The 230,686-nt window shown below is 68.2% G+C and carries 202 protein-coding genes and 42 pseudogenes; 139 read left to right on the top strand and 105 right to left on the bottom strand.

Features of this window, described 5'->3' with window-relative positions; genetic code table 11:
- Nucleotides 1–135: 135 nt before the first annotated feature.
- Both OG937_02220 and OG937_02215 read right to left on the bottom strand, forming a co-directional pair.
- Nucleotides 136–627 (bottom strand): GNAT family N-acetyltransferase, encoded by a 492-nt coding sequence (locus OG937_02220; protein WUD70587.1) that lies wholly within the window; start codon nt 625–627, stop codon nt 136–138.
- 1,125 nt (nt 628–1,752) lie between these two features.
- On the bottom strand, nt 1,753–2,352 hold the full coding sequence (locus OG937_02215) for a TetR/AcrR family transcriptional regulator (protein WUD70586.1): 600 nt from the start codon (nt 2,350–2,352) through the stop codon (nt 1,753–1,755).
- A gap of 103 nt (nt 2,353–2,455) precedes the next feature.
- On the opposite strand from OG937_02215, the gene OG937_02210 reads away from it, so the two are divergent.
- Together OG937_02210 and OG937_02205 are read left to right on the top strand one after the other, a co-directional pair.
- Nucleotides 2,456–3,157: an SDR family oxidoreductase gene (locus tag OG937_02210; protein WUD70585.1), complete on the top strand. Its 702-nt coding sequence runs from the start codon at nt 2,456–2,458 to the stop codon at nt 3,155–3,157.
- Nucleotides 3,158–3,406: 249 nt separating this feature from the next.
- Nucleotides 3,407–4,252, top strand: coding sequence for an MBL fold metallo-hydrolase (locus OG937_02205; GenBank protein WUD70584.1), 846 nt, complete (start codon nt 3,407–3,409; stop codon nt 4,250–4,252).
- A gap of 716 nt (nt 4,253–4,968) precedes the next feature.
- Here the strand turns inward: OG937_02205 and OG937_02200 are convergent.
- Nucleotides 4,969–7,443, bottom strand: coding sequence for a SpoIIE family protein phosphatase (locus OG937_02200; GenBank protein WUD70583.1), 2,475 nt, complete (start codon nt 7,441–7,443; stop codon nt 4,969–4,971).
- A gap of 659 nt (nt 7,444–8,102) precedes the next feature.
- Here OG937_02200 and OG937_02195 point away from each other — a divergent pair.
- Entirely contained in the window at nt 8,103–9,188 is a 1,086-nt protein-coding gene (locus tag OG937_02195) for an alpha/beta hydrolase (GenBank protein ID WUD70582.1), read from the top strand.
- A 272-nt stretch (nt 9,189–9,460) separates the two neighbouring features.
- Here the strand turns inward: OG937_02195 and OG937_02190 are convergent.
- Nucleotides 9,461–9,688: pseudogene (locus OG937_02190) on the bottom strand (transposase).
- Nucleotides 9,689–10,128: 440 nt separating this feature from the next.
- Between OG937_02190 and OG937_02185 the strand changes: the two are divergent.
- Nucleotides 10,129–10,290, top strand: coding sequence for a hypothetical protein (locus OG937_02185; protein ID WUD70581.1), 162 nt, complete (start codon nt 10,129–10,131; stop codon nt 10,288–10,290).
- A gap of 155 nt (nt 10,291–10,445) precedes the next feature.
- Here the strand turns inward: OG937_02185 and OG937_02180 are convergent, their stop codons facing one another.
- The 3 genes from OG937_02180 to OG937_02170 form a co-directional block, all read right to left on the bottom strand.
- The gene (locus OG937_02180; protein WUD70580.1) at nt 10,446–10,868 is read right to left on the bottom strand and encodes a hypothetical protein; all 423 of its coding nucleotides are present in this window, start codon (nt 10,866–10,868) and stop codon (nt 10,446–10,448) included.
- Nucleotides 10,869–10,989: 121 nt separating this feature from the next.
- Nucleotides 10,990–11,853 carry an alpha/beta hydrolase gene (locus OG937_02175; protein ID WUD70579.1) on the bottom strand — a complete coding sequence of 288 codons (864 nt, stop codon included), beginning with the start codon at nt 11,851–11,853 and terminating at the stop codon, nt 10,990–10,992.
- A gap of 123 nt (nt 11,854–11,976) precedes the next feature.
- A complete protein-coding gene (locus OG937_02170) occupies nt 11,977–12,447 on the bottom strand; it encodes a helix-turn-helix transcriptional regulator (GenBank protein ID WUD70578.1) in 471 nt (156 codons plus the stop codon).
- A 64-nt stretch (nt 12,448–12,511) separates the two neighbouring features.
- On the opposite strand from OG937_02170, the gene OG937_02165 reads away from it, so the two are divergent.
- The 3 genes and pseudogenes from OG937_02165 (at nt 12,512) to OG937_02155 (ending at nt 14,361) form a co-directional block, all read left to right on the top strand.
- A complete protein-coding gene (locus OG937_02165; protein ID WUD70577.1) occupies nt 12,512–12,778 on the top strand; it encodes a winged helix-turn-helix domain-containing protein in 267 nt (88 codons plus the stop codon).
- A 455-nt stretch (nt 12,779–13,233) separates the two neighbouring features.
- Nucleotides 13,234–13,458 (top strand): annotated as a pseudogene (locus OG937_02160) (IS110 family transposase).
- Nucleotides 13,459–13,611: 153 nt separating this feature from the next.
- A complete protein-coding gene (locus OG937_02155; protein WUD78605.1) occupies nt 13,612–14,361 on the top strand; it encodes an SDR family oxidoreductase in 750 nt (249 codons plus the stop codon).
- 59 nt (nt 14,362–14,420) lie between these two features.
- Here the strand turns inward: OG937_02155 and OG937_02150 are convergent.
- Nucleotides 14,421–14,588, bottom strand: a pseudogene (locus tag OG937_02150) (IS5/IS1182 family transposase).
- Between the two features lie 192 nt (nt 14,589–14,780).
- Here OG937_02150 and OG937_02145 point away from each other — a divergent pair.
- Both OG937_02145 and OG937_02140 read left to right on the top strand, forming a co-directional pair.
- Nucleotides 14,781–15,317: a GNAT family N-acetyltransferase gene (locus OG937_02145; protein ID WUD70576.1), complete on the top strand. Its 537-nt coding sequence runs from the start codon at nt 14,781–14,783 to the stop codon at nt 15,315–15,317.
- A gap of 226 nt (nt 15,318–15,543) precedes the next feature.
- A pseudogene (locus tag OG937_02140) lies at nt 15,544–16,824 on the top strand (NAD-dependent malic enzyme).
- 16 nt (nt 16,825–16,840) lie between these two features.
- Here OG937_02140 and OG937_02135 read toward each other — a convergent pair.
- Nucleotides 16,841–17,743: pseudogene (locus OG937_02135) on the bottom strand (IS5 family transposase).
- A 237-nt stretch (nt 17,744–17,980) separates the two neighbouring features.
- Nucleotides 17,981–19,219 (bottom strand): IS701 family transposase, encoded by a 1,239-nt coding sequence (locus OG937_02130; GenBank protein ID WUD78604.1) that lies wholly within the window; start codon nt 19,217–19,219, stop codon nt 17,981–17,983.
- A 182-nt stretch (nt 19,220–19,401) separates the two neighbouring features.
- Here OG937_02130 and OG937_02125 point away from each other — a divergent pair.
- The 5 genes and pseudogenes from OG937_02125 to OG937_02105 all read left to right on the top strand — a co-directional run bounded on the left by OG937_02125 (nt 19,402) and on the right by OG937_02105 (nt 25,025).
- Nucleotides 19,402–19,815, top strand: a pseudogene (locus tag OG937_02125) (NAD-dependent malic enzyme).
- 411 nt (nt 19,816–20,226) lie between these two features.
- On the top strand, nt 20,227–21,591 hold the full coding sequence (locus OG937_02120; GenBank protein ID WUD70575.1) for an MFS transporter: 1,365 nt from the start codon (nt 20,227–20,229) through the stop codon (nt 21,589–21,591).
- Nucleotides 21,592–21,627: 36 nt separating this feature from the next.
- Complete coding sequence (locus tag OG937_02115) at nt 21,628–22,212, top strand: TetR/AcrR family transcriptional regulator (GenBank protein ID WUD70574.1); 585 nt, start codon at nt 21,628–21,630, stop codon at nt 22,210–22,212.
- Nucleotides 22,213–22,464: 252 nt separating this feature from the next.
- Nucleotides 22,465–23,550 (top strand): alpha/beta hydrolase, encoded by a 1,086-nt coding sequence (locus tag OG937_02110; protein WUD70573.1) that lies wholly within the window; start codon nt 22,465–22,467, stop codon nt 23,548–23,550.
- 494 nt (nt 23,551–24,044) lie between these two features.
- Nucleotides 24,045–25,025, top strand: coding sequence for an aldo/keto reductase (locus OG937_02105; GenBank protein ID WUD70572.1), 981 nt, complete (start codon nt 24,045–24,047; stop codon nt 25,023–25,025).
- 68 nt (nt 25,026–25,093) lie between these two features.
- On the opposite strand, the pseudogene OG937_02100 reads toward OG937_02105, so the two are convergent.
- Nucleotides 25,094–25,398 (bottom strand): annotated as a pseudogene (locus OG937_02100) (transposase).
- A 26-nt stretch (nt 25,399–25,424) separates the two neighbouring features.
- Here OG937_02100 and OG937_02095 point away from each other — a divergent pair.
- Together OG937_02095 and OG937_02090 are read left to right on the top strand one after the other, a co-directional pair.
- The gene (locus OG937_02095; GenBank protein WUD70571.1) at nt 25,425–25,781 is read left to right on the top strand and encodes a hypothetical protein; all 357 of its coding nucleotides are present in this window, start codon (nt 25,425–25,427) and stop codon (nt 25,779–25,781) included.
- Nucleotides 25,766–26,023 (top strand): hypothetical protein, encoded by a 258-nt coding sequence (locus OG937_02090; GenBank protein WUD70570.1) that lies wholly within the window; start codon nt 25,766–25,768, stop codon nt 26,021–26,023. The genes OG937_02095 and OG937_02090 overlap by 16 nt, the downstream gene beginning before the upstream one ends.
- 139 nt (nt 26,024–26,162) lie before the next feature.
- Here the strand turns inward: OG937_02090 and OG937_02085 are convergent, their stop codons facing one another.
- On the bottom strand, nt 26,163–27,101 hold the full coding sequence (locus OG937_02085; GenBank protein ID WUD70569.1) for a M56 family metallopeptidase: 939 nt from the start codon (nt 27,099–27,101) through the stop codon (nt 26,163–26,165).
- An 11-nt stretch (nt 27,102–27,112) separates the two neighbouring features.
- Entirely contained in the window at nt 27,113–27,496 is a 384-nt protein-coding gene (locus OG937_02080; protein WUD70568.1) for a BlaI/MecI/CopY family transcriptional regulator, read from the bottom strand.
- A 141-nt stretch (nt 27,497–27,637) separates the two neighbouring features.
- On the opposite strand from OG937_02080, the gene OG937_02075 reads away from it, so the two are divergent.
- From OG937_02075 to OG937_02065, 3 genes and pseudogenes are all read left to right on the top strand, one after another.
- Entirely contained in the window at nt 27,638–28,288 is a 651-nt protein-coding gene (locus OG937_02075; GenBank protein WUD70567.1) for a DedA family protein, read from the top strand.
- A pseudogene (locus tag OG937_02070) lies at nt 28,285–29,503 on the top strand (glycosyltransferase family 4 protein). The gene OG937_02075 and the pseudogene OG937_02070 overlap by 4 nt, the downstream one beginning before the upstream one ends.
- 57 nt (nt 29,504–29,560) lie before the next feature.
- Nucleotides 29,561–30,397: an undecaprenyl-diphosphate phosphatase gene (locus OG937_02065; protein WUD70566.1), complete on the top strand. Its 837-nt coding sequence runs from the start codon at nt 29,561–29,563 to the stop codon at nt 30,395–30,397.
- 225 nt (nt 30,398–30,622) lie between these two features.
- Here the strand turns inward: OG937_02065 and OG937_02060 are convergent, their stop codons facing one another.
- Nucleotides 30,623–31,474, bottom strand: a complete 852-nt coding sequence (locus OG937_02060; GenBank protein WUD70565.1) for a helix-turn-helix transcriptional regulator — start codon at nt 31,472–31,474, stop codon at nt 30,623–30,625.
- 139 nt (nt 31,475–31,613) lie between these two features.
- Here OG937_02060 and OG937_02055 point away from each other — a divergent pair, with 139 nt between their 5' ends.
- From OG937_02055 to OG937_02040, 4 genes are all read left to right on the top strand, one after another.
- Nucleotides 31,614–31,880: an Atu4866 domain-containing protein gene (locus OG937_02055; protein WUD70564.1), complete on the top strand. Its 267-nt coding sequence runs from the start codon at nt 31,614–31,616 to the stop codon at nt 31,878–31,880.
- The gene (locus OG937_02050) at nt 31,877–33,115 is read left to right on the top strand and encodes an MFS transporter (GenBank protein WUD70563.1); all 1,239 of its coding nucleotides are present in this window, start codon (nt 31,877–31,879) and stop codon (nt 33,113–33,115) included. Before OG937_02055 ends, OG937_02050 begins: the two co-directional genes overlap by 4 nt.
- Before the next feature lie 168 nt (nt 33,116–33,283).
- Nucleotides 33,284–34,003 carry an Atu4866 domain-containing protein gene (locus OG937_02045; protein WUD70562.1) on the top strand — a complete coding sequence of 240 codons (720 nt, stop codon included), beginning with the start codon at nt 33,284–33,286 and terminating at the stop codon, nt 34,001–34,003.
- Nucleotides 34,004–34,140: 137 nt separating this feature from the next.
- Nucleotides 34,141–35,538, top strand: a complete 1,398-nt coding sequence (locus OG937_02040; GenBank protein WUD70561.1) for an amidohydrolase family protein — start codon at nt 34,141–34,143, stop codon at nt 35,536–35,538.
- Between the two features lie 225 nt (nt 35,539–35,763).
- Here the strand turns inward: OG937_02040 and OG937_02035 are convergent, their stop codons facing one another.
- Nucleotides 35,764–35,943 (bottom strand): hypothetical protein, encoded by a 180-nt coding sequence (locus tag OG937_02035; protein WUD70560.1) that lies wholly within the window; start codon nt 35,941–35,943, stop codon nt 35,764–35,766.
- Nucleotides 35,944–36,454: 511 nt separating this feature from the next.
- Between OG937_02035 and OG937_02030 the strand changes: the two genes are divergently transcribed.
- Entirely contained in the window at nt 36,455–37,132 is a 678-nt protein-coding gene (locus OG937_02030) for a hypothetical protein (GenBank protein ID WUD70559.1), read from the top strand.
- A 68-nt stretch (nt 37,133–37,200) separates the two neighbouring features.
- Here OG937_02030 and OG937_02025 read toward each other — a convergent pair whose 3' ends face one another.
- Nucleotides 37,201–37,332, bottom strand: coding sequence for a helicase associated domain-containing protein (locus OG937_02025; GenBank protein WUD70558.1), 132 nt, complete (start codon nt 37,330–37,332; stop codon nt 37,201–37,203).
- 447 nt (nt 37,333–37,779) lie between these two features.
- Nucleotides 37,780–38,682 (bottom strand): hypothetical protein, encoded by a 903-nt coding sequence (locus OG937_02020; protein ID WUD70557.1) that lies wholly within the window; start codon nt 38,680–38,682, stop codon nt 37,780–37,782.
- Between OG937_02020 and OG937_02015 the strand changes: the two genes are divergently transcribed.
- Together OG937_02015 and OG937_02010 are read left to right on the top strand one after the other, a co-directional pair.
- Nucleotides 38,665–39,126 carry a hypothetical protein gene (locus tag OG937_02015; protein WUD70556.1) on the top strand — a complete coding sequence of 154 codons (462 nt, stop codon included), beginning with the start codon at nt 38,665–38,667 and terminating at the stop codon, nt 39,124–39,126. The two genes, OG937_02020 and OG937_02015, sit on opposite strands and share 18 nt — an antisense overlap.
- Nucleotides 39,110–40,577 (top strand): annotated as a pseudogene (locus OG937_02010) (UvrD-helicase domain-containing protein). The gene OG937_02015 and the pseudogene OG937_02010 overlap by 17 nt, the downstream one beginning before the upstream one ends.
- Before the next feature lie 118 nt (nt 40,578–40,695).
- Here OG937_02010 and OG937_02005 read toward each other — a convergent pair.
- From OG937_02005 to OG937_01980, 6 genes and pseudogenes are all read right to left on the bottom strand, one after another.
- Nucleotides 40,696–41,277: an NAD(P)H-dependent oxidoreductase gene (locus OG937_02005; GenBank protein ID WUD70555.1), complete on the bottom strand. Its 582-nt coding sequence runs from the start codon at nt 41,275–41,277 to the stop codon at nt 40,696–40,698.
- Between the two features lie 117 nt (nt 41,278–41,394).
- A complete protein-coding gene (locus OG937_02000; GenBank protein WUD70554.1) occupies nt 41,395–41,856 on the bottom strand; it encodes a DoxX family protein in 462 nt (153 codons plus the stop codon).
- Nucleotides 41,857–42,108: 252 nt separating this feature from the next.
- Nucleotides 42,109–42,951, bottom strand: coding sequence for a fumarylacetoacetate hydrolase family protein (locus tag OG937_01995; GenBank protein ID WUD70553.1), 843 nt, complete (start codon nt 42,949–42,951; stop codon nt 42,109–42,111).
- A gap of 704 nt (nt 42,952–43,655) precedes the next feature.
- Nucleotides 43,656–43,980, bottom strand: a pseudogene (locus OG937_01990) (ATP-binding protein).
- Nucleotides 43,981–44,040: 60 nt separating this feature from the next.
- Nucleotides 44,041–46,419, bottom strand: a complete 2,379-nt coding sequence (locus OG937_01985; protein ID WUD70552.1) for a SpoIIE family protein phosphatase — start codon at nt 46,417–46,419, stop codon at nt 44,041–44,043.
- Between the two features lie 2,218 nt (nt 46,420–48,637).
- On the bottom strand, nt 48,638–49,252 hold the full coding sequence (locus tag OG937_01980) for a TetR family transcriptional regulator (protein ID WUD70551.1): 615 nt from the start codon (nt 49,250–49,252) through the stop codon (nt 48,638–48,640).
- A gap of 244 nt (nt 49,253–49,496) precedes the next feature.
- On the opposite strand from OG937_01980, the gene OG937_01975 reads away from it, so the two are divergent.
- Both OG937_01975 and OG937_01970 read left to right on the top strand, forming a co-directional pair.
- A complete protein-coding gene (locus OG937_01975) occupies nt 49,497–52,718 on the top strand; it encodes a cytochrome P450 (GenBank protein ID WUD70550.1) in 3,222 nt (1,073 codons plus the stop codon).
- 147 nt (nt 52,719–52,865) lie between these two features.
- Nucleotides 52,866–53,912 carry a zinc-binding dehydrogenase gene (locus tag OG937_01970; protein WUD70549.1) on the top strand — a complete coding sequence of 349 codons (1,047 nt, stop codon included), beginning with the start codon at nt 52,866–52,868 and terminating at the stop codon, nt 53,910–53,912.
- A 308-nt stretch (nt 53,913–54,220) separates the two neighbouring features.
- Here OG937_01970 and OG937_01965 read toward each other — a convergent pair whose 3' ends face one another.
- Nucleotides 54,221–54,856: a TetR/AcrR family transcriptional regulator gene (locus tag OG937_01965; protein WUD70548.1), complete on the bottom strand. Its 636-nt coding sequence runs from the start codon at nt 54,854–54,856 to the stop codon at nt 54,221–54,223.
- A 136-nt stretch (nt 54,857–54,992) separates the two neighbouring features.
- Between OG937_01965 and OG937_01960 the strand changes: the two genes are divergently transcribed.
- From OG937_01960 to OG937_01930, 7 genes are all read left to right on the top strand, one after another.
- Nucleotides 54,993–56,138 carry a VOC family protein gene (locus OG937_01960; GenBank protein ID WUD70547.1) on the top strand — a complete coding sequence of 382 codons (1,146 nt, stop codon included), beginning with the start codon at nt 54,993–54,995 and terminating at the stop codon, nt 56,136–56,138.
- On the top strand, nt 56,135–57,073 hold the full coding sequence (locus OG937_01955; protein ID WUD70546.1) for a fumarylacetoacetate hydrolase family protein: 939 nt from the start codon (nt 56,135–56,137) through the stop codon (nt 57,071–57,073). The genes OG937_01960 and OG937_01955 overlap by 4 nt, the downstream gene beginning before the upstream one ends.
- On the top strand, nt 57,070–58,707 hold the full coding sequence (locus tag OG937_01950; GenBank protein ID WUD70545.1) for a bifunctional 3-(3-hydroxy-phenyl)propionate/3-hydroxycinnamic acid hydroxylase: 1,638 nt from the start codon (nt 57,070–57,072) through the stop codon (nt 58,705–58,707). The genes OG937_01955 and OG937_01950 overlap by 4 nt, the downstream gene beginning before the upstream one ends.
- Nucleotides 58,704–60,740 (top strand): acetoacetate--CoA ligase, encoded by a 2,037-nt coding sequence (locus OG937_01945; protein WUD70544.1) that lies wholly within the window; start codon nt 58,704–58,706, stop codon nt 60,738–60,740. The genes OG937_01950 and OG937_01945 overlap by 4 nt, the downstream gene beginning before the upstream one ends.
- A 119-nt stretch (nt 60,741–60,859) precedes the next feature.
- Nucleotides 60,860–61,213, top strand: a complete 354-nt coding sequence (locus tag OG937_01940) for a DoxX family protein (protein ID WUD70543.1) — start codon at nt 60,860–60,862, stop codon at nt 61,211–61,213.
- A 127-nt stretch (nt 61,214–61,340) separates the two neighbouring features.
- Nucleotides 61,341–61,862 (top strand): hypothetical protein, encoded by a 522-nt coding sequence (locus OG937_01935; GenBank protein WUD70542.1) that lies wholly within the window; start codon nt 61,341–61,343, stop codon nt 61,860–61,862.
- 67 nt (nt 61,863–61,929) lie between these two features.
- The gene (locus OG937_01930) at nt 61,930–62,541 is read left to right on the top strand and encodes a TetR/AcrR family transcriptional regulator (protein ID WUD70541.1); all 612 of its coding nucleotides are present in this window, start codon (nt 61,930–61,932) and stop codon (nt 62,539–62,541) included.
- 809 nt (nt 62,542–63,350) lie between these two features.
- On the opposite strand, the gene OG937_01925 is transcribed toward OG937_01930, so the two are convergent.
- Nucleotides 63,351–63,785 (bottom strand): STAS domain-containing protein, encoded by a 435-nt coding sequence (locus OG937_01925; GenBank protein WUD70540.1) that lies wholly within the window; start codon nt 63,783–63,785, stop codon nt 63,351–63,353.
- 115 nt (nt 63,786–63,900) lie between these two features.
- Here OG937_01925 and OG937_01920 point away from each other — a divergent pair, with 115 nt between their 5' ends.
- Entirely contained in the window at nt 63,901–64,212 is a 312-nt protein-coding gene (locus OG937_01920; GenBank protein WUD70539.1) for a MarR family transcriptional regulator, read from the top strand.
- A gap of 458 nt (nt 64,213–64,670) precedes the next feature.
- Here OG937_01920 and OG937_01915 read toward each other — a convergent pair whose 3' ends face one another.
- From OG937_01915 to OG937_01900, 4 genes are all read right to left on the bottom strand, one after another.
- Entirely contained in the window at nt 64,671–64,892 is a 222-nt protein-coding gene (locus OG937_01915) for a hypothetical protein (protein WUD70538.1), read from the bottom strand.
- Between the two features lie 28 nt (nt 64,893–64,920).
- Nucleotides 64,921–65,337 carry a hypothetical protein gene (locus OG937_01910; protein WUD70537.1) on the bottom strand — a complete coding sequence of 139 codons (417 nt, stop codon included), beginning with the start codon at nt 65,335–65,337 and terminating at the stop codon, nt 64,921–64,923.
- A gap of 307 nt (nt 65,338–65,644) precedes the next feature.
- Nucleotides 65,645–66,058, bottom strand: coding sequence for an ATP-binding protein (locus OG937_01905; protein ID WUD78603.1), 414 nt, complete (start codon nt 66,056–66,058; stop codon nt 65,645–65,647).
- A gap of 161 nt (nt 66,059–66,219) precedes the next feature.
- Nucleotides 66,220–66,741, bottom strand: coding sequence for a tryptophan-rich sensory protein (locus OG937_01900; protein WUD70536.1), 522 nt, complete (start codon nt 66,739–66,741; stop codon nt 66,220–66,222).
- 503 nt (nt 66,742–67,244) lie between these two features.
- On the opposite strand from OG937_01900, the gene OG937_01895 reads away from it, so the two are divergent.
- The 3 genes from OG937_01895 to OG937_01885 all read left to right on the top strand — a co-directional run bounded on the left by OG937_01895 (nt 67,245) and on the right by OG937_01885 (nt 68,961).
- The gene (locus tag OG937_01895) at nt 67,245–67,853 is read left to right on the top strand and encodes a hypothetical protein (protein ID WUD70535.1); all 609 of its coding nucleotides are present in this window, start codon (nt 67,245–67,247) and stop codon (nt 67,851–67,853) included.
- Between the two features lie 362 nt (nt 67,854–68,215).
- Nucleotides 68,216–68,656, top strand: coding sequence for a CBS domain-containing protein (locus OG937_01890; GenBank protein WUD70534.1), 441 nt, complete (start codon nt 68,216–68,218; stop codon nt 68,654–68,656).
- 101 nt (nt 68,657–68,757) lie between these two features.
- Complete coding sequence (locus OG937_01885) at nt 68,758–68,961, top strand: hypothetical protein (protein WUD70533.1); 204 nt, start codon at nt 68,758–68,760, stop codon at nt 68,959–68,961.
- 414 nt (nt 68,962–69,375) lie between these two features.
- On the opposite strand, the pseudogene OG937_01880 reads toward OG937_01885, so the two are convergent.
- Nucleotides 69,376–69,789 (bottom strand): annotated as a pseudogene (locus OG937_01880) (NAD(P)H-dependent oxidoreductase).
- A gap of 284 nt (nt 69,790–70,073) precedes the next feature.
- Between OG937_01880 and OG937_01875 the strand changes: the two are divergent.
- Nucleotides 70,074–70,865: pseudogene (locus OG937_01875) on the top strand (RNA polymerase sigma factor SigF).
- A gap of 6 nt (nt 70,866–70,871) precedes the next feature.
- On the opposite strand, the pseudogene OG937_01870 reads toward OG937_01875, so the two are convergent.
- Nucleotides 70,872–71,484, bottom strand: a pseudogene (locus OG937_01870) (methyltransferase).
- Nucleotides 71,485–71,537: 53 nt separating this feature from the next.
- Nucleotides 71,538–72,209 (bottom strand): annotated as a pseudogene (locus tag OG937_01865) (HAD family hydrolase).
- A gap of 484 nt (nt 72,210–72,693) precedes the next feature.
- Here OG937_01865 and OG937_01860 point away from each other — a divergent pair.
- On the top strand, nt 72,694–73,185 hold the full coding sequence (locus OG937_01860; GenBank protein WUD70532.1) for an SPW repeat protein: 492 nt from the start codon (nt 72,694–72,696) through the stop codon (nt 73,183–73,185).
- A 277-nt stretch (nt 73,186–73,462) separates the two neighbouring features.
- Here the strand turns inward: OG937_01860 and OG937_01855 are convergent, their stop codons facing one another.
- The 5 genes from OG937_01855 to OG937_01835 form a co-directional block, all read right to left on the bottom strand.
- Entirely contained in the window at nt 73,463–73,840 is a 378-nt protein-coding gene (locus OG937_01855) for a hypothetical protein (protein ID WUD70531.1), read from the bottom strand.
- A complete protein-coding gene (ctaD, locus tag OG937_01850; protein ID WUD78602.1) occupies nt 73,837–75,567 on the bottom strand; it encodes a cytochrome c oxidase subunit I in 1,731 nt (576 codons plus the stop codon). Before ctaD ends, OG937_01855 begins: the two co-directional genes overlap by 4 nt.
- Nucleotides 75,568–76,655: 1,088 nt before the next feature.
- The gene (locus OG937_01845; GenBank protein WUD70530.1) at nt 76,656–77,051 is read right to left on the bottom strand and encodes a DUF2267 domain-containing protein; all 396 of its coding nucleotides are present in this window, start codon (nt 77,049–77,051) and stop codon (nt 76,656–76,658) included.
- A 109-nt stretch (nt 77,052–77,160) separates the two neighbouring features.
- Nucleotides 77,161–77,556, bottom strand: coding sequence for a DUF2267 domain-containing protein (locus OG937_01840; protein ID WUD70529.1), 396 nt, complete (start codon nt 77,554–77,556; stop codon nt 77,161–77,163).
- A gap of 104 nt (nt 77,557–77,660) precedes the next feature.
- Nucleotides 77,661–78,095 (bottom strand): Hsp20/alpha crystallin family protein, encoded by a 435-nt coding sequence (locus tag OG937_01835; GenBank protein WUD70528.1) that lies wholly within the window; start codon nt 78,093–78,095, stop codon nt 77,661–77,663.
- A gap of 131 nt (nt 78,096–78,226) precedes the next feature.
- Here OG937_01835 and OG937_01830 point away from each other — a divergent pair, with 131 nt between their 5' ends.
- Entirely contained in the window at nt 78,227–78,895 is a 669-nt protein-coding gene (locus tag OG937_01830) for an HSP18 transcriptional regulator (protein ID WUD70527.1), read from the top strand.
- A gap of 179 nt (nt 78,896–79,074) precedes the next feature.
- On the opposite strand, the gene OG937_01825 is transcribed toward OG937_01830, so the two are convergent.
- Nucleotides 79,075–79,263, bottom strand: coding sequence for a hypothetical protein (locus tag OG937_01825; protein WUD78601.1), 189 nt, complete (start codon nt 79,261–79,263; stop codon nt 79,075–79,077).
- 155 nt (nt 79,264–79,418) lie between these two features.
- Between OG937_01825 and OG937_01820 the strand changes: the two genes are divergently transcribed.
- A complete protein-coding gene (locus tag OG937_01820) occupies nt 79,419–79,997 on the top strand; it encodes a cysteine hydrolase (protein WUD70526.1) in 579 nt (192 codons plus the stop codon).
- Nucleotides 79,998–80,240: 243 nt separating this feature from the next.
- Here OG937_01820 and OG937_01815 read toward each other — a convergent pair whose 3' ends face one another.
- The 4 genes from OG937_01815 to OG937_01800 all read right to left on the bottom strand — a co-directional run bounded on the left by OG937_01815 (nt 80,241) and on the right by OG937_01800 (nt 83,598).
- Nucleotides 80,241–80,786 carry a class F sortase gene (locus OG937_01815; protein ID WUD70525.1) on the bottom strand — a complete coding sequence of 182 codons (546 nt, stop codon included), beginning with the start codon at nt 80,784–80,786 and terminating at the stop codon, nt 80,241–80,243.
- A gap of 216 nt (nt 80,787–81,002) precedes the next feature.
- A complete protein-coding gene (locus OG937_01810) occupies nt 81,003–81,656 on the bottom strand; it encodes a DUF4142 domain-containing protein (GenBank protein ID WUD70524.1) in 654 nt (217 codons plus the stop codon).
- A gap of 697 nt (nt 81,657–82,353) precedes the next feature.
- Nucleotides 82,354–82,848, bottom strand: a complete 495-nt coding sequence (locus OG937_01805; protein WUD70523.1) for a DUF6328 family protein — start codon at nt 82,846–82,848, stop codon at nt 82,354–82,356.
- 447 nt (nt 82,849–83,295) lie between these two features.
- Nucleotides 83,296–83,598 (bottom strand): hypothetical protein, encoded by a 303-nt coding sequence (locus OG937_01800; protein WUD70522.1) that lies wholly within the window; start codon nt 83,596–83,598, stop codon nt 83,296–83,298.
- A 1,112-nt stretch (nt 83,599–84,710) separates the two neighbouring features.
- On the opposite strand from OG937_01800, the gene OG937_01795 reads away from it, so the two are divergent.
- From OG937_01795 to OG937_01780, 4 genes are all read left to right on the top strand, one after another.
- A complete protein-coding gene (locus OG937_01795) occupies nt 84,711–84,914 on the top strand; it encodes a hypothetical protein (GenBank protein ID WUD70521.1) in 204 nt (67 codons plus the stop codon).
- A gap of 1,274 nt (nt 84,915–86,188) precedes the next feature.
- Nucleotides 86,189–86,383, top strand: coding sequence for a hypothetical protein (locus OG937_01790; protein ID WUD70520.1), 195 nt, complete (start codon nt 86,189–86,191; stop codon nt 86,381–86,383).
- Between the two features lie 636 nt (nt 86,384–87,019).
- The gene (locus OG937_01785) at nt 87,020–87,607 is read left to right on the top strand and encodes a hemerythrin domain-containing protein (protein WUD70519.1); all 588 of its coding nucleotides are present in this window, start codon (nt 87,020–87,022) and stop codon (nt 87,605–87,607) included.
- Between the two features lie 77 nt (nt 87,608–87,684).
- Nucleotides 87,685–88,248, top strand: a complete 564-nt coding sequence (locus tag OG937_01780) for a hypothetical protein (GenBank protein WUD70518.1) — start codon at nt 87,685–87,687, stop codon at nt 88,246–88,248.
- A 294-nt stretch (nt 88,249–88,542) separates the two neighbouring features.
- Here the strand turns inward: OG937_01780 and OG937_01775 are convergent, their stop codons facing one another.
- From OG937_01775 to OG937_01760, 4 genes and pseudogenes are all read right to left on the bottom strand, one after another.
- Nucleotides 88,543–88,887, bottom strand: coding sequence for a TfoX/Sxy family protein (locus OG937_01775; protein WUD78600.1), 345 nt, complete (start codon nt 88,885–88,887; stop codon nt 88,543–88,545).
- A gap of 66 nt (nt 88,888–88,953) precedes the next feature.
- Nucleotides 88,954–89,409, bottom strand: a pseudogene (locus OG937_01770) (SRPBCC family protein).
- A gap of 11 nt (nt 89,410–89,420) precedes the next feature.
- Nucleotides 89,421–89,843 carry an SRPBCC domain-containing protein gene (locus tag OG937_01765; protein WUD70517.1) on the bottom strand — a complete coding sequence of 141 codons (423 nt, stop codon included), beginning with the start codon at nt 89,841–89,843 and terminating at the stop codon, nt 89,421–89,423.
- Between the two features lie 34 nt (nt 89,844–89,877).
- Complete coding sequence (locus OG937_01760) at nt 89,878–90,306, bottom strand: SRPBCC domain-containing protein (protein WUD70516.1); 429 nt, start codon at nt 90,304–90,306, stop codon at nt 89,878–89,880.
- 106 nt (nt 90,307–90,412) lie between these two features.
- Between OG937_01760 and OG937_01755 the strand changes: the two genes are divergently transcribed.
- From OG937_01755 to OG937_01710, 10 genes are all read left to right on the top strand, one after another.
- A complete protein-coding gene (locus OG937_01755) occupies nt 90,413–90,727 on the top strand; it encodes a metalloregulator ArsR/SmtB family transcription factor (protein WUD70515.1) in 315 nt (104 codons plus the stop codon).
- Nucleotides 90,724–91,173, top strand: a complete 450-nt coding sequence (locus OG937_01750; GenBank protein WUD70514.1) for an SRPBCC domain-containing protein — start codon at nt 90,724–90,726, stop codon at nt 91,171–91,173. Before OG937_01755 ends, OG937_01750 begins: the two co-directional genes overlap by 4 nt.
- A gap of 152 nt (nt 91,174–91,325) precedes the next feature.
- Complete coding sequence (locus tag OG937_01745) at nt 91,326–91,526, top strand: hypothetical protein (GenBank protein ID WUD70513.1); 201 nt, start codon at nt 91,326–91,328, stop codon at nt 91,524–91,526.
- Nucleotides 91,523–91,675, top strand: coding sequence for a hypothetical protein (locus OG937_01740; GenBank protein ID WUD70512.1), 153 nt, complete (start codon nt 91,523–91,525; stop codon nt 91,673–91,675). The genes OG937_01745 and OG937_01740 overlap by 4 nt, the downstream gene beginning before the upstream one ends.
- A gap of 920 nt (nt 91,676–92,595) precedes the next feature.
- On the top strand, nt 92,596–93,036 hold the full coding sequence (locus OG937_01735) for a WhiB family transcriptional regulator (protein ID WUD70511.1): 441 nt from the start codon (nt 92,596–92,598) through the stop codon (nt 93,034–93,036).
- 547 nt (nt 93,037–93,583) lie between these two features.
- Entirely contained in the window at nt 93,584–93,832 is a 249-nt protein-coding gene (locus tag OG937_01730) for a hypothetical protein (GenBank protein ID WUD70510.1), read from the top strand.
- A 9-nt stretch (nt 93,833–93,841) separates the two neighbouring features.
- Complete coding sequence (locus tag OG937_01725; protein WUD70509.1) at nt 93,842–94,525, top strand: response regulator transcription factor; 684 nt, start codon at nt 93,842–93,844, stop codon at nt 94,523–94,525.
- Nucleotides 94,518–95,645, top strand: a complete 1,128-nt coding sequence (locus OG937_01720) for a HAMP domain-containing histidine kinase (protein WUD70508.1) — start codon at nt 94,518–94,520, stop codon at nt 95,643–95,645. Before OG937_01725 ends, OG937_01720 begins: the two co-directional genes overlap by 8 nt.
- Complete coding sequence (locus OG937_01715) at nt 95,642–96,724, top strand: endonuclease/exonuclease/phosphatase family protein (GenBank protein WUD70507.1); 1,083 nt, start codon at nt 95,642–95,644, stop codon at nt 96,722–96,724. Before OG937_01720 ends, OG937_01715 begins: the two co-directional genes overlap by 4 nt.
- 243 nt (nt 96,725–96,967) lie before the next feature.
- Nucleotides 96,968–99,436, top strand: a complete 2,469-nt coding sequence (locus OG937_01710) for a SpoIIE family protein phosphatase (protein WUD70506.1) — start codon at nt 96,968–96,970, stop codon at nt 99,434–99,436.
- 201 nt (nt 99,437–99,637) lie between these two features.
- Here the strand turns inward: OG937_01710 and OG937_01705 are convergent, their stop codons facing one another.
- The 4 genes and pseudogenes from OG937_01705 to OG937_01690 form a co-directional block, all read right to left on the bottom strand.
- Nucleotides 99,638–100,063, bottom strand: a complete 426-nt coding sequence (locus OG937_01705) for a hypothetical protein (protein ID WUD70505.1) — start codon at nt 100,061–100,063, stop codon at nt 99,638–99,640.
- A gap of 83 nt (nt 100,064–100,146) precedes the next feature.
- Complete coding sequence (locus OG937_01700) at nt 100,147–100,938, bottom strand: hypothetical protein (GenBank protein ID WUD70504.1); 792 nt, start codon at nt 100,936–100,938, stop codon at nt 100,147–100,149.
- A 236-nt stretch (nt 100,939–101,174) separates the two neighbouring features.
- Nucleotides 101,175–101,519: pseudogene (locus OG937_01695) on the bottom strand (helix-turn-helix domain-containing protein).
- A 1,054-nt stretch (nt 101,520–102,573) separates the two neighbouring features.
- Nucleotides 102,574–103,020: an ATP-binding protein gene (locus tag OG937_01690; GenBank protein ID WUD70503.1), complete on the bottom strand. Its 447-nt coding sequence runs from the start codon at nt 103,018–103,020 to the stop codon at nt 102,574–102,576.
- A gap of 271 nt (nt 103,021–103,291) precedes the next feature.
- Between OG937_01690 and OG937_01685 the strand changes: the two genes are divergently transcribed.
- The 4 genes and pseudogenes from OG937_01685 (at nt 103,292) to OG937_01670 (ending at nt 106,757) form a co-directional block, all read left to right on the top strand.
- Nucleotides 103,292–104,164 (top strand): helix-turn-helix transcriptional regulator, encoded by an 873-nt coding sequence (locus tag OG937_01685; GenBank protein WUD70502.1) that lies wholly within the window; start codon nt 103,292–103,294, stop codon nt 104,162–104,164.
- Nucleotides 104,161–104,412, top strand: a complete 252-nt coding sequence (locus OG937_01680; protein WUD70501.1) for a DUF397 domain-containing protein — start codon at nt 104,161–104,163, stop codon at nt 104,410–104,412. The genes OG937_01685 and OG937_01680 overlap by 4 nt, the downstream gene beginning before the upstream one ends.
- Before the next feature lie 85 nt (nt 104,413–104,497).
- Nucleotides 104,498–105,322 carry an SAM-dependent methyltransferase gene (locus OG937_01675; GenBank protein WUD70500.1) on the top strand — a complete coding sequence of 275 codons (825 nt, stop codon included), beginning with the start codon at nt 104,498–104,500 and terminating at the stop codon, nt 105,320–105,322.
- 816 nt (nt 105,323–106,138) lie between these two features.
- Nucleotides 106,139–106,757 (top strand): annotated as a pseudogene (locus OG937_01670) (serine/threonine-protein phosphatase).
- A 96-nt stretch (nt 106,758–106,853) separates the two neighbouring features.
- Here the strand turns inward: OG937_01670 and OG937_01665 are convergent.
- The gene (locus OG937_01665) at nt 106,854–107,321 is read right to left on the bottom strand and encodes a hypothetical protein (protein WUD70499.1); all 468 of its coding nucleotides are present in this window, start codon (nt 107,319–107,321) and stop codon (nt 106,854–106,856) included.
- A pseudogene (locus tag OG937_01660) lies at nt 107,318–108,388 on the bottom strand (IS256 family transposase). Before OG937_01660 ends, OG937_01665 begins: the two are co-directional and overlap by 4 nt.
- A gap of 514 nt (nt 108,389–108,902) precedes the next feature.
- Here OG937_01660 and OG937_01655 point away from each other — a divergent pair.
- A complete protein-coding gene (locus tag OG937_01655) occupies nt 108,903–109,301 on the top strand; it encodes a nuclear transport factor 2 family protein (protein WUD70498.1) in 399 nt (132 codons plus the stop codon).
- A gap of 945 nt (nt 109,302–110,246) precedes the next feature.
- Here the strand turns inward: OG937_01655 and OG937_01650 are convergent.
- Nucleotides 110,247–110,849: a TetR/AcrR family transcriptional regulator gene (locus OG937_01650; GenBank protein ID WUD70497.1), complete on the bottom strand. Its 603-nt coding sequence runs from the start codon at nt 110,847–110,849 to the stop codon at nt 110,247–110,249.
- A gap of 343 nt (nt 110,850–111,192) precedes the next feature.
- Between OG937_01650 and OG937_01645 the strand changes: the two genes are divergently transcribed.
- The gene (locus OG937_01645; GenBank protein ID WUD70496.1) at nt 111,193–112,068 is read left to right on the top strand and encodes a pyridoxamine 5'-phosphate oxidase family protein; all 876 of its coding nucleotides are present in this window, start codon (nt 111,193–111,195) and stop codon (nt 112,066–112,068) included.
- Between the two features lie 92 nt (nt 112,069–112,160).
- On the opposite strand, the gene OG937_01640 is transcribed toward OG937_01645, so the two are convergent.
- Entirely contained in the window at nt 112,161–114,386 is a 2,226-nt protein-coding gene (locus OG937_01640) for a SpoIIE family protein phosphatase (GenBank protein ID WUD70495.1), read from the bottom strand.
- Between the two features lie 350 nt (nt 114,387–114,736).
- On the opposite strand from OG937_01640, the gene OG937_01635 reads away from it, so the two are divergent.
- Together OG937_01635 and OG937_01630 are read left to right on the top strand one after the other, a co-directional pair.
- Entirely contained in the window at nt 114,737–115,603 is an 867-nt protein-coding gene (locus OG937_01635; GenBank protein WUD70494.1) for an alpha/beta fold hydrolase, read from the top strand.
- Nucleotides 115,604–115,676: 73 nt separating this feature from the next.
- Nucleotides 115,677–117,381, top strand: a pseudogene (locus tag OG937_01630) (MOSC and FAD-binding oxidoreductase domain-containing protein).
- 8 nt (nt 117,382–117,389) lie between these two features.
- Here OG937_01630 and OG937_01625 read toward each other — a convergent pair.
- Nucleotides 117,390–117,884, bottom strand: coding sequence for a helix-turn-helix transcriptional regulator (locus tag OG937_01625; protein ID WUD70493.1), 495 nt, complete (start codon nt 117,882–117,884; stop codon nt 117,390–117,392).
- A gap of 104 nt (nt 117,885–117,988) precedes the next feature.
- Between OG937_01625 and OG937_01620 the strand changes: the two genes are divergently transcribed.
- The 3 genes from OG937_01620 (at nt 117,989) to OG937_01610 (ending at nt 120,438) form a co-directional block, all read left to right on the top strand.
- Nucleotides 117,989–119,059, top strand: coding sequence for a hypothetical protein (locus OG937_01620; GenBank protein WUD70492.1), 1,071 nt, complete (start codon nt 117,989–117,991; stop codon nt 119,057–119,059).
- Nucleotides 119,060–119,470: 411 nt separating this feature from the next.
- The gene (locus tag OG937_01615; protein ID WUD70491.1) at nt 119,471–120,049 is read left to right on the top strand and encodes an NAD(P)H-dependent oxidoreductase; all 579 of its coding nucleotides are present in this window, start codon (nt 119,471–119,473) and stop codon (nt 120,047–120,049) included.
- Nucleotides 120,050–120,063: 14 nt separating this feature from the next.
- Nucleotides 120,064–120,438, top strand: a complete 375-nt coding sequence (locus tag OG937_01610; GenBank protein ID WUD70490.1) for a helix-turn-helix transcriptional regulator — start codon at nt 120,064–120,066, stop codon at nt 120,436–120,438.
- 893 nt (nt 120,439–121,331) lie between these two features.
- On the opposite strand, the gene OG937_01605 is transcribed toward OG937_01610, so the two are convergent.
- Nucleotides 121,332–122,255: an alpha/beta hydrolase gene (locus tag OG937_01605; protein WUD70489.1), complete on the bottom strand. Its 924-nt coding sequence runs from the start codon at nt 122,253–122,255 to the stop codon at nt 121,332–121,334.
- Between the two features lie 357 nt (nt 122,256–122,612).
- Nucleotides 122,613–123,062 (bottom strand): nuclear transport factor 2 family protein, encoded by a 450-nt coding sequence (locus OG937_01600; protein ID WUD70488.1) that lies wholly within the window; start codon nt 123,060–123,062, stop codon nt 122,613–122,615.
- 394 nt (nt 123,063–123,456) lie between these two features.
- Between OG937_01600 and OG937_01595 the strand changes: the two genes are divergently transcribed.
- From OG937_01595 to OG937_01565, 7 genes are all read left to right on the top strand, one after another.
- Complete coding sequence (locus OG937_01595; protein ID WUD70487.1) at nt 123,457–124,776, top strand: MFS transporter; 1,320 nt, start codon at nt 123,457–123,459, stop codon at nt 124,774–124,776.
- 299 nt (nt 124,777–125,075) lie between these two features.
- Nucleotides 125,076–125,525, top strand: coding sequence for an Rrf2 family transcriptional regulator (locus tag OG937_01590; GenBank protein WUD70486.1), 450 nt, complete (start codon nt 125,076–125,078; stop codon nt 125,523–125,525).
- A 468-nt stretch (nt 125,526–125,993) separates the two neighbouring features.
- Complete coding sequence (locus tag OG937_01585; GenBank protein ID WUD70485.1) at nt 125,994–126,407, top strand: nuclear transport factor 2 family protein; 414 nt, start codon at nt 125,994–125,996, stop codon at nt 126,405–126,407.
- A gap of 476 nt (nt 126,408–126,883) precedes the next feature.
- The gene (locus OG937_01580; GenBank protein ID WUD70484.1) at nt 126,884–127,786 is read left to right on the top strand and encodes a YceI family protein; all 903 of its coding nucleotides are present in this window, start codon (nt 126,884–126,886) and stop codon (nt 127,784–127,786) included.
- A gap of 260 nt (nt 127,787–128,046) precedes the next feature.
- Nucleotides 128,047–129,513 (top strand): FtsW/RodA/SpoVE family cell cycle protein, encoded by a 1,467-nt coding sequence (locus OG937_01575; protein WUD70483.1) that lies wholly within the window; start codon nt 128,047–128,049, stop codon nt 129,511–129,513.
- 421 nt (nt 129,514–129,934) lie between these two features.
- Nucleotides 129,935–130,153, top strand: coding sequence for a hypothetical protein (locus OG937_01570; GenBank protein WUD70482.1), 219 nt, complete (start codon nt 129,935–129,937; stop codon nt 130,151–130,153).
- Complete coding sequence (locus tag OG937_01565; protein ID WUD70481.1) at nt 130,137–130,508, top strand: fic family toxin-antitoxin system, toxin component; 372 nt, start codon at nt 130,137–130,139, stop codon at nt 130,506–130,508. Before OG937_01570 ends, OG937_01565 begins: the two co-directional genes overlap by 17 nt.
- Nucleotides 130,509–130,696: 188 nt before the next feature.
- Here OG937_01565 and OG937_01560 read toward each other — a convergent pair whose 3' ends face one another.
- Complete coding sequence (locus OG937_01560; protein ID WUD70480.1) at nt 130,697–131,602, bottom strand: LysR family transcriptional regulator; 906 nt, start codon at nt 131,600–131,602, stop codon at nt 130,697–130,699.
- 129 nt (nt 131,603–131,731) lie between these two features.
- On the opposite strand from OG937_01560, the gene OG937_01555 reads away from it, so the two are divergent.
- On the top strand, nt 131,732–133,108 hold the full coding sequence (locus tag OG937_01555; protein WUD70479.1) for an amidohydrolase family protein: 1,377 nt from the start codon (nt 131,732–131,734) through the stop codon (nt 133,106–133,108).
- Between the two features lie 259 nt (nt 133,109–133,367).
- Here OG937_01555 and OG937_01550 read toward each other — a convergent pair.
- Nucleotides 133,368–134,012 (bottom strand): annotated as a pseudogene (locus OG937_01550) (tannase/feruloyl esterase family alpha/beta hydrolase).
- 40 nt (nt 134,013–134,052) lie between these two features.
- Between OG937_01550 and OG937_01545 the strand changes: the two are divergent.
- The 4 genes and pseudogenes from OG937_01545 to OG937_01530 all read left to right on the top strand — a co-directional run bounded on the left by OG937_01545 (nt 134,053) and on the right by OG937_01530 (nt 136,804).
- A complete protein-coding gene (locus tag OG937_01545; protein ID WUD70478.1) occupies nt 134,053–134,379 on the top strand; it encodes a transposase in 327 nt (108 codons plus the stop codon).
- 5 nt (nt 134,380–134,384) lie between these two features.
- Entirely contained in the window at nt 134,385–135,017 is a 633-nt protein-coding gene (locus OG937_01540) for an IS3 family transposase (GenBank protein ID WUD78599.1), read from the top strand.
- 34 nt (nt 135,018–135,051) lie between these two features.
- Nucleotides 135,052–136,446: an IS30 family transposase gene (locus OG937_01535; GenBank protein WUD70477.1), complete on the top strand. Its 1,395-nt coding sequence runs from the start codon at nt 135,052–135,054 to the stop codon at nt 136,444–136,446.
- A gap of 7 nt (nt 136,447–136,453) precedes the next feature.
- Nucleotides 136,454–136,804: pseudogene (locus OG937_01530) on the top strand (integrase core domain-containing protein).
- Here the strand turns inward: OG937_01530 and OG937_01525 are convergent.
- Nucleotides 136,794–137,462: pseudogene (locus OG937_01525) on the bottom strand (transposase). The pseudogenes OG937_01530 and OG937_01525 sit on opposite strands and share 11 nt — an antisense overlap.
- Before the next feature lie 221 nt (nt 137,463–137,683).
- On the opposite strand from OG937_01525, the pseudogene OG937_01520 reads away from it, so the two are divergent.
- Nucleotides 137,684–137,779: pseudogene (locus OG937_01520) on the top strand (IS110 family transposase).
- Here OG937_01520 and OG937_01515 read toward each other — a convergent pair.
- From OG937_01515 to OG937_01500, 4 genes are all read right to left on the bottom strand, one after another.
- Nucleotides 137,742–138,344 (bottom strand): GNAT family N-acetyltransferase, encoded by a 603-nt coding sequence (locus OG937_01515; GenBank protein ID WUD78598.1) that lies wholly within the window; start codon nt 138,342–138,344, stop codon nt 137,742–137,744. The pseudogene OG937_01520 and the gene OG937_01515 sit on opposite strands and share 38 nt — an antisense overlap.
- 265 nt (nt 138,345–138,609) lie before the next feature.
- Entirely contained in the window at nt 138,610–138,789 is a 180-nt protein-coding gene (locus OG937_01510) for a hypothetical protein (GenBank protein WUD70476.1), read from the bottom strand.
- 139 nt (nt 138,790–138,928) lie between these two features.
- Nucleotides 138,929–139,102 carry a hypothetical protein gene (locus OG937_01505; GenBank protein WUD70475.1) on the bottom strand — a complete coding sequence of 58 codons (174 nt, stop codon included), beginning with the start codon at nt 139,100–139,102 and terminating at the stop codon, nt 138,929–138,931.
- Between the two features lie 20 nt (nt 139,103–139,122).
- Nucleotides 139,123–139,689, bottom strand: coding sequence for a hypothetical protein (locus tag OG937_01500; GenBank protein WUD70474.1), 567 nt, complete (start codon nt 139,687–139,689; stop codon nt 139,123–139,125).
- 1,078 nt (nt 139,690–140,767) lie between these two features.
- On the opposite strand from OG937_01500, the gene OG937_01495 reads away from it, so the two are divergent.
- Nucleotides 140,768–143,410, top strand: coding sequence for a PQQ-binding-like beta-propeller repeat protein (locus OG937_01495; protein WUD70473.1), 2,643 nt, complete (start codon nt 140,768–140,770; stop codon nt 143,408–143,410).
- Nucleotides 143,411–143,636: 226 nt separating this feature from the next.
- On the opposite strand, the gene OG937_01490 is transcribed toward OG937_01495, so the two are convergent.
- Nucleotides 143,637–144,569, bottom strand: coding sequence for a helix-turn-helix domain-containing protein (locus OG937_01490; protein ID WUD78597.1), 933 nt, complete (start codon nt 144,567–144,569; stop codon nt 143,637–143,639).
- A gap of 403 nt (nt 144,570–144,972) precedes the next feature.
- The gene (locus tag OG937_01485) at nt 144,973–145,362 is read right to left on the bottom strand and encodes a hypothetical protein (protein ID WUD70472.1); all 390 of its coding nucleotides are present in this window, start codon (nt 145,360–145,362) and stop codon (nt 144,973–144,975) included.
- Between the two features lie 996 nt (nt 145,363–146,358).
- On the opposite strand from OG937_01485, the gene OG937_01480 reads away from it, so the two are divergent.
- The 3 genes from OG937_01480 (at nt 146,359) to OG937_01470 (ending at nt 153,117) form a co-directional block, all read left to right on the top strand.
- Nucleotides 146,359–148,398 (top strand): multicopper oxidase domain-containing protein, encoded by a 2,040-nt coding sequence (locus tag OG937_01480; protein ID WUD70471.1) that lies wholly within the window; start codon nt 146,359–146,361, stop codon nt 148,396–148,398.
- A gap of 783 nt (nt 148,399–149,181) precedes the next feature.
- On the top strand, nt 149,182–151,968 hold the full coding sequence (locus OG937_01475) for an AAA family ATPase (GenBank protein WUD70470.1): 2,787 nt from the start codon (nt 149,182–149,184) through the stop codon (nt 151,966–151,968).
- Between the two features lie 489 nt (nt 151,969–152,457).
- On the top strand, nt 152,458–153,117 hold the full coding sequence (locus OG937_01470; GenBank protein WUD70469.1) for a hemerythrin domain-containing protein: 660 nt from the start codon (nt 152,458–152,460) through the stop codon (nt 153,115–153,117).
- 158 nt (nt 153,118–153,275) lie between these two features.
- On the opposite strand, the gene OG937_01465 is transcribed toward OG937_01470, so the two are convergent.
- Together OG937_01465 and OG937_01460 are read right to left on the bottom strand one after the other, a co-directional pair.
- Nucleotides 153,276–154,055 (bottom strand): hypothetical protein, encoded by a 780-nt coding sequence (locus tag OG937_01465; GenBank protein ID WUD70468.1) that lies wholly within the window; start codon nt 154,053–154,055, stop codon nt 153,276–153,278.
- A 112-nt stretch (nt 154,056–154,167) separates the two neighbouring features.
- On the bottom strand, nt 154,168–154,479 hold the full coding sequence (locus OG937_01460) for a hypothetical protein (protein ID WUD70467.1): 312 nt from the start codon (nt 154,477–154,479) through the stop codon (nt 154,168–154,170).
- On the opposite strand from OG937_01460, the gene OG937_01455 reads away from it, so the two are divergent.
- Nucleotides 154,472–155,356 (top strand): hypothetical protein, encoded by an 885-nt coding sequence (locus tag OG937_01455; protein WUD70466.1) that lies wholly within the window; start codon nt 154,472–154,474, stop codon nt 155,354–155,356. The two genes, OG937_01460 and OG937_01455, sit on opposite strands and share 8 nt — an antisense overlap.
- 671 nt (nt 155,357–156,027) lie before the next feature.
- Nucleotides 156,028–156,444, top strand: a complete 417-nt coding sequence (locus OG937_01450; protein WUD70465.1) for a hypothetical protein — start codon at nt 156,028–156,030, stop codon at nt 156,442–156,444.
- Between the two features lie 390 nt (nt 156,445–156,834).
- On the opposite strand, the gene OG937_01445 is transcribed toward OG937_01450, so the two are convergent.
- Nucleotides 156,835–157,170, bottom strand: coding sequence for a transposase family protein (locus OG937_01445; GenBank protein WUD78596.1), 336 nt, complete (start codon nt 157,168–157,170; stop codon nt 156,835–156,837).
- 155 nt (nt 157,171–157,325) lie between these two features.
- Here OG937_01445 and OG937_01440 point away from each other — a divergent pair.
- From OG937_01440 to OG937_01430, 3 genes and pseudogenes are all read left to right on the top strand, one after another.
- A pseudogene (locus tag OG937_01440) lies at nt 157,326–158,024 on the top strand (IS256 family transposase).
- 58 nt (nt 158,025–158,082) lie between these two features.
- A complete protein-coding gene (locus tag OG937_01435) occupies nt 158,083–158,982 on the top strand; it encodes an aminoglycoside phosphotransferase family protein (protein ID WUD70464.1) in 900 nt (299 codons plus the stop codon).
- Nucleotides 158,983–159,480: 498 nt separating this feature from the next.
- Nucleotides 159,481–160,701, top strand: a complete 1,221-nt coding sequence (locus OG937_01430; GenBank protein WUD70463.1) for a HEAT repeat domain-containing protein — start codon at nt 159,481–159,483, stop codon at nt 160,699–160,701.
- A 32-nt stretch (nt 160,702–160,733) separates the two neighbouring features.
- Here OG937_01430 and OG937_01425 read toward each other — a convergent pair whose 3' ends face one another.
- Nucleotides 160,734–160,988 (bottom strand): hypothetical protein, encoded by a 255-nt coding sequence (locus tag OG937_01425; GenBank protein WUD70462.1) that lies wholly within the window; start codon nt 160,986–160,988, stop codon nt 160,734–160,736.
- A 316-nt stretch (nt 160,989–161,304) separates the two neighbouring features.
- On the opposite strand from OG937_01425, the gene OG937_01420 reads away from it, so the two are divergent.
- Nucleotides 161,305–162,000 (top strand): SMI1/KNR4 family protein, encoded by a 696-nt coding sequence (locus tag OG937_01420; GenBank protein WUD70461.1) that lies wholly within the window; start codon nt 161,305–161,307, stop codon nt 161,998–162,000.
- A 451-nt stretch (nt 162,001–162,451) separates the two neighbouring features.
- On the opposite strand, the gene OG937_01415 is transcribed toward OG937_01420, so the two are convergent.
- From OG937_01415 to OG937_01390, 6 genes and pseudogenes are all read right to left on the bottom strand, one after another.
- Nucleotides 162,452–163,336: an NlpC/P60 family protein gene (locus OG937_01415; GenBank protein WUD70460.1), complete on the bottom strand. Its 885-nt coding sequence runs from the start codon at nt 163,334–163,336 to the stop codon at nt 162,452–162,454.
- Between the two features lie 152 nt (nt 163,337–163,488).
- Nucleotides 163,489–164,133 carry a WD40 repeat domain-containing protein gene (locus OG937_01410; GenBank protein WUD78595.1) on the bottom strand — a complete coding sequence of 215 codons (645 nt, stop codon included), beginning with the start codon at nt 164,131–164,133 and terminating at the stop codon, nt 163,489–163,491.
- On the bottom strand, nt 164,019–164,384 hold the full coding sequence (locus OG937_01405) for a hypothetical protein (protein ID WUD70459.1): 366 nt from the start codon (nt 164,382–164,384) through the stop codon (nt 164,019–164,021). The genes OG937_01410 and OG937_01405 overlap by 115 nt, the downstream gene beginning before the upstream one ends.
- Before the next feature lie 221 nt (nt 164,385–164,605).
- Nucleotides 164,606–164,800: pseudogene (locus tag OG937_01400) on the bottom strand (helix-turn-helix domain-containing protein).
- A gap of 158 nt (nt 164,801–164,958) precedes the next feature.
- Nucleotides 164,959–165,405 (bottom strand): hypothetical protein, encoded by a 447-nt coding sequence (locus OG937_01395; protein ID WUD70458.1) that lies wholly within the window; start codon nt 165,403–165,405, stop codon nt 164,959–164,961.
- A gap of 115 nt (nt 165,406–165,520) precedes the next feature.
- Nucleotides 165,521–166,459, bottom strand: coding sequence for a hypothetical protein (locus OG937_01390; GenBank protein WUD70457.1), 939 nt, complete (start codon nt 166,457–166,459; stop codon nt 165,521–165,523).
- Between the two features lie 168 nt (nt 166,460–166,627).
- On the opposite strand from OG937_01390, the gene OG937_01385 reads away from it, so the two are divergent.
- Nucleotides 166,628–166,876 (top strand): hypothetical protein, encoded by a 249-nt coding sequence (locus OG937_01385; GenBank protein WUD70456.1) that lies wholly within the window; start codon nt 166,628–166,630, stop codon nt 166,874–166,876.
- Nucleotides 166,877–166,896: 20 nt separating this feature from the next.
- Nucleotides 166,897–167,107 (top strand): annotated as a pseudogene (locus tag OG937_01380) (hypothetical protein).
- On the opposite strand, the gene OG937_01375 reads toward OG937_01380, so the two are convergent.
- Nucleotides 167,100–167,243 (bottom strand): hypothetical protein, encoded by a 144-nt coding sequence (locus OG937_01375; GenBank protein ID WUD70455.1) that lies wholly within the window; start codon nt 167,241–167,243, stop codon nt 167,100–167,102. The pseudogene OG937_01380 and the gene OG937_01375 overlap by 8 nt on opposite strands.
- 60 nt (nt 167,244–167,303) lie before the next feature.
- Between OG937_01375 and OG937_01370 the strand changes: the two are divergent.
- A pseudogene (locus OG937_01370) lies at nt 167,304–167,943 on the top strand (helix-turn-helix domain-containing protein).
- Between the two features lie 215 nt (nt 167,944–168,158).
- Here the strand turns inward: OG937_01370 and OG937_01365 are convergent.
- A pseudogene (locus OG937_01365) lies at nt 168,159–168,263 on the bottom strand (IS5/IS1182 family transposase).
- A gap of 169 nt (nt 168,264–168,432) precedes the next feature.
- Here OG937_01365 and OG937_01360 point away from each other — a divergent pair.
- The 4 genes and pseudogenes from OG937_01360 to OG937_01345 all read left to right on the top strand — a co-directional run bounded on the left by OG937_01360 (nt 168,433) and on the right by OG937_01345 (nt 171,036).
- Nucleotides 168,433–169,557 carry an SMI1/KNR4 family protein gene (locus OG937_01360; protein WUD70454.1) on the top strand — a complete coding sequence of 375 codons (1,125 nt, stop codon included), beginning with the start codon at nt 168,433–168,435 and terminating at the stop codon, nt 169,555–169,557.
- A gap of 190 nt (nt 169,558–169,747) precedes the next feature.
- A pseudogene (locus OG937_01355) lies at nt 169,748–170,052 on the top strand (arsenic resistance protein).
- 313 nt (nt 170,053–170,365) lie between these two features.
- On the top strand, nt 170,366–170,569 hold the full coding sequence (locus OG937_01350) for a hypothetical protein (GenBank protein ID WUD70453.1): 204 nt from the start codon (nt 170,366–170,368) through the stop codon (nt 170,567–170,569).
- Between the two features lie 248 nt (nt 170,570–170,817).
- Nucleotides 170,818–171,036: a hypothetical protein gene (locus tag OG937_01345; GenBank protein WUD79089.1), complete on the top strand. Its 219-nt coding sequence runs from the start codon at nt 170,818–170,820 to the stop codon at nt 171,034–171,036.
- Between the two features lie 162 nt (nt 171,037–171,198).
- Here OG937_01345 and OG937_01340 read toward each other — a convergent pair whose 3' ends face one another.
- Nucleotides 171,199–172,353 carry an NAD(P)-binding domain-containing protein gene (locus OG937_01340; protein WUD70452.1) on the bottom strand — a complete coding sequence of 385 codons (1,155 nt, stop codon included), beginning with the start codon at nt 172,351–172,353 and terminating at the stop codon, nt 171,199–171,201.
- A gap of 26 nt (nt 172,354–172,379) precedes the next feature.
- On the bottom strand, nt 172,380–173,153 hold the full coding sequence (locus tag OG937_01335) for an enoyl-CoA hydratase-related protein (protein WUD70451.1): 774 nt from the start codon (nt 173,151–173,153) through the stop codon (nt 172,380–172,382).
- A 516-nt stretch (nt 173,154–173,669) separates the two neighbouring features.
- On the opposite strand from OG937_01335, the gene OG937_01330 reads away from it, so the two are divergent.
- A complete protein-coding gene (locus tag OG937_01330; protein WUD70450.1) occupies nt 173,670–173,900 on the top strand; it encodes a hypothetical protein in 231 nt (76 codons plus the stop codon).
- Between the two features lie 635 nt (nt 173,901–174,535).
- Nucleotides 174,536–174,703 (top strand): hypothetical protein, encoded by a 168-nt coding sequence (locus OG937_01325; GenBank protein WUD70449.1) that lies wholly within the window; start codon nt 174,536–174,538, stop codon nt 174,701–174,703.
- Nucleotides 174,704–174,828: 125 nt separating this feature from the next.
- On the opposite strand, the gene tatC is transcribed toward OG937_01325, so the two are convergent.
- The 7 genes from tatC to OG937_01290 all read right to left on the bottom strand — a co-directional run bounded on the left by tatC (nt 174,829) and on the right by OG937_01290 (nt 180,781).
- Entirely contained in the window at nt 174,829–175,773 is a 945-nt protein-coding gene (tatC, locus tag OG937_01320; GenBank protein WUD70448.1) for a twin-arginine translocase subunit TatC, read from the bottom strand.
- Nucleotides 175,774–176,045: 272 nt separating this feature from the next.
- On the bottom strand, nt 176,046–176,345 hold the full coding sequence (gene tatA / locus OG937_01315) for a Sec-independent protein translocase subunit TatA (protein ID WUD78594.1): 300 nt from the start codon (nt 176,343–176,345) through the stop codon (nt 176,046–176,048).
- Nucleotides 176,346–177,285: 940 nt separating this feature from the next.
- Nucleotides 177,286–177,702, bottom strand: a complete 417-nt coding sequence (locus OG937_01310; GenBank protein WUD70447.1) for a hypothetical protein — start codon at nt 177,700–177,702, stop codon at nt 177,286–177,288.
- Nucleotides 177,703–177,931: 229 nt separating this feature from the next.
- Nucleotides 177,932–178,360, bottom strand: coding sequence for an ATP-binding protein (locus OG937_01305; protein WUD70446.1), 429 nt, complete (start codon nt 178,358–178,360; stop codon nt 177,932–177,934).
- A 624-nt stretch (nt 178,361–178,984) separates the two neighbouring features.
- A complete protein-coding gene (locus tag OG937_01300; GenBank protein ID WUD70445.1) occupies nt 178,985–179,770 on the bottom strand; it encodes a zf-HC2 domain-containing protein in 786 nt (261 codons plus the stop codon).
- A 25-nt stretch (nt 179,771–179,795) separates the two neighbouring features.
- Nucleotides 179,796–180,002: a hypothetical protein gene (locus OG937_01295; protein WUD70444.1), complete on the bottom strand. Its 207-nt coding sequence runs from the start codon at nt 180,000–180,002 to the stop codon at nt 179,796–179,798.
- A gap of 11 nt (nt 180,003–180,013) precedes the next feature.
- On the bottom strand, nt 180,014–180,781 hold the full coding sequence (locus tag OG937_01290; protein WUD70443.1) for a hypothetical protein: 768 nt from the start codon (nt 180,779–180,781) through the stop codon (nt 180,014–180,016).
- Nucleotides 180,782–181,207: 426 nt separating this feature from the next.
- On the opposite strand from OG937_01290, the gene OG937_01285 reads away from it, so the two are divergent.
- The 5 genes and pseudogenes from OG937_01285 (at nt 181,208) to OG937_01265 (ending at nt 184,152) form a co-directional block, all read left to right on the top strand.
- On the top strand, nt 181,208–181,516 hold the full coding sequence (locus tag OG937_01285) for a cupredoxin domain-containing protein (protein WUD70442.1): 309 nt from the start codon (nt 181,208–181,210) through the stop codon (nt 181,514–181,516).
- A 68-nt stretch (nt 181,517–181,584) separates the two neighbouring features.
- Nucleotides 181,585–182,556: a metallophosphoesterase gene (locus tag OG937_01280; protein ID WUD70441.1), complete on the top strand. Its 972-nt coding sequence runs from the start codon at nt 181,585–181,587 to the stop codon at nt 182,554–182,556.
- Entirely contained in the window at nt 182,553–183,008 is a 456-nt protein-coding gene (locus OG937_01275) for a hypothetical protein (protein WUD70440.1), read from the top strand. The genes OG937_01280 and OG937_01275 overlap by 4 nt, the downstream gene beginning before the upstream one ends.
- A gap of 67 nt (nt 183,009–183,075) precedes the next feature.
- Nucleotides 183,076–183,366 carry a hypothetical protein gene (locus tag OG937_01270; GenBank protein ID WUD70439.1) on the top strand — a complete coding sequence of 97 codons (291 nt, stop codon included), beginning with the start codon at nt 183,076–183,078 and terminating at the stop codon, nt 183,364–183,366.
- 201 nt (nt 183,367–183,567) lie between these two features.
- Nucleotides 183,568–184,152 (top strand): annotated as a pseudogene (locus OG937_01265) (IS5 family transposase).
- A gap of 417 nt (nt 184,153–184,569) precedes the next feature.
- Here OG937_01265 and OG937_01260 read toward each other — a convergent pair.
- On the bottom strand, nt 184,570–185,376 hold the full coding sequence (locus tag OG937_01260; protein ID WUD70438.1) for a zf-HC2 domain-containing protein: 807 nt from the start codon (nt 185,374–185,376) through the stop codon (nt 184,570–184,572).
- Nucleotides 185,377–185,401: 25 nt separating this feature from the next.
- On the bottom strand, nt 185,402–186,004 hold the full coding sequence (locus OG937_01255) for a sigma-70 family RNA polymerase sigma factor (protein WUD70437.1): 603 nt from the start codon (nt 186,002–186,004) through the stop codon (nt 185,402–185,404).
- 1,069 nt (nt 186,005–187,073) lie between these two features.
- On the opposite strand from OG937_01255, the gene OG937_01250 reads away from it, so the two are divergent.
- The 11 genes and pseudogenes from OG937_01250 to OG937_01200 all read left to right on the top strand — a co-directional run bounded on the left by OG937_01250 (nt 187,074) and on the right by OG937_01200 (nt 194,464).
- Nucleotides 187,074–187,466, top strand: coding sequence for a hypothetical protein (locus OG937_01250; GenBank protein WUD70436.1), 393 nt, complete (start codon nt 187,074–187,076; stop codon nt 187,464–187,466).
- A gap of 210 nt (nt 187,467–187,676) precedes the next feature.
- Nucleotides 187,677–187,979 (top strand): SMI1/KNR4 family protein, encoded by a 303-nt coding sequence (locus OG937_01245; GenBank protein WUD70435.1) that lies wholly within the window; start codon nt 187,677–187,679, stop codon nt 187,977–187,979.
- Between the two features lie 53 nt (nt 187,980–188,032).
- Nucleotides 188,033–188,173 (top strand): hypothetical protein, encoded by a 141-nt coding sequence (locus OG937_01240; protein ID WUD70434.1) that lies wholly within the window; start codon nt 188,033–188,035, stop codon nt 188,171–188,173.
- 272 nt (nt 188,174–188,445) lie between these two features.
- A complete protein-coding gene (locus tag OG937_01235; protein ID WUD70433.1) occupies nt 188,446–188,685 on the top strand; it encodes a hypothetical protein in 240 nt (79 codons plus the stop codon).
- Nucleotides 188,686–188,750: 65 nt separating this feature from the next.
- Nucleotides 188,751–189,176 carry a hypothetical protein gene (locus OG937_01230; GenBank protein WUD70432.1) on the top strand — a complete coding sequence of 142 codons (426 nt, stop codon included), beginning with the start codon at nt 188,751–188,753 and terminating at the stop codon, nt 189,174–189,176.
- 4 nt (nt 189,177–189,180) lie between these two features.
- Nucleotides 189,181–189,384 carry a hypothetical protein gene (locus tag OG937_01225; GenBank protein ID WUD70431.1) on the top strand — a complete coding sequence of 68 codons (204 nt, stop codon included), beginning with the start codon at nt 189,181–189,183 and terminating at the stop codon, nt 189,382–189,384.
- 227 nt (nt 189,385–189,611) lie between these two features.
- Nucleotides 189,612–189,662: pseudogene (locus OG937_01220) on the top strand (hypothetical protein).
- 521 nt (nt 189,663–190,183) lie between these two features.
- Entirely contained in the window at nt 190,184–191,560 is a 1,377-nt protein-coding gene (locus OG937_01215) for a cytochrome P450 (protein WUD70430.1), read from the top strand.
- Nucleotides 191,561–191,612: 52 nt separating this feature from the next.
- Complete coding sequence (locus tag OG937_01210) at nt 191,613–191,840, top strand: ferredoxin (protein ID WUD70429.1); 228 nt, start codon at nt 191,613–191,615, stop codon at nt 191,838–191,840.
- Nucleotides 191,837–193,204 (top strand): annotated as a pseudogene (locus OG937_01205) (NAD(P)/FAD-dependent oxidoreductase). The gene OG937_01210 and the pseudogene OG937_01205 overlap by 4 nt, the downstream one beginning before the upstream one ends.
- Nucleotides 193,205–193,255: 51 nt before the next feature.
- Nucleotides 193,256–194,464: a cytochrome P450 gene (locus tag OG937_01200; GenBank protein WUD78593.1), complete on the top strand. Its 1,209-nt coding sequence runs from the start codon at nt 193,256–193,258 to the stop codon at nt 194,462–194,464.
- 110 nt (nt 194,465–194,574) lie between these two features.
- Here OG937_01200 and OG937_01195 read toward each other — a convergent pair whose 3' ends face one another.
- Nucleotides 194,575–195,132, bottom strand: a complete 558-nt coding sequence (locus OG937_01195; GenBank protein ID WUD70428.1) for a GNAT family N-acetyltransferase — start codon at nt 195,130–195,132, stop codon at nt 194,575–194,577.
- 196 nt (nt 195,133–195,328) lie between these two features.
- Between OG937_01195 and OG937_01190 the strand changes: the two genes are divergently transcribed.
- Nucleotides 195,329–195,877, top strand: a complete 549-nt coding sequence (locus OG937_01190; GenBank protein WUD70427.1) for a transposase — start codon at nt 195,329–195,331, stop codon at nt 195,875–195,877.
- Nucleotides 195,878–195,961: 84 nt separating this feature from the next.
- On the opposite strand, the gene OG937_01185 is transcribed toward OG937_01190, so the two are convergent.
- Nucleotides 195,962–196,150, bottom strand: coding sequence for a hypothetical protein (locus OG937_01185; protein WUD70426.1), 189 nt, complete (start codon nt 196,148–196,150; stop codon nt 195,962–195,964).
- 229 nt (nt 196,151–196,379) lie between these two features.
- On the bottom strand, nt 196,380–196,628 hold the full coding sequence (locus OG937_01180; protein WUD70425.1) for a hypothetical protein: 249 nt from the start codon (nt 196,626–196,628) through the stop codon (nt 196,380–196,382).
- 727 nt (nt 196,629–197,355) lie between these two features.
- Between OG937_01180 and OG937_01175 the strand changes: the two genes are divergently transcribed.
- Both OG937_01175 and OG937_01170 read left to right on the top strand, forming a co-directional pair.
- Nucleotides 197,356–198,180 (top strand): hypothetical protein, encoded by an 825-nt coding sequence (locus OG937_01175; GenBank protein ID WUD70424.1) that lies wholly within the window; start codon nt 197,356–197,358, stop codon nt 198,178–198,180.
- Between the two features lie 183 nt (nt 198,181–198,363).
- A pseudogene (locus OG937_01170) lies at nt 198,364–198,660 on the top strand (hypothetical protein).
- Here the strand turns inward: OG937_01170 and OG937_01165 are convergent.
- The 3 genes and pseudogenes from OG937_01165 to OG937_01155 all read right to left on the bottom strand — a co-directional run bounded on the left by OG937_01165 (nt 198,579) and on the right by OG937_01155 (nt 200,885).
- Nucleotides 198,579–199,127 (bottom strand): annotated as a pseudogene (locus tag OG937_01165) (transposase). The pseudogenes OG937_01170 and OG937_01165 sit on opposite strands and share 82 nt — an antisense overlap.
- Before the next feature lie 134 nt (nt 199,128–199,261).
- Nucleotides 199,262–200,256: pseudogene (locus tag OG937_01160) on the bottom strand (Helicase associated domain protein).
- 260 nt (nt 200,257–200,516) lie between these two features.
- Entirely contained in the window at nt 200,517–200,885 is a 369-nt protein-coding gene (locus tag OG937_01155; protein WUD70423.1) for a DoxX family protein, read from the bottom strand.
- A 1,903-nt stretch (nt 200,886–202,788) separates the two neighbouring features.
- On the opposite strand from OG937_01155, the gene OG937_01150 reads away from it, so the two are divergent.
- The 7 genes and pseudogenes from OG937_01150 (at nt 202,789) to OG937_01120 (ending at nt 206,530) form a co-directional block, all read left to right on the top strand.
- Nucleotides 202,789–203,121 (top strand): helix-turn-helix domain-containing protein, encoded by a 333-nt coding sequence (locus tag OG937_01150; protein ID WUD70422.1) that lies wholly within the window; start codon nt 202,789–202,791, stop codon nt 203,119–203,121.
- 155 nt (nt 203,122–203,276) lie between these two features.
- Nucleotides 203,277–204,080: a hemolysin III family protein gene (locus OG937_01145; GenBank protein ID WUD70421.1), complete on the top strand. Its 804-nt coding sequence runs from the start codon at nt 203,277–203,279 to the stop codon at nt 204,078–204,080.
- A 77-nt stretch (nt 204,081–204,157) separates the two neighbouring features.
- Complete coding sequence (locus OG937_01140) at nt 204,158–204,310, top strand: hypothetical protein (protein WUD70420.1); 153 nt, start codon at nt 204,158–204,160, stop codon at nt 204,308–204,310.
- A gap of 95 nt (nt 204,311–204,405) precedes the next feature.
- Nucleotides 204,406–204,546, top strand: a complete 141-nt coding sequence (locus OG937_01135; GenBank protein WUD70419.1) for a helix-turn-helix domain-containing protein — start codon at nt 204,406–204,408, stop codon at nt 204,544–204,546.
- A gap of 207 nt (nt 204,547–204,753) precedes the next feature.
- A pseudogene (locus OG937_01130) lies at nt 204,754–205,017 on the top strand (winged helix-turn-helix domain-containing protein).
- A gap of 601 nt (nt 205,018–205,618) precedes the next feature.
- Nucleotides 205,619–205,828, top strand: a complete 210-nt coding sequence (locus OG937_01125; GenBank protein ID WUD70418.1) for a hypothetical protein — start codon at nt 205,619–205,621, stop codon at nt 205,826–205,828.
- Between the two features lie 117 nt (nt 205,829–205,945).
- Nucleotides 205,946–206,530: a metalloregulator ArsR/SmtB family transcription factor gene (locus OG937_01120; protein ID WUD78592.1), complete on the top strand. Its 585-nt coding sequence runs from the start codon at nt 205,946–205,948 to the stop codon at nt 206,528–206,530.
- Here the strand turns inward: OG937_01120 and OG937_01115 are convergent.
- A complete protein-coding gene (locus tag OG937_01115) occupies nt 206,490–207,977 on the bottom strand; it encodes an MFS transporter (GenBank protein ID WUD70417.1) in 1,488 nt (495 codons plus the stop codon). The genes OG937_01120 and OG937_01115 overlap by 41 nt on opposite strands.
- A 167-nt stretch (nt 207,978–208,144) precedes the next feature.
- Between OG937_01115 and OG937_01110 the strand changes: the two genes are divergently transcribed.
- Both OG937_01110 and OG937_01105 read left to right on the top strand, forming a co-directional pair.
- Nucleotides 208,145–209,047 carry a LysR family transcriptional regulator gene (locus OG937_01110; GenBank protein WUD70416.1) on the top strand — a complete coding sequence of 301 codons (903 nt, stop codon included), beginning with the start codon at nt 208,145–208,147 and terminating at the stop codon, nt 209,045–209,047.
- A 146-nt stretch (nt 209,048–209,193) separates the two neighbouring features.
- Entirely contained in the window at nt 209,194–209,493 is a 300-nt protein-coding gene (locus tag OG937_01105; GenBank protein WUD70415.1) for a hypothetical protein, read from the top strand.
- A 75-nt stretch (nt 209,494–209,568) separates the two neighbouring features.
- Here OG937_01105 and OG937_01100 read toward each other — a convergent pair whose 3' ends face one another.
- Nucleotides 209,569–210,561: a zinc-binding dehydrogenase gene (locus OG937_01100; GenBank protein ID WUD70414.1), complete on the bottom strand. Its 993-nt coding sequence runs from the start codon at nt 210,559–210,561 to the stop codon at nt 209,569–209,571.
- A gap of 593 nt (nt 210,562–211,154) precedes the next feature.
- Here OG937_01100 and OG937_01095 point away from each other — a divergent pair.
- From OG937_01095 to OG937_01085, 3 genes and pseudogenes are all read left to right on the top strand, one after another.
- Nucleotides 211,155–211,661 carry a MarR family winged helix-turn-helix transcriptional regulator gene (locus tag OG937_01095; GenBank protein ID WUD70413.1) on the top strand — a complete coding sequence of 169 codons (507 nt, stop codon included), beginning with the start codon at nt 211,155–211,157 and terminating at the stop codon, nt 211,659–211,661.
- A 3-nt stretch (nt 211,662–211,664) separates the two neighbouring features.
- Nucleotides 211,665–212,210, top strand: a pseudogene (locus OG937_01090) (transposase).
- 238 nt (nt 212,211–212,448) lie between these two features.
- On the top strand, nt 212,449–212,796 hold the full coding sequence (locus tag OG937_01085) for a hypothetical protein (GenBank protein ID WUD70412.1): 348 nt from the start codon (nt 212,449–212,451) through the stop codon (nt 212,794–212,796).
- 665 nt (nt 212,797–213,461) lie between these two features.
- Here the strand turns inward: OG937_01085 and OG937_01080 are convergent.
- The gene (locus tag OG937_01080; GenBank protein ID WUD70411.1) at nt 213,462–214,604 is read right to left on the bottom strand and encodes a hypothetical protein; all 1,143 of its coding nucleotides are present in this window, start codon (nt 214,602–214,604) and stop codon (nt 213,462–213,464) included.
- Nucleotides 214,605–214,963: 359 nt separating this feature from the next.
- Between OG937_01080 and OG937_01075 the strand changes: the two are divergent.
- Nucleotides 214,964–215,142 (top strand): annotated as a pseudogene (locus OG937_01075) (ISL3 family transposase).
- A gap of 339 nt (nt 215,143–215,481) precedes the next feature.
- On the opposite strand, the gene OG937_01070 reads toward OG937_01075, so the two are convergent.
- Together OG937_01070 and OG937_01065 are read right to left on the bottom strand one after the other, a co-directional pair.
- Nucleotides 215,482–215,856, bottom strand: a complete 375-nt coding sequence (locus tag OG937_01070) for a fic family toxin-antitoxin system, toxin component (protein ID WUD70410.1) — start codon at nt 215,854–215,856, stop codon at nt 215,482–215,484.
- Nucleotides 215,856–216,092 (bottom strand): hypothetical protein, encoded by a 237-nt coding sequence (locus tag OG937_01065; protein ID WUD70409.1) that lies wholly within the window; start codon nt 216,090–216,092, stop codon nt 215,856–215,858. Before OG937_01065 ends, OG937_01070 begins: the two co-directional genes overlap by 1 nt.
- Before the next feature lie 218 nt (nt 216,093–216,310).
- Here OG937_01065 and OG937_01060 point away from each other — a divergent pair.
- The 3 genes and pseudogenes from OG937_01060 (at nt 216,311) to OG937_01050 (ending at nt 219,350) form a co-directional block, all read left to right on the top strand.
- Nucleotides 216,311–216,760 (top strand): annotated as a pseudogene (locus OG937_01060) (Uma2 family endonuclease).
- Nucleotides 216,761–217,285: 525 nt separating this feature from the next.
- Nucleotides 217,286–217,537 (top strand): annotated as a pseudogene (locus OG937_01055) (NUDIX domain-containing protein).
- A 535-nt stretch (nt 217,538–218,072) separates the two neighbouring features.
- The gene (locus OG937_01050; protein ID WUD70408.1) at nt 218,073–219,350 is read left to right on the top strand and encodes a PQQ-like beta-propeller repeat protein; all 1,278 of its coding nucleotides are present in this window, start codon (nt 218,073–218,075) and stop codon (nt 219,348–219,350) included.
- A gap of 343 nt (nt 219,351–219,693) precedes the next feature.
- Here the strand turns inward: OG937_01050 and OG937_01045 are convergent, their stop codons facing one another.
- The 3 genes and pseudogenes from OG937_01045 to OG937_01035 form a co-directional block, all read right to left on the bottom strand.
- On the bottom strand, nt 219,694–220,290 hold the full coding sequence (locus OG937_01045; protein ID WUD70407.1) for a hypothetical protein: 597 nt from the start codon (nt 220,288–220,290) through the stop codon (nt 219,694–219,696).
- Nucleotides 220,291–220,991: 701 nt separating this feature from the next.
- Nucleotides 220,992–221,345, bottom strand: a complete 354-nt coding sequence (locus tag OG937_01040) for a hypothetical protein (protein WUD70406.1) — start codon at nt 221,343–221,345, stop codon at nt 220,992–220,994.
- Between the two features lie 244 nt (nt 221,346–221,589).
- Nucleotides 221,590–222,325: pseudogene (locus OG937_01035) on the bottom strand (SOS response-associated peptidase).
- 1,159 nt (nt 222,326–223,484) lie between these two features.
- Here OG937_01035 and OG937_01030 point away from each other — a divergent pair.
- A pseudogene (locus OG937_01030) lies at nt 223,485–224,485 on the top strand (restriction endonuclease).
- Nucleotides 224,486–225,395: 910 nt separating this feature from the next.
- On the opposite strand, the gene OG937_01025 reads toward OG937_01030, so the two are convergent.
- Complete coding sequence (locus OG937_01025; GenBank protein ID WUD70405.1) at nt 225,396–225,869, bottom strand: hypothetical protein; 474 nt, start codon at nt 225,867–225,869, stop codon at nt 225,396–225,398.
- A gap of 331 nt (nt 225,870–226,200) precedes the next feature.
- Nucleotides 226,201–227,382, bottom strand: coding sequence for a helix-turn-helix domain-containing protein (locus OG937_01020; GenBank protein ID WUD70404.1), 1,182 nt, complete (start codon nt 227,380–227,382; stop codon nt 226,201–226,203).
- A gap of 132 nt (nt 227,383–227,514) precedes the next feature.
- On the opposite strand from OG937_01020, the gene OG937_01015 reads away from it, so the two are divergent.
- From OG937_01015 to OG937_01005, 3 genes are all read left to right on the top strand, one after another.
- Nucleotides 227,515–228,054 carry a hypothetical protein gene (locus OG937_01015; protein WUD70403.1) on the top strand — a complete coding sequence of 180 codons (540 nt, stop codon included), beginning with the start codon at nt 227,515–227,517 and terminating at the stop codon, nt 228,052–228,054.
- A gap of 639 nt (nt 228,055–228,693) precedes the next feature.
- Nucleotides 228,694–228,852, top strand: coding sequence for a hypothetical protein (locus tag OG937_01010; GenBank protein ID WUD70402.1), 159 nt, complete (start codon nt 228,694–228,696; stop codon nt 228,850–228,852).
- Nucleotides 228,853–229,707: 855 nt separating this feature from the next.
- Nucleotides 229,708–229,926, top strand: a complete 219-nt coding sequence (locus OG937_01005; protein WUD70401.1) for a hypothetical protein — start codon at nt 229,708–229,710, stop codon at nt 229,924–229,926.
- Nucleotides 229,927–230,686: the final 760 nt, after the last annotated feature.

Here is a 230,686-nt window from a genome sequence, read left to right as displayed (position 1 = left end):
CCACTGGGGGTCAGTCAACGACATGTCCAGAGCAACGTCCCACTGATCCAAACGAAACTGCCTAACTAGCTGAACACCCACGGGCAGCTCACTTCCTAAAAGCGCGAGGTTGGACTCGCAGCAGACCAGTAGTGGTCACGAGTCCAGGTTGTGGTACATGACATGCAGGCCGACCGCACCCAGCGTGGGATGCCGGAACGCGCCGGGAACGGTGCCGATCATGGCGAAACCGAGACGCTCGTACAGCCTGAGTGCCGGCGCGTTGGAGGCCGCAACGGCGTTGAACTGAACGCCGGCGAATTCGCGGCTCCGTGCCCAGTCCAGCAGGTACTCGCCCAACGCCTGGCCGACACCCCGACCGCGTGCTTCTGGAGCGACCATAAAGTTTCCGCTGGCAATGTGCGCACCCGGGCCCGGACGATTGGGGTACATGTTGGAGGTGCCGAGTATGCGCTGATCCTCCACCGCCACTACGACGTGCCCTGGCGGCGGTACCACCCACAAGTCGTGGGCTTGCGCCTCGTTTTGCAGCGGGTCGTAGCAGAAGGTGTCTCCCTTACGAATGATCTGCTCGATGATCGGCCAGACCTGCGGCCAATCCCGCTCGTCGAACGTTCGGATCTCCATCTGCGTGAGACTAGCCAACGGCGAGTGGCACTCCCACTGGTTATTTCCGGCGGCCGCGCCGAAGCTCGTTCGACCGCACACACCGCCTGGCGGCGCCGTCACCGACACGGCCCCCGTCGCAGAGTCCGTTGACGTTCCGGGAGCTGTCGCCCCCACCCTGCCCCGGCCCGCCTCTCCCACCGAGTTAGGTGGCGCAGGCGCCAGCCGTCCTCGTGGCGGCTCTCCACTCGCAGCCCCGGGAGCCCGATCAGCGGGTGGTCCTCACGGCAGACCAGCCAGCAGGTGACGTTGTCGGGGACCCGGGTGGTGATCACCAAGTCGTCGTAGCGGGGAGAGACGACAAGGGTATAGCGGGTGACGTCGGCCAGGCTGACATGGCGCGGCCACAGGCTGGTCGGTCCGTGAATGAACATGCCGAGGGCCAGCAGTGCACGCAGCCGGCGCTGCGGCATGGTGCAGACGTCGAGTCCCAGACCGCCGCGGAGCGAGGGGCCGTTGCTGCGAGGGATTCCGGGTGTGTCGGAGCAGCCAGATTGCGGTATCGGTGTAGATGATCAAGTGTCTGGCCTGCAGTGCTGCAGATTTTGATAATCCGACATTTAGGGTGATGTGTGATTCGGGTGACCTTGACCTGCGGTGCTGCATCTGAGAAGGCCGCAAGCCTTTTGAGGCGACGCTAATGAGGCTCATCCCTGAGAGGCGTTGATGATCTTATCTGCCTTGAAGGCAGCGACTGGCAGACCGCAACCCCAAGCGTGGGTCGTTGACGAACTGACCCGCATCGACCCCCACTGGGCCATGGGACTACGGGTGGCAGCGTTACTGCCAATCGGCCCGCCTGCGCCGCAGCAAGGGTGAGCCGCCGACCCAGGCTGGCGACGGACGCGCCTACGGCGCCTGGCTCCGCGATGCCGGCTTCCGTCGGTATCCCATGCAGCTTGAGCAACTGCAGGAACTCGGAGTAGGACTGCGGGTGTCGTCCCAGTCGCTGGCTCGCGGCAGTTCTGGGGATTCGTGATCGTCCACACCTGCAAGCGTGTCTGCGTTCCTGCCCTCCGTGCAGGACCTCTTTTCGGGCCGCGTGCGGGGGCATCCGGGCCTTCGTGGTCCGGCGGTGCTGAGCTGTCAGGACATTCCCGCCGTGTCCAGCAGGGCCGTGGCGGTGGCCGTGGCCAGCCCGCCCAGGCTCTGGGCTTGGGTCATGGCGTGGGCGCTGGATCCGTCGAAGACGACGGTGAGCTGGTGGGCGAGCAGATCGGGGTCGTGCGCGCCACCACGACCGGCCTCCTCGCGGAAGAAGTCGGTGAGCGCGTCTTTGTAGCGTCGGGCGACCACGCTGGCGGGGTGTTCCGGGTTCTTGAGCTCGAACGCGGTCGCCAGGAAGGGGCAGCCGAGGTAGTCCGGTGACGCGGACAGCGACTCGAGGTGCTTGAAGACATGCATGATGCGATCGCGCGGTGGCAGGTCGGCCTCGGCGGCCGGCAGCAGTCGGCTCAGGTAGCGGGAACCGGTACGGTCCAGGCTTGCCGCCAGGACGTCGTCCTTGCTGGTGAAGAGCTGGTACATCGACCGCTTGGAGACTCCGGCCGCCCGACACAGTGCGTCGATGCCGATGTTGACGCCTTCCCGGTAGAAGAGCGCGGCCGCGGCATCGAGGAGCCGCTCGCGAGTCGGAGCCGTCGCTGCCGTGGTGGCTACGGGCGAGGCCTGCGCGCTGGAAGTCATAGAAGCGAGCCTACGCCTCGTGTTGCCGACGCGAAACCGATCGGTTTACAGTGTTGGAAACCGATCGGTTTCTGCCGTCGGTCGTCACGCTGGGAGTAGTTTCATGACTGCAATCGCAGGTTCGACCGTTCTCGTCACTGGAGGTAGCCGAGGCCTCGGCCGGGCCCTGGTCGAGTCCCTGTACGACCGAGGCGCCAAGAAGGTCTATGCCACCGCCCGTGACCCCCGCACCGTCACCCACACCGGCGCCGTCGCGCTGCCTCTGGAGGTCACCGACCCCGCCTCGGTGGCCGCCGCCGCGGGACAGGCACAGGACGTCACCATCCTGATCAACAACGCCGGTGCGGCCGTTGCGGCGTCGTTCCTGGCTTCCTCGGTGGACGACGTTCGCCGCGAGTTCGACACCAACTTCTACGGCCCCCTGCTGATGACCCGGGCCTTCGCCCCGGTCATCGAGGCCAACGGCGGGGGCCACCTGCTGAACGTGCACTCGGTCCTGTCCTGGGTCGCTCTCTCCGGTTCCTACAGCGCATCCAAGGCGGCGCTGTGGTCGCAGACCAACTCGCTGCGTCTGGAGTTGCAGCCGCGCGGCATCACGGTCACCGGCCTGCACGTCGGCTACGTGGACACCGACATGGCGGCTCACGTCGACGCGCCGAAGACGTCGCCGAGCAGCGTCGCGGAGCAGGCGCTGGACGGGATCGAAGCCGACGCCTACGAGGTGCTGGCCGATGAGCTCTCCCGCCAGGTCAAGGCGGGCTTGGCAGCCGACCTCGCCTCCTTGTACCCGCAACTGGCCGGCTGACCGAAGCGCCCCGTCGCGACGTCCGATGAGCTTGCTAGGGCGCGTGGCAGCCGACCCAAACGGTGCCGAGATCAGCCGTAGAGGACGTCGCCAGTCCCGGTGCGGCTTTTCCCCGACGCAGTCTTCGGCCGGCTGCCTTGTTGGCTGCGCCCAGTTTTCCCCGGCAGCGTTGTTCGCCGTCCTATCCACCCTTCCCCTACAGCTGCCCGCCCCTGATCCATAGAACGCTCATGAACAAGAGGTAGTGTCATGTCTGCAAAGAGCGCACTCGCGTATGAGGTCTTCATCGCCGACCCGATCCGGCTGAGCGTGCCCGAGCTCGTCCCCAACGGCGACCGTCGGATGTTCTCGCCTCTGTCCTCCACGCTTGTCTACGGCGAGCGTGACGCCGTGCTCGTCGACCCGCCCATGACTTCCGCTCAGGCCGAGGCTGTCGGTGAGTGGATCGAGGCAAGCGGCAAGAACCTGACCCACATTTTCGCCACCCACGGTCACGGCGACCACTGGTTCACCGCCGGTGTCCTGTCCGAGCGATTCGGCGCCCAGGTCGTCGCGACGACCGGCACGATCAAGCAGATGCACCACAACGTGTCGATCCGTGCAGGCTTCTGGGACAAGTTCCTGCCCGGCCAGATCCCGGACACTCCGGTCACGGCCGTCACCGTGCCCGGCAACCGGTTCACGCTCGAAGGTCATGATCTGGTGATCGTCGAAGCCGGCCACAGCGACACCGACGACACCAGCGTCCTGCACGTCCCTGACCTCGAGCTCGTGGTCGCGGGTGATGTCATCTATAACGGCGTGCACCAGTTCCTGGTCGAGGCCGGGCACGGTGGCCTGGACGCGTGGCGCCGAGCCATCGGAATCGTCGAAGACCTCGGGCCCCGCTGGATCGTTGCCGGACACAAGAACAAGAAGCTCGACGACGACGCTACTCGCACCATCAGCGAAACCCGCCGGTACCTCGACACCGTCGACGAGCTGCTCCTCCAGCACGACAGCGCTCTCGACTTCTTCAACGCCGTGTTGGAGCGGTTCCCCGAGCGCCTGAATCCAGGCGCTCTGTGGGGCGGAGCCGTCGCACTCTACTCCTGACTTCCACGTAGTCAGTGATCATCTGCGGGCTGGCGCGCGGGCCCGGGGGAGTGGGCGTCGTCGACCAGGCCCCGGACCGTCCCGACCAGCCGGATGTCCCGCCAGCTGGTACGCCGTGGAACGCACACCCAGATCGTCGCCGGCCGCGAGGCAACGCCTATGGGCCGGTGCCTTCGCGCGCAAGCTGCTGCGGCAGCAGTGCAGTTACCGAGGTCGCAGACGTGCTGTCGTGCGTGTGAGTCCGGTGCTGGCGAGGCATCCGCCGACGAGGTGGCTTCGGTACTTGATCTCGCGCAGGCCGCGACAAAGGGCGCGGATGAGTTGAGCGGGGTGGCGAAGGCCACGTTGGCTTGGCAACGGCGACGGAGCGGGGACCCGATGCCCTCGACCGCGTTGAGTCGCGGAGCGTACGGGGGCAGGCAGTAGACGGTGATCCAGCCGTGGGCATCGATGAATGCCGTGCAAACTCGGCGCCGCGCCGTCGCGGGTGAACTCGAAGAAGGGCGGGTGGGCGCCTACAGTAACCCGCGCAGGGTGTGATTGATGAGGGCCGTCCTGCCGGTCGAGCCGATCGGCAGGATCCCCAATCGGGAGATCACCGCGCCAGCACTGAACCGGATACATCGGTCTCTCCTGGAGGAGAGGGAGATTTAACAGGGGTGCCAGGCGGATCTGCCCGTCGGCGCCGTGGCGTTGTTTGCGGCCGTGCCCGGCCGTCACCAGTCGGGGCCGGCGGCTGCTGACGCCGGCAGCGGCAGCTCGGCCCAGATGGTCTTGCCCGTCCGCGTGTGGCGGGTGCCCCAGCGCTGCGCGAGTTGCGCGACGATGAACAGACCACGGCCTCCCTCGTCGAAGAGCCGTGCGCGCCGCAAGTGCGGAGCGGTACTGCTGGCGTCCGTGACCTCGCAGATGAGCTCGGATTCATGGATCAATCGCAGGACGACCGGGGGGCGGCCGTATCGGATGGCGTTGGTGACCAACTCGCTGACCACCAATTCGGTTGTGAAGGCGGCATGCTCCAGGCCCCAGGCGGCGAGTGTGTCACGCGCCAGTTCGCGGCTGTGGGCGACGGCGACGAGATCGTCCGGGAGTTCCCAGGTGGCGACCTTGGCGGCATCCAGTGCCTGGGTTCGCGCGAGGAGCAATGCCGCGTCGTCGGTGCGATGCCCGGGCACGAGCCGGTGCACGAGCCGGTCGCAGAACGGATCCAAGCTCTGCTGGCGGCACACATCGCGCAGAGCGGCGCGCAGGTCGTCGGGGCTGCAGTCAGTGCCCTCGACGAGGCCGTCGGTGTAGAGGGCGAGGACGCTGCCTTCTGGGAGCTCGAACTCCGCCACCTCGAAGGGCAGCCCGCCCACCCCCAAGGGCGGCCCGGCGGGCACCTCCAGGGAGTCGACCTTTCCGTCAGGAGTGGCCAGCAGCGGCGTGGGATGGCCGGCCCGAGCCATGGAGCAGCGGCGCGACACCGGGTCGTACACCGCGTAGAGGCATGTCGCCCCCACCTCCGCGGGCCCTTCCTCCGCCTGCCAGGTGCCGCCGTCGGCCGCTTCCCGGTCCAGGCGCAGTACCAGGTCGTCGAGTTGGGTGAGGAGTTCGTCGGGCGTCAGGTCCACGTCGGCCAGGGTGCGGACCGCCGTGCAGAGCCGGCCCATGGTGGCTGAGGCCTGGATGCCGTGGCCGACGACGTCTCCGACGACCAGCGCCACCCTCGCCCCGGACAGCGGTATCACGTCGAACCAGTCGCCGCCGATGCCCACGCTCGGGTCGGCCGGCAGATAGCACGATGCCACGTCGACGGCCGCTGCGGTCCGACGAGGTGCATGGTGCGGGAGGAGACTGCGCTGAAGGGCCAGCGCGATGGCGCGCTCCCTGGTGTACCTGCGAGCGTTCTCGAGGTATACGGCTGCCCGCGTGGCCAGTTCCTCGGCCAGGTGCAGATCTTCCTCGTCGAAGGGTTCCGGAACGCGATGGCGGCCGAAGATCGCAATACCCTGGGTTACCCCGCGGGCCCGCAGCGGCACGGCCATGAGGGAATGTATGCGGTGTTCGCGGAGGCTGCGGGCCAGCTCCGCGGAACCCGCGGCCCAGGCGTCCAGGGCATCTTCGTCGATAAGGAGGTCCTTCAGGCCGTGTCCGGCTGCCAACGCCCGGCCGGGTGGCGAGTTCTCGTGGAAGGTGTGCCGGGTGCCCAGCGGCACGACCGACTCCGGGCAGTCCGGCAGCACGGACCGCTGGGCGGTCCGGCGGAGGGCCGGCTCACCATGCTGGTCGACGGTTGCGTCTCCCAGGAGCACGCTGTCCAGAAGGTCCACGACGGCGAAATCGGCGAAGTGCTCAGCGGCGACCTGGGCCAGCTCGTCCGCAATGCGTTCCAGGTCGAGCGTGGTGCCGATGCGTGCGCCGGCATCATTCAGGACGCTCAGCCGCTGACGGGCCCGGAACTGGTCGGTTGCGTCGATCGCGGCCAGGGACACACCCCACACCCGGCCTGCGGGGTCCACCACGGGATACATCACACTCAGCCATGCGTGGGTGCGGTCCTCACCGGGTGTCCGCAGATAACCCTCGATCGTCTCCTCCCGACCGGTGCGCAGAACACGCTGTGCCGCCTCGTCGAAGCCTTCCGTACCCGCCATAAGCAGACCGGGCTCGTACTCTCCCATGCGCAGCCCCAGTGGCAACGGTTCCATGACCCGCTCCATCGCCGCGTTCACCGCCACCCGTAGACCCCGCCGGTCGAACAGGGACATGGCCAGCGGCATCTGATCGAGGGCCCACTGCTTGAGTTCGGCCATCTCGGGCGCATCTTCGTCGGCCGTGCCGGTCCGGGCGGTCGGCCCCAGCCCGCGGAGTGTGACCAGCCACCGTACGTCTTCGGCGTCGTCACCGTGTGGCCGCGCGACGGCCCACACCGGCAACCGGCGACCGTTGCCGCACCGCACCACGAACCGGCCGCTGAATGGGGTCCGCTCTGCCCAGTGGGACCACGCATCGCCGGTAACAGCCTCGGCCAACAGCTCTGCGGCCCGTCGCCCGACCGCCTCCCCCTGTTCATATCCGAGCAGATCACAAGCGTCGGTGCTCCAGACGGTTACCACTCCCTCGGCGTCCAGCTCCACGGATGCGGATACGCCGTCCGTCGAGCCCGCCGCATTGCGAGAACCAGCCGCTGCTGCGATGTTCTCGTTCATCGAAGCCTTCTCCGGTGTGCTGAGGCCACTGTCCCGCGCGCGTCGTCGCCGTCACTCCCAGCCTGCGCCTGTCTCAGTGCTTTCTCAACGAGTCGACCAAGCGATCCTCCGACGACCCCTGTGGTGAAGCCGGGCAGCCTCGTGGCTGTGCCAGGCCGCCCGGCCTGGCACAGAAACCACCGTCACCTACGCCCAGCGGAGACAAGCCGCTCACCGACTGGGCGGCCGTGCTACTCAACTGCCGTGTAGATCGGGCCGAACGCGGAAGGAGTCCGGCTGCCCCGGGGCCTGAGCTGGATTGTCCAAGGTGACCGTTCGAGTACGTGGGGTGAGATGAGAGACTCCCTCGCCCTTGCGGGACTCGCGCCCAACAAGACAGATCTGTCTAAGGTGAGGAGGTCTGCTCGGCCGAGTGGGGAAAGTGATCCATGAGCGGCGCATCGGCCTCGAGCGGTCGCCGGACGTGCAGATCAGGCCGAGCGGACGGTGTCCAGCCGCCCCGGAGAGAGTCAGAGTTCGCCGTGTTGCTGATTGCGCATCGTGGCAATTCGGGTGCGAGGGGTAGCGTGTGACGCCCCTCGCCACCTCGTGCCTTGCTCCTAGAAGACAGATCTGTCTAACATGAGGAAGTCCGTTTCGCCCTATTGAGGAAGTGGCCTATGGGCCGCGCCGTGCCAGATTCGACGCATGACGAGAAACAGCTTCAGGAGGGACTCGTGGGTTCCCGAATGCTCCCGAATGCAAAGACCAACAGGATCATCGCGCTCATCGCGGCGCTGGTAGCCGTCCTGACGGGCGCCGCGATCGCAAGCACCACAGCATGGAGCCAGAGTCGGGAGCATGGCGCCGGGTCCGGGCACTCGACTTTCCGACAAGCGGAACCGCCCCCCGGTTTCCGGTCCAAGTACGCGGAAGTCAACGGATTCCGCATGCACTATGTGCGAGGCGGCAAGGGTTCGCCAGTGGTGCTGATCCACGGTTTCCCCCAGACGTGGACCGAGTGGCGGCAGCAAATGGGCCCGCTCTCCAAGAAGCACACCGTGATCGCCGTCGACCTGCGAGGCATGGGCAACTCGCAGGTCACCAAGAGCGGTTACTCGACAGCACAGCTGGCCGGGGACGTGCATCAGCTGCTGAAGCAGCTGAAGCTGAACAACGGAATCGAGGTCGTCGGCCATGACGTCGGTTCGTCGGTCAGCTACGCCTACGCGGCCCAGTGGCCGTCGGAAGTGCGCCGCATGGCCGTGATGGAAGCCCCTGTCCCGGACGAGAGCTTCTACACCATCCCGGCTCTGGAAGCCGATCCGAACAAGCCCTCGGCGTGGCACTTCGGTCTGTTCCAGCTGCCTCTCGCCGAGCAGCTCATCGCCGGCCACGAGCGCGCCTTCGTCAAGGGAATAGTCGGCGAGTACTTGGGGCAGAACAAGTCCGCGTTCACACCGTCCGACTACGACTTCTACGCCCACTACCTGAAGCAGCCGGGGCGCACGACAGCCTGGATGAGCGTATACCGCCAGTTCCGCGAAGACATCCGCCAGAACGCAAAGTTCGCGGCCGAAGGCAAACTGAAGATGCCCATCCTGGCGATCGGCGGCTCGGAATCGTTCGGTGAAGGCATTCCCGCCCAGTGGCGCAAGTACGCTGTGAACGTCGAGGGCCGGGTCCTTGAGGGCTCGGGGCACTGGGTAACGGAGGAGAAGCCGCAGGAATTGACAGCCCTGCTGCAGTCCTTCCTGAACACGTAGGCCGGGACATACCCGTCCCGGGCAGCCACAGGCTCCCACGAGACTCCGGCGGCACTCAGCAGTGTCGCCGAAGCCACGGCACCGTCAGGATCGGCGCGGTAGCGGTCGCACGCACCAAGCGACACGTCAGGGCCCTTGAGTACCGCCGTCTCCCGGGCAAGCGAACACGAGATGGCTCCAAAGAAGTTGCACCGGTGGCAATCACTTTGCGGCACCGGAACACCCTTGCGGCTCTCCAGCGGCCTGACAGTGGCTGGAGAGCCTAGGGCGCGGGTGCCCTTCTCGGTGAACCCGGTGTCGTCGACGAGGACCCCGTCGTCCTCGCGGAGTCTGTTGGCAGCGTATTTCTGCACGTCGTCGCGGATGTCGTCGGGCTGCCACTTCGCACCGGCGAGCAGGTGCTGCAGACCGTCGGGAGTGGAGTGGCCCGCTTGCTCGACCAGTTGCCAGGTGTTCTTGCGGGCCACCGGTGCCAGAAGTCCGCGGACGTAGTCACGCATGCGGCGGCGAAGTTCCACACTGCCCGCGTCACCGGCTCGGCGCTGCGGCCGGCGGTCGCGGTGGACGGCCAGGCGCTGTCCGGCTCCGCGCACCGACAGCAGCGCCACCGGCACCTGCTGTCCGCCGTCACGCACGCCACTAGTCACCCTTGCCCAGCGGAAGGTGGGGCCAAGACCAACGAGACCGCCACCTTCCGCCAGCTGCTGGAGCCACTTGATTCCTGGGCAGGATCGCCTTCCCACAATCACGGCTGGCTTTACGCATCCACTGGTGCCGCCAGGAGGCGGTAGCCAGCAGATCCGGACGACGGTATGCGCCCTTACCAGCCTCGATACCCGCCAGGCCAGTTCCACCGAACTGCGCGGATACGTCTGCGGGAACCGGGGAATTGAAAGTTCCAGCTATCGGGAACCTGCGCACCAGTATCACGGTCAGGGATGTGGTGTTCGCCGAGGATGCCTCCGCCGTCCACACCGGTAACACGCCGCGGGCGATGGCCGCTTTAGGGAACCTGGCCATCGGCAGGCTGCGACTGCTGGGAACCGACAACATCGCCAAGGCCACCCGAGCGATCCGGGACACATCCGAAGACACCGTTTAAATCTCGGGTATCATCGACACCCCGCTCCGACCTGGAATTTGAAGCCGCCCTGCGTGCGGACGGGTCGGTGCCTCCGACATCAGCCGCTCAACGATCCTTACGGCGACAGGTTTTCGAACTCACCAAATGAGATGATGACTTGCTGGATCCGGGCCTCAGGAGTCGGCGGGCAGTTCGCCGCTGTAGAAGCGGTTCGGGCCGAACGTGTCGCCGAACTGTTCCCGCATTTTCGAGGAGAAGTGCAGCATCGAGGTGAGCGGGCGGTGATTGATGGTGACGCTTTCGACCTTGCCCTCGTCGTCGTAATGCACGATGACGACCGTGTTGATCGGGTGTCCTCCAACCTGTGCGGCATATTCCTCGATGAATCCGTCGTCATACTTTCCGGCGAATCGGAAGTCCTGGAATTCATATAGGGTGCGGGCGAAACCGATGACCGCCCGGAGCTTGTCAGCGCCCTGGAGCTCGCCGTTGAGCGCCGTGGCCCTGAGCACGACGTCGTCTCGCAACTGGTTGAGCCATTCCGGGAAGTAGGTGAGGTTCGCCGCCTCGGGAATCGGTTCGTGGATGCTGCTCATGTAGTGCCTATCTGAAGGTGCGGGTGGGTCCGGCCCCGCCCCCTGTCGTTGCGAACTGCAGGAACCGTGTCGTGGCCGCATCCACGGTCGGCGCGGTGCAGACGAGCCGGACCGGTTGCGGTTAGCGAAGGCCGCCGCTCTCGTGGGTTGTGATGAAGTCGAGCACCGCCTGCGAGAACGCTTCCGGGTACTGGAACAGTGAGCCGTGTCCCGAGTCGGGGTAGAGGATGAGCTGCGAGTTGGGGATCTTCTGGGCCATCAGGAACGAGTTCGGCGACGGGACCATCGCGTCCCGGATGCCGTTGACGATGAGCGTGGGCTGCTCAATCTTGTGCAGTTCTTCCAGGGTCGCGCCCTCGCCGGCCCACCAGTCGTTGATCGCCTTGCGGAGCGCGACTCCGGCCTCGTCGGTGACGTTGGCTCGCTCGGGCCGCTCCGGCGTGTAGATGCGTGCCAGGTAGTTCGCGGTGGCAGCCTTGCCGGTTTCGGAGGTGCTGAACCAGATCGCCTCGAGTATCTCCTGCATGCTGCGGCCAGACTTGAGCCATTCCTCGATCTCGGGGCCCTGGAGCACTGCTCCTTCGCCGCCGCCTGCTCCCGTGCCGACAAGGATCAGGTAGCGCACGAGGTCCGGCCGCGTGAGCGCCAGGCGCTCCGTGATGTAGCCGCCCATTGAGAATCCCAGCATGTCCGCCTGGGGGATGCCGAGCTCTTCAAGGAGGTGAATCGCCGTGTCGGTCATCTCCGCGATATCGGCCCCGACCTTGCCGTCGGAGAATCCGACGCCCGCATTGTCGAAGACGATGACGTGGCGTTCGGCAGCGAGTCGCTCGATAACCGAGGGATCCCAGTCATCGATGCTGCCGCGGAAACGACTGAACAGGATGAGCGGCACGCCCGTGCGGTCGCCGAACTCCCGGTACGCGAGGCGGGTGCCTCCGACCTCAGCATGCTGGATGGGAGTATTTGCATAAAGTGTGGACACGTGAGGCCTTTCAGAAGCATGCGGCGCCTCTTGGCGCCGCATTGACGAGTTGCACGCAACCTGACTAGTGGCTGCGACAGCCAGCCTACACCTGACCTCAGTGAACACAAGCCAGGTGGGGAGTCAGAGGTCCTGGGCGGAGCGAAGGTGCAGTTCCTCCGGTGCAACCGTGCTGCCGTCTGCACGCTGAAAGGCCACACGCACGGGCTCGCCCGCCGCGTCGACGAGGTGCAAGGGTGCCGGATCCTCCTGCAGATAGCAGTTGCCCCACTGCATGAGGGCCAGCAGAACCGGGGCGAGGTCCTCACCGCGCTGCGTCAGCACGTACTCATCCCGCGGGCGGCTGCCGGGCTCCCGGTACTGCTGGCGTTCGAGCACCCCCGCCTGCGTCAACTGTTTGAGCCGCGCCGCGATACTCGTTTCCGACATGCCAAGGCGTTCCGCGAACTGATCGAAGCGCCTTGTGCCGTACAACGCCTCACGCAAGATGAGAATCGAGGAGGCGGGGCCGAGTAGATCCAGAGTGCGCCTGATCGAGCAGTTCTCGGGAGACCAGTTAAGCGGCGCCAGTCGGCCGTCAAGTGTCAGAGTCATGACTCCATGCTACGGCTGACCACAGATTACCGAAGTCAGGCGTGCCTCCAACGTCTCGGGTGCGATGCGGTTGATGCACCGGCTGGGTCTTAGCCCGCACATCCCCGGACGACGGGTCGCCGAGCGCGACGAGCGGGCCGTCACCGCCTGGAAGGAGGCGACCTGGGACGAGGTGAAAGAACCCAGGCGGCCTGCGGAGGATGCAACTGCCTCGAGGGCGAGGCAGGCTTCACCCGCCGACCGCCCAAAGGGCGCACCTGGAGCTGGCCTGGACACCCGGTCGTGGCAGTCAGTGGCCAACGCCCCGGACGACTGTCGGTGGCCGTGCTGATCGCGATGCGGCCCAGCTCCTGGCCAGGTTGTGTCACCGCTTGTGCACCCACCCCGCTGGCAAAGGCAAGCGCCGCAGCCTGGGCGAACGTGACTTCATCGCGCTGATCGACGGTGTCCACCAGCTCGTCAAGGCCCCGATCGTGCTGGTCTGGGACCGCCTGAACATCAACGTCTCCACGCCATACGCGAGCTTATCGCCGAACGTGCCTGGCTGGCGGTGTCCTGCTCCCCGTCCACTCACCCGACCTCAACCCCGCCAAGGGGGACACACGCCAAACGCAGCCTGGCCAACCTCGCCCTCGACCGCCTCGAGACCCTCGTCCGCAACCGGCTCAAGCGCCTCCAGTACCGGCCCGACACCCTCGACGGCTTCATGCGGCACCCCTGACCTTCAATGCTCCAGCGAGTAGGTCGCCGGGTGGTCCTGCCGTGGCTCAACGCTTACGGACGACAGTGAGGCTTGTAGAGGAGCGCGCGGTGCACGTGACCTGCGGAATCGACTGGGCTGAGGACCGCCACGACGTGGCGGTGGTCGACTCCGACGCCCGGCTGCTCGGCAAACTGAGAATCAGCGACGATACGGCAGGCTTCCACGACCTGCTGTGGCTGCTTGCCGAGCACGGTGACAGCCCAAACGGTCCGATCCCGATCGAGACCTCCCGGGGACTGCTAGTGGCCACGCCGGCCGGCCATGGGCTACCGCTCTCGGTTCGACAGCGGTTCCAGCAGCTGCATGGGCTTTCCCTCTTCAACCTTGGCTTCACCGTACTGGAGTCACCATGGTACAGTGAGCTGACTTCAAAAACTGAAGTTAGATACGAGGGGAGTTTCATGCAGGTTGACGGGAAAGTGGTGTTGGTGACCGGCGCCAGCGGCGGCATCGGCTCTGAACTGGTGCGACAACTGCTCGAGCGCGGGGCGGCGAAGGTGTACGCCGGCGCACGCCGTGAGACGGCGCGGCAGGACCCTCGGGTCGTGCCGTTGTCGCTGGACGTGACCAACACTGCGGACATCGCAGCGGTGGCGGACCTGGCAACCGACATCGACGTGCTGATCAACAACGCCGGCGCGTCCGGTGACCCCTCACTGCTGACCTCGGACCTCGAGGACATCCGCAGCACCTACGAGACCAACCTGTTCGGCCCCCTCGCGCTCGTACGGGCTCTGGCCCCGACGCTGGCCGAGCGGGGTGGAGGAGCGGTCATCAACGTCAACTCCATCAGGAGCTGGCTGACCAGGGCCGGCTCCTACGCGCCGACAAAGACCGCATTGTGGGGCCTGACCAACGCCCTGCGCACCGAGCTTGCCGGCCAGTCGACCTTGGTCATCGGCGCGCACTTCGCCTACGTCGACACCCCGATGACCAAGGGCCTGGACGTCCCAAAATCCAGCCCCGGCGACATCGCCAAGCGGATCCTCGACGCACTCGACGCCGATGCCCACGAGGTCTTCGCCGACCAGCTCACCGCCGACATGCACGCCATACTGCCGTCGCTCACCACTGGAACCTTCGCCACCACGTCCTCATTCACGCCCACAACAACCGACACGCAGGCACCGACCGCCGAGGCCGCCAAGTGACCACCGAGGAGCCCCACGACCACCTACCCACCCGCCCAGCCTCAGAGGGGTGCTTCCTCTCACCGTTTCATCACGGACTGGCGGTTTTCAGGTAATTGACCGCGCCATGCGGGCGTGTATCCGGCGGTGAGCCTGCGGGTCATGAGGTTGACCATCGCGAGGTGGACCGTGGCTTCGGAGCGGTGCGGGTGTAATTGGTAGCCGCGGGCCAGTCGCCTGTGATTCATCTTGGCGGCAGCAAAGCGCGGCGGCTCACTGTGACCACGCCGCGCGTCGCGGCTAGGCAGACCCGGCATGATGAGACCCGCGCCGCCTGATGATGTGGCGGAACACGGACTGCCTGGCGAATCTCCACGCCTATCGTGCGCGGCAACGTTGCGCGATGGGGATCTCCCAAACTTGAGGGAAGAAGGCCAGCCATGTCCAGTGCAGAACGTGCAAATGCGCCGCAGGTCCGGGTTCTGGGCCATCCGGGAGATCGGCAACGCCTGAGGGACCTCTGCCCGCGCCTGTCCGAGGAGAGTCGCTACATGCGGTTCCACGGAGTGCTGAACGAGATGAGTGAAGTTTTCCTTGATCATCTCATGGACGTCGACCACAACTGCCGGGAAGCGCTGGTTGCCCTGGACGGCGACGAGATCATTGGCGTAGCACGCTACGCCGCTACGTCTGAAGTCCCTCGGCTGGCGGAGATTAGCGTACTCGTGGCAGACGCCTGGCAGCGCCAGGGGGTTGCACGAGACCTGCTCATCGCGTTGAGGGACATCGCGCTTCAGCGTGGCATTCTACTCTTCAAGGCGTCCGTGCTTCCTACTAACGACCGCGCCCAGCAACTCCTCAGCGTTCTAGCACCGGACCACCTTGTACTCCACCAGCCCGACGGCTTGGAGTTCCGCTGGAGTCATCTCGCAGCGACGCCCTTCCAAGCACTTCCGTCGTCCTGCGCATCAACGTAATGCCAGCCGCCAGCGACGACCCTCCTCCTGCGCAATCCGGCAACGATTCCCCGCCCACGATGAGGTACATGAAGGTGTGCCGACGGCTGCGGCGTTGAGTCCTGGCCACGCTCAGCTGATGCCCGAGGTAGAAACCGTCGAAATCGAGGGGCAGATCAGGAATGGGTGTGGGGGGAAGCTGGTCGGCATCCCTTTCCTTCTCACCGCGTCACCCTGGAGTCGAGTCATGTCCGAGCAACTACAGCAACCGGCACCTGTCCTTGAGACCACCGATCGCGGACGGGCGGTGCTGACCAATCCCCGCCTGAACCGCGGCACCGCGTTCACGCTGGAGCAGCGGCGTGAGCTGGATCTGGTGGGTCTGGTTCCCGCGCAGGTGCTAACCCTTGAACAGCAGGGGGAGCGGGCGTATCAGCAGTACCGCGCGCAGCCTTCCGATCTGGCCAAGCACGTGTACCTGAGCGCGCTGCACGACCGTAACGAGGTGCTGTTCTATCGGCTGATCGGCGACCACCTGGCGGAGATGCTGCCCATCGTCTACACCCCTACCGTGGGCACCGCAATTGAGCGCTACAGCTTCGAATACCGCCGTCCCCGCGGTATCTACTTGAGCGCCGATGCCCCCGAGGACATCGAACGCTCCCTTCGCGCCTCAGGTCTCGGCTCGGATGACGTGGACCTCATTGTCGCCACAGACGGCGAAGCCGTTCTCGGCATCGGCGACTGGGGCGTGGGCGGCATCGACATCGCGGTCGGCAAACTCGCGGTCTACACCGCGGCTGCGGGTATCGACCCGCACCGCACCCTCGCGGTGATGCTGGACGCCGGCACGAACCGCGAGGAACTCCTCGACAACCCGCTCTACCTCGGCACCCACCACAAGCGCCTCGACCGGGAAACCTATGACTCCTTCATCGACGCCTTTGTCGGTGCGGCCACGACACTGTTCCCGACGGCTCTGCTGCACTGGGAGGACTTCGGCCCGGCCAACGCCCGCCGCATCCTGGAGCGCTACCGGGAGAAGGTTTTCACCTTCAACGACGACATCCAGGGCACCGGCGCCGTCAATCTGGCCGCTGTCCTGTCAGGCGTCGCCGCCAGCAGTCTTCCACTGCGCGAGCACCGCATCGTCGTCTTCGGCGCCGGCACCGCAGGCATCGGCATCGCCGACCAGCTGCGTGACGCCCTCATCGCCGACGGCTTGAGCCCCGAGCAGGCCACCGCCCGGATCTGGGCACTGGACCGTCACGGACTGCTCACTGAAAACCAGACCGGCACCCAAGACTTCCAACTGCGCTACACCCGCCCCTCGGTCGACGTCGAGGGCTGGCAGTACGACGATACGGTCGGCGGCATCCCGCTGGCCGCAGTCGTCGCACGGGTGCGGCCCACCATCTTGATCGGCACCTCCGGCCAGAGCGGCGCCTTCACCGAGGACATCGTCCGCACCATGGCCGCACACGTCGACCGGCCGATTATCCTGCCCATGTCCAATCCCACCCGCCTAGGCACTGTTTCTTGGATCATGTGCGGAGCCAGATCACCAGGGCTGCGACGGTGACGGTTCCGAGGTAGGTGTAGGCGCGTTTGTCGTAGCGGGTGGCCACGGCCCGGAAGTTCTTGAGGCGGTTGATCGCCCGCTCGACGACGTTGCGTTTCTTGTACCGCTGTTTGTCGAAGCCGGTTGGCCCGCTGGTCCTTCGGCTCGGGGATGCTGTGCCGAATCTTGCGTCGCCGCAGGTAGCGGCGGTTGCTGCGGGAGCTGTAGGCCTTGTCCGCGCTGACGGTGTCCGGCCGGTTGCGGGGCCTGCCGGGCCCGATGCACGGCACCGAGATCTTCTCCAGTACGGCCTGGAACTGCGGGCTGTCGCCGTATTGACCTGGCGTCAGGACGATGGACAGCGGACGGCACCGGCCGTCGGCCGACAGGTGGATCTTCGTGGTGAAGCCGCCGCGTGAACGGCCTAAGCACTCGCCTGCCTGACCACCTCCGCCAGGCGGACGGACAGGCTCGCCAGCTCCGGATCGCCCCGGTTTGCGCCGCTGCGGGGCCCCTTTTCAGGAGCAATAACCGGCGGGGCCGCTTGGCGGGCGCCGGCGGCATGCTGATGGGCCCGGGCCGTCGTGGAGTCCACCGACACATCCCAGTCGATCCTGCCCTCGGCGTTCTCGGCCGCCTGCACGCGCGCCAGCAGCATGTCCCACGTGCCGTCCGCCGACCAGCGACGATGCCGTTTGTAGACCGTTTCCCACGGCCCGAAGCGCTCAGGCAGGTCCCGCCACGGCACCCCCGTCCTGGCCCGGAACAGCACCCCGTTGATGACCCTCCGATGCTCGCTCCACCGACCGCCACGCGCACCACCACGAGGCAGGAGCGGCTCCAGCCGCCCCCACTCCGCATTCGTCAGGTCTCCTCGGCCAACCATGCTGAACAGCCTCAACCCACACGCATGATCACGTCAGGAGATCCAAGAAACAGCACCTAGTACTCCAGCAGGATTTCGCTGTCTGACCTGCGGGTTTCACTGGGCGGCTGGAGTGTAGCGGGCCGCGGAAAGGTCAAGGGTGGCTTTCGGTAGGCCGCCCCTCGATCGTGCGACAGCGACGTAAGTAGTGGCAATGGCGGGCGACTGCTTGGCGTTGTCGGCGCCAGTTCGACCAGCTCAGCGCGTGGTGTCGTCCTCGGTGTCCACGCAGCTGCGGGGATCGGGGGAGACAAGCTGCCAGGAGTCGCCGAATCTCCGCCACTGTGAGCGCAATGGTCCCGGCTGCCTCATCGGTTCCGCCCCCTTTTCCCGGACCTGGTGCGCCGTGACGGCCAGGAAAGCGTGCGCGAGCATGGCGAGGGTGATGTGCCGGTACCAGCCGACGTAGCGGCGGACTTCGTACTGGTCCAGGCCGCATTCGTTCTTCGCGGCCTGGAAGCACTCCTCGATCGCCCAGCGCGTCCCGGCGATCCGCACCAACTCCTGGACGGTGGTGCCCAGGGGAGCGTAGGCGAGGTAGTAGGCGATCTCGTCGGGCTTGCGGATACTGCGCCGGGCCAGAGCCCACCGCATCCGGTGGGGGATCTCGCCTTGGTAGTCGAACTCGGCAACGGCCGGCAGCCGTACTGCTGCCCAGTGGTAGACACGTGGTCCCTTTGCGCCGTCACCGCATGAGATCCTCTCCCATGCTTCGGCCGGGGCCTGCGCGAACAGCCCGTCGATGCGGGGACAGCCGACGGTGAACTGGGACTTGGGCACGGCCAGCACGTAGCCGACGCCTGACTGTTCCAGCAGTCGGCGAAAGCGGCTCTCCTGACCATAGGCGGCGTCCGCGGTGACCCAGGCGATGGGCAGTGGCGAGGCGAGGGACCGCAGCACGATGTGCCGGGCCAACTCGCCCTTGGTGGCGAATGTGCGCTCGTCAGGGACTTTGGCTGCGCGGCAGCGTTCACGGTCGTCGGTCCAGGTCTTGGGCAGGTAGAGCTCGCGGTCGATGAGGGTCCGGCCCCGGCTCGTGGCGTAGGCGGCGAAGACGCCGATCTGGCAGTTCTCGGTGCGGCCTGCAGTCCCGGAATACTGGCGCTGAACTCCGGCGGAGGTGATGCCTTTCTTGATGAACCCGGTGTCGTCGATGATGAGGACCCCGTTGTGGTCGCCGAGCTTGGCCGCCACGAATTCCTGCAGGTCGTCACGAATGTCGTCGGGGTTCCACTTCGCTCCGGCGAGTAGGTGCTGCAGCCCGTCAGGAGTGGCGTGGCCTGCCAGCTCGGCCAGTTGCCAGCTGTTCTTACGTGCCACGGGGGCGAGCAGACCACGTACGTAGTCGCGCATGCGGCGGCGTAGTTCCACTCGGCTGAAGCGATGGCCGATGGTCACGAAGAGGTCGTCCAGTTCCAAGTCCCACTGCTCGGCGATGCGCGCGGTGATCACGTGGGGAGCCTGCCCCTCACACTGTCACTATCTGCGTCGCTGTCGCACGATCGAGGGGCGGCCTACCGAAAGCCACCCTTGACCTTTCCGCGGCCCGCTACACTCCAGCCGCCCAGTGAAACCCGCAGGTCAGACAGCGAAATCCTGCTGGAGTACTAGCCGAGGCCGTCCCCGCCGACCTCCTGGCATGGTCCGAAGGCCGCGCCCTGATCGCCACAGGCAGCCCGTTTGGTCCGGTCGACCACGAGGGCGTCGTCTACCAGGTCGGGCAGGCGAACAACGCGCTGGTCTTCCCCGGTCTCGGCCTGGGCGCCCTGGTTGCCGGCGCCGACCGCGTCACCGACACCATGCTCACCGCGGCCGCGCACGCCGTCGCCGCACAGACCGACGCCACCACCGCCGGCGCGCCGATCCTGCCCCTGATCACGCAACTCCACGAGACGTCCGTCGCGGTCGCCATCGCCGTGGCCGAGGCCGCCGCGGACGACGGTGTCGCCCACACCGCAGTCGACGAGCGCATCGAAGAGCGCGTCCGGGCCGCCATGTGGCACCCGTCCTACCGGCCCATCACGGCAGTCTGATCCGCGGCTCCAACCTCGTGGCGAAACCCGCCGAACAGAGGTCGGCGTTGTGGGCGCGTCGCGACGGGGGCATGCGATTCTCCCTGATCAGGGCCGTTCGCAACCACCAATAGAGCTCAAGCGGTCCGTAGGGGTTCACGTGGGTCCAGAACAGCGGAGACAGCGGGCGGTCGGCCTCGGTGCACGCTGGCCGATGTCGCTGTCGGAGGGCGTCCGATGCTCATCGAGCGTCGGTGCGAAGGTGTTCTGCGACAGCCCGTCTGAGGTCGACGGACGTATTAGATAACACGTGGTAACCATTCGAGCGCGAGGCGTCGCATGCGACATACCTCACCGTCGCAGCCCACGCGTTTGGAAGACAGATCTGTCTAATATGGGGTTGTCAGTCTCGCCCTATTGGGAAAGTGATCCATGAGTCGCGCGTCCGCCAAGCCTCCCCCCGTCTCTCCGGTCGGCCCAATCAAGCAGCTCCCCGCGCACGCGGCCGCACGACGCCGAATCCTGAGCCTGGGACCCAAAGCCTCTATGGGCGTGCTGGCCTCGATCCTCATATCACTCCTGGGATCGTCCAGTGCGCCGACTCCCCTCTATGCGATCTACCAGCAGCACTGGGGCTTTTCACCCATCACCGTCACCGTCGTTTTCGGCGTATACGCGGTGGCCGTGCTCTCCTCACTCCTGATCTTCGGAAGGATTTCCGACCAGGTCGGCCGGCGCCCGGTCCTAGTGGCGGCCCTGATCGTGCAGGCGCTGGCCATGGTTGTATTCATCACCGCCGGCGGTGTGGGCGCTTTGTTGACCGCCCGTGTCCTCCAGGGACTGAGCGCGGGCGCAGCCGTCGGTACGCTCGGCGCCGGAATGCTTGACATCGATGTGCGCAAGGGAGGTTTCCTCAATTCCTTCACACCCATGCTGGGAACTGCAAGCGGAGTCTTTGCCGCCGGACTGATCGTGCAGTACCTGCCGGCACCCACCCGTCTCGTCTATATGGTGCTGCTCGGGGTCTTCGTATTGCAGGCACTGGCCGCCCTCACCCTGAACGAGACGGTTAGCCGCAAACCGGGCGCACTGGCCCGCATGGTCCCCGAGTTCAAGCTGCCAAGGTCGGCGCGAGCGTCCGTAGCGATCGCCGCGCCCGTGATGTTCGCGGTGTGGGCACTGAACGGCCTGTACGGCGCACTGGGACCGGCCATTACGCGGACCCTGGTGCACTCCACCTCCGTGGTGTGGGGAGGGCTGCCCGTATTCGTATTCACGGGTTCCGCCGGTCTGGCCGTGGTGATGCTACGGAACACCGGAACGCGGACCATGATGCTGATCAGCATCGCCACACTGATCCTCGGCGTCGTGATCACTGTGCTGTCCATCGCCTCAGGCAGCGGCGGCACACCGTCTGTGATCGGGTTCTTCGTGGGCGGCGCGATATCCGGCGTCGGTTTTGGCAGCGGGTTCCAAGGCGGTATCAGGCTGGTCCTACCGCGAGTAGAGCCGCACGAACGAGCTGGCGTCCTTTCTCTCCTGTACGTCGTGTGCTACGTCGGTCTGGGTGTTCCGGCGGTGATTGCCGGTGTGCTGGTCGTGCACGGCGGTGGCCTGGTTCAGACGTCCAGGGAGTACGGCATCACCGTCATCGTGCTGGCCCTGGCAGCCCTGATGGGACTTGTGCGCAGCGGCCGTCGTGCGGAGCGGATGTCGGTAATCCAGCCGGAGACTCCCCTCATTGAGGCTGGGCCCGTAGGCAGGTCTCAGAGGTCTGAAGGGTCTCTCCGGAGTTAAGCTGAACAGGTCTGTCTAAGAGGAAAGGTGGTAACCATGGCGGCCAAGGTGTCTGCGCGTGAGCGACTGCTTGAAGCAGCTGATGAGCTTTTCTACGGTGAAGGTGTACAGACCGTCGGCATCGACCGTGTGATCGAGCACGCCGGGGTGGGCAAGCAGTCCCTATACAACATCTTCGGGAGCAAGGAAGGCCTTGTCTGCGCCTACCTCGAACTCCGCTTCGTGCGCAGAAGGGACCGGATCGCCCGCGCCCTGACTCGCTTCCGCACCCCGCGCGAGCAGCTACTCGGCGTCTTCGACGCACTGGGTGAGGCGTTCACGGACCCCCACTTCAACGGATGTCCCTTCGCGCGTGCCACCTCCGAGACGGCCGAGGACAGCGCCGTCCGCAAGGTCGCCGACAATTACCGTGCATGGGTACGTGGCCTGTTCAGCGAACTGGGCGCCGCGTCCGGATATGCCGCCCCCGAGGCGCTGGCGCGCCAGCTCCTTCTGTTGTTCGACGGCGCAGAGCAGTCCGCGCGCATGGACCGCGATCCCTCTGCCGCCACGACCGCCCGTACCGCCGCGGCCGTCCTGTTGGATGCGGCACCACTCGTGGCGATTGCCCCCACCGAGTAGGAGCTCCGCCACGGCAGGGGCCCCGCTGCCTGACGAGGGTGAGAGTCCCCCGGCAAGCCCCCCTCACACATCGGCAAACGTCGGACTCACCTGAACGCAGGGGGCCCCGGCTCCTGCGGCACAGAACCGCGTCACCAGCTCACCCGGTGACGCGCGGCGGGTGGGGGCCCCTTGGACGCAGATCTGGCGAAGTGCCGGACCCTGCCGTCCGACCCGGATCACCTGAGTCGGATAAGTCCATATAAATGATGGATGCACACAGAGAGATCTCACGTGACCAACATGAACACCTTCGGCAAGGTCCTCGAGGACAAAGGCGTGACTACTGCTTCACCGACCGGGCCGCGCGACCTCCCGACCGTCTCCACCGCCCCCAGGACTTCGGACACGGCGCCGGCAGAGACCGCACTCACGGTCGCTCCCGGCTCCCACACGTCCTTCGCCATGACAAAGCAGATCAAGGCGGGGCTGCTGGACGTCGGCTACGCCGAGCTGGGCCCCGCGCACGGCCCCGTCGTCATCCTGCTGCACGGCTGGCCCTATGACATCCACAGCTTCGTCGACGTCGCACCGCTGCTGGCGGCCGAGGGCTACCGCGTGATCGTGCCCTACCTGCGCGGCCACGGCACGACCCGGTTCCTTTCCTCCCAGACGCTTCGCAACGCACAACAGTCGGCGATCGCTCTCGACATCATCGCGCTGATGGACGCCCTGAAGATCGACAAGGCCGTGCTCGCCGGCTTCGACTGGGGCTCGCGGACCGCCAGCGTGATCGCGGCCCTGTGGCCCGACCGCTGCAAGGCCCTGGTCTCGGCAGGCGGCTACCGCGTCACCGACGTGCAGGCCAACCTCCAGCCCCTGCCCCCCGAGGTCGAGAGAGACTGGTGGTACATGTTCTACTTCGCCACGGAGCGCGGCCGGATCGCCATGGAGGACAAGACCAAGCGTAGGGACCTGGCTCGGTTTCTCTGGAACATCGTCTCGCCGACCTGGGACTTCGACGACGCCACCTTCGATCGCACCGCTGCGGCCTTCGACAATCCCGACTACGCGCCCATCGTGCTTCACAACTACCGCTGGCGGCTGAGCCTCGCCGACGGCGAGCGTCGCTACGACCGTTACGAGGAGCAGCTCGCCGCGCGTCCGGTCATCGCGGTTCCCACCATCGCCCTCGACGCCGGGAGCGACCCCTTCACGGAGCCCGGCAACGGCTCCGCGTACCGGGACAGGTTCATCGGCAAGTACGACCACCGCACTCTGGAAGGCGTCGGCCACAACATGCCGCAGGAGGCTCCGGCGGCGTTCGCCCAAGCCGTCGTCGAAGTCGACCGATTCTGACGTGACCTCGGGGATGGAGCCAGAAGCTCTCCGGCCGGTCGAATAGGGTCTGTGCCGGATCCTGCTGGACGTATCTGCGTCGGCCTGTTCTCCGCACGCCCGCCCAGCACCGAGGTCTTCGTCTGACGGAGGCCGCCCACCAGGCTTACTCTATGGCCCGGATGGAGCAGTCGAAGGCCGAGTTGAGACGTCGGCCAACCAACAACGCGGCACTCCGCGAATGGGTGCAGCGACGTCCGCCACCACAAGCCTGGGCATTGTGATGTTGGATCATCTTGGCCTGCGACGCGAGTGCCTCGATTACGGTCATGGCTGCTCAACTCGGTTCCCCAACTCATGCAGTGGCCCGCTGGCGGGCGATCCTCGTGCCTGCGGCGCAATGAGACCTGCGCTGGCATGGCCCCATGCTGCAGCCGCCTCAGCAACACGTAGCTGACGCGATCTCAGACAACGCGCGCGGTGGCATGCCACCGCCTGCGAAGAGAGTGACATCAATGAAATATGTGAAACTCGGCCGAACCGGTATGGACATTTCGTCCATCTGCCTGGGCTGTATGACCTTCGGTGAACCGGAACGCGGCTACCCGTCCTGGAGCATGGCCGAAGAGGAGAGCCGGTCGATCATCAAGCAGGCGATCGACGCAGGCATCAACTTCTTCGACACCGCGAACGTCTACTCGGACGGCTCCAGCGAGGAGATACTCGGGCGCGCCATCAGTGACTTCGCTTCCCGCGACGAGGTCGTCATTGCCACCAAGGTGCGCGGAGCCATGCGTCCGGGACCGAACGGCAGCGGACTGTCCCGAAAGGCGATCTTCACCGAGGTCGATGCCAGTCTCACCCGCCTGGGCACCGACTACATCGACCTCTACCAGATCCACCGCCTGGACCCGGCAGTGCCGATCGAGGAAACTCTCGAGGCCCTGCACGACGTGGTGAAGTCCGGCAAGGTCCGCTATATCGGCGCCTCCTCCATGTACGCCTGGCAGTTCAGCAAGGCCCTCCACCTGCAGACGATGAATGGCTGGGCGCGCTTTGTGTCCATGCAGGATCACTACAACCTGCTGAACCGCGAAGAAGAACGCGAGATGATGCCCCTGTGTGCCGACCAGAAGATCGGAGTGATCCCCTGGAGCCCGCTGGCCCGCGGGCGCCTCACCCGGGATTGGGACACGGTCACTGACCGCTCCTCCTCCGACCCCTTTGGAGACGGTCTGTACGACGCCACCAAGGCCGCAGACAAGGCCGTGGTGGAGAAGGTCACCTCGATCGCCGCAGCGCGAGGCATAACCCGGGCCCAGGTCGCGCTGGCATGGCTGCTGCGTAACCCGGTGATCTCCGCCCCGATCATCGGCGCAGGCAAGCCCGGCCACTTTGAGGAGGCCCTGGCGGCGCTGGACGTCAGCCTGACCGACGAAGAAGTGGCCGAGCTGGAAGCACCGTACGTCCCGCACGCGGTCGTGGGATTCTCCTGATCGGCGCTGCCGCGGCGCCCGGTCGCCCATGCTCCCAACACGCTGCGGGGGTGCCTCTATGTCTTTGGTCAAGTGAGGCATGGGGTTCTGGGTTCGTAGAAGGTGCCGTCGCGAAGTATCGCGAACAGCACGTTGATCCGTTGCCGGGCCAGGCGGAACAGGGCCTGGGTGTGGGGTTTTCCGCGGGTCCGGCATCGGTCGTAGTGGCAGCGGGAGGCGGGATCTGCAGGGCGGCGAACGCAGAGAACATCGCGCGATTGAACTGCGGGTTTCCGTCTCTGGGTGCGTGTTCGCCGTGGATCGAGGCCCCCGACGACTTCGTGGTCGGGGCGAGGCCGGCGTAGGAGGCCCGGTGGGCGGCGCTGGGGGAGCTGGGCCGTCGCCGGCCGTGACCGCAAGGTGGCGGCAGTCATCGCCCTGTTCGTGATCTTCCTGGGCACCCTGGCCGTGCAACTCCGGTCACGGCACTACAACCCCTTCATCTACTGGACGGTCATCCTTTCGACCAGCACAGCCGGCACCACGATGTCCGACTTCATGAACCGTGACGCCAGCTCCAAGTACCTCGCCCACGGCTCGACCTCACTGGGCTGGGGACCTCAGGGGCTGGGGCTGGGCTACCCCGCCGGCGCGGGCATCCTCGTGTCCAACACCCTGGGCACCTCGATGGGCGACTTCCTGTCCGACAGCTCCGGACTCGGCTACGCAGGCGGCGCACTGCTCATCACCGGACTGCTCGCATGCTGCTCGCCCTGATGTACGTCCCCGCCGTACCCAACGTGCTGCTGTTCTGGATCGCCTTCGTACTCACCCGCCCCTTGGGCGCCACTGCGGGCGACTTCCTGACCAAGCCCACTGCCAAGGGCGGCCTCGACCTCGGCACCGCAGGTTCTTCGGCAGTGCTCCTTGCGATCCTGTTCGGATTCATGGGATACGCCCACCTTCGCGAGCGCCGAAGCACCGGCACACGAGGCGGGCGGCCTGCACGGACGGCATGACGAGTTGCCGGGTCCTCCGGATACGCGCCGCCGAACCGGAACACAGAAGCCACCGGATCCCCGGTGAGAGGCGTCGGCCGGACAGTCACCGGAGCCGGCTCCCACCCGAGGGCCGCCGCCCCCGCGGGCGGCGGCTCCCTTACCCGGCGCCGACGACTTCCAGCAGAAGGTGAAGGTCGTGCACGGCGTCAACGGTGGACATGGCCGCTGCCGCCAGGACTACGGCAGTAGCGACGGCCAGGGCCGGGTGGTGGCGAAGCGGCGGAGCGAGAAGAGCAGCGACCCGACGGGGCACGGGACCGGCGCCAGCGAGCGGGGAGCTCCGGCGACCGAGAATGCCCAGGGACGCCCATGCGGGCCGGGCGGGAGCTCGATGAGCGGCGAGGGCGGCCCGGCCGACCGCATGGGCGACTCGCCTGCGGTCGCCGGCAGTGGCGACGGCGTTCTCGTCGGCCCAGCGTTCGATCGTGTACGTCACGGCGGTGGCCAGCGGCCGCAGGAAGGGATTGGCCGCGGCGCCGAGCTGGGCCAGGGCGACGAAGGCGTAATGGTGGCCGGTCAGGTGGGCGCGTTCGTGAGCGAGCAGGATGTCGCGCTCGGAGGCGTCCAGGGTGCGCAGCATGCCGGTGGAGACCACCACGCGGCCGGGCAGGCCAGGGACCGCGAAGGCGTCGGGGATCTCGTCGTCAACCACGACCAGACCGTCCTGTGTGGGCATGCAGGCCGCCTCAAGCGCGGCGGTGGCCAGCGAGTGAGCGCGAGACCAGAGCATGCGAACGGCCATGACGACCGCAGCGCCCAGGAGCAGGCCGGCGATCAACGCCACGGACATCTCAGCGGGGTCGTTCCGCTGTGCTGCCCGCGCTGACCAGTGCCCGAGAGCGGCCAGCTGCGGGATGCGGATCAGGCCGGTGACTGCCAGCAAGCCCAGCGAAACCGTGCTTGCCGCGCCCAGGACCACGCAGATGGCAGTGAGCAGCCAGGTCGCCAGGCGCGGATCGCACCGATTCGACAGAGGCCGCGCCCCGAGCGGGGCGAGCAGAGACAGCAGCAGCGGAAGGTAGACGGCGATGCGCATCCGGGCATCCTCTACGGATTCTGGTCGGGGCCGAGCAACTGGCGCAGCAGGTCCGCATCGGCGTCCGACAGCCCGTCGGCGAAGCGGGCGAGGACGGCCTCGCGGTCGGGCCGCTCCTCCAGTACCGAACGCATCCGCCGGGCGGCGAACCCGGGCTCGTCGGTCACCGGGGCGTAAGCGTAGGCGCGGCCCCGCTGGGTGCGGGTCAGCAGCTGCTTGGTGTGCATGCGGGTGAGGATCGTCACCACGGTGCTGTAGGTCAGCTCGCTGCCGAGACGTTCGGCGACCTCGCCGGGGGTCAGCGCGCCGTCGGCCTGCTGGAGCAGGCCCAGGATCTCGGCTTCGCGTTCCCCGTTGGCCCGCTTCGGGCCGCGGCCTTGCATGGGAGTGCTCATGGAGTTTGCCGGTCCTCCTCTCATCTTCTACAGTCGTGTAAAACTTCTACGGCGGTGTAAAAGTCGCTGTCCCCCGAGTGTGCCATGCGCCCGCACCAGACAGCACAGCCCCTGGCTGCGCACGGCAGGAAAGGCTTACCGGTGCCCCTCGCCCTCAACCCGCTGGACGCCACGTCGCTGCTGACGACATTCGGCACGGTAGGCGTCTTCCTGGTGCTGTTCGCCGAGACCGGGCTGCTGATCGGGTTCTTCCTGCCCGGCGACTCCCTGCTGTTCACCGCTGGGCTGCTGTGCACCACCGGAACCCACGGCCTGCACCTGTCCCTGCCCCGGGTGCTGGTGGCGGCCGCGGCCGGGGCATTGCTCGGTGCGCAGGTCGGCTACCTGATCGGCCGCCGCGCGGGACGGACCTTGCTGGCCCGGGCCCGCAACCGGCACCTGATCGACGGCATGACCCGAGCCGAGGACCTGCTCGCCCGGTACGGCCACGGCAAGGCGATCGTCTTCGCCCGCTTCATCCCCGTCGTGCGGACCGTGCTCAACCCGCTCGCCGGGATCGTCCGCGTACCCGCCCGGACCTTCGCGCTGTGGCAGATCACCGGCGGCCTGGCGTGGACGGTCGGCCTCGTCCTCGGCGGCTACGCGCTCGGCGCGAGCATCCCCAACGTCGACCGCTACCTGCTCCCCATCGTCGGCGTCATCGTCGCCGTCTCCCTGCTGCCGCTGGCCCTGGAGTTGCTCCGCTCGCGCCGCCGCACCGGCACGGAGACGAGCCGGGGGCCCGCCGCGTGAAGATCACCTTCCTGATCCACAACGTCTACGGGATCGGCGGTACCATCCGCACCACGCTCAACCTCGCCACAGCCCTGGCCGACCAGCACGAGGTGACGGTGGTCTCGATGCTGTGCCACCGTGCCCGCCCTCGCTTCGCCGCCGACCCCCGCGTGACCGTCGTACACCTGGTCGACATCCGCCCGGACTCCGCCGACGCGGCCGATCCGCTGATGCACGAGCCGGCCCGCGTCTTCCCCACCGCGGAGAAGCGGTACAAGCAGTACAACCGCCTCACCGACCAGCGCGTCGAGCAGTACCTGAGCACCTGCGATGCGGACGTCATCATCGGAACCCGTCCTGGCGTCAACATCTACCTGGCCCGTCTCGGCCCGGCCCGAGCCCTGCGTATCGCCCAGGAACACCTCACCCACGACGGCCACGGCAAGAAGCTCCGCGCCCAGCTTGCCCGCTGGTACCGCGACCTGGACGCGGTGGTCACCACCACCGAAGCGGACGCCGCCGTCTACCGGGCGAAGATGCGCCTGCCCGGCGTGCACATCCTCGCCATACCCAACAGCGTCCCCGACCCCAGCCTGCCGCCCACGCGCGAGACACCCAAGGTGATTGCCACAGCCGGCCGGCTGGTCCGCGGTAAGCGGTTGGACCTGCTCATCGAAGCGTTCACGCAGGTCGCCGCCAAATACCCCGACTGGACGTTGTGCATCTACGGCACTGGAACCGACCAGCAGCGGCTCCAGCAGCTCATCGACCAACACGACCTGAGGCAACAAGCGCAGCTGATGGGCGCGGTCTCACCGATCGAGGCCGAGTTCGCCAAAGCGTCGATCGTCGCCTCCGCCTCCGACCGCCGAGTCCTTCGGGATGACGCTGGTCGAGGCGATGCGCTGCGGCGTACCGGTCGTCGCCACCGACTGCCCGCTCGGCCCCGCCGAGATCATCGACGACGGCGTCGACGGCCGCCTGGTCCTCATGCGCGACCCGCAGGCCCTGGCCTCTGCCCTCTGCGACCTGATCGCCGATGAACCCGGCCGCCGCCGCATGGGCCAGGCCGCCCGCCACGCCGCCGAACGCTTCGACCCCGTCCACGTCGCCCGCACCTACGAGGAACTGTTCGCCAGTCTCGCCGCCACCCGGCGCTCCCGCACCTGGCAACGCCACAAAGCCCATTGGCGCAGCCGGGCGAGCCGAGCCCTGCGCCGACTGCGCCGCTGACCCCGCCCGCGCCGCACGACAGCCACCGCCCGCACCGCGTCACAGAAACGGACCCAGATGAGCGCCATCAGCATCGGCCAGGCCGCAGTCCTGGGAGTGGTCGAAGGAATCACCGAATTCCTTCCCGTCTCTTCCACCGGACACCTGAAGATCACCGAAGGGCTGATGGGCATCCCCGTCGACGACACCTCAGTCGTCGGCTTCACCGCCGTCATCCAGGTCGGCGCGATCGCCGCCGTGCTGGTGTACTTCTTCAAGAACATCGTGCGCATCGTCTCCGCCTGGGGCCGCGGCATCCGTAACCGCGACGAGCGCCACCATCACGACTACATGTTCGCCTGGTGGATCATCTACGCGACCATCCCGGTCGTCGTCGTCGGCCTGGCCGCCAAACCACTCATCGAAGGCCCGCTCGCCTCGCTGTGGGTGGTGGCGGGCTCCCTGATCGTGGGCAGCGGCGTGATGTGGGTGGCGGACCAGATGGGCCGCCACAAGCGCGGCGAGGACGACACCAGTCTCAAGGACGCCATGCTGGTCGGCAGTTCGCAGATCCTGGCGCTCCTCTTCCCCGGCTTCTCCCGCTCCGGCGCCACCATGTCCACCGCCCTCATCCTCGACCTCGACCGGGTCGCGGCCACCCGGCTCTCTTTTTTCCTCGGCATCCCCGCACTGACCGGCGCCGGACTGTACGAACTGAAGGACGCCGCGGGGGCCGGGGCCGCCGCTGCTCCACTCGTCGTCGGCACCGCCGTCTCCTTCGTCGTCGCCTACGCCTCGATCGCGTGGCTGCTGAAGTTCGTCGCCAAGCACTCCTTCAACGCCTTCGTGGCCTACCGCGTCGTCGTCGGTGTGCTGCTGTTCGGCTTGCTTGGCACGGGTGTGCTGACCGCGTGAGGAACACCAACCGGGCACTGGCTTTGGACGCACGGGTCCCTCGTCGGGCGGGGCCCTGGCAGCCGGGGTGTGAGTCGGTCCGAGGGCGTGCCGCAGCGCACCTGAGGTGGGGCGGCACCACCTCCCCGACGTCCCGGAGAGGCCGATCGCGGCGCCCTCAGGTGCCCGGGCGCCACCTGCGTCCGGCCAGTGCCGTGCCGTAAGGCCTCCTCAGCGCTGTGGTGGTCAGTGGCGGTAGGGGCTTGGTTCGGACTGGCGGCGCGTGGCTTGGAGGTTGCCCAGCAGGTGGAGGGCCTGGGCGCTGGGGGTGTCGGGCTGTGCTTGGTAGACGACGAGTTGCTGGCCGGGGGCGTCGCGGACGTCGAGGGCCTGGAAGGACAGGGTCAGTGGGCCGACGTCCGGGTGGAGGAAATACTTGTCCTCGCGGGTCTTGCCGCGCACGTTGTGGGCGTTCCACAGGCGCGTGAACTCCGGGCTCTGCTCGTTGAGAACGCGGATAAGTTCTTGCAGGCGGGGATTGTTGGCTTCGTGGCCGATGGCCTGGCGCAGGTTGGCCACGGTGGCCTCTGCCGTCCAATTCCACCGCGGGTAGAACTGCCGGGCGGCAGGGTCGAGGAAGGCCATGCGGGCCAGGTTGTCGGCGCGCTCGAAGGGTGAGTACAGCGCTTCGGCCAGAGAATTGACCGCGAGGATGTCGAGGGCCCGATTGATGACGAAGGCGACACTGAGCGCGTAGCCGTCGATCAGCTGCCGCAGGTCGGGGCTGATCCGGTCCGGGGTCGGCATGGCCTGGTCGCCGGGTGCGGCGCCGGCCAGCCGGTACAGGTGGTCGCGGGCGTCTGCGTCGAGGCGCAGTGCCCGGCTGAGCGCTCCGAGGACCTGGGGCGAGGGGTGGCGCTCGCGGCCCTGCTCGAGACGGGTGTAGTAGTCGACGTTGATCCCCGTCAGGACCGCGACCTCTTCGCGGCGCAGCCCGGCGACCCTGCGGGTCCCGTAGCTCGCCATGCCGACGTCATCGGGCTGCAGGCTGCCGCGGCGGGCCCGCAAAAACTCTCCCAGCTGGCTCTTCGTGGACATGAGCCCAGGCTAAAACGGCGCTCTCCCTGTTGCCTGGGTGTGCCACACCCAGGCAGCACACGTCCTGGAAGAGACCCTGTGACCTGCGCAAACTCGGTGGACAGAACCCAACCACCCCACCCAGGGACAGGAGATTGCCATGGTCGGCACCACTGAGGACAACACGGTCGACGTGGTCGGGATGTGGGTGACCGCAGATGGCCACATCCGCCAGGAACTGCTGGCGAACGGCCGCTACGACGAGGCCCGCGGCACACGGAGCAGCGCGTACACGGGCCGCTACACGGTCACCGGCGCCCACATCGATTACGTCGACGACACCGGTTTCACCGCGACTGGCGATATACGCGACGGCGTGCTCTACCACGAGCACCTCGTGCTGTACCGAGAGGAGCGGCAGGCATGACGGACACGACCTCCAACCTCGTGTGCGGCATGCCGACCACCACGAACGGCATGACCGCAGCCGGCCGGGACGTCCCGGGACGCTGGGCCCCGACGCTGCGGACCACCGTGCTGCTGGTACTCGCCGGTGTGCTCGTGGTCGGGCAGATGTACACCGTGGTGGCGCTGTACGGGCCGATGGCGCTCACCTTCCACGTCGCGCCGACCGCGGTGACCTGGACCTCTACGGCCTTTGGGTTCGCCTACGCCGTCGGGTTCCTTGTTGCCGGACCGCTGTCCGACCGGTTCGGTTCCCGTGCGATGATCACGGGCTGTCTGGCCGCCACAGCGCTGACCACGGCGCTGGTGCCCATCGCTCATGATCTGACCACCGCCGTGGTGCTGCGGGTGCTGCAGGGCCTGACGGCGGCGATGTTTGCCCCTGGCGCTTACGCGTACGTGGCCACGCGGATCCGTCCCGATCGGCGGGCCATGACGCTCAGCTTCGTCTCCAGCAGTCTGCTGGCCGCGGCGGTCATCATGCAGGTAGCGGCCCAGGTCATCGCAGAAGCCGCCTCCTGGCAGGACGTGTTCCTGCTGTCCGTCCCTCTGTTCGCACTGCTGGCAGTGGCTGCCCGCTTCGTACTGCTGCCGACCGTCACAGAGCACCGCACCAGCATCATGACGGCCTTCGGGGTCATGCCGAAGCTGGTATCCCGACCGCGGCTTGCGACCCTGTACCTGGCGACGTCCACGCTGCTGGGCGGCTTCGTCGCGATCTACACTGCCGTCTCCCTGGTCGGCCCCTCCAGCGTGGCTGACGACCCCGCGAGTCTGCTCGCCCTGCGGGCGTCCTCCCTGCCCGCCATGGTGGTGATCCCGCTCCTGGCGCCGGTCCTGGCACGCCTTGCCCCCCTCGTCCGCGTCATCATCGGACTGGGCGCAGCCGCTCTTGCTGCCGTGGCCGTGGCCTTGATGGCCGGCTCTCCGATCGCCTTGGCGCTGGGCCTGCTGGTGTTCGTCGCGGCGGTCGCCCTGGCCGCTCCCGCCCTGGTGCAGGTCATCAGCGGCGAGGCCGGCCCGAACGGCGGCAGCGCCACCGCGCTCTACGCCTTCGCGATGTTCGCGGGCGGCAGTATCGGCGGTCAACTCGTCGGCGCGTTCACCGACATGGGCTTCTCCGGCATCACCTTCTGCATCGCCGGCCTGCTCGGCGCGGGCACAGTCCTGGCCGTAGCCTCCGCCCGCCGTCGGTAACCCCCTCCTGCCTCCCTGGCAGACCCCTCCTGCTACCGCGCCGCGCACCCCTGGTGGCTGACGTGCCAGCCCCGCCGCAGTACAGCCAGCTACACACGGCGCATGCGCACGCGACCTGCACATCGGCACTCACCACGCTCCACACCCCCTGTCGAAAAGGACAATCACATGACCAGCGAGCTCACCCCCGCTAGCCCGACCCGAGACGACTCCCTGCTGACCGAACTCCGCCAGCCCGAAGGCCGTCCCCTGCTGCTTACCGGCGGCACCGTCATCACCGGCAACGCGATGATGGGCGACTGGCAGGACGCCGACGTCCTGATCGGCGGCTCCCTGATCGTCGGCGTCGGCCCGGGCCTGCTCACCGCCGCAGGTGACGACAACATGATCGTCATCGACTGCACCGGAAGTCTCGTCCTGCCCGCCGCTGCCGACTTCACCGGCAGCGCACAAGGCGCCTCCCTCAGCCCCGGCCACCCCGCGGACATCGCCGTTCTCCGGCTCGCGGACACCCCGCAGACTCCTCCGGGCGCCGTCCCGGCACGCGGTGAACACCTGGACATCCTCATCACCGCCGGCCAGGTCCACCTCTTGGACGGCCGTCCCTTGGACGGAACCGAAACGCCCGCCCCCGCCGCAGCGCCCACCCACGACTCTGCCCATCCCTACCTGGGGATGTGGGTCGACGAGAACGACTTCGTACGCCAGGAACTGCTCCCTGACGGACGCTACGACGAAGCCCGCGGCGACCGTCAAAGCGCCTACCAGGGCCGCTACTGGATCCGCGACAACCGCATCGACTACCTCGATGACCTGGGCTTCTGGGCCTTCGGAGAATTCGAAGACGGCGTCTTGCACCACGCGGGATACCGCTTCACCCGACGCTGACAGCCAAAGCCTCCCGCGTCACACGGGCACTCCCCGGCCAGCCAGCGCATGGACCGCATGGACCGGACCGGCACCGAACCGAACACCACATAACTCCGGCAGTCCGCCACCCCCGATCCAACCGAGAGAAGGACCTCATGAACGTCAACGGCACCACGAGCACCGCCGTGCTCGAACAGCTCCGACAGCGTCCCGCCCGCGAACGTCGCATCCTGTTCAGCGGCGCAACCATCATCACCATGGACGCCGACCTCGGCGTCATCGACCGCGGAGACCTCCTCATCGAGGGCGACACCATCACCGCTGTCGGTCCCCGTCTCAATGCCGGCAACGCCTTGGTCGTCGACGCCACCGGCGCAATCCTCACCCCCGGCTTCGTCGACACCCACCGGCACGCCTGGCAGACGCAGCTGCGTCGGATCATGCCGGACGTCAACGACCTCGGTAGCTACCTCATGACCACCCTGGCCGGCCACGCGACGGCCTACCGGCCCGAGGACATGTACATCGGCACCAAGCTGGCCGCTTTGACCGCGATCGACAGCGGCATCACCACGATGCTCGACTTCTCCCACAACTCCCGGACCCCCGCACACTCCGACGCCGCCATCGAGGCCCTCCGCGACACACGCATCCGCGGTGTCCACGCCTCCATGGCGCCGCACTTCGGTGACTGGGACCAGCAGTGGCCCGGCGACCTGACCCGTATCAAGGAGCAGTACTTCAGCAGCAACGACCAGCTCCTGACTCTGCGCCTGGCAGCCTTGGCCACTGACGAAATCGCCGGCCCTGCGCTCGCCTACGGGTCCGAGCTTGCCCGCGTGGCCCAGCACCTGGACATCGGCGTGAGCGTGGATGCCGTCTTCGGCGCCTCCTCCTCACAGGCCGTCCTGCGCTGGGCCAAAGACGGCATCCTCGGCCCCGACGTCACTCTCATCCATGCGACCGGACTGACCTCCGAGGCATGGAAGACCATGGCAACAGCCGGTACCACCGTGGCGCTCGCCCCCACCTCCGATGCACAAATCGGCCTGGAGAGCGCGATTCCCGCCATTGACGAAGGTCTGGGCGTGGGCATCCGTCCCGGCCTGAGTATCGACGTCGAAGTCGCCTTGGCGAGCGACATGTTCACCCAGATGCGAGCCCTCCACGCCATCCAGCGGATGCGCGCCAGCAATGCCGCCTACAGCACTGGCCAGCCGGCCTCCCGCATCACCACTCACGACGTCCTGGACTTCGCCACCCTCCAAGGCGCCCGCACGAACGGACTGGCGACCCTCACTGGTTCCCTCACCGCGGGCAAGAAGGCCGACGTACTGGTCATCCAGGCTGAAGACCTCAACAACATGCCGCTCAACGACCCGATCGGCACCGTCGTCCTCGGTTCCGACGCCCGCAACATCAGCGCCGTCCTCGTAAACGGCGAGCCCCTCAAGTGGAACGGCCACGTCCTCGACGTCGATCTGCCCACCCTGCGCAGCCAAGTCCAGGCCTCCCGCTCGTACGTGCTCAAAGCGAGCCTTGCCCGCGAATGACGGTGCTGCTGCGCGGCGGGGCTGGTGCGCTCGGATCCGACGCCGACGACGGGTTCGGCGGCCAGGGGCGACCGTCCAGCCCTGCAGTATCTGCATGATCGGCAGGTCCCGGGCGATCCGCCGAGCTCCTGGCAGTTCGCGACGGTCTGCTCCTGGTGGGATCGGACGGCCTCATCGAGCTCCTGCTCCGGGTCTTTTGGTTCGCCCGGGCGGCAAGTGCAGGTTCTAGCCGAGGACCACCCACGGCTCACGCATAAAGTCCTGCAGGCCGGCCCACACCAGTTGCCCGATCGCATCGCGGTACTTGCGGACCTCAGTGGCGTACTCGGCTGCCGTGATGCGCCACTGGCAGTGCTCCTTCGGCCGTGCTCCTTCGACGGTGAAGCCCCGCTGCCCAGTGCTCACGGGGCTCGGGCGCGCGGGAAGTCAATCGGCCGCCTACGCTGCCGAACTGTTCGACGCCCCGGCGCTACCGGCTACTGAACCCACCCGCCACGCGGCTGGGATCACTTCCCGACGGGCAGATCGGGTGGGACAGGAGTGGGGCGCTCGTTGCAGTCGCGGAACGCAGCCCACTATTCGTAGCCGATCCCGTGGTCTCGCGCACCTCAGGGAACAGCGATCGTTGACCGGTTCCGCAGTCAGTCGTCGATCAGCCAGCCTCGGGAGCGTGTTCCGATTGTCAGGCCGCGCACCGCAGGGCCGCAGGGACAACGTCCTGGACGCGGGCAGCGACTTCGGACCACGGGTCAGTCTTCTTCCGATTGCGGAGGCTTCAGCACCGGGTCGTCCATGAGCGCTTCTTCAGTACCGGCTTCCTGCGCTCGTTCGTCTCCATCGCGATAGGCGGGGCGGTCTGGCAGGTGCGCTGGCCGTCAGGACGGACTGGCTCCGGCCGTTCGACGAGCACTTCGGCGTGCTGTACCGGACCACCGCGCTGCTGGACCGCGCCGAGGTGCTGGAGGCGCCGTGCGGCCGGGTGACGGTGCTGAAGGTGCTGGGCACCGGTGGCATCGACGTCCACCTGCTGCGCGGCGAGGCGGGCGTACCGGGCCGCGAGGTGCTGGCGGCGGGCGTGGGCGCGCTGCAGCGTGCGTACCCGGCCGTCCCCGGGGACCGGCTTCCGTACGGGAAGCCTGGGCCGGGGGTCACGGTGTCCCGCGTGCACAGTTGGGACCGCCGGCCGTACCTGTCGGTGACCACCGTGCCGTTCGAGGTGACGGCAGACCACGATCTGCTCGACCATGCGGGGCTGTTCGGGCTCACCACTGCGACGGACGACTCCCGGGGACACTTCCCCGGCATCAGCGGCGAGCCGCTGGCGGTGGGCGCCGCGGGGCAGACGGTGACGGCCGCCTTCAGCGCGCTGGGCTACCGTTCCGCCTCGGTGACGGCACTCAGCGGTCTGGCGGCGGGCATACCCCCGTCCACGACCAAGTGCGTGGACATCGAATTCACCGGGCCCATCGGCTTTCTGACGGTGCACCGGACCTCCCGGCTGGTGCTCAACGCGGGGTGGGTGAACGCGCGGCTTCCCGAAGAGGACTGGGACGCATGGGACGAGTCCGACGACGACGCGGACGGCACGGCGTGACGCAAGGCCGCCCGCCGCTGCGCCCACGGCCGCTCGGAATGATTGACCACTCCCACCACGGTGAGCTGCTACCAGCGCATACCGAGAGCGTCGAGTTCCGCGCGCCGTTCCGGGGTGAGCGCGCGGCGGCGGATGTTGTCCACGAACATGCCGAGCTTGTGCTCGACACTGTCCACGACTCCGACGGGCTTCCTGGGCACCTGGAGACTCCCCTCCCGGGCGTGGAACTGCCGGGCGAAGGTTGACCGCCCACTTGTCGGCCTGTGTACGGCGTGCCAGCGGCTACTCGTCGGGTTCTGCGGGGGAGAGGTGGAGCATGTTCTGAAGCATCCAGCCCGGCCCCCCACAGCAGCTCGCACCACCCGCAGCCACCGCCGCTGCGCCTGCCCCACCCCCGTCCGAGGCGCCGGCCGCGAAACTGCCGGACCATCCGGCCTACTAGCAGATCATGGCGGTCTTCGCCACGGCCAATGCCCCACTGCGGGCGCGGGCGGTGTGAGAGGCGATGGACGTGGAGATCGCGCCCAGCAGCATCAACAACGCCCGCCTGAAGCTCAAGCGGCTCGTCGAGCGGGGAATCCTGGCCGAGACCGAGCAGGGGCTGTTCACCCTGCCGCGACCGTAACCCCCGTCCCGGACAGCGGGAATCAGCTCGCTCGCCCTGTGAGCAGGTCCTGGTACGACTTGGACTGGAACTGCAGGGGTGGAGCCAGGTCGCCAAAGGACTTGCCGAAGGCTTGCGGCGACCGCTCCAGTTCCATCAGCACCTGGTCCGCTGCGTCGTCACCGGCAAGGTTGGGCGCCAGGGCCGCGCAGGCCCGAACGCCGGCATGCGGGTCAGCCAGCCAGGGGCGCGTGTCGCCGTCGAGGTGGCCAATGGCGATCACAATCGTCGCCAGGTCGTGCGAGGAATCGGCGGCCCGGGCCATCGACGTCAACTGTTCCAGCAGCTCCGGACGTTGTGCGGAGGCTGCGGGATGCCGCGCCAGTGACCCGACAGCTGCGGCGGCGCATGTCCTGCGCCTGGCGCGTTCCGACGCGAGGTGCGGCAGTGTTCGCCGCAGGAGCGCGGGAACCAGGTCGAAGCAGGCGAGCGCCGCCTGATCTAGGACGAGTTCACCCAGACCCGTGCCGTCCCGCCACATCCGGGCCCTGCCATCCGCATCGGTCGACATGTACTCGGCGGTCCAGGCCCGAAGCTCCGGTGCGCGGTCCTTGACCCGAGCACGGATTTCCGCAGCTCGGTCTCCGAGGTCGGCGGCGACGCCGACCTCGTACAGATAGGCGAGCATGGCATCGGGCAACGAGGGATCATCCGGCCCCAGCAGCGGATCGTCCAGGAGCTCGGCGACAAGCAGCCCGGTGGGCGCCGTCGCAGGCCAGGCCTTGCCTTCGCGACGAAGCGTCGCCGACCACAGGTGCGAGTACCCGTCGACGAAAGCCTCCGCATCGTCGCCGAGGAGAGCAGCCAGATGCCGCGGCGTGTCGCCGGCGGGGCCCGAGGCATGGAAAAGGCCGGACCAATCCACTTCATGCGTACGGTCATCCACAACGGGGATGGTGCCACGACGGATGCGAACTGCGGTACGCCGTCTTCGGCACACCGGTTCTGCCCGGTGTGCGGGAAGCTGCCGCCGGCCACCATCGCGTTCGACGCGCTTCAGGCGGACTCCGTCCGGCTTGATGCGCTGAGCGACCTTCCCCACCAGGTGCAAGCGACCCTGCGAGAGCAGGGGGTCTTCACCAGGAACTGGGTCGACACCATCGAGAACGTCGTCGGAGTCGTGGAAGCCCGCGCCGATTCGGTATTCCGGACAGCGGTGGCGAACGCAGAGGACTTGCTGCGAGGCAAGGGAAACATCGGCTGCGCTCTCCGAGGGTTTGCCGTCTGTGCCGATGCGCGGCCTCCTCACCGACGACGACACCTGACCACCGACGCGCGCTTGTCGCGCCCTCACGGATCGATGAAGCTCAACGATGCTGCAGCCCACTGACGAACAGATCGCGGCCGCCGATGCCTTCGCCATCGGGGACCACCTGGTGATCCAGGCCGGTGCTGGCACGGCTAAGACCACCACGCTCACCCAGCTCGCGGCCAGCACCTCACGCCGGGGCTTGTATGTGGCGTTCAACCGGTCCATCGCTCAGGACGCCGCCGGCCGCTTTCCGGCCACGGTGCTGTGCAAGACCGCGCACTCTCTGGCCTACGCTGCCATCGGTCACTGCTACCGCGCCCGCTTGAACGGCCCCCGGCTACCCGGGAGGCACACCGCCGATGCGCTGGGCATCACCAAGCCCATGCGCATCGGCAACCGAACCGTCTGGCCGGCCACATTGACCTCCACCGCCCAGCGCACCGTCACCCGGTTCTGTCACTCCGCCGACCCCGTCATCGGACACCATCACGTGCCACCGCTCCGCGGCCTGGACAGCGTCGACCTGCACGCCGAACTCGCCCGGCGCATCCTGCCCTACGCCCGCGCCGCCTGGGCCGACCTGCAGCACCCCGACACCGGAGCGGTCCGCTTCGAAGACGACCACTACCTGAAAATCTGGGCCCTGTCCGACCCGAAACTCCACACCGATTTCGTGCTCCTGGACGATGCCCAGGACACCAACCCCGTCCTGGAGCAGGTGCTGCTCAACCAGCGCGGCCACGCCCAACTGGTCATGGTGGGGGATTCCGCGCAGGCCATCTACGGCTGGCGCGGCGCCAAGGACGTCATGACCTGCTTCGACGGCACCTCCCTCTCTTTGACGCAGTCTTTCCGTTTCGGCCCCATCCTCGCGCTGGAGGCCAACCGGTGGCTGACGATCGCCGACGCCCCGATCCGCCTGGATGGAACCCAGACGATCCCCACCGAGGTCGGAAAGGTGACCCAGCCGGACGCGGTGCTGTGCCGGAGCAACATCGGCGCCATGGCCCAAGTCCGCCAATGGCCGTAGGGTCGCGCTGGCTGGGGGAGGCCAGGCCCTGCGCGCTGTGGCGCTGGCGTCACGTGACCTGAAAGACGGGCGCCGTACCTCCCACCCCGAACTGGTGCTGTTCACCACCTGGGGCCAGCTGCCGGAGTACGCCGAACACGATCCCGCCGGCAGTGACCTGCAGCCCCTGGTCGACCTCGTCGACCACCACGGCACCGACGCCGTCCTGGCCGCGGTCAACCGCCTCGACCGCGAACAGGACGCGCAGGTGACCGTCTCCACCGCTCACAAAGCCAAGGGCCGCGAATGGCCCCAGGTCGAGATCGCCGACGACTTTCACCCACCCAAAGACAGCGACGAGACCGACGAGCACGGCAACCCGCTGAACGGCCCGATCGACGACACCGACGTCCGCCTAGCCTACGTTGCTGTCACCCGCGCCCGCCAACGCCTCGACCTCGGCGGCCTGGCCTGGATCAACGACCACCCCGACGGAAAACCCCCGGCCGTACAGCGGTGACCTGTGAGCGCCGCTTGTGGGGGGCCTGTCCGGGGTGGGGCAGCATGAGTGGGGTGCGCAAAGGTGCGCGCCTCGGGTGAGTCTGCGTTCCGGCGGCGGTGGGTAATTCTGGTCCGGCTCAGGGCATGGTCGTGGGACGGCGCAGGGGCAGCAGCGCCTCGCTGAGGCGGGCGAGTTCCTCCAGCATCGCCTTGGCGGAAGCGATCATGATCTCGTTGGGCTGGAGCCCCTCGTCCTCATCGATGAGCTGGTGCACGAAGGGAATGGACACCGCTTCAGGGACCGGCGTCATCTTCAGCGTGGTTACCACTTGCTTGATCATCTGCGCGGCGCGGGTGCCTGCGGAGACTCCGCCGTAGCTGACCAGTCCGACCGGCTTGTACTGCCATTCGGCGTGCAGGTAGTCGATGGCGTTCTTGAGTTCGGCGTTATACCCGAAGTTGTATTCCGGCATCACGAACACGAACGCGTCCGCCTCGGTTACCTTCGCGCTCCACTCGCGCGTGTGCTGGTGCACGTAGCGTCCCAGCCGGGGGTGGTGCGGCTCGTTCATGAACGGAAGGTTCACCTCCGCGAGATCCACCAGCTCGACCTCGGTGAAGGCTCCATGCTCCGTCGCCTGGGTCAGCATCCACTGGCCGATCGAGGGGCCGATCCGGTTGGGGCGCGTGCTCGCGACGATGATCTCCAGCTTTGCCATGACTTTCTCTCTTCAGCGGATGCCCGGGGGCTTGCCCGGGATGGTGTGCTCTGTCGGTTGGGTAGTTGTTGGGTGCTTGGCCGTGCATGAGTGCAGGCCGGGGCTGGCGGACCGGGTCTAGGAGACCGTCAGGAGGACCAGTTCGGCTGCGGCCAGGGCGCCGGTGACGGCGGCCGGCAGGCAGCGGACGGCCCGGTCACCGCTGCGCAGGTGCACGATCACGGCTCCGGCCATGAGCAGGACCAGGCCTGTGGAGACAGCGGCGCCGAGCGTGTGCCATCGCAGGCCGACCAGCAGCCCGGCCGCTGCCGCCACCTCCAAGGCGCCCAGCAGCCGGTACTGGGGGAGGGTCGCGCCCACGTGGGCTGCGGCCTGACGCATCGCGGGAACCGCTGCGAGCTTGGCCGCTCCCACCAGGAGGAACAGCGCGGCCAGGACGGCGGCCAGGAGGACGGTGGCGATCATGAACGTTCCTTGGGTCAAGGGGAGGGGCTGGGTGGTGTACGTCTGGTGGGCGGCCTGCGGGTTGAGGAGCGCGGCGCCGTGGTGCTGTCCCGGCTCGCCTTGCTGGGTGGGCACCTCGCGGATGACCGCTCGTGCGGGTGCCGGACGATCTGCTGGGACGTTGTGCGGCGCTCAGCGTGGCCGGCTGCGTATGGGGCGGTGCCCCGCCGGCACCGGCCGGCTCTGCAGGGCTTGCGGAGGGCCGCACCGGGCGCTTTGGCGGCGGGATGCTGTTCGGGGGCGCGCGTAAGGGGGCTCGTGGCCGGCCCGGTCTCCCTCGGTGGGAGGCCGGGCCGGCTGGTCCCGGGCGGGGGGAGCCCGGGAGTCTCAGTGGGTGTGCACCATCGTGCTCTGCTCGCCGAGGTCGAGTACGCCGTCGTCGGTCGCGATGCGGGCGGTGACGACGTCGCCGTCCTGCAGGTAGTGCGGGTTGTGCTGCTGGCGGGCGAAGAACTTCTGCCAGCGCTTGTGCGGCGGCAGCAAGGCGGCGAGCGTGGTCGCCAGCTTGCCCGGGGAATTCAGGGCGGTCCCGCCGGGGGTTCCGGTGAGCAGCACGTCTCCGGGCTGGAGGGTCTGGAAGCGGGACAGGAGGGTCAGGGCGCGCGCCGGCTTGACGATCATGTCGGTGACGGTGCGGTCCTGGCGGGTGGCCCCGTTGACCTGCAAGGTGAGCCGCAGGTCGGAAAGGCGGGCCAGGTCGTCGGCGACGACCAGAGCGGCGACATAGTCGGACAGGGTGGAGTCGGTGACCTGTGTGCCGACCGGCAGGTCCGCGCCCATCACCAGCCCGAGCTCAACCTCGTAGTCCAGGAACCGCACGTGCGAGGGACGCACGATGTCCTGGTAAGGGCCGCTCACGGACCCCGAGGCCTTGCGGAAGAACGCCGGCGGGACGGTGTCCGGGTCGAACCCGGAGTCCACCGCATGGGAGGGGTAGTTGACCATTCGCGCCACCACCCGACACGGCGTGGTGAGCGGTGAGAGCAGTTCTCCTTGCGCCAGTTGCCCGGCGTCCGGGTCGGCCGCGGCCCGGGCCGCGGCCTCGGTCACCGCAGCGCGGTCAGCGAGCAGGTCCGCAGTGGTCCCGGCGCTGGTGGTGACGCGGTGCAGCCGTCCTGTGCCGCTCTCCACCCACCAGCCCTCGCCGGTGCGGACGACCGGAATGTTCATCGGCTCTCCTGAGTCCTGGGCGTCGACCGAACCGCCCCTGGAGCACTTCCGGTCAGTTCTGATGAAATCATCAGCGTCAATGGCTCATTCGTCAAGTCTCATCAGGACCGATGAAACGATCAGTAACCTCGTGGTGGGGGTCCAGTAGCCGATGGCTGGCGCAACAGGCGGGGCAGTCGGACCCCCCGAACGAACCGGCGCGACCGAGCGCCTCGGCGATGCGCCGGGGTGAAGCCGGGGCGAGCGGGCCGGCGTCGGGCGGCGATGCCGGCAGTACGGGCCCCTTGGGGCCAGGATGATGCGCTTGTCCCGGGCGTAGTCGTTGCCGACCGGCCGGGCAGCCGTGCCCGGAGTTTTGCCCCACCTGAGGCGAGCGCCTTCACGGCCTCATCCTTGGGTCGGCATGTGTGCCCTGTCCGGGGGAGTGGTCACCGGGTCACCCGGGCCGACAGCATGGACTTCACCGTCGCACCCAGCCGCTGCACGATCTCCTGTTCGGCCCGCTCCCTCAGAGCGTGGCGCAGCATCTTAGCGCGGAAGGCCGTGGTGGTCGCGGCCTGTGGGGCCGGGGTGGCGCCACATCGGTCCGCGTGATCTTCCTGAGGGGTGTTCACATTCCCTCTCAACGAGGGGCCGGCGGAAGGGGTGTGTGCTGAAGGGGTGAACCGGGCGACGGCAACTCCAGGCAGCCGACGCGGACATCATCACCGAGTCCCCGATCGTGAGGGTGCCGGCTGATCGTCAGGGGCCCGGGGGATGGGTTGTTCGGTCCAGATCGTCTTGCCGTTGTCAGCGCAGCGGCAGCCCCAGCGGGTGGTGAGCTGGGCGATGAGGAACAGGCCGTGTCCTCCCTCGTCGGTGGCACGGGCATACCGCAGTCGGGGTTGGGTGCTGCTGGAGTCGGTGACCTCGCACACCAGGACGGCATGGCGGATCAGCCGCAGGTGCACCGGCGGGTGCGCGTAGCGGATGGTTGGTCACCAGTTCGCTGACGATGAGTTCGGTCGGCAGGAGGAGGCCGTCCAGGCCCCGGGTGTGCAGTTGGCGGTATGTCCAACGTGGCGGCCGCCGTTCAGTGTGGATGGTCGTTCAACGTGGCTGCTCGATGAGCTGCTCGGCCCAGATCGTCTTGCCGTCTCGGCTGTACCTGCAGCCCCAGCGCGTGGCGAGTTGAGCGACGAGGAACAGGCCGCGTCCTCCCTCGTCGGTGGTGCGGGCACGCCGCAGGCGGGGCTGGGTGGGACTGGAGTCGCTGACTTCGCAGACCAGAACGCCGTGGCGGATCAGCCGCAGTTCCATCGGCGGACGTCCGTAGCGGATGGCGTTGGTCACCAGTTCACTGACGATAAGTTCGGTGGTGAACATGAGGTCCTGTAGCCCCCACTCGGCGAGCTGGCGGGCCGTCGACTTCCGAGCCTCGTAGACGGCGGCCGGGTCGGGCGGGATCTCCCAGTGAGCGGTGTCCTCCGATGGGACGGCGCGAGTGCGGGCCAGAAGCAGGGCCGCGTCATCGCGCAGCGGTTGGCCGGCCAGGTCGGCGAGGAGAGCCCCGCCGGTGTCGCCCAGAGGGCGTTCCGGACGGCAGGAGGCGGCGAGGGTGTCCGTCAGACGCCGCAGCCCTTGGCCGATGTCGTCGCCGTCCCGTTCGATCAGGCCGTCCGTGTAGAGGCCGAGGACGCTGCCCGGCTCAAGGTCGATCGTGGTGGTTTCGTACGGCATGCCGCCGATGGCGAGTGGCGGTCCCGGGGAGACCTCGATTACTGCGGCCGTCCCGTCGGGCCGGACCAGGATGGGCGACGGATGCCCCGCACTGGCCAGGGTGCAGCGTTGAGTTACCGGGTCGTAGAGCGCGTACAGGCACGTGGCGCCGACGGTGTCCTGGTCGTCCGGTGGGGCTTCGGCCGCAAGGCGCTGAACCAAGTCCGCGATCCGGGTGAGCAACTCGTCGGGCTCGAGTTCGAGGTCGGCGAGGGTCTGGATGGCGGCGCGCAGACGGCCCATAGCGGCGCTTGCGGCCATGCCATGGCCGACCACATCCCCGGCGACAAGGGCCAGCCGGAGAGAAGGCAGAGCAATAGCGTCGAACCAGTCGCCGCCGATCTCCGCTCCGCCGCCTGCGGGCAGGTAGACACCAGCGGTCTCGGCTGCCGGAGTGTCGGTCGTGGCCGGAGGAAGAAGACGTTGCTGCAACGCCACGGCCGCCCTGTGCTCGCGTGTGTAACGGCGGGCGTTGTCGATGGCGAGCGCGCTCCTCGAGGCGATCTGAGCCATGAGATCCGCCTCGTCCTCGGTGAACGGCGCGGATGAGCCGACGCGCCAAACGGATATGTCGCCGAGCGTGAGGCCGCGAGCGTGCAGCGGTGCCACCATCACCGAGTGACAGTTCTTCGGCATCAGGAACTCGACCAGCTGGGGATCGCCGATCACAGCGATGTACTCGTCGCGGCTGAGGATGACGGTTTCACCGTGCTGAAAGCTGCGCAGGAGGGGGTGATCGGGGAGCGGTGGTACAAGGTTGCCGCGCTTGATTCCGGCCGGCCACCCCTCGGCGGTCGGTGCCATCGCGGCGTTGCGCAGATGAAGATCTCCGCCGCCCAGTCGCTTCACGGGTTCATCACCGTCGAATACGGCCTGCGCGAGATCGACTGCGGCGAAGTCTCCGAGGTCCGGCACTAGTACGTCCGCCAGTTCATGGGCTGTGCGCACGACGTCGAGTAACCTCCCGACGCGTTCGGCCGTCTTGCGGGCGAGATCCAGGTGCTGGCGAGCCTGCCACTGATCAGTGGCATCGCTGTACAACGCCACAACTCCGGTCGGGCGCCCCCGCTCGTCCTCGAGACGGGAGGCGGACAGTGACATGGCCCGCCGCCGCGCCGGATCGTGCTGCCAGCTCACTGGCTGGTTCTCGCGGATCAACGGTGCGCCCGTGTCGAGGACCTGACGCAGGAACGCCTCGGCGTCCTCAGCATCCCCGTCCGCCAGCACGTCGTGCAGGCGGCCTCCGGGCGGCACAGGGGGGCAGCCAAACACGCGCGACAGGTTGTTGCTGTGCACGATGATCAGGTTCAGATCATGCAGGGCGATCCCGATTCGGTCCTGAGAGGACAGTGTGCGCAGGAGTGCTGCACCCTGCTGCTGATCGGACACGGACTGTGCAGGCTCCGCCATGACAAGGGAATTGCCGGACCTTGTGTCCCGCGTCGCCCGGAAGGTGACAGGGATGATGTCTCCAGAACGGTGGCGCAGCCGTACCTGGCCGAATATAGGTATCTCCTCGGCTGTGCCGGGGTCGCTGGGGAGGTCGGCCAGCAGTTCCTGTACAGGACGGCCGCAGACCTCTCTGGCCGTAAGCCCTGTCAGGTCCGCCGCCGTCTCGGTCCACCACAACACTGTGCCCCGGCTGTCGAGTACGGCGGTTGCCAGGCCGTCGAAGGCGTACGGCCAGTCGCCAGGATTGGGACTTGGCATGCTCTTTGTCCTCTGGCAATCACAAACCGGATAATTTGTTCGTTTCATGCCCATTTTTCACCTTACTGTCAGAACTGGCGAGGAGATCTGTGGCCGCCGCTGCCACTTGCCCAGATGATCGAGATCATCTACGTCGCGTATCTGAGGTGAGGGCTCGGGGGAGGGCTGGACGGCAAGCGGGGCCGCCGTAGGCGCTGTTTAATCCCTGCTGCTCCTGAGGGAGACCTGGCGGTGCCGCAGTGGCCTTCGTCTGGGTGCGGGGCGGGCGTCGGTGGGACGGTCACCACTCGCCCTTGCGGTACGGCTTTCACGCAGGCGATCGCGGCGTCCTGCGCACAGTTGAACGTCGTGTCCACCAGGGGTCTGCGGTGTCGCGGACGTCTCTATCCCGCCGGCGGCGACGGGTGCAGGCGGCAGGGTTGCCCACCGCTGCAGGGCTCCGCTCGCTCCGCTGACCAGCAGTCCCGCGAACGCCGCGCACGGGACGGCGCTCACCCGCGGCCCGTGGAATCTCCGGGTCCGGCAATTCCGCGGCGGGCAGTGCATCGGTGAGGCCTCCCCGGTAGGGGTCTTCTGGCTGGAGGAAGTCGGGCCGTGGGAAGGAGCAGCCCGTCAGCTTGGGCTTCCGGTGTGCGGAAACCAGGGCCGCTTGGCGCTGGCGCTGCCGCCAGCGTCTTCCCGCTCCGGCAGGCGGGACTGTGAGCCGACACGTCGTGTCACGCCGCGCAGCAGGGCGTCCTTGTTCGGCGCATGGATCTCTTCTCCTCGCCTCCCGGGACCCTCCCGGGAGTTTCCATACGGTGTATGGTAACGCTGGACGGAGTTCCGTGCAATGGCTTTGCCGGCACCGTGGGACATGCGCCCAGCGAGTTCTCCCGCCCTGGTGCGGGTCGCTTCCCACCGGCGGCCGGCATGGGGGCACCGAGGTCGCCGACGCGTTGCCGCCCGCACACCTGACCGAGCCGGTAGCCGCGGCTGATCGTCGCCTTGGTGGCGGCCTGGAAGAACAGGACAGCCAGCACGAGGGTGAGGGAACCGGCGCGGGTGATCGGCAGCAGGGCGGCGAACAATGCGAGGCCGACGAAATTTGCCGAAAACCCGGTTGAGGGCGCGTTACCAGGTGAGGGCCAGGTTGGACTGGAAGATCGAGGCGGCGGTGGCCACGGCCCAGTACGGGCGGCCGACGCCCAATGCCATGAAGGCCCAGCCGGCCAGGAGGCAGCCAGCATCGAACCGGGTCGTAAGACGCTCGGCTGGCGGACGTGACACCGACGCAACAGCCCGACGTTGCACGGTCTATTGCACGCCGCGCTCGATGCGGTGGTAGCGCCGGTGACCTGATCGTTTCTCGGGCAGGGCAGAAGGAGAGCGGGCAGCGGAGCGGTTCCGCGCAGGAGTGTCGCCCAGTGGGTGAGCTCCTGGGGGCCGGCGCTGCTGGATTCGGTGCGGGCCAGCAGCAGCGCCAGGGTCTGTCGCTCCAGGGAGCGGACGCCTACCGACGACACCGTGCGCCAGGCTTCGGCTGCTGTCGCGCCCGCAGCTCGGCAGGGAGGGGTCGTCATCCGGGGTGTGAGCGAGCTGCACGGCGGCGTCCAAGGCCCTTGCCACCGCCAGACGATGCGTTCCTGAGGCGGCACGAGGCCGGGGGCCATGCGCACCATCAAGGCCAGCAGACCAGCGGCAAGGGGGAGCGCGAGGTGGTAAGGATGTCGGCGAAGCGCTGTGGAAAAGGCGCAGTTGGTCGCGACCAACGTGCACACGACGTCGCCCGGGGTCGATCGGGGTGGCCTCACAAGCTTGTGAGCAGCAGCAAAGCGAGCTGCCACAGCAACCCGGACCGCGGTGCTGCTTGTGGCGGCCGCGGTCGCCAGCCCCACCCCGTTGCTCACGGCCATGCCGAGCACCACGCAGGCCAGGGCGCGGGCAGCGTAGGGCAGGCTGTGCCCGTAGAGCGCGCACATGGATCCGCCGACTGTCTACACCATCAGGTCGACTCGCCCCACGGCCGGCAGTATCAGACTTGGCACGGCCATCGCGGACAGGGTGCTGAGCGCTGTCTTCGGCCACAGATCGGTCGCCCGGCCCAGTCGCAGCACACCGTGCACCCGCAGCGGCCGCATCGATGGCCTTTCCGGATGTGGGTGCCCCCCACGCACCGCAGCCAGAGATCGCCCGCCCACGGGCCTGCCTCAGGCCGCAACACCTCAGGACCACGGACTCAAAGGCCGGCGCCCTGGCCGTCGGCGGTGAGCCGGCTTTCCAGGCCCGTGATGAGCGTGTCCAGCACCAGGCGGAACATGCGGTCCTCATCAGGGCCTGCATCCGTGGGCCCGTCTTCGCCGACAGCGGGGGCGGTGGGCGTGAGGTTCGACCACTGCCGGAGCGCGCCGTTGAGTTCGGCGGTGAGGACACCGATGACAACGGCGCACATGAGAGCGGCGATCTGCGGGACTTCTGAGCGCGGCACCCCTGCGGTGTCCAGTATCGCGATGAGCCCAGCCCAGAAGGGGTCTTCGGACTGGATGAAGTCCGGCTGGCTGAACGAGTAGGCCATGAGCTTGGGGTGGCGGTGCGCCAGCGTCCGGAAATCCGTGGCGAGCAGGCGGATGCGGTCCTGCCAGGGAGCGTCCTCCAGCGTCACGGTGCGGAACTGGGCGCCGACCATTCTTGCCACGCCGCTCAGCAGGGCGTCCTTGTTCGGTACGTGGTGGTACAGCGACATCGGGTTGGCATCCAGCACGGTCGCAAGTTTGCGCATGGTGAGCGCCTCGACACCATCCGTGTCGATGAGCTGCAGGGCGGCGGTGTGGATCCCGGCCTCGGTCAGGGGCACGTCTCTCTTCCTGGTTCCCCGCGGGGGGCGCTTCGCCTTTTCCATACTGCGTATGGTATCAGCCTCGTACGGCGTACGGAAACAGCTCCGGCCGCAGGGTGATGGCGCAAAGGCTGGTGCGATCAGGCTGTGTTCGACTTTCCATACGCTGTATGTTATCACTTCCATACGGCGTATGTTTCTGTGGTGCACCGCGGCATCGACCAGCGCCCTTGCCCATCACCTCCACACGAAGGAGCAAGCCATGACCACGCACTCCGCGAACGACCTTCGCCCCATACGGTCTCCGCGCGGGATCCCGCTCCTCGGCCACACGACGCAGATCCCCGGCACCAATCCGTTCGCCTACTTCGCCGAGCTGTCCAAGCAGTTCCCTGAGGGCATCTACGGCATGGACATCGCCGGGATCGAGCAGGTCTTCGTCTACGACCCGGACCTGGTGGCTGAGGTCTGCGACGAGACCCGGTTCTTCAAGCAGATCGAGAAGACGCCGCTGAACCATGTCCGGGACTTCGCGGGTGCGGGCCTGTTCACGGCCCACCAGCACGAAGAGGAATGGGGCATGGCGCACCGGATCCTCCTGCCGGCCTTCAGCCAGCGGGCCATGAAGGCCTACTACGGGCAGATGCTGGAGATCGCCCAGAACCTGGTGGGCAAGTGGGAGCGCAGGGAGGGTCAGCCGGTCAACATCACCGACGACTACACCCGGCTGACGCTGGACACCATCGCCCTGTCGGGGTTCGGCTACCGATTCGACTCCTTCGACAAGGAGGAGCTGCACCCCTTCCTCAACGCGCTGCTGGGCGCGCTGGTGGAGTCGCTGCGGCGCTCGCAGGAGCTGCCGATGATGACCATGCTCCGCAAGTCGGACGACAAGAAGTACCGCGAGAACATCCTGCTGATGCAGGACCTGGTCGAGCGCGTGATCAAGGAGCGCCGCGAGGGGAAAGGCACCGGTGAGGAGGACCTGCTGGGCCTGATGCTGGAGGCAACCGACCCGGAGACCGGCAAGCTGCTGGCCGACGACAACGTCCGCGACCAGGTGCTGACGTTCCTGATCGCCGGTCACGAGACCACCAGCGGCCTGCTGTCGTTCGCCACGTACTCGCTGATGCGCAACCCGCACGTGCTGGCCCAGGCCTACGCAGAGGTGGACCGCCTGCTGCCGGGCGACACGGTGCCGGACTACGACACGATCATGAAGCTGGATGTGATCCCGCGCATCCTGGAGGAAACCCTGCGCCTGTGGGCGCCCATCCCGCTATTCGGCAAGACGGCGCGGGAGGACACCGTCATCGGCGGCCGCTACGAGCTGAAGAAGGGCACGAAGGTCCTCATCCTGGAGGGCCCGCTGCACACCCATCCCAAGGCGTGGGAGCGGCCGGAGGAGTTCGACATCGACCGCTGGCTGCCGGACAACCGGGTCCAGCAGCACCCCCACGCCTACAAGCCGTTCGGCAACGGCGTACGGGCCTGCATCGGCCGCCAATTCGCGCTCACCGAGGCCCGCCTGGCCCTCGCTCTGGTGCTGCAGAAGATCAAGTTCTCCGACACCGCCGACTACAAGATGGATCCCCGGGAGGCGCTGACGCGTAAGCCCGGCGACTTCAACCTCGTCGTACGCACCCGCAAGGAGCGCGAGCGGGCCGTCTTCGGCGCCGCCGACCTGCAGACGGATGACACGCAGGCGCAGGCCGCGGTCAGCGGTGTCGGGGTGAACCTCACCGTCGCCTACGGCTCCAGCCTGGGCTCGTGCGAGGACCTGGCGCGCACCATCGCCGACCGCGGCGAGCGCTCCGGGTTCGGCACCACCCTGGTCAGCCTGGACGAGCTGGGCGACAACCTGCCCACCGAGGGCCTGCTCGTCGTCGTCGCCGCCAGCTACAACGGCAAGGCCCCCGACAACGCCCAGCGCTTCGACGACCTGCTCGCCGCCGGACTGCCCGAGGGCTCGCTGACCCACGTGCGGTACGCGCTGCTGGGCGCCGGCAACACCCAGTGGGTGGCCACCTACCAGGCTTTCCCCAAGCGGATCGAGGGAGGCCTGCTGGCCGCCGGCGCCACCCCCGTCATCGAGCGCGGCATCGCGGACGCCGCAGGGGACTTCGACGGCATGGCGAGTCGCTGGATGACCACTTTGTGGTCCACCCTGGCCGAGGAGTACGCCGCCGACACCTCCGCCGCGAGCGGCCCGCGCTACCATGTGCAACTGCTCACCGAGGCGGATGTGCGCCCGGCGATCGTCTCCGAGCAGGCCTACCCGCTCACGGTGGTGGCCAACGAGGAACTCGTGGCCGACGCGACCGGCCTGTGGGACTTCAGCATCGAGCCGCCGCGCCCGTCCGCCAAGTCCATCACCGTTGAGCTGCCTGAGGGTGTCACCTACGACACCGGCAACCATCTGGCCGTCTTCGCCAAGAACGAACCGGCGCTGGTGGCCCGCGCACTCGCCCGCCTCGGCGTCGACCGCGACCAGGTGCTCCGCCTGGACCAGCCCGCAGGCGGCCGCACCCACCTGCCCGTGGGCACCCCGGTGACCGCCGGCGTCCTGCTCACCGAGTTCCTGGAACTGCAGGACGTGGCCACCCGCTCCCAGATCCAGACCCTCGCCGAGCACACCCAGTGCCCCTGGACCCGGCCGCAGCTGCAGGCCTACATCGCCGACACCACCGAAGCCGAGGAGCGCTACCAGAGCGAGATCCTAGGCAAGCGCGTCTCAGTGCTGAACCTGCTGGAGCGCTTCCCCGCAGTCAAGCTGCCGCTGGCGGTCTTCCTGGAGATGACGGGCCCGATCCGTCCCCGCTTCTACTCCATCTCCTCCGCCCCACTGGCCAGTCCGCGCCAGGTGCGTCTGACCGTGGGCCTGCTGGAGGGCCCGGCCCTGTCCGGCGACGGCCAGTACCGCGGCACCTGCTCCTCCTACATCGCAGGCCTCGAGCCCGGTGACGTCTTCTACGGTTACGTGCGCGTGCCCTCTCCGACGTTCGCCCCGCCGACCGACCCCGCCACGCCGCTGATCCTCATCGGCCCCGGCACCGGCATCGCGCCGCTGCGCGGCTTCCTGGAGGAGCGTGCCCAGCAGCACGAGAACGGCGCGAAGGTGGGCCTTTCGCAGGTGTTCGTCGGCTGTCGGCACCCTGAGCACGACTACTTCTACCGCCAGGAGATGCAGGACTGGGAGCAGTCCGGGATCGCCCAGGTCCACACCGCCTTCTCCGCGGTGACCGGCCACCCCGCCCGGTTCGTGCAGAACGCCATCGCCAACATTGCCGACACGGTGTGGCAGGCCATCGAAGACGGCGCGTACATCTACGTCTGCGGGGACGGCCGCCGCATGGCGCCTGCCGTGCGCGAAGCCCTCGCTGCCATCCACCGCCAGCAGACCGGCAGTGACGACGAGGGCGCCCAGCAGTGGCTTGCCCAGCTCGAAGCCGACGAGCGCTACCAGCAGGACGTCTTCGCCTGACCCCAGACGCCGGGAGGCGTGCGGCGCAGTCGTGCTACCCGCACGCCTCCCGGCCACCACAAGCCCGCCAGACGCCAGACGCCAGACGCCACACGGCACCCATCGGCCCGAACTGCCGGGAGTGCCGCTCACAGAAAGCAGATCCCCATGGACACCATGCTCGCTGGACGCTTCCACCTGGACAGCAAGAAGTTCGCCGTGGAGGAGGTGCCCGTCCCCGTGCCCGGCCCGGGCGAAGTCCTCATCGAGGTGAAGGCCGCAGGTGTCTGCCTGTCGGACGTCCACCTGATTGACGGCTCTCTCGTCCCGCTGTTCGCCGCCTCCGACACGGTCACCGTCGGACACGAGGTCTCCGGTGTGATCCACACGCTGGGCCCCGACCTCAAGCGCGGCCTGACCGTCGGCACCCGCGTCACCCTGGAGGCCGGCAAGACCTGCGGCTGGTGCGCCGGCTGCGTGCGCCGCCGCCCCTGCACCCAGATGCGCACCGCCGGCATCGACTACGACGGCGGCTGGGCTCAGTACACCCTCGCCCGCGAGGACACCCTCATCCCCATCCCCAACAGCCTCCCCTTCGACCAGGCCGCGATCATCCCCGACGCGGTCTCCACCCCCTACGCCGCCGTCGTCACCACCGCAGGCGTTCGTCCCGCCCAGTCCGTCGGCGTGTGGGGCGTAGGTGGAGTGGGCGCGCACAACGTGCGCCTCGCCCGCCTGGTCGGCGCCGCGCCGATCATCGCTGTTGACCCGCTGCCCAGCGCCCGGGAACGAGCTCTGGCCTTCGGCGCGGACTTCGCTCTGGATCCGGCCGCCCCCGACTTCGCCGACCAGGTACGCGCCGCCACCGGCGGACGCGGCCTGGACTTCGCCTTCGACTGCGCCGGCGTGCCCGCCGTCCGTGAGCAGGCCGCCTCCGTGCTCGGCCTGGACGGCTCCCTGATCCTGGTGGGCATCACGCCCAAGCCGCTCATCATCACCGAGGGCCTGACCTTCAACTACATGTCCAAGCAGGTGCGCGGTCACTACGGCGGCTCTCCCGAGTCCGTCTCCGAGCTGGTGCAGTTGGCGTCCAACGGCCGTCTCGACCTGGCCCCCTCCATCACTGACCACATTCCGCTGGCTGAGGCCGCCGACGCAGTCCACCGCCTGGAGAACAAGATCGGGGACCCGATCCGCCTCATCCTCGTCCCCTGACGCCTCGTGGGCGCCGGTGTTAGAGGGAGCACCGGCGCCCACGGTCTGTCGCTTCGGCCCTCGAACCGCTTCCAAGGGGCACGGACGCGTTCGCCGCTGCAGCGGCGAACCCGCCACGGTCTGTCGGTAACCGGGGCGCGCTTGATCAGCGTCCTGCGCGCTTGGTTCGGAGCCACCCCGATGGACCGTCTACACGTGGGCAGATCCCGAGGAACTGTTCCGCCTCCGAGTCGGTGCGGCCAGCCTGGACATCTAGGCCCCCGTTACATGCCGTAGCTGGGTGGTCGGCCTGCCGGAGCGACCCGGAGTCAGCTGAGGCCGGGCAGGGGCCGCCGGGTGACCTCATGGGCGTTGTCGGGGGCGACGCCGAGCATGCGCAGGACCATCTCGGCCAGGTCCGAGGCGGCCTCGTCACCGTCGCTGTCGGGCCGGGCGAGCCTCAGCGCCACCAGGGACAGCAGGGTCCCGCCCATTGCCGACAGTGCCATGGTCGGGTCGGTGCAGGTGAAACGGCCCGAGTCCAAGCCGTGCCGGATGTCGCGCAGGGCCCGCGGGGCGAGGCCGCGCTCGGAGTGGATGTGGGCGAGCCCGTGATCGCGCAGGATCCGCATGAGTTCCGGGTGGGAGTCCACCATCCGTCCGGTGAGCCGGAAGCCGGCTGCGACGAGTTCGGCCGGGTCGTCGATTCCCTGGACGCGCTCGTCGATGACCTGCCCGAACTCCTCCAGAGCGTCTGAGACGGCGGCGTTGAACAGATCCGTCTTGGACTCGAAGTGGTTGTAGAAGGAGCCGAAACCGACGTCCGCGCGATCGGCGATCGTCTGGATGCTGGCGCTGGTGTCGCCGGTCTCCGCGAGGAGCTGGCGGGCCGCGCGGACCAGGGCGTGGCGGGTCTCGGCGCGGCGCCGCTCGAAGCGGTTCCCGGGCGGGGCTGACGTCGGCATACGGAGAGTGTAACAACCGTGGCGATGAGTCTTACATGTCTGATGTTTTCATCAGTTACTTGACGCCCTCCTATTGACGATGAACTTTTCAGAGTTGATGATTTCCTCATTACAGCAGTGTTGCTTGGAGGGCACCATGACCGAAACTCCCGTTAACAAGGCCGGCCCCCCGACGGCCCACCAGGACCTCCACAGCGAGCAGGGCGCCCTGCGCGGCGAGCACCTCGGGCGCTCCCTCAATCCGGTGATCAAGGTGGCGGACCTGGCGTGGCTGGAGTTCGAGAAGCCGGACCTGGACCGGGCCGAGGTGTTCGCACGTGACTTCGGGTTCGCGATCGCCGCCCGCACCGAGCGGGAACTGTGGCTGCGCGGCACCTTCGCCGGTCCACCGTGCATGGTCATCCGCCGTGGACGCGCCTCCCGCTTTATCGGGCCGGCCTTCCGCGCGGCCGAGCAAGCCGATGTGGGCCGGCTGGCCCGTGCCACCGGCAGCACCGTCACGGACGCCGACGTACCCGGCGGCGGACAGTCACTCTCCTTGCTCGACCCCTCGGGCATGCCGGTCCGCGTCGTCCATTGCGCCGAACCCTTGCCCGCGCTGCCCGAGCAGCGCCCGCTGACTTTGAATTTCGGCACCGACCACCGCCGTACGAACGCCACCCAACGTCCGCCCCGCGAGCCGTCCCGTATCCAGCGTCTGGGCCATGTGGTCGTGGAGACACCGGTGTTCGCCCGAACCCTGGACTGGTACCTGGACACCCTCGGGCTGATCGTGTCCGACTTCCTGTTCCTGGACGGGCAGCGCGACCGTGGGCCGACCATGGCCTTCATCCGCTGCGACCAGGGCAGCACCGCCGTGGACCACCACACCCTGGCCATGCACCTGGGGCCCGGAGCCGGCTACGTCCACTCCGCCTACCAGGTCACCGACCTCGACGCGATCGCCGCCGGCGGGGAGTACCTGGCCGAGCGCGGCTACCGACGCAGCTGGGGGATCGGCCGGCACATCCAAGGCAGCCAGCTGTTCGACTACTGGCGCGACCCCGACCGCTTCATGCTGGAGCACTTCGCCGACGGCGACCTGTTCTCCTGTGACGTCGAGCCCGGGTGGGCGCCGATGTCCGCCGGCGGCCTGGCCCAGTGGGGCCCATCGGCCACCCGCGACTTCCTGGGCACGAGCCCGTCCCCCGCCAAGCTCCGCGAGGTCCTCAAGGCCCTGCGCGGCGACAACGAACTCGACCCCGCGCGCCTGCTGGGCCTGATGAAAGCGATGAGCTCTTGAGCACCAACGTCATGCGCACCGCCGACGGCTGGTGGGCGGTGCGCGATGAGCGCGCCGTCCGGATTGACACCAAGGCGGCCACCACCGCCGAGCTGCTCGCCGACCGCGCCGCAGTCCGCGAGGCCGCCTCCTCCACCGAAAGCGGCACGCCTGTCGCCGACCTGGTGCCACTGTCCCCGGTCACCACCCCCTGCCGGGTGGTCGCCCAGATGGTCAACTACCGCAGCCACGCCCGCGATTCGGGCCTCACCGGCGACATCCCGCCCACCTTCTTCCGCAAGGCATCCGGCTCGGTCAGCGGCCCGCACGACACGATCGTCCGCCCCGCGCACGTGAAGTTCCTCGACTACGAGGTGGAAGTCGGCCTCGTCCTGGGCGCCCCCCTGCCCGTGGGCGCCGTCGTCCAGGAGCGGGACCTGCCGCGCTACGTCGCCGGCCTCGTCCTGACCAACGACGTCAGCGCCCGAGACGTCCAACTGACCAAGACCCAGTTCTACGAGAGCAAGTCCTACCCCACCTTCACACCCACCGGACCGCACCTGGCCCTGCTGGAAGGCGAAGACTTCGCCCACCTGCTCGACCTGCGACTGCGACTGTCCGTCAACAGCGAACCGCGCCAGGACCACACGCTGGCCGACATGATCGTGCGGCCCGCGCAGGCGCTCACTCTCCTTGCCCGTTTCCAGACCCTCGATCCGGGCGACCTGCTGCTGACCGGCACCCCCGGGGGCACCGCCTTGAAGGCCCCGCCCAAGGCGGTCGAGAAGATCGGCGCGCTGCTGCCGCCCGCACGGAAATGGAAGGCATTCTTCAACAGCCAGGCCAAGAACCCCCGCTACCTGCGGCACGGCGACCTGATCACCGCCACGATCGCCACCCCCGACGGGCGGATCGACCTCGGCGAGCAGCACACCCCCGTGGCGGACGCCGAGTGAGCGCCACCGCATCCCGGAGACCAGTGGTGATCATCGGTGCCGGGCCCGTGGGCGTCACGGCCGCCCTCCTCCTCGCCAAGCGCGGCGTGCGCAGCCTCGTCCTGGAACGCCACCAGGACATCTACCCGCTGCCACGCGCCGTCGTCGTGGACGACGAGGTCCGCAGGATCCTGCAGACTGTCGGCATCCACGAGGAGTTCGCCACCATCTCCCGCCCCGGGCGGGGGCTGCGGCTGCTGGATGCCCGGCACCGCCTGATCGCCGAACTCCCGCGGTCCCCGCACGGGCACCACGGCTTCCCGCAGACCAGCATGTTCGACCAGCCCGAGCTGGAACGCCTGCTGCGCGACGCCCTGGCCCGCCAGCCCGAGTGCGAGCTGTGGACCGGGGCGGAGGTCACCTCCCTCACCCAGGACCCCAGCGGACCCCACGGCCCCAGAGGCCCGGTGCGGGTCACCTTCCGCCGCGACGGCAGCGACGAGGAGGAGCACCTGTGGGCCGATGCCGTCCTCGGCTGCGACGGCGCGGGCAGTCTCACCCGCGACGCCATCGACGCCGCCTGGGACGACCTGCACTTCCAGGAACGCTGGAACGTCGTCGACGTGCGCACCAGCCGCCAGGTGCGCACCTGGGAGGGCGCCGAGCAGATCTGCTGCCCCACCCAGCCGGCCACCTTCATGCGTGTCGGCGAGGACCGTTACCGCTGGGAGTTCCGGCTGCCCGAAGACGAGCACCTGGACGGCCCGGACGGAAACCAGCGCCTGCGCGCGCTGGTCGCCCCCTGGGTCGACCTGTCGCGCGATGCCGCGCCGGCCGACGACTTCGAGGTGATACGCCAGGCGCAGTACACCTTCCGGGCCCGCCTGGCGGACCGGTGGCGCCAAGGACGCATCTTCCTGCTGGGCGACGCCGCCCACCTCACCCCGCCCTTCATCGGGCAGGGTCTGTGCGCGGGCCTGCGCGACGCCCACAACCTCACCTGGAAACTCGCCCGCGTCCTCCAGGACGGCGCCTCCGAAGCATTGCTGGACACCTACGAGCAGGAACGCAAACCGCACGCCCGCCACATGATCCGCCTCGCCGTCGCCGTCGGCTGGGCCATGACCGGCGGCCAGGACCATGCCGCGGCGATCCGTCGGGCCCTGGTGGGCGCCGCCACCCGCATTCCCGGCGTGACCCGGACGATAAGCCGCGACCTGAGCCCCGCCCTGAAAGCCGGCCCCCTGGTACGGCGCCGCCGCCGGCTGACCGGCCGCGCACTGGCCGGAACCTTCAGCCCGCAACCCTGGGTGCTGCACGACGGCAAGCGAATGCGCCTCGACGACCTCCTCGGCCTCTCCTTCGCCCTCCTGACCACCGTGCCCCCCACTCCCCGGGTGACAGCCGTGACCACCGCACTGGGCGCACACACCCTCCACGCCGACGCCCTGGGCGACGACGGCACCCTGGCCTCCTGGCTGGCAAGCGGCCGGGCAGACGCCGTCCTGCTGCGCCCGGACCGCATCGTGATGGACACCGTCCCCGCCGGCACCGGGAACTTCACCGGCACCGCCGCCTGGGCACCGCTGCTGCGCACCGCCCCGCCTTCAGCCGACGGCCCGGCCGTCCCCCAGCCAAGGAGCGCCACCCCATGACCACCCCGCACCCAGAGCCCTTCTTCACCCCCGACCCGCAGGCGGCCGCCCGCAGCCGTATCGCGGACTTCGCCCGGCAAGTCGCCTGGCACCAGGGCGCCGAAAGTATCCAGGACCCCACCGACTATCAGACCCTGTACCAGTGGTCCGTCACCGACCTGGAGGGCTTCTGGGCCGCGGTGTGGCAGTACTTTGCCATCGACGCGACGACACCGTACGAGCAGGTGCTGACCACAGAGACCATGCCCGGAGCCCGCTGGTTCCCCGGCGCCACCCTCAACTACACCCACCACGCATTGCGCAACCTGCAGCCGGACGCTCCCGCGATCACCGCGCTGGACGAGACCGGAGCCTGTCATGAGATCAGCGGCCGGCAGCTGCGCGCCCAGGTCGCCTCTGTCGCCGCCACGTTGCGCGACCTGGGCGTCGCACAGGGCGACCGAGTGGTGGGCTACCTGCCCAACACCCCCCACGCCGTCATCGCCTTCCTCGCCAGCGCCAGCCTGGGCGCGGTGTGGTCAGTGTGCGGCCAGGACTACGCTTCCAAGGCCGCCGCCGACCGCTTCGCCCAGCTCGAACCGACGGTGCTCATCACCGCGGACGGCTACGTCTTCAACGGCACCACGCACGACCGCCGCGACGCCTCCCGCGAACTGGCCCGCGTCCTGCCCTCCTTGAAGGGCACGGTGCTCGTGACCCACGTGGGCCTGGCATGGCCCGAGGACAGGCACCCAGGACAGACGGTTCCCTGGCAGGACGCCGCCAGCCGCACCGAGGAACTCGCGTGTACCCCACTGCCCTTCGACCACCCCCTGTGGGTCGTCTTTTCCTCCGGCACCACCGGCCTGCCCAAAGGCATCGTCCACGGACACGGCGGGGTCCTGCTTGAGCACCTCAAGACCCTCGCCCTCCACACCGACCTCGACCGCGGCGACCGCCTGTTGTGGTACACCACCACCCACTGGATGATGTGGAACTTGGTCGTCTCCACCCTGCTGACCGGTGCCGCCACCTGCACCTACGACGGCAGCCCCGCCCCGCAAGCGCGCCCGGACATTCTGTGGGAGCTGGCGGCCCGCCACCAGGTCACCGTCTTCGGCACCAGCCCCCAGTACCTGCTGGCCATGGCCAAGCTCGGCATCGAACCCTCCAAGCACGACCTGGCCGCCATCCGAGTCGTCGGCTGCACCGGCTCCGCCCTGCCCGCCTCCGCCTACCCCTGGGTCCGCGACAACGTGGGCGCAGGCGTCCAGCTGGCCTCCACCAGCGGCGGCACCGACGTCGTCGCCGGCTTCGCTGGCAGTGCCCCCACCAGCCCCGTGTGGGCGGGCGAGCTGTCCGCCCCCAACCTGGGCGTGGCCTTGGCCGCCTACGACGCCGAAGGCATCCCGGTCCGCGACCAGGTCGGCGAGCTGGTCGTCACCCGGCCCATGCCGTCGATGCCGCTGTACTTCTGGAACGACCCCGACGGCAGCCGCTACCGCGACGCCTACTTCGCCACCTACCCGGGCGTGTGGCGGCACGGCGACTGGATCACCCTCACCTCCCACGGCTCGGTGATCGTCCACGGACGCTCCGACGCCACCCTCAACCGCAACGGCGTACGCCTGGGCAGCGCTGACATCCACGACATCGTCGAACGCCTCCCCGAGATCACCGAGGCCCTCGTCATCGGCGCCGAGGAAGGCGACGGCGGTTACTGGATGCCCTTGTTCGTCGTCCCCGCGCCCGGCGTCACCCTGGACGACACCCTGCGCGACAAGATCCGCGACGCCATCCGCGCCGGCGCCTCACCACGCCACGTCCCCGACGAAATCCTCGCCGTACCGGCCATCCCGCACACCAAGACCGGCAAGAAACTCGAGGTCCCCGTCAAACGCATCCTCCAAGGCGCCCCAGCCGAGCAGGTGCTCAACCCCGCCGCCGTCGACAACCCCGACCTGGTTGCCTGCTTCGCCCGCCTGGGCGCCGAACGCCGCCAGCAACGCGGCCTCATCGCACCCACGGATCACGACACCGGGAGCAGCCGATGACGTCCTCAACATGTCGCGCCGGCGACCAGCAGGGCCGACCCCCAAGACCGCAGCAGCGCGCTTCCACCAGTGCGCACGCGCCCGCACCCACCGGCCCCCCACACCGCTAAGGCCTTCGCGTGAACCTCCCCACCGTCCTGCTCTGCTTCATCGCTTTGATCTTCGCCCTCGTGGGCATGGCCAAGATGCTGGCCCTGGGCCCCATGCCCAAGATGGCCGCCCACGCCGGCTTCAGCACCACCGGCTACCGCGTCATCGGATCCCTGGAACTGGCAGGCGCCGTCGGCGTGACCCTCGGCCCCGTCGTGCCGCTGTTCGGAGCCCTGGCCGCCACCGGTTTGCTGCTGCTTCTCGCCGGCGCTGTGGCAACCCACGTCCGCAATGGCGACAGGCTGCCCAGCCTCATCCCTGCAGTACTTGGCGCGGCACTGATTGCCTGGTACCTCGCGCTCCTCGCCGGGACTACCTCGTGAACCGGCCCGGGCGCCTGCCTCACGCACTCCGTGGTCCAGGACTCCCCTCAGTCACTGACGACACCACGCTCTGACGATCAGTAACCGTAAGAAAAAAGGCGGAACACAACCGCCTTGGTGTACCGACATGCAAACTGGAAACATCGCCACCTGGGTCGGCATCGTAATCACCTTGTTGATCTCTCTGGCGACACGCCGTGACGCAAATCGCCAGGCGCAAATCGCCGAAGAAGCCAACATCGCCAGTCAGGCACAGGTTGAGGCCGCCGAGCGCAGAGCCATCGCTGTCGAAGACAACCTGGCCCAGGCCCTGAAGCTGCTCGCGCAGTCGCAGACCGCCACCACGCCCCTGCAATCGCTCGCTACACCTGACCCGTCGGGCCGTCCCGCGGTGGGGTGGGACCTGCAGCGCCGCGGAACACACGCCTACCTGCTGCGAAACTGGGGCGCGTCGACCGCTACAGGGGTACATCTTGAGCGCAAACGAACGACAGCCATCGTGCGCAACCTGCCCGAGAATGCGACCGTGCGGCCCGGCGAGTCACTGCAGTTCCTGATGGTTCCCACCTTCGGACACCCACTCCCGGGAGAGGTCTGGGTGAAATGGGACGGTCAGGCGGAACCCGTGGCGGTCCCGCTGCCTCGTTGAATTTACACGTAACTGCCGTGGTGGAGACGAAGCCGCTTCGCAGGGGACCAGAGACGGAGCACTGAAGATGACCACGGACACGAACGCACGGACGCGTCGTACTCGGTTGACGCCCGAACGGGAGCAGGAGCTGTACGGCGCAGTGATCGACTTGCTGCGCGAGGTGGGGTACGAGGACCTCACGATGGACGCTATCGCCGTCCGCACCCACTCCAGCAAAGCGACCCTCTACCGCCACTGGAGGAGCAAGCCGGAGCTGGTCGCGACCGCGCTCAAGCGCGCGAAGGCCGTCCACGTCGAGAACCTCGACACCGGTTCGCTCCCCGGCGACCTGCACGAACTCGCCGATCGCATCGGCGACGGCTCAGCCGTGGATATCCCGCTGATCCGGGGCTTGGCCCACGCCTTCGCCACTAATCCCGACCTCGCTGAGGCGATGCGCCAGTACCTGATCGAGCCGAAGCTCACCGGAATACGGCAAATGCTGAGGCGAGCCGCCAACCGCGAGGAGATCGACGCCGGCGTGCCTGCAGCCAACTTCATGCCGCACATGATGCTCGGTGCCGTGGTGACTCGACGTCTGTTGCAGGACGTGGAGGTCGATGCCGCCTTTATGCACCGCTACATCGACGCGGTGGTGCTGGCGGCGCTCAAACGCCGCCGGGCCCCGGCTGTGTGAGGGGGGCCTGTGGCAGCCCGAGTGTCGGTTCTTCGTCCACAGCGCCACCATCTCCGATCTCGCCTTGACCAGGTGTTCTGCGCGTTCGCGATCGCCACCATCTGTGATGATCTCTGATGACGGATCCTAGGCTGGCTTTGGCGCATCGGAGGTGGCTGGAGTGCGATAGGCATTGTGTGGGCATGCAGCGCCGCCAGCGTGGCGAGCCCGGCCGCCGCCGCTCCGGCGAGCATTGCGGCGCGGTTGCCGACTGCCGTGGTGGTGTGGTCCGTTCGGTCCACCGCCTCGGCGATGGCGGGAAGCAGCGCTGCTCCCACGGCGGCGCCCAGCTGGCGGCTCATGTTGATGACGCCGCCGACCAGACCCTGTTCGCGGTTGGCGATGCCGGTGCTGGCGGTCACCATGCTGCTGAACGCTGTAACTGCGGTTCCGAATCCGACGAGGACGACTGCAGCCAGCGGCAATACAGAGGCCCGTCCCCAACAGGTCGCAAGACTGCGAACCAGAGGGTCAGCCCGTACCGTTTGGCCGGACGTCCGCGCAGGGGCCTCCGCGGTGAGGTGCGATCAGGCGTCAGCTGTTCGGTGTCGACACCGTCAGGACAAATCGCTGTACGTAAGTGTAGGTGGAGCTCACGACACTGACTCCTTCCTACGGTCCAGCTCCGCGCGAGACCACCCAAACTTTCTGTCGACGACACATGGTGACAAGTGGTCGACACAGGGTATCCACCAGCCAGGCTGGTCACCTTCGAGTTTGGCAACCGGCGCCCCGAGGCGCCAGCTTCCGCCGGCGTCGCTAGGCGGGGGTCAGCGGCAACGGGTAAGCAATGCCCGGGTCTCGGTCAGGTCGAGGACGCGCGCGACGCGCGGGCTCATGACTTTGATCGTCAGGTTGCGGCCGCCGTGGCCGTCGAATGTCCTGGCCTCCAGCAGTGCGTTGAGGCCTGAGCAGTCGAAGAAGGTGACGCCAGACAGGTCCAGCTCAAGGCCTTCGGGATGTGCCCGCACGGCCGCGATGAGGCAGCGTTCCAGGTCTGCGGCGCAAGTCGCGTCCACTTCCCCGGTGATCACCGCCACCGCTCCGTCCGTTCCGCGCGCGGCAAGGCGCAGCGTGGCCCGGTCGGCGAAGCTCCGCGTGCCTCCGGGAGGCAGATAGGCGGGCAGCGCCCAGGGGTCCGGGGCAGAGCCGCCGTCTTCGTGGGTGTGGTCCGGCCGCGACATCGTGGACTCCCGCTGCTCCACCAGGGGACTTCCTGCCACCTGTGATGATGCACAGGCCAGCGATGCACGTCAATTGAATCACGAAATATTTTTCGTGGGTTGATAAACCGGAAAGGAGAAGCGCATGATGGGAGGCATGGACGGAGGCACACAGGACCGGGACCAGCCGAAGTGGACCTTCCTCACCAGTCATGCGCGGGTCCTCATCATGATCGCCCGCGACCCCGGCATCAGGCTCCGCGATGTGGCCTTCGCCAGCGGCCTCACGGAGCGCACGGTGCAGGGCATCGTCTCCGACCTCGAGGACGGCGGATACCTGGTCCGGTCCCGCGAGGGACGGCGCAACCGGTACGAGATTGTCCCCGGCGCCATGTTCCGCCATCCGGCCGAGTCCGACCACGAGATCGCCGGCCTCCTGGCGCTGATCACCGAACCCCCGACGCCATGACGGCCAGCTGACGACATCACGCAGCGACACTCAGGCGGTGCGGGCCGTGCTGCTTTTCTAGATAGCCAGTAGGCCGGCGAGCACCGAAGCCGCGATTGCGGAGAAGAGCCGCAGCTTTCTCCAGCCCGGTCCCGAAGCCTGGCGGTCCACTTCCCAGGCGACCACCAGTCCCCCACCTAGGCCCAACGCACTCCGCAGCAGGAAGACGGCGGTATGCACTGGACCCTCCAATGGTCGAACAAACGGGAAGGCTACTTCACGCGTCGGTCGGACGATTCTTGTGTCCCCAGTTTGGAAGGCTGAGCATCCGGACCACGCCCACCTGGGCAGACGCACGCGATACTGCGCCGCCATTCCCACAGTTCCCGAGGCACCCCGCCGGTCGTGGCATGCGTGTGGCACGGCGGCGGGAGACCCTCCGCCGCGCAGGGCTCTCTGCCGTGAGGTGCGATTAGACGTCAGCTGTTCGGCGTCGACACCGTCAGGACGAATCGCTGCACGTAGGTGTAGGTGGAGCTCACGACACTGGCTCCTTCCTCCCGGTCCAGCTCCCGGCCGATCACAGTCGCTCCGGTCACGGTGATCGGGTTGAGGTACTGACCGCTGCCCGGCACCCGCGCCAGGAACGCCTGGCGGGCCTTGTCGGCCTGCAGGCTCGCCTGCTCGGCAGTGGTACCCACCGATGTCACCTGCAGCAGCACCCGGGCGTCAGCGTCGCTGTCCCCGAACGCCGGTCCGAGCCTGGCAGTCTGCCAGCACGCCGGCGTCGGCCATGATGTCGAGCAGCCGCTTCTGCTGCTCCCAGCCCAGGCCCTCGAACCGCTTCTCGCCGAGGTAGCAGAACTCGCAGTCGAAGTTGCAGCCCAGGTTGATCTCGTACGACGCCCGGACGTACCCGTACACGGACGGCGTGCGGACCAGGATCGACTGGCCCACCGTGCGGCCGGCCAGGTTCACGCCCCATGCCTGCCGGGCCGCGTCGGCGGCCCACGCCGGGATGGCGCTGCCCCGGCTCGCGTTGGCCAGCTCCTTGAAGCGGGCACCGCCCACGCGGACCCCGCCGGGGTGGCCGGGACGCAGTAACAGGTGGCCGTCCAAGAACGCGCTGGCGATCAGGTCGTGCATGTCTCCTCCTCTCCAGGTGGTTCCCGTCCGGCTGCTGGCGGGGAGGCGAGGCGGCCGGACGGGAGCGGACGGGAGGGAGCGGACGGGAGGGAGCGGACGGGAGGGAGCGGACGGGAGGGAGCGTTCCCCCTCCCGTTTTCCCCCTTATTGTACCTGCGTTGAGGGTCGAATTCCGGCAATTCTCCGGAAAAACTGCAGGTCAGAGCCTTGCAGCCCCTGCCGTGACCGGACTACTCACAATCGAGGAGGCAAGGGATGGAACAGGCCCGGCAGCGCGCACGGGAAGACACGCTGCCGGGCCGGGGCTTCATATGGCCGGGCACCGGGGAACGGTCGCCCACACGGTCTTGCCGACCGGATCACGGTCCCTGGCGCCGAAGTCGGCGGCCGACCCTCGCACGAGCGCCAACCCGCGGCCACTCTCGGCCTCGGCGGGCGCGATCCCCAGACGGGGACGCTGGCGACTGGGGTCGGACACCTCCAGCAGCAACGTCGCACCGTCGTCGGTGACATGGACGCGCACCAGGTGCTCGGTGTCGCAGTGCCGGATTGCGTTGGTGACCAGCTCGCTGGTGATCAAGACCGCGGTGTCCACCGCATCGCCGGGAACGCCCCAGCCGGCCAGAACCCGGCTCACCTGTCTACGGGCGATGTAGACGGTCATGGGAAACGGCGTGAACCACATCTCCCACGCCTGCGTGGTCGCATTGGGTTGCGTCATCACGAGAAACAGCTCCCCCTTCGAGGGGCAGCACGCCCCGTTCGGGTTCCAAGAGGTCACACCACTCAAGTGGTGTGTGGGAAGCGTCCCTCCGACCCATAACCCACGTGTAGGCCCACGTGATTACCCAACGCGGTAAGATTCCGGTGCGTCAGATTCGCTCACTCTGCGCGATTGAGGCGAGGGGGATCGCCGATGGCCAAGACCGACGGGCCGCGTGAAGTACCAGCCGACCATGCCGCGTAGGGCATGAGCGCGGCGGCCGCGTGCAGGTCGCTGCGGGCTGCACGCGGAATGCGGTGAAGGTTGCTGGCGTTCAGTAGTAGGGCCCCAGCCAATCCGGCACGTGGGCTGCGGGCGACGAAGAACACCCAGCTCCAAGCGGCGTTCAGTGAAAGGTTCACTGCCAGCGCGGTCGCCAGCCCCATCCGTTCCCCGTCGTCTGCCTGGCTCCAGGCTCGACCTCCAGACCAGGCGATGCCCGCATACAGAGGTATCCACGTGGCGCCGAAGGCCCACGGCGGTGGTTGCCAGGAAGGCTTGGACAGCCGCTGATACCACGTGCTGCGGGTGTCGGTTGCCGCAATGCCAATGGTGGCAGCGGCGGCTACCGCCGCAGCGGCGCCGACATAGGGCCGCCACCGGATCCTGCCTTCTCGGCCACGTTCGCTGATCAGTCTCATGTAAACCGTCCTTTCCCTAATTGCCCGCGGCGGCACCGAGCGCCACGCCGGTACCCGCTCATAGCCGCCTGCCTCAGTTTCCGCCTTTACGAACGGGCGCCCGTGCGCCCATGTTCGTTGTAAGATCTCGGGTTTTGCCTAGCCACGGGCAGGGATACTCCAACTGTGACGTCGGCTCCGGTGGGCGGGGGGCCGACTGGCTGGAGTTGCAGCCGAACCACGCAGCCCAATGAAACTGCTGGTCGGGGGCTCCGCCACCGTTGCTCCGCCGATCAGCCCAGGTCCGCACCTTGCTGGGTCGTGCTAAGCGCATCGGTGGCCATACACGGAAGGTGTCCTGTTTCGCAGGCGGCTACCAACACGCCACCAGATGGGGCGAGCGCGCTTGGATGGCCCGTTTGTACCACCCGGAATGGCAAGCGACATCGCTGGGGGCCACGGTGGGAGGCATCGGCAGGCCTGTCGACCTGTCGATGCCCTGCGTCAATACCTGGGAGCGAGCGATGTCCGAACGCAATACCGTGCTGCGCAGCTTGCACGACATAGGACTGGCCGCATGGTTCGGCGGTTCGCTGATGGGCGCGGTCGGGCTGAACGGCGCAGCTAGGACCGAGGGTGGGACATGGGAGTCCACCACCCGGATCGCTGCCTCCGGCTGGTCAAAGTGGACCCCGGTGAATGCCTCGGCGATCGGCGCCCACCTCGTAGGCAGCAGTGGTTTGCTTGCGGTCAATGCCGCCCGGGTCGTAGCCCAGCAGGGCGTCGCCGCCTCCACCTTGGCCAAAACCGTTCTGACCGGAGCGGCACTGGCTGCCACGGCCTACAGCCGCGTCTTGGGCAAGAAATTGGAGCTCGCCTCCTCCACTCGTTCCGAAGATGCGGAGAAGGCGGCCAAGCACCCGATCGAAACCGACAAGGCACAGCGACATCTGGCCGTCATGCAGTGGGCGGTACCGGCTCTGACGGGAGGGCTGCTCATCCTCAACGCAGTCCACAACGAACAGCAGCGCCCCTCCCAGCAGGTCCAGGGCATGTGGCAAAGGGCCCTATCGATCGCTCCTCACTTGCCCGCTACCCCGGACTGGCACCACCTGATGCACTCGTCGAGGTAGGCCTGCGCACGTCTCGCAAGGGGATGCCGGTACGGGCCCGGAACCGTTGCCATCGATCAGCTGTCGCCCAGAAGGTTGGTGCATCCGGTGCCGCTGACGGTCTCATCCCCGGCATCTCCCTGCAGATGCGAGCCGTAGGGACGAAGCCGATCCTGGAGAGAGGGGTGCCTTCGTACAGCGCGCCTCCCGTTGAACGGCAGGTTGCAGCAGGGGCTTGGAGCCACGGCAGGGCGCACGAAACGATCGACGAGATGGCTCTGACCAGCCTCACGAGCGTCCGCTGTCAACCGCACCCGACAGCCAGAATCGCAGCACGTGCAGCCCTGGAGCACAGGCCGCCTGCGCGGGCGAAGGAGAAAAGCATGACGGGCAACGACCAGCTCACGGCGAGGGACATCATGTCCGGTGGAGTCCAGTGTGTCGGCGCGCATCAGTCGCTTCAGGAAGCGGCAAGGATGATGCGCGACCTGAACGTCGGATGCCTGCCCATCTGCGGGGACGACAACAAACTCACGGGCCTGATCACCGACCGCGACATCGTCATCCAGTGCGACGCAGAGGGCATCGACCCCGCAACGGTCCAGGCGGGAACCCTTGCCGGTGACCTGCAATGGATCGACGCGAGCGCCGGCGCCGACGAGGCATTGCGGATGATGGAACAGCATCAGATCAAGCGCCTGCCAGTCATCGACACGGGGCAGGGTCACCAACTGGTCGGCATGATCAGCGAAGCCGACCTCGCGCGCAATCTGACGGACACCCAGATCGCGGAATTCGTGACCCGGGTGTACGTCAACGCCTGATCCGGTGGCGGGCTGCAACGCCTGCCCGGTGCACGCGTCGGGGAGGACATGGATGCACATGCAAGATGCGCCGTCTCCTCCGGCGGAGGCATCCTGAGCGTATGGAGCGGCATCGGGTGGTCGTGTATCCGCCGCCTTCTGAGGGTGGCGGTCGGCGCGTGTGCCTGGACTGCCAGGACCTCGGCATCGCCTACGACCTTCGGGACCTGATGGAGTTCCTGCGGCGTGCGGGCCTCGATCCCGACTCGATCTATCTGGACGACGAGCTGTTCGACTGGCACAGCGCAGGCCCGACAATATGGTGAGTCCCCTGCCTGACCCGGTTGATGGGATCACTTGGGGCCGGGCAGGGGACCCTAAAGGGCGGCTACCCCCGTTCTGGCGGCTACACCGCCTCCGGCCAGCGGGGAAGCCGCACCGCCAGGTCGATGATCGACACACATTCGGTTGCGGGGACCGCCCGCTCGAAAGCGAATCATTCGTCGGGCCGACCGCCGCCGAAGACGGTTGCCGTCAGCACGCCGGCGGCAGCACTCGGCAGCATCCTCCCGCCCCAGGAGTGCCACCGGTGTGCCGCTGGCTCAGACACCACCACCGTGATCCGTACTGTGCAGTCGCGGTGGGAATCGGGGAGCGCAGCCGGATCCCGGGCCAGGCCTGGACGTACTGGCACCTCGGCCCCGGGGCCGGCCCCGACTATGGTGTACCCCAGGTCGGGCCAGCGCCCCGGAGATCTCGCTGATGACGTGGTGTGCGCCGTCCTCGTTACCGGTCACCACCACACCGGCCACCCGGTTGTAGGCGACCGGGCGGCCACGATCGTCCGTCTCGGACATCATGGCGTCCATGCGCTCCAGCACGCGCTGGGCGATCGACGAGGGCCTGCCCAGCCACGTGGGGGAGGCCACGATGAGGATCTCCGAGGACAGCAGCTTCTCGTGGATCTCGGGCCACGCGTCTCCGGCGCCTTCGTCGCTGGTCACGCCCGGCTTGATATCGAGGTCCACGGCGCGAACGCAGTCGATGTCCACGCCGTAGGCAGCGAGCTGGTCCGCCACCACCTTCGCCAGGGCGTAGGTATTGGACGGCTGCGGCGACCGTTTGAGAGTGCAGTTGATCACGAGTGCTTTCATGCGGCTCTACCTACCTCCGGTTAAAAGCTGCGTCCCGGAAAAGCGGCGGAGTCACCCTCCCGGTCAGCGCCGGCAACGGGCCGACGGGCCGACCATGGAACCGGCCCCCGAACCGCGAACCGCGGCGGCATCGCCTCTGAGTGTCGGCTTGGGGCAGCCGTCCCGGGGTAGCCGAAGGGCGTCTGTGGGGCAGGACACCAGGGAGGGCGGGGCACATGACGACGTTAAACCGGGCGGACCGAACAGCTCCGCGAGTCACGGCGGACCACGCACGCAGTCGTGCGCTGGAAGACGCGACGAAAGTCGCGCCGGGTGACGCCCGGCAGTTATCGAAGGCGTTCCTCAGCCGGATGGATGTGTTCGAGGAGGGGACCGCCGAGTACCAGTACGTGAGGAACACGCTCATCGAGCTCAACCTCTCGCTGGTGCGCTTCGTCGCCTCGAGGTTCAGCAGCCGCGGGGAGGAGATGGAGGACATCGTCCAGGTCGGGACGATCGGGCTGATCAAAGCCATCGACCGCTTCGACCTGACGCGCGGCGTCGAGTTCACCGCCTTCGCCATACCCTGCATTCTCGGCGAGATCAGGCGCTACTTCCGCGACACCAGCTGGGCCGTCCACGTGCCACGCCGTCTGCAGGAACTGCGGATCGAGCTGGCGAAAGCAGTCGACACGTTGACCCAGACACTCGGCCGGGACCCCACGGCCGCCGAACTCGCGGCGCACATGGGCGTGGGGGAGGGCGAAATACGCCAGGGCATCATCGCAGCCAACGGCTACACGGCGGGTTCCCTGGACATCGCCCTCGACTCCGACGACGAGGAGAACGGGAGCTACGCGGACTGTTTCGGTGCCGTGTACCCCGCGTTGGACGGGGTGGTGAACCTCGTCGCTCTCCGGCCGCTCATCGCCAGGCTCAGTGACCGGGACCGGCGGCTGCTGCAGATGAGGTTCGGCCAGGAGCTGACGCAGGCCCAGATAGGTGCCGCTCTCGGGGTTAGCCAGATGCACGTGTCCCGCCTGCTGGCCCGGGTCCTGGCTCGCGTACGTAGCCGGCTCGACAACGCGGATGAATGAAAGAGGCTAGGCGCGCCGTCCGGGCAGCCCGAGTACCGGAAGGATCTGTGCCGGTGACGTCCGAGTGTGCCGGCGATGGCTGGTGTCGCACCACGGGTACGTGCGGCTGCGGCGGCAGGCGCACACGGCCACAACGAAGCGGTCGGAACGCACGACGCGGCCGTGGTCCAGGAGCAGGACTCCTCCCGGAGCGAGCAACGGCGGCACGTCGGAGCAGATCCGGTCCAGCAGCGCCCGGCCGTCGGACCCCGCATCCCACGCCAGGGCGCGACCGCGGGTCGGTGGGCCCGCCTGCGGCGACGGAACGTACGGCGGATTGGCCGTGATCAGGTCGAAGCGGCGGCCCGTCACGGGTGAGTGGAGGTCGCCGCGCACGACTTTCACGCGCAGCCCGTTGAGGCGGGCGTTGAGCCACGTGGTGCACACCGCGCTCACGGATTGCGTCCACGGCGGTCACCTGTGCGGCGCCGCGCTCGGCGGCGGCCAGGGCCAGCGCGCCGCTGCCCGTCCCCAGATCGAGGACGTCGGCATCGTCGTCGAGACGTCGTTTCAGCGCGTCTTCGAGGAGCAGCGTGTCGTCCTGGGGGTGGTACACCCCCGGTGGACACAAAAGCCACATACGCCACGACTACCCGCATGTCCGCGGTCAAACGGGCGGGTCCACGAGCGAGGTCATTGCCACATTGGACTGCTGTCGAGGGAGGCCAGCACGTCGCGTGGGTCGCGGTGCACGGCGGCGGCGCCCGCCTCCTCCAGTTCGGCGCGGCCGATGCCACCGGACAGAAGCGCCACGCAGGGCACAACCGCCTTCCCGGCGGCCTTGATGTCCCACACGGTGTCGCCCACGAAGACCGCCCGGTCCGCAGGTACGCCCGCCCGTCCCAGGGCCTGGGCGACCAGGTCGGGGGCCGGTTTGCTCGCGGAGACGTCGTCTTTGCTGGTGGCGTCCGCGATGACGTCGTCGGCGTCGAGGGCGGCCCGCATCACGGCGAGCTCCTTGCCGTCGGCCGAGGTGGCCAGGACGACCCGGAAGCCCCGGGCCGCCACCGCGCGAAGCAGGTCCGCGGCACCGTCCAGAGGGGCGAGCGCGGGGCCGTAGGCGCCGTACAGGGCCTTGTGGGCGTCGCTGATCGGGTCATCCTCGCTGCGGTCGCGCTCCTTGCCCAACAGTCGTTCCAGGAGATGGTCGGATCCCATGCCGATGCAGCGGTGGATGTCCGCCATCGACACTGTGTGTCCGGCCTATCGGAACGCCTCCCACCACGAGACCGCGTGGAGGTAGTTGGTGTCGACGAGGGTGCCGTCCATGTCGAAGAGCGCGGCGCGCTCTGCCTCGTCCCCCATGATGACCGTTCCTTCCGCTCGGCTACCGGAGTGGTCCACGCCAGGGCGGCTACCCGTCACCGCTGCGGATAGACGCACGCCGTCTGCCTGCGGCCGCAACCCCACTCTGCCGAGTTGCATAGGGAGATGCGCGTCAGCACTCTGCGGCAACACCCAGCCGAATTACCTCGTGGCGCTGGGCGGTTGTCAGCCAGGGCAAAGCGGTTGACGAAGCACTCAGCGGCCTCCCCGTCATCAGCCGGCCATGAACAACAGTGCCGGGGATCGTCGAGGCGGGAGCCCCGGCGCTCTCGCCGTCGCAGGTCAGGCAATGCCCGGAGCTCCCCGTGTGCACGTCTTGCGCGAAGCTTGCGTCCGTGCGTACTGACGATGCGGTCGGTGGCGAGATCGTCACGCATCGTGTCCGCTCAAGAGACCGGACTCGGAGGCCTGAGTCCGGGTAGGCGGATACACGGAATGACCGAAATCATGGGAGATAGTCCGTATGTCGCGCACACAACCCGGCATCGAGCAGCACCCCGATCTGCTGGAACTTCGCGCCGATTACGAGCGTGCGACCGCGACCAACCGCGGTCAGGCCATCGAGGCCATGGCTCTGCTCACGGGCGTCTATCTGGCCGCTTCACCGTGGATCGCGGGCTTCAACGCGCTGTTGGGCTTCAACGCGCTATCGACGATCGCCGTCAACAACCTCATCGCCGGTATCGCGTATGCCCTGCTCATGGGCGGGGTGGGGCGAGGTTTCGAGCGCACTCACTCCAAGGCCTGGGCTGCGGCAATCATTGCCCTGTGGACGATCATTTCGCCCTGGTGCGTCGCGGGAGATGTCAGCACTTGGCGCACCATCACAAACAACGTGATCGTCGGGGTGATCGGCCTGGCGCTCGCGCTCGCTGCCGCAGCAACGCGTCCCGGGCGTGCTCGCACCCAAGGGCACGACATGTCACACGCTCCTGGACCTATGAGGCATGGATGAACTGAACGGCCAGCGCGCGTCCGTTGGTCGGTCAACACGGCCAGGCTGATCGGCCTCGAACAGCACCTGCTCCTCTGGCGGGGCCTGCCAACCCACCGGCTGCGCTGCTCACTGCGCCTAGCGCGTCTCACCGGCTGCGGAGTCACCGGTCGCGCCGATGTCGCTGATGCCCCGGCGGGCATGCGGGGCTCGTTGATCGTGAGCGAGCGCGAGGGCGTAGCGGCGCAGGCGCCCGGGGCTGGTGTCGAGAGGTACCACGGGGTTCGGTGAGCGCGGGTCAGTGGCCGGCGAAGATCAGCAGGAGCGGTACCGGGACGCAGACTGCCGCAGCGACCAAGGCGACCGCCACAACCCTCCGTAGGAGCCGCCTCCGCAACGCACTGTAGCGTCGGTTGTACTCGCTGCTTAGCTCGCGCTCGCGCTCCGAGATGAGTGTCACCGCCGCACAGGTCTGGTCGAGGCGGTCGGCGACGTACAACCGGAGCACTTCTCTACGTTGCGCGGTAGTCAGCCAGGGCATGCGGTCGGCAAAAGTCTCGGCCGCGGCTTTGGCGTCGCTGATCGCGGCGTGCCACGACAGAAAATTCTCACATTGGGCGATGCCCGCAACGACCGTCGGACCGCCGTCCGCACTAGAGAGGCCGCGCCACTTCATGTCTGATCGCTCTCGCCGAGCGGCTTGGCCACCCCCATGCCGGGTTCGATGACGTCGCGGCGGCCGGCGTTCTGTTCCTGGTCGAGAGCGGCGACGTCGGGGTGATGCAGGTCGAAGGCGGGGGATTCGGAGCGGATCTTCGGCAGAGTGAGGAAGTTGTGGCGTGGTGGCGGGCACGAGGTGGCCCATTCCAGGGACCTGCCGAAGCCCCACGGGTCGTCCACCTCGACCGGGCGGCCGTAGCGGGCGGACTTCCACACGTTGTACAGGAACGGCAGGGTCGACAGGCCCAGCAAGAAGGCGGCGATGGAGGAGATGGTGTTCAGGGTGGTGAAGCCGTCGGCGGCCAGGTAGTCGGCGTACCGGCGGGGCATGCCCTCTGCGCCGAGCCAGTGCTGCACAAGGAAGGTGCCGTGGAAGCCGATGAACAGTGTCCAGAAGTGGATCTTGCCGAGGCGTTCGTCGAGCATTTTCCCGGTGAACTTGGGCCACCAGAAGTGGAAGCCGGCGAACATGGCGAAGACCACGGTGCCGAAGACCACGTAGTGGAAGTGAGCGACCACGAAGTAGGAGTCCGTGACGTGGAAGTCCAGCGGCGGGGAAGCGAGGATGACGCCGGTCAGGCCGCCGAACAGGAACGTGACCAAGAAGCCGATCGACCACAGCATGGGAGTTTCGAAGCTGAGGCTGCCCTTCCACATGGTGCCGATCCAGTTGAAGAACTTCACCCCGGTCGGCACGGCGATCAGGTAGGTCATGAACGCGAAGAACGGCAGCAGGACGGCGCCGGTGGCGAACATGTGGTGCGCCCAGACGGTTGCCGACAGGCCGGCGATGGAGATGGTCGCCGCAATCAGGCTCACGTAACCGAATACGGGCTTGCGGGAGAAGACCGGGATGACCTCGGTGACGATGCCGAAGAACGGCAGCGCGATGATGTACACCTCCGGGTGGCCGAAGAACCAGAACAGGTGCTGCCACAGCAGCGGCCCACCGTTTTCCGGGTCGTAGACGTGCGCGCCGAACTTGCGGTCCGCGTAGAGAACGAGCAGGGCGGCGGCCAGCACTGGGAACGCGAACAGCACCAGCACTGAGGTCAGCAGGATGTTCCAGGTGAAGATCGGCATCCGGAACATCGTCATGCCGGGGCAGCGCATGCAGATGATCGTGGTGATGAAGTTGACCGCGCCGAGGATGGTGCCGAATCCGGACATCGCCAGACCCAGCACCCACATGTTGCCCCCCGCATACGGGGTGTGTTCGCCGCCAGACAGCGGGGTGTAGGCCGTCCAGCCGAAGTCCGCGGCACCCTGAGTGGTGAAGAAGCCGGACACGGCGATCAACGACCCGAACAGGAACAGCCAGTAAGACAACATGTTCAGTCGGGGGAAGGCCACATCGGGGGAGCCGATCTGCAGCGGCATGATGGCGTTGGCGAACCCGGCGAACAGCGGCGTTGCGAACATCAGCAGCATCATCGTGCCGTGCATGGTGAACGCCTGGTTGTACTGCTCGTTCGACATGATCTGGATACCTGGCCGGGCCAGCTCCGCCCGCATCAGCAACGCCAGCACGCCGGCGATGAGGAAGAACCCAAAGCCGCTGGCCAGATAGAGCGACCCGATCTTCTTGTGGTCCGTCGTGGTGAGCCAGTCGACGATCACCGCCCCGGGGCGGCGCCGCACCAGCGCCGCCTGCTCCTCGATCGATGTCACCTGCAACGACATGGATTCTCCGCCCTCGCTGTCGGCGCTCGCTCGAAGCCCTATGCGCGTTCGCGCGAAAGTCGCGGCTGTGCAATCCACTTTGATAGCGGCCCTGGCTTCTGGACGCTCCGAATTGGGCCGTAAGTGGGTGTGGCGGTCACTCATCCGCCGGTCTGGTTTCTGATATCTCATGTGGGCGGCCTTGTCCGGTGGTGGCCGGCGCCGGCGGCGCAGCCGGCTCAGCCGGGTGCGCCGCCGCATCCAAGCGTCGGTCAAAGATCGAGCCGGTTTCACTGGTGGTGATTACGTGCAGCTGGGCCCGGCCGTGGCTACTCGCAATGCATGCAGGCCCACTTGGGTGGCCACCTCACAGCTAGCTGGGCGGAGACGCGGGGCGGCTGATCCCTTCAGTATTGCGGCCTCATTGGTCTCGCCGGACGCCATCGTTGTCTGGCTGCACGCCCGCCGATACTGCGCACGTGTCGGGCCCGCCGAGACGCCCTGGGGCACCTGGTTGCGCGGCGGAAAACCCTCGCGGCGCTCGCCCATTGCTGTCTCCGGGCACCGCCGGATGTGCGGGTTTCGAAGGAATCTGCCGCTCCACTTCGAAGCATCGGATGTGCCGTCGGCCCGGGCTGGGTGCATCCTGGAAGTGCGGCTCCGCCGCTTCTTCCAGGGCTTTCGCCGGCGGGGCCGCCCTTCGAAGAGCAGGGTGGGGCCAACCCTTCCCGGGGGTGTTCCTCGGGATGATCGCCGGGCAAGCTCGGGCTCGCGGCGGCGCGTCCTCCCTTGGTGTTAGACCGGGTGCGCGCCTCCTACCTCCCTGGGCGGTACCGGCTCTCCGCGCCCTGAGGTATCCATCTGTGCTGGCAGCAGTACCGACGTACTGAGGCGCTGGGCGAGTTCTTGCTCGGCTCGCTGTCGCAGGCGGTGTCGCAAGTCTTCAGCGCGGAATGCCCGACTCGGTGTAGGTACTGGGTCTGTCGCAATGCGATGCCGCTTGTCCCCAAGCGGTTCCTGGCGGTCTTTCACCAGTGCGCAACGAGCTCAGACCGAAGGGGTTGCGCGTGGGAGGGGTGAATTGCCGGCAGGGCCGACCGCGGCCGACGTTATGCGGTCGGCGCCAATTCGGCCCGGCCGAAAAGCAGGGCGTACCCGGTTGGCAGTTGTGCGAGAACGCGGTTGATGAGGTCGTCCCCGGCCAGGCGACTGAGAACCGCGAAAACGGTCCCGGCGTCCCAGCGTGCGGTGGCGGGCGTGCCGCCGGTGCGGGTGGCCAGGTCGCAGACGAAGTCGAAGCCGGTGAGCGGTTCGGTGCGGGGGAGTTGGGCGGTGAGCTCGAGCGCGGCCTCGACAGGAAGCCGGGCGGCCAGGGCGACGCGTTCTTCGCCGATCAGCTGCCGACCGAGTCCGGCGAGCACATCACGGACGGCCTGCTCGGCCCGTTCGCGGGTTGGGTAGGCGCCCTCGTAGCGTACGTGCTCGACCATCGCGTCGAACGTCATCGCCGTTGTACGGAGGTCCGCTGGGGGCTGCGGGGACATCGGTGTGCCTTTCATCTTCTTGTTGTGGTGTGGGGCGGGGGCAGCGTGTCCCGCCCCACGGTCGTGAGGGTCAGGCCGGTTCGAGGTGACCGAACAGCAGGTCGTAGCCCGGGGGCAGCTGAAGCAAGAGCCGGCGCAGGAGGTCCGGTCCGGCCTCCTCGGCGGCCACGCTGAGGACGGCGCCGACGTCCCAGCGTGCGGTCTGTTCGGTGGCGCCTTCGATCCAGGCGGCGGTGGCCCGCACAAACCGCTCGGCGTCCAGCGGCTCGGTGGCCTGCAGCGGATTGAGCAGGATGAGTGCGTAGGTCTCCGGCAGTCGAGCGGCGAGTTCCGCACGCTCCTCGCCGACCACGTGTGCACCCAGCAGGGCCAGCACGACGCGCGCCGCCTGGTCCGCCTCCCGTGGAGTGGAGTATTCGCCGCGTTCCTGCACGCGTGCCAGGAACGCCTCCGATCGCATGGCCACGGTAATCCCCTTGTGTTACGCGGAGGACGGAACCGAGGAGGGAGGGAACGGTTTTCCGTCCTCCGCCGCCTACTGCGTGTGCCGGGTGGTACCCGGCTCAGGGCTCAGCCGCTGATCTGCTTGCGGTCGCCGGTGGACGTGATCGCGATCTTGCGTGGCTTGGCCCGCTCCGCGATCGGGATGCGCAGGGTCAGGACGCCGGCGTCGTACTCGGCCTGGATGTGCTCGGCGTCCAGGGTGTCGGCGAGCATGAGCTGCCGTGAGAAGACGCCGAGGGGCCGTTCCGACAGTTCCAACTGCACGTCGTCGGCCTTGGCGACGGGACGGCGTTCTGCCTTGACCGTCAGCATGTTGCGTTCGACGTCGATGTCGATCGCTTCCGGGGTCACGCCGGGAAGGTCGAGGGCGATCACGTAGTGGTCGCCTTCGCGGTAGGCGTCCATCGGCATGGTCGAGGGCCTCGACCATGTGCCGGACGTCCCCAGGAGCTGCTGGGTCAGACGGTCCAGCTCACGGAAGGGGTCGGTGCGCATCAACATCGTGAAACACCTCCAAGTGTTCGGGCAGTGGCTGCCAATGCGCTTCACCTGTCTTCTCTTGTACCATGTCGTCCAAGCGATGACAAACTTCGAGTCGTCGAGTGGATGACATGGAAGGAAGCGATTGTTTCTTGAATGCCACCGACCCCTCTCCGTCGGCGGCCGCCGACGACGGTCGAGCCGTGCCGCTCCTGGCCACCGCGACCGCTCTGGCAGCCATCGATGAGGCTCTGCGTGTGGCCCGCGCCGCGGATACGGCGCCGGCGGCCATGTCAGGTGACGACTCAGAACAGGCGCTGGCCTCGCTGATGCTGCTGCGGGAGGTGCGCGAGCGGCTCGCCGGCTGGGAGAGGGGTCTGATTGAGACCGCCCGCGCCGCCGGCGCCAGCTGGGCCGACCTGGCAGGCCCTCTCGGGGTCGCCAGTCGCCAGGCTGCCGAGCGCCGCTACCTGCGCCTGCAGCCGGGAGCAGCGGGCAGTACCGGGGAGGAGCGGGTGAAGGCCACACGCGACCGCCGCGCCGCCGACCGCACTGTCACAGCCTGGGCACGCGACAACGCCGCCGACCTGCGCCGCCTGGCCGCTCTCGTCACCGGGCTGTCCGACCTTCCCCCCGCGGCCCGCTCCGCCATCGACGGGGCCCTCGCCCACAACGACGCGGCTCGATTGATGGCCCCCCTTGCCGCTGTCCGCATCCATCTGCAGCCGGGGCATCCGGAGATAGCTGCGCGCGTGGACGCTCTCACTCGGCACGCCGACCAGCTGCGCCAGGACAGCCACGACCAGCGACGCGACGCTTGACCCAGCGGAGGGATCGCCGCGGCCCAGCGTCCCCCGGGCAGGCCCGACCGGCGGATCGGTGGTCGATACAAACTATGGTGCGGATCCGCCGCTGGGTGCCGTTTGCCAGGCCCCTGCCATCCAGAGAGGAGTCCGCCGCCCAAGGCCCTTCCGTGCCGGGGGGCGCGGCGCGCCGCCCGTCACCAAAGATCAGGGCCGCCGCCCCGCCATTCGACCAGCTCCCCTTCCCAGAGGTCTCTGACTCGGGGCCTGAGGCCAGCCTGCCGCAGCAAGACGAGAATGTCCCTGGGCCCGTGGGCCAGGCCGAGGATGCGCTCATCCAGCCGGACCCGGCGCCCGCCGCATTCCGAAGGCGGATACACGATCACTCGGCATTCCACTTCTCCAGCCTGCGACGCAGTCTTGATGGCCGCATGCTGGAACAACGACCCTGTCCGGAGCTTTCTGCACTTCCCCCGCGTACGGCCCCAGCACGCCGCCGGGAATGACCGCCTGACACGGCAACCAGCGAGGTCCGCAACGAATGTACGACAAGGAAACGACCGCGCTCGTCGTGATCGACATGATCAATACGTATGAGCACGAGGACGCTGAACTGCTGCTGCCGTCTGTGCGAGAGGCGCTCCCCGGCGTTCGGAGGCTGATCTCACGCGCTCGCGAGATCGGTGTGGACGTCATTTACGTCAACGACAATTACGGACGCTGGCGCTCCCATCACGACGAGATCCTCGACATGGCACTCGCCGGCCCGCATGCCGACCTGGTCGAACCGGTCAAGCCCGACGCCGACTCGTTGTTCGTCGTCAAGGCCCGGCATTCGATCTTCTTCCAGACCCCGCTGGAGTACCTCCTGGACCGGCGGAACGTCGGCCATCTCGTGCTGTGCGGGCAGGTCACCGAGCAGTGCGTGCTGTACTCGGCACTCGACGCGCACGTCCGGCACCTGCCGACGACCGTCGCGAGTGACGCTGTCGCCCACATCCATCGCGATCTGGCCGACGCGGCACTGCGCATGATGGAGCGCAACATGGGCACCCACATTTGCTCAGCGGACGAAGTCCCGCTGGGCGTCGAGGCCGGAACACCGCGCCCGCCACCATGACTGGTACGGTCCGCCAACACGGCCACGTGCTTTCACGAACGCGGGGCCCTCCAGCGATCAGACGCTCAGCAGGAAACTGCCTACTCGCAGAGGCCGCCATGGCTGGTAAGCCGCTCATTGTGGTGGCTCCCACTGGGTGTCCCGCAGGTAGGCCTTGTGATGCTGGCAGCCGAACGCAGTGAAATTGTCCGACAGCACCGCGGCCAGATCGTTGGCCTGCCCCTTGTGAGAGCGGCAACACCACTATCCGGCCCCTCGCTCGAGCAGGAAGACCCGGACACCGCCGCGGCGCATCCTGATACTGGGGCTCCATCTTCTGTCCCCGTCGCGCACAGCAGGCGGGGCCGCTTTGCCCAGCCGGTCGTGCGGGCTTGGGCGAAGTGGGTTGGGGGCGCGTTCTTCGGTCGGCGTTGCGTAGAGAACAAGGTTGCGTTCGTAGCGGCGTGCCGCGCGGTCGTAGGGACCGGCGCATGTGATCAAAGCCAGCCGGTGGGGGCCGGCGCGTGTGAAGAGGTCACGTGGCAGATGCTCCTGCTGGTACGTGCGCCGAACAGTGACCCGATAGGTTCTCACCTTGGTGTCGGCTCCTGTCACTGTGATGGGGCCTCCCACGGGTATGTCGAAGAGGGCGGCAAAGGTTCCCAGCCCGTCTTTGGGGCTGTCGACATGGCCCGCGATCAAGACCGTGCCGGTCGCCGCGCCCAGCGGGGCCCCCAGCGCCCACCACCCGCCGGTGTGAAGGTTTTCCGGCAGGTCGAGAGCACCGTCGGCCCAGGCGGCGACAGGCACGACGGCAGCATCGAGACCGGCTGGGCCATGGATGCGGGAGGGCGGCGACGCCTCTCGGTCGTCAAAGGCGGGGCGGTGCACACCGACGGGCAGGGTGCCCGAGTCGGCAACGCCCAGTTGTGGCGAGGTCCAGGCCAGCCAGCCAGCCGGCGGTCGCCGCGCCCAGACCGCAAAGTGTCATCACAGCGGCGGCCGACCGGTGGCGTTCCACGGGCTCTAGCTCTTCCCGGCCGTCCGTCGGCGGATGCGCAGGAGCCAGGCCACTCCGCCGGCAGTGAGCAACGCGCCTCCGGCCATGCCGACCACGCCCGCAGTATCCGCGGAGTCCCGCGCAGCGGCGAGCTGTCCGCCGGATCCAGCGTGGATCATGCCGGTGTCCGAGCCGGCGTGGCAGGTACCGCCGCGGACCATGTCCAGGTGCATTGCCACCACCGGACGGGCGCTGCGGGCGGCTGCCACCACTTCGGCGTTGCTCCCTGCCTTGATTTCTTGATCGATCAAGGCGAGGGTCTTGCGGTGCGCGGCGTCCTGGGTGCTGAGCCATCCCGCGTTGTACGCCGGGCTGCCCGCCTTCGCCTGCACCGCGGCCAGCTCCTTGTTCTGCTCGGCGGATGGCGACGGCGGCAGCGTCACCTTCAGCTTGCCCGCGAGCATTTTCACATCCGCGTCGAGCTTGCTGTGGTCGCGGACGAGCAGGTCGCCGACCTGCTTCACGCACTCGGTTGTCGCGTGAAGCTGTGCGTCGTTCCCAGCCGCGATCTCGGCGAGGTTCCCTTGGTGGGCCTGCGCCATGAACGTCGTGTCCTGGTCGGTCAGTCCTGCGGCGAACGCCTGGGGCGTTGCTATGCCGGACAGCGCCGCCGCTGCCACGGCGGCAGCAAGCAGTCGTGTACGCATCGGTACCGCTCCCGTCGAGCCGGCGGGGCTGCAAGGCGGCACCACACCGGTGGTCAGAACGGGGCGCATGGCACAGCGCCCCCGCACAGATGGCTGCCACCCCGGCACCCAGCCGTACCGATGAAGTCCGGTGGGTCACCCGTCGAGCCGATACGCACAGGAGGATGGATAACCGCCTAGCCGCCGCCTTGGTCGCTCAATCGACGGCGTTGTCTCGTAATCGGTGGTGTGGTGATTGCGGGAGGACGGTGCAGTGGCCGTCAGTGGCGAAGGCCTTCCGAAGGCGTGCCGGTGGGCGCACCACTCTTGTGCGTCGTGCAACTTGTGGCCCCGGCTGAGCAGGCCGAGCCTTGGCGTAGCGCCCGGGTAGCCCCCTTGTGAGCCCCGTAGGCCTGATTGCGGCCTCCCTCGTGGCGAAGCGGCGGAGGCCGTGCTTGCGAGGACTAGGCGTCTCAATGGAAATGGCTTCCGTCGCCCCGAGAAGCCGACGTCGGCAAAGCCACCCGCTCCCGCCGTCGCCGACGTCCTCACCATGGCCTTCCCTGCCACCAAGGCGCTGGGGAGGGGCCAAGGCGTGCCATCCCTTCACCGCCCTCACACCCGTCAAGGCGCCGCTTGCGTAGGGAGGTTGCGGCTCGTCAGTCGCCCACCCGCTATTGGAGCCGTTCGCTCACTTGTGCCGGTGACCTGCGAAGCGAACCCGTGCCCAGCAGGGCAGGACAAACCAGCACATGAGGTACCAAGCCAGGACCGCGCCGACCAGGTATGGGACGAAGGGGTCGTCCGTGGCTACGCGCAGCACCAGCAATAGCGCCGCTGTCATCGTGGCGAGGAGCAGGATCAGACCCACGAAGGTCACGCGGGAGGCCCATTGCACTGTCTGCGGCTTGATGTGCAGCCCCGACACCAGGCGGTGGAAGGCCACCGGCCCGACCAGGGCGCCGGTGGCCGAGGCCCCCAGGGCGACGGTGACGATGTAAATGACCTTGTCCGCGTGCTGCAGCTGCGTGTAGCGGGGAGTGAACACCACCGTCAGCAGGAAACCGAAGAGGATCTGCACGCCGGTCTGGGCGACGCGCACCTCCTGGATGAGTTCGCCCCATTTGCGATCCGCGCGCTCTTCCTCGGTCTCATGGCGTCCGGAGGCATGGGCGTCAGCGGCCATGGCGTCTCTCTCACGGGTGGCTCGGCGGCATTACCTTGCTCTCTACCGCCCTCCCGGGTGGTAGCAGCGAGAGCGCGACACAAGTCGTCCGATCAGGCGAGCCGGGTGCCCTGAACGGACGGATCGTCGCGCCAGCCTGCCGGCACACCGGAGGGACCGCATTGCTCTCGGGGCGGGAAGGGCCACGTCGATTCGATGCGTCGCACAGCAGGGGGGCGCAGCAAGACCTGAGGGCCACGTCGACGGTCGAGCGAGTAAGCGCGCCCCTTCGGGTGCATTCGATACACGCGTGCACATGGACGCCCCGCCAGGGGTAAGGCGAGGGGGCGGCACCGGCGGCAGGTGCCCTGGCACCTCGAACAAAGGGGGGCTGGAGCGCACCGGCAGCCTCAAAGACGTCGTCGCCGCGTGCGTCCAGCGCACCCACGCATGACCGCTTTCGTGAGTTCAGGCCCCGGCTGCGCGCTCGGGGTGGCAGCGGGGGCAGGCCTCGATGTCCGGCATGCCGAGGGCGATCTCCAGCTCGCGGGGGCTGAGCCAGCCGCCGACCGCGTCCGGGCAGTCGCCGCGGTGGATCACACCGTGGAGGGCCCCGCCCTTGGGTGGGTGCTGGAGGCGCCAGCCGATCCCGCCCTTGGCGTGCGACTTCTCCTGCTTCGGCGGCGTAGCAGCGGCAGCGGGTCGAGGCTCCCTCTCCTCTGCCTCGCGGATCTTCGCATCGACCGTGTCGATCTGCAGCTGCAGGTACAACCGGATTACCCGCAGCCGCTCAGCATCAGGCGGCAAGTCGCTCGCATGTTCGACTGTACGGCTCGCGCGTGTCGAGCCAGCGGGGTCAGCTCTCGGTGGCCGTCTCGTCGACGAACGAACCATGCCGCGTGACGGAGCGGCCCCGCCGAAGGCCCCGGAGGAAGCGACGGGACCGCGCCTTCCTGCCCACCCGGCCAGCCGCGTGGACCACTCGCATGGCCAGGCAGACGTTTGGGCGACCCCGCCCCGAGGGCTGCGCCCCCTCCGCATGGGCAGGGCCACACTTCCAGGATGCACCCGCGTTCCGCGCGAGACACGCTGGATATATGCCCGCCAAGGAGCCGTCCGTCATCGTCCTTCCGCCCGTGGACGGCCGCGGAGTAACGATCAACGGGGTGTACTTCGGGACTGCCCGTGACATGACAGAACTGGAGCGTTCCTTTGGCTTGCTGGCTTCGATCCCGCATGGTTCGACATCGCCGACCCCGACGTGATCGAGTGGCGCGGCGGCGGCCCCGACGTGTGGTGACGGGCCCGCCCGGCCTTAATCGGCCCCCGTAGGGCCTGATCCGGCCGGACGGACAAGTTCAGACTACGACGGCAGCCGGCGCCTGCCACAAGCGCCAGCCCCCTGCTCTCTGCACCGTTCGCGCACAACCGCAGGCATCATGTGGCGTCGCGGGCACATGGTCCGTGCCCTGTGCCCGCGGTGACGTGCCCGGCATGACGCAGACAACGACTGTCGGCGCAGCGCGCGCCATACTGCGGTGATCAAGAAATGCGATGCCTGCAGCGTGAGTTGGCCCACAGGTCTGCGAGTTGCCGGTCGGGGGGCACCCGGCCTTCAGGCTAAGGATCTTTGCGGTCTCGGCAGCGAGGCGGTCCCAGTCGGTGAGGAAAGGCCCGGGCCGGTCGGTTGGAGGCCAGGACGTCGGTCCGCCGACCGAGGACGTATGCCGGCACTGCAGTGGTGCAGGCCTGCGCGGATTCGCCGCGGGCTGGTGGGAGCGCGGCGAGTGGCGGGGGAGCGGCACAGCCAAGACGGCGCCACTCCTTCGAGTGGCCACCGCTCCGGGCCGCCGCACCAGCCCAGGCCGAACCGTTGACACGCTATGAGGACAGTCGAGAACGACCTCTTCCCGCCACCCGACCACGACGCCGTCGACATCGTCCTCACCGGCCCCGTCGACCAGGTCGCCTACGTCCGCGCATGGATTCAGGCTCGCGCCACCGACGGAAGCAGCATGCTGCTCGACCTGCCCGAGGACGGCTTGGTCCGCTGTCGCATGCGGATCACCGCCCCGCAGGAGCTATAGGAGCTTCCCGGCCCCTGAGGTTTCGGTGATGCGTGCAAGGTAAGGCGTTAGGCCGACGCGCCGTAGGGACAGCGGAGGGCCACTCCCAAAGCCCCTTCGCGCGCGCCGTCCATCGCTCGTCGGCGGGGGTAGGACGACACCCGACTCGCGCTGTCCAGCGTGCTCCTACCGGGCATGCTGCGCATCCTGGGCTGCGGCCCGCCCTCTGACTCCGTCGCGCACACCGGGCGGGGTCGCGCTCTGACCCAACTCAGCCCCCAGAATGGCCTTCCCCGGTCCGCGAGCGGTCCAACAGAGGAGGCTACGGCGTCCACATCGTCGGGCCGACCCCACGCCATTCGACAACCTCGCCGCTGTACAAGTCAGCTATCCGCAGTGGGAGCCCAGCGTGGCGCACGAGCGCGACCAGGTCTCGCGGAGCGTATGCGAGGCCAAGGATTTTCCCGTCGTAACGCACACGGCGTCCCCCGCTACCCGTCGGCGGGTACACGATCACACGGCAGTTCATGAGGCAAGCGTGACCCCAGCCACGAGCAGTCGCATGCTGGTAGCGCAGCTCCGTCCACGAGGGAGACGTCCCGGGGAGGGGCCGCCCCTCACTCGGCTGCGGCGACTAGCTTGCGGCCCCCTGCAGGCCCGCGGAGGCTAGGTGCAGCGCCGAGGGGTTGTCCACCTCACCCAAGACGTCCTTCGGTCGAGGGCCAGGCCCCTGCCGTGCGAGAGGCGGGGCCTGGCCTACATCTTTAGCGCGCGGCAACGAGCCTTTGCGGGCATTCTGGAAAGGCGAGCCTGCCCGACGTGCCTCCACACGCCCGCAAGACCGCCCGGGAAGAAGGGGCCCCCACCGCCGCGGGCTGCGCGGTGAGGGCCTCGCAAATTCCCGGGAGCGGGCGCACCATTTAAGTGCGGGCTCGTCGCTGTCCTTCCCTGACTAGAGGCGGGGCCGCCCGCAAGTGTCCGCCCGACTGGTCGTGTGAACCATCCACGAGGCCCGGGCCCCAGCCGGGCGGGCTCAGCACTCGATAGAACCTCCAGCCTCCGGACCGCCCACCCACCTCCTACGAGCCCAGCCGACTTCATGGATCTTCGCTCTGCCCTCGGAAACCCCTACTTCGAGGGTTTCAGCCGGGCGATGCGAGGTAAGGCGACCTGCCGGAGCCGCCCGTTTCGCCCCCCGACCGGGCGGTTCCCCGAGAGGCTCCCCTCTCTCGGCGGTCAGCGCCTTGCAGGCCGGGGTCTGCTCCACTCGGGCCCCGGTCGGTGAGGAGGACGTGATGGACGAGAACACCCGCGTGCATCTCCCCGGAAAGAAGGTCCCGGTCAGCGGCATCTATGAATGCACCTGCGGCCAAGGCCACCGCTTCGTCAGCACGGATGTGGAGGGCCACACCTTCCCACCGGTCCCGAAGGACTGCTCCGGCATCGGCTGGAATCTGCTAATCCCCGCCCACGCGGAGCGAAGCCCCTAGGTCCCCCAAGCAGCCCGCCCGGTTACGTGGTGAGGGCCGGGCGGGCGCCCTGCGCGGCCCCGCCGAACATGGACCCGTCTGACGCGTCGGCACTCATCCCCGGATGCAGAGCGGCTTATTGGGCCGGCGCTTCATTAGACGAGCGGTTCGACAGCGATGCCATGATCCGGATCGACAGGTTTTGCGGGGGCCGGGCGCACCCGACCACCTACCGGATGAGTCTGTTCGTGCCGGACCCCGCGTGTGATCCTGGCTACGACCGCCTTGATCATTGACCTTGTGGTGGTGGGCCTCGCCTTAGGTCACTGGTCGCCCGGCCGCCATTCCGTGCTGAACCAGTCGATCGACTCCGCCATCGCCGCGAATTCGGGATACCGTTCGCGCTGATTCCGCTGGTGACGCTGACCAGTCGGAGCCGTGTCATGGGCCCGTTCGTCAACCGCCGCCTGCGACTGCGGCCGGGGGCACTGATCGCAGGACTGATCAGCAGGCTGAACGTGCTCCTGCCTATTCAGCCTGATCTCGGCAGAGGAGGCCCGACGAGTAGGCGTTTCGTTTGGGGCAGCTCGTTGCGGTCAGGTGCTCCGTTGGGAGGCTCGAGAAATGCACCGACGCTACGTGAGCGGGTGGAGAGCCATGGGCGACGCGAAAACCGAACGTCAACAAGCAGACGACCTGCCGGGTGGCAATGTCGTACGCATCCTATTGCAGCAGCACGCTCACATCCGGGACCTGTTCTCGAACGTGAAGAAAACGCGGGGCGATGAGAGGCAGCAGTGGTTCGACAAGCTCCGTGCCACACTCGCCGTCCACGAGACCGCCGAGGAGATGATCCTGCGGCCGGTTGCCAAACGCGCCGCCGGCGAGGCAGAGGTCGAGGCACGCAACCTCGAGGAAAAATTCGCCAGCGAGACACTGGCCGAACTCGAGACGATGGATGTCGACAGCGACGAGTTCGACAAGAAGTTCGCCTACTTCGAACGAGCCGTCATCACGCATGCCGAACGGGAGGAACAGCAGGAGTTCCCCGCCGTGCTGGCCGGTTGTGACCGAGATCAATTGAGGACCATGGGCTACCACCTGCAGTCGGTCCTTTCCGTGGCGCCCACACACCCGCATCCCAAGGTCGCCGGATCAACGACAGCGCAATGGGTGCTGGGCCCGTTCGCCTCACTTTTGGACCGGGTCAAGGACGCGGTCGAAGCCTCCCGCAGCCGTCACTGAGGCGAAGTGGCCACGATGGGGTGTGTACTGGGAGTCAGTGGATTCCTGGAGCGAGGATGGAGGGGAGGCGCTCAACCGTGGCAGGGATACTCGCCACAGAAGATCAAGTGGTCGTGCATTTGGCGTGGTGGGAAAAGGCGGCCGCCCATCACCGCGACGTGCGTGTGCCTCTGGAGGCCGTGTGTCGAGTGACGGTCGAGCCTGACTGGTGGCGAGCCGTGCGCGGTGTTCACGAGCGCGGCCTCTGCATTTCCGGCACCCTGTGTATTGGCACGCGCTGCCATCAGGCCGGGAAGGACTTCGCTGCCGTGCGATGGGGCAGGCCCGCGGTGTACGTCGAACTCCGGCCCTCCGCCCCATTTCGCCTTCTCGCCTCCTCCGCACGGGACGACAAGGAAGCCGAAGCAACAGCCGGGCACATTGCCCAGGCCGCGCCGAACATCGACACATCAACACCGTGGCGGCAGCCCCTACCCATGCTCGATGAATCGGAATATGCGGCGGCGCTGGAATATCACCAGCGGCGGTCCAGCGCGTGGCATCGGGTGGAGGGCGCGCTTGATCGTTTGGGAGCACGGGCTTGGTCAGGCCCGTGTCAGGCTGCGCAACGGCTTCGCGGGGCAAAAAACAGCCCCCCGTAGTACTGCGCGTGCCCTGAACTTCCAGTCGTCACTGTCGCCTCGGTATCGCGCCGGCTTGCGCAGGCAGGCATCGGCGCACGCCGCAGTAGACGCCTGGGCGCGGGCGATGCATATTCTGCGGTCACAGCCGGCTGCGCGGATGCGGACCTGGACCTGGCGGTGGACGATCCGCGCTGGGTGGAATGGCAGGGAGCGGCGCTGCCGGGCTGGGGTGGCCTGGCGCCGCACGGCTGTGTGCCGCGCCGCCTTGTGCCAGCGACGGGGCGGGATTGTGTTTCGGCGCGTCAGCGAGGCTTAACGACCAGCCCGCGGCCGGTGTTTGGCCTTCCTTTTTGCTGCCCGCTGTCTCGTAGTGCTTGGGCAGGTCGGTATTGAGGTGGGTATGTCGCGGTGGCAAGTGGCGCAGGCGCCGGTCCAGGTAGCCGGGGCTTCGTCCTCGGACACGGCGGACGCGGTCACGACGACCCAGCCGCGCATCGGGCGCCCGGTGGATTCGAAGGGCCGCGTCCCGGGCCGTGCCAGGGCGGCCTCGGTGGCGTCCGGGCCGACCCTGACCATCGGTTGGTCCCCGGCCACCCCGACCGCCACGTTGCCCTCGTACAAGAACGCCAGCCCGCCGAACATCCGCTTCTCCGTGATGCCCGGATCCGTACCGAGCCTGGCCCGGAAGCGTTCCGCCGGTCCTTCGTCGTGCCATGACCGTCCTCATCCTCGCGTGCGGCTGCTCACCTGCTGCACCAGGTCCTGGAGGTCCTCCACCAGCGACGAGCGCCCTTGCGCCCCATCATCGGTCCGGCCAGCCGGTAGAGGCCGGAGGCGTCACCGCGCACGCGGATCCGGGCCTGCGTGCCGCCGTCGGGGAGCGGGGCGAAGCTGTAGGTCACGTGCATCGGCATCGGGCCGGCGACCGAGACCATGTCCAGCAGCCTCGGGGGCTCGTAGGCGGCGACGCGCAGCACGTAGTCGATCCGCCTGCCGAGGAAATACGCGGTGCGGGTTACCTCCGCTCCAATTCCGAACCCGCCGCCATCCGCCTCCCGGGTCAGGGCCGCCTCGCGGATGCCCTGCGTCCAGTCGGCATCGTGGCGCCAGTCTGGCGTACGCCGCCACCCGGCCGGGCGGGAGCGGGATCACCCGCTCGGCCGTCACGTCGATCGTCATCGGTGTGCCGCTCAGAGGGTGAAGAAGGGCTGGGGGGTGCCCGTCTCGGTGTACTGCCTGAGCCGGTCCATCAGCTGACCCCAGGTGTCGGCGGTGTGCGGGAGGCCGGGGTCGTCGGCTGCGAAGCCGGCGTGCCGGAAGTCCACCCGGGTGCCGGTCCCGTTGGGGGTGTCGGTCAGCTGCCAGGTGATGACGGTGCCGGACCAGTGGGGCGGGAAGTCGCCGATGGAGGTCCACACGATCTCCTCGGTGTCCGCGCGGTCCCGGCGGAGCCGGAAGGGCTCGGGGATCTGCGGGAAGTCGAAGAGGAGGATCTCGCCCTCTCGGTTCACTCCGGTGGTCCACCAGGCGATGAGGCCGTCGTGGGTGTTCAGCGCCTCGTAGACCTGGGTGCGGCCAGCGTCGATGTCGGTCCGGAAGGTGATCTCGGACATTGCTGCTCCTTGTGTGCGGGGAGACCGGGTGGGCTCAGAGGGTGAAGTACGGGACCGGGGTGCCGGTCTCCACGTACTCCTTCAGGCGGGCGAACATGCCGGCCCAGCCCATCGTGACCTCGCGGAACATGTCGTCCGTCTCGGCGAACCCGGTGTGGTCGAACCGAGCCACCGTGCCAGCTTCGGGATGCACCTCCAGGGCATAGACGATCTCGGTGTCGATCCACTGCGGGGGTCCCGCGACGACGGTCTGCGCCAGGCGCTTGCCCGCCGCAGCCTCGTCGATGCGGAAGTCCCAGGTCATCGGTGCACCGGGGAACGACAGCCGGTGCAGGGCGCCGACGCCCTCGCCGATCTCGGCTCCGGTGGTGAACCAGCCGGCGACGCCTTCGGGGGTGGAGATGGCGCGGTAGACGGTCTCCGGGTCGGCGGCGATACGGATCTGTAGAGCGATGTCAGCCATGGAGCGTCCTTCTCATCGTGGATCCGGCGGGAGCGCCTGAAGCGTGCTTTAGTGCACACTAAAATGATTCACTTGGCAAATTGCAGTGTCCGCTAAAATGATCTGCATGGATGCGGTAGGGGCAGTCGCCGAGCCCAGGCGGCGCGAGATCCTGCGGCTGGTCTGGGACTCGGAGCTGTCGGCGGGCGAGATCGCCGAGCGGTTCGACGTCACCTTCGGCGCGGTCTCCCAGCACCTGAAGGTGCTCAGGGACTTCGGCCTGGTTACGCTGCGCCAGGACGGCAAAAAGCGGTTCTACCGCGCGGACCGCGAAGGCATGGGCCCGCTGGCCGACTACCTGCAGTCGATGTGGGCTACCAAGCTCGACGCCCTCGCCGAACTGGCCGAGGCCGCCGAGCGGGCGGAAGGAACGGGCACGTGAGCGGCACAGCGAGCGACGGCGTGGTCACGGTCGAGCGGCACATCGCCGCCCGTCCCGAGACCGTGTTCTCCTTCTTCACTGACCGGGACAAGTGGCTGTCCTGGATGGGCCGGGAGGGCGAGTTCGTGTTCGCGCCCGGCGGTGACTACCGGACCAACATCACCGGCGAGAACGTGGCCGAGGGCCGGTTCGTCGTACTGGACCCGCCCAAGCGGCTGGTGTTCACCTGGGGCTGGGCCGAGGGCGGAATGCCCGTGCCACCCGGCTCGACCACCGTGGAGATCACCCTGGAGCCCATCTCGGACGGCACCCTACTGCGCCTGGTCCACAGCGGACTGCCCTCGCCCGAGGCGTGCGCCGCGCATGAGGAAGGCTGGACGCACTACGTGCAACGCCTCGCCGTACGAGCCGAAGGCAGCGACCCGGGCCCCGACCAGTGGATGTGACCAGCCCGCCCGCGGCGGCGCGTGACCTACCGGCGCGTACGTAATCGCGCTCACATACCCGCATCGCGCCGCCTCCTAATAAGGGCTCCTATAGCGTCAGCCCCCAAGAGTAAAAGCTCGACGTCAGGAAGAGGCTGATCGGCGGCATCGGCATGAGCATCTGGATGTCCCTCTCCCGGCCGATCATGGGCACCGCGATGATCACCATGGTCGCCGGGCTCCTCGACACCTCCAACGCCTTCGCCGGCATCACCTTCGGCGTGGTGCTGGGGCCGCCCAACGCATCGTACCGGCAGTCGTCCTCGGCCTCGCTTACGGCGCGGTGTGGTGGACAGTCGGCGCGCTGTGGATGATGCCCGCCAACATGGGCATGCCCGTCTTCGAGTGGAACGACGTCACCGCCTCCAGCCTCGGCGCCCACCTCGTCTTCGGCCTGCTCGCCGGAACCACGTTCGCGTCCATCGCCCAGGCCACGGGCAAGCGCACCGGCTCGGCCCGATGAACCATGAGGCTCTCGCGTCAACCCCCACCCCACCGCCCGGGGCGGCACCGCGCCGCATAGCCGTTGACGGCGGTGCCGTGCCCTACTGTCTGGCGGACAGCGCTCGACACGGTCGCAGTGATCGCGGAGTAACGACGGCCGTCCGACGACGGCGGGCTGCGATGCTTGACCAAGACGACGTCGCGCCAGGCGCCATGACGGCTCCCGGATAGTCCAGGTCCCTGCCCACTCGGTGGAATCGACCGACTGACGGAACCCGTACATGATCCCCGCTTTCACTCGGGACCTTGAGCGCGGTTCAACGGTTGGGGCCTCCCGGAATCCGCGAACTCGCGCGGTTCGGACGGCAACGGCTACAAGGCCGTCCACGACCGTTTCGGGCACGCCGCCGGCGACCAGGTCGTCATCACCCTCGCCCCCGCCTCCGGCAATGGGCCACCGATGGCGGTCGCCGACACCCTGCGGCGCTGCGCGGCCCGTCCCGCACTGGGACCTGCTGCTGCCGTTCACGCTGTCGATTGGCGCCGCCCACACCACCGACCTGCCCGGCCACGGCTACAGCGCTCTCCTGCACGCCGCCGACGTGCCGATGTACCGGGTGAAGACCGGTGCCAAGGCGTTCCCGTACCTGGGCACCGCCGACGAGGTCACCCTCGCCTCCGTCAACGGGTGCCGCCCCGGCCTGCCCTGGTGGACTGGCGCGACACGAGCCACTTCCGCTTCGACGCCCCGTACGGAAAACCCACCCCGCTGCGCTCCCACATCGGGGAACCATCGCACAAGGTCTGCGCCAAAGCGTGGAACGCCGAACACCCCGGCGAGACCCGGTTCGTCTCAGACCCGCCCCGGCGCAAGCGCAAAGCATCCACGCCTGCCCCCCAGCTGACCTTCCCTTACTGCGACTTGGGAGGATTCGTTCTGTGAGTCGAACCGGTACACTGCGCCACCTGGCCAATGAGGCCGACCCGCGCATCCCCTTCCCCTACAGGGCCACCCCCACGGCGTGCCGGGCGGAACCCGAGCTGTTCGCCTACGAGCACGGCTCCAGCAACAGCGGCGACATCACCGCCCGCGTCGACCAGGCCACCGCCTGTGCGGCGTGTCGACTGGCATCCGACTGCCTGAAATGGGCCCTGGCCAATCCGGATCTCACCCAGACCGGCATCTGGGCGGCCACCACACCCCGACAACGCAGCACCCTTTGGCAGCGCATGGTCGCCGGGCTCGGCCCGGACTGGGTCACCGTCGTCGCCGAACACGACCGCCGGCGCGGTACGGCCGAGCAGCCGCGCGTGCTCGTGTTGCCGGACGAGGCCGAGCCGGGCGGCCCCCGGCGGTCCGTCCCCGACGCCATCGCCTGAGTACCGTGCCTGCATCGTCCGTCCCCGTTCACCGCGCTTGCTCGCCCTGAACGTGGCCGCCTGACGATCCCCATGAAGCGGCCCTTGGCGTCCAGAGCGAACTCTGGGCACCAAGGGCGGCCTTTTTGATTTCTGGAGTGGATTCAGACTGCTGCCGACTCCGACGTCCTCATCTCCACCTCTATCCCGGCCGACGACGACAGCGCGTCTGTACGGGTCCACCGCGGGGCAGTTCCGTCTTCCTCTCGATGCCAGCGAGCTACGCGAGCACGGCTTCCTCGGTGGACTTCTTCTTCCCGGCCGCCTCCGGAGGGCCGGTCGTTATGGCGACGGCGCAGCCAGACCCGGGCCCCACACTCCCGCCGAGGTCAGAACCCTCAACTGTGATTGCAGCACTAAGCTTGACGTTTAACCTCGCAGGTCACTCGACCTGCTGATCTGCGGTTTTTCCCGGGACAGTGGGGCGCCGTTCTCCACCCTTCGAGACGTCGGGTCACGAAGCACGAGAGCACGGCCGCTGCCCATGAGTCTCCCCGTCGATGCGCCCGTGGGTGAGGCGTTGGACGTGTTGTCCCGCTTTCGGGTCGAGTTCGACGACTGCTTGTACAGCCGTGCCGATGCGCTCTTCGAGCTCACCGACGCGGTGCTGTGTGGAGACGGGCCGGGGTGCTCGGCTTCGATGTCGAGGCTGATCGAAACGAAAAGCGGTGTTGCAGGTACGTATGCGGTGCCTGAGGCCCGTGCCCTGGGGCGCGGTGGGGTTTTCGATATGCGCACGATATGTGGCGGCTCGTAGCCTCGAACCATGCGAGTGCTGATTGTCGAGGACGAGCCGTATATGGCGGAGGCCATCCGTGATGGGCTGCGCCTCGAAGCCATCGCGGCGGATATCGCGGGCGACGGCGACACGGCTCTGGAGCTGCTGAGCGTCAACGCGTACGACATCGCCGTCCTGGACCGGGACATCCCCGGACCCAGCGGGGACGAGGTCGCCAAGAGCATCGTGGCCTGCGGCAGCGGGATGCCGATCCTGATGCTCACTGCCGCCGACCGGCTCGACGACAAGGCCAGCGGGTTCGGACTCGGGGCCGACGACTATCTGACGAAGCCGTTCGACCTGCAGGAGTTCGTGCTCAGGCTCAGGGCGCTCGACCGGCGGCGGGCGCACAACAGGCCGCCGGTACGGGAGATCGCGAGCCTTCGGCTTGACCCGTTCCGTCGCGAGGTCTACCGCGACGACCTACATATCGCGCTGACCAGGAAGCAGTTCGCGGTGCTCGAGGTCCTCGTCGCCGCCGAGGGCGGGGTCGTCAGCGCCGAGGAGCTGTTGGAACGGGCGTGGGATGAGAACGCCGACCCATTCACCAATGCCGTACGCATCACGGTCTCGGCGCTGCGCAAGCGGCTGGGTGAGCCCTGGGTGATCGCCACGGTGCCCGGTGCCGGGTACCGCATCGACACCCAGCCCGGGGGAGGCGACTGTGGATAGGCAGCCTGGGTTCAGTGTCCGGATCAAGCTCACCCTCAGCTACGCCGGCTTCCTCATGGTGGCGGGCACTCTGCTGCTCGCGGCGGTCTGGGTGTTCCTCCTGGCGTACGTCCCCGATCGCGCGATGCTCACGAACCAGGACCCCGACTCCCTCAACGGTGTCTTCCCCATCCGATCCCGCCTCCTGCATGAATTCGCCCCCAAGGCGGCCGCGGTCATGGTGTTCCTGCTGATCTTCGGCCTCGTCGGAGGCTGGCTGCTCGCCGGCCGGATGCTTGCCCCCCTGACCCGCATCACGGACGCCACCCGCGTGGCCACGAAGGGCTCGCTGTCCCACCGGATCAGGCTGCCGGGACGCAAGGACGAGTTCCGTGAACTTGCCGACGCCTTCGACACGATGCTCGGCCAGCTCGAGGCGCACGTCGACGAGCAGCGGAGATTCGCGGCCAACGCCTCCCACGAGCTGCGTACGCCGCTGGCCATCTCCCAGGCACTCCTCGACGTGGCACGCAACGATCCGACGCAGGATCTCAGCGAGCTACTCGACCGGCTGCACACCGTCAACGCCCGGGCCATCGACCTCACAGAGGCGCTCCTCGTGCTCAGCCGCGCCGAACAGCGGTCCTTCACCCGGAAGCCGGTCGATCTGTCCCTGCTCGTGGACGAGGCCGCCGAGACGCTGCTCCCGCTCGCCGAGAAGCGCGGCGTCGCCCTGGAGACCTCCGGTGACATCGCCACGGGCTTCGGTTCGCCGGCGCTGCTGCTGCAGCTGACGACGAACCTCGTGCACAACGCGATCGTCCACAACCTGCCCGAGAAGGGCTCCGTGGAGGTCGCGACCAGCGTGGGCCCCGAGAGCGTGCTGCTCACGGTCGAGAACACCGGCGAGAAGCTCTCCCCGCAGGTGGTCGCGACGCTCACCGAACCGTTCCAGCGCGCCACCGAGCGCACGCACAGCGACCACTCGGGGGTCGGCCTCGGGCTCGCCATCGTCAAGCGGATCACCGAGGTGCACGACGGCACCCTCACCATCACCCCGCGCCAGGACGGCGGGCTCCGCATCGCCGTCGAACTGCCCGCAGCACCGGCGCATTTCAGCGACAGGACGTCTGATCAGTGAGTCAAGCAGTACCAGAAGTCACCGCCGCACCCCAGCAGCGCGGCGCGGGCCATGAGGACAACGGCCTGCGCCCGCGGATCCGCAGGGCTGTCCGCACCCTCGCCGGTCCGGGCCCATGGAAGCGCGGCATCCTGCTCGCGACGCTTGCGGTGTTCCTTGGCCTGCTCATGGCGCTGCACTCCAAGATCACGGACTTCGGTGGCCTCGGCTCACTGGTGGAGACCTTCCTGCCATGGTGCGGCGTGTTCGTCCCGGTGCTGCTCGCCGCCGCGCTGTGGCGACGGTCCGCCACGGCCGTGGTGGCGCTGCCCCTTCCAGTCGTGGTGTGGGTGAGCCTCTTCGGCGGGCTGCTCACCGACAAGTCCCAGGCGGGCGCCGACCTCACCGTGGTCAGTCACAACGTCGGCGCCGAGAACCCCGACCCGGCCGGCACGGCACGCGCCCTCGCCGCCTCCGGTGCGGAACTGCTGGCGCTCGAGGAACTGACCGACCAGGCCCGCGACACGTACGAGAAGGAGCTCGCGAAGACGTATCCGCACCACGCGGTCGAGGGCACGGTCGGACTGTGGAGCAAGCTGCCGCTGTCGGACATCCAGGCGGTCGACGTGCTGCGCGGCAATGTCGGACCGCTGGCGCGACAGCGACGGCCCGAGGACGTGCCCATCGACCCACCCCGTGCGCTGCGCGCCACGGTGGCCACGGACCAAGGGCCGCTCGCGGTGTACGTGGTGCACCTTGGGTCGGTGCGTGTGAAGCCCAGAGGCGGCTTCTGGACGGACTCACGGGACGACGGCGTGGCGAAGCTCACCAAGGCCGTAGCCGCCGAGCGCAGCGAGCGGATGGTGGTGCTCGGCGACATGAACGGCGCCACGGACGACCGCAGGTTCGCCGGCCTCACCTCGCAGCTGCGCTCGGCCCAGGAGGAGGCCGGTGACGGCTTCGGCTTCAGCTGGCCAGCGTCCTTCCCGATGGCGCGTATCGACCAGATCCTGGTCAGGGGTGTGGAGCCGAAGAGCTCCTGCGTGCTTACGGAGACCGGCAGCGATCATCTTCCGGTGGCGGCCGGGATCAGCTGGTGAACTCACCCACGGGCGCCGCATGGCTACCTACGTTTTTGTGGCTGGCCGCGGGACGGGAAGTTGCCTGGGCCGCTGTCGTGTCCCGCTGTGCGGGAGCCCTCGCCGCAGTCGGCTGAACGGTGTTCTGGCGGGCGGCACTGTGATGGATGTGGCGTTGGTCGGTGCGCGAGTGGATGTATCGATACTGCTTGCGGCGTGTCGTGACCAGGGCCCACGAGCGGCAATACTGCGCACACTGTGTATATGGGTGTTGTGACCGCCAGTGCGGAGCGTGAGGATCTGCTGGCAGCGGCCGTCGTGAAGGCCGTCCAGGGGACGAACGCGTACGCGGGGAGCGTCTTCCTCCGTTCTGGGGATCGCCGCTCGCTTGTGCTCGCCGCGACCTGCGGGGTGCCTCCGTCCCTGCTGGGCGGCTGGCGTCTGATCCCGGTGAACAGCCCCATCCCGGTTGCCGCGGCCTACCGCTGCGGGCGCACGATCCACCTGGCTGATGCCGACGAGACGGCGCGTAGGTATCCCCAGCTCGCGGTGGCCTTGCCGCATGCTTTCGGCTCCTGCTCGGTGCCGGTCAGGGCAGGCGGGGAGACTTTCGGGGCATTGGCGGTCGTCTGGGCTGCGCTGCCTGGCTGTGAAGGGCTGCCCAAGGCGCAGCGTCGCCATCTGCGGACCGTCGCCAACCGGCTCGGTGCTTCCCTGGGCGCCCTCCACTGCCGTACCGGCGATCCCGTCGACTGCGGCCCGCAGACGGTTCCTGCCCAGATCCCGGCTCCCTGCGCACCGGCTGTGCGGGTGGGGTTGTTCGACTGGGATCTCCTGACCGGCGCCTTTACCGGGGACGACGAGCTCTGTGCGATCGTCGGTGTGGACCCCTGCACCTTCGATGGGCGGGCGGACACCTTCGCTGGCCGGCTCCATCCCGGCGACCTTGCCGCCTTCCGTGCCTCGGCCCGCGCGGCCGCCAGCGAGGGCAGGGTCACGGCACGGCGTCTACGCGTACGAGAGGCCCAGGGCGGCGCGCACAGCGGAGATAGGTATCGCACGGTCGAGCTATGGGGCCGCATACCGGAAACCGGCGACGAGCAGGCGGGCACCCACCTGGTTGGCGCGGTTCTCGACGCACAGATCGGCGGTGCGGCTGTCGCTGCGGTCGAGCGACTGCGGGACGGGCTGTTCTCCCTTGGCCCGGACGGCCGGGTCACCTACGCCAACACCAGCCTGGAGCGGCTGCTGGGCGTACGGCGCGAGGCGCTGCTCGGGCGGTGCCTGTGGGACGTGCTGCCGTGGCTGTCCGATCCCGATGTCGAGTACCGGCACCGATCCGTGGTGATCTCACAGACGCCGGCCTCCTTCATAGCCTGCCGGCCCCCGGACCAGTGGTTGTCCTTCTCCCTCCACCCGGACGCCGGCGGCGTGACCGGCACAGCCGTGCCGGTGACACGGCCCGCCTCAGCCGAGCCGGCGCCCGCCACGCCGACCACGACAGGAGCTGTCGGCGACGCACCGGCACGTCTGGGCGTGATGTACCACGTCCTGCAGCTCGGCAGCGCGCTGACCGAAGCGGTCACCGCCCGTGAAGTCTGCGACGTCGTCGCCGACCAGCTCCTGCCGGCCTTCGGGGGCCAGCAGCTGGCGATCTACGTGGTCAGTGAGGGAACCATGCACCTGCTCTTCCACACCGGCCACCACGAGGACTTCGTGGACTGGCTGGAAGGCACGCCGCTGCACGCCCACCTACCCGCCACGGAGGCCCTCACCTCCGGCGTTCCCCTGTTCATCGCTTCACAGCAAGACCTGTCGAAGGACTACCCGGGCATCCCCACGGGAGAGGTGAGTTCCTGGGGATATCTACCGCTGATCGCCTCCAACCACCCCGTCGGCACCTGCGTGCTGGGCTTCGACGAGACCCACCCGTTCACCACCAAGGACCGCAGCGTCCTGACCGCGCTCGCCGGCCTGATCGCCCAGGCCCTGGAACGGGCACGGCTGTACGACGCGGAGTTCGCCCTGGCCCGCGGCCTGCAGCAGGCCCTGCTGCCGCACCGGCTACCGGAACTCCCCGACCTGCGCACCACCGTCCGCTACCTGCCCGGCAGCAGCGGCATGGACATCGGCGGCGACTGGTACGACGTCATCCCTACCAGCAACGGAGTATCCCTGGTAATCGGGGACGTCGAAGGACACAGCATCGCCGCGGCGGCCACCATGGCCCAACTGCGCAGCGCCGTACGAGCCTTCACAACGACAGGCCACAGCCCCGGCGACATCTTGGCGGGTACCAACCGCACACTCATCGACCTCGACCCGGGGCAGCTCGCCAGCTGCTGCTACATCCGCCTCGAGCACGGCCACCGCCTGCAGGCCGCCCGCGCCGGCCACCCCCCGCCCCTGCTGCGCCGCCCTGACGGAACGACCGACGTGCTGGAACTGGAGGGCGGCCCCCTCCTCGGCGTGGACCCCACCAGCGCCTACCCGCAAACCACCTTCGACTTCCCACCTGGCTCCATCCTCGCCCTCTACACCGACGGCCTGGTCGAGGAACGCGGCACCGATATCGATGTGGGGATCGACCGGCTGCGGACATGCCTGGCCCACGCCCCTGCGGCCTCCCTGGACGAACTTGCCGACCGACTGCTCCACCACGCCACGCGTTCCCCCTACCGCGCCGACGACATCGCCCTGCTCCTCACCGAATACAGCCCCCAGCTTGCTTGACAGTCGCTGAAGCGGTGCCCGTCCGGCTTACGAATCAAGGTCATCTGCGTTGATGAGGCCATCGCGAGGAGTTGGCGATGGCGACGTCTGGGCGATACCGGTGGCGCCGGCCATCGACGTCACGCCATGCTGCTTTCCGCATTGTGCTTGTACCGGCGGTGGAGTCGCCGGCAGCCGGCGAGTCAGGCCAAGCCGGTTCGATCATGACGTAAGTGTGGCGAAGAGGTCTGGGATCAACGCCGCGTTGGGGTGACTCAAAGGGACGGTCAGTACCGGCTTCTCGACGCCCTTCTGGTAGATGAGGATCATGCCGTTCCTCAGCTGCGGAGCGCTGACCGACTCCCAGGGCAGGGAGAGCCGCGGCTTGGCACACGCGATGCCGTCCTGGCTCACCTTCACGCTGCCGCCGACCGTGATGGTCTCACCACGGCGAACCTGGGCGACCAGTTCGGTGAGCAACCGGGGCTCCAGGTACTGCCTGGCCAGGCTCACCAGAAACGCCCACTCCTCGGGCTGGTCGGCTCGGCGGCCCGCCCTGGAGAAGTGCACGGCGACCTTCGGCCCGCCGTAGTACGGGTAACGCCCCACCTGGAAGTCCCACTTGTTCTCGTAGAACGTGGGGAACATGAAGCGTCTTTCCGCGATCTGGGTCGCCGAATAGCTGACCCAATCCACCTGGTCGAGCTCGATTGATTTTCTGCCGTAGGTGATCACCTGGGGGTCGGCGTGGAGGCTTGTCCAGCCGATTTTGGTGTCGAGGACCGGCATCCGGCCGGGCTGCGCCACCCGGGCGGTCGCCGTCGGGTCCTGCGGAGGTTCCGGCGCGTCGTACGGGTTCCGCGAGCCAGGGGCCACCACGGCCTCGGGTTGCGGGACCGGCTCCTGCCCGGTCGGTGGCGTCGCGGGCCGATCTTGCCGGAAGTCGGGCGGCCGCGTGGTCGCACCGGCGGCCTGCGGTGCCGGGCGGGTCGCAGCGCCGCGCCGGCGCTGGCGACGTATGCGGTCAGCCATGCCGGTGTGTGGGCGCGCGGGTAGGCGGCCAGGTCGTCGCGGTAGTGCTCGGGGGTCAGTAGATCGTCGTCGGGGATGGGATGGTCGCCGTAGTCGTAGTCTGTGGCAACCTGGGCGTTCGTGCCTGCGCTGTGGCTGACGGTGAGCAGCAGGCGCCACCACGGCCCGGCCGGCATCTGCGCGGCGAGGTGTCGCTGCCGGCGGACCAGTAGGGCTATCTGCTCGGGTACCCGCGCCTCGGTGCTGCGTTTCCCGGTCCAAAATCGCAGTTGGGCGACCTCGCCGGAGACTGTGAAGGAGAAGACCGCCGCGAAGCGGTCCCACCCTGGCGGGCCGAGCTGGGCCAACTGCTGTGCTATCGGCCCGATCAGCCCGGCTGCCCTGGACGCGACGGCCTCCTCGGCGGGGGCGTCGATGGTGAAGGAGCTGATCCCCGCGGAGCCTTCCGAGGCGGAGTCCAGCCGCAGGACCTCGTCCCTGAGGTCGGCCATGAACCGTTCCTCGGCGGGCCTGCGGCGAACGTAGGCCCTCTTCGGCGGTGAACATCTCCTCCGCCTGCTGCGGAGGGACCGAGCTCGATATCTCCTTGACCCGCCCGACGTCGCTCACCAGGAACACCGACCGGCCCACCGGCATGTCCAGGAACGCCATCGGGTCGCTCTCGTCGACGTCGACCGGCGCGTAGACGCTCCAGCCCGCGTCGAAGCGATCCGCTGCCAGTCTCGTGCTGCAGGCTGTCCATCAGCCTCAGCAAGTCCGGACCGACCGTCGTGGTCGTCTGTACAGGCGGCCAGGGAGCGCTCAGGCCGAGCCGGAAGAGATGGGACGTGGCGGCTTCGTCGAGCCGCAGTGCCCGGGCGATCGCCTCGAGCACCTGCCTGGACGGATGCCGCTCCCGGCCTTGTTCCAATCTGATGTAATAGTCCGTGCTCACCCCGGCGAGCAGCGCCACCTCGTCCCGACGGAGGCCGGGCACCCGTCGAGATGCGTCGTCGGGGTACCCCACATCCCGCGGCCTGGTCGTGTCGCGGCGAGCACGCAGATAGTCACCGAATTCGTTGTCGCCGTCCATACGAACCAGACTAGGCAGGAGAGCGGGCGGGTGGATGGGTGTGATAGACCCATGCGGCCCGGCCGTCGTTCATCACTCTGCGTCGCCATCAGGCCAGCCGTCGGTGGAGCGAACAACGCCTCTGACCAGACTCGAGGACGGTTCTCGTAGTCGGCCCATCACGCTGTGTCCTGCCAGGTAGCCGCAGCGCCCCCTCCCGCGTCGGCAACCGCGCTCCTCGCGTCGGTGGCATAACGAGCGGCACCGACTCTATGAATGACCGGATTCACCGAGCCGGTGTCCAGACACGCAGAGGCAGGTCGGAGACCTCAGCAAGGTCGCTCGCACCATCGTCCGGTGTGCCGATGCGTCCCGGGGGAGCGAAGCCCTCCACGCCCACTGCTACGGACAGCGCGATATCGATGGCCATCGTCCGTTCAACCGCGAAACCGCCGTCCACTGCAGCCACATCACCCTTTACCGAATCGGTAAAGACTCGCATTTTCGCAGGTCAGGCACATCACTGGGGCGATCCACGCGACCGGCGCCCGGAGCCCCTGGGCTGGCCATGCCGCGCACCGCTTCGACCCCGGCGGACGCGAGCAGCACCACCGCAGCGCCTCGCATGCCAGCCGACGAGCGTCCGCAGTCGGACAGCCCGAGAGACCGCAGCCGACTGCGGTGAACCGCTGACCGCAGCCGGTTCACCCAGGATTACGCTCGTGCTGCCAGCGACCAGGTCATGGTGCCGTCGGGCGGTCTTGGCTCGTCCCCGAACCACCACGGCATGCACGTCAGGTCTTCCGGGTGCGTATCGGCCGGCGCCTGAACGGTTTTGGCGTTCACCGCGCCGACCTGCCCGGCTTCCCCTCCCCCGAGGTGAAGAGGGTCTGTTGGGGGCCCCTCGGCCCTATGGGAGTCGTTCGTCGAGCAGCCGGGTCCCTCAGCGGTCGTGCAACGTGGCGGCGATCGGTGCTGCGCGACGCAGGCCCCCGGGCCCTCCCGCCTGCCTGCCGCTGCTCTGCTGCGGGGTCTGACGTCGGTCAATGGTCAGCGGCACAGCGCGTCCACAAGTTCAGGGTAAAGCGAGAAGGGTGGCCCATACTGCGTTGCCCCCGGTGCGTGTGGAGCGGGCGACTCCCCATTTGTCTGCGATCTGCCGTACGAGCAGGAGCCCTCGACCGTTCTCGTCCTCGGGGCCAGGGGGGCGCGGGGGCAGGCTGATCTGCCTACGGTCGTGGTCGTGTACCTCGATACGCAGGCGCTGATCCATGTCGAGCACGACGCCGCACAGGATCCGCGTGCTGAGTGCGTGAACGACGGCGTTGGTGGCCAGCTCGGAGAGGATCAGTACGGCGTCGGCGCGCGGCTCGCCAGGCACCCCCCACAGGGTGAGGATTTCGGACATCGCGTGACGGGCGGCCTTGACGCTGATGCGCTCCGCCGGGAGATCCAGCCAGTGGCCCCTGTGTGGGGGGGAGGTGTCCAGGGACCGGGGGGAGGGGGTCGTGTGGGGGGCCACGATAGTCGCCTTCCATGGGAGACGTGCACGGTGAGGGTGATGTGGCGGACTCGCGACCCCCGATCGCCAGGGCACGCCAACTCAGCGAATCCTGGCTCCCGTTGGGCTGCGCCCGCTGCTCGGCCTGGATCGCTCGAGAAGTAACTATGCTCGTAGGCGTGTTCATGCCGCAACCAGCTTCCTGATAACTTCAGGATGCCTCGATCCGTCTGGCGTATGCAGCAAGTCGCTGTCATCATCATGCTGTTGACTGCTCATCAGGAGGTAGGCCGTGAGCGAGGCACGCCCGGGCGCCGGTACCAGCGCACCCACCGTTCTCCGCATGATCTTGGGCAAGCGGCTCCAGGAACTGCGGCGCGGCGCGGGGGTGTCGTTGGAGGACGCCGCCAAGGCCCTGCGTGTGAAGCCCTTGACCATCCGCCGGCTGGAAAAGGCAGAGGTCGGCCTGAAGATCCTCTACGTTGAGAAGCTGCTGGAGACCTACGGGGCCCAACAGGGCGAGATCGACGAGTTCATCGCCATGGCCGAGCGGGCCAACGAACCCGGCTGGTGGCATGCGTACCGCGACGTGCTGCCGTCCTGGTTCACCGCCTATGTGAGCCTGGAGACCGGCGCCAAGACCCTGCGCACGTACGAGCCTCACTACGTCACCGGGCTGCTGCAGACGCACGAATACGCGCGTGCGCTCCTGCGTGCCGGCTTCCCTCACGGCAGTGAGGAAGACCTGGAACGGCGTGTCCATCTGCGGTTGCGCCGGCAGAGCCTGCTGGAACGACCCGACGCACCCACGCTGTGGGTGGTGATGGAGGAGGCCGTCCTGCACCGCGCCGTCGGTGGACCGGAAGTGATGCGCGAGCAGATCGACCGGCTCCTTGCGGCGTCGGATCTGCCCCATGTCAGCCTGGACATCGTGCCGTTTGCCACCGGCGCCCACGTCGGGGCGTGTGCGCCGTTCACCTACTTCCGCTTCGAGGAGCCGGAGCTTCCCGACATCGTCTACAGCGAGATCCTCTCCGCCTCCATGTACCTCGATCAACGCTCCGACGTCGCAGCTCATCTCGAGGCGCACAACCGGATGTCCCTGCTGACGTCCTCCGCGGACAGCAAGGCCCTCCTGAACCGCATGCGCAAGGAGTACTCATGACCATCATCGACGACCGCGTCTACAACGGGATGCCCGCGACGGACCTCGGCGATCAGGGCTGGGAATGCCCCTGGAGCGGTCCCAACGGCGGCCAGTGTGTGGAGACCAAGCAACTCCCCGACGGCCGCGTGGCAGTACGGCAGTCGACGGATCCGGCCGGTCCCGCGCTGATCTACACGCCGGAAGAGATCACCGCGTTCATCGCGGGGGTCAAGAAGGGCCTCGCCGATCATTTGACGGCCGGCTGAACCACGTCACGAGCGGGAAGGACCCGGGCCGTACCCGGCTGCGACCTGCCCGGCACCACAACGCACGCCACGACAAGGGGACAGGATGAGCAACTCCCACGCCGCGCGGGACATCGACACCAGCAGGCCGCATTCCGCCCGCATGTACGACTACTACCTGGGCGGAAAGGACCATTTCGACGTCGACAAGCAGGCCGCGGAGACCGTGGCGTCCGTCTACCCGGGCATCTTCACCTGTGCACGGGAGAACCGGGCGTTCATGCACCGGGCGACCCGGGTCCTCGCGCAGGAGTACGGCATCCGCCAGTGGCTCGACATCGGCACCGGCATCCCCACCGAACCGAACCTGCACCAGGTGGCCCAGGCCGTCGTTCCCGAGGCCAGGGTGGTCTACGCCGACAACGACCCCCTCGTCCTGAAGTACGCCGAACGCCTGATGCGCAGCATGCCGCAGGGCCGCACCACGTACATAGAGGCGGACATCAACGAGCCGGCGGCGCTCCTGGAGGCCCCCGAACTGTCCGAGGTCCTGGACCTGAGCCGGCCCGTGGTCTTGTCCATGAACGCGCTCATGCACTTCGTCACCGACGCCCAGGACCCCTACGGAATCGTGGCGCGCCTGCTGGACGCCCTGCCTTCGGGAAGCGCCCTGGCGCTGAGCCACTGCACACCCGACTTCGACCCGCCCACCTGGGAGAAGGTCACCGCCATCTACACCAATGCCGGAACCCCGGTGCAGTTCCGTTCCCGCAAAGACGTCGCCCGCTTCTTCACCAGACTCGATCTCCTCGACCCCGGCATCACCGTCGGCCACCGCTGGCGACCCGAAGCTGACAACGTTGGCACCGCAGCCAGGGACATCACGGACGCGGAGGTCAGTCTCTGGACGGGAGTCGGCATCAAACCGTAGCCCGGCCCATCCATCCCGGCGCAGACCAGGACCGGGAGACCAACCACCCGGCGGCGCAGCGCCAGGAGTTGTACGGCGAGGTGCTCGCCCAGTGTGTCTTGCTCGCGCTGCGGGACCTTTTTGGCGCAGACGAGTTCGGGGCCCTGGACTCGGTCGCGCTTCAACGGCTTCGTCGACGACTACGCTCCGGCGACCGGCCCGCTGGTCGTGGTCGACCTCAGCCCGGGCGGGCTACCGGCCACCGACCGCGCCGTCGTGGTGGGGTGCCGGATCGTTTCGGAGGACGGTCAGCCGGCCCGCCGAGCCGGCCGGCTGTCCGCTGCGGCCCGGTCAGCGGGTCGCGATGAGTCCCTTCGTCCTCCACCGGGACCCGCGCCACTACGATCGGCCAGCCGCGTTCCTGCCCGGTCGCTGGATCGGTCGGTCCCCGGCCGGCCGCCCACGTACGCTTTCATGTTGTTCGGCGGCGGACCGCGGACCTGCCTGTGCGCTCACTTCGGGACGGTCGCGATGGCCGTCGTCAGGGCGACCGTCGCCGGGCGTCACCGGTTCGGCCGGGCTGCGGGAAGCACACGCTGTTTCGACACCCGTTCCGTCCTGCGGTCCCGGGACCTGATCCTGGACATCGGCCCGGCTCCGGCGCCCGGCTCCGGCGCATGCGACGCAGATGCCGTGGACGGTCGCGCCCACGGCGGGCAGGGCGGTTCGTTCGGTGAAGCAGGGCCAGGGCCAGGCGAAGGGCGCAGATGACGCGGCCCAGGGGGCTGAGGCGGGCACGGCACGCCGGGTCGCGGTCCTCAGGGAGGGGGGGAGTCTGTCTCCGCCGGCCTGGTGGAGTCTTGCATCCGTGACGTGTGGGGGCGGCATCGAGATGCTGCGCGAGTGGCTGCATACGGCGTCGGCGGTGCTGTGCCCGCCGCCGCTGGAGCCGCTGTGCGACGAGGTGCTGGAGATCGTCGGCCCGGGCGACCGGGACGACGACATCGCGCTGCTGGCCGTCCGCTCGACGGCATCGCGAGGCATGATGTCGCCCACTGATTCCTGGAACTGCGGGCGCAGCCGGCCGGCCAGGCCCGGCGCCTGGTGCGCCAGGCGCTCAGCCGCTGGAACCTGGAGCCGCTGGAACCTGGAGCCGCTGGCCGAGGCGACCGAGCTGCAGGTCAGCGAGGTGGTCACCAATGCGGTGCGGTACGCGGAGCGGCCGATCACGCTGCGGCTGCTCCATACCGACGTGCTGCGCTGCGAGGTGGGCGACGACGCCCCGACGCTGCCGCGGATGCGCCACGCGCAGCCCGTACGCCGTTGTAGACGCCCGCGACAACACCTCGACCCAGCCCGGCAACGAGGTCGAACGCAAAGTTGCGGGGCTTGGACACTCATCCCTCAGCGTCATCAGAGCTGTCAGAGCGATCCCCAGACCACGGCTCCGCGCTGAGTGCCATCGGCAAGCGCCTCGAGACGCGCCCCGATACAGCCCATGCGTTGCGTGCGCGAGTCGGAGCAATAGTCAAGAGTTGTGGGTCAGCTGACTTCAGCTCTTGCTCGAGTGGTCCAGGCCGGTCCTGGCAGTGTTGCGGATCCGCTTGGTGCGGCCGGACTCGGCGAGGACCTCGATGGCCTCGGCGTTCGTCCCGGCGGCGGTCTTGAGCTGGAGCCAGTTGGACGACGCAAGCAGGTCGTCCGCCTGCCAGGGCAGCTTGAGCGTGACGGCGCGGAAGAGTGACCACTCCCGCAGGCGCTGAGCCAGGAACGGGTGGTCGATCGTCGCCCCGGTCATCGCCTGTGCCCACTCCTCATAGGCAGGACCGGGGTGGAGGTCGACGGCGCGGCGGTCCAGGTGCCGCAGCACGGCGGACTGGGCCATCGTCTGGTCCGGATCGCTGAGCACGCCGCTGACCAGGTCGACCTCGTCCGCATCGGCGACGTGCTGCAGCTCGTCGAGGTAGGCCACGAAACGGACGTGTTCGTCCGGATTATGCAGGATGTCGCGGACGGTCATGCGGCCTGTTCCTCTCGCTCGACCAGGACTCCGCTCGAACCGTGCGCCGGCGCGGACCAGGGGCACCAGGTGGGCGCCGCTGATCGCGCGCCATCTCGCCTGGGCGGACTCGGCCAGCTTGAACACCATCGCGAGCGCGGCCGCCGGGCTGCCCGCGCCTCGGGTGACCTTGGTTCGGAGCTTGACAGTGGAGAAAGTCGACTATCTCCTGCATCGCCTTCGTCGCCCCGGGCTGTGCTGACTTGGGCAGGCAGTTGGTGACATTGCGCGTTTTGTGAACCCAGCACCTCTGCGGCCGGGCGGTCGGGAAGACCTCGGCGAGCGCCCGCCAAATGCCCATCGCGCCGTCGCCGACCACCAGCTCGGGGTCGCGCATGCCCCTGCGGCGGCAGTCGCGCAGCAGGTCGGCCCACGACTCGGTGGACTCCCGCAGGCCCTCGGCCAGGGCGATCAAACTCCTTCGTGCCATCGAGACGGACGCCGATCAGGACCAGGACGCACGAGTGGGCCTGGCCGAGGCGAACCTTGGGGTGCACGCCGTCGGCCCAAACGTAGACGAAGTCACGGTCGGACAGGTCCCGGTCCTGGAAGGCGGCGTGGTCGTCGCTCCACTGCTTGGTCAGCCGGGTGACGGGGGCCAGGGACAGGCCGGCGGTACCGCCGAGGATCTGCTCCAGCACGGGGACAAAATCCCCGGAGGACAGTCCGTGCAGGTAGAGCAGTGGTAGCACCTCGGAGACCTTCGGCGACTTGCGGCACCACGGCGCGAGGATCTTCGAGGAGAACCGCTTGCGCTCGCCCGTAGCGTCGTCGACGCGGCGGTCGTTCACCCGCGGGGCCCTGACCTCGACGGGACCTGCGGCGGTGACCACGGTTCGGGGCCGGTGGCCGTTGCGGACCACCAGGCGGTGCCCGCGCTCGTCAGTCTCGGCAACCAACTCGGCTATGTACTGGTTGACCTCTGCCTCCAGCGCGGCAGCCAGCATCCGGCGAGCGCCCTCGCGCACGATCTCATCGATCAGGGAACCGGACTGGGTAGAGCCGTCTTCGGTGACTACGCTGAGCACGGGCGTGCCTTCCCGACCCGCGCTGCAACGCGGGCCTACTCGGAGACCTTACGGATCATTCGGGAAGGTACGCCCTCTGCATGCCCCCCGGAACCGAAACGATCCACAAGTTCTGAGCATTGCTCGCGATATCCCACCGAGATCATCAGTAGTACCGCCCGGATTCGGCTCGGCAGGTTGTGGCGAACGTCGCTTCCAGCGCCATGCGTGCGCCTGCCAGATGACCCGCCCCGAGTGGAGTGCCCCCTTGCGCTGGGACGGCCGCGAACTGGCCCTGGAACTTGCCGATCGCCTTGCGGGAGGGGTGCGGGTGAGTACGGCGTCGACAGTTTTTGACTCTACGGTCCACATCTGCTCTACTGCATGTACGAAGTGCACGGGTTTCCCCCGAAAGCTATCGATATCTCTTTGTTTCGCACACAAAAAGCCAGGCCCGCAGTGACCCGGTCATTCGTGCATCAACCTCTCGTCCTGAACTGAGACTGCATGTCTCCTGCTCTGGAAGGTATTGATCATGACAACACGTGAGATTGTGGAGAAGTTCTTCGGGCTGCTGGCCACCGGGGACCCGGATGCAGTCACTGAGGTATTCGCGGAAGAAATCGACTGGTACGTTCCCGGATCTTCTTCGCTGCCCTGGACGGGGCATCGTCACAGGGGAAGCGACGTGGCGGACTATATGCGAACCCTCGTGGCAAACATCGTTCCTGAGAAGAACGTCGACCAGGTGGAAGCACTTCTCGTCGACGGCGACCATGCGGTCATGCTGGGCCGGTTCACGCGCGTCGCCAAGGGCACGGGGCGCATCTACGAGATGCCCATAGCCATGCACTTTCAGGTAGCCGGTGACAAGATCGTCAAGATGTATCTTTACGAGGACACGCTTAAGGTGTCCGAGGCCTACGCGAACTGACGAGGTCGAAGGGGAGTTGTCCACACCTGCTTTTCACCGCGCTTAGGGGGCGTAAAATGGGGGGGAATTCCACGCAATGGAACGCACCCACACCGGCCTCATCCCCTCCGACAAGACTGGCTGGACGACTCCGACCGATATAAGTGACCGTTGAGGACCGGCACGTCCCTTATGTCGCTAGATTGTCCGTCCATGGACGGTATGGCGAATCTGGGTATGCGCCGCCTAACTATCCGCATGGCCTGAGTCCGGATTCGGCAGCACCTGCGGAAGATTGGTCTTTAGCCCAAGAGCACTGGGGCGCGGCGCCAAAGCGTGACCCACAAGGCCGCCCCGACGCCTCTCGGAAAACCGAGGCGGTCGCATACGTCGACAGTGGCACTCCACCGAGTTCCCGCCGAAGACAGCTGCATCATGGCCTCTTGGAATCGGACCTCCCGGTCCAGCCGACGATCGTTCGGGAGTACTTGTCCACGGCGAACGCGATGTGGATGGTTCAGCGACCCACCGCTCGCTCGGACGGGACACGGCGTCGAGGCAGTTCAGGGTCCTCTCATGGCCGTCGTTGTGGATGGTGGTGCGCATGCACCAACCGCGGCGAGTGGCGTCCAGACCGAGGTCGCGCATCAGCCGCGCGACCGTGGCGGGCTACCGGTATGCCGGCACGTTCAGATGCCGCCAGACCTTGCGGACCCGGTAGACGCCGAATTTGCCGGCGTGCATGCGGCTGATCTGCGCTATGAGTTCGGCGCTATGAGTTCGACGACCAGGACCGACTGTCTGCAGAAAGCGGACCTTGTCAGGGCGGGGTCCCGATCATGTGCGGCCCCACAGGTGTGCGCATGGGGATGGACGGTCGGTCCCCAGCGATGCTCTTTCAGGGCGAGGGCACGGGGTGCGTTCGTGTCCGGAGACCCAGTCTGGTAGCAGGGCTCAGGGACGACCTCATCCGGTCTCCTGGCGTCCGCCGGGCAGCTGGTTCAGCGCGGCTCGGCCGATCTGCAGAAGCGCCGAGGCGTCCATGTTGGTCTTCGCGAGAAATTCAATGCCCTGCAGGGCTGCCAGGAGTAGCCGGCCCAGCTCTTGCGGGTCAGCGCTCGCGTCGACCGCCCCCTCTTTTTGCGCCTCCTTCACGCAGGCGACCAGGAGGTCTTCAACGCGTTGGTACGTTGCCCGAGCCAGGGCGGCGACGTCGGATTCTTGCCCATGAAGCTCAGAGGTGCTGTTGACCATGAAACAGCCTCGGCGTTGCGCATCGGCTGCGTAGCCGTTGGCCACGCCTTCGAAGAGTCGAGTGAGGCATTCCATGGCAGTGCCAGGACCGGTGAGTGTCTGCTCAACGTCACGCAGTTGCTCGCTGCAGTAAGTGTTCAACAGGTTCAGGAAGAGTTGACGTTTGTCCCCGAACGCTCCGTACAGGCTGCCCTTGCCCAGGCCTGTGGCGGCGACCAAGTCCTCGAGCGTTGTGGCAGCGTAGCCGCGGTTCCAAAATTGCTCACGTGCCGAATCCAGGACCTGGGTCTCATCGAAGCTTCTAGGGCGTGCCATATCGTCACCCTATCAGTTCTTGACTCTTTGTTCCATATCTTCACTTTGAGTGGCTGTCTCGTCGCATGCTGCCTCCGTCCAAGTCTCTCGCGGAGACCTTGCGGGTCGCGACGCGTCGCCGCACCCCCCCCGGCCCACACCCCGCGTGGGAGCGCCCGCAACGGCTCCACGTGCCACAGCTTTATAGGCCGTCTTCTATCGCGGGCTGTTTGCCGTTGCCATATCCTGAAACGGGGGCAGAATTTCTGCCCGCACAGTTCCGCGACGGGTTTGTAAACCATCGACGCCAGGTGCGCTTATGACTGGTCATCAGCAAGATCCAGCGTCTTACCATGCAGGCGAGTTGGCCGCTCAGACCCGGGCCGGGGTCCGTCTGGAGGCCAACCGTATCCGGCCGATGATCGGGCGCGCTCTTCCCTTGGGAGCATCGGATTTTCTGGCGCGTCAAAGGATGCTCATCATTGGTGGATCGGATCAGTCGGGACGGGTGTGGGCTTCCGCCCTCTACGGTGAGCCAGGATTCATCCGTGTTCGGGATCCATATACACTCGAAATAGCTGCCGTACCCGTGGATGTTGATCCGCTTGCCGAAGCACTTCGCACTGGCACTCGACTGGGGACACTGTCCATCGATTTCGCCAGACGGCGCAGGCTGCGTGTCAACGGCCGTGTGACACCACTTCCCGACGGCCTGCTGCTTTCTGTCGACCAGGCATACGGCAACTGCCCCCAGTACATTCAAAGCCGGACAGCGGAATCCGCGCCAAGGGCCGGCGATCGACTCGCGTCGAGAAGTACCGCCCTCGGCGGTCCGCAACAGAACATGATTGCTACGGCCGACACGTTCTTCGTCGCGTCACTCTCGACCGATGGCGATGCCGATGTGTCTCATCGAGGAGGGAACCCAGGATTCGTCCGGGTGGTCACATCGAACCAGCTCATCTGGCCCGACTATCACGGCAACAACATGCTGATGACTCTCGGCAACATCGTGGAGAACCCGGCCGCCGGACTCTTGTTCGTCGATTGGCAGTCCGCCACGTCGCTCCAACTGACAGGCGCAGCGCGAATAAACTGGGATCCCCAGGACGACGAGGCGTTCCCTGAAGCAAATAGAGTTGTGGAGTTCGAAAGCAACCAGGTAGTTCAGATAGAGCATCATTACGACGGTCTGACATGGTCTGCGCCTGGCTTCTCGCGTTTCAATCCTCCGGTTTGAAGGTGTGCGTGCGCATGGGAGCGCCAGATTCTGGCCGTGCCCGCAAGATCTCTCGTTCCACCCGCTTAAGCGTCTTTCCGTAGACTTTGAAGCTACTTGGCGCCGGTGAATGAAAGATCAATCCAAACCGTCTTTCCTCGGCCGTGGGGGGATGTGCCCCAGGCGGAGGAGAGATTTTCTACTATGCCGAGTCCCCGGCCGTGTTCCGCGACAGAGTTCTCTTCCTCGCTCTCGATGAATGATGTGGGAACAGGGGGCCTTGCGTTCGTATCTTGAACTTCTATGTGAATCCGATCTGGGTAGCCTCGCAATCGCAGTTCCACGTCACTGTCCGCATGAATCAGGCCGTTTGTTATGACTTCAGAGACGATCACCTCGGCGTCGCCGACGATGTCGGATCGATCTCGGTCGAGGAGATAGTTCCTTACGAATTTCCGGGCTGACTTGACGCTCCGGATGTCACGCTTTCGGATCGACATGCGGGCCACCCTGCTGAATTCTCCGTGACTGTCTCCCCCCTCATACAGTGCAAGCAGGAGAGCGAGGTCATCAATATTCCGTCTGCCGTTCGTGACATGTGAGACCATGAGGTCTGTCAACGCGTGCAGTGAGTGATGATCAGCGGTTCCCGCGGCCTCGAGGAGAGTGCGGGCGTCGGAGACGGGATCTACGTCGAAGAGAATGCCGTCCGTGTACAGCATCAAAAGGGTGCCCGGACGTATGGTGACCTCAGTGCTGCTGTAGGCGTAACCGGACGTTACGGCGAGCGGGATGTTGGCACGTGTTGGGGGGACCACGACTCCTGCATCGGGACACCGGAGGACTGGAGGGGGATGGCCGGCGAGTGCGATCTCGCAGACGTCGCTTTCGGGGTCGACGCGCACAAAGCAGCACGTGGCGTACAGATCCGTATCCAGTTCGGCCAGCAGGTCACTGGCGCGCGCCAGTACGTCAGTGGGCCGGTGCCCTTCGGCAGCGTAGGCACGGCAACCGCTACGCAACTGTCCCATGATTGCGGCGCTGTTGACGTTGTGTCCTTCTACGTCCCCGACGATCAGGCCGACCTGGCTCCCGGGCATGGGGACCACGTCGTACCAGTCACCGCCCAGGCCGGTGCCGGCCGACTCAGCGGGTAGGTAGCGCGCGGCTAGCGTGACCTCCGGAAAATCTGGGAGGGTGCGCGGCAGGAGTTTCTGCTGAAGGACATCTGCAAGGGCGTGCTTACGTTCGTGAAGGTGGGCCCGTTCGACAGCCGTGGCGAGCTGAGCCGCCATCATCATGAGGACGGCCTGCTCCTCTGCTTCGATGCGGCGTGGAGTTCCGAAGGCGAGGAGAATGAACCCTTTCAGACCGCCACTGGCGTTGAAGGGCACAATGGCGGCCGCTGCCGAATCACTCATGAGAGCGCAGGAGTATTGCGCGAGTGTTTTAGTATCAGGAATAAAGATGGGTGCCCTCGTCCGCAGAGTGTCGGAGCCCGTGAAAGCATCTTCGATGCTGGAGTCATGTATCTCGCGTGCCGCGGCCGCGGCCTCATGGCGACCGACGATTTGGACCCTCCCCTCCTGAACTATCGCCACCAGAAATGCGTGGGCGCGGAACGGAACCATGATGCGGTCGCGGGTTGCTCGCATCACATCGTCCAGCTGGAATGCTTCATTGAAGGCGGCTGAAAGTTTGTGTACTTGGTACATCATCGAGAGCGCAGAAGACCCGGGCGCGTCATTGAGTCCCCAGGGATTCTCGGTGGCGTCGTGACGCGGCGGTGGGTTGGAGAGCACCGGAATGATGATGGGAGTTTGCATGAACGATGCGCCCAGGTCTGCAGGCTGGCAGTCGACCAGCTCTGAACTCAGCCGTCGGCCTAGTTCTTCCATCCGCTCGAGCACCCACAGTCGATCGCTGGGAAAGGCTGGCGCCCACTGGCCGGTGAGTACTCCGTACGTCTCCCCGGCATCTGTCAGTGGTACAGAGACGACATAATGCGGGTAAGGCATGAGAGGCGGAGAGTCCCTGTCACTGTATTCGGAAGAGCAGGGATCGGGGCGAGACACGACACGTGCCGTGCGATACGCGACGGCAGGTGAGCTGTCACTGTCGTAGGAAACCCACTCGGGCACGGTGAAGACGCTGGGAGGTGCTCCTCCCACCACTGCCGAGAAGAGCTGGGAGCGTTTTGACTGCGCGAGGTAGACGACCCCATGGAAAGCGCCGAGTTCATTCACCAGGTACTGGAAGGCCTCAACCAGTAGCAGGCTCCTGCCGGTGGGGCCTCCGGATGCCGCCGCATTGGGGCGGCTGTCACCGAACCGCTGCATGCTGCCAGATTTCCACACTTGGTGAGACGCTGCGTCCGCTGCGGGTGATCTCGTGTCGCGGATCGGCCAGGCCGAAGACGAAGGCGCCGTCCGCGCCACCGCGGACGCGATGCCCTCGGCGGCCTGACCTGGGCACTTCACCACCGCGCGGCGATGGGGGCTGCCCTCCTTCCCAGTGGCCCGTCCTCAAAGTCGGGTCTAGCGTTTGAAGGGAACACAACCTGGAGCGTTGTTCCCGCTCCGTCCACCGTCAAAGGGGACGAACCCTGCCGTTCCTTCGACGTTGTGTTGTCACGTCGAACTGCCGCTTGACTCCCTTCACAGACTCGGGTGCTTCCTCGGAGGGCCAGATGCTCCCTACCCATCACCGCACCGCAACAGTCGACGGCCAGCAGGTCTTCTATCGCGAGGCGGGTCCCGCCGATGCGCCGGTCGTCCTGCTCCTGCACGGCTTTCCGAGCAGCTCCCACATGTTCCGTCATCTCATCCCTGCGCTTGCCGACAACTACCATGTGATAGCCCCGGATCACATCGGCTACGGCCAGTCCTCCATGCCAAGGGTCGACGATTTCGAGTACACCTTCGACAACCTCACGACGGTCACCGGCGGACTACTCGACAGTCTGGGAATCAGCCGTTTCTCGATTTACGTCCACGACTACGGCGCTCCCATCGGGTGGCGGCTGGCGCTCAATCCCGCGTACGACGTCACCGCGATCATCTCGCAGAGCGGCAACGCCTACATGGAAGGGTTCGCCAAGCCCTTCTGGGACGACCTGTTCGCCTACGCCACGGCCCCCGGAGCAGACACCGAGCCTGGCGCACGAGCCAAGTTCAGTGCCGAGACGACCCGTTGGCAGTACGAGAACGGCGCTTCGGACAAGAGCCTCGTCAGCCCGGACAACTGGTTGCACGACCAGACTCTGCTGGACCGGCCCGGCAACGACGAGGTCCAGCTTGCGCTCTTCCGGAACTACCCGACCAACATCGACGGCTACCCCCAGCTGCAGGAATACTTCCGCACCAGCCAGGTGCCGCTGCTTGCGGTCTGGGGCGAACGAGACGAGATCTTCGGGCCGGACGGTGCACGGGCGTTCACCCGCGATCTGCCGGACGCCGAAGTCCACCTGCTGCCGGCCGGGCACTTCGCCCTGGAGACGCACCTGGACACCATCAGCGGCTACATCCACGGATTCCTCGGCCGCGTCCTCAGCTGAGGTGCAGCCGGATCAGGTCCCCGCGTGGGAGGGCGGTGCGGTGGTCGCGACCCTGCTCGCAGTCAACATCGGAATGCCTCAGGACGTCCCCTGGCACGGCAAGACCGTCTACACGGGGGTCTACAAGCAGACCGTATCCGGACCCCGGATGGTGAGGAGACTCAACATCGATGGGGACGGCCAGGGCGACTTGGGTGGCCACGGTGGGGAGCAGCGGGCAGTACTGGTCTACCAGATGGACTCCTACCGGTTCTGGGCCGGGCGGTTGGGGCGGGATGATCTGAAGCCGGGCAGTTTCGGTGAGAACTTCACGGTGGACGGGCTCCCGGACAGTGAGGTGTGCATCGGCGACCGGTACCGCATCGGTGATGCGCTGTTCGAGGTCACCCAGCCGCGGGTGACGTGCTACTGGGTGGGTCTGCGCATGGGAGAGCCTCAGACGGCGGCCTTGCTGGTTTCCCACCACCGGCCGGGGTTCTATCTGCGGGTCCTCGAGGAAGGTGAGGTGGAGGCTGGTCAGGAGATCGTCAAGGTTTCCACCGGCCCGGAAGCCATGACCGTCGAGGACATCGACGCGGTTCTCTACCTCCCGGGGCACACACGCACTCAAGTAGAACGGGCCCTGCGTGTCCCGGCCCTGAGCCCAGGTTGGCAGGCATCGATGCGCACCCTCCTGGAACAGGCCGATGGAGACAAGGCCGTATCCTCGGGTGGCGCCGGCCTCACGGCCGCGGCCGGCGCTCCGCCCCCTGCATGGACCGGCTTCCGTTCCCTGACGGTCACGGGCATCCAGCCCGAAAGCCAGAGCGTGTTCTCCGTGTCCCTGGCTTCCGCCGATGGTGCCGCGCTGCCGCCCAATCTGCCGGGGCAGTTCCTCACCGTGAAGGTACGGATCGAAGGTGATGCCTCGCCGTTGATCCGGAGCTACTCCCTGTCCGGTGAACCCGCATGGCGCGGCAAGTAAACATCTGCGGACTCACCTCAGGCCCGGTGACATCCTCGACGTCGCCGCACCTCGCGGTACGTTCTGCCTGTCCGATGGTGAGACCCCTGTGGTGCTGCTGTCGGCCGGGGTGGGAGTGACTCCGGTGCTCGCCATGCTGCATTCTCTGGTTCGCAGCCGCTCGGGCCGCCAGGTGTGGTGGCTGCACGCAGCCCGGAACGGTACTGAGCACCCCTTCGCCATGGAGGTCCGTGAGCTCCTTGCGGAGCTGGGAGACGCCCGGTCGATCGTCTATTACAGCAAGCCGGGCGTTGCGGACCGCGAGGGCGGCGACTACACGCAGGCCGGCCGGCTCTCGGCTGATCGGATTCTCGGTCTGGGTCTCCCGGCAGATGCCGATGCCTACATCTGCGGACCGGTGCCGTTCATGGACAGCATGAGCGCCGTTCTTGTCGAAGCCGGCCTGGACGCGTCCCGCGTGCACACCGAGATATTCAGCGGCGGTCCGTCTCTCACTCCGGCGATCAAAGACGCATCGGGCACTCGCGCTCCTCACCTGCCTCCCGGAACGCCGGGCGCCGGCCCTTCTGTGTCGTTCGCCCGCAGTGGCTTGACGGTCCCCTTCAACGACGAGCAGGACTCGCTGCTGGAACTGGCCGAGGCGTGTGACGTCCCGGTTCAGTGGTCGTGTCGCACCGGTGTCTGCCACACCTGCGAGCTTGCCTTGATGTCCGGTTCAGTTGACTACGCGCCCGATCCGGTCGAACCGCCGGCGGACGGCGACATCCTCATCTGCTGCTCCAAGCCCGCCCAGGACATCGTCCTGGATCTTTAGCCTCTGCATCATTCGGGTGCCGCGGCCTGCGCTACCCCGGGGGCTGCCACGACCTCGAGGTCGCTGGGGGACAGCGCGTGTCCGTCAGAGCAGGAGAGCGCCACGTGCACAGGAGCGTCGCAATGCCTGTGCCGCAGGCGAACCGGTCCACCGTCGGCCGTGGCGTGGCGGTCTCCCCATTCCATCAGCGCGAAGTAGGCGGTCATGAGGTCCTCGCCCGGCCCGGTCAGCTCGTAGCGGTCGCGTGTCCGCTGTCCCGCCGTCTGGTAGGGGGTACGCCGTAGTAGCCCGACCTCGACGAGCTCCTTCAGGCGCTTGGCCGCTGCGGGTTCACTCAGCGGGGTGTGACGGACGAAGTCGTTGAAGTAGGTGGTGCCGTAGAAGGCCTCGCGCAGTACGAACAGATTCGACGGCGTCCCGAGTACGTCCAGGGCCCGGGCAGCCGAGCAGCGGTGGTCACTCCAGCTGTCCCGGTCGGTCAGCGATCCAGTAAGTGCGGACATCACAGGCATCCCGTCTATCGAAGCACCAGACTTATGCTAGCTTAAGCCAGCCCTGACTTACGCACTGCTAAGTCAGCCTGTGATTTCCATCTGGAGGCCTGAGCATGTCGTCGTTCGCGCTGGAGACCACGCTCGACCACGAGGAGGTGGCGGTCCGGCAGGGCCGCCGCACCAGCCTGCCGATCATCATCGCCATCCACTCCACCCGCCTCGGGCCCGCCGTCGGTGGCATGCGGGTCGCCCGGTACGCCTCCCCTGTCGAGGCCCTGGTGGACTGCCTGCGCCTGAGCCGGGGGATGACGTACAAGGCAGCCGCCGTCCGCAACGGCACAGGCGGCGGCAAGAGCGTCGTCCCGTTGCTGCCCGGAGGTCCGCAGCATCTGGACGGCAGCTTGCGCGAAGCCCTGCTGCTCGACGTAGCCGAACTGGTGCACGACCTCGGTGGCGCCTACTTCGTCGCTCCCGACGTCGGCACCAGCTCTGCCGACATCCAGCTGATGCGACGCAGAACCCCCTACGTCGGCGGCTACACCTCCATGGAGGACGGTCTGGGTACCACCACCTTCGGCACCGCGGCCGGCGTCGAGCACGCGATGAACGCGGCGGCCGAGCACCTGTGGGGAGTCCCGCAACTTCAAGGGCGCGAGGTGGTGGTGATCGGATTCGGCGGGGTGGGGCACGAACTCACCAAACGCCTGATTGCACAAGGCGCCCGAGTGCGAGCCACCGACACGGACCCCGAGCGCCGCCGGGTCGTCGAGGAGACCGGAGCGCAGTGGGTCGACCTCGAAGGCGCTTACACCCTGGAGACCGACATCCTGGCGCCATGCGCCCTGGGCGGCGTGCTGACCTCCCAGCTCGTCGGATCCCTGCGCTGCCGTGCGGTCGTCGGCTCGGCCAACAACCAACTGGCACACGATGGCGTCGCAGAGGAGCTGACAAAGGCGGGAATCACCTGGGCCCCGGACTTCGTGGCCAATGCGGGCGGAGTCATGTACGCGTCCGGCCTGGAACTCCACCAACTCACCCCGGCGCAGTCCCTGGATCGGCTCGCATCCATTGGTACCACCACCGCACAAGTCCTCCGAGAGAGTGCGAACGACGCGACAACCCCCCTAGCTGTCGCCAACCGCATCGCGGAGGCTGCCCTGGCCGCCGCGGGCAGCCCGCGCTGATCGAAGGGTCAAGGCAACCGGTACGCGATAGGCCGTTGCCGTAGGAACCTCCCCTGGCAACCGATTTCCGGGCGGCCACGATCGCCCGCCCGGCAGGCCACCGGGCGGGTACTCGCGGCAATCGGGTGGTGCAGTCCGCCGGCCCCGCCGTGCCGTCGCACTCGAAGAGAGCGAGTGCGCATGGATCGGCCGGCCGTGAGCCGCGCTGGCCGGGACATGCGTCACACCGCAGCCGGCCCCTTCGCGGCTGTCGCAGGGGACCCCATGTGCCGCCCCTGTATGGGTCCAGCGCTTGCGGCCGGCAGTCCACTCAAGTTATTTTAGTTACTAAATTTAATTGATAGGCTCAGTCCGCGGTCGAGTCCCCCCACCTCGGCCGATCATGTCGAGGGGATCAAAGGAGCAGTCCTGATGACCACGTTGAAGATCATTGTCGCCAGCACCCGCCCGGGGCGCGTGGGCCTGCCGATCGGGCAGTGGACCCATGAGCAGGCGGTTGCTCACGGTGGCTTCACCAAGGTCGAACTGCTCGACCTGGCCGAGGTGAACCTTCCGTTCATGAACGAGCCCAACCACCCGCGGGCGCAGCAGTACGTCCACCAGCACACCCGTGACTGGAGCGCGACGATCGCCGAGGCCGATGCCCTCGTCTTCGTCATGCCGGAGTACAACCACGGCTACAACGCAGAGCTGAAGAACGCCATCGACTACCTGTTCAACGAGTGGAACCACAAGGCGGTGGGCCTGGTCAGCTATGGCGCGGTGGCCGGCGGCACCCGTGCCGTCCAGCAGATCAAGCAGGTCGTCACCGCGGTAAAGATGACGCCGATCGTCGAATCCGTCGTGGCTCCCTTCGGCTTCAACCTCATCGACGCGGAGGGTAGGGTTGCGGCCGATGAAGCTATGACAGGTGCAGCCAAGGCCATGTTCGACGAGATCGTCCGGGTGGATGCCGCACTGCGTCCGCTGCGTGAGGGCGCTGCGGCCTAGCAATCGGAGCGATCGTGAACGAAGTACATCGGGTCTGCTCGCGCTATCACGCGGGGATCGAACTGATCGGTGCCCGCTGGACGGGTGCGATCGTGCGTGCTTTGTTCACGGGTCAGGCCCGCTTCGTGCAGATCAAGGCAGCGGTGCCCGGCCTGAGTGACGCCATGCTCACTCAGCGATTGCGCACCTTGGAAGAGGAGGGCATCGTCGAGCGTCGGGTTGTTCCCTCTTCGCCGGTGCAGGTCGAATACCACCTCACCGCCAAGGGACAAGACCTTGAACAAGTCGTCGACGCCGTGATGCGTTGGTCCCACCGCTGGATCCCCGCCCCTTCGTCAACCACTTCGGAAGCAGGGCCGGCGGGGGCCGAAGGCGCACAAGCCCCCTGATGCCGCGTGGAGCGTGTCCGGAGACACGCTCCACGCGGCCAGGCGAGTGTATGGGCATGATCCGCGGGCGGCACCCCGGCCCCTCGTTCACGCCGGCATTCTGGGGCCGCAGGTGCGTGGAGGTTTCCCGGTGCGCGCGAACCGGGCATCCGCCAGGTGTTCTGTGTGCCGCTGCGACCCCGGCCAGGCCACGCGAGGCGCTCGTGATCCTCGGCGGGACTCTGCCACCCATAGCTGCCTGGCTCACGTCCGAGTAACGCCGGGACGACCCGAGCCGACGAGATTCCGCAAGACTGATCACGACGAGGCCGGCGCGCGATCACAACTTCGGCACTTGTCCGGTGGCCCGGCACACATCAAAGTCACTGACCACATGGTTCACCACTCAGTTTCTACCGCATGGTCCATAAGAGGCCGCGGACCCATCACACGCGAGGTCGGTGTGGGGGCGGTGCCAGCGTTCGGGGTGGCGCTGCCAGCCGACGGTGCCGGCTGGCGGCGTCGGCGCCGACTTCCGCGGGCTGCATCAGCGTGACTTCAGGTCTCCCGGCTCCGCATCCGACGGATGACGACCACCCCGACCACGGATGCCCGCGCGCCATAGAGAACAGTCCAGCGACCGCAGCGCTGGCGGCGGCGAGGGAGGGTGGTGGTGCGGCCGATGCACTGCGGCTGTCCGTGGTGGTCGCATCCGCCGAGCAGCAGCGTTCGCGGAGCCGGCGATGGCGCCGACGATCGCTTCGTGGTCTCGCGGAACCGGCACTTCAACTAGCCCCCACCCGCGGGCCGGTAGGGATCATCCAGCCGCTCTGGGTGCCGGTGAGGGGTGGGGGTGGTAGGGCCGCGGACGGCGCCGCATGTGGCACACCCCGGATGACGCGGCGTTCAACCCGTCACGGTCGCTTTCGCCGGTGCATCGCCATCATCAGGCTTCCGCCGAGTGTCGCCGTGCCTACGGCCGCGCCTGCCAGCAACCATGTGGGGCGCCGACCGGTCGCGGCTAGAGATGGGGCCGTCTGGGATGTGGTGGCACGTGCAGCCGTTTCGATCAGGTCGGTGACGGCTTCGGGGTGTGAGACAGGCGCGACGTGGGAGGAACTCACCTCCACGGACACTGCATGCGCACGGTTGGCCATCCATCGCTGCACCGCGGCAGGGATGTTCTTGTCGTTGGCGGTGATCAGGTCGAACGCCGGGACGGTCCTCCAGGCGGCGCCGGTGGCCTTGTCGTCCAGTGCCCTGGCGTCCACCGGGCGCTGGGTGACTGCCATGATCGACGACTTTGACAACGGTACGTCGGCGGCAAACTGCTGCGGGAACAGGTCTTCCTTGACGTACACGTCCATGCCTGTACCGCCACCCATCAGCGGGTAGGGCACCTGCTTCAGCGTTTGGGCCAGGGTGCTGCCGGGGAACTTGCCCACCAGTTCAGCCGAGCTTTCTCCCTTTTGCGGGAGGAAACCGGCCACAGCCACGAGAGCCTTGACGGCGGGGTTCCCCAGGGCGGCCTCGTTGGTGACCGCGCTGCCGTACGAGTGGCCGACGAGCACAATCGGTCCCTTGATGCTGCGCAGCACACTCGCGGTGTAGGAAGAGTCGTACGGCAGACCCCGTAGGGGGTTCGCGGGGACGACCACGGGATATCCGGCATCGCGCAGACGCCGGGCCACCTCGTCCCATGAAGACGAGTCCAAGTTGGTTCCGTGCACGAGAACCACAGTTGGTTTGGAGTGGGCTCCACCCGAAGCCGCGGGCACACCGCCGGCGAGAGCTGGAACGGCCCATGCAGGGCCGACCGCGGTGAGCACCGCCAGCATGCCAGCACCACGTTTGATTCCCGCGCCGAGACGAGCGTGCGAGCGCATTTGGTGCCCTTTCCGTTGTCCTGAGGTCTCATCGTCGGGGGACCGAGGACGTGGTGGTACCGGAGCGGGGCGAGCGGGTGACGCGGAGCCACTCCAGCGGACGCCGGTGTAGCACGCCGTTGCAGCGGAAAACCGGCATGACCTGGCTGACGCTTCAGCCGTTTGGCGGGGCCGCGGCCATGGCCTGTGCATCCCTGGCTAGGCGCGGGTTGCAACGGGCGACACCGCGGACCTCTGCGCGGGTGAGACGCAACATCAATTGTGCGTCCGCGAGTACCGTTGTCGTCAGGGCGTGCAGGGCGGGACCGGCTACATGCTGTCGCGCACCGATTCACCCCAGGCCACTCCGTCGGTGTGCGTACTGGCGAAATCCGGGTCTTCGTAGATGTGGACCCTCTTGATGAGGTCGCCTTCGAATTCGAATACGTTACAGAACAGTCCGTAGGAGGAGACGCCGTCAGGGAAGGCCACACCCGATGTCGTCGTCCCCTTCACCGAACCTTCAACCACCACATAGTTTCCAGACGACAACACGGTGAAACCGGGGATGTCGTGCTCAATCGCCGAAATTCCCCTCCCGAGACCCTGTGCAAATGCCCCGATCTGATCCTTCCCGGTTGCGAAGCCGAACTTCGGGAAGAACATCCGGGCGTTGTCCACGAAAAGATCCAACACGGCGGGATCGGCAGCATCCACCAATCGGAAGTAGTTGACGGCTGCCTCTTCGCGCGCCCTCTGGAGATCGCTAGTACCGTTCATCTTTTCCTCCTGGTGCGTTGCATCCTTGCGCAGGCGCGTTATGCGGCCCGGCGTGATGGCGACTGTGTCGACGAGTACCGCGGTAGCCGAGTGCTCGGGCCCGCGGGAGCGGGATGAAGGCGAGCCGATCGCGCCTCATGTTGCCTATCTGCCGCGAAGCGAAAGGCTCCCATTCCTTACCAAGCGGTCCATAACGTAACAAAAATGGACCAACCTGTCAAAAACCCGATGTCGCGACTCCCGGCCGTACCTACCCTTCGGGGTCGGCGATCGGGGCCGCGGCGGGGCTGCCTACCGCCGCCCCTGGTGTAACCTACACTGTTACAACTGCGGGTGGTGGGGCGGACCAGGAGTTCGCCGCTGGGACGCCCGCCTTTTCTCAGGTCACACCGGTGTGACCGTTGTCCGCTTCCGCCTCTGCGAAGCACGGGCTCCGCGCCTTGGCGCGGCACGGATCAACAGGGCCCAGGGCCCTCCCAGGAGAGCAAGCATGAGCAACCCTTCCAGCGTGGCTTCGCCCATTCAGGAGCCGGCATCGATACAGGACTTGGTCGAAGGCGGGCCTTCCCCGCGGGGTGGCTGGTCTGCCGTCGTCTCCGTCGCGCTGATGTCCTTCGTCCTGGTGCTGTCGGAGTTCCTGCCGATCGGGCTGCTGCCCGTGATCTCCTCCAGCCTGAGTGTGTCCATCGGCACGGTCGGTCTGGTGGTGGTCGTGCCCGGTCTGACGGCCGCGGTGACGGCTCCCTTGGTCACCATGGCATCCGGACGGCTGGACCGGCGCAGGGTCCTGATCGCCCTCGCCCTGTTCATCGCCGCCTCCAACGCCCTGGCAGCCGTGGCCCCGAACATGGCCGTGATGGCGGCGGCCCGGGTGCTGCTCGGCGTCGGCGTCGGCGGATTCTGGGCCATGGGCGCCGGTGTCGCCGCCCGACTGGTGCCCGCCGAGGCCCTCCACCGGGCCACGTCACTGATCACCGCCGGAATCTCGGCCGGCACCGTGGTCAGCTTGCCGCTCGGCGCACTGGTGGGTCACCTTGCCGGGTGGCGGACCGCATTCGTCGTTGCAGCCGGTGCCGCTCTCCTCGCCCTGGCAACCCTGACGGTGCGGCTGCCCGCCCTGCCGCCCACCGGGGCAATCCGCCTGACCACGCTCACCTCCGCTCTGCGCAATCCCGCAGCCCGGATCGCCCTGCTGGCCACCGTGCTGATCTTTTTCGGGCACTTCGCCGCCTACACCTACGTGACCCCGTACCTGGAGGAGAAGGCGCACTTCGGGTCCTCCGCTGTGACGTCGGTCCTGCTGGCCTATGGTTTGGCGGGGCTGGTCGGCAACTTCGCCGCCGGAGCGATCATCGGCCGCCGTCTGCGTGCGGTGTACGTCGCCGCGACCGTTCTGGTCGCAGTCGCTGCCGCCCTCCTCAACGTCGCAGCAGGCACGGCACCCGCGGTGGTCGCGCTCGTCATGGTCTGGGGCGCGGCATTCGGTGCAGTACCGCTGGCGTTGCAGACGTGGATCCTGCGCGCTACTCCCGACGCGCCCGAAAGCGGCATGGCGCTCCTGGTCAGCGCGTGCCAAATCGCCCTGGCCGCAGGGTCGTTCATCGGCGGCATCGTCGTCGACGGTTACGGCACATGGGCCGGCTTCGCCGTTGGCGGCACGCTCGCACTGCTGAGCACAGCCACCCAGATCCGCCCCCGCCTGCCGCTCGGCTGACCTGGACCGTGGCAGTGTGGGGGCGTAGTGGCACCCGCCCCTTCCCCGCATCCGCTCCAGACGGCTCGTCGCCTCCCTCCTGCGGACCCCACCTCGCTTCAAGGCCGCCCGCAGACGGGAGGCGCCCTACCACGCAGGGTCGGCGATGAGCGTGAGGCCGAGACCGTCGTAGCGGCGCAGATCATCTGGCGTCCACGCCCCCTACGCTGCAACAGGGCCTCGTCGCGGCGATGTAACCTTAATTGTTTCGTAGGGAGCGGGGTAGGCAAGCGGCCCCGCCAGCCGGGAGGAGGTCAAGGATGAGCGCGAACAGCAGAATGACGATCGCAACCCATGTGCTGACCTGGATGTCTCTGGACCGGAAGAACAATGAGGTCGCCACCTCGGAGCGCATCGCGGGGAGCGTCAACACCAACCCTGTAGTGATCCGCCGATGCCTAGGCGACCTCCGCAAGGCGGGATTGGTGGGGTCAAAAAGGGGCGCAGGGGCCGGCTGGATCTTGAAGCGGGAACCCGAAGAGATCACGCTGCTCGAGGTCTACCTCGCCGTGGAGGGCGAGGGCCCGTTCGCCATGCATCACACGCCGCCGAACGCCGACTGCCCTGTCGGCTTCGGAATCCAGCCAACCCTGCAGCAGGTGTACAGCAGCCTGGAGCAGCAGATGCAGCAACAGTTGGCTCGCACCACGATCGCTGACATGCTGCAAGGTGTCCTCGCTCAGCGGGAACCGAGCGCCTACTCCCTCTGAACCTCGAACTCAGACGGCCCCCGGTCCGCATGGGCGCCAACCTTCGCGTGTGAACAGGAAGCACTGGGGCGCTGCCGGAGCATCGCGAGGCCGCGTTCTTCATCACGCTGAACATGCTGAGAGTCGGCTCCTCGCGAGCCGCAGTTGTATGGTCCAGCCGCTCCAAGCGGACCACGGCCGCCGCGACCGTATGCCGGAGGCTCGGACAACTGCGATCAGGGAACGCCGCCGGACACCGTCCACCGCGCACCGCTCGACACCGTTCGGGACCCTCCGGGATCGCCGAAAGCTTCGCCCCTCCGCTCGACCGAGCCAGAGCCGTCCACGAGCAGTTACTTGACCATGCAGTCCATAACTGATCCAATGGCATCCTGCGACCTCGCGGCACGCGACTGAACCGAGCAACTACGGACCCTGCCCGTCGGTCAAGCGTCCGCCCGGGGCGACCCAAACGAAAGCGCGCCACCCATGATGAGTGCCCGCGAGCTGCTGCTCGCCTACACAGCCAACATCGCAGATCCGGAGATCGCCTCGTCCCTTTTCGCAAAGGACGGCGTCCTGGAGCTTCCCTACCTGGAGTCGCTTGGCATCCCGACCGGAGGGACTGGCCCCGAGGCCATTCGCGAGTTCATCACCGCACTGCTGCAGGTCGTCCCGGACTTCGGCTTCGACACGGTGGACATCATCATCGAAACCGAAGACCAGGTCTTCGGAGAGTGGTCGGTGGAGCGGACCACGGTCACGGGCCGCCCCTTCAGCCAGACCTACGCCGGACGACTGGTGGCTGAGAACGGGAAGATCACGCTCCTTCGCGAGTCGTTGGACGTGATCCGGGCTGCGCGCGCGATGCTGCCGAACGGAGTTGCCGACATCCCCGCGTGACGCGTCCCTGAGCTTTGTGCGGTGGGGTCGCCCGCCGTTCAGCCCTGCTGACACTGTTTGCGCACGCCGCACCGGCGATGTGCCAGGACCACCTCAGTCCGCCTTGTGTCGAGCCTGCACCCCGAAGCGTGGCCGGGGCGATCACCTTGCCATCTACTCTCAGGCTGCCCGGAAAACTGACTAAAGACCCTCCGTCGACACGGTGCCAGCTTCAGGCGGTCCCGAATCACCTCAAAGGAAACTAAGATACTCCCCCCACGACGAACATGACCGGGCTATTCGCAGGTGACCTCTACCCTGCGGAGAGCCTCTATCTGCCATTTCTTCCTTGAAAGAGGGAAGCAGCCCTCCTGTGTGAATCACCCTTCGATTCGTGGCATGATCAAGAACGGTTGCTCTCCTCGACCGGGAGGGCACGTCAGTTGCTGAACATCGGTCAGCGCCAGAGATCGATTCGAGGGTAAGAAGCCAAGCCAATGATACGATTCCGCCGTAATCGCGCGGCAGGCCATTTCAGCGACCTCAGCCCCTATCCTCCCGTGCCGGACGGTGCCGGCATTCTGCGATGCAAGGTTCTGGACCCTCTGGGCGGGCCGCTCCGTGGCGCCACCGTCACCGTCAGGGAACAGCGACGCGAATGGCAATTCACCGGCACAAGCGATGCGTTCGGCCTGTTCATCGCGGCGGTACCGCCCGGCGAGTACACGCTGCAAGTCGCCGCGGAAGCCCTCGAGACGGCCCGCAGGAGGGTTCTGATAGCGGCAGGAGTACCAAACCCGCTCGAGGAAGTGCAGTTGCTGTCATCGCCGACCAAGGAGCTGCCAGCCCCCGGCAGGTGGGTCTTCGACCCGCCGCATACAGCTATACGCTTCATTGCCCAGCATGTCGGCATGGCCAGCGTGCACGGCCGCTTCACTTCGTTCGAGGGTGGCATCCAAATATCTGACGCCATTCAGAACTCTCGGGTTGAGGTGACCATCGAAGCAGCCAGCATCACCACGGGAAACCGCACCCGTGACAATCACCTGCGCTCCCCTGATTTTCTGGACGTCCAGGCTTATCCTTACATCCACTTCGCCAGTGAGCGCTTCGTGCACCGCAACGGCAACAAGTGGACGCTGCAGGGTTCTTTGACCATGCACGGCACCACCCGCTCAGTCGGCCTCGACACGACCTACCTGGGCGCAGTCAACGGCGGATACGGAACGGAGCTGCGCTGCGCCGCCTTGGCAACCGCCGAGCTGCACAGGGAGGACTTCACGCTGAATTGGCGATCGATGCTCGCACGTGGCATCGCGATCGTCGGCCCGCGCATCAAATTGGAGATCGACGTGCAGGCCATGTACGACGTTCCCAACATTCCCACCCCACCCGAGTAGTTCCGTGGTGGCGTGCCGACGCGATGGTGTGCGGTGCCGCCGCGTGGAGAGCCAGAACGACGCGAAGGCCGGAGTGGGCGAGGCCGGCAGGACCACGCGAACCGCAAGACCTCCGCTGACGTCCATGGCTACGTCCACTACCAGCCCGGCACCTCGTCCTCCCGATCCACGACGGAACCTGACCAGCCTTGCCGCCGAGCAGCAGAAGCAGCTCTCACCATGCGGTGATCAGACAGAGACGTGAGAGGCCCTGTCAGACGATGAGCAGCAGTACAAGCACTCCGACGGACCACACGTCCACGGTCGGATCGGTCGGCGTACCGACCCGCCGCAACACCGAACTGGCCTTGCTGGTGTTCGCAGTTGCCATTCCGGTGTTCGCCTACACCAACGTGGGTCTCGCCATCCACGCCCAGATGCCCACAGGGCTGCTGGGTTATGGTCTGGGCCTCGGCTTGCTGGCCGCCGTTGCCCACCTCGTCGTACGAAAATTCGCTCCGTACGCGGACCCGCTGCTGCTGCCGGTGGCCACGCTGCTGAATGGGCTCGGTCTGGTCGTCATCTGGCGCCTCGACCAGTCCAAGCTCCTCCAGTCGATCAAGCAGGCAGGAACCGCGGCGCCCCGCCAACTGATGTACACCGCGCTCGGCATCGTTCTCTTCGCGGTCGTGCTGGTCTTCCTCAAGGACCATCGCGTCCTGCAGCGTTACACCTACATCTGCATGGTTGGCGCGCTGGTGCTGCTGCTCCTGCCCCTGGTCCCCGGCCTCGGAGCCAACATCTACGGCGCCAGGATCTGGATCCACGTCGGCAGCTTTTCCATCCAGCCCGGTGAGTTCGCGAAGATCATCCTGGCGATCTTCTTCGCCGGCTATCTGATGGTGAAGCGGGACACACTCGCCCTGGCCAGCCGCCGCTTCATGGGCCTTTACCTGCCACGCGGCCGCGACCTGGGCCCGATCCTGGCCGTCTGGTTCCTCTCGATCCTCATCCTGGTGTTCGAGACCGACCTCGGTACGTCGCTGCTGTTCTTCGGAATGTTCGTCATCATGCTGTACGTTGCCACCGAGCGGACAAGCTGGATCGTCTTCAGTCTGCTGATGTCGGCGGCGGGCGCCGTCGGCGTGTCCACCTTCGAATCCCACGTCCAGCAGCGTGTTCAGGCCTGGCTCGACCCGATGCGTGAATACAAGCTCAGCCAGTCGGGCGCTCCGGGCCACTCGGAACAGGCGATGCAGGCCCTATGGGCGTTCGGCTCTGGCGGCACCCTCGGCACCGGCCTCGGCCAGGGCCACTCCGAACTGATCCGGTTCGCCGCCAACTCGGACTTCATCCTCGCAACGTTCGGCGAGGAAATGGGGCTCGCCGGCACGATGGCGATACTGGTGCTCTACGGCCTGATCGTCGAGCGCGGCGTCCGCACGGCCCTCGCCGCCCGTGACCCGTTCGGCAAACTCCTCGCTGTCGGCCTCTCCGGCGCGTTCGCGCTTCAGGTCTTCGTGGTTGCCGGCGGTGTGATGGGCCTCATCCCGCTGACCGGCATGACGATGCCGTTCCTTGCGTTCGGCGGTTCCTCCGTCATCGCCAACTGGGTGCTTATCGGAATCCTGATCCGCATCAGTGATGCCGCGCGCAGGCCCCTGCAGCCGCTGGGGAGCATGGCTGTAACGACTCGGACCCGAGCGCCTGAACCACCGAGCGCGGTGAGTCGTGAAGCTTCCCTTTGAACGTGGACACATGGAAATGGGACCTGAGGAACTGCGGCGAGCGCCCCGCGCGCGGCCAGCCGGTCGGCGGCTTCGTGGATCTCCTGGGCTGAGAGGTAGCTGACCGGCATAAGCATCAGGCCGAGGACGAAGTTGCCGGGCGATGACTCTTCGGGCCGGAGCATGTCGGCCTCTGCCAGCGTCAGTGCCAGAAGGATGGCGATCTCATCCGGGGTACCGCACAGGTCACGCAAGACTTCGGGGTGCCACGACAGGACCGGGGTGTCCGCACGGCCAGGGTCCCACTCCATCAACACACGGTCCTCTTCGGGCGGCAGGATACGGCGCGGCGGAAGCGGTTGCGGGGACAGGTGGGCGGCATGGATGCGGTCGCTGGTGAGAAGCACTACCGATCATGGCTAGCGGGAGCTAGCATCGTTGCATGGCCAAGACACAGTTGAACGTCCGGCTGGACGAGGACACCGTGGAGGCGGCCCGCCAAGCGGCGGGCAACCGGCACATGTCCCTCCAGGAGTACATCGAGCACCTGGTGAAGTCCGACACCGATCCCGTCCGGAAGGCGTTCCTCGCGTCCGCGGCGAACGTGATCGAGGAGTTCGGGGACCTCATCGAGGAGCGCGTGCGTGAACCTCGCGGTTGACCTCGGCTGGATCCTGAGCGTTGCGAGTCAGGCGGGGGAGGACGATCCGGCCCCCGACGACTTCGGCGTGCCCCTGTCGGCGGTGGAGCGCCACAAGGCCCAGTTGTTCGACCGGGACGTCTACGACGGGCCGGTGGCACGGGCGGCAGCGCTGGCGCACTCTCTGGGGCGCCTGCGGTGGCTGGAGCGGTCGAACATGACGGTCGCCGTGGCGGTGACCGTGGCGTATCTGCAGGCCGCTGGCCGCGAGGTGAAACCGACCTGGGACGAGGTGCGGGCTTTGGTCGACGAGTTGCGCGACGAGGCGTGCACCGTGCAGAGCGTGGCGGCGCTGCTGCGGGCGTGGCCCGCCTGAGGCAGTGCCGAGGAGGACCGCGGCCCAGAGAGGGCTGCGGTCCTCTGTGCGAGGCGACCGTGTGACGGAGGCCTCGCAGGGGTACGGGTGGGCCGGTCCCCGACAACCCACCGGAGAGACCGAGATGGCATGAGCCCCTCCACCCGCAGGGTCGCCACCGGCAACGCTCCACGGGGCCGGGCAGGTGCTCATCCGTGACCGGGAGGCTGTGTGCCGCCCAGTACCTGGGCGAGGAAGGCCCGGGCGGTCGGGTTGAGCGGGCGGTCGTCGGGTTCGGCCAGGCCGGCGTGGTAGACGGGGCGGTGCTGCTCCACGGGAAGGAAGCGGACCCCGGGAACGCCCTCGGTGACGGACTCGGGTACGAAGGTGAGACCGAGGCCGTGGCGGACGAGGTCGAGTGCCGTGGGGATGTCGTCGATCTCGAAGGTGGTCCTGCGCGGCGGCAGTCCCGCGCGGGTGAAGGCGCAGTCGACGGCGGAGCGGATGCCCCACCCGGCCGGGAAGTCGATCACTTCGTATGCCGTCGCGTCGGCGAGTTCGGCGCTCGTGCGGTCGGCCAGCGGATGGTCGGTGGCACAGGCGAGTGCGAGGTGCTCGGTGCCGAGCGCGTGCAGGCGCAACCCCGCCAGCGGGCGGCCGGCGGTCATGAGGACGGCCAGGTCGAGGACTCCGTTGCGCAGGTCTTCGGCGTGGGAGCTCGAGCCACGGTTCCCGGGGCCGCGCAGGTGTATCTCCACGGCGGGGTGCGCCTTGTGGAACGCGCTGAGCGCGCTGAGGATGCGTTTCGGGGTGAGGCCGTACAGGATCCCGAGTTCCAGGGTTCCGCTCAGGCCGGCCCGGGCTTCGTCGACCGCCTGCCGGGCCGTGCGCACCGCGCCGATGATGCGCTGGGCCTGCGGCAGCAACGTCTTTCCGGCCGCGGTCAGTTCGACGCGCTGGGTGGTGCGTTCGAACAGCGCCGCACCCAGGTCCTTCTCCAGGGCGCGGATCGAAGCGGAGACGCCGGACTGCACCAGGTTCAGCCGCTCGGCGGCCCGGGTGAAGCTCCGCTCCTCGGCGACCGCGATGAAGTGCTGAAGCCGGCGAATCTCCATGGACGGTCCTTCCCGGTTCTTTCAAGGTCCTTCAGCACGGTTCTTGCTGAACCCAGCAAAGTTTAATGTTGGACAAGCGTAGTGGCCGGAAAGACACTGGAGCTCCTGCACGACCAGAAGGAGCGGAACATGGCAAGCCATCCCATACTCATCAGAGGTGGGCATGTAGTGACGGGTGACCCACGACTCGGGGAACTACCCGGTGGCGACGTGCTGGTGAGCGGCAACACCGTCGCCGCCGTCGGTCACGGACTTCGGGCCGAGGGCGCCGAGGTCATCGAGGCGGCCGGCCACGTGGTCATGCCGGGCCTGGTCGACTCGCACCGCCACGTGTGGCAGGGCGCCATCGGCGGCGCGGGCGGCAAGGTCTCGCTCGGCGGCTACTTCCAGGTCGTGCTCGCCGGTCTGCTGGACAAGTACGAGCCGCGCGACGTCTACGCCGGTGTGCTGTGGGGCGCGCTGCAGGCCGTCAACGCCGGTGTTACGACGGTCGCCGACTGGTCCCACATCGTCACCACACCCGAGCACGCCGACGAGAACATCCGCGCGTTGCGCGACTCGGGCATCCGCGCCGTCTTCCTCTACGGTCCGCCCGTCGGCGAGGGCGTGATGAAGTGGTTCGTCGAGAGTTCCGAGCGCCACCCCCTCGACGCCCGACGGGTGCGCACCGAGGTGCTGTCGGACGACGAGGCCCGCGTCACCATGGGTCTGGCGCTGCGCGGCCCCGAGTTCTCCACCGCGGACACCACCACCGACGACATCCGGCTCGCCCGGGAACTGGCCGTCCCGGTCAGCATGCACTCCGGAATCCCGCCTTACCTGTCCAAGTACCGCACGGTGGAAGTGCTCGAGGAGTCCGGCCTGCTGGGGCCGGACGTGCACCACGCCCACGGCGCCGCGTTCAGCGACGACGACCTGCGGCGGATCGCCGCGACCGGCGGGCACATCACCCCGTGCCCGACCGTCGACATGCAGATGGCCATGGGCACCTTCCCCATCACCGGCCGTGCTCTGGCCCACGGCATCCAGCCGGCCCTGGGCGCCGACACCGTGGCCGGCGCCGGAACGGACCTGTTCAGCGAGATGCGGCTGACCCTCGCCGCCGAGCGGGCACGCGCCAACGCCGACGCCCTGCGACGCGACGAGCCGCCGATGGAGGTGGAACTCGACCACCACGACGTCCTCGGCTTCGCCACCACCGCCGGGGCGGCGGCGTGGGGCATGAGCGACCGGATCGGTTCGCTCACCCCCGGCAAGCGCGCGGACGTCATCCTCGTCGACGCCCGCCGTCCGCATCTGACTCCGCTGAACGACGCCGTCACCACGGTGGTGCTGAACGCCGGCCCCGCTGACGTGGACACGGTGCTCGTGGACGGCCGCATCCTCAAGCGCCACGGTGCGCTGACGGGACAGGCGGCCCAGGCGCAGGAGCGACTGGAGGCCTCCCGCCGCCGGCTGTTCGCCGCCGCCGGCCTCAAGGACATCCTGGGCGCCGCCTGGGTGTGAGTGCCTTGCTCCCCGGTACGGGAAGCCCGGCTCACCAGGGGGACGAAGGCGGCGGCCGGTAGAAGTCGGCCAACACCGGGCACGCCCTGCCGTGGCCCGAGCCGGCACCCCGTCGAACACGGGGTGCCGGCCGTGGAGCGTGGCGGCCCATGCCGCGGCCGGGATGCGGCGGCTCGGTTACGGCCTCAGCACGGACGAGCGCTCGCCGTTCGCCGTATGCGCATGATGGTTCGGTCCGTCTCAGGCCGTCGCGGAGCGGTCAGTGCCGGGACGGGGCGACGCAGCGGAAGCTGGAGGCCCTGTCCGGGTCGCCGTGGCCGTCGTAGCGGGAGAGTGCCGGGTAGCGGCACAGGTCACGGCTGACCTCCTGCCCGGCGGAGTCGACCAGGGTGGCGGGCAGCGTCTTGGGGGCCTTGCCGTGCTCGACCCAGGTCCTTAGCGCACCGAGGTCGTCGATCGTGCCGTCGCCCGAGTTGAGGCCGCAGTGGACCGTCGCCGGGGCGAGGAAGAGGCGGTAGAAGTCGTCGACCTTCTTGGCGCCGTCCATCGTCCACTCGACGTCCTCGCGGTACGCGACCGTGCCCTGGGCCGGGATGAACTGGTCGGCCTGGCCGTGCCAGCTCAGGAGCTTGCCGCCGGAGTCACGGAAGGCGGACAGGTCGGGGTCGTCGGTGCCGATGACCTTGTCGTACTCGGCCTCGGACTGCCGGAACAGCCGGGTGAACCGGTCGTACGTGATCGTCGACACGTCGAACGACGGCTGCTTCTTCACCCATGTGGTGACCCAGAACTCGGGCACGGGGAACGGAGCGCCCTTGACGTCGCCGCTCGCGTCGGGGCCGGTGACGCCGGCCAGGGCCGACAGGTCGGCCCCGACCGGGACGCCGGGCCACTGAACCGTTCCGGGTTTGGTGGAGACTCGAACACGTGTAAGGATTCGAGTCATGGCACGGCCCTCCTCCTATCCACTTGAGCTGCGCCGCCGTGCGGTGCGGATGGTCGCCGAGGTTCTCGGCGACTACCCGAACGAGTCCGCCGCATTGAAGGCGGTCGCCCAGAAGCTGGGTATCGGCTCGACCGAGACGCTGCGCAAGTGGGTCCGGCAGGACCAGATCGACTCCGGACAGCGTCCGGGGACGAGCACGGAGGAGTCCGCGCAGGTCAAGGCGATGAAGAAGGAAATCGCCGAGCTCAAGCGTGCGAACGAGATCCTGAAGGCCGCGGCAAGTTTCTTCGCGGCCGAGCTCGACCGGCCACATCTGCGCTCGTAGCGTTCATCGACGAGCACCGGGACCGCTTCGGCGGCGTCGAGCCGATCTGCAGGACGCTCACCGAGCACGACTGCCAGATCGCACCCTCCACCTACTACGCCCACAAAAAACGCCTGGCGTCCCCGTCTGCCCGCACGGTGCGGGACACCGCACTCAAAGAGCTGATCCACGAGGTCTACGCCTCCAACTACCGTGTCTACGGAGCCCGGAAGATCTGGCGGGAGCTGAACCGCCAGGGCCATGCCGTGGCCCGCTGCACCGTCGAGCGGCTGATGCGCGAGCTGGGCATCGCCGGCGCGGTCCGCGGCAGGAAGGTCGTCACCACGATCCCGGATCAGGCCGCCGAGCGCGCCCCGGACCTTCTCGACCGCGACTTCGTCGCCACCGCCCCCAACCGCTGCTGGGTCGCCGACTTCACCCACATCTCGACCTGGGCCGGCGTCGTCTACGTCGCTTTCGTCGTGGACACCTTCTCCCGCCGGATCGTCGGCTGGTCCGCCGCAACCTCCAAAGAGACCAAGCTCGTCCTGGACGCCTTGGAGATGGCCCTGTGGCAACGCGACCGCGACGGACACCCCTATATACAGGGCGAGTTGATACATCACAGCGACGCCGGGTCGCAAGGCGGATTCAACTGATCGTCGCAACACCTCGTACGCATGGAGGTGTTGGATGGCGCGTCGTCAGCAGGCAGCGGACCGGGCGCTGCGTCCGAAGCTGAGGTCTCCGGGGCATCCGAAGTATCAGCGTCATGTCGAGGCGGCGTTCTGGACGGAGATCGCCAAGGGCCTTCTCCCTGAGGAGGCCGCCGCCGTCATCGGCGTGGCGCCGGCGGTCGCGACGCGCTGGTACCGCCAGTGTGGCGGCATGCGACCGTTCGATTCGAAGCCCCCCTCGGGCAGGTACCTGTCGTTTTCCGAGCGAGAGGAGATCGCGTTGCTCAGGGCCCAGGGCAAGGGCGTGCGCGAGATCGGTCGAGACGTCGGTCGTCATCCAGGCACCATCTCCCGCGAGCTGCGACGCAACGCCGCCACAAGAGGTGGGAAGCACGACTACCGGGCGTCCGTGGCGCAGTGGAAAGCAGATATGGCGGCCCGGCGGCCGAAGACAGCGAAGTTGGTCGCCAATCCGAGGTTGCACGCCTACGTCCAGGAGAGACTGTCCGGCCAGATCACCACGGCCGGTGGCATGCCGATCACGGGACCGGTGACGGGCTCGTGGACGGGGCGGAACAAGCCGCATCGCAAGGATCGTGCGTGGGTCCAGGCATGGAGTCCAGAGCAGATCGCGAACCGGATCAAGCTTGATTTCCCGGATGATGAATCCATGCGCATCAGTCACGAGGCGATCTACCAGGCCCTCTACATTCAGGGCCGCGGGGCGCTGAAACGCGAGCTCATCCTGTGTCTTCGGACCGGCCGCGCTCTGCGTGCGCCGCGGGCGCGTTCACGGCGGAAGACCTGGGCGCACGTCACGCCAGAAGCGTTGATCAGCGAGAGGCCCGCCGAGGCCGAGGACCGTGCTGTCCCTGGCCACTGGGAAGGGGATTTGATCATCGGACTGGAGCGTTCCGCGATCGGCACCGTTGTCGAGCGATCCACCCGGTTCACCATGCTGGTTCATCTGCCCCGCGAAGAGGGATACGGCACGATTCCTCGAACGAAGAACGGCCCCGCCCTGGCCGGCTACGGAGCGATCTCCATGAAGAAGGCACTCGCCAACAAGATGTCGATGCTCCCCGAGCAGCTGACGCGGTCCCTGACATGGGACCGCGGCAAGGAAATGTCGGCGCACACACAGTTCCGGGTCGAGACCGGTATCCCCGTGTTCTTCGCCGATCCGCACAGCCCATGGCAGCGAGGCACGAACGAGAACACCAACGGACTCCTGCGCCAGTACTTCCCGAAGGGCACCGACCTCTCGCGCTGGTCCGCCGAAGAAATCGAAGCCGTCGCTCACGCTCTGAACACGAGACCCCGCAAGACACTTGGTTGGAGGACCCCGGCCGAGGCATTCAACGAGCAGCTACTCTTGCTCCAACAAGCCGGTGTTGCAACGACCGCTTGAGTCCAGGCAATACACATCGTTCGCGCTCACCGAGCACCTCGACCGAGCAGACATCGCGGCATCGATCGGCTCCGTTGGCGACGCGTACGACAACGCCCTGATGGAGAGCACGATCGGCCTGTTCAAGACCGAACTCATCAAGCCCGGCCGGCCCTGGAAGACACTCTCCCAGGTCGAGCTCGCCACCGCCGAGTGGATCGACTGGTACTGCCACCGCCGACTCCACGGTGAGATCGGCCACGTCCCGCCCGTCGAATACGAGGCCGCCTACTACACCGCAGCCACAAAACGCAGGTCGCAACCACCATCTGAGATCTCTACCGAACCCGGAACGGTTCATAGCGGGTGGTGTCCGTGACGGTGGTGATCTCGGGTTCGTGCCAGGTGTCGGGCTTGGCGAAGGTGAGGACGCCGCCGTGCCGGCGGGGCCGACCGCCCTTCGGCCCGGAACGGGCGAGGCCCGGGGCGCGGAGCATCACGCGATCCGAGCGCAGCCGGCCGACCAGCACGACCGGCAGGTCCGCCAAGGCGTGGGAAAGGTAGGTGACGTCGTAGCCGGAGTCCATCACGATCAGGATCTCGAGATCACCTGGCTGCCAGTGCCGGGCCTGCGTCAACCGCTGTACCTTGTCACGTAGTTGGGCGGCCGTGACAGCGGTCGCGCCGTCGGAGGGCCCGAGGCGGACAGCGTCCAGCAGCGCGACCCAGGAGGTGCGGCCGGTCTTCAGGGCGGCGACGAAAGAGTAGGGCCAGCTTGGCACAAACTGGTCCGTGCTGCGGTCCCCGCGTCCGTAGACGTGACAGAACAGCCGGTCGTCGCTGGTCGGGGCATCAGGGCGAAGCCAATTGGTGACGTCCAAGGCCAATACGATGCGCCCGTCGGCCGCGCACAGCACCGCGTCCGTGAGCTCGAAGAGCGTGTCCCCACAGGCGTACAAGCAGTCGTAGAACTCGACCCGAAAGCGGGACAACACGTCCAACGCCTCGCCTGCGGGCGCATCGACAGGGAGACTCATGGGCAGCGGCCGTTCTCTCGTGCTTCGTGACTCGACATCTCGAAGGGTGGAGAACGGCCGCCGCCCTCACTGTGACGGGAAAACCGTAGATCAGCAGGTCGAGTGACCTGCGAGGTTAAACGTCAAGCTGAGAAGCTGTTGATGAACCGTGCGGGGCGACTGCGGTTCGAACGGCATCCCGAGGATGGGTGATCGCGTCGGTGGCGGCGCATAGAGACAGGGTCACCTGGGCCATCGACATGACCGGCGGAGAACCCGCGCTGTTGCTGGCCCTGCTGATTAACCATGGCCAAGAAGTCCTCTATATGCCCGGACGGCGGGAACCGGCTCAGACGACGGCCGCCACTCCCGCCTGATCAGGCCGTAGACCCACGAGTCAGAGACCTCGCCGTTGACGACGCAGTCTTCCCGCAACGTACCTTCCCGCACGAAGCCGAGCTTCTCGAGCACGCGGGCAGATGCCACGTTGCGCGTATCGGTCTCAGCTTGGACGCGATTTAGGTCCAGCGTGTCGAATGCCCACCGCAGCAAAGTGCGCGCGGCCTCGGTCGCGTAGCCGTGGCCCCACGCTGCATCGTCGAAGCAATAGCCAAGCGACGCGCTGCGGTAGTCCGGATTCCACCTGTTTAGGCTGCACCAGCCGATGAACGCCCCGTCGGAGACACGATCTACGGCCAGCCGCGCCCCGCTGCCATCCTGTTCCATCTGCCGGCAAGCCGAGATGAACTTCTCGGCGCGCACGCGTTCGCTCCACGGTGGCGCGTCCCAGTAACGCAGCACGTAGGCGCTGCTGTGCAGTGCGAAGAGGTCGTTCGCATCCGCGTCTTCGAAGGCACGCAGTCGAAGGCGAGCGGTGTGCAATGAGGGGGTGGGCAGCGACATACTCATGTTTGCTCCCCTGATCGGTGGCCGATCAATCAGACATCCGATGCGGGTCACTCGCAACGGGTTTTCTCGGCGGGCTGGCAGAACGACGTGTCCGCTCTTCGACGCGACCGAGCCTCCCCCAGAGGGCGGCACTTGAGGTGATGCCCGGGTTGGCCTTTCGGGTGGGCTGAGCAGGCTAGTTGCGGCCCGCAGGAGACCCACCGGGCCCTCATGGCCATGGGACCCAGCCGCCGAACGGGACGGGGCCATGGCCGCCGGCTCACTCCCCGGCGTAGTCCTCGCCGTACGCCGCCTTACGGATGGCCCTGCCCAGCTCGTACGAGCCGTGCTCCGCCTGAAGGCCCGACTCCTCGATAGCGGCCCGGAACTCGGCCGCGACCTCCTCCCACTTGGCCTGCAGCGCGGCGCGGCGCTCTCGGCTCGCTGCTCCTCCGACCACTCCAGTACAGCAGTCTTCGTCGCCCGGCGGTGAGCTTCGATTGCCTTTCGCGCTGTGTCGTATTGCCGCCGCAGGTCAGCGAGTGATTCGGGAACGTTCATGGCGCGGATGGTAACCGAGGGCACTGACAGCGGCCGGGCTACGCCGCGGGCACGTGGCCCGGCCGGGGCCCGAATGCCCTGGTGCGGCGCGAGTGGGAGATCGGCCACGCTGCCGAGTCCTCGATCGTGCGGAGCGTGCCTGTGGCCTTGTCGGGGTCCTTGTGGCTGGTCCAGCCGCACCCGGCGCCGTCGAAGACCTGCATCCACTGCACGCCGGCCTCGCGGGCTCGGTTCAGGGTGCCGCGTTGTAGGCCACCGAGCTCGCCGCCTCCGCCCACGCCTGCACCGGCATCCGCGCCCCGTTGCGGTAGATCACGGTCGTCAGCTGGTGCTCGGCGGCCAGGCGGTCAGCCAAGGCCTTCGCGGCCGGCAGGGCCGTGGTCTGGCCGGCGGCCAGCAGCGGCACCTCGCGCCGTGCGGCGTCCCGCACGGCCCGGTAGAACGCGCCGGCCATGCGCTGCTCCTGCTGCGAGCGGCGCAGGAAGTCGGCGTAGGAGTCGGAGGCCAGCGACTGAAGGGCCTCGCGGTGGATGAGCGTCCACGAGAAGTGCCCGCCGACCGCGCGCGCCGCGGCCCGGGCCCCTTCCTCGTACAGGTGCGGCAGCTGCACGGACACGAACGCCCGCGCTTCGCTGTCGACACACTGCTGGAAGTCGGTGATGGCGGCCTGGAACTGGGCGAGACGGGCGGCGACCTCCCGGGACCGGGCGTTGTCGCCGATCGCCGCAATGACGGCTGCCTGCTGGTCGGCGAGGCGCTGCCAGGCGTCCTGCAGCACCGCGGCGACCCTGGCAGCCACTGCCAGCCACCGGCGGGCACCTGGGCCGAACCTCTCGGAGCTCTCCGCACGGAACACGGGCGTCGTCGCTCTCACGAGCACGGCAGGACAAAAGATGCCCCGCGGCATCGCGCGGACCAGGCCGGACGGTGGGGAATCGCGGCTGTTCCACTTGGCGGTGCCGCCACCGTGCCCGATCCCGGGCCGCCCGCTGCCCACGGCACGCCATCCAGGCATGAAGATCACGCACTGCGGCTGGAGCGCTGGAAGGCCAGTGTCAAGCACATGAACTTCCGTGCCACGCTCGCCGGGAGGCCACCCAAGCGTGGATGCCGCCCCGAGCGTCGACCGCGCATTGGATCGCGACCTGCGACTGAAGGGCCTCACCCTTTCTGCGAATGCGCCGTCCAGCGACGTCAGGCGTGATGTGCCGATTCCCAAACTGGGCCAGAACTTCGTCGGGGGGAGGGTGAGTCATGGCCGAGTGAAGGAATGTGCGGCTGTGGCGGAATTTGGCGTAGCGAGCGCTGTCCTGCCGGGCTACCTCCTGAGTCGGGCAGATAATCCGCAACACCCTCTTGGGGGTGCCGATGAGTGAAAGACCTCGTCGGCGGCATCGTTCGGACCCTTGGGGTGGCGCCACTCGCACGCCGGACAGTTCCCAGTCGGGGGCGATCGTGCTGGTCGCGATGCTTCTACCCGGCGGCGGAGTGTCCCCGGACTCAGAAAATGATCAGGCGGCCCTCGGAAATGACCTCGCTGGACTCGCTTCCGCGTTTTCCGTTCGGGGCAATCCTCATGAGGCCCCGGTCCACAGCTCCGGGACATCCCAAGCCTCACGGAAGCTGCACAGGAATCCTCGCCCCACGCCTGCGAACCATTATCGAGAGCCCCCAAAAACGGAGCCGCGCTGATCTCAGTTCCCATCCGCCGAGGCTGCACGTCGCACGCCAAAGGCGGCCCGCCGCCCTGGCAGGGCGTCCCTATGCTCTCGATCGCAAGATCAGCAAGCATCGGGAGGTGCTCCTTCATGTCCATACCCCGCATACCCGCCCGCGCAAGGCGAAGGCGGGTGCGTGCTGGCGTGGTTGGGCTGGCCATGGCCGGACTCATGGCGTCCCTGCCCGCCAACGCCGTGGCGGCGACGGCCGCACCGTCCGCGACCGTCGCGGCCCCGGTCGCGTCGACGGCATCCGCGTCCGACTGGCCGTACGCGGGTGGCGACCTCGGCGACACGCACAACGCGGCCGCCGAGCGCACCATCGGCACGGACAACGTGGCCAACCTGAAGACGAAGTGGACCTTCACCACAGGAGACAGCGTTTCGGCCACGCCGACCGTGGTGGACGGCTACGTGTACGCGCCGGACTGGGCAGGCAACCTGTACAAGGTGCAGGCGACGACCGGTCAGAAGATCTGGAGCCACCAGATCAGCGAGTACACCGGGATCGCCGGCGACATCTCGCGGCTCAGCCCCGCGTACTGGAACGGCGAGATCGTCACCGGGTCGGGCGAGCAGCGCAGCGACAGCACGGACGGCGCGTTCCTCTTCGGGATCGACGCCCTGACCGGCACCAGGCTCTGGAAGACCCAGATCGATGCCGACCCGGCCGCCATCGTGACGTCGTCGCCCGTCATCGCCGACGGTGTCGTGTACGTCGGCGTGTCGTCCAAGGCCGAGAAGTTCGCCCCGCCGTACACGTTCCGCGGCAGCGTTGTCGCCCTGGACGCCGTCACCGGCAAGAAGCTGTGGAAGACCTACGTCGTTCCCGAGGGCTACACCGGCGGCGCTGTGTGGGGCAGCAACCCGGTGGTCGACGAGAAGACGGGGCTGGTGTACGTCGGAACGGGGAACAACTACACAGTGCCGCCCGGCGTATGCACCTCGCCCGACGAGACCGACTGCGATCCCGGGGCGGCCGACAACTACCAGGACTCCATCGTCGCCTTCGACATGCACACCGGCGAGATCGTCTGGGGCACCAAGACCCTGACCGCCGACACCTGGACCGTCGGCCAGCGGTTCGGTGACGACTTCGACTTCGGCGCTGGTCCCAACCTCTTCACCACCACCGTCGACGGCAAGACCACCGACCTGCTCGGTATCGGCCAGAAGAGCGGCGTCTACTGGACGCTCGACCCGGCCACCGGAAAGATCGTCTGGGCCACGGCGGTCGGCCCCGGCGGCAACCTCGGTGGCCTGCAGTGGGGCTCGGCGGCCGACGGCAAGCGCATCTACGTCGCCAACACCAACACCAACCACCTGCCCGTGACGCTCACGTCCGCGACCGGGCAGAAGTCGACCACCACGGGCGGATTCTGGGCGGCCCTCGACCCGGCCACCGGGAACATCCTGTGGGAGACCGCGACGCCCGGCTCGGCGTCCCCCATGTCCTTCGTGTCCAGCGCGAACGGCATCGTCTACGGCGGATCCACGAACCCCACCGGCAACAACATGTACGCCCTGGACGCCGCGACCGGCGCCGTCAAGTGGGGCTTCCCCAGCGGGGGCGCGGTCCTCGGCGGCGCGTCGATCGTGGACGGCTCGGTGTACTGGGGCTCCGGGTACCACACCCAGAACCTGGGCCCGTTCTTCCCGACCAAGGGTGACAACAACAAGCTCTACGCGTTCTCCCTTCCGCAGACCCTTCCGCAGACCGTCTACGTCTCGCCGACCGCCGTTCCCTCCGCGGCCGACACCAGTTGCAGCACTCCCGCCTTCAGCTCGATCAACGCGGCTGTCAAGGCAGTGGCCGGCGGTGGTCGAGTCGTCGTCTGCAACGGCACGTTCCACGAGGACATCGCGGTGTCCAAGCCGCTGGCTCTCGAAGCCCGTTCGAACGTCACCATCGACGCTACCGACCTCATCAACGGCATCGAGATCAGCGCGCCCGACGTCACGGTGACCGGGTTCACGGTGAAGAACGCCGTCGGCGAGGGCATCCTGGTCAACAGCGTAAAGAACGCGACCATCGCGAACACCATCGTCACGGGCAACAACACCGGTACGGGCCCGAACACCGTCGCCAACTCATACGCTCCGTGCCGGCCGACGCAGGACAAGCCCGGTGACTGCGGCGGAGGCATCCACCTGCTCGGCAGTTCCAACGCCACCGTGCTGGCAAGCACCGTCAGCGGCAACAGCTCCGGGATCGTCATCAGCGACGAGACAGGTCCCGCCTCGGGCAGCACCTTCAGCGGGAACTCTGTACACGGCAACGCCCTGGGCTCCGGCTTCACCCTGGTCTCCCGCAACGGGGCGGCGGCTCCTGGAGGCGTGCGCGCCCCCAGTGCCGGTGGCGTCTTCGGCAACAGCATCACCAGCAACAACGTGTTCGACAACGGACTTGAGGCGGGCGGCGGCGGGATCACTATCGCGTCGGCCGTGGCCGGCGGCGCGGTCTACGGCAACACCGTGCAGACCAACGTCGTGACCGGCAACGGCTGGGCGGCTGTGGCTGTGCACGGTGGCGCGTCCGGCCTGGACCTGGGCGGCAACGTCGTCAGCAACAACCAGATCGGCACCAACAACGTCGTGGGGGACACCTACACGGGCACCACGCACGATCTGCAGACGACGGGCCTGCTTGTGAGCACCGTGGAGCCGATGTCCATCCAGATCACCGGAAATACGATCTCCAACAACGTCCTCGGCATCTGGACGCACGGCCCGGTCACGGCGGCCAACGCCGCCGGAGCCAACAACTTCAGCAACGTCACCACCCCGGTGTCCGCTCACTAGAGCCCGCCCACCGCCACGGCTTGCCGTGGAAGGCACGCCGAGCCGCGTCCTGCCGAAGGCCCATTCGGCAGGACGCGGCGGCGCGCCGCTGAGAGCCGTCGATCCTGCATCGAGGCGAGCAGCGACGGCCGGCGAGGTAAGGTCCACCCGTGGACGAAAGCCCGGTTGTGGACCGGGAATCGTCCGCTCGCGGCCCGGAGCGGGAAGCTCCCGCTCCTTCGCGGCATCAGTGAACGAGCGAGCTCGGTGTCTCGCCGAACTGCCGCTTGAAGGCCCGGCTGAAGTGGCTTACATCGGCGAAGTGCCATCGAGCCGCTACGGCGGATACGGTGTACCTCCCGCCCAGTGCGACGAGTTCTTCGCGCGCTCGCTCCAAACGGCGCCGCCGGACGTATGCCATCAGGGACTCATCGACTTCGGCGAAAGCTCGGTGCAATGTGCGAACCGAGACCGACAGGGTCCTTGCCACCTCGGCCGGAGACAGGTGAGGGTCCAGGAGCCGGGCTTCCACGCAGTTGCGGGCAGCCGTGCGCAGCGAAGGGCGGAAGGCAGGGTCGGCGGACACCCCCCGGGACATGAGCGCGCCTGCCAGCAACTGCACGACGGATTGCTGAGCGGCGTGGACGCCTGCCGGACTCAATTCACCCCGCATCCTGCGGATCAGATGAAGCTGTCCCAGCAGCAGCCGCGCCTCGGGAGCTTTCTGGGAGATGACCGTGAGCGTCGGCAGCTGGTCGAGTCCGGTGCCGGTCAGTGTTTCGGAGGGCAGCAGCAGTACCCGCGCCCGTGTGCCGGGGCGATAGGAGAACTCCCGCGGCACCTGTGCATCCCGTACGCACATCGTGCCCGGTGGGACCTGAACGGTACGACCTGCTTCGGTGAGGCTCAGCCCGCCACTGTGCATGATGTGAACCACCGTGCGTCGCTCCGTGGCCCGCTTCATGCCTATGACGCCTTCCACCGCGTCGCCGTATTGCTCGCTGACGGCAATGTCCCCGATCTCGGAGGAGTCCACCCAGCACCGGTAATGGCCTGTCGTGTACTGCCGCGGAACTCGCAACGAGTGCACGTGCCAAGGACGAGCGTCGTTCAGTCTCCGCCACCGCTGTCTCAGCAACTCGTCGCGCTGCGCGTGAGCCAGTGCAACCTGGATGTGCATGCGAGGTGAACTGGAGTTGGACGGCGAGTCGACGCCCGAGATGCCTGGCATGATCACATCCGAAGTGTATATGGTCACCTGACCGCGATCGTGCGCCGGGAAACCACCGGGAACCACACCCACGCGCCAAGTCCGTCGGCATGTAGGTCGGTAGCCGGATCAAGCAGTCCGATTGTTCCGGAAGAGCTGGTACGGAAGCGGGCGGAGATGCGGTGCGCGTGCCGGTCCGTGCCGGTGACTCTGCTGATATGTGCGCCGACCTTCGAGGCAGGACAGGCCGTGCGAGCCCGTCAAGCTTAATTCACAAGTACCGCTGGCCATGCCAAGATGCGTAGCAGCCGTCAGTCGGCCGTGGCAGGGCCGGCCCCGCTCGCCCTGGGAGCGCGGCGAATTCCGGCGGCCCTCAGCTGAGCTGCTCACCGCGTCCGACGGCGATGCCCTCGGGGCCACGGACGTAGCCGAGCCGGTTGACGTTCTCGTACTGGAGCGCCAGACGCGCTGTTTGCAGCAGCAAAGGGCGGTGGCGAGACCGAGGAAGGCCAGTCATCGAGGGGACGCGGTCGTATCGGTGGTTGAGCCAGCGGTAGTCGGCCCGCCAGGACACGGCGCGCCCGGGCTCACCTTCGGCGCCGGAGGAGGAGCCGACCGACGCGGCGTGGCCCGGCAGCACGGACGCCTCTGGCATCACCGCGGCGGGCATCACCTCAGCCCGCTCCAAGGCGCAAGGCACCACCGCAGCCGTCCGCTGCTGCGGGACGACCGACACCACCCCCGGCACCTTCAGGCCCAGCACCTCCCGCTCCTTCCGCGGCACAGGCCTGAACCGGTCAGCCGGGCTCTGCATATCGACCGCCTGATGCGGACGTACGCAGTTGTACGTCGCGGTCGCGATGACTCGCTGAGAGCTGGGGACTCCCCAATGCCGGTATGACCTGCGCACCCCCGATGACCATGACCACCAGGCCTACAAGGCGGATGTCGGCGTTCAAAACCGTCCACGCCCACCAGTGAGAAGACCCCCAGCCGGTCATGGCTGACCTGGTGCTGATCGTGGGCGCCGTCGACGAGCCGACCCTGAGCGCGGGACCGGCGCCGTGGGAACGGGCGCCCGGCCGCAGCCGGGGCAGAGTCCCCGTGAGCCGACGCCACGTGTCCGCACCACGGACGCCGGAATCCGCACGGCGCCCTTCGGCTGGTCATGCCCATTCCACCGTTTCGGCGGGGTGACGGGGCGACGGCAGCCGATGCACCGAAGAAGGATGACGGGGGCTGCCCCACGGGAAAACAAGTCATCACACTCATGCTCGGCCACGCGTCGATGCGTACGCTCACCTTCGCGGCCATCACCGGACTGGGCTTCGAACGGGATCTGGTTCGGATATGCCGTATCCGCACATGACCACAGGCTCATGGCGATTCGGAAGGTGAGAGGTCTTGCATGCCCGCCCATGAGCTGTGGGAACCCGCCATGACGGATCGTGGTGGGGTGTGCGCGGACCGGCGTGAATCAGACCGCCGGAAAGCCTGCTGGCATGCCGTGTCTGCCGTCCGGATTCCATGGCGTGCATGCGTTCAGTGCGGTCCCAGGCCGACCGCGTGGGATCGGCGGGCGCACCGCGGGAAGTAGCGGCGCAGCCTCTGTGGCCAGTGCCTGTATTTCGGCGGAAGCCGGCGATGTGGTGACCCGTTCCGGGTGCCCTGCATGACGACGGGCTCGCTCACCGGTGGATCCGGACACGGGCGGGCGTACAAGCCGTCGGAGAAACGAACATCAAGGAGTGGACAGCACGTGGCAGCGCATAAGAGGCGGACCTTCTTCGGGATCGCGGGAGGCGCCGTGGCCGGCGTGGCCGGCTACGGGGGGATGAATCTGCTGGCCGGTGGGGGCGCCGAGGCCAAGGCTGCGGTGGACACGTCGGCGCGGCTGAGCGGTGGCAAGGCCCTGGACCTCGAGGGCCCCTCCTCGCCGCGGGTGACCGAGCTGACGCCGTTCAAGGACGAGCTGCCGATCCCGCCCACTCTGAAGCCCTCGAGCCGGGACACCACTGAGGTGCGCCTGGTCGAGATGAAGATACGTCTACACTCGCAGCTCCCCGCGACCCGCATGTGGACGTACGAGGGTTACTTTCCCGGCCCGACCATCGAGGCCCGGCGTGGTCAGCGGTTCCGGCTGGCCTGGCGGAACGAGCTCACCGGCACCAGCCCCGTCAAGGGCGTCTTCGTGGAGCCCGAGGGGCCGCCGCCGGGCTTCCTGTCCCTGAACACCCCCGGCTCGCGGGGCGCGAAGGAGCGGCCCGAGGTGGCCGCGCTGACCGCTTGGACCTCGGTCCACCTGCACGGCGGCCGGCAGCACGCGATCTCCGACGGGGCCCCGGACTCGGGCGTGACCCGCGGCAGCGCGCAGCTCGCCGAGTACACCAATGACACGGCCGCGGCGCACCTCTTCTACCATGATCACGCCATGCCGGTGACCGCGCTCAACGTGATGGCGGGCCTGCTCGGCAACTACATCATCCGTGACGAGAACGAGGACCGCCTCGATCTGCCGCGCGGCCGGTACGAGATCCCGCTGACCATCGCTGATGTCAACTTCGACACCGACGGCGAGGGGCGGATCAACGGGCAGCTCCTCGCGAAGCGGATCCAGGTCGGCCCGTCCATCCCCGGGGTGATGGCGGCCGCCGTGCAGTTCCAGGGCCCCTACACCATGGTCAACGGCCGGGTGTGGCCCTACCTCGACGTGGAGGCCACCGCCTACCGCTTCCGCGTGGTGAACGTCTCCAACGCCCGGGCTTACATCCTCGCTCTGGTGGACGAGGAGACCGGGCAGCCCGTCAAGGGCGCGATCAAGGTCATCGGCACCGACATGGGCCTGCTCGACAAGCCGCAGGGCGTCGAGGGGAGCCTGACCCTCACCCCTGCCGAGCGCGTTGACATCGTGATCGACTTCGCGGCTTTCCGCGGCCGGCGGCTCAGGCTCGTCAACGTCGCGCCCGGCGCCCCCGGTGCGCCTCCCGCCCCAGCGGGCACGCCCGTGCCCGCGGCCGGCGTGCCGTACCCGCAGGTTATGCAGTTCCGCGTGGGCAGGGGGCGGAAGCAGTCCTACGTCGCGCCGAAGAAGCTGGACCCGCGGTTCAAGCACCTGACCCCGTCCGACATCCCGCAGGACGCGGTCGAGCGCTTCGTCATGCTCTCCTTCGACACGATGGGCATGCCGACGATCATGGAGCTGCAGGAGGCTCCGGCGGGCACGGGCACCGGCAAGGGCGTCGTGCAGCTCGCCCTGCCCGGCGGAACCCGTACCTTCCGCGTCGTGGGCAAGCGCTTCGAGGACGCCACCAACTTCTTCGCCGCGGCGGGGAGCTGGGAGAAGTGGACGTTCATCAGCGTGGGCCCGGTGCAGCAGCAGATCCAGCACCCGATGCACATCCACCTGATGAACTTCCAGCTCCTCGAGCGCCGCATGGTCGACGGCACAGCCTTCGACACCGCGCTGGGCGGCACCACCCGGCCGATCACCATCAAGGACGCGATGCCGATCGCCGTCAGCGAGTCAGGATGGAAGGACACCGTCAACATGCCGGCGAACTCCATGGTGACCGTCGCCGGCCAGTTCGGACGCGAGACCGGCCGGTTCATGTATCACTGCCACATCCTCGACCACGAGGACGAGGGCATGATGCGTCCCTTCGTCGTCATGCCGCCGGAGGTGCTCACCCTGCAGAACATGATGCTGAAGATGATGAACACCCCGGGCAAGCCCGCCGCCGACGGTGGCGCCGTGCCGCCGATGGACCACGGGGCGATGGACCACGGGGCCATGGGCTGACGGGCTGGGTGCGGCGGGCCTCCCTGTCCAAGGCCCGCCGCACGGTGGCCGCGACCGGAGGAGCACGGGAGGAGTCCGGCAGCGGTCAGGAGAGGATGGAGAGGGCAGGGCCGTTCCCGGCTGTTTCCCCTCGGATCCTTCCGTGATAGTGCCGCCGCTCAGGAACGGTGCCCCCCCAGCACACACCCGCCGGGTCTCCGTCGGACCACCTGGGCGGCCGACCCAGAGATACGCGACGAACCCGTCTCGGCGAACCGGCTCGAGATCCCTCCCAGGGCCCCGCGTTCTCGCGACCGGCGCTGAGATGTCACGTGAGTCCGAGGTGGCCGGTGGACGCAGCGTGGCCACACGCCGGCCGGCGCACGCGTGCGACGCCTCCCCGCCTGGGCGGTCCTGCCGACACCGACCGATTCGGGGCCGCATCACGCCAGGAGGCGGGCGAGACGATCAGGATGGGCGCCGATCTCCTCCTTCACGACTCCCGAAGGCGTGGCGCGTTGCGAACACGACGGCGATCCCCCAGCCGCCAAGGCCACGGGGGGCCGTGAGAGGCCCGGCACAGCTGCCGCGCCTGGAACGAAACGCCGGCAGTGGGCGTTCAAGGAAGACGGTGGGCGCCTTACGGCCGGCTCGGACAGCGGTCCGGTCCGGGGCCCCGTCCCCGGCAGCCGTCCACCGCGGTCTGGACCCGCTGCCGCTCTCCCGGCAGCGGCCGAACAACTGCACCACCGGGGCGGACAGACGCTGTGCGCCCTGTGTGATCCAAGTAATTGGGAGACGTTCGTGAGCCGCGATCACCGTTCGCACGACTGCGAACCGGGGGAACTGGTCGGGCGTCAAAAGGACCTGGAGCTGATCGACGACCTTTTCGACCGTCCGGCGGGCGCCCTCGGGGCGCTGCTGCTGTCGGGCGAGCCCGGGGTGGGCAAGACCGCCCTGCTGGACGCGGTCGCCCGGCGCGCTGCGGCGGCCGGTGTCCGCGTCCTGCGGGCGGCGGGCGCGGAATTCGAGACGGGTATGACGTACTCCGCGCTCAACCAGTTGCTTCTCCCTCTCCATGAGGAGATCGAGGCGCTCGACGACCTCTACCGTGAGGCACTGCGGGTGGCGCTGGGGTTCGGTACAGGTGCAACACCGCAAAGCCTCGTCGTCGCCAATGCCGCACTGGCGTTGCTGCGTCGTGCGGCCGCGGAGCAGCCGTTGTTGCTGGTCGTGGACGACCTTCCCTGGGTCGACCGGGCCAGTGCCGTGGTCCTCGGGCTTGTGGCCCGCCGCCTCACCGGCACCGGTATCACCTTCCTGGCTGCGGCCCGCGGGGGAAGCAGGGGCTTCTTCGACGGCACGGGCCTGCCCACACACGAGGTCCTGCCCCTGGACCACCGATCCGCGTGCCGACTCGTCGGCCTCCGTCATCCGGGCCTGGTGTGGAGCGTGGTGGACCGGGTCCTCACCGCCGCCCACGGCAATCCGCTCGCGCTGCTGGAGCTGCCCACCGCCTTGACCGGACCCCAGCGTTCCGCGCTGGAGCGCCTCCCCGAGGTCCTTCCCTTGGGCCGGCGCCTGGAAGCCCTCTTCGCCGGGCGCGTAGCCGGGATGCCGCCCGCCTCGCGCCGTCTGCTCCTGATCGCCGCGCTGGACGGGACCGGTGACCTGGCCGTCCTGCAACGCGCGGGACAGCACCCCTCTGTCCAGGCCACGCTGGTTGACCTGGGCCCCGCTGAACAGGACGACCTGGTCCGGATCGACGACAGCGGCCACCGCCTGGGTTTCCGGCACCCGTTGATCCGCTCGGCGGTCGTCGGAGCCTCCACCACCGCGGAGCGCCGTGCGGCACACTGCACCATCGCCGACGTGCTGCACGACCAGCTCGAACGCCGGGCATGGCATCTGGGCGAAGCGTCCGTGGAGCCCGACGAGGAGGTCGCGGCCCTCCTCGAACGCAGCGCCCACATGGCCGGCACACGCGGTGACTCCTTCGCCGCGATCCGGGCCCTCACGCGGGCCGGGCACCTGAGCCCCGCGGCGCCCGACCGCGCCCGCCGACTCGCCCAGGCAGCCTTCATCAGCGCCGACGCGACCGGCGAACTGGCCAGCGCCTCCCACCTCCTCCAAGACGCCCGGCAAGCCGGCACCGACGACCACGCCTCCCTCTACTCGGCGGCCACCACGGTCCACCTCATGCTCAACGGCACCGGGGACATCGACCCGGCCCACCAAGTGATGGTCAACGCCATCGAGAAGACGCTCCACCGGCGTGGCTCCTACGATCCCGCGCTCGACGAAGCCCTCTACGTGCTGATCCTGCTGTGCCACTTCGGCGGCCGGCAGGAACTGTGGCAGGCCTTCCACAGGATCGTGGCACGCCTTCCCGACGTGCCCGCGGTGATCACGGTGTCCGCGGCGGCGCTCGGCGATCCCGCACGGGTCGGCGTCGCCGCGCTGCGCGAACTGGACGAACTGCTCGCCGGGCTTGCCCATGAGAGCGATCCGACGAAGATCGTCCGCATCGGCACCGCGGGCGTCTACGTGGACAGGCTGTCCCGTGCGCGCGACGCTGCCCGCCGTATCCATGGCCAGGAACAGGGCGCAGGCCTGGCCGTCAAGAAGCTCGGGGTTCTTCCGCTCCTGTGCCAGGACGCGTTCAACACCGGCCGTTGGGACGAGACGATCCGCCTGGCCGACGAAGGACTGCTGCTCAGCGGGCAGGTCGACTACCCGTCCTACACCTGGTACTTCCGGTACGAGAAGGCACTGGTCGCGGCGGCACGCGGTGATGTCGGTTCCGTTGTGGAGACGGCCGACGCGATGACGTCCCAGGCGGCGTCCCGGGGCGTGGGCCACATGATGAGTACTGCAGCGCACCTGCGGGTGCTGGCGGCGCTGGCGGAAGGGGACTTCGAGAGCGCGTTCCGGCACGCGGAGGCCATCAGCCCGGCCGGCTCGCTGGCGCGCTACGTCCCGCACGCGGTCTGGGTGGTGATGGACCTGGTGGAAGCCGCCCTGCGCACCGACCGCCGGGCGGCGGCGACCGCCCATGTGCGGGCCGTTCAGGAAGCCGGGATCGCACACATCTCGCCACGCCTCGCGCTCCTCGTCGGCGGCGCCACGGCCTTGGCGGCCACGGACACCGACGAGGCGACGGCACTGTTCGAGCGGACGCTGTCGCTTCCCGGCATCGACGACTGGCCCTTTGAGCGGGCCCGGGTGACCCTCGCCTACGGCGAACGGTTGTGGCAAGCGAGGAAGACCAAAGCCGCCAGAAAGACGTTGGTGACCGCGCTGCACATCTTCGAAGAGCTCGGCGCGCGTCCATGGGCCGACCGGGCCGTACGCCACCTCAAGGCAGCCGGGTGGGCGACCCGGCACAAGTCGGACCCCGCCGGGCTCACGCCACAGGAATCCGAGGTCGCCCGGCTCGCTGCCTCCGGACTCACCAACAAGCAGATCGCCGAGAAGCTCCACCTCTCCCACCGCACCGTGAGCGGCCACCTCTACCAGGTCTTTCCCAAACTTGGGATCACCACCCGCGCCGCGCTGCGCGACGCCCTGGCCGACCTGGACCGGCCCTGACCACGTCGCTGCGGTTCCGTCCGGCCTGACCCGGCAGCCGCGCCCTGACCCCCCGCCCCAAGCGACCCCGCCGTCTCGACGACACCGGCCGTAGGGCGCCGGCCCCTCGGGCGGAACGAGAGAACGACAAAGCCCTCGAGTTGGATCCTCGGCACCCGGTTCAGTTGAGATTGCTCCGTCATCCCTTACCTGGGCCGCGTGGTCAAGTCATCTGGCCGATGCACGGGGATGCGTCCTCTTGGCATGCTCCTCTGGCGGCTGCGGCCCGTTCTCCGTTTCCGGCAAAGCAAGCGCCTTGACTCGTAGCGCTTGGCCTGCCGGAAAGCCCCGCTCGGCAGCCTTCTTCGACGGCGACGGTATCGCAGCCCACCGGGCGGTCCGGTCTTACACGACGTCGTGCCCGGTCGACGAATACCGGCCGCATCCCGTGGCGGGATGTGCTGCCGCGATACAAGGGAAGAGAACATGGCTCCACTCGTCAATGAACCTATGGCCGACACGCGCGACATGTACATGGCCCACGCGGGGCTGCGCCGGGAGTTCCGGCTGCTGCCCGGCCTCATCCGGTCCGTCGCGCCGGGAGACATCCGGCGCGCGGAGGTTGTCGGTGCCCACGCCGCTCTGGTGTGCGCCGTCCTGCACCAGCACCACGAAGGCGAGGACCTGCTGCTGTGGCCCAAGCTCGTGGAGCGCGGGGGCGCGGAGGCGGCGGCCATCGTGCCGACCATGGAGCAGCAGCACCAGGCCATCGAGGACGGACACACGGAGGTCACCGGGCTGCTCGGCGGCTGGCGCTCAACCGGGCAGGGCGGCGAAGCGCTCGCTGACGCGTTCGAGAGGCTGACGGCCGCTCTCGTGGAACACATGGCGCTGGAAGAGGAGCAGATCCTGCCGCTGGTCGAGAAGCATCTCACCGCGAAGGAGTGGCACCAGCTCGCCGAGCACGGCAAGGCGGTCACTCCGAAGAAGGTCATGGCGCTCGTCTTCGGAATGGCGATGTACGAGGGCGACCCCGAGGTCGTCAAGGCCGTCCTCGCGCTGGCCCCCCTGCCCGTTCGGCTGCTCGTCCCGGCCATGGCACGCCGCCAGTATGCGGCCCACGCCAAGCGGGTCCACGGCACTGCCACACCGCCCCGCATCGGCGCCTGAATTCCCCTCTCGGAGGCTGTGGTCTGGGATGCCGGGCGGGGGCCAACTCCGCCCGGCGTGATCAATTCATCTGCGAATGAGGCCGCAGCCGGCGGCTCGCGCACACGCAACAGGGCCGGGCGCCCACGATGACGCCCGGCCCTGCTGACGCTTCCCGACTACTTCTGCGGGAGCAGCACGTCATAGACCTCGTCGATCTCGCCGGAGCTCGTCCATCCGGCCTTGGCGAACGCCACAGCGCCGGTGCCGTATCCCAGGGCGTCGCCCAGGACCTCCACCACGTCTTCGATCAGCCCTGCGGGCACGCCGACCGCATGACATCGCGCGCTCCACACAGCCTGACCCGCGTTGTCCCGGACAGCGCGCAGGGTGCGACTGGTGGCGTCGAAGGAGATGGCGGCCGCACCCGGCAGGTGCGGCCGCAGGAGGCTGCCCACGTAGGTCGCAGCCAGGACCAGAAGGTTCTGGCGCGCCTCGATGGCGACGGAGTGCGCGTAATCCAACTCGCAGGCCGCGCCGTCAATGCGCGCCCTGTGCCCAGCGTCGGGCTGGTGGCTGTGGTGGTCCATGCACTCGGTCACTGCCGAGACGACCGCAGTCGTGTCGGCAGCGAGATCCGCGCTGTCGGAGGAGTAGATCTCCCGGTGCCTGCTGTTCGCGGTTCCGTCCGGGTGGAAGCGGGCCACCCAGCCGCGGTGCGCGGCGACAGGGGTGCCGACGCTGCCGTGGCCGCTCACGCGGATGGTGGCGTCGCAGTCGAGGTCGACGGCGATCCAGGAGCCGGACGTCTCACAGTCGGTCCGGTGAGCGATACCGGCGGCGGTGAGTGCTTCTCGGAGAACGTCGCCGTTGGTCGCGCCCGGGCGGGCCGGTCCACCATCGGTCGATCGAGAGCCCTCGTAGTCGGCGATGCCTCGCCGGTACAGCAGTGCTTTCACGTCCTCGGTGAAGGCACTGTTGTTGAGGAGACCGATGGTGCCGCCGTCAAGAGAGTGGTGGTGCCTGAGGTCGACGTGGTGGACGTCCGGGCCGAGCAGGCCGCTGACCTCCTCAAGGAACAGGGTCGTTGTCTCGGGCAGGTGCCAGGCCCACGTCCCGGTTGCCGCTGCGGGCGGGGATCGTGACCGACAGGACGGCGGCGGTCCGGTTGGTCAGGAGGTCGCTCAGGTGCGTGAGCAGGCCGTCCACGGCAGCCGTAGGGAACTTCAGGTCGTAGTCCTTGTCGAGTTCCCCGGTGATCTCGACGGCTGCCTTGCCGGGCTCTCGCACGCTCACCGTCAGGAACTGGTTCTCGTCGAAGACGGCGCCGACGGCGGCCGCGAGGATCGCGGCCGCACGGGCGTCGCTGGTCGGAGTGGTCACAGGCACCTACAGCCGCACTCCCGACGGCACCGTCCTGGGTACCCTCACCGGTACCACCAGACAACTCGCCATCACCGACCAGCACACCGACCTCGTTGCCGCGCTGGACGCAACCGGCACCACTGTTACCGGCTCCACCGCGTACGACCCCTTCGGCAAGGACCTCCACCACCGGCACCACGTCGGCTACCAGTCCGACTGGACCGACCCCGCCACCGGCAACGTCAACATGGCCGCCCGCTGGTACCAGCCCGGCACCGGCACCTTCCCCTCCCGCGACAACTGGACCCTCGACCCCACCCCCTCCATCCAGGCCAACCGCTACCTCTACGGCAACGGCGAACCCCTCAACGGCACCGACAGCACCGGACACGCCTTCGACCCCCGAGGCGGCGCAGGCCCCGGCGCAGGACGCGGCGGCGGCAGAGGCGGCGCCGCTGGCGGTGGCAGCACCGCCAAGGGCGGCAGCAGAGGCATCGGCAAAAACCAGGCCAAGCCCAAGAACAAACCCAAGATCAAGACCCGGACATCCACCCGGTCCCAGAACCACGACATGTGCAACAGCAGATGCCTCAGGTCCTCAACCAATTCACGAGGACGTACCACCACGACGGCTCGAGGGACCACCACCCGGTGCACTAGCGGCTGCTCGACCGGCAGACAACGTACAGACCAGCAAATCAAGGCTCGCGAGGCGGGACGCGCACCAATTCGGTCACTCGGCCACCGAAACCGCCTGTGCAGCAGAACCCCAAGGGACCAAAGCAAGCCCAAACCAAGGTTGCACGCCCTGCTCCCAAGCCCCAGGTCAACGTCCGCAAGATTAACGAGGCCTCGAGAGCCGAAGCCGTGGACCTCCGCGGGCTCGATGATCTGACTGAGGCCATCGTCACTTCCTATCCTGACTACGCACCGGTTGACGCGACGGGCCCATCGCCGGCGGTGGTGTGTGCCACTGCGGGGTGCTCGATTCCTGATGACAACGAGAGGGATCCATGTGACACCGGACCCCGAGGGTTGGGATCAAACATCGAATACATGCCTTTGCAACAGGCGCCTGGCGGGGCAGGATGTCGTGCTACTGGAGCCATGGCGCTGGTGACCAAGAGCGATATTCGAACCAAACGGGTGGATCCGTCGGTGGATCCGGATGGGTTCAACGGTTTGTTGACGGAACCTGCGCGAGGGCACTTGATTGCATCGGTATACGGAGGGGCCGGAAATCTCCAACTTCGTCCCCATGTGTCAGACGGCGAATCAGTTGATGTACAACACTATCGAGCAGAGGGTTGAGAAGGCTCTGAAGGTCAGCGGCACGGTCGACCTATGGGTGCGCCCTGTGTATAGGGGTTCTAACCCCTTGGTTCCCAGTTCGATCGCCATCGTGGCCCGCGGCGCGGTCAACGACAATTGTTTTATAGTTAATTCAATCACCCCAACGTCGAGCTGTAAGAGCGGTTGATTCCATTGCTGTCAGGAGAAGTTTATGATTCCTTCGGTGAACCCCGATTTTACTCCTCGAACGACGCATGGCGGTCGATTGAGGAGGTGACCGGCCCGCTTCCCGTCAGTTATAAAGAATTCTGTGCATCGTACGGGCCGGGTGTGGTCGGCCACTTTTTGAAGGTCTTGCATCCGAACTCTTCCGGGGCAAGTCAATCCGAATATATCTTGCAGATGGCCGGTCTGTATCATGAGTTGTATCCCGAAGCGATTCCTCATGATGTGTATCCGCATTCGGAGTCAGGTGCTGTGCTTTGGGCGCTTTCGGCTGAGAGTGATGCCCTCTTCTTGGTCCGGCATGGGCGGACGGAATGGAAAATTGGCGTGTGGTTTAGGCAATGGAGCCAGTGGGAGGAGTATTCGGAGGAAGTTCCTATTTGGCTTGCTCGACAGGCGGCCGGAGGCCTTGTTATTCCCGGCCTTCCGTTGGGTGTGCACGGTGGGTTTATTCCGTTGGACTGACGGGCGGAATGACTACTGAGCTGTGCTTGGGGTGTTGACAAGTTCGGCCGATGCTGCCAGATGCAGGAGGGCGGCCTGATCCAGATTGCTGCCGGGCTATGTCGGTGAGGCGGGGAGTGCCTTGGGTGAGTGCCGGCCCCGTCCTGCTCTACGTCCTGACCCTGCCGTTCCTGGGCCCCGGCGGAAAGACACTGGAAGACCAACATGGCGCCACGCTGTACGCACTACGGCGCGGGAACCGCTGACAGCACGCTCAGAGCCGCTGCGTTGGTGGGTGTTTCCAGGCCCGCGGTCATCCACATGGTCACAGACGTGCCCGGCCGTGCACGGTCGACTGGCTGGGGCCACTTTGGGGGGCCCTGCGGGCGGCCCGTCCATGGCTGGAGTCGATCACCGCCGGCGACCCGCTGATCTGCTTCGTCGCCCGCAGCCGAGTCGGGTTCCCGCCCGGCCGGACAAGGCCAGGCCGATCTGCGTCAGCAGCCCGCGCAGCAGCGGAGTATGGCGACTGTGCGGGGTGGTCAGCCCCGCGATCTGCTCGGCGAACGTCACCACCGAACAGGCGGCATTCTCACAACGGAATCGGCGTATGGATAACTGGATTACAACGCCGAGCCCGCCCACGGCGACATCGCGCAGCTCGCGCACATACCGGCCGTGCACGCGTGCCGATCCTTGGCCGCACCGGCAAACCGCGGTCGTCGATCGTGCCCGCGTCCTCAGCACTACTCTGTCCGGCCGCCGCTGGATCCCCTCGATCAGCAATGCGGACAAGTGCGGAAAAAGCTCCAAGAGCACGTCACAAGAGCACGCCGTGCGTGATCGTGAACAGCTGACACGATCCGCTCGAGCGTCCGAATCACAAGATCGTCGACAGAACCAAGATCCGGGACGGCGCCGTGGCCAACCGGCCGATCTACGTGGCTCTGGCCGTCACTGCAGAGGGTCGGCGGGACATCCTGGGCCTGTGGGCCGGTGACGGCGGCGAGGGCGCCAAGCACTGGATGCACATCCTCACCGAGATCAAGAACCGAGGCGTCAACGACGTCCTCATGCTCGTCTGCGACGGCCTCAAGGGCCTGCCCGACGCGGTGGAGACCGTCTGGCCCCGCACCACGGTGCAGACCTGTGTGGTCCACCTGCTGCGGAACTCCTTTCGCTATGCGGCCCGCCAGGACTGGGACAAGATCGCTCGTGTCCTCAAGCCCGTCTACACCGCACCGACCGAAGAGGCCGCGCTCGAGCGGTTTGCCGAGTTCGCCGGTGCCTGGGGCAAGAAGTACCCGGCGATCGTCCGGCTCTGGGAGAACGCATGGGAGGAGTTCACCCCGTTCCTCCGCTTCGACAGCGAGATTCGCCGCATCGTCTGCACCACGAACGCGATCGAGTCCGTGAACGCCAGGATCCGCCGGGCGGTCAAGGCCCGTGGGCATTTCCCGAACGAGACCGCCGCGTTGAAGTGCGTCTACATGGCCATCATGAGCCTGGACCCCACCGGCAAAGGCCAGGCCCGCTGGACCATGCGCTGGAAGACCGCCCTGAACGCCTTCGACGGCCGACTCTCCGCAGCCCCCCAGTAACCCCAACCACCCTGGTTACACCGCTCGTTTTATAGACCCCCACGTAATGTGACTCCGCATGATCGAATCCGAGATGGAGATCAGCGAGGATCTGGTCCGCGACCTGCTGCGGGACCAGCATCCGGACTTGGCCGCGCTGCCCATCCGCGAGGTGGTGGGCGGATGGGGCAACCAGATGTGGCGCCTCGGGGACGAGTTGGCGGTCCGGATGCAGCGGATGGACACCAACCCGGATCTGCAGCTCAAGGAGCGCCGGTGGCTGCCGACCCTGGCCTCGCGCCTGCCGCTGCCCATCCCGGTCCCCGTGCGGGACGGTGCGCCGTCCGAACGCTTCCCCAAGATCTGGACCGTCATGACGTGGGTTGAGGGCACGCCGCTGGACCACGGCTCGATCACCCGCAGCGACCATGCGGCCGACATCCTGGCGGCCTTCCTCAAGGCACTGCATGTGGAGGCGCCCGCCGAAGCACCGCACGCCTCGGACCGCGGCGGTCACCCCAAGGAGTGCATGGAGGGCTTCGAGGACTTCCTGCGGGCCGTGGACCTCGGCCACTTTGCCGAGGACGACATCCGGGCTGTGTGGGACGACGCGGTCGCGGCTCCCCGGTGGGAAGGCCCGCGGGTGTGGGTTCACGGCGACCTGCATCCCGCGAACGTCGTCGTCGCGGACGGGACACTGGCGGGCGTCGTCGACTTCGGCGAAGTCTTTGCCGGCGACCCGGCCTGGGACCTTGCGGCCGCCTGGGTGCTGCTTCCCGCGGGCGGCGCCTCGCGGTTCTTCGACAGCTATGTGCAGGCGGACGAGGCGGCGGTCCGACGGGCGCGTGGGCTGGCCGCAATGAAGAGCCTGTTCCTCATGCTGATGGGCCAGAACGGGGACCGCGGTCTGCCCGGCGGGAAGCCGAACTGGGGGCCCGCAGGGCGGTCGGCACTTGATCGTGTCTTGAAGGGCCTTTGACGTCGGTAGATCGAGCCCTGGTCCGGTCTGGTACACGGATGCCGGTGCTGAGATGCGTGACCAGCTCTACAACTGCGTGGGCGAGGTCCGACCGCCTAGCGGCTTGGCCTGGCGGCCGGCGGGACCTGGCACCCCGCCGCCCGCGACTCGTGCCCGCGTGCTCTCACCACGGTGGGTCTATCACCAGCACGCAAGCGACCGACACCGCCACGTCGCCGCGAGGACCAAGTCCGCCGTCCGGACAACGCGGTTACGTGTGGTTCGTAGGCTGTCGTCAGTGACGCCCAGCGCTTGCCGTTCGCGCGCCGCCGGCGCCCGGCCTTCTACTGCTGCGGCCGGAGCCACCGCACCAGGCCCTGGCCAGCCGGGACGACCACCCGCTGGTGCTCGGGCACGGGAGCCGCGTCCGGCCTGTCAGTTCGTCGACTACGCTCACCGGGGCTCCTTCCGCGAGTGAGGGCCGGCTGCGGGAGCGGGGGAACGGACGGGAGCGTGGGCGTGGAGCCATTGCTGGCGGCGGTGCGGAGCGGGGACGCGAGGGCAATCCACGCGCTGCTGGAGGCGGGCGCAGACCCCGACGCCACCGACGAGCACGGCACCCCCGTCCTCTGCCTGGCGGTGGATGCCTTTGACGTGGAGGTCGTCGAAGCCCTGGTGATGTCGGTATGGCTGGATCATGTCGCACCTGACGGCCGGACCGCACTGCTGCGGGCCGTCGACAGGGGCGCTCACGACATCATGGAGATGCTGATCTCCCATGGTGCTGCGATGTGGCACACGGACCTCGACGGCCGCGACGCCCTGGCAGTGGCCCGGTATTGGCACGAGGCGGGTGCCGCGGAAGTGTTGTTTCGCAGGACGGGCCAATCCGGGCCGGCCAGCCGCAGGACTGTCGCGTCCGGCGGCGAAACGACCTGGGAGGAGCTGTCCCTGGGTGCCCTGACCGTCCGCACCGGGCACAGCGCCATCCTCACCGCGCTGGAGCCGCGGTACGGCATCACTGCCTCCTTCGGTGAACTGCTCGCCCGCGCTCTCGCTGAGCCGGACGTCGGCCACTGCGTGTGGTGGGCGACGACGTACGAGCTGCAGCACCGTCACGATCCTGCCGTCTGGGAAGCGGCCGCGTCCTTGCGCGCCCGGCCGGACCCCCTGGAGCGGTACTTCGGTGCGGAAGTGCTGCGCCTGACCCACCTCTTCGACGAGAGCGACGAAGACACGTACGACGGGCCGTTGACCGACGTGTTTCTGCCCTGGGTGGCAGAGGAACCGGACCCGCTGGTGGTCCGGGCGCTCACCGCGGGGCTCGCTGAGGTCCGGGACCCGCGCGCCGAGCAGCGGCTGCCCGCCCTAACCAGGCACCCCGATGCCAGGGTTCGTCAGCGGGCCGTCGGCGGACTGTACTGCGCTGTCACGGAGGGGCAGCCGGATGCGCTCGCCACTGTCGTGGAGCGCACCGCCGATGTTGAGGCGGCGGTCCGCCGGGTGGCGTGCACCGTCCTCGGCGCAGCGCCGCCATGCTCGGCGGCCGCCTCTGACGTACTGGCCGCACGCCTCAGCGACGTGGACGAGGGCGTACGCGTGGAGGCCGCCGCCCGTCTCGCCCTGCGCGACGACCCGCGCGGCGACGACCTGCTGGAGGCCCTGGCCGGCTCGAACGAGGGCTCGCCGCACTACTGGCTCCTGTACGACGTGCACCGGCATCGCCACCGAGGCCGCTGACGGGCACCACCCCCCGGCATGGTTCACTGCTGTTACCAGCGCATGCCGAGGGCGTCGAGCTCCTGGCGTCGTTCTGGGGTGAGTTTGCCGGCCCGGCGGCGACGCGGTCCGCTTCGAACACGACCATGCACGTCGTTCTTCTCCAGCAACGTGATCACGACCTGGTACCACCACGGACCGTCGTTTTCTTGCCGTCGCTCCAGCATCATCGCGCGCAGGTCCTGATCGTCTGGCAGCCGGACCGTCACCCACGGCCCGACTCCATCGCTGTTATCTGCGCTGGTCACCACACCACGCTACCCGGCGCGCACCCGCGGTCCGCCGGGTGCAGCTCGGCTGTGGCGTGTCCGCAGGCGTGGTGACGATCGGAAGGTCCGGGCACGCGGCCGCGTCGTGCACCCGGGCGTCGGGTTCGATGTCGTCGACCGCCAGAGGCCGGCGGTACTTCACCGTAAGGCCGTCTGCGCCGATCACGTCTCCGTCTTCGGGTTTCCCGAGGCGGGAGCTGCACCGCTCACCGCATGAGTCGCCCGCTGGTCGGACCAGGTCGAGGCTGCAGGAAATTCATGGTGGCCTGGTGCCGGGGCGCAATAGCGTGCCGTCATGAGCGAGAACACTTGGGTGGGAGTACGGGACCGGGTACTGCGACTGGGTGAACTCCCCGGCAGCAAATCAGTCTTCGGCGCTCGCGAACACGGCTTTCGGCTGGGCCCGGTCATGGAAGCAGAACAGCTCCGGTCACTGGAGACGGCCCTCGGCGTGGAACTGCCCACGCAGTACCGGAGCTTCCTGCTCTATGTCGGAGCCGGAGGCGCTGGCCCCGATTACGGCCTGATGACGCCGGTCCTGGGCGATCGCGGATGGCAGTGGTGCGGCGTCGGACTCGCCTACCCAGGCCAGCCGACCACAGCCGGTTTCGCCGGACGTCCTTTCGTGGCGGAGGCCCTGCAAAAGGAACTCGACGCCCTTGATGCGCAAGAGCCCAAGGCGGAGGCGTACGCGACCGACGACGCCTTCCACCAAGCGTTCACGGCATGGGATACCCGCTACGAGGAGCTGTACGACGCGCAAGAAGCAGGTGTCGTCTTCCTGAGCGAGCAAGGCTGCGGCTACTCCTCGCTGCTCGTCATGACAGGCCAGCACAGGGGTGCCGTCTGGGAGGACCAGCGGCCGGCGGATTGCGGGATCGTAGCGACCGGACACGATTTCGCGCAGTGGTACAGGCGCTGGCTCGAGCGCACAGAACAGCAACTTGCTGGAACAGCATTTCCGCTATGGTCGCCGCCAGCACCTGCGTGACGAGCTTCCTGAATGGGTGTCTGTTGCGGGTTGCGGGCTGAAGCGAGTGGGCGCCGGGTTGTCCGTCGCGGTCGGGTCTCGGTATCGGCATGCCCTTTCACCCGGCCTCGGCCTGTCCCGGCCCGGATTCACCCGCATCCGATGGACAAGCCCCGGCAGGTCACTGCGCTGGCCGCGATCCTGTTGAAGGCCTCTCGGGTCAGGTCGTGTCACTGTTGAAGCCTTCGTCGTCGGCGTCGGTGCTGGGTAGTGGGGTGCCGGGCAGTGATCCAGACCCGGGATGGGGGGGAGGGGAAGCGATGCGGTTTCCACGATTCGGCGAGCGCGGCACGCTGACGACGCACGAGCTTGAGGCGGTGCGGTCGCTGAGACCACGAACGGGCACACGACAGGGCGCATGACGGTGCGGGCGCCGGTGGCCGCGGGCGGCGGCTACCGGCGCCCCGGTGCGTCACGACTTGGGCGGTACGGTGTTGCAGTCGGGGACTCCGTCGAGCCAGGCGGGTCCCTGGATGTAGATGTTGGTCATCCAGGCCTTGTAGTCGGGCAGGTAGGCCCAGACGTCGTTGGAGTAGCCCTCGGCCTCCGCGAGTTCGGCGTGCTTTTGGCACTGCACGCGGATGGTGGTCGGGCCGGGGAAGGCGTAGACGCGGCCGGCGCCGAGCGAGGGCGCCTGCTTGGTCCACACGCCGTTGCCCCAGGTGCGGTGGATGTGGCCGGTCACTGCACCGGTGTTGACGCGGACGGCGCCGTAGTAGTCGCCGCCCAGGCGGACGTCGCTGACCATGAGGCGGGTACCGGACTCCTTGGCCTCCACCATCTTGCCCGCGCCGAGGTAGATGGCGATGTGGTGCAGGTCGTCGGAGCGGCCCCAGGCCAGCAGGTCGCCGGGGAGTAGCGGCGCCAGGCCCTGGGCGGCGGTGAAGCGGTTCGCCGCCCGGTGGGTGTAGTACTGCGTGCTGGCGGTGCCGTTGAGGATGTCCGAGCCGGCGGCACGGGCGTAGGCGTGACGGACGAGGCCGGAGCAGTCGAATCCGAGCCGCTCGGGGTCGTGCGCGCTGTCGGGGTCGGTCGGGTCGATCTGGCCGTAGGTGGCGCCGGGTTGGGCGCCGTGGCCGCCGCCCCAGGTGTACCAGGTGCCGGCCGTCACCTCGGCGCAGGCGGCGGCAATGGCGGCTTCGGCGGCCGCGGAGGCCCCCGGGGCGAGAGCGCCGCACGCGGCGGCGTCCCGTTGTGGAGCGTGCGGCGGGCCCGCGGCGGCGGTCGCGGCCGGCGCGGCGAGGAGAAGGGCGAGCAGGGCGATCAGTGTGTGGACGACTCTGGTCCGGCAGGCCATGCCAGGACCCCCGTTTTCTGGTGGTGTGCGGAACTGGTCGGACAGCAGCCTGGGGGCCGCGCCCCCAGCCCGTCGAGGTGCGGGGCGTCGCCCCGCTGCGGTGGGCAACGGGAAACCCTCGGGAAACCCGCGCCCACCTGGGAGTGCGGCCATCACCCCCGGCGGGCGCAGGCGGCCGCCCGCGGCAGGTCGGACGCGGGGACACCGGACAGCAGGGCGGCGAGCTCGCGGGCGTCCAGGCCCGCGCGCAGCCGGCAGATCGCGGCCCGCCGGGCCTGCGGGTCGAGGTCCCACAGCCGGACGGTGCCGTCGGTGCTGCTGCTGACGAGGGTGCGACCGTCGGGGGCGAAGACCACGCTCCACACCGAGTTGGTGTGCCCCGTCAGCGTCGCCCACCCCCGGCGCCTGCCGACGTCCCACAGGCTCACGGTGCGCTCGGTGCCGTTGCTGGCGAGGGTGCGGCCGTCGCGGGAGAAGGCCACCCCGCGCACGGAGCCGACGTCGCCGGTCAGGGTCGCCTCGGTGTGGTGGCGGCGCACGTCCCACAGCCGGACGGTGCAGTCGTTGCCGCTGCTGGCCAGGGTGCGGCCGCCCGGCGCGAAGGTGACGCTGCGCACCGCGCCGGTGTGGTCGGTGAGGGTGGCGAGCCGCCGGTGGGTGGTGACGTTCCACAGCCGGACGGTCAGGTCGTCGCCCGCGCTGGCGAGGAGGCGTCCGTCGGGGCTGAAGGTGACATCGTTGGCATAGTTTTGTGGCCGGTCAACACGGCCAGCGGGCGGCCGTCCGCGGTGTCCCAGAGCCGGACCGTGCGGTCGCTGCCGGCGGAGGCGAGGGTGCGGCCGTCGGGCGCGAAGGCCACCGAGAAGACCGTTTCGGTGTGGCCGCGCAAGGTCGCCACCAGCCGGCGCCGGCCCGCGTCCCACAGCCGCACGGTGTGGTCGGTGTCGGCGGTGGCCAGCAGGCCCCCGTCGGGGCTGTACTGGGCCAGCCACACCTCGGTGAACGGGCGAGCCGTGAGCGCCGGGCCCGCGAGGTTCCACAGCGCCACGGACTGGTCGAAGCCGGCCGTAGCGAGCTGGGCGCCGTCGGAGGGACGGCGACGCCGAGCGCGTAGTCGGTGTGGCCCGCGAGCACGCCCGTCTGCCGCCCGCTGTGCACATCCCACAGCCGCGTTGGCCCCGCCGGCCGTTGCGGCACGCGCTCGACGAGGTCGAGCAACTTCCCTTCTGTGCCGAGCACTTGGTCGCAGAGCCGGGCGACGTCGACGGTCGCCCGCTTTGCGCCGGTCTCGATCTTGCTCAGGTAGCCCTTGCTGTAGTGGGTCCTGCGGGCCAGGTGGGCGAGCGACAGGCCGCGTGCACGTCGCAGTCGTCGTAGTTGCGCGGGGAACGAGCGCGTGGTCGGCGCATCCGGGTTCCCTGCGTCGTGGTGGTCTGCTTCGGTCGAGTGGCGTGGGTCGACCACGATGTCCCCCCAGGGCGGTACGGCCGTGCAACGGCCGCACGTCAAGGCTCATGGGGGACGGCTGAGGCATCCCCGCGTTGCTTCGCTCTGGCGCAAAGACGCACGTCCGAAGCCGAGTCGACGGCTCCGGACGTGCGTCCCTACGGCCCCTGGGCGGGTCAGGTCAGGGTGGCCCCACAGCCGCCGTTGACCCACTGGTGCGACCGGATGTTGTTGTCCACGACGTTGCCGTCGGTGAAGTAGTTGTCGGACAGGTTGTCGGCGTACAGCTCGCCCGGGTACAGGCAGGTGTGACCGCCCTGGTGGTCCTCCAGGTAGAAGAACTTCACGATGGACAGGCTGCCCGTGTAGCCCCGGTTCATCACCGAGGACGCCCGGTCGTTCGCGCCGCCCCAGTTGGAGCTGTCGCCGGCGGCGACGATGATCGGGCTGCCGTTGCAGTCGTAGCCGTCCCAGGCGTACATGTTGCCGTTGCGCGCCCCCCACTTGCTGTCGCACACGGCGCCGGCGACGGTGCTCTCAGCGGCTTGCGACGTGGCGGCCGGGACGGCCACGCCCAGGGCGGTGAGCCCGATGAGCGCTGCGGAGACGGTGAACTTGCGCATGGTGGTTTCCCTCGTTTCTCGATGGTGCCCGGTGGTGGTGCGCCGGCGGGGCGGGGCGTCGGGTGCCCGTGGGGTGCCCTCGCCGGTGGACGGGGCGCTTCCGTGCGCGAGATGGTCAGTCACGCTCCGGAACGATGCGCACCGCCCGGTCGTAGGCCTGCCGGCCGAGACGGCGGTAGGTGTCGATGTCCTTGACGTACCGGTCGGGCAGGCGGTCCAGGTAGTGCTTCTCGCGGGCCGTGGCCACGGCCCGCAGAGAGGTGCGGCGCGCGCAGCCGGCGTCCGCGACGGCGGTCCTGCGCTCGGCGGCGAAGGCCTCGCCGGCGCGGGCCGCGCCCAGCCGCACAGCCGCGGCCCGCACGCCGTCCTGAGCGGCCTGGGGGTCGGGGTAGGGCTCGCCGGCCTCGCGCATGCACGCGGACCACGCCTGGACGGCCGCGGTGAGCTGCCCGTCCTTCATCAGCCGCCCGGCGTACAGGGAGCTGGCGCTCACCGCGATCTTGCTGGTACGGAACCACTCGGCGGGATCGCCGTAGAGCGTGCGCTCGGCCTCCTCGGTGCAGCCGCCGATGCGCTTGCGGATCTCGCCGCCGTTCGGCATCGGGGCGGTGAGCATGCGGGCGCCGTCGCCGCCGTCCAGGGCCTCGTCGAACAGGGCACGGCGCGTGGCGGGCAGGTCCTGGCGGTAGGCCCCGTTGACGTTGCGCTCGCGCAGCCGCGCGCTCTTCGCCTCGATGCGGCTGCCGTAGCCGTAGGTCCGCGCCCACGCCAGGTCGTCCTGGACGAAGCGCACGGGCCGGCTCTCCTGGAGCGTCAACTCGCGCTCCTCCTGGTAGATGAAGCCCTGGCGCCCCATGCACCGGCTGGTCAGCCGCTGGAGGGCGTCGTTGACGCGGACCTCCTGCCGCCAGGTCAGCGCCGGTGTGCGCACGCCCGTGTCCTGGCGGGTCCGTCCGCGGGCGTCGCCGGCGCCGTCACCGCCGTTACCGCAACCGGTCACCACGGCGGTGGCGAGCGCCATCACCGCACACAACGACATGAGCACACGTCTCATGGACCCCGATTCCCCCTGCCGTCTCATGCCCCCGGATCCCCGGTGCCGCCCGGTCCCCCGTGCGGCACCGCAGAGGGCGCCCCCTCGGTTGCCGCCGGCCACGGTCGTGCCGTGCGCCGACGGGACACAGACTCGTGGCGCCGCCCAGCGGAGTCGACGGGTTTCCCGTTGCCCACCGCCTGCCGGACCGGGAAACCGGGGGCGAGGTGGGGGAACGGGGCGGGGGAGGCAACGTCCGCTGAGCAGCCCGGCGGACGGAATGCCGATGTCCGCACCCCCGCGGAGCGAGCCGAGCGTGCCGAGCCGGCTCGTGCCGTCCTGAACGCCTGGAACGGCTACGCCCCCACCCCCGTCGAGCAGGACGACCTGGACGCCGAACTCGACCGCCGCCTCGCCCAGGCCAAGGCCGCCCGGTGAACCAGACCGGGCCCGTCGCCATGGTCGCCGCCGGCCATGGCAACATCCTCGCTTCCCGCCTCATCCACCGCGCCCACGCCGAGGCTGGCCGGCACCCGTACGCACCCACCTGCGCCCTGGTCGAAGCCGACCGCACGCCCCGCCACCGCACAGCACATCGCAGCCCTGCTCGGCAGCACCGCCCCGGCCCAGTGGGCCGGCCAGCCCGTCAGGACCCTCGACCTCACCTGACCCGGTGGCCGGCGAGGAGACGGAGCGGCCTGCGGTCCCGATTGTCGGAGTGGCGGCCAGGGACACGCGGGGTGATCGTGACGGCCGAGACGACCGACGTGACCACCACCACGTCCACGAGAATCGGCACGTTCATCACGCGTGACGTACACCTTGCATTCCGTGCCCGTCCGGTAGACCACGACGGCCACCGTGGCTGTGTCACGGAGGTTGCGCTCGTCTTTGTCGTCGTCGGCCCAGTCGTGGTCCCGAGGACACCGTCCGTGACGTGATTCACCGCTTCAACGCGATCGGGCTCACATGCCTCAAGCCTCAGTGGGCGGGAGGCCGTCCCCGCCTGCTGAGCAGTGACGACGAGGACCTCGTCATCCAGACGGCCATCACCCGCCCCACCATGCTGGGCGAACCCTTCACCCGCTGGTCGATCCGCAAACTGGTCGATCACCTGTGCCGGAACATCGCCAGGCCCGTCCGGATCGGCCGGGAGGCCCTGCGCTCGTTATTGGCACGTCGCGGGATCTCCTTCCCGGACGAAGAGCTGGAAGGAGTCCCCGGATCCGGCCGTCGACGCAAAGCTGAAACGGATCGAGTACGCAGTCAACGAGCGCCCGGACTGCACGTTCGCCTTCGACGAGTTCGGGCCACTGGGCATCCGCCCCACCGCCGCCGGCTCCCGCTGGGCGGAACAGAACCGCCCCGACCGACTGCCCACCACCTACCACCGCACCCACGGCATCACCATCCACGGCTGCTACTCGGTCGGCGACGACAAGCTGTGGGGGATCAACCGGCGCCGCAAGGGAATCGACCACACCTGGGAAGCCCTGCGGCCAATGGACTGTTCGGCTGGCTGCGCAGCTGAACCCGCCGGGACGAGCCGGCGCGAGGCGACTGCTCCGAATGCTGACAGGATCCTGAGGCATTCCGGGCGGGGAAGGCGGATGGGGGAGCGCGGTGGCGCTGGTGGCGTCGGTCATCCGGCCAGCCAAGCCGCCCGTGGCCGGCGGACAGGTCCTCGGAACTGTTGACCAGGGGCAGAGCGGGGGATCGGACGCCACCAGTGGGAGCCGATCGCGCGATGGTGCTGCAGCAGACGGGTGGACAGCAAGCGTAGGGCAGACCTGGACACGTCGACGCCCGATGGGTAGACAAGCATGCGAAGCTTCTGGTGGAGACGGTTTTCTTGGTCAAAAGCCCGTCTACCAGGCGCTTCACCACATTGTCAGCCCAACCACCCTGGCCTTCCGGCAGGTTGGACGGAGCTCATGTGCGTCCCCGCCCTCCTGGTCAACACCCGTTCGCTCCCGGTAAAGGTCTATAGACCCGTGAATGCTTCAGACCCGCACGTCAACGCCTTCGCCGAGATCTTCGGCGATCCGCCGGCCGACTACGCCGTACCTGTCGACTGGGCGGCAGTCGAGTCCTGGTTGGGGACGCGCCTGCCCACCGACTACAAGGCCATCGCCGCCGCGTACGGCCCACTCGACATCGGCGCCTGGCTCTGGCTTCACATGCCATGCGTCAATCTCGGTTGGTTCGACTATGGGGCCTGGGTCCAGCAGGCTCGACGTGACGCCCCCGGTGTCCTTCCCTTCGGCGCCACCCGGACTGCCGACACCCTCTACTGGGACACCACAGCATCCGACGACCCCGACCAGTGGCCGGTCGTCATGCACTGTCAGGACGACGAGAACGCGGGCCGCGACCCCTGGCGGCGCTTCGCGACCCCGCTCGTGCCGACGCTGGCCCGGCTCGTGGCCGACGGCATGCGCCCGGTGGCCACCCGAAGTGGCATGCAAACCGACCTGGAGCGCACCGCGTGGACACCGCCGCCTCGGCGACCGGCGCCAACCGCTCGGCAGCGGGCGGCACTCACCACAGGCAGCGGGCTGGAGACTTTGATCGCACTCGTCCCGCCGCCGACAATACCCGCGCTCGGTAGGCACAACTGGGACTGGCTGTACGAACGGCTGGGTACACCTCTGCCCGGCGAGTACGTACGTCTGATGGAGCGGTACGGGGCCGGTTCCTGGTGCGGCTGGCTGCGCTTCAACATCCCCTTCGGCGAGGGCCAGTACGCGCTCGCACCGTGGGCCGAGTGGTACGCGGAGACCTACCAGGGGCAGCGAGCCGAGTTTCCTGAGTATCATCCCCTGGCTGTCTATCCCGAGCCCGGGGGATTCCTGCCCTTCGCCGACTCCATTGACGGCGATCAACTGTGCTGGCTGACCGAAGGTGCCACGCCGGACGACTGGCCATTGATCGTTGTACCGCGCCATGCCGACCAAGGCCCACCGCTCGACATCGACCTCACCAAGACCCTGCTGGAGTGGCTGCGCGGCCGGTTCGCGACCGAGGGCCTGCCCCCGCTCGGACGCCGCGACGAGGACCCCCTCGACTACATCGAATTCGAGCCCCACGACGCAGAACCAGCCGCTGATGACCAATGATTCAGCGCCGCATCGGTCGAGTGCGAGGGAGGTAGCCGACTCCATCGGCCCAACCCACCCTGCCGGTGCCGGGTTGGGTGGCGTGACCTGTGAGGATGAGTGAGCGGCTGGCGCCTGCAGCTGGTGTGGATGGCAGCACGAGGGAGTATTTGGAGTGTCGCAGCGGGGGTCCGGTGGCCTGGTCGAGCGGATGGACCGGCACCAGGTCGTCATCTACCTAGCGGCGATGGCTGCCGGTGGCTCGCTGGGCCGGCCGGCACCCACCACCGGCCCCGGGGCTGGAGCATGCCATCAACCCGGTGCTCGGCGCGCTGCTGTTCGTGACCGCCCTCCAGGTCCCCGCCGCCGAACTACCGTGCTCCCTACGGTACGGGCGCTTCCTGGCCGCGGCCTTGGTGGTGAACTTCGCTGTCGTGCCGCTGGTCGTCGCAGCCATGTTCACCTTTCTGCCTGCCGATCAAGCCGTACGGGTCGGTGTCGGTGGTGATGGTCTTGCCCGGGCCCGTGGCCGAGACCAGCCTCGCCCGCGCACCGCCCGCCGTGACTGGCGCCCGCCCCGGGAAATCCCACCCATCGGCGGATCCGCGCCTGTGCATCGAGCTGGTGCTCTCGAAGCTGCGCTTTCCGGCACGCCCGCTCCTTCTGCCGTCACGGCCGATGCCTCACCTACTGCCGCTTGGCCTGGGCCGCCGTTGCTGGGGCTGCTGGAACGGGTGGCGGGCCCATGGCGGGGTGTGGGATCGGGAACCGACGGCTCGTGAGGTGCGTCCGCCAAGTGACGGGTCGGCGGGGCCCTCTGTTTGCGGAGATGGAGAACATGTTCGTTGTGGTGCTGCTCGGCGTGCTGGCGCTCGTCGTCGGTGGATGCGTGTGCGTGGTGTGGGCGGAGCGCGGCGGGCCCCGCGGGGTCCGCGTCGTTGCGACCGTGACGCTTGCTGCGGGCGAGTTGCTTCGCCAATCGGACAGGAGCCGGCGCCGGAGCATGAGCCGGACGGGCGGCGACGGCGACTAGGAACCCGGGCGCGATGGCACCCGGTGCTGCGAGCACCGCTCGCTGCCGGCCGAGGCGGCGTTGTGACGGCAGGTGCGCCCGGAGCGCTCCTTGATGTCACGCAGCCAGGCGGCGAGTTGTGCTGCGCGGCGTGGAGTCCATCACCTGGTGCTCCCATTGCCTGGCCTCCGCCTGGTCCACTTACGGACGGTCCAAGGCCGGCGAACCGTTCGGCGCTGGGGGCGGCCGCTTACGCCGGTGGACTCAGCGTGTCATCCCGCGACGAGGTTGACTCGGTCGCTGCCGCTGCGCTCGCCGCAGGCGGCTCTGAGGCGGATGGCGCCGAGGACCACGGCTTCCTGTACTCGCGCAGCTTCTTCGACCTCGACGGCCACCCCTGGCAAGTCATGTGGATGGACCCGGCGGCGGCACAGCGGGGCCCCGAGGAGTTCGCGGCTCCCACGCAGAACGCCAACGCCCCCAACTGACCCGTCACCAACGTGTTCCGCGGTTCTGCGGTCGTCGGCCAGCCGTGGGCCCACAGTCGGCGACGGTCGCAGCGAAACGCCGACGCGGCACCGGCTCGCGCATATGCGTGTTCGAGATGGACCCAGGCCCATGTGAGCTTCGATGCAGACTGGAGCGCCACTTCAGCCCGTACGTGCCAGCATGTCGCGCATGATCAGGGCGGCGGATGCCGGAGCGGCCTTGACGAAACCGAAGAACGGCCCGAAATCCTGCGCCGCGGAGAAGCCGGTGAGATACAGCCCAGGAACGGTGCTCTGGAGGGCTTCGTCCAGCACTGGAGAGCCATTTCGCATCTTGATGCGTTCCACCAGGTCCGCCAGGAACGGGACGCGGGCCAGTTCGGCCGCGTATCCAGTGGCGAAGATCACCTGATCCACGGTCAAGGACTGAGTGTTCGACATCGTGATCCGCACCGGCCCGCCGTCCGCTGTCGGCTCCGCCAGGACCACTGCGGTTTCCGGCCAGATCCGGACGTCGGCCGCATCGAGCCGCGCCGGCAGCCACGGCTCCAGCGTGCCGCGGCCGGCCTCCCAACATCGCGCCAGGATTGCTTCCCGTACGGGAACCGGCAAGCGGCGCCACCATCCGGAACCCCGCATCGTGGCCTCGAGGTAGTCGTCAAAGAACGTCCAACTCACCGACGCGAAACGGGGCATGGGATGGCGGTGCACCACATCGACGCGAGCCGCACCGTGTTCACCGATCAGAGCCGCCCACTCATACGCACTCTGTCGGCCCCCGACGATGAGCACACGCTGTCCGGACAGGGCATCGAAGCGGACCAGGTCACAGCTGTGGGACGCGCGGCCGGACGGGATCGAGCCGCCCCAATCGGGTAGTCGGGTGAAGTAGCTGATACCCGGCGCGGCGACCACGACATCGGCGCGTATCCGCCCGCCGCTGTCGAGCTCTGCGTGAAACGTGCCGTCCCGGTGGGTGAGGCGCGTGACCAGGTCCTGCCTCAGGGTGATGCCTTTGGCGCGGCGGAACCAGTCGGCATACTCACGAAAGAGCTCCACGGGAATCGGATCAACCTCTTTGGGCGAGAGGGCCCGTTCCCGCAGATAGGCCTCCAGGGTGTAGACGCCGGTGGCGTCCAGATGCCAGTCGATGCCCGAACGCAGCAGCATTCCCTGCGGCATGTGCTCGGACCAGAACCCCATCGGCCGTCCGACCACGACCGCATCCACGCCTCGGTCACCGGCGAGCGCGGCCGCCGACAGCGCAAACGGCCCCCCGCCGATGATGAGCATCGGCACCGACGTGGAATCCTGCATCGTCGTCTCAGGGCTCCGTTCATTCGTCACTCGGGCCACACCGGCGGCCTCTTCTCCAGGAAGGATGCAATGCCTTCGCGAGCTGCCGGGGTCTGAGAGGCATCAGCCATGACCTCGCAAGCGATCTCATAAGCGTCGGATTCGGGACGGTCCAGCTGTGCGTAGAGGGTTCGCTTCCCCAGCGCCTTGCTGGCCGCGCTGCCACGACTGGCCCGGGCGAGGAGTTCCTCGACCGCCTCGTCCAGTTCGCCGTCGGGGACCACTCGATTGACCAGTCCCCACTCCAGGGCGGTACGGGAACCGATCACCTCGCCGGTGAGGGCCATCTCCATGAGTCGCTTGCGTCCGATGGAGCGGGCCACCGGCACGGCAGGCGTGTGGCAGAACCAACCCCCCTTGCCGCCGGGAAGTGCAAATCCGGCAGACTCACTCGCCACCGCCAGGTCACACGATGCCACGAGCTGACAACCTGCGGCCGTGGCCAAACCATGCACTCTGGCCACCACCACTTGCGGTGCGGACTGAAGAAGCCGCATGACGTCCGTACACAGATGCAGCAACTCCCGAATGCCCTTGGCGTCCTGTGCGAGCACGTCGGAGAAGTCATGCCCGGCGCTGAAAACCGGTCCATTCGCCGCCAGAACAACCCCTACCGCCGGCGAGCCCGCCACCTCGGTCAGTGCCTTCTGCAACTCGCGAAGCAGCTCCCAGCTCAAGGCATTTCGGCGTTCAGGCCGATTCAGGGTGATCCAGACGGAATCCCCTTGACTGGCCATGACGAGATTCTCATATGCGGCCACAAGATAATTTTATCGTAGATTCTGGCGATCTATCCCGAATGGGCGAGGCGTGGCCGAGTCGGCTCGGGACAGCGCCACATCGCGGACTCCGTCCACATTGGAGTTCCCCCTCCGGGCTGGACAGTCTGATACTGAGACGCAAGGTGGCTGCGTCCTCGGAAGTGGTGAACGGGGTCCCACCCGAACTGGGTGGTTGCCCCGGCACCGGGTGTCGGGCGCGGCGGCGCGACGCGAGAACGCCACACCCATTCCAGCCGTACCGCCGGTCACAACGATCACCTTCGACTGCAGCCCTGACATGCTTCCCACTTCCCTTACCGATCATTACAGAATGACCCTCCGTCGCGCCCAGAAGGTGAGGTCACCCGAGGCGCGCGGAGGGTGTGATCGAACCTAGCATTTGGAATGACCGATCGTTCCAGATTGGATGAGAAGCCCCGTGCCTGCGCGTCGGTGAAGGGGTGCAGGGTGGGGCGCGTCAATCCAGGGAGCACCGTCAGCTGTACCCCGGTGATCATGCTGCGCGTAGACGCCCGTCGGCGAGCCGGCCTGTCACTCGACGAGGACAAGGCCAAGCGTCTGGAGTCATGGCGAGCCATGCTCGAGACGCAAGGCGCGGTCGTCCACTCTGACCCGGACACGGCAGACGGCTTCTCCTACATACCTCGTGGGCCGGGTGACAAGGACATCATCCGCAAGCCTCCGACGAAGACCACCCAGCGGCGTAACGCAGACGAGCGCGCCTAACGCTGCCGGTACCAAAGCGGCCAACGCGGCCCAGGAGCGGTGCAGTCCCTGGCGACGGCAGCGCGCTGTATCGGCCACCAACGTGGCCGGCTCACCGGCTGACTCGCGCTGGGCATTGGGCCTCAGCCCGACCGCACGTTCATCACGCGTGGACGTACACCTTGCATTCCGTGCCCGTCCGGTGGACCACGACGGCCAAGGCGTCTGTGTCACGGAGGTAGCTCTCGTCCTTGTCCTTGTCGGCCCGGCCGTGGTCCCGCGCGAAGACCTGGGCACCAGCGATGTCGGTCTTCTGTGAGGAGGCTTTATGCAGTCCGCTGCCGGATACGAACCCCGGCCGCGGAACAGGGCATCCGCGTCACCGCCGCCATCGGGTACTCGTCGTCCGCAGACCACGCGCAATACCCGACGACCTCGCCGACGCCGGCACATCGAGGCCGAAGTCACGATACGCATGAGGCGCACTCACATCGGTGTGCGTGCCCGGGAAGGCGTCCGGGAAGTGCTGCTTTGGTTCCTCGCCGCACGCGGCGACCGCCGACAACGGCAGCAGACCAAGAACCAGGCCCGCGGCTGTACACCCGATGGCACGGATGTTCACCTCCCCCCCGGTCGAGTACGAGTAGGAGCCCCCGATGTTGAAGCCCTGGGCGAAGCCGTCGCGGACGCCGTGCGGGCCGGCCACCTGTGAGTTCTTCCACTATGGCCGCCGCCGGCACCTGCATGACCGGCTTCCTGAAAGCGTGTCTGCTGCGGGTTGCAGGATAAAGCAGGTCGGCACCGGGATGTTCACCGAGGTCTGACCTCAGCACCGGCACGCCCTCTCACCCGGCCTCGGTCTGTTCCGGCTCGGATTGACCCCTATCTGAATGGCATCGCCTTCACGGGCCGCCGCGCCAGTCCTCGTCCCTGCTGAAGGCCCCTCAGGTCACGTCGTCTCACCGTCGAAGCGGTCGTCGGTGTCCGGCTGCGCAGGCAGGGCCTGGCTGGCGGACACTGGTTCCACCTCGCCGATGTCCTGCGGTGTGAGGTCGAGGTCGGAGATCTCGTGGTCGCCGGGTTCTGCTTCCTGTTTTCGGGCCTTGCGCCGGTCGTTGAGAAGGGAAAAGACAACGGCGGCGAAATAGAGCACCCAGATCGGCGCGGCCAGCGCCAGCATGGTCAGCGGGTCCGTGCTCGGCGTCGCCACAGCCGAAAAGGCCGTGATTCCCATGATCATGCCGCGCCACCAGCCGATTATCCGCCGTCCGGACAGCACTCCGGTGAGGTTCAGCATCACTAGCAGCAGCGGCATCTCGAAGGAGAGGCCGAAGACGACGACCATGCGGGTGACGAGGTCGAGCAGATCGTCCAGCGGCAGCAGGTTGTCCACCCCGTGCGGGGTGAAGCCGATCAATACCTTCGCGGTCGTGGGCAGCACCTTGTAGGCGAAGAAGGCGCCGCCGTAGAACAGCGGGACGCCCGCGCCGACGAATGCGTAAGCGTATCTCCGCTCGTGCTTGTGCAGGCCGGGGGCAACGAACGCCCACAGCTGGTACAGCCATACCGGCGAGGCCAGTACGACGCCGGCCATGAGGGACACCTTCAGCGTCAGGGTGAAGGGCGCGAGCAGACCATTGATCGTGATCCGCGCGCAGGTGGTGTTTGCGGTCCGCTTGGCCAGATCGGCGAAGGACGTCGGGCAGCCGACCGAGTCCAGTACCGGCCTGGTGGAGAAGTTCACGATGCCCTTGTAGTGGAAGGCCGCGGCGATCGTGACGACCAGGATGGCAAGGAGGGCCTTGACGAGCCGGTTACGGATCTCACGAAGGTGCTCCGCGAGCGGCATCCGCCGCTCGGGATCCTTTTCCTTGTTGCGGGCCGATTGGGGCACGCCACGTCCTCATCTCGTGCGGCGGACCGGAGATTACCGGCCCTGCGTCAGTACGGCTCGCCGTGGCGCCGGTTGCGGCCGGTGGCGCGTCCGGGAGGCGGTTGTCCGGGTCGGCACCACTTACCGTGGTCGCTGCTTCGGCCCGGGCGCCGGGCGAAACCGCGGACAGTGATGCGGGCGGCCCGGCAGCGCGAGAGGTGAGCGGGCCGGCAGGTCTTCGGGCAGCGTCTCGTGCGGGGATGTGCCGAGGGCGCGCACGACCGGGCTCAGTCTCAGCGGCTGGTCGTGCTGTCCGCTGGCGCGGTGCGGGAGGTGGCGCTGTCTTCGGGAGCGTCCGGGATCGTTCCCGTTCCCGGTCCCGGTCCCGGTGCAGGTGCAGGTGCAGGTGCAGGCTCGGGGCGTGGCTCGTTTGAGGCGCCGTCGTCGTTCATGGCCTTGGTCTCGCTCTTGAGAATCCGCATGGACTTGCCGAGCGCCCGGGCCGTGTCGGGTAGTTTCTTCGAGCCGAAGATCAAAACCAGCACCGCGACCAGGATCAGCAGGTGCCAGGGTTCCAGCGCGTTGCGGAACATCGTCACACCGCCCCTTCGAACGTGTCGGCCTTCGTGCCTGTCTCGGCGATCCGTGCCGCTTGTTCGTGCGAGGCGGTGGTGGGGACGGGGGCGTCCGCGGCGCATCGTGTCGTGCTGCCCCGACCATGGCCCCGGCGCTCTGCGGGCGCGCTCAGGGCCTCGGCCGCTGCCCGAGGAAGAGTCCGGCTCGCGACCGGGTCTTGCGGGAGGTAGACGTCGCGGGAGGCACGCACCTTCGGCCGTGGACGACGGCCCGCTGCCGCGGGCGGGCGCGTCCGGCACGGTTGCCCGTCCGCCGATGGGGCGAAGCGTTCCCCTTCCGGCTCTGCACCGACGGGTGGCTGGCACTCGTCGTCGCAGAAGGCGATCCGCAGGAGGTGGCCGGGCAGGCCGGCGTCCGTGCCCGCGCCCGCGGTCTCGTGCGCGGGCGCCTGGGAGGAGGTTTCCCGGTGCACTGGGCACGGTGGTTTCACCGGTGTCCGCCGCCCGTGCCATCGGGAGATTCCCACGGCGTCGTCCAGCCAGGCCTTGCAAGCGAATTCGTCGCCCGTCGCCGCCGCAACCGCAGGGAGCCGGACCGGAGGCGGGCTTGTGGCCAGGCGCAGTTCGCCGCCTGTGACCTGCATGGCCACCTGCGCCGGCTGCCCGGCCCGCGGAGTGTGCGGGGGCATTTGGGCCGGTTGGAGGCCCGGCTGCTGCTCCTGGGAGCAACCGCGTTCGGGCACCCGGAACAGCGGGTGCGTCTTCGCGTTCGGCCACGGTGGGTTCATCGGCTTTGACTGGCGTGATCGTTCCTGTTGCCGACTGGCGCGATGTTCACGCGTGGCGGTCGGGCGGGGCAGTCGGGGCGAGTGGAGTCGGCTGGCTGCTGCGGGGGCGTGCCGGGTGTCGATGTCCTTGCGGGTCATGTGTCCTTCTTCCTTCTCGGGTGGGTGTCGGTTCAGGTTCCGGGGCGTCCGGCGGCGGTCCAGGCGGCGTACTCCTGGCGGACGTAGAAGCGGGGGTTGGGGGTGGGCGTGGTCGCGTCGGGGTGGTGTGGGCCGGCTACGAGGTCGGGATGGCGGTGGTCGTGCAGGAGGAGTTGTGCGGCGGTTTCTGCGGCTGCTGCGAGAGGGCCGGGGCGGGGGTCGTTCAGGGCGATTCGGTCCATGAGGGCGGCTCGGCGTAGGAGCCGGGCCCGTTCGGCGGCGGTCGCGTTGAGCGGGGGGCCGGTGACGGGTCGTGCCCCGCGGCCGTCGCGTTCGGCCTCGAGAGCGAGTACGTGGTGTATCTCGCGGTGCAGATCGGGCGCATTGGTGTACGCCTCGCGCGCAGGCGGGGCGCCGATGTCCTCATGGCTGTTCGGGGTGAGGTCCATGGTCACCACTGCGCCGGTACGCAAGGGCCGGCGCCGCAGCGTCGAGACGGCACCCTGTCGTAGTGGGGGTGGCCGTGGTCGAGGGCCGGTGGATGTGCCGCGGACCGCAGGGGAACCTGGGCCGGGTCTGGGCGGCCGTCGGTGGGGCGGGGCTCCTGGGTCGGAGAGGCCCATGTGCGGGGTGCTCGGGTGACCCGGTGTCGCAGCTCGCGCGGAATGTCCGGGCCGGTCATACCGGGCACCTCAGGCAGGCGCGGACCTCGCGGCCGCTGCGTGTTTGGTGGACTTCGGTGGACTGGGCGAGGTTTTGGACGATGCCGGTGCCGCGGCCGTGTTCGTCGGGGGCGATGTCGCGGCGGGGGCGCTTTACGGTCGTGCCGGAGTCGGTGACCACGATGTGAAGAGTGCCGTGGTCGAGGACGAGCATCAGGGTCATGCGCTCGCGGCCGTACTGGGCGGCGTTGGTGGCGAGTTCGTCGACGATGAGAACGGCAGAGTCCCGCTCGCTTGTGGGCACGCTCCAGGACTCGAGCAGATCGGCCGCGAAGTGACGAGCGGCGGAGACGTGCGCCTCCTGCGCGGGCAGGGTGAGCAACGCCTGGCGGCGGCAGGGTTGGTCGAGCAGCGAGCTCGGGCGGGGGGAATCGGTCACAAACATGGTCTTCTGGCTCTTCCGTGGAGGTGCGGAGCTCGGAACGGGGGAGACCGCCGGCAACGTCGGGGCGGTCGGTGGGCCGGTCCTCAAATGGGCGCGCTCATTGAGTTCCACGTACGGCGCATGCCCATCGGTTCGAGCCATTCGCTCCTTTTGCGCGATTTCTTGCAGGTTGCATTGGTACGGCGGCCTGGCTGGACCCATGCGCCGGTGTCGGAGCTTGATCGATGCCGTATCCGGCCGGGCAGGACACCGGTGGCTCCCTCCCCCTCGCTCGATCGTCGGTGCACTTACGCATCGAGCCGGCCCAGGACCGGGCCGGTTCGCGGGAGTCGACAGTGAGGGTGCCCGGCTCCCGAGAGGTCCCTTCTGCCCGTGGTGGCCGGTCCGCCGCTGTCGGAGCCGTGTGATGGGAGGGGGCCGCAGTCCCGCGCCCGGGCCGTTGAACTGCGCCGGGAGGTGCCGGCCCGTGGTGGCCGGCCCACTGCTGCCGAGGCCGTGTGACGGGAGGGGGCCGCAGCCTGGCGACCGGGTCGTTGAACTGCCTCGGTGCCGGCACTGTCTCCCCGATGGCAGGTGGTGCGGGCGTGGCGGCGGCACGGAGTGATGGTGGCGGTCGTCGATGCTTCAGGGTCGAATGGTGACCAGTTTGTGGCCGTTGCCTGCGAGCATCTCGAAGTGGTCGATGGTTCCCGGGGGCATGGCGACCGCGCCTGGGATGGTGGTGCCGGGTGGGTACTGGCCCGCGCGCCAGGTGGCGCTGTCCGTTCTGGTGCCGTCGGGCCCGACCGCCTGGAGTCGGCAGGTGGTTCCGGCGGGGGCGCCTTTGGCGGAGACCTTGAGGACGCTGCCCCAGGCAGAGGGGTAAACCTTCACTGTGGCCGAGACGCCGGTGGCGGGATCGCTTGCGGAGAACGTGCGCCAGGCGGCCGGTGCGGTCGGCCCGGGCGGCGTCGCCTGACTGCTGAGGGATCCGATGGCCGCCAGCCATGTGCCGCCGGCCGCTGCTGCGATGAACGTCAGGCAGGCGGCGGCGCCGGCCAGTTGCAGACGCCAGGTCCTGCGGCGTCGGGCTGCGGCCTGTCCCAGGAGCCTGTCCAGGGCACCCGTCTGTGGTGCCGGCGTGGCCGGCGCCGCAGGCCGCGCGGGCGAAGGGCCGAGCGTGTTTTTGGCTGCCCGTGCCACCAGTCGGTCGGCCGGTTCCCCGTCCGCGGCCGGCGCGGTGCGGCCCGCGGCTTCGGCCGCGGTCACCGTCGCCAGCAGCGCGGGCAGTCCCGACAGCCGGATGTGTTCGGCCTGGCACTCGTCGCATTGCGTGAGGTGGACGCGCACCTGTTCCCTTTCTGCCGGGGGCAGTGTGCTCAGGACGTATCCCCCCAGCGCCAGCCGGAGGGCGTGGTGCTTGGCACTCATGGGCGCCACCTCCTGCACGCCACGGTCATGGCTCGAGCCCCCGCTCCCGGAGCGCCGGTCGCAGGGCGTGCAGGGCGGGGTACGTCCGCGGGTTCACGTGCAGGGCGGGGTACGTCCGCGGGTTCACGGTGCCCGGCGCGATGCCCGGCACCCGTGCGGCCTTCACCATGGTCCGGCCCCGGTAGTGGGTCTTCGGCGGCACCGCGCGGTGGTCCGGGGCCGGTGTCGGCACGGCGTCGGCAATCACCCGGGTGCCGTCTCGGCGGCTTGCTCCGGTACGTCGCGGTCGGCCTCGGCAGGCCTGGCCCGCCGGGCCCGGTGGGCGTCGATGACCGGATGCCGGGCGAGGGCGCACGGCCGTGCCCGGGCCGGGCCGCGTGCGGGATCGAATGCGGCGGGATGCTGCCACGCCCGCGGCGGCGTCTGCTGCACCACGTCCTCCGCCCATTGCCGATCTCCTGAGGTCGCTCGCAGCACGTAGGGAAACAGGGGCCCTGCGTGCTCCGCGTACGGGAGTGCGCAGCGGTTCCTCCTCTGCGGTCGAAAGAGTCCCTTTACCAAATACACGGCGCGCGGAGCGATCCGGATGGGTCTTTGGGTCACGTTTTCGGAACTCCGGGACGTAAGTCGATTGGCGCGTACATGTACAGCTTTTTTCTGTAACGCACGGAGAGGCGCGGGCAGCACTGTGTGAGTGCCACGGGAGCCGCGGGCAGCACTGTGTGAGTGCCGCGGGGGGTGTGCCGGTGGCTGGTCCCGCGACGTCACCGGGATCCTTCGTGCACAGCGCCCGGGCGGGCCGACCGGTCTGCGGCGATGCCAAGACTTCACCAAAGTGCATGGATGTCGAACCGTATGGCCCTCGCCGTCCGTGGAGCCGGGCAGAAGCCGACTTTCCCGCAGTTCCTCATCGATTCCCCACGTGCCAAAGGACGGATCGCAGGCGACCGAGACGCACCACGCGGCGCATGCGTTCCCGGCGCCGGCCACGCTCGCCGTGCCCTCGTACATCGAAGCCGGCGCCACCGCGTGGCCTCGGCCCGTACCCGGCGCACACCACGGCGACGGCTCTGCTCGGCGCCGGCCGCGTGCAGCGGTCGAAACAGGCCGTGAACACGGCATCCACCACACATCCCCGCGGTTGTCTGCGCCCCTGCCGTCGCAGCCACGTCTCCGCCCGACCAGTCAGGAACCACCACCATGCATCTGAACTTCCGCACACCGGGCCGGCGATCACGCGTTGCGGCCGGGCTGGCCGTCGCCACCGTCGGCGCGCTCGGGCTCCTCAGCTCATGCGCTCAGTCGCCGCACTCCTCGTCCTCCGGAGCCGGCGTCCTCACACCCGGTCCGGGCCAGCACCGAACGGTCGGGATGCCCGGTGCCACAGGGCCGGGGAACGCGGCGGGCACCCCTCCCGGCGCCTCGCCGATGCCCAGCATGAGCATGCCCACGAGTCACTCGAGCGCGGGCGGGCCGGCCGCGCCGGTGACCGGGAACGCCGTTGCCATCAAGAACTTCGCATTCTCCCCGGCCACGTTGAAGGTGAAGGTGGGTACGACGGTGACCTGGACCAACCAGGACACCGACGACCACACCGTCACCAGTGCCGCAACGGGCGGCCCGTTGCAGTCCGCCGCCCTGGCCACCCACGCCACCTACAGCTACACGTTCACCAAACCCGGCACCTACGCCTACCTCTGCACCATCCATCCGTTCATGACCGCCACCGTGGAGGTGACCCGATGACCGACTCCTACGACAGTCACGACGCAGCGCCGGACCACGACACAGGCCGGTCCGATACGGAACACGGTATGACGCGTCGCCAACTCATCCGCCACGCAGGGTGGTTCGGTGGCGCGGTGGTACTGACCGTGGCCGGTGGAGAGGTGATCAGCCACATCGCCGACGCCCGGGCCACCAACGCCGACGCCCGGGCCACCAACGCCGACGCCCGGGCCACCAACGCCGGGGCCAGTGCCGCCTCCGCCGCCGCGGGAAGCGGCACGCTGCGGTTCGTGCAGGTCTCCGACAGCCACATCGGGTTCCAGGGGCCTGCGAACACGGACGTGGCCGGATCGTTCACCGAAGCGATCAACCAGGTCAACTCGCCTCGATTCAGGCCCGACTTCGTCATGCACAGCGGCGATCTGACCCACCTGTCCACGACCGGACAGTTCGACCAGGTCAAGCAGATGATGGCCGGAATGAAGACAGACCGTGTCTTCACCGTACCGGGCGAGCACGACTCCATCGGCGATGCGGGCCGCGCCTACCGGCGGACCTTCGGCATGGGCACGCTCGGCGACGGCTGGTACAGCTTCGACACCCACGGCGTGCACTTCATCGCCCTGGTCAACACCCTGAGCCTGGAGAAGCTCGGCCACCTCGGCAACGAGCAGATCGACTTCGTCCGCAAGGACGTCGCCGGACTGTCGTCGGACACCCCCATCGTGGTCTTCAGCCACATCCCGCTGTTCGCGATGTACCCGCAGTGGGGCTGGAGCACCGACGACGCCCTCAAGGTCATCGCCGTCCTGCGCCGCTTTTCCTCCGTTACCTGTCTCAACGGGCACGTCCACCAGCTGTTCACCAAGACAGAGGGCAACATCACCTTCCACTCCGCCACCACCACCGCCTACCCCCTGCCCAAGCCGGGCCGTGCCCCCGCGCCCACCCCGCAGGTCGTCCCCGCCCGGCAGCTCAAGGACGCACTGGGCATCCGCAGCGTCGGCTACCGGCAAGGCGACCGCGAACTGGCCATCAAGGATCAGAGGCTGGCATGAACACCCGAAGACTGCTCATCCCCGTCTTTCGGTGGGCGACTGCCGCAACCCTCGCCGCCGGCGGATACATCCACGCCCAGCTCTACCTCGACGAGTACCGCTTCATCCACCTCATCGGCCCCCTGTTCCTCCTCCAGGCCGGCGCTTCCTTCGCCCTCGCCGCCCTGCTCCTGTGGGGGACGCCACCCCTGCTGCTGAGGGCTGCCGCGGCAGGCGTCGCGCTCGGGGCCCTCGGCGGTTTCGTCGCCTCGCGCACCGTCGGAGTGTTCGGATTCACCGAGCGCGGTCTGCAGCCCGCACCACAGGCCCTCCTCAGCCTCCTCGCCGAAACCGGAACGCTGCTGCTCCTTGTGACCTGGCAGATGACGGTGGCCACGCAACACCGTGCTGCCCGACCACCCCTTATGCCACCGATCCGGAACCGGGCCACCACCGGCACACCACCGGACTGAACCACCACGGCGGAGCCCGCCGTCCACGCCACCTGCCACTCTTCCCGGTACCAAAGGGGTATCTCCCATGCACCTGGAACCACGCCCAGGAATCGCCTGGCCGAGTCCGCACCTGCGTGAACTGAGGGACGCTGTGCGCATCCTGCTCGGCCTGGACGACGACACCGCCGTCATGATCCGCCAATTCGGCTGTGGTGAACTCGGCTGCCCGCTGTGGGAAACCGTCGTCGAGGTGCTGCCCATGGACGGCGGGGTCCACCGCTGGACACTCCACCGCCCCGCCGACGAGATCACCGAGCACGACCTGGCCACCGCTTTTGGGTCGGCTCCGGCCGAGCCGGGACGACGGCGTCGGTGATGTCCTGCCGGCCGTGCGCGGTCGCGGGGCATGCCCAGGACCCGGCGCGCAGAGGCCGGGTTCTCCAAGGGGCCTCGATGCGTGGGGGTGGGCAGCAACAATCCGTGCCGGCTTGGGTGGCGGGCCGGGTCAGGGTCCGCAGCCGGGTGAAGGCGGCCGCCAGGTCGTGACGCCACGTCGTGGCGCCAGGGCCAGGTGGCGGCCCACCAGCACGCCGCTGGCGCCCGCAAAAAGGGGAAGCCCGAGGGGACGAATCCCGCAAACTGGCGGATCTGGAACGCTCGACGGCGCGGCAGGCCCTCGGCCGGTCCCGAGGTGGGCTGACCACCAAAGTCCATCTCGCGGTGGATGGTCGCGGCCTGCCACTGTCGCTTGTGCTCACCCCAGGGAACGTCAACGACTCCACCGTCTTCGAGCAGGTGCTGGAGGTCATCCGGATCCTTCGGGTCGGGCGCGGACGGTCCCGCACCCGTCCCCGACCGGGTGATCCCCGACAAGGCGTATTCGTCCCGCGCGATCCGTGCGTGGTGCCGACGGCACCGTGTTGCAGTGACGATCCCCGAGCGTGCTGACCAGGTGGTCAATCGGCTCCGACGCGGCTCAGGCGGCGGACGCCCGTCCGCGTTCGACACCGAGACTTACAAGCGCCGCAACGTCGTCGAACGCTGCTTGAATCGCTTGAAGCAGTTCCGCGCGGTAGCCACCCGCTTCGACAAGCTTGCCAACCCCTATCGCGCCGGCCTCTGTCTCGCCGCACTCATCCTCTGGCTCCGCGAGCCCGCCCAATGATCATTTGTCAGACAGACCCTGGGGGCAGCCGGCCAGGCCTCTGCGTGCCGTGGCCGAAGACCACGCCGTCCTTCGCCCCCGTCCTCACCGGTCACGTCATCGACGTCGTGACCCGTGAGCCCGCTTCCCGGACGAGCCTGCCCGATATGGCACGTTTCGCATCTTCGGCCACACACCGGTCCGACGTGCTGCGCCTTGTCACCCGGTCGGCTCCCCAGCGTGGACACAGCCGTCGCGTCGCACAGGACCGGAAGGCACCGCCAAAGGCCGGGCCTTCCGGGTACGTGCAAGGCCCGGAACCGCCAACCGCGTCGACGCCGCACACATCCCCCTGCGTGCCTGGCCTTGGTGGGATACGAGAGCTGATGGCGGACCAATCACCGCCGGCCACGAGGTACGAGGTGGGGCGAGGTCTCACGCGGAGATGGTGAGAAGCTTCTGGCCGTTGTCGGCGTAGATGGCGAAGTGACTGATCTCTCCCGGGGACATGGGTACCGACCCGGAAATCCTGGCGCCGCCCGGGTACGTGACGGCCTGCCAGGTGGCGGCGGTCGCTGTGGTGCCCGTGACCCCGACCGCTTGCAGGCTGCACGTGATCCCGGGGGGTTCTCCCTTGGCGGAGACCTGCAGGGCACTGCCCCAGGCGGCGGGCGAGACCTTCACCGAGGCGGACACGCCTGTGGTGGGATCGGTTCCGGAAAAAGTGCGGACCGGGGCCGGTGACGTCGGTGCAGGCTGCGCCACCTGGCTGCCGGTGGAGGCGATGGTGGCCAGCCACGTGCCGCCCGATGCTGCCGCCGCGATGAGCGTGGTGGCCGTGGCGACCCCGACCAGCTGCCTTCGCCAGACGGTACGACGTCGGGACGCGGCCTGCTGGAGCAACCGGTCGAGCCGGCCTCGTTCGGTTCGCCCCGGGGTGGCCGGTACGGCAGCGGTTGCAGGCTGCGGCTGTGCGCTTGCGGCGGCCCGCTGTACGAGCCGATCGGCCAGTTCCTCGCTTGCCGCGGGCGCGGCCTCGGCTACGGCCTCGGCCTCGGCCTCGGCCTCGGCCACGCTGACCGTCGCGAGCAGCGCGGGCAATCCCGCCAGCTCGGCATGCTCGGCGCGGCACTCGTCACATTCCGCGAGGTGCGCGCGCACCTGCTCCGTCTCCGCCGGGGACAGCGTTTCCAGCACGTACCCGCCCAGGGAGAACCGGACGGCGTCATGGCCGCCATTCATGGTCCGCACCTCCTCCATGCCGCCGTCACGGCTCGATACCCCGTTCCTGCAGCGCCAGCCGCAGCGCCTTCAAGGCGTAGTACGTCCGCGACTTCACGGTGCCCACCGGAAGGTCGAGCACCTTCGCCGCCTCGACCATCGTCCGGCCCCTGTAGTACGTCTCCAGCAGCACGGCCCGGTGCTCGGGGGACAGGGTCCGGATGGCGTCGGCCACCGCCCAGCTTTGCAGCGCCTGCTCGATCTCGTCTTCCCCGGCCGTTTGCTCCACGACCTGTTCCAGCGCCTCGCCATCGACCTCGGTCGGCCTGGCACGGCGGGCCCGGTGGGCGTCGACGACCAGATGCCGCGCAACCGTACACAGCCACGCCCGGGCCGGACCGCGTTCGGGGTCGAACGCCGCGGGATGCTGCCAGGCCCGCAGCAGTGTCTCCTGCACCACATCCTCGGCCCATTGCCAGTCTCCCGAGGTCAATCGCAGGACGAAGTGGAACAGCGGCCCGGCATGCTCGGCGTACAGCGTGCGGAGCAGTTCCTCGTCCGCGTAGGAAATGGTCCCCCGCTCGGAGACGCGATTTCCGGGGCGATCCGGCTGACGCGTCGGATCGCGCTTCGGAAGACTCCACGGCATAAGACAATGATCCCATATCGTGCAAATCTTCAAAATTCTACAAAAGGTGCTTACGTGCTGAACCGTGCGGCCCCGGCACCCGTGAAACCCGACAAGCACCGATAAGCACCGATCCCCGGGATCCCCTCTCCCGTCCCACAAGGAGTGAGCCGAGATGACCGAGAAGATTCCGCCGCCCCTCGGGGCCTCCCGCACCGTGCGGCCCATGCGCATGCGATACGACCTCGTGCTACGGCTCCACGACGCGCTTGACGAGCACGGCGGATCTGCCGCCCGCGTCCTACCGGGCCCCCTTGTCATCACGCACAGCGGCTACGCCGCCGCAACCGACACGCCGGCGTCCGGCTACCGACGCACGCCACGTCCGCCGCGCTCGGCAACGCCGTCGGCCTAATGCGACACACCCCCTCTGCGATGTTCGGACCCTGTGCGCCACCGGACAGGCCGTGATGGAAAGCCAGGACACCAAGTCCGGACTCCGCCGGGGCTGCCTGCCAGCCCCCGACGGGATTCTGTTGTGCGAGGGATCAAGGGGCCATCCTTTTCAGGCCTGGGTCCCGCCACCACCAAGCAGCGAGCGGCGCCTTGTGGGCGCGGAGTTCCGGGTGTGCTCCCGCGTGCCGGTACTGGACCCGTGTTTGGCCCAGTTGCAGCATCAGGTACCGCTCGATCGCGCAGAGGCGGGCCTGGTCAGTGGGGAGGTCGTCGTTGCATCAGGTAGAGCCGAAAGGGCTCCTGCCACCGCCCCCGGCGGTGGCAGGAGCCCTTTCGCTTGTGCCGGCGACCAGCTCAGCTCGCCATCTCGTGACCGCCGACTGCATGCCGGTCGTGCCCCACTGTGCCGTCTTGGCTGGCCGAGCCTGTCCCGGGGCACGTCTGCGGATCGTCGGCGCGGGCCTTCGTGCGGGCTGCCGGCGAGTCTCGGTTTGCGGTGAGTTGCTCTCGCGCCCGACCTCGACGCGCCGATGAGGGTCCGCCTCGGTGTTGGCCAATCTTGCACTGTTCGGAAAATCGTTCGAACCTCTAGCCTCCTGGTTCGTTGGCAGGTGCACATCGAGAAAGAGAGGCCATGCGTATCCGATCCCGTGCCCTCAGTGTCTTCGCGGCCGCCACGCTGGCAGCTGCCGGACTCACCGCAGCGGTCAGCACGTCGGCCAGTGCCGCCGCAACGTCCTGCCTTGGCACCGCCAAGGGCTACAACAGCGACCCCACCTACAACTACTGGCCTGAGGGCACCACCTCCTGGGCCGTCACCACGTCCAGCTGCAACGACATCAACGTCAAGCCCAACAACGGCGTCTACGTGCAAACTTGCTTCAACCCCAGCAACGGCAACTACTACTGCAACAGCAAGCGCTGGATAGCTGCCGGCACCTGGGGACTGGCGGCAACCGACGTCCTGGACAACACCTCGTTCTACCTGCAGTTTGACCGGCCCAGCTCGGGCCGGGTCGCCTACTGACCCGCTTATGCGGCCGCTGTGGGGGCTCTGGCGAACCTCTCGAGCCAGAGCCCGCATAGGGCACAAACGTGCTGCGTCCGGTCAACAACACCTGCGAATGGCAGCGAAGGCGAACCCCCTGGACGTGTATTGAAGTGGATCTTGGTGTGTGATGATCTCGTTTCGTGTCGCGCGGGGTTCTGACGATGAACAATGGTCGTTGCTGGGCAGGTGAGGTTCGTCGTGTGGGTGGCTTCTCTTCTCCGTCGCACGGGTTGGGACGTGCGGGACGTCGCGCAGCCCTGGGCGGAGATCGAAGCGGCGCTGGGGACCGAGCTGCCGAGCGATTACAAGCTGTTGTGTCAGGCCTTCGGCGCCGGCGAGTTCTCGCGGGAGATGACGGTGCTGTGCGCCGACGAGTCCCGCGTGCAGGATCTGGTTGGGGAATGGCGCTATCTGCTGGAGAGCGACGACAGTTCGGACGGCCCGTTCGCGCCGTACAGGATCCATGAGCCCGGCAGGGCGGGGGCCTGATCCCATGGGGATCCTCGCGTTCGGGCGACTGGTTCTAGGTCACGGACGGCGCGGTGGACGCATGGCCGGTCCTCACCATGCAGGTGGACACCTGGGAGTGGAACCGTTACGAGATGACCGCCACGGAGTTCCTGTACCGGATCCTCACCGAACCCGGGTTCTGGCCCCCCTCCGCGGCACAGGCAAGCGCCTGAGCCCGTGGCACAGACCATGCCCGAGCCGTTCTTCGAGCCTGCCTGATCGGTTGGCGAGCGGAGAGGAGGGCTTCGCGGATCTTGCTGAACAGCGCCAGGGTCAGAGACTCCAGATCGCAGTACAGCCATGGGTTGAGCTGCTGTCGAAGGATCTGGGGCGTGCACCGGGCATATCCTCGCCCGAGCGGGTGATGGCCCGTGCGGGGCGAGTGTCGGCGTTGGCGTGATCGGGAACTTGGGCCAGTCTCGTCTCGGAAGGGAGGCCGCGAAACATGGTCGTGCACGTTGTCGAATTCCCGCGTGGCGCCCGCGCCGGACTGCGGTTCCTGCCACTCGCCGTGCTGACCGCTGCCACTGCGTGCTCCAGCAGTTTCAGCCCCGGCCCTGACCGGGGGTCGAGTCCCATCGACGAGCACAAGGAACTCGCTATGGACACCCACCTCCAGGTCGGCGGGAACGGCCCGGCGTCCCCGGTGCCCGGCAGGGCCGCGGCAAGCGCGGTCGAGCAGTAGTGATGGCTCCCGGACCCGGCGACCGTCCGCGCAGCCACACGGTCATCCGAGTGATGCTCCAAGTGGTGACTGCGGCCGCACTGGCCGTGGACGCCTACGTGCACGCCGACCTCGCCGGCCCCTACGATGTGGTCGGGCGTCAGATCAGCCAGGGAACGCTGTTTCGCCTCGAAGCCGCCGTGGCGTCGCTGGCCGCGCTGTTGGTCCTGCTGTTCGGTCGCCGGCGGCTGGTGTGGATGTTCGCGTTCCTGGTGTCCGTCTCCGCGCTGGGCGCTGTGCTGCTCTATGGGTATGTGAACGTGGGCGCTCTCGGTCCGCTGCCGAACATGTACGAGCCGTATTGGGGGCCGAAGAGGACCGGCAGCGCGATCGCCGAGGCCGTCGGCGCTGTGACCTCGCTCGTGGGCTTTCTGATCACCGGCCCGCCGCGCACTGCGTCCGCTCGGGCCGGCGCTCCTCGGGGTGGCAAGGCCGACGGCGGGGGCGGCTGATCACATGCCACGCCTCGCCTCGCGCACCGAATCCCGGCAGTTCCTGGGGCTGCTGTGGCTGCTGCGCCTGGTTGTGACCGCCGTCCTCATCTGGTACGGGCGGGTGCACACCACCCGGAGTGCCGGCGCAGCCTTTTTGGGAGTGCACGGCCACGGCGTCTTCCTGCTCAAGGCCGAGCTGGGCAGCGCTCTGCCGGCCTGGCGCTGATCCGGCTGCTCCTCGTGCTGTGGATGTACGGCCGGCTGCCCGGCCTGCGGGCCGCACCGCACCGGTGCCCACCGTGCACCGCCTGATCGGTCTGGTCGCTTTCCTGCTCTCCATCCCGATCGCCCAAGAATGCATCATCTCCGACGGCGTCAGCCTGACGGGGACCGGTGGCGCTGCACTCGCTCGCCGGCTGTTTTCTCTATGGGGCCTTTGCCGCCAAGGTCGTCGTGGTGCGCCACCGCCGCTGGCCGGGCTGGGCGCTCCCGCTCGCCGGTGGCGCGCTCGTCATGATGATCGCCCTGGCCTGGTACTCGGCGGCGTTCTGGTACCTGGACGGGTACTGTGCGCGCCCGGTCTGTAGGCGGACGGCGCCGGTTCGGTGCCGTCGTCGGCCTCTATTGGCAGTGGTCACCAACCCGCCGCCTCCCAAGGTGCGAGGTGACCGGTTCGCGCGAATGCCGTTCCGTTCCTTCGGGGCGCTGGTGCCCCCGGTTCTTGAGGTGACCGGCGCCGGCGTACCTCGCGGCCGGGGCGGCACCGACCGCCGACACCGGGGTGAGGTTGGCCGGCTGCGGGTCCGGCACGCAAGCACGCGCCTGATATCCACGTCGACGCTCTGGAGCATGTGTGTAAAGTGGGGCATATCATACCCACGGCAGGCGAGAGGAGTGAATTATGATCGCCAAGCTGCTCGCCAAGTTGTCGTTCACTCGCAACTACGGTGCGTACGGGGCCCACGACTGGGGTACGTCCGCCGACAAGGCGTGACCGCGCTGCCGGGCGCCACAGGCGCCCGGCCATGCTGCCGACGATATCGACCTGGAAAGGTACGAGCGTCAAGGGCGATCTCATGGGCCGAGTGAATGAGCCGCCGCGGTTGCCCGAGGGCAACTTCGCGGCTTGGAGCCGTGACCGGCTGGCATTGGCGCGCCGTGGCGCTGACGAGTGCGGGGACGTCTGGCAGCTGGAGCCGGGTGTCTACGTAGCCGCCACGGCCGGGCCGTGTGAAGAAGTCCTGCACCGTGCGCAGGACTTCCCCAAGCCGCCCTCGCCCCTCTTCCCGCCGTTGAAGCGGGCCGGCGGCGGCGCGCCGACGTCCGAGGAGCGTGCGCACGCGCGCGCCGCCCGTATGCGCGGGCTGCGTCCGCAGGCGGTTGTGGCCCGGATCGGTGAGATCGCGTCCGGGACCGCTCGGTTTGCCGACCAGTGGCCCACGGGTCGGGACGTGGAGATTCTGCCCCTGGTCCGGCCGGTCTTGGCGGAGGTCGGCGTGCGTTATCTCTTCTCCGAAGACGCTCCCACCCTGCTGCCCTTCGCCTGGCAGCTCTTCGTGGCCCGGGAGGTGCTCGTTCGCCCCACGCGCTGGGTATGGCCGGGCTGGGTCCCCACACCGGCTCGGCGGTTCCGCACCCAGCAACAGGTCGCCTTCACCGACGCCTTGCGGCCCATCGTCCGGCGGCGCCGTTCATCGGGTCGGCTCGGTGACGACGTGCTCGGACAGATGCTCCGCCCCTCCTGCCGCTACGGCGCACTGTCGGAAGGGGCCATCCTCGACACTCTGCCCGGAATCACCGTCGCTACCTTCGAGACACCTTCCCGGGCAGCCGGATGGATCCTGCTTCACCTGGCCCGCCACCCCGAGGCCGCGGACCGAATCGCGGCCGAAGCCGCCATGCTGCCCGCAGACGCGGCCGCGACGACCAGCACCCACCTCGAGCGCCTGCAATACACTCGGGCGCTGGTAAGCGAAGTGCTCCGGCTACACCCCCCGAGCTGGCTGCTGACCCGGCGCGCCCCGCAGCGGACCCAGCTCGGCGACTACACCATCGACGCCGGGTCCACCGTTCTCGTCTGCCCCTACACCGCCCACCGCGACGCACGGGAACACCCAGAGCCGGACCGGTTCCGACCCGAACGCTGGCTCGATGATTCGTGCTCTCCGGCGAAACCCGGGGTCTTCCTCGCCTTCGGCACCGGGCCCCACAGCTGCGAGGGAGCTGCCCTGGCCATGGCCATGCTCACGGTCCTGACCGCCCACACCGCCCACCGCTACCACCTGAGCGAGCCACCCGGCCCGGAACCCGGCTACCGAGTCACCACCTTCGAAGGTCTCGCAACCCCCGGCCTGCACCTGCGTGCCTCCGTGCGCGGCCGAGCGCCGTCCTGCCTTCGGTGACACACCGCCTCAACGTGAGGGTCTGCAGCTCCCACTCCCTGTGGAGGTCGGGGTGAAAGTCGTCGTTGATCTTTCCCGATGTGTGGGGTACGCGCAGTGCGCGTTCCTGGCTCCGGAGGCGTTCCGGATGCACGGTCAGGAAGCGCTCATGTACGACCCGAACCCCGACGACGCCCAGCGCGACCAGGTGCTCCGCGCCGCGGCGGCCTGCCCGGTCCAGGCGATCCTGGTCGACCGACTGGAGGCGCGGCACGCACCGGCGGAGGCGCCGCCGTCATGACCGGTATCGACAACCTGCGTGCGTTCAAGCGCGATGGCCGCATCGTGGTTGTCGGGGCTTCGCTGGCGGGGCTGCGGGCCGCGGAGGCTCTGCGAGACGAGGGTTTCGCCGGATCGTTGACCATGATCGGTGACGAGTTGGGTGAGCCCTACGACCGGCCTCCCCTGTCCAAGCAAGTACTGACCGGGTGGGTGCCGGCCGGGGGCACCACTTTGCCCCGCCGTCGTGGCATCGATGCGGAGTGGCTGCTGGGGGTGCCCGCCAGCCGTCTGGACCTCGCGACGAACCACGTGCGTCTCGCCGACGGACGCGAGGTTCCCTTCGACCGGGTACTGATCTCCACCGGGGTACGGGCCCGACCGTGGTTCGTCGAGTCCGAGGCGGCCCTGGACGGAGTGTTCGTGGTACGTACACGCGAGCATGCCGAGAGCCTGCAGCGGGCCCTTGCCGCCCGGCCCTCCCGGGTGCTGGTCATCGGTGCGGGATTCACCGGCTCCGAGATCGCCTCCGTCTGCCGCGAGCGGGACATCCCGGTGACGGTCGCCGAACTCGCGCCGGCCCCGCTGGTCGGGGCGCTCGGCGCCATGATCGGCGAGGTGGCGGCCGACATGCAGCGCGCTCACGGTGTCGACCTGCGGTGCGGTGTCAAGGTCGCCCGGCTGGAGGGCGACGCGCAGGGACGGTTTTGCCGTGCTCACTTCGACGACGGCAGTACGGTCGACGCCGATGTGGCGGTGGTGGCACTTGGGAGCGTTCGCAACACCGAGTGGCTGCGGGGGTCGGGACTGGCGGCGGGCGTGTGGGGAATCACCTGTGACACGGGCTGCCGCGCCCTCGACATCCATGGCCGCGTCATCGACGACGTCTTCGCCGCGGGAGACGTGGCACGTTGCCCGAACCCCATCTACGAAAACCGACTCATCTCAATGGAGCACTGGGCCAACGCCGTGGAGCAGGCAGAGGTCGCGGCGCACAACATGGTCAGTGCCCAGGCGGACCGCCGGCCCCACCTGTCCATCCCGCTGTTCTGGTCGATCCAGTTCGGCGTCAACATCAAGTCCGTCGGCGTGCCGACCTTCGCCGACGAGATGCTTGTCACCCAGGGATCGCTCGACGACCACCGTTTCGTCACCGCATATGGCTATCGGGGCCGCGTCACAGCCGCCGCCAGCTTCAACAACGGTAAGTGGCTGAACCACTACCGACGGTTGATTGAGACAGCCGCACCTTTCCCGCCCCCCTGCCCCACGCCGGACCAGCCGACCGACATGAAACCGGTGCCCGCCGACTTCCCCGGCCCCGCCCTGCTCGCGCAGGAAGCCACGGCGGTCGTCACAGGCCATGACCCGGGTGAGTGCCGCGTCACGGCCGTGCATCATCATGGGCAGGAGAAAGGCCGGACGACCACGACCCACATGCCCGGCACGCTGCAACGGATCTTCGACTACTCCGCCCGGGCCGACCCCTACCCGCTGTATGCCGAGTTGCGCAAGACGCCGGTGGCTCGGCAGGAGGACGGCAGCTACGTCATCAGCACCTATCGCGAGATCACGAACATACTGAACGACCCGCATCTGAGTTCCGACGCACGCAATCTGACGCGTCCGCCGATGCCCTCAGCCCCGGAACGGGTCACGTCCTCGTTCATCCACATGGACTCGCCCGAGCACGATCGCCTGCGGCGCATGGCGATGCGTCACTTCGGCCCCCCGCACACCCCTGGGCTGGTGACCGGACTTGAAGGCTTCCTGACCGCCACCGTCGGCAGCCTGATCGACGGTTTGGCGGGCAAGGAGCAGATCGACGTCGTCGACGATTTCGCCTTCCCGCTGCCCGTAACCGTTATCTGTCACTTGCTTGGCGTGCCACGCGAGGACGAGCCGAGGTTCCACCTCTGGGTGAACGACATCATGAACTCGATCGACTACAACCCCGAGACCGACCCGAAGGAGAAACTGGACAAGGGCGTACAGGCCCGCAAGGACTTGCGCCAGTGCCTCGGCGAGCTGGTGGAACAGCGCCACGGCCGGCCGGGAGACGGCATGCTGTCACGGCTGGCCAACGACGACGGGCCCGATGGTCGGATGGCCGACGCCGACATCGTCGCCACCGCCAGACTGCTCTTCATTGCCGGCCATGAGACCGTCGTCAACCTCATCACCAACGGCATGCTGACGCTGCTGCGCCACCCGCAGGTGCTGCAGCGACTGCGCGACGAACCGGACCTCGTCGTGCCGCTGGTCGAGGAACTGCTGCGCTACGAGCCCCCCGTGCACATCATTCCCTGGCGGGCGGCGTACAGCGACATCACCGTCGCCGACACCACCATCCCCCAGGGCTCGCAGATCATGCTCCTGCTGGCCTCAGGCAGTCGCGATCCGAAGCGCTTCCACGATCCGGACCGCTTCGACCCGGATCGGCGTGACAATCAGCACCTGGGGTTCGGCAGCGGCATCCACCTGTGTTTCGGCGGCCCGCTGGCCCGGCGGGAAACCCAGATCGCGCTGACCGAGCTGGCTTGCCGGCTCGACCGCCCCAGGTTGGTCGCCGACCCACCGCCGTACCGGCCCAGCCCCGTTCTTCGGGGCCCGATCCATCTGGACATTCAGCAGGGTGACGGCTGACGCGGCAGCCGAGGGCAGTTGCAAGGTCGCGCCGCGGACGAACCGGCTGGCTCAACAGACGAACGTCGATCAAGTCCGAGTACCGTTCCGCGCACGCCCGGACGATCTGCTCACGGCCCGCTCATCGTGTGTCGCCGATCGAACTCGTCGGCGAGCACGCCCATCATGACGAGGTCGTGATGCCCGCCGGCGAAGAAAACGTGTTCCCGCAAGCGCCCCTCCTCGGTGAAGCCGAGCCGACGAAAAAGCGCCAACGACGCCTCGTTGTCGGCCAAAACCGCCGCCAGGCACTTGTGATAGCGCCGCTCGGCAAACATGAAGCGCAGCAACAGCACCACGGCTTCCGCCGCGTAGCCCTTGCGCCGGTGGCCGGCGCCGATCATGACTTCACACTCGAACCAGCCCGAACAACGACCGGTGCGATGTGAGCCGACCGCGCCGACCAACTCCCCCGTGGCCGTCGTCTCGACCACCAACCGGAAACGGTCGTCATCGCACTCGGCAACGGCCTGCTCCTTCGCCCAGGCACGATAGCTCTCGGCGGACCGCGGCAGTTCCAACCGGCCCACTCGCCGCCCGTCATCGTCCGCGAAGCGCGCGAACGCCGTCCAGTCATCGGGCTCAATAGTGCGCAGGCGCACCCGCTTACCGGTCCAGGACGATGCCATGCCCTATACGATCACGCCGCACTGCGCACAAGGCCAACAGGCACGCCGAGGCGGCGCTGCCGGCCCCGTGCCAGATGCGTGCCAGTTGAGGCGGTCAACACCGGACAAGAGTGGTCGGTCACGGAGCGCCCGAGGCTGACAAGCCGGGCGGCCCTTGATCGTAGTCGCTGGTCAGGGGCCACCTCATGCGGAGGGCGTGGGATTCGAACGCGCGGTGCGGGGTCACCGCACATCGTGGACGATGCGCGCCGACCACCCCGAGGACTGGGCTGACGACCTCGCCACGCTGCTGGTGGACACCTGGGACGAGATCAAGAAGATCCAGGCCGCACACCCCGGGGCCACCGGCTTCACCGTCGACACCCTGGAACGCATCACGGCCCGCTACGAGGAGATCACCGCGGCCGGACGGACCCTGCGCCCGCCCCGCGCACCCGGCCAGCCGCGCCGCAGAAGCTCGAAGACCGCGAACCTGCTCGACCGCCTCGACACCGAACGCGACCAGGTGCTCACGTTCGCGTTCGACTGGCAAGTGCCCTTCGACAACAACACATCCGAGCAAGCCATCCGGATCGCCAAGATCCAGCAGAGGATCTCCGGCGGCTGGCGTACGACACAAGCGGCCGAGCGCTTCTTCGCCGTGCGCGACTACCTGTCCACCGCCGCCAAACAGGGCCGCAACCTGCTCGACGCCATCACCCGGCTCTTCGACAGCCGAGGCGTCTGGATCCCCACCCCGGCCTGACCACCAAATCAGTCACGTTTCATCGTGATTCGTGCAGGTCACCGGGTCTGGTGTGATGAGTCGTTGGGGTGCTCGCGCCGTTCATCAGGGTGATCGTCGCGTGGAAATCGTCCGTCCCCGCGCTACCTGGTGGTGCGTCAGTAAAAGCAGGGCCCGCACCAGCGTGGTCGCGTGACGCGGATGCATGCGCACCTTGGTCAGGATCCGGAAGGTCTTCAGGCTCGCGAAGCCGTGCTCGACCGTGGCCCGCAGGCTGCTGATCAGCCGGTTCACGACCTTATTCGGCGAGGAGAGCCGCTTGGCCGCCGCTCGCCTTGCCCGGTGACGACTGCCGGCTGCTCCCCGTTGCCGTCGTCCAGACCGACGAATCCCAGGTCGGCCACGATACTCAACTCAAGTGCCCGCAGCCACGCGCACAGCTTGTCGTAGCGGGCGGCCGTGATCTCGCTGCAGGCGCCGCGGCGGGCCGAGGAGATCCACAGCAGCCGCCCCTTCGCGTCGGTCAGGGCGAGAATGAGCAGATGCAGATGCGCTCCGTCGGGGTGCCGTCCTCAGCGAGCGTGAGCAAGTGACGTTCCAAGGTTCTGAGCCTGCCAGCGCTTGTCTCGATAATGATCTCGCTCCCGAGGCCGCGCACCTCGATGCGCGCGCTGTCGTCCCACGTGAAACCTTGACCTACGGCATCGGTGACTGTGGTCAGGTGCGTCGACGCGGGCGGGCCGGGGTTCGACTCAGGTGCCATGCCGGCCATCACGGTCTCCCCACTCAAGATGAACCACACGGGGTCCCTGCGCACGCTTTCCAAGTCTGTTGATGTCACAGAGGGCTGTGTACGACGCTTGGCTCCGATCCCACCCTGAACCCTCGTGAACGGCGCTGAATGAGACGGGGGCTCCGATGGAACGAATAGAGGCTGAGCTGTTTACCGATGGCGGCAACGACGCCGTGGTGCGCCTGCGCCGGGCCGATGCCGTTCCTCGCCCGCCTGCCGGTGGAGGGGCGTCGTCGCGGTAGTCCACTGCCGGAACAACCCCGGCATGTGTGGTGACCGGGGCGCTGCCCCGCGTGGGAACGGTGCACGCAGCGCCCATGCTCTTCACGGCGTGGCGTGCGCGGTTCTCCCGTCGGCCCGGCGAACTTCCGCGGCGGGACCTGCGGTTGCGTCTCCCGTTGCAGGCCCTGCGAACGGGCGGCCTTTCTCTGGCCGTGCCGGACCGGGACCCGCGGTGCCGGGCGGGCTGCCGTGTGGCCGCAATGCCCCGGACGCCGGGATCACCCAGTCGGCTACCAGACGTGCGCATGAGACCACTCAGGGTGATTCTTGGTGTGGGCTCGCCGCTGTCCACGACAGCTTCCCTCTCTTGGAAGCGGCGTCTGCCGTCTGTCGCGAGCCCTTTCCCGGAGGTGACGTGTTGTCCCGAATAGCCATGCCTCAGGCGTCCGTACGAGGGCGCCGAGGCTGCATGCGGATGTGGACGATGGCCGCGAGCGTGGCCCTGGCGTCCAGTGCCCTGACAGGTGCCGCGAACGCGGAGAGCGCGGACGGCGGCCAGGCCGACGCCGCGAAGCCGGGCGTTCAGAACAGTCTCGCCGACCCGTGCAACCTCTTCCCCCACTTCCCCGGGTACTGCCCCAGCCGCCCCGGGGACCACGGTCACTCGGGCCGGCCCGGTCGTCCCGGTCCTCCGGGGCCGCCTGGACCTCCCGGGCCGCCGGGGACTCCGGCCGCCCCGCACGACCTGAGGGACTTCACCAGCGACAGGACGTTCACCCCGCCCGACGGGGTCACCCAGGTCTTCGTCCAGTTGTGGGGCGGCGGCGGGGGCGGCGGCGCGGGCGGTATCCCCATCGCCATCGGCGGAGGCGGCGGTGCCGGTGGCTTCGCCTGGTGCGCCATACCGGTGACGCCCGGGACGGCCTACACCGTAGTCGTCGGCCAAGGCGGGCTCGGTGCCACGGTCCAGAGCACGGACGGTGCGAACGGAACGGACACCACAGTGTCCGGCCCCGGCGGTACTCTCGCGACCGCCTTCGGCGGCGCCGGCGGGCACTTCGGCGCGACACCTCCGGTTCCCAGCCCCGGCGGGAAGGGTTCCTGTTCGGCCGGCGGTACGACCCGGCAGGGCGCGGAGGGCACGCCTCCCAACATTTCCGCGGTACTGCCGGGCCAGGGTGGGCGACCTGCGGTGGACGGCATCGTCGAGCCGGCCCCGCCGGGTGCGGGCACGGGCGGTAACGGTGCCCCGAGCCTGGTGCAACCGGCCCTCGACGGCGTCAACGGATACGCCGTCATCTGGTGGTAGCGAGCCTGCGCATCGCCTGACGCGCGCCACGGCACAGTGCAGCGACCCGGAACCCCCACGCGGGGCCCGGGCCGCTGTGCCTGTGCTCAGGCCGTCGACGGAGGCGTCTTGCGCGGCCGTCCGCCCGCCCCCAGCTGCTTCACGCGTGGGCGAAAGCCACGTACGGCCGAGACAGCCGATCCAGCGCGCGGCGGCTATCAGGGCACCGGACTCGTCATCCCACACCGCCGCACCAAGGGCAAGGAACTCCCGGCTTGAAAAGAGGAACACAACCGCTACCACAGGCGAGTTCGCGCGCGCGTTGAGTACACCTTCGCCCGAATGAAGGGTTGGAAGATCCTCCGCGACTGCCACCTGAAAGGCTACGGCGTCCACCACGCCATGCTCGGCATTGCCCGCCTGTGCAACCTGACCGACACGGTCCTCGAGCACACCTGGATGCCCATGCCCAGGGTGAGTTCGGGGTGGACGCGGCGGTAAGCGTAGGTGCCGCGTGAGGCGACGTGGACTTCCCGGATCAGCCCGGTCAGCCACTCCCGTCGCAGCTGCCGCGGTGTGGTCGGTGTGCGCTTGTGTTTGTAATAGTTCTGCCGGGCGACGTCAAGGATCCGGCAGCACCTGTTGACCGGTGCCCCGGCATCGACGAGTCGGTCGATCACCGGGTAGAGCTTTTTGGGGCCGGCTTGTCCTCGCCGAGGAACTTCGCCGTCTGCCGGACGATCGCCAGCTCGGTTTCCAGCTCATGGATCCGCCGGCGAGCGGCCCGCAACTCAGCAGACTCGCTCGACGGCGTTCCCGGTCGCCGCCCGTTGTCGATGTCGTCTTGCCGCAACCACTTCGACAACGTGACGGGATGGATGCCGAGCTCCACCGCCGTCTGTTTGGCCTGCTTGCCGGCGCGGATGAGCGCGATGGCGCGCGAACTCCGGAGGATAGGGACGAGGCATGGCTGCCAGCCTTCCGTGAAGGGCTGTCAGTTAGCCACCAAAACTGGAACCTGAGAGGTGGGTCAGGTCAAGATGTCACCCGATCGTGCAGCGTCCCGGATGACGAGCTGGGCGTCCCGGTCAGTGAGTGTGCCGCCGGCGGTGTGGTAGGTGCGGGCGAGGTGGAAGCAGCGTTGCCACACCACAGGCCAGGTGGGGCACCAGGCGGGGTCGATGTCTTCGAGTGCCTGCCGCCGGTCGCGGTCCAGCCCTGCGGCCTTCCGGCTACCAGCTGCACTGCTGCGGCGGGCTGCTGCGCGCTGGTTCTTCAGCCATTGGCCGATGGCGTAGCCCTGCCAGGTGGCGTCGGTGGGGGCGAGGAGATGGCCGTGTTCGGCGGCCCAGCCGCGTGCAGCGGCCAGGCCCTCGGTGAAGGCGAGCTCCCCGTGGCTCCAGATCATGCCGAGCTCGTCGACTGCTGAACCCGTTCGGCGTCGAGAAGGCTGCGGGTGTGGGCTTGGCGCTGGCGGGTGATCCACACACCGAGGGGGAAGCCGTCGGGAGTGCGGTGTCCGTAAGGGACGCGCAGGTCGCCGTGGTCGCCGTGGTCGCCGTGGTCGCCGTGGTGGGCGAGGGCTGCCTGCAGGCCGCGCCGCCAGAACTCGGACTCCGGCTGCAACACCCGCAGGCTGATGAACGCCGCCAGCTGCGCAAGGTCCCGCGGCGCGGAGAACGACAGCAGCCCACTCGCCGGCGCACTGACGCCTCCCACCGCGCCATGCCCTCCACCGGCAGCCCCAGATGGGGCGGACCGCCGCCGGGATGCCGCCTGCGGGGTGGCCAGCTGCTCGACGGCCTCGGTGTCATGTGCGCGCAGTGCGCTCAGGGCCTTGGTCAGGCCCTCGTAGGAGCGGGAAGAGAGCATGTCGTCGGGCTACTCGCCGGGGCTGAGGAAGACCGGGACGACCAGGGAGGCCGTCTTGCCTTCGCCGGGCTGCATACGCAGGGCCCGGCCGACGGCCTGGACGATGTCGACCGTGGACCCCAGGACGTCCGCGAAGACCACCGCATCACAGTTCTTGGTGTCCACGCCCTCACCCACCACCCGCACCGAGGCCAGCACGCACCGCTCCATCACCGCCCCCTCGGCGGTGGCATTGGCGAAGGGCCCCCGATTCCGCCGCGCACCCAGTCCCCCTTGCTGGCTAAAGGGGCGGGAACGACGTAGGGCCAGGTCCCCGAAGCCATGGGGCCAGCGGTGAGAACCGGGGCTGGCTGTGCACCCGCTGGCGTCGGCCTGCGCGGACGGTGGGCGAGGTTGTCGCCGATGCCCACGGCGAGGTCGGCGAGCCGATGCGGTTGAATTCCGCAGTGGGAGCGACTCACCTTGGAGCCGGGTGAGGGCAGCTCCTACAGTGACGCGGCCAGCGTGAGAGCCGCGGCCGCGGCCACGGGCAGCAGCGCGATGGGGGTGATCGCTGCATTGCGGGTGGCGCTGTCGCTGTACTCGCCCTTCTTCGCGTGGAAGCTGATCGCGCCGATGAGTACCACTACCGCGCCGGCAGCGGCTGCGATACCCAGCGGCTGCCACCAGATGCCGACACTCAACCCGACAGCCGCGGCGACCTCCGAGAGCCCTACGAAGCGGACGAAGCCGGAGCTGAGCCCCTTCTGGATGAGGCCGTCTGGGACGGCGCCCTTGAGCTGCACCTTGGGAGCGCCGGCGGCGAGGAAGACGAGAGCAAGCAGAACACTGAGGATGACAGCGGCTATGTACACAATGATTCCTAGTCGAAAAGAGCACGTGACGACGGGTCCACACGACGGCGTGGCATGCCTTGTGATGCGCTCCGGTGAACTTTGCGTCGGTCGACAAGCAGTCTGTGCTTGTCGGTAAGACAGACCTGGCGGCACCGACTCCTTGAACACGCGCAGGCGATCGACGATCAAGGGGAGCACGGAAAGGTTCGGTTCTGTCTGGCCCGGGTTCGGCAGGACTGGTCCGACTCGTGATGCGGCGCCCAACCTCTTCAATACGTGGCAGAGCGACCCACTCCGAGGGCCGAACCCTCCCGCACGCCATGAAAGCATTACTTGACGCGTCAAGCAAACTTGTGCTCGGTCGAGCTCATCGCGAAGCGGGGTCGAGTCCCCTCGGCGCAGAGCCATGAAGCGGTTACTCATTGACGCGTCAAGGAGTTAAGCTGTGCCAGCAGGTGCCGACCGCGCAGTCCCCCGTCGCGGTCGGCGCTTGCCCTTTGCTGCTCAGGCGTCGCTGCCCCTCGCTAGCGAGCGCGCTGCTACGGGTTGAGGCTCCATCTGAATTGAGGTCCGTCGCTGCAGCACCTCGAGGCAACCCTGGCAGTGGGTGCAGCGTTCCTACGGGGAGATGGGCCCCGTCGCCTGCGCGCCGAGCCGAGGAGGCATCCGTGCCCCGGGGCCGATGGGTTTCGTTCGACCCCGCCCACTCCCGTCCTGGCGGTACGGGCCGATCTGGACTAGGAGCTGGTGCCGGGTGGCTATCGCAGGCCCCACGGTGTCCGCCTACCTGAGCGGCAGAGAACGTAGTTCGGGGAATCGGGGCGCACACGAGTGCGCACGGCGCACCGCCAGATAGCGGAGAGAGGCTCCCGTTCCGTGGACAAGCAGCAGTTGCGCCCAGCTCCCGGCGCGCCTGCCGGAATGGACCTGCGCATGTGTCGTCGCCTCGGGGGGGCTATCGCGTGCGCCGGACGGCGGATGTCGTGGAGCGGGCGGTTACGACTTGACGCTCATTGCGTTTCTCCCCCCGGGTCTCAGGATCGTCGATGCCCGGTCGTGCCCTGCCGGGTGCTGGTGCCCAGGCCCGCGGCCCGTCAACCCGGCGCTGGCGGCCCCGCGGTTGTCCCCGTTCGCAGCCGATTACCTCAGTGTCGAACACGCAGAAATCTGTGTTGGCTGAAGTAGACATTGGACGGTGGTGTGGTTATGGTTTCTCTCGTAGCCCAGAGGGACCAGAGGGCCTGGCAGAGACGAACTGCCGGTCAGCAGTATCCGCAGTACAGCTAGTTGCAGTGTGCAGGACGGTGCGGTGGTGGAGTTCCGAAGCCACGGTCGTTGCAGGGCGGCGACGGGACTGACGACCGGACCGGGTGGCCCGCAGTGATCAGGGGTCGCCGTGAGCAGTACCTGCAAGTGCAGTTCGCAGTACCCAGCAGTGAAGTGAGTGGGCAGTACCTCGGTGAAGGCGTCGGGCTGCGGACGCGCGCACCGGGAAGTTCGGCAGTTTGGTTCTAGGCCAGAACAGGGGCCACGGGCGACGGGGCTTGCTGCCGGAGAGTGGCGCTGTCGCAGGCCACTGAGCAGTTCGCATCACCAGTAGTACGCAGTACCAGCAGTACCAGCAGTATGCAGTGCCCCCTGTTTGGCAAGCAGTTGATCACCGAGGGAAGAACGGAGGAGCCGAGCGCCATCAGGATCGCCCGGGCGGACATCTTGAGCCTGGGTACCGCAGGACATCGATAGTGAGGTGGTCTCCGGTCAAGCAAATGCGATCCCCGCACCCCCGGCAGCATTCCGGTCGGGTGGGCGGAAACAGAAGGCCGGCGCAGTACCAGGGCCGGCAGATGGTGTAGCAGTTCCTTCGGGGCCCTGGTGCCACACGGCACCAGGGCCCCTCCGCGCGCTTTCGCAGAGAGGTGCAATGACAGCAGACGACTCGTTCAGCCGGCTTGACGACGACGATTACCCCGCCTACACGATGGGCCGGGCCGCCGAGATACTCGGCACCACCCAGGGCTTCCTCCGCGCCATCGGCGAAGCCCGCCTGATCACCCCGCTCCGCTCCGAGGGCGGCCATCGCCGCTACTCCCGCTACCAGCTGCGCATCGCCGCCCGCGCCCGGGAGCTCGTTGACCACGGGACCCCCATCGAGGCCGCCTGCCGCATCGTCATCCTCGAAGACCAGCTCGCAGAGGCGCAGCGCATCAACGCCGAGTACCGCCGCGCCGCATCCCGGCAGGCGTCCGACCGCTGACGCGCAAATAGATTCGTTCCAGGTCATCAAGGCCTTGATGCCTTCGATGTGCCCGCCCCAGGGCGCCTGGCGAAGCCGCCCTGGGCCGCTGGCCCCGCAGTCCGGCAGGACCTGCCGGGCCGCGCATTCTTCCGCCGACTCCAGAATATGAGCGCATGATCGCCGAAGAGACGCAGCCGCCGGCACACGGGCGGGAGCCCCAGCCCCGCCCCGGCACCACGCCAGAAGCCCTCCACACCCCGGCGGTTGATGCTCCTGTTGGCGCAACCGGCCGGCTGACTGCCGGGCAGAGCGCCGCGGGTCTGGAAGGCGGGGTGGAGCGCGCGGCGGCTGCGCTGAAGCCGAGGATGCGCGGCTGGCTGCACGCCGGCGTGTTCCCCCTCGCTCTGGTCGGCGGCATCGTCCTGGTCGCCGTTTCGCGTTCGGCTGCGGCGGTGGCGGCTTGCTCGGTGTACGCGCTGTCGGCCTGCCTGCTGTTCGGTACCAGCGCGGTCTACCACCGCGGAACCTGGGGTCCGCGTGGGGAGGCGGTCCTGCGCCGGCTGGACCACGCGAACATCTTCCTGATCATCGCCGGCACGTACACCCCGTTGGCGGTACTGCTGCTGCCCGCAGCCCAGCAGCTGGTGCTGCTGGCCGTGGTGTGGGCAGGCGCCTTGGCCGGCATCGCCTTCCGCATGCTGTGGATCGGGGCTCCCCGGTGGCTGTACACCCCGTGTTACCTCGTGCTGGGCTGGGTGGCCGTCTTCTACCTGCCCGACTTCGCGCGCACCGGCGGCAGCGCGGTGGTCGTACTCGTCATCGCCGGTGGCCTGCTCTACACCGCGGGCGCCGTCGTGTACGGACTCAAGCGCCCTGACCCTTCACCGGCCTGGTTCGGCTTCCACGAGGTGTTCCACGCCTTTACCATCGCCGCGTTCACCGCGCACTACACGGCTATCGTCCTGGCAGTCGCATGACAGCGTTCGAGGCCTCAAGGGACCTTGACGGCTAGTGTGACGTGGCTGGTGGTGGGCGGGAGGAACAGCACCGCACGGTGACGGTCGCGCCCGCCCCCAGCGAGGTGGCCCGGCTGACCCGCGCGCAGATCCAGAGCGCGCTCAAGCGCACCGGCCGCAAACGCAAGCTCGAGGCCGAAGCCGAACGGCACCTGCGGACCGGACGGGCCGGGCTGTGGCGCAGATACTGACATCGGCTCGTTGGGGTGAACTTCGGTGATGCGCCTGATAGCCCCGGTGTGGTGTCTGTATCCCGGGGTGTGTGAGATATGCGGATCGGGGCGGCATGACCGCGGTGGGAGGTCAGCGCCGTGAGTCTGTGCGGATGCAGGCAGCCGAGCTGTTCGAGCAGGGCATCAAGCCGTCGGAAGTGGCACGGCATCTGCGGGTGAGTACGCAGTCGGCTTATCAATGGCACCAGTTGTAGCGGGATGGCGGTGCGCAGGCTCGGCTTCTCGTGGCCCGAGCGGGTCTCGATGCCGTTTGTCCCGACGCTGTCTCGAGAAGCTGGTCGCGTATCTGGAACAGGGCCCGGCTGCGCATGGCTGGGTGGAGGACCAGGTGTGGACCGCGGCGAGGGTGGCCACGCTGATCGGCCGGAAGTTCCACGTCTCCTACAGCGTCCCCGGGTGCGACGAGGCTGATGCACCGGCTCGGCTTCAGCCCGCAGGTCCCCGGACGACGGGTCGCCGAGCGGGACGAGCAGGCCGTGAGCCGCCGGGCTTCCGACGGCAAGCACCACGGGAGGCCGACGGCTGAGGCCCCCACTGCATTCGCTGCCGCGGTGGGGGTCTCGTCATGTCCGGGCATGAGGCAGCCCCCGCCACAGCATCGGGGCAGGGGCGAGCCACGTGCAAGGACCTCGACGGGTGGGGGATTGACGGACCTCAAGCACTAAGCCCAGCGTTGCCCCGGCCGCACGCGGGCGCCAGCCGGGCAGCTCACGAGAGTGACGAGCGGTCCCGCCCACGGCAGCAGGGGAGGTCCGGGGGCGAAGCCGCGTCCGTGGGGCCCGCCTGGCCGCAGCTTGGGCCCCGCACGGTCAGGCGGGCGTCTGAGCGGCCCCGCCCGGCCAGAGCCAAGGGGAAGCCAGGCGGGGCCCCCCTCTCAGGATGCGTCCAGGCAACAGTCGAGGCAGCCTGATGGAGCGAGTCGAGTGGTCGTCCAACCGCCTCCGACGAGCGGTAGCCGGCGCGTCCGTGGATCGGGCAAACGCCCTGGAGGCTAAGGCTTCCGGGACTACTGGGCGCGGCGGCCATAGAGCAGGCCCCTCCTCGTCGCCTCGGAGGGGCCTGTCTCGCGTGCGAGTACCGCGTCTGGGGGGTAGACGGGCGCTCAAGCGCTGCGACCTTATCGCAACGGCGGATCGCTACCGCCCGGCCAGCGGCAGCGAACGCTACGTGTCGCGCGACCCCGCCCTGAGGGCATCGTTGACAAGCGCGGGACCGGGACGCAGGGCCAGCATGCGGCCGACGCGAGCGCGCTGCCATGCTGGACGTATGCCCGCCGCCGAGCCGCCTCTCGTGGTCGTGCACCCGCCCATCGACAGCCGCCGGAACGTGACTGTCCGCGGCTGCTACGCCGGGTGCGCCCACCGCATGGCCGACCTCCTCGACATCCTGCGCTGTGCTGGCGTCGACTGCGACCGCATCAGCCTGACCGATCCGAAGACGGTGGAATGGCGCGGCGGCGGCCCCGAGGCGTGGTGATGGGGCCGCCCGGCCCTAATCGGCCCCGTCGGGCCTGATCCGGCCGGACGGACAACTTCAGGCTACGACGAAGGTCGGCGCTCGCCACAAGCGCCGGCCCTCTGGGTTCGTCGCAGACTGCTCGAGAGGCTGCGTGAAGGGCCTCGCTCCACGAGTGAGCTGGCCGGGATGTTCGAGCTTGGGAGGCCCGCGGTTTCCGAGCACCTGGCGGTGCTCCGTACCGCCGGACTGGTGCGCGAGGAGCCACGTGGCCGGCACCGCTTCTACCACCTCCAACCGGCCCGCCTGGCCATGGTGAGCGAGTGGTTGCACCCATTTGAGCACTATTGGAAGCAGCGCGTGGACGCGGACTGCCCATGCCCTGGCGTATGCCGCGATCGGTCACCGCTACCAGGCCCGCCTGAACGGCCCCCGCCTGCCGGGCAGGCACACCGCCGAAGCTCTGGGCATCACCAAGCCCATGCGCATCGGCGACCGAACCGTATGGCCGGCCACGCTGACCTCCACGGCCCAGCGCACCGTGACCCGCTTCTGCCACTCCGCCGACCCCGTCATCGACCGCCACCACGTGCCCCCGCTACGCGGCCTGGACACCGAGGACCTGCACGCCGAGCTCGCATGCCGCGTCCTGCCCTACGCCCGCGCCGCCTGGGCCTGGCGATCACCGCTGCGGTTGCGACGGCGTCGTTGGGTCTTGCCTGAGGATGCTGGCCTGCTGGTGCCCGGGTTCGACGCGGTGGGATTCCGTGTTGAGCTGGAGCGCGACGATGATTGCGGCGAGGACTGCGAGACCGGTCGCGATGAGGAACGACAGGCGGTAGCCGTCCACCGGAGAGCTGCTGTGGCCGGAGGTGGCCGCAGCGGCGGTGGCGAGTATCGCGAGGCCGACCGCAGCACCGGTCTGCTGGCTGGTAGTGAACAGGGCCCCGGCCAGTCCCTGGTCGCCGGCCCGGACTCCGCTGGTGATCGCGATCGACGCGGCCGGCAGGGCCAGCCCGACCCCGGCCGCGGTCAGCACCAGGCCGGGCAGCACCGCTGCGGGGTAGCCGGCCCCAGCAGTGATCTGGGCAAGCCACAGCTGCCCGGCGCCCATGCTGGCCAGCCCGGCAAGCAGGAGGCCCCTGATGCTGAACCGGGCCAGCAGCCGGCGGGTGCCGAGGGTGGAGACGAATACGACGGTGACGGTCGACGGGACCAGCGCCAGGCCGGTCGCCACCGGGCTGAACCCCAGCACCTTCTGCAGGTAGAGCGAGGCGAAGTAGACGTAGCCGGCCAGGATGGCGCCGATCAGCAGCATTGCCACGATCGCGGCCCGCCGGGCCGGCTCCGCCAGGATCGACAGGGGCAGCATGGGGGCCGCCGACCGCTTCTCGGCGAACACAAAGCCCGTGGTCAGAAGCACTGCCAGGGCGAGAGCGACGAGGGTGGCGGGCGCGGTGAAGCCGTGCTGCTGCCCGCTGCTGAGCCCGAAGATCAGCGCCGCGATGCCGGTGGTCGCCAGCAGTGCCCCGCGGACATCGGCGCTGCCGCCGCTGCCGGACCGCTTTGCGGCCGGCAGTCGCGGTACCAGCGCGAGCATGATGGCGATGACCGGCGGGTTGATCAGGAACACCGCCCGCCAGCCGAAGTACTGGGTGAGCAGCCCGCCGGCCACGATCCCGGCGGTCGCGCCCGCCGCGGTGGTGGCTTGCCAGATCGCCAGCGCCCGGTTGCGGGCGCCCCCTTCTGCGTTGGTCGTCGTCAGCAGCGACAGTGCGGCCGGGGAGGCCATCGCCCCGGCCGCGCCCTGCACGATCCGGGCGGTGATCAGCATGATCGGCCACTGGGCGAGCCCGCAGGCCAGCGACGCGATCCCGAACAGGGCTAGGCCGACGGCCAGGACCTGCCGCCGGCCAAGCAGGTCCGCCAGGCGGCCGCCCGCCAGTAGCAGCGAGCCGAACGCGAGCGCGTACCCGGTAACGATCCACTGCAACTCCGCTGCGGGCATGCCCAGTTCCCGCTGGATCGACGGCAGCGCCACGTTCACGATGCTGAAGTCCAGTTGCAGCACGAACTGGGCGGCGCAGATCAGCGAGATGACAAACGCGGTCCGCTGCGAGCCGCCCGCAGCAGGCCGAGGCGTGGCGTCATTCGTCGAGTGGTCTGCCATGGGCGAATCCCCTGTCCTGGCGGTGTTCCTGACTGGTTCGTCGGCGTCAACCACGCCCGTGGGAACTTCGATGGCGGTCCGGCGGCAGCGCGCAGAGATAGACTCCATCTGTCTGGCAGATGGAAGTGTCCAGATGCGCTGCAATTCAGGCCAGGAGGCGGTGGCCGATGGAACTCAGACAGCTACGTCACTTCCTGGCGTTGGTCGAGGAACGCAGCGTCACTCGCGCCGCCAAGCGCGAGCTCATTGTGCAGTCAGGCTTGTCGAACTCGCTCCAGGCACTCGAACGCGAACTCGGTGCGGCCCTCTATGTCCGCGGAACCAGGCCCGTCCGGCTCACCGCGGCCGGCGAGGCTTTGGTGGGACCGGCTCGCCGGACCGTGACCAGCGCTGCCCAGGCGGAAGAGGCCGTACGCCACACCCGTGACGTGCTCATCGGCACACTGCGCCTTGGCGTCTCGCTCTCCGCTCAGCATCTGGTGCCGTTCGCTTCGTATCTCGGCGAGTTCACTCGCGATCATCCCGGCATCGACCTGCGCCTGCAGTACGCGCCCGCGTTGACGATGATCTCGATGGTCGAGGCGGGAGAACTGGATTGCGTCATCGGACCCGCGGTCAGCCAGGTCCCGGGCGTCCGGATGACTCGCCTGGCGCGAGAGCCGCTGCACCTCGTCTGCCGTGCTGATCACCGCCTGGCGGAGCGGGCCGAGGTCAACGTGAGACAACTCGCCGACGAGCGGTTCGTCGACGTACCCCCAGGGTGGACGGCTCGCCTGCTGAGTGACGCCGCGTTCGTCGCCGAAGGAATACAGCGCCGCGTCGTCTGTGAGGTCGGCGACTGGGAACTGTTCCTCGAGCTGGTCAGCGCGGGCGTCGGTATCGGCTTCGCTCCAGTCGGCCTGCGGTACCCGGTGCTGACCGCACCAGACAGCGTTCTGCGGCTCATCGCGGTTGAGGGAGTGCGTCTGGAAAGGCACATCTACCTGATGCTGCCCTCGGTGGGCGAGACCAGTCCGGCAGCACAGCGGTTCGCCGATCAACTGCTGCGCATCCACCCCGCGGGCAGCTGACCGACGCCTGTCAGCCGACGCAGTCCTGTCGACTCGGAAGTGGCGTGGCTGCCGGTGCGCTCATGCCGCGACCATCTGATCGTCAGATGGACTCCATCTGAGACAGGTGCGACGCAGGCGACATCGGCGGCCACGGAGGCGCGGTTGTGCCGGTCGAAACGTCCATGCCGACCGTGGACGCCGGCCGGGCGGCCGCTGCGGCCACGGGGAGCCACCACCCGGTCGGCGTCTGCACGGCCGAAGAGAAGAAGGAGTTCGCCGGGATGCACCTCACTGACCACGCCGGAGTCCGGCTCACACACGGCAAGCCCAAGGTCAACGGCGTGGAGATCCACTACGCGATCGGCGGCGCCGGCGACCTGGTGTTCTTGCTGCACGGCGTGCCGAAGACCATGTCGTACTGGCGCCACGTCGTGCCGCTGCTGACCCCGGAGGACACGGTCTAAGTCCCCCTCCTTCGGTTGCCCGAAGGAGGGGGCGGCTGGGCGGCGTCGCGCAGCGGAATCGTGATGCGTACTGGCTCAGGGCTTGAGGATCAGCTTGCCCGTGGTGGCCCCGCTTTCCAGGAGACGGTGCGCCTCGGCGGCCTCGGCCAGGGGGAAGGCGTGTGTGGCCGGTACGCGGACCTGTCCCGAGCCGACCCACCCGATGAGCTGCTGCAGGGCCGCGATCGCGGTGGGCAGCCGCAGCTCGAACCACGGGCCGAGGTTGAAGCCCACCACCGACTGGTTGGGGGCCGGGTCGTAGAGCCACGGCAGGATGGCGGTCTCGTCCAGCCGGCCGGGGGTGCCGCTGACCGACCCGAATACGACCAGGCTGCCGAAGGGCGCGAGGAGCCCGAGGGACTCGCTCAGCCGGTCACCGCCGGACATCTCGAGAGCGGCGTCGACGCCCGTGCCGCCGGTGAGGTCCCTGACCGTCTTCACCCAGTGGGGATCGCTGTAGTCGATGGCGTGGTCGGCGCCGAAGTCGAGGGCGATCTGCCGCTTCGCCTCCGTGCTCGCTCCTGCGATGACGTTGCCGGCGCCCAGGAGTTTGGCGATCTGCACCGCATATCCACCCACGCCGCCGGCCGCGGCCGGGATGAACACGCTCTGGCCCTCCTTGATGCCGAGGGTCTCGGTGAGCATCACGGTCGCGGCGAGCCCGGCCACCACGATGCCCGCCGCCGCGTTGGGCTCAAGCCCCGGGGGGATGGGGATCACATTGGGAGCGAAGGCGACGGCGAGTTCCGCGTATCCTCCGGACGCGTCCGCGCCGACCATCGCGAATACGGGCGTGCCCACGGCGGGACCGTCGACGCTCTCTCCCAGGGCCACGACGGTGCCGGCCACCTCCGCGCCGGGGACGAACGGCGACGGCGTGGGAACGGGGTAGTCGTCGCCGCGCCGGCGCATGACATCGGAGAAGTTCACCGCGGCAGCCTCGACACGGATCAGGATCTGTCCCGGACCCGGTTGAGGATCGGGCAGGTCCACCAGGCGCAGGACCTCCGGGCCGCCTTGTGCGGTCATTTGAATGGCTTTCATCATGTACTCCAGTTGGGGTGGGTGACCGGCGTCCTGCTAGAGGGCCTGGGCACAGGTAGTGGCGACCGGCCCTGGTCGAGCCGGGTTGGGACGGCAACCGGGTCTGTGCTCGAGTCGGCGAGGACCTTCATGGTTGGGCCGGTACTGCGACGCAGGTCGTCGAGCGCGCGAAGGGTTCCGGATATCGCCGGTGACCGGCTCGGTCCCAGCTCCGTCGGCTTTCGCAGCCGACTCGGCGTTGGGTACGACGGCTACGACCATGTGCCCGTGCTCCGGCAGCACCCGCAGTACGGGGCGGCCGCCGCCGAAACCGGTGGTTCGTGTCAGAACACTCATCTCGATCGCTTCCCTGCTTTTTAGCTGTTCGAGACAGACAACTTCTGAGCGGCCCCCATCCATTCCCAGGCGCAGCAGATACTTTTCTGCCCACCTGTCGCAGACAGCGATCCCCGCGAATCTCGCGGACGACTCCGAGAGCCAGCCATGAAAGGGATGGGGGCGGGCGCGAGGACCGAAGTTGTCGCAGCGCTGCGCCATCGAGGTGGCGTGTCCCTGTCTGGAACAGCTATTATGCGAAGATGGCATCGGCGTGGGAGGTCAGAGGGCGCGTATCGTCGCCCACCGCTGCGGCCAGCGGCCCCATCAGTAACGCCCTCATCCGAGTGACGCGGCTGCACGTGATGCGGGCCCGCCACCTGTTCCGGGACCTGGGCCTGCACCCCGGTCACGAACTGCTGATGATGCACTTGTGGGATACGGGGCCACTGCGGCAGTCCGACCTCGCAGCGGCTTTCGATACCGACTCGGCCTCGATGAACCGGACAGTCCAGCGCCTGGAACGAGCCGGTTTCGTCCGCCGCCGACCCGACCCCAGCGACGGGCGGGCCACCCTCGTCGAGACCACCCCTGCGGGCATGGCGCTTCGCCGCCAGGTCGAGGAGCTCTGGGCCGACCTGGAGGACGTAACCACTGGCGACATGACGCAGGACGAGCGCCTGGTGCTACTCCATGGCCTCGAACGGGTGGAGAACAACCTGGCGGCCCGCCAACGGCCCGATCCAACGTATGAGGTGCGGGAAACCTGACCCGCGCCGCAGCGCCTCGCGCGGTACCAGAAGATGCTGGCCCGTCGGCGTACGCTGAGGAACAGGCCCGACACCGGCGGTTGCCGCACGGCCCGTCAGGCCGCCGCGAAGGTGTCCAAGAAGATCGCCCGCCGGCGGCAGGACACCGCCCGCAAGTGGGCCAAGCGCGTCGTGCGCGACCATGACGCGATCGCGGTGGAGGACTTCCAGCCGAAGTTCCTCGCGAAGACCACCATGGCGCGCAAGGCGGCGGACACGGCGATCGGCGCCACGAAGGCGGCTCTGATCGAGATGGGCCGCAAGCACGGGCGGGACGTCCGCCTGGTGCATCCCGCGCACACCACCATGGACTGCGCGTCGTGCGGAGCGAGAACCAAGCACGCACTTCCTCTTTCCGAACGTACCTACACCTGCACCGTGTGCGGAGTGATCTCGCCCAGGGACAAGAACTCCGCCCGTGTGATGCTGGTCCGGGCTGGTCTCGACCTTGCTGGTGCCGATCGTGTAAGCGCTGGCGGCCCGCTGGTCCCCAGCCCACGTGAGCCATGAAGCAGCACCGCAGCAGCCATCGGCAGCGCCATCACCGCCGTTTTGCCTGGGTTGCCTCACGGCGTGCGAACGAAACCGCGACGACGGTTTGCCCGTATCGAGCGTGACCGCTGACATGCCGACCTGACCCCCCAGCTCGACGTGACCCTCGAAGACACGGGCGGCGACCGCGCAAAACTCAACGTCCACCTCGCCGGCCCCCGACAACCTCGGCCACCTGGACCACATCAGCGTCGTCGTGGACAACGACGATAAGGAACGCCAGCTCACGCACGAAGTCGACGTCACGCAAGCCGAGATCGACGCCCACGTGTGGGGCCCGTTCAAGTTCGTGCATGGTGCGGACGGTGCCGACGCGCACGGCCGGTCGGTCGCCTCCTTCGCGCTCACCGTGGGCCGCGGCCGGCCGTTCGCGATGGTGCGCACAGACCCCGGCCACTGGATGGGCACGCGGACCCGCGACCAGCGGCAGGAGGAGTACCGGGGCCACCCGGTCCGGCTCCGCATCACCTGCCGCCGCGGGGCCGAGGAATGGGCGCTCGCCCGCCAGGTCCCCAAACCTGTCCAGATCGGCCAGCAGCCGTGACGCCTCGCCGGCGCTGGTCAGGCCGGGCGTGGCCGGCAGGTGCCGCGGCGGCATGGCCACCCCCAGCACGGCGTCGGCGGTGGTACGGGCGATCGGCCGGCTGACCCCGCGCAGCAGACGACGGACCAAGGTCACCGAGACCCCGGAACGGTCGGCGATGTCCTGGGCTGACGTGCCCTGCGCCCGTAGTCGCTGCGCCCACGCGATTGTCGGCCCGGGAGCCACCCGGGCGCTGCCCCGCTTGCGCAGCTCCGCGTCTCACTGGGGGCGCGCTCGTCGCGCCGCTTGCCGGCATACGAGCAGGCGGCAGCCGTAGTCCGCGCACGACGGCTGCCCATGGCGCACGTTGGAGTTCTTCGGCCTGGCGCGAGGCGGGTCTCGGCCGGGCGGCGTCACGTGCGGGAACGATGTTCATGCGGTTGCCCTGCCAGATGCTCGTGGATCGCGGCATGCGAGGCGCCGGTCGGCACCGAAGGCCTGGTGCGTGCTGACGTCGGTGACCGTATCGGGCGACTCCGACAGAGGCAGGGTCGCACCCGCAAACAGGGAGGGGACGGTCGCGACGGTGCCGCGCTGTCCCGTGTGACGGTACGGGCGGCTCGATCCGAGCTCCGTTGCTCTACGCCGGGCACACCTTCAACTGTCTTGCGTGACCTGCGGAAACGTTAACTACCCGGCCTTGGGGAAACCTCACGTGGGTCATCCACCGGGAAGGCGGTCTCTTCAGTGAAGCGGGCCACGGTGGCCCGCACGTCGTTTTGCATGGCCTCACTGCCGATCAGGCGGCTGACCCGGACCATGACGCGCAGTGCGGTCGCCCAGGTGTCTGCCTGAGTGCTGAGCCAGGCGCGGGAGGAAGCGGGGCGGTTGCGCAGGAGCGCGTGGTAGAGCAGGTGGCTCTCGAGGGACAGTCGCCAGGCGGCGTCGCCGTCGGTCTCGGGGTCGACGGCCGCGGCGAGGACGGAGAGGGACCGGGCGTGCGCGGGAGCGGTCGCCTGGTCAGACATGCGGGCGGAGGCGGAGTAAGACTCCTGTCGGGTCAGCACCCGGCGCAGCACGGCAACGCCGACCACTCCGGTCGCCGCGCCCGCTGTGCGGAGCACCTCGTCCAGGGAGCGGGGGTGCGGCTGCGTGAGGGTGCGCTGCTCCCGCTCCACGGCCGTCGCAGACAGCTCGGCGGCGTGGGCCAGGAAGGGCTGGGCCTGTGCGGTGCGTCCGGCCGCGCGCAGATGCACGCCCTTGCGGGCCAGCGCCTTCGCGGGGTCGCCCCAGCCCTGCTCGACGACGTGGAGCACCATGTCGTCGACGGCCAGTGCCGAGGGCCAGTTCCCCTTGGCCGCTTCCAACGCGGAGGCGGTGTCCGCGGCCATGTCGATCATGTATCCGAGGTGGGCGGACGGGTCGGTGTTCACGGCAGCGAAGCCCTCGTTGTATCGGGCCAGGGCCTGTCCGGCGCAGGCCAGCGCCTGGTCGGTGTCGCCGTGGATCCGGTGGACGACCGCGGCCTGGCTCAGGACCCGCGCCAGGTCGAGGGATCGCGGCGGCCCCTCCGCATGGACACCCCGCCGGGCGTACGCGGTCAGGGCCCGGTCGATGTCCGTCAGCGCCGATACAGGGTGCCCAGCGAGGCCGTGGGCACCGGTCCTGCGCGCCTGGACGTCAGCAACGAGCAGGTCCACCTCCGGTGCCGCGGACATGACGTAGTGGTGCTCACTGTCCTCCAGCACCTTGGCCGCCTCGTCCGGCTCTCCACTGGCGACGAGAGAGGAGCCCAGGGAATACAGCACGGCGGCGAGCTTCTCGTGCACCGCGGCAGCACCCGGATGCCGACGGAGCCGGCCTCGCAGTATCCCCACGGCCCGCCGGTGCGCGGAAAGCGCCTCCGTAATCCGCCCCGACCGCTGCGCCGCTAGGCCCATCCAGAATTGCTGGTCGGCCTTGGTCTCCCACCGTGCCATCGCGGTCCTCCCAGCCACCGATCGCTGTGCGAGTCAACTGCCCTTCCCGACAGCAGTGTCACGCATCTTTCAGGTGTACGGGCTACAACGTGGCAATCGCTGTTGGGTGTGGGTCTGTACGGTCTTCGGACCTGTCTCGCATTCGGTGGTGGCGGAGAGTTGTGAGGGTCGTTGGCCTTTATGTGGTGGATGTCAACGAGCTTGTGCAGATGGTGTTTTCGGGTCCGCCCCGCTGGTCATGGAGGATGTGGCCGGCGAGGGTGAGCGGATCGTGGTGCGGGCCCGGACGCCGTTGGACACCGCGGTCTGCCAGGTGTGCCGGGCCTCGTCGGGTCGGGTGCACGGCTATCACTGGCGGACGGTGGCCGACGTTCCGGTCGACGGGCGGTCCCGTACTCGGTCCCACTCACCCGGAGGGAGTACCACCCCTTGAGCACACCGACCCCGTCCACCAGCCAGGCGCGCCGCAGGATCCCGTACAGGGGATGGGGCGCCGCCCTGGCCGTCCTGGTCTGGAGTCCCTTCGTGCTGTGGCGGGAGTGGAGGACTGCGAGGTGGCCCCGGTCCCCTACGCGCTGCCGACGATCGCCACCGCCGTTGCAATCGGCATTGGCGCCCTGGCGGACCGTGCCTGTTCCAGGCGTCTCGCGCGTTCTTCGGGGCAGGGTGCGTCATGACCAAACGCGTGGTGCCGCCCGAAAGGCGGCACCACGCCCAACCAAGACGATCAGGTTGACGGCCAGGTCCGCAGCACGGCGGCAATCCTGGCCGCGGTGCAGGCAGGGTCCAGGAGAAGGTCGCGTAGGGCGATGGCGTCCTGGCGGGACGGTTTGACGGAGATCCCTGACGTTTCGAGGTACATGACTCCTGTGGCGGCGGCGACGGCGAGGTTGGACCGCTCCAGCCACCGGCATCGGCCCAGGGTGTGCACCAGTGCCGCAGCCCGCGCGTACGGCCCGTCGTAGACCGGCTGCTCCAGCAACTCGGCCTGATGCCGCGCGCACGCCGCGACCGGCACGCCGTAGTCGTCGGGCGCCGGATCGCCGGCTCCAGCAAGCTCGGCCACCTGCAGGATCCAGGGGACGTCGATGTGCAGTTCCATTAGGCGGCGTCCGCCCCCGCCCCGTCCTGGCCCTGCTCAGCCTCGTCGAAGAGCTCCTGGTGCTCGGCGAGGAACCGCTCGGCCGCGCCCATAGCGCGTGCCCGCAGTCCGCTCGCGTCCTCCAGGACGAGCTGGGACAGGTAGTCACCGATCGACAGCCCACGGTCCGCCGCTCGCTTCCGGGCGATCTCCGCGACCTCGTCGTCGACGCGCGCTCCGAGTTGTGTCTTAGCCATACCCGGATGGTAACAGTTGTTACCGCCTTCGGCGAGGTCACCCCCAGCAGGACCACAGGACCCCTCTTGCAGGAAATCCGGCCCGCCCGCCACACCAGGCCCCCTGCCATCGCAGGGACCTGGTATACCCCCCTGCCATCGCCACACCCGCCCGGCAGCCCAGCCGCAGGGCGGCGCGCCCGTGGCCGCGGCATGGCCCCACCAGCTCACGGGGGCGGCTGGTACACCCGCAGTCCAAACGCCACAATCGCCTGGCCCGATTTCTGGCTAATGCCCTGGATTCTGCGGCGTCGCCGGAATGGAACGCGGACACGGACTTTGATGTCCGGCTGCAGGATGTTCCGCTGACGAACCGCCGTCCGGACGTCGTGGTGTACCGGGCAGACACGATCGACATCACCCCCACGAGGCCGGGGCATGTGCTTCTGGTTGTGGAGGTGGTCTCGCCCGGCTCGGAGACAACCGACCGGATCGTGAAGATGGAGCAGTACGCCAAGGCTGGGATCTCCTTCTACTGGCGTGTGGAGCAGACAGCCAACGGGGTACCTCTGGTGTATACCTACGTGCTCGATCCAGCAGTCGGGCTCTATCGCGACGGCGATGTCTTCACCGACGTCGTGAAGACCGCAGTTCCTTTCCCGCTCGAGATCGGCCTCAGCTCGATCTGATGTGGGCGGCGCTGTCACTACCTCTGCAGTGGCTCGTGCCGCCGGGGACGACCGTCCGGTGGGAGCCGCACCCCTACGGCGTGTGTGTCGGCGCCCGAACATCCTGACTCTGCCCCCGCCGGCCCAAGAGGTACCCCCGGCCTGTACTGGCTGCCGCCCGTCGGTGACCGCCTCGTGCCCCCGATTCTGCTCCGCGGTCTCCTCGACCGTTTCCTGCGGACACCGAGTCCGCGCGAGTAGTTCGCTGCCACGCCGGGCTTCCACGCCCTCTGACGAGCGAGACTCCTTCCCATCCCGGGAAGGAGAACCCCCGCGTCCCGCCGTTGGAGGGCGGTCCGCGCGATCCACCGCAGGCCGAGCATCAACCTGCCGCGCCTAACGGTGAACCTGCCCGGATTCTTCAGCCGGCGCGTGCGGCGGACCTCCGAATCCGTTCACTCGGCGTGTTTGGAAGGTCACCCTTTGATGCGCGATCGTGGCCCTTGCGCGGGACGCACGGTCGGCCCAACTCCCGAGAGGCATGGCATGAAGCGCATCATCGCCCGAGTCTGGCGGCTCATCGCAGGACCCATGCAGTGGCGGGTCCTGTGGCTCGTGCACAGCAAATACATCGTCGGCGTCACGGGCATTGTCCGCGACGCCGAGGGCCGCGTGCTCCTGTTGCGCCACCGCATGTGGCCCGAAGACCGCCAGTGGGGCCTGCCCACCGGCTACGCCAAAGCGGGCGAGGACTTCCGCGACACCGTCGCCCGCGAGGTACGGGAAGAGACCGGCCTGACCTCTGCGCGGGGGGCGGCGATGCCCGGAGCATGACGGCGGGGCGGTTGTGCCGTCGTGGGGCACCTTGTGCCTGAGGGTGTTCGTAGCGTTGCCCGTCCAGGCTCCCAACCCGTGCGGTGGGGAGCCTGGACTCCACCCGAGGTACCGGTTCCTGGTGCATCGGATCGGTTCCAGCCATCTCACGGCGGTCCGCTGACAGCCATACCCAGAACCCCTGGGTCCAGCTGATCCTACGAATGACCAGTTCGAACCCAGGAACCAGAAAGTAGGGCATCTGCTGGGGCGGAGCTCTCCTCGTCATCGCAGCCTGGAACCCGGCGAACTCAGGTGTTCACAGCAACAGTTGAGCGAGAATGGTTGATCGGGTGGGTTGGTGCGGCGGTGTGGGGCAGGGGCGGTTGACGGGATGACGGCAACTGACGGGGCGGTGTCAGGCTTGTTCGCGGGGCGGCGGCGGTTGATGGTTCTGGGCGCGGGTGGCCTGGCTGCTGCGGCCGGTGGGGTGGGCGTCTGGCGGCTCTTCGATAGTGGCGTGAGGCAGTGGCCGTGGAAGCAGGGGTGGTCCATGCCGCTGGGCGGGTTGTATCCGTCGGCGCTGAACGCGCACGCCGGGGTCCTGTACTTGTCGGGTTTCGGCGGGGTGGCTGCGGTGGAGCAGTCCCGCGGCGGCAAGCGGTGGCAGGCGCTGTCGGGGCTTGAGAGCCAGTCCGTCCCGGTGTTCGGCGCCGGCGTCGTCTGTATCACCGGGGTCCGCACGGGCGGACGGACGGTGGTGAACGGCCTGGAGAAGTCCTCGGGCCGCGTGCTGTGGGAACGCGAACTCGACGGTCTGACCCAGCACGCCCCGGCACCGGTCGGGGACGTCATGATCGTGGTGATCGGAAAGAGCTCCGTGGCCTCGGAGACCGTCCTGCACGCGCTGGACGCCGGGTCCGGCAGGACCAGGTGGCGTACCCGACTGCCCGCGGTGACGTTGGGACCGTCGGCACTGGTGACGGAAAACGGCCTGGTGTACCTGACCACCGGGGTGTTCAACGCGGGGTCGATGGCGTGGGCATTGGACCTGGCGACCGGCGCACTGCGCTGGAAGTTCCCTTCCGAAGGCTTCCTGGGAACCCCGGTCCTGGCCGGAGGTGAACTCCACATCACCGCCAGCCCGAGTAGCGGGAGCGCCGACCAGGGGCACAACGCGCTCATCACGCTCGACGCCGTTTCGGGGAAGGTCCTGCGGCGGGCGGGAAATCTGCCGGTCGGAACCGAGTTGAGCATGCAGCTGGCAGGCGGCACGCTGTACACGGCGGTTCGTCGTTACGGGGACCAGTACCGCAGCACCCTCGTCGCCATAGACACCTCGACCGGACGTGCGCGCTGGCAGGCGGACACCGACATCGACATGGTGAGGACCCCCCTCCTCGTCTTTGGCGACAGCGTCCTGGCCGGGGGAAGGAAGTTCCCCGAACTGACCGGCTCCTACCTCGTCCAGGTCTTCGACGCCGCCACCGGCCATCGCCGCTGGACCCGTGACATGGGAACCCAGATCAGTTCACAGGGCCCCGTCCCGACCGGCGGCACGATCTGCGTGGCCACCCGCGCCACGAAATACACCGACCGCGGCACGCTCACCTTCCTGGACCCCGCCTCCGGCACCACTCGCTGGCACCACCCCCTCACCGCCAACGGCGAAGCCGTGGCGTGCCCGGACGGCCGCACGCTCTACGTCCTGGCCCTGCCGTTCCCGGGCCCCGGCGGAAAGACACTGCAAAACCAACATGGCGCCACGCTGTACGCATTACAGCGCGGGAACCACTGACAGCACGCCCAGAGCCGCTCCGCCGGCCGCGGCCTGCCCCGCGCCGTCAACAACCTCGCCCCGCAGTCCCTGATCGCAGCCTTCACCGCCGAAAAGTCCCTCGTCGACGAAGCCTCCGCCCGCATCGCCGTCAACGAATACCTCGCGACAGACTGACCATCCCCATCACGGCCCCGCCCGGCACCCCGCCAGCGGGACCTCAACACGCCTACCCGTCGGCGGCCACAGCGTCGCCACCATGGGCACATTCAACGTCGGGCAACAGCTACCGACGAAATTCCTTGACCTGCAAGGACCTGGCTCGCGTTGGGCGGATTTCCCACGCTGAGGGTGAGCGTTCCCGTCAAAACTTGCCCATATGCTCGACCGTGCGGTGCCCCAGCTGCTGGCTGAACATCGCGCAGAAGCTGGCGGAGAGCGGCGGCCACCCCCAGAAGTCGAAGGCGAGGGCGCCCACCGCGAAATTGGACTCCCACCGCCACTCAGTGACCGAGACCGAGGCACCGCAGGTGGAGCAGGTGGCGCTCCCTTCACCAGTTTCCTTCCAGGCGGCGATGCCGTCCTTGAACGGCTGCCAGACTTCCTCGTCCGCCTCGAACTCCTCGGGATAGTTGATGATCACGGTCTTGGCCTCGCACCGTGGGCAGACGGCGTACTCCGCATCGTCAGCTCCCTGACCGCCGACGTGGTAGTCGCGCCCGACGATGACGGCCACCGGGCCCGGCAGCCAGTGCGGGTCCGATGAGTCGGCAACGGCTCGTGCCCAGTTGGGACCTGGCACATAACCCTCGTCAACGGTCAGGCTGTACACCCCGTCGCTGGACAGCTCACGTGTGATCAGGCCCTCGGTGACCATCCAGGCGACCATCCGCTCCGCAAGCGGCCCGGCCTCCTCACCGGTCGCCTCGACATCGACGATACGCTCAAAGAAGTCACCCATCGTGTCCACTTCCTATCGATCAGTCTCGGATACTGTGCCACCACTCTCCGACACCGGCCCGCCATCGGTGAGGGAATCAGGGGCGGGAGGTTCACGCACTGCGCCTGAGCCGACGACCGGCATTACGTCACCTCACGAGCCGCATTTCGTCGGTAGCACAAGTCGGACGGCTGGACTCCCAGGCGCCGAGGCCCTTGCACGTTCCGGCCGGGCGTAGTGGCCAGGAGTTGGCGGTTCTCGATGAGCTTTGCCGTGCAAGCGGTGGCTGCGCTGCCAGGGCACGGGCCACGACGGACGCCACGTGTGGATGGCCTCCAGGGCGTCGCTGCATTCCGCCGCTCGGCCGTGCCGGTTACTCGCCGGTGCCTTCCTCCAGCTCGGTGATGTCCCGGTCCCCGAGCACTACGGTGATGGAGACGGTCGGGTGCTCCTCGTACCGCCAGACGGCCGGGTCTCGTACGAGGGTGGTGACCTGATCGGCCGGACCTCTGTGCCTACGGTGGCGGTGTCCCAGGTCGTTCCTCGGCGGACGGTGATGAATCCCAGGCGCTGCCAGCGCACGATGAGCCGGGCGAACGCCGGGATGTACGCGGCCCAGAGCTTCTCGTCTTCGCTTCTCGTGCGGTCTGCCAGGATCGACCACAGGGTGGATCCTTCCCTGGCGTTCACGTAGAGGCAGTATTCGTCGTCAGTGCAGGCTTTCATCGCGTCCTCAACGGCATCGGCCCCGGAGTGGCGGGGTACGCCCCCGTTCTACAGGTATCCCGGTTCCCCATGGCGATGAACCGTGTCAGGGACAGTTCCAGCAGTTCTAGGAAGTGCTGCAGGTCCTGTGCCACCACGTCGAGTTCGGGTTCGTCCAGGGTCGCCGTCCGCGTACGGTAGACAGGCCCGTCGGGGTCGGTGATGTAGCTCAGGCCTCCGCCGTCCGACCCGATCACCAGCCCACAGGGTGCCCGGCCGTCACCGACGGGGATGGCCCCGTATCCGGCGAGCATCTGCCGGGCGGTGCCGGCTGAACGGATGAAGTAGGCGTTGCCGACGTCTTCCCACACGAGTTCGCCCGTGGTGGTCGGGGGATTCAGTGGCGGACGATCTGCTGTGACCATCCGCCGTGCAGGGCCGACGAGGCGCTGGTGCTGAGGCTGATCTTGTTGCCGCGGAGGGGCCCGGTGGAAGCGGGGTCGGGGTCGTGGAGGTCGATGAAGACAGCAAGCGCCTGGTGCTGCGCCTCATCCAGCCGCCTCGCTCAGCTCGCCGTCAGGCCGTAGGCACCGCCAGCGCTCACCTGGCGGCTGATCAGCCCTCGGGCTCAACTGCGTCCAGGAGCTCAGGTCCGTTGTTGCGCACGCTGTTGACCTTCAAAGACACCGGCCGGACCGAGAGGTGGCCATCAGCCGGGGCCGTCAGGAGGGCACGAAGTTCGTCGACGTCCTGGTGTTCTGGGTCGAGCCACGCGTCGTAGTCGGCAGCCGCGATGGTCAGCGGCCTACGGGGATGGACCCGTCCGGCGACATCGGTCGCCTCGGTAGTGATGATCGTGCAGGTCGCCAGCCAAGCGCCAGGGTCGTCATCGCCCGCGATCTCCTTGTTTCGCCACCATTCGTACAGGCCGGCGAAGTCCATGCCCTGCTTACTGCCCTCTGCGCTGATGAAGTAGGGCTGCTTGTGCGCTTTCCTGTCCTCGGTGGCGGGGCCGGCGACCCACTCGTAATAGCCGGCAGCAGGCAGCGGCGCTTGGTGAAGGCGCGGCGGTATGCGGACTTCTCGTGGACCGTCTCCATCCGGGCGTTGATCATCTTGGAGCCGATCGCCGGGTCCTTGTCCCAGGACGGGATCAGCCCCACCGCAGGGGCCGCAGCTCTCGCTCCAGCGCGCCTGTGTCCCGATCGACGCCCTCGATGACACTCCACACTTGGTTGGTCGGGGCAACGTTCCAGTTGGGCGCGATGAGGGCTTGCGGATTCCATTCGGTGACCCGGAACTGCTGCACCAGGTTCTCGGGGCGTCGGGTGGAGACATAGCGGCCACACATGCCCACCAGCCTGCCACGCCGCCCCTCTGGCGGCCGTGGCGGTCCCGCCATGGCAGGCGGGTCAGGGTTCGGCGGGGCCGCGTCTGCGAGTCCGGCCCGGCCAGCCCCGTGCTACAAAAGACCGGGCGGGCAGCTGGGCGGGCTTACGGACTGCGCTCCGCGTGGGCGGGGGCCAGGAGGTTCCAGCCGACGCCGGAGCACTCAGTGGTATCAAAATCGTACGCACGGTCGACTGCGAGGTGGGGGAGCGGCAACCAAGCCCCCGCCCGCCGGTGTCCTGTGCCAGCGAACCTTGACCGCTTGCCATCGAAGATTGAGTAGTGGGGACCAGAAGCTCTCCCGCGAGCTGAGATGTAATCGGGCGTGACGGCTCGGTCTACCTGACCGGGCCCTCATCTTCTCCTGGCTGTTCGTCAGGCATGTCCAGGATGGCCTCTCGGGTGTACCGAGGACTCTCTGGGGGTGGGGCCACCCTAGGGGCCATGAGTTCGGCGAGGAGCCTGCTCGGGTCATCCGTGGAGAGCGCCAGGCCCAGGATCTGCAGGATGCGCAAAGCACAGTCCCGGATGGACTGAGCGTGTTTCTCGGGCGCCGCCGTGCTCCTAATCTCGTCACACACTCGGCTGAACTGCTCAGCGCTGATCGTTGGCCGACTTACCGGTTGCGCCATGGTGCGCTCCTCCTGGAAGGGCGGGCCGTTCCACCCGCTCTTCTAGAAAGCGCTGAGCACACCCCAACGGCAACCGGAGAGAACCAGCGCCCAGGCGCTCGACCAGAGCCGCTCAGACTTCGTCGGCACCCGCTCAAGGTGCGCTGTCACGGGACAGGAGCGGCTTGCGCTCGGAATCCAAGCCCAGGAAGACCAAAAAGTATGGCGAGTCCTCTGCGGTTACTGGGGAAAGGAACCCGAGTAATGAGGCGGTCCTCCTAAAATAGATTGCGCAGGACTCAATCGACGTGGCCTCACGGTAGGTCTCTATGGATGCGTCGTCGTCGGTCTTCCGCCAGGCGATGATGTAGCGGCCGTAGGGGCAGGTGGCCGGCTCGGTCTGGAGGCGCTGGAAGAGACCCTGGCAGGTGTGGGCGCGCGCGGTACGGGTGAGGAGGCGCCGTCCGCATCCGTCCGGTTGGGCGCGTCGTGCGAGGCGACGTATGCCGCACCGCGATACGGCCGCACCGGCTGCCGGGCGATGTGGGCGGGACGGGCGTGGTCAGTCACGGAGGGCAGGAGGAGCCGGATCTGTTCGAGATGGATCCGATCGCCTTCGAGGCGCTGGTGGCTGACCTGTTTCGGGCCATGGGCATGGATGCGGTGACGACTCAGCGCTCAGGTGACGGTGGCGTGGATGTGGAGGCCGAGGATCCGGCCCCGATCCGCGGCGGGAAGATTGTCGTCCAGGTCAAGCGGTACCGGAACATGGTGCCGCCCAGCGCGGTACGTGACCTGTATGGCACCGTGCAGAACGCCGGCGCCAACAAGGGCGTGCTCGTCACCACCTCGGGGTTCGGCCCCGGGTCGCACACGTTCGCAGGCGGAAAGCCGCTGGAACTGATCGCGGGCACCGAACTGGTGGACCTCCTGCACCGTCACGGACTGCGGGGCAGGCTCGGCGACATCCAGGCCGGTGTCCCGCAGCAGCGGCCTGCCCTCGATGAGGCTGACGCCGGCCCCGCGCAGGACCACAACGTGCTGGGCATGTCGTGGTCGGGCAGCGTCGCCCTGGACGTGTGCGCCCTGGTGTGCGAGGGATCGCTCGTGCTGAGCGACGACCACTTCGTGTTCTTCAACAACCCCCGGACCCCGGAGGGAAGCGTGCGGTCGGTGACCGCCACTGCCCCGGACAAGGCCGCCCTCCGCGTGGCCTTCGAGGCGCTGCCGGAGCGGGCGGACCGGCTTGTCCTGGCTGCGGCCGTCGACCCCGTCATCAACCCCGAGGCAGACCTTTCCGGATTCACCGACGCTTCATCCGGATCCTGGGCCCCTTGGGTGAGGAACTCGGCCGCCTGGAGGTCTCCGACGGCCGCTGCGGAGAAACAGCCCTGGTCCTCGGGTCCTTCCGCCGCCGCGCCAGTGGCGACTGGGACTTCGTCATCGGAGGCAAGGGATACCCCGGCGGCCTGGAAGCCCTGGTGCAGGAGCACGGCATCGAGGTCTCCTAACATCCGGCACCGCCTGCGGCCGGCGGGGCACCGGTTCGGCAGGACGCACGCCCGCACCCCACGTGGAGGTGTCCGTCGCGCCACGCGTGCGGCCCTCTGCGACACAGAGCGCTGGTGCCCGCGCCTGCCGTAGGCCCCCTCGCCGGGACGGGCACGTTGCACCCGGTTGCCGGGGAGTTCTTCTCGTGGGGTGGTTGGCGTTGTGACGGAAGGGGGCCCGCCGCGCGCTCCGGGTGATGATCCGGGCAGGCTTGCCGGTGCGCGCGGCGGGGTGGTGCTCGACCCGGTCCTTCTTCATCGGCGGGTCGTTCACCCCCGGTCGGGGGGCCCGGGGGCGGCCTCCCCGCGGTAAGGGGGAGGAGTCGGGCGTCATGCCGCTTCGAGCCTGGTGTCGAGGGCGTTGACGGCGACCGGGGGACTGTTGTGTTGTGCGGTGGTGACTTGTGCCCACAGCAGGGGGAGGGCGGCGCTGTTGCCGAGGATCCAGACCAGGCCGAGGACGCCGAGCCGGTGTGGCGCAGGCCGGGTGGTCGCCCGCTCGGTGAGGGTCGGGTGGCCTGGCGGGTGGTCGGCCGTGCGGTCTGGTGGCTGGCCTGGTGGGGGACGGTGGGTAAGGCGGCCGCTGGCGGCATGGGGTGTCCTTCGGGGATTGGGGGGAGCGTGGGGGTGTAGGGGCGCTGGAGAGCGGCTGCGGTGGCGCGTTGCGTGATCAGACCGGCCACCATGCAGGTGCGGCACTTGGCCAGGGCCGCAGGGGGTCCGGGTGGGTAGACGGTCACGATGGGCGTCACTGGCAGCTGTGTGGCTCCGCACAGCAGACACGCCCCGGTGGTCCATGGGCGGCCGTTCAGTAACTCCTGCTCGGTGCTGGTCAGTTCGGGCAGGGCCGGGCTTGTATCTGGGGCGGGGTTCATGAGGGCAGCAGTGGCATGGGTGGTGTGCCGGGGAGTGCGGGCGTGCCGGCCAGGCGCATCACCGGGTGCGGCGGGTCCGGGCGGAACCGGCCAAGGGCGTGGTGCAGGCAGTCGGTATCGACCAGGTGGCCAAGACGTTGGGGCTTGCGCCAGTGCGGCCCTGGAGCGGTGCGGGCTCCGGCCGGCGGCATGAGGATGATGAAAGGGCCGCCGAAACACAAGGCGTGTGGGTGCTCCCATGCGTGGACGGTGCCGGGCGGCACGAGCCACATCAGGGCGTCACGTTCGACGTTGGCGATGACCGGCCCGCACCCGCCGGTCTGGTAGTGGTCCATCCAGCGCAGCATCCGGTCACCGGGGGTGCCGTAGGTGGTGAGCACGACGTCGAAGTCCGCGCCGCACAAGGCCTGGACGCAGCCGGTGTAGGCATTGCCCACCAGCCGGCGGATTGCAGCCGCAAGGTCGCCCATGTCCGCCACAGGGGCACCGGCTGCGAGGAGTGGGGGCCGGTCCGCGCTGTGAGCGTCTCCTTCCCCGCCGGCCCACCGCTGCGGGTGCGGCCTCTCGGGGTTGCGGGTGTGGGTCGCGCCCTGTGCGAGGCGGCCGATGGGGGGCTCCGCCTGGCGTGACACGAGACGGTCGTCGACGAAAGCGCTTGGCCTTCCTGCGGCATTCATGTCGGTTGCCCCCGGCATTGGTGTCTGGTTCAGGTGCTTCCAGAATGCGGACACCGGTGGTGGCTAAGTGTCACCGTCGCGTGACACTCGGCTGTGCAGGTTGTTCCACCGAATGGAGCCGGGCTTACAGGCCGATCCATGCGGCAAGGTTGTCCAGCGTGTCGGGGGTGGTGCGCCGCATGTAGACCAGGCCTTTGATCGTCTCGCGGGCGCCGGGGTGGTAGCGGGTCTGCTGCGGGGCAAGACGGCGTGCGGTGGTGATCGATTCCAGGGCGGCGTCGGTGCGGCCGGTCTCCATCTGGCAGCGGCCCCGGTCGATGTGGAAGTGGGCCTGCCTGGAGGGCGCCCAGCTGTGGGGGAGTTCGATGCCTGCCGCCAGAGCGAGGGCCGTGTCGTAGTGGTGGAGTTCGACCTGGGCGGACACTGCATGGCAGGCGACGTTCGTCGGGCCGAACGACAGCCAGTGGGTGGTGCTCTCACCGGTGCGGTTCGCGCAGGCCTTCGCCTGGTCCAGATGGTCCTCGACGAGGGCGGCGTCTCGGGCGCGGGCGGCAATCACGCTGGCCCCCAAGTGCAGCTGACCGGTGACGGCTACAGCGTCGGGAGTTGGTTCGGCGTCGGCGGCCAGGCCGTGCCCGGAGGCGATGAGGCGTAGCCCGATGCGGTGCTCGCCTTCGCGGTGGTAGACCAGTGCGCGCATGTACTGGCGGACCGCCGCCAGCAGGGGATCACAGGCACGGTCGGCGGCCCAGGCCATGCGGTCCAGGGCGATCGTCGACAGGTCGAAGTAGCCGAGCTTGACGGTGATGTCGTGGGCGGTGCGATAGGTCGATCCGAGCGCGCGCCACAGCGTGGTCGACGGCATGCGGTACGCCGCGGTGGTGAGCTCGGCGATGACGGCCGGCAACAGCGTCGCCGCAGCGTTGAGGCGCGCGGCGCGGACCAGGCGGCACAGGTCGTCAGCAGCGGCGACCAGCTGACCGGCAGGCCGCACGGGCAGGTCAGGGTCCGCCCCCAGGTCGTACAGATCCAAGGCCTCGCGGATCGGCCGGATGAGCCCCTCGAGCCGGTCCTGCTGCAATTCCGTCACGTAGGGCTGCCCGGTCAGGGCAGTGACATCGAGACGGAGCGCACGGGCGACCGCCGCGACGAGGTCAGGGCTTGCGGGCTTGTGACCGGACTCGACCTGGTGAACGAGGCTGTAGGAGTAACCGATGGTCTGGGCGAGACCTCGCTGGGTTAGACCGGCGAGCTTTCGGGCGGCGGCAATGCGCGTACCGGTGTGCTCGTGGTCACCTCTGGGCATCTTTGACCTCCGTACCCTGCAGCCATCTGGAACAGTACCCGCCGCATCCGCCATGGCATCGGCGATCGCCCCGACACCCGCTGCGGGCAGGATCGGTTGCGCGTAATGGATCACCAGGGGTTGGGTGGGGGTATGACGCGCACCATGTACCTGTTCGCCAGCGCTGCGCCGCCGGTTTTCGACATCGCCGGGGTGATCGATGACGCGCAGCGGCGTGGCTGGGACGTGTGCCTGGGGCTCACGCCGACCGCGGCGGACTGGCTGGAGGACAGTCTGGAAGGGCTGGCGGCGCTGACCGGGCATCCCGTGCGGTCGCGGTACAAGCGGCCCGGCGAGCCGGATGTCTGGCCGTCGGCCGACGTCATTATCTTCGCGCCGGCCACGTTCAACTCGGTGAACTCCTGGGCACTGGGGCTCACGCATCACTTCGTGGTGGGGGTGGCCGCCGAAGGCATCGGCAAGGGCATCCCGATCGTGGCGATGCCCTGTGTGAACGCGGCCTATGTGCAGCACCACCAGTTCGAGGAAAGCGTCGCGAAGCTGCGGGCGATGGGCGTGACCGTGCTCTACGGCGACGGCGGCTTCGTCCCGAACCAGCCCGGAACCGGAAAGCCCGCCGACTATCCCTGGCACCGGGCGCTGGATGCCGCAGCGGCCCTGGCCGGGGCGTGACCAGCCCGGCCGGTGTGGCACTGCTCGTTCCGGCCGCGCCGGCAGTCGCAGGGCCAGGTGATCGCGCGGGCGCAACGATGAGGTCGGTTTCGAGGGTGGCTGGGTGCCGTTGCGCATGGGGGTGGGTGGCGGGTCGGGTTGGGGTTGCGCATTGGGGTGTAGGGGTGGGTCCTGGGATGCGCAATGGGCGGGGGAGCCGGGGTCGTCGGGGTTGCGCATGGCGTCCTTCTTGGCGGTGTTGCGCAAGGGGGTTGGGTGCGTTTTGCGCAGGGGCGGGGTCGTTGGCGGTGTAGCGGTTCTGCTTGAGCTCGGGCCGAGGCGCCGCGTCGGCAAGCGGGAGTGCCTGGACGGCGGTTGTTGGTCTGTGGTGAGGGGTGGGGTTCGGCGCTGGCGGGGGTTTGCCGGTGGCGGGGGTGCGTGGGTGTTGGTGGGTCATGGTTGTGCTTGGGTGCGGCAGGGGCATTTGCGGGCGCGGCCGTCGGGGTCGGTGGTCCAGCCGTGGTCGCATTGTCCGCAGTAGGTGGGGTGTGCGGGTCGTGTGGCGGGGTGTGGGGTGGTGGGGGGTGTCCAGTGTTGAAGGTGGCGTTTGAGGTCGTACCAGGTGGGTTTGCGGGCCATGGCGATGGCTGCCTGGGTCAGGTGCTGTTCTTGGATGCCGGTGGCCAGGAGTGCTTCGGCGGTGTGGGCGATGCGGCCTGGGGCCAGAGCGGGGACGGGGTGGCCGTGGTGGTGGCGGGCGGTGGTCCAGGCGTCGGCGATCCGGGCGGCAGCGACTGCTCGCGGACCGCCCGGCGGTGACCCTGCGGGCGCGGCGGGGTTGGCGGTGCCGGGGGTGTGACCGTGCCGGGCGGGAGCGGCTGTTTGCGGGCCGGCCGGTGTTGGTCTTGTTGGTGCGGGCGCGGCGGGGTTGGCGGTGCCGGGGGTGTGACCGTGCCGGGCGGGAGGGGCTGTTTGCGGGCCGGCCGGTGTTGGTCTTGTTGGTGCGGGCGTGGCGGGGTTGGCGGTGCCGGGGGTGTGACTGTGTGGGGCGGGAGGGGCTGGTTGCGGGCTGCCGGGTGCCGGTCGTGCTGGTGCGGGCGCACTGGTGCCGGCATTGCGTGGGTCGTCGCCGGTGGGGCGTGGAGGTGGGGGCGTTGCGGGCGGTGGGCCGGTCGGGGGTGCCTGTCCCGGTGGGTCGGCTGGGGGTGCTTGTCCGGTTGGGGTGGTGGTCTCTCTCTTCGGTGCCGGGGCGGTCGGAGGTTGGGGTGTGATGGGCGGGGAGGAGAGAGAGGAGTTCTTTCCGTCTTGCTTGTTCAGTCTTGGTTCTTTAGCCGACGGGTTTCCGGTGGTCGGCTGACCGGCGGCCGGTTCACCGATCGTCGGGTCGCCGACTGCCGGTTTACCGACTGTCGGGAACCCGTCACTCGGTCCGGCCTGCGCGTCTTCGGTGTTGTCGCTGGTGGCGTCCGGGTCAGGAGACCCCGTTGTGACCGGGACGGGGAAGCCTGTCGTGATCGGGTGGGTGGCGGTCTGTGCGGCGGGGGAGTCTGCGGGGGCTGGTTGCGGCGGCGTCGGCTCGGGTGGGGTGGGGGCTGGGGTGTGGTGGTTGCGGGGGTCGAGCCAGGCCGGCTCGACGCGCACGGCGCGTGTCCCGGCGACTTGGGCCAGGAGGTGGTGGATGTTTTCTTGGCGGTGGGGGAGTCCGGCGACGGAGAATTCGGTGCGCCAGGTGCCGTCGGCGGCGTCCTGGATCTTGAGTTTGACGATGTAGCCGTATGCCACGAGGTTCCGCATGGCTTTGGTGAGAGCTTCGCGGCCGGGTTTGCGGGTCTGGGCCAGGGCGGCGATGGTGAAGTCCGCGCCGTCGGGCAGGCGCAGCGCCATGGTGAGTAGTCCGATGTCCAGGACGCTCAGGCGCTGGTCGTCGACGGCGCGGTTGTCCACGGCGACGAACCGTGGAGGCCGGGTGGGTAGCTTCCTCACTGGCCGTCACCTGGCCCTGCGGGTGTGGCCGGACCGGTAGCAGCGGCGTCCGCACCCGGCGGGGGCAGCGGCTGTGCTGCACGCCCAGGGGCGCGGTGATGTGTGGCCGTCCGGCCGGCTGTGCCGGCGTCGGGTGCCGGTGCGGCTGTGCCCGTGACGTGGTGCCCCGTGGTGGCTGCGGGGCCTGTCTGCTCGCGCTGCTCGAGGCGGGTGGGGGCCGCGGTATGCCGGGCCGTGGGGGTCTGTGCCGGCCGGGCATTGCCAGTCGGCCTGGGCCTGTCCCGCAGGGGGGAGGGGCCAGGCTCCCACGAGCCGTCGGCCGACGGGCGTCTGTCTCGCGGTGGCCCCAGGCGTGGGGCGCGGGTGGGGCTGGGGCCGGTGTCCGGGCTGAACGCGGGCCGCAGGGCGTGGTCCGGCTGCCCTCGGTACGGGGGGCCGGGCATGCCCGGCCCAGTGGTGCCGGCTTCGGTGACGGTGGCAGGCGGATGCACAGCGGTGGTCATGTGGGCTCCCGGGCTTGGTGGACGTGGGTGATGTCATCCATGAAGCCCGGTGGCACTCACCGATTTGCTCACCGAAAAGGGGGGTGAAAGATCACAATCCGGCATCACCTGCAGTCGGTGAGTGACGACATGTCACCGGTGAGGAGCACGAATCTGCTCACCACCGC

This window comes from Streptomyces sp. NBC_00510, assembly GCA_036013505.1.
GTDB lineage: Bacteria > Actinomycetota > Actinomycetes > Streptomycetales > Streptomycetaceae > Actinacidiphila.
Note: the sequence above shows the minus strand (reverse complement) of the source record. Positions and strands in the feature narration are given on the sequence as shown.

Bases quoted from the DNA above. Each gene is read 5' to 3' on its own strand.
- OG937_02220 (WUD70587.1), bottom strand. From the start codon at position 627: ATGGAGATCCGAACGTTCGACGAGCGGGATTGGCCGCAGGTCTGGCCG.
- OG937_02215 (WUD70586.1), bottom strand. From the start codon at position 2,352: ATGACTTCCAGCGCGCAGGCCTCGCCCGTAGCCACCACGGCAGCGACG.
- OG937_02210 (WUD70585.1), top strand. From the start codon at position 2,456: ATGACTGCAATCGCAGGTTCGACCGTTCTCGTCACTGGAGGTAGCCGA.
- OG937_02205 (WUD70584.1), top strand. From the start codon at position 3,407: ATGTCTGCAAAGAGCGCACTCGCGTATGAGGTCTTCATCGCCGACCCG.
- OG937_02200 (WUD70583.1), bottom strand. From the start codon at position 7,443: ATGAACGAGAACATCGCAGCAGCGGCTGGTTCTCGCAATGCGGCGGGC.
- OG937_02195 (WUD70582.1), top strand. From the start codon at position 8,103: ATGGGCCGCGCCGTGCCAGATTCGACGCATGACGAGAAACAGCTTCAG.
- OG937_02180 (WUD70580.1), bottom strand. From the start codon at position 10,868: ATGAGCAGCATCCACGAACCGATTCCCGAGGCGGCGAACCTCACCTAC.
- OG937_02170 (WUD70578.1), bottom strand. From the start codon at position 12,447: ATGACTCTGACACTTGACGGCCGACTGGCGCCGCTTAACTGGTCTCCC.
- OG937_02165 (WUD70577.1), top strand. From the start codon at position 12,512: ATGCGGTTGATGCACCGGCTGGGTCTTAGCCCGCACATCCCCGGACGA.
- OG937_02155 (WUD78605.1), top strand. From the start codon at position 13,612: ATGCAGGTTGACGGGAAAGTGGTGTTGGTGACCGGCGCCAGCGGCGGC.
- OG937_02145 (WUD70576.1), top strand. From the start codon at position 14,781: ATGTCCAGTGCAGAACGTGCAAATGCGCCGCAGGTCCGGGTTCTGGGC.
- OG937_02120 (WUD70575.1), top strand. From the start codon at position 20,227: ATGAGTCGCGCGTCCGCCAAGCCTCCCCCCGTCTCTCCGGTCGGCCCA.
- OG937_02115 (WUD70574.1), top strand. From the start codon at position 21,628: ATGGCGGCCAAGGTGTCTGCGCGTGAGCGACTGCTTGAAGCAGCTGAT.
- OG937_02110 (WUD70573.1), top strand. From the start codon at position 22,465: ATGCACACAGAGAGATCTCACGTGACCAACATGAACACCTTCGGCAAG.
- OG937_02105 (WUD70572.1), top strand. From the start codon at position 24,045: ATGAAATATGTGAAACTCGGCCGAACCGGTATGGACATTTCGTCCATC.
- OG937_02090 (WUD70570.1), top strand. From the start codon at position 25,766: ATGCTGCTCGCCCTGATGTACGTCCCCGCCGTACCCAACGTGCTGCTG.
- OG937_02085 (WUD70569.1), bottom strand. From the start codon at position 27,101: ATGCGCATCGCCGTCTACCTTCCGCTGCTGCTGTCTCTGCTCGCCCCG.
- OG937_02080 (WUD70568.1), bottom strand. From the start codon at position 27,496: ATGAGCACTCCCATGCAAGGCCGCGGCCCGAAGCGGGCCAACGGGGAA.
- OG937_02065 (WUD70566.1), top strand. From the start codon at position 29,561: ATGAGCGCCATCAGCATCGGCCAGGCCGCAGTCCTGGGAGTGGTCGAA.
- OG937_02060 (WUD70565.1), bottom strand. From the start codon at position 31,474: ATGTCCACGAAGAGCCAGCTGGGAGAGTTTTTGCGGGCCCGCCGCGGC.
- OG937_02055 (WUD70564.1), top strand. From the start codon at position 31,614: ATGGTCGGCACCACTGAGGACAACACGGTCGACGTGGTCGGGATGTGG.
- OG937_02050 (WUD70563.1), top strand. From the start codon at position 31,877: ATGACGGACACGACCTCCAACCTCGTGTGCGGCATGCCGACCACCACG.
- OG937_02045 (WUD70562.1), top strand. From the start codon at position 33,284: ATGACCAGCGAGCTCACCCCCGCTAGCCCGACCCGAGACGACTCCCTG.
- OG937_02040 (WUD70561.1), top strand. From the start codon at position 34,141: ATGAACGTCAACGGCACCACGAGCACCGCCGTGCTCGAACAGCTCCGA.
- OG937_02015 (WUD70556.1), top strand. From the start codon at position 38,665: ATGCGTACGGTCATCCACAACGGGGATGGTGCCACGACGGATGCGAAC.
- OG937_02005 (WUD70555.1), bottom strand. From the start codon at position 41,277: ATGGCAAAGCTGGAGATCATCGTCGCGAGCACGCGCCCCAACCGGATC.
- OG937_01995 (WUD70553.1), bottom strand. From the start codon at position 42,951: ATGAACATTCCGGTCGTCCGCACCGGCGAGGGCTGGTGGGTGGAGAGC.
- OG937_01985 (WUD70552.1), bottom strand. From the start codon at position 46,419: ATGCCAAGTCCCAATCCTGGCGACTGGCCGTACGCCTTCGACGGCCTG.
- OG937_01975 (WUD70550.1), top strand. From the start codon at position 49,497: ATGACCACGCACTCCGCGAACGACCTTCGCCCCATACGGTCTCCGCGC.
- OG937_01970 (WUD70549.1), top strand. From the start codon at position 52,866: ATGGACACCATGCTCGCTGGACGCTTCCACCTGGACAGCAAGAAGTTC.
- OG937_01965 (WUD70548.1), bottom strand. From the start codon at position 54,856: ATGCCGACGTCAGCCCCGCCCGGGAACCGCTTCGAGCGGCGCCGCGCC.
- OG937_01960 (WUD70547.1), top strand. From the start codon at position 54,993: ATGACCGAAACTCCCGTTAACAAGGCCGGCCCCCCGACGGCCCACCAG.
- OG937_01945 (WUD70544.1), top strand. From the start codon at position 58,704: ATGACCACCCCGCACCCAGAGCCCTTCTTCACCCCCGACCCGCAGGCG.
- OG937_01935 (WUD70542.1), top strand. From the start codon at position 61,341: ATGCAAACTGGAAACATCGCCACCTGGGTCGGCATCGTAATCACCTTG.
- OG937_01930 (WUD70541.1), top strand. From the start codon at position 61,930: ATGACCACGGACACGAACGCACGGACGCGTCGTACTCGGTTGACGCCC.
- OG937_01920 (WUD70539.1), top strand. From the start codon at position 63,901: ATGGACGGAGGCACACAGGACCGGGACCAGCCGAAGTGGACCTTCCTC.
- OG937_01910 (WUD70537.1), bottom strand. From the start codon at position 65,337: ATGCACGACCTGATCGCCAGCGCGTTCTTGGACGGCCACCTGTTACTG.
- OG937_01905 (WUD78603.1), bottom strand. From the start codon at position 66,058: ATGACGCAACCCAATGCGACCACGCAGGCGTGGGAGATGTGGTTCACG.
- OG937_01900 (WUD70536.1), bottom strand. From the start codon at position 66,741: ATGAGACTGATCAGCGAACGTGGCCGAGAAGGCAGGATCCGGTGGCGG.
- OG937_01895 (WUD70535.1), top strand. From the start codon at position 67,245: ATGTCCGAACGCAATACCGTGCTGCGCAGCTTGCACGACATAGGACTG.
- OG937_01890 (WUD70534.1), top strand. From the start codon at position 68,216: ATGACGGGCAACGACCAGCTCACGGCGAGGGACATCATGTCCGGTGGA.
- OG937_01885 (WUD70533.1), top strand. From the start codon at position 68,758: ATGGAGCGGCATCGGGTGGTCGTGTATCCGCCGCCTTCTGAGGGTGGC.
- OG937_01860 (WUD70532.1), top strand. From the start codon at position 72,694: ATGTCGCGCACACAACCCGGCATCGAGCAGCACCCCGATCTGCTGGAA.
- OG937_01855 (WUD70531.1), bottom strand. From the start codon at position 73,840: ATGAAGTGGCGCGGCCTCTCTAGTGCGGACGGCGGTCCGACGGTCGTT.
- ctaD (WUD78602.1), bottom strand. From the start codon at position 75,567: ATGTCGTTGCAGGTGACATCGATCGAGGAGCAGGCGGCGCTGGTGCGG.
- OG937_01845 (WUD70530.1), bottom strand. From the start codon at position 77,051: ATGACGTTCGACGCGATGGTCGAGCACGTACGCTACGAGGGCGCCTAC.
- OG937_01835 (WUD70528.1), bottom strand. From the start codon at position 78,095: ATGTTGATGCGCACCGACCCCTTCCGTGAGCTGGACCGTCTGACCCAG.
- OG937_01820 (WUD70526.1), top strand. From the start codon at position 79,419: ATGTACGACAAGGAAACGACCGCGCTCGTCGTGATCGACATGATCAAT.
- OG937_01805 (WUD70523.1), bottom strand. From the start codon at position 82,848: ATGGCCGCTGACGCCCATGCCTCCGGACGCCATGAGACCGAGGAAGAG.
- OG937_01795 (WUD70521.1), top strand. From the start codon at position 84,711: ATGAGGACAGTCGAGAACGACCTCTTCCCGCCACCCGACCACGACGCC.
- OG937_01790 (WUD70520.1), top strand. From the start codon at position 86,189: ATGGACGAGAACACCCGCGTGCATCTCCCCGGAAAGAAGGTCCCGGTC.
- OG937_01785 (WUD70519.1), top strand. From the start codon at position 87,020: ATGGGCGACGCGAAAACCGAACGTCAACAAGCAGACGACCTGCCGGGT.
- OG937_01765 (WUD70517.1), bottom strand. From the start codon at position 89,843: ATGTCCGAGATCACCTTCCGGACCGACATCGACGCTGGCCGCACCCAG.
- OG937_01760 (WUD70516.1), bottom strand. From the start codon at position 90,306: ATGGCTGACATCGCTCTACAGATCCGTATCGCCGCCGACCCGGAGACC.
- OG937_01755 (WUD70515.1), top strand. From the start codon at position 90,413: ATGGATGCGGTAGGGGCAGTCGCCGAGCCCAGGCGGCGCGAGATCCTG.
- OG937_01745 (WUD70513.1), top strand. From the start codon at position 91,326: ATGAGCATCTGGATGTCCCTCTCCCGGCCGATCATGGGCACCGCGATG.
- OG937_01740 (WUD70512.1), top strand. From the start codon at position 91,523: ATGATGCCCGCCAACATGGGCATGCCCGTCTTCGAGTGGAACGACGTC.
- OG937_01725 (WUD70509.1), top strand. From the start codon at position 93,842: ATGCGAGTGCTGATTGTCGAGGACGAGCCGTATATGGCGGAGGCCATC.
- OG937_01710 (WUD70506.1), top strand. From the start codon at position 96,968: ATGGGTGTTGTGACCGCCAGTGCGGAGCGTGAGGATCTGCTGGCAGCG.
- OG937_01705 (WUD70505.1), bottom strand. From the start codon at position 100,063: ATGTTCCCCACGTTCTACGAGAACAAGTGGGACTTCCAGGTGGGGCGT.
- OG937_01700 (WUD70504.1), bottom strand. From the start codon at position 100,938: ATGGCCGACCTCAGGGACGAGGTCCTGCGGCTGGACTCCGCCTCGGAA.
- OG937_01680 (WUD70501.1), top strand. From the start codon at position 104,161: ATGACCATCATCGACGACCGCGTCTACAACGGGATGCCCGCGACGGAC.
- OG937_01675 (WUD70500.1), top strand. From the start codon at position 104,498: ATGAGCAACTCCCACGCCGCGCGGGACATCGACACCAGCAGGCCGCAT.
- OG937_01665 (WUD70499.1), bottom strand. From the start codon at position 107,321: ATGACCGTCCGCGACATCCTGCATAATCCGGACGAACACGTCCGTTTC.
- OG937_01655 (WUD70498.1), top strand. From the start codon at position 108,903: ATGACAACACGTGAGATTGTGGAGAAGTTCTTCGGGCTGCTGGCCACC.
- OG937_01650 (WUD70497.1), bottom strand. From the start codon at position 110,849: ATGGCACGCCCTAGAAGCTTCGATGAGACCCAGGTCCTGGATTCGGCA.
- OG937_01640 (WUD70495.1), bottom strand. From the start codon at position 114,386: ATGCAGCGGTTCGGTGACAGCCGCCCCAATGCGGCGGCATCCGGAGGC.
- OG937_01635 (WUD70494.1), top strand. From the start codon at position 114,737: ATGCTCCCTACCCATCACCGCACCGCAACAGTCGACGGCCAGCAGGTC.
- OG937_01625 (WUD70493.1), bottom strand. From the start codon at position 117,884: ATGTCCGCACTTACTGGATCGCTGACCGACCGGGACAGCTGGAGTGAC.
- OG937_01620 (WUD70492.1), top strand. From the start codon at position 117,989: ATGTCGTCGTTCGCGCTGGAGACCACGCTCGACCACGAGGAGGTGGCG.
- OG937_01615 (WUD70491.1), top strand. From the start codon at position 119,471: ATGACCACGTTGAAGATCATTGTCGCCAGCACCCGCCCGGGGCGCGTG.
- OG937_01605 (WUD70489.1), bottom strand. From the start codon at position 122,255: ATGCTGGCGGTGCTCACCGCGGTCGGCCCTGCATGGGCCGTTCCAGCT.
- OG937_01600 (WUD70488.1), bottom strand. From the start codon at position 123,062: ATGAACGGTACTAGCGATCTCCAGAGGGCGCGCGAAGAGGCAGCCGTC.
- OG937_01590 (WUD70486.1), top strand. From the start codon at position 125,076: ATGAGCGCGAACAGCAGAATGACGATCGCAACCCATGTGCTGACCTGG.
- OG937_01585 (WUD70485.1), top strand. From the start codon at position 125,994: ATGATGAGTGCCCGCGAGCTGCTGCTCGCCTACACAGCCAACATCGCA.
- OG937_01580 (WUD70484.1), top strand. From the start codon at position 126,884: ATGATACGATTCCGCCGTAATCGCGCGGCAGGCCATTTCAGCGACCTC.
- OG937_01575 (WUD70483.1), top strand. From the start codon at position 128,047: ATGAGCAGCAGTACAAGCACTCCGACGGACCACACGTCCACGGTCGGA.
- OG937_01570 (WUD70482.1), top strand. From the start codon at position 129,935: ATGGCCAAGACACAGTTGAACGTCCGGCTGGACGAGGACACCGTGGAG.
- OG937_01560 (WUD70480.1), bottom strand. From the start codon at position 131,602: ATGGAGATTCGCCGGCTTCAGCACTTCATCGCGGTCGCCGAGGAGCGG.
- OG937_01555 (WUD70479.1), top strand. From the start codon at position 131,732: ATGGCAAGCCATCCCATACTCATCAGAGGTGGGCATGTAGTGACGGGT.
- OG937_01545 (WUD70478.1), top strand. From the start codon at position 134,053: ATGGCACGGCCCTCCTCCTATCCACTTGAGCTGCGCCGCCGTGCGGTG.
- OG937_01535 (WUD70477.1), top strand. From the start codon at position 135,052: ATGGCGCGTCGTCAGCAGGCAGCGGACCGGGCGCTGCGTCCGAAGCTG.
- OG937_01515 (WUD78598.1), bottom strand. From the start codon at position 138,344: ATGTCGCTGCCCACCCCCTCATTGCACACCGCTCGCCTTCGACTGCGT.
- OG937_01495 (WUD70473.1), top strand. From the start codon at position 140,768: ATGGCCGGACTCATGGCGTCCCTGCCCGCCAACGCCGTGGCGGCGACG.
- OG937_01490 (WUD78597.1), bottom strand. From the start codon at position 144,569: ATGCACATCCAGGTTGCACTGGCTCACGCGCAGCGCGACGAGTTGCTG.
- OG937_01470 (WUD70469.1), top strand. From the start codon at position 152,458: ATGGCCGACACGCGCGACATGTACATGGCCCACGCGGGGCTGCGCCGG.
- OG937_01435 (WUD70464.1), top strand. From the start codon at position 158,083: ATGATCGAATCCGAGATGGAGATCAGCGAGGATCTGGTCCGCGACCTG.
- OG937_01420 (WUD70461.1), top strand. From the start codon at position 161,305: ATGAGCGAGAACACTTGGGTGGGAGTACGGGACCGGGTACTGCGACTG.
- OG937_01415 (WUD70460.1), bottom strand. From the start codon at position 163,336: ATGGCCTGCCGGACCAGAGTCGTCCACACACTGATCGCCCTGCTCGCC.
- OG937_01395 (WUD70458.1), bottom strand. From the start codon at position 165,405: ATGCGCAAGTTCACCGTCTCCGCAGCGCTCATCGGGCTCACCGCCCTG.
- OG937_01390 (WUD70457.1), bottom strand. From the start codon at position 166,459: ATGAGACGTGTGCTCATGTCGTTGTGTGCGGTGATGGCGCTCGCCACC.
- OG937_01375 (WUD70455.1), bottom strand. From the start codon at position 167,243: ATGAACGTGCCGATTCTCGTGGACGTGGTGGTGGTCACGTCGGTCGTC.
- OG937_01350 (WUD70453.1), top strand. From the start codon at position 170,366: ATGGAGAACATGTTCGTTGTGGTGCTGCTCGGCGTGCTGGCGCTCGTC.
- OG937_01340 (WUD70452.1), bottom strand. From the start codon at position 172,353: ATGCAGGATTCCACGTCGGTGCCGATGCTCATCATCGGCGGGGGGCCG.
- OG937_01330 (WUD70450.1), top strand. From the start codon at position 173,670: ATGCTGCGCGTAGACGCCCGTCGGCGAGCCGGCCTGTCACTCGACGAG.
- OG937_01325 (WUD70449.1), top strand. From the start codon at position 174,536: ATGTTGAAGCCCTGGGCGAAGCCGTCGCGGACGCCGTGCGGGCCGGCC.
- tatA (WUD78594.1), bottom strand. From the start codon at position 176,345: ATGTTCCGCAACGCGCTGGAACCCTGGCACCTGCTGATCCTGGTCGCG.
- OG937_01310 (WUD70447.1), bottom strand. From the start codon at position 177,702: ATGGACCTCACCCCGAACAGCCATGAGGACATCGGCGCCCCGCCTGCG.
- OG937_01305 (WUD70446.1), bottom strand. From the start codon at position 178,360: ATGTTTGTGACCGATTCCCCCCGCCCGAGCTCGCTGCTCGACCAACCC.
- OG937_01300 (WUD70445.1), bottom strand. From the start codon at position 179,770: ATGAGTGCCAAGCACCACGCCCTCCGGCTGGCGCTGGGGGGATACGTC.
- OG937_01290 (WUD70443.1), bottom strand. From the start codon at position 180,781: ATGTACGAGGGCACGGCGAGCGTGGCCGGCGCCGGGAACGCATGCGCC.
- OG937_01285 (WUD70442.1), top strand. From the start codon at position 181,208: ATGAGCATGCCCACGAGTCACTCGAGCGCGGGCGGGCCGGCCGCGCCG.
- OG937_01280 (WUD70441.1), top strand. From the start codon at position 181,585: ATGACGCGTCGCCAACTCATCCGCCACGCAGGGTGGTTCGGTGGCGCG.
- OG937_01275 (WUD70440.1), top strand. From the start codon at position 182,553: ATGAACACCCGAAGACTGCTCATCCCCGTCTTTCGGTGGGCGACTGCC.
- OG937_01270 (WUD70439.1), top strand. From the start codon at position 183,076: ATGCACCTGGAACCACGCCCAGGAATCGCCTGGCCGAGTCCGCACCTG.
- OG937_01260 (WUD70438.1), bottom strand. From the start codon at position 185,376: ATGAATGGCGGCCATGACGCCGTCCGGTTCTCCCTGGGCGGGTACGTG.
- OG937_01255 (WUD70437.1), bottom strand. From the start codon at position 186,004: ATGCCGTGGAGTCTTCCGAAGCGCGATCCGACGCGTCAGCCGGATCGC.
- OG937_01250 (WUD70436.1), top strand. From the start codon at position 187,074: ATGCGTATCCGATCCCGTGCCCTCAGTGTCTTCGCGGCCGCCACGCTG.
- OG937_01235 (WUD70433.1), top strand. From the start codon at position 188,446: ATGGTCGTGCACGTTGTCGAATTCCCGCGTGGCGCCCGCGCCGGACTG.
- OG937_01225 (WUD70431.1), top strand. From the start codon at position 189,181: ATGCCACGCCTCGCCTCGCGCACCGAATCCCGGCAGTTCCTGGGGCTG.
- OG937_01215 (WUD70430.1), top strand. From the start codon at position 190,184: ATGCTGCCGACGATATCGACCTGGAAAGGTACGAGCGTCAAGGGCGAT.
- OG937_01200 (WUD78593.1), top strand. From the start codon at position 193,256: ATGCCCGGCACGCTGCAACGGATCTTCGACTACTCCGCCCGGGCCGAC.
- OG937_01195 (WUD70428.1), bottom strand. From the start codon at position 195,132: ATGGCATCGTCCTGGACCGGTAAGCGGGTGCGCCTGCGCACTATTGAG.
- OG937_01180 (WUD70425.1), bottom strand. From the start codon at position 196,628: ATGGCCGGCATGGCACCTGAGTCGAACCCCGGCCCGCCCGCGTCGACG.
- OG937_01175 (WUD70424.1), top strand. From the start codon at position 197,356: ATGGCCGCGAGCGTGGCCCTGGCGTCCAGTGCCCTGACAGGTGCCGCG.
- OG937_01150 (WUD70422.1), top strand. From the start codon at position 202,789: ATGACAGCAGACGACTCGTTCAGCCGGCTTGACGACGACGATTACCCC.
- OG937_01145 (WUD70421.1), top strand. From the start codon at position 203,277: ATGATCGCCGAAGAGACGCAGCCGCCGGCACACGGGCGGGAGCCCCAG.
- OG937_01135 (WUD70419.1), top strand. From the start codon at position 204,406: ATGACCGCGGTGGGAGGTCAGCGCCGTGAGTCTGTGCGGATGCAGGCA.
- OG937_01125 (WUD70418.1), top strand. From the start codon at position 205,619: ATGCCCGCCGCCGAGCCGCCTCTCGTGGTCGTGCACCCGCCCATCGAC.
- OG937_01115 (WUD70417.1), bottom strand. From the start codon at position 207,977: ATGGCAGACCACTCGACGAATGACGCCACGCCTCGGCCTGCTGCGGGC.
- OG937_01110 (WUD70416.1), top strand. From the start codon at position 208,145: ATGGAACTCAGACAGCTACGTCACTTCCTGGCGTTGGTCGAGGAACGC.
- OG937_01100 (WUD70414.1), bottom strand. From the start codon at position 210,561: ATGACCGCACAAGGCGGCCCGGAGGTCCTGCGCCTGGTGGACCTGCCC.
- OG937_01095 (WUD70413.1), top strand. From the start codon at position 211,155: ATGGCATCGGCGTGGGAGGTCAGAGGGCGCGTATCGTCGCCCACCGCT.
- OG937_01070 (WUD70410.1), bottom strand. From the start codon at position 215,856: ATGGAACTGCACATCGACGTCCCCTGGATCCTGCAGGTGGCCGAGCTT.
- OG937_01065 (WUD70409.1), bottom strand. From the start codon at position 216,092: ATGGCTAAGACACAACTCGGAGCGCGCGTCGACGACGAGGTCGCGGAG.
- OG937_01045 (WUD70407.1), bottom strand. From the start codon at position 220,290: ATGGGTGACTTCTTTGAGCGTATCGTCGATGTCGAGGCGACCGGTGAG.
- OG937_01025 (WUD70405.1), bottom strand. From the start codon at position 225,869: ATGGGCGACCTTGCGGCTGCAATCCGCCGGCTGGTGGGCAATGCCTAC.
- OG937_01020 (WUD70404.1), bottom strand. From the start codon at position 227,382: ATGCCCAGAGGTGACCACGAGCACACCGGTACGCGCATTGCCGCCGCC.
- OG937_01015 (WUD70403.1), top strand. From the start codon at position 227,515: ATGACGCGCACCATGTACCTGTTCGCCAGCGCTGCGCCGCCGGTTTTC.